This is a genomic window from Thauera sp. ZXT1-4 (genome assembly GCF_052598215.2).
In genome coordinates this window covers 224,936-440,169 of sequence record NZ_JBQWSN020000001.1, presented here as the reverse complement: position 1 = coordinate 440,169, position 215,234 = coordinate 224,936, and the positions used below count along the sequence as shown (strand labels likewise).

Sequence of the window (215,234 nt, the reverse complement as noted above, 5' to 3'; positions counted from 1 at the left end):
ATGAAACCGGACAGATCACGTGCTACAAGTCCGGACAGTTTATGTGCTCCCTACACTACGGCCGAGAAATTATTGCTGCCGCCCGCATCGCCTGCGCAGAAATCAATCAAACCGGTGGCGTCCTTGGCCGGCCGCTGAAGCTGGTCATCGAGGACGATGGCAGCCTGCCGGACACCGCACTGAAAGCGGCCGCGAGGCTCGTCGACGAACATCGTTGCGTCGCATTCATCGGTAACCTGCTGTCAAACTCCCGCATTGCCGTTGCAACCCAGATCGCCGAGCCCAGGCAGATTCCACTGCTGAATTTCTCGTTTTACGAAGGAAGCATCAGTAGCCCGTATTTTTTCAATTTTGCCGCGCTGCCGAATCAGCAGATCGACAAGATGATCCCCTTCATGGCGCGATGCTTCGGTCTGAAGATGTTTTTTGCCGGCAATAACTACGAATGGCCGAGAGGATCTGTCGACGCCGCAAAGCGGTCGCTTCAGGCGCTGGATGGCGACGTTGTCGGGGAGCGCTACCTTCCCCTGGGCGCGAGTATCGAGGAAATCGATCACTTGCTGGCCGAAGTTGCCCGCTCTGGCGCGGATGTGTTTGTGCCCTATTTTGCCGGTCAGGATCAGCTGACCCTGCTCACGCGATTTGCGGCTGCCGGACTGAAACGGCGCATGGCGGTGGTGATGGGCCACTTCGACGAGATGCTCGCAAGCCAGCTTGCACCCGAAGTGCGCGAGGGGCTCTACTCCAGCAATACGTACTTCATGTCACTGGAGACCACATCCAACCGAAACTACCTCCAGCAACTCGCAGCACAGCCGGGCATTACCGGCATCTGGCCGGATGGCAATGGCGTACTGACCAATCTCGGTGAAGGCGCATACCTGTGCGTGCACGCGTTCGCCCGCGCCGCTGTGGCCGCCGGCAGCGTATCAGCCGATGCACTGGTCGGTGCGCTTGAGCACGTCTCTGTCAGCGGCCCGCAAGGCGTTGTGGAAATGGACGCTGCCACGCATCACGCGAAGGTCAACAGTGTTCTGGCCTGCTGCAGTGCCGACGGCAGCTTCAGGATCATCCAGAATTTCGGCCAGATCCCGCCGCAGATACCCGATCGATACCGGACCCCAGCTCAGCCCGTCGTGCTCAGGGAGTCCCCACCATCCCCCACTCTGGCAGGCAACCTCGCCGAGAAGATGGTTCGAGCACGGGGACGCGTCGATGCCGCCCAACATATCCTCTCAATCGCCGACATGGCGATCGTCGCGACCGACAACGACGGCGTCATCAGCGAGTCGAATCGCAGCGCGCAAGCCCTCTTCGGATATCTCGAGGATGAGCTGGTCGGCATGTCGGTCCACCAGTTGCTGCCGCCCCACCTCCGGCAGCGTCATGCGGAGTTCCTGAGGGCCTTTGTAGATAGCGCCGAGAACGAGCGCAGGATGAGCGGACGCAATGAAGTCATTGGCTACCGCAAGGACGGCAGCTTTTTCCCGCTCGAAGCTTCGATTGCAAAGTTTCACGATGGCAACGTCGGGCTACTGGTCGTCACCATGCGCGACATCACCGAGCGCAAGCGGGCGGAGGAGGAACTGACCCGCCGCGCCACCCATGATGTCCTGACCGGACTGCCGAACCGGGCCTTGATCCACGAGCGCCTGTGCAACGCCCTGCAACGCTCACGACACAGCGGTGAGAGCATCGCGCTGTTGTTCCTGGACCTCGACGGATTCAAGTTGATCAACGACGCCCACGGCCATGAAGCGGGCGATGAACTGTTGAAGGCGATCGCCAGCCGGCTGCTTGAGCAGGTGCGCCCCGGCGATACCGTTGCCCGCCTTGCAGGTGACGAGTTCGTCATCCTCTGCGAGAAGGTCGAGCAGCCCATCAACATGTCCGTGCTTGCCGCTCGATTGAACGACATCGTGCGTCAGCCCGTACCTTTTCGGGGCTCGGATCTTTTCGTGTCGGGGAGCATCGGCGTTGCCATCGGCAACGGTATTAACCATTCTGCGGACGACTTGCTGCGTTACGCCGACACCGCGATGTATACGGTCAAGGAGCGCGGCCGCGATGGCTGGCAGTTTTTCAGCGAAACGCTGCAGGAGCAGGCTCGACAGCGCCTCACCATCATCAACGGTCTGCGCACCGCCATCGAAAGACAGGAGCTCTCCGCCCTGTTTCAGCCCATCGTCAACGCCGAGACAGGGCGCATTGCGGGCGCCGAGTTGCTGCTGCGCTGGAACCCGGACAGCGGTGCAATCTCGCCTGCGGCCTTCATCCCCATTGCGGAGATGACTGGCGCCATCGTACCGATCGGCTTGTGGGTCTTCCGGGAAGCGTGTCGCGCCGAAGCAGAATGGCGGCACCGCTGGGGTGAGGCGGCCCCGTACGTCTCCGTCAATATCTCGGCTCGCCAGTTGAACGAGCCCACCTTGGTGGATGAATTTTCTGCGATCTTGCTTGAAACCGGCGCCGACCCGAAACGCCTGCTGCTCGAGATCACCGAAACATCGCTGATGGCCGACGTCGAGGCGAACCTGCGCATCCTCCGTCGTCTTGCGGATATTGGTCTGCGCGTGGCGGTCGATGACTTCGGAACCGGTTACTCGTCGCTTGCACAGCTCACCCGCTTGCCGGTCAATGTCCTGAAGATCGACAGAGCTTTCTTCGACGGCATCGAGAAGAACGAGGAGAGCCGGACCATCATCCGCGCAGTCATCGGAATCGGGCGTTCCCTGGGCCTGAAACTGGTCGCAGAAGGCGTGGAAAACGCCGGCCAGAGGCGGGAGCTATGCACCTACGGCTGCGAAATGATCCAGGGTTACTTCTTCCACCGCCCCCTGGCTGAGAAGACCTTTGTCGAAACGTTCGAACACGAGATCCTCCAGCCTGGCGGCGCTGCCGAAACGGGGCTCTATTTCCTGATCTACGTGAGCCGTAGCACCCAGCCCATGTCCGAGGATGACGTTTCTGCGCTGATGCTCCAGTTCCAGCAGAGGAATCGGCGGGATGGCATCTCCGGCTCCCTCTTATACAAGAATGGGGAGTTCATTCAACTCCTTGAAGGCACAAAGGAAACCGTACTGGCGCTGAGCGAACGCATCCGCAGCGATGTTCGGCATCGTGATTTTCGGATCGTGGCGGAAGGCCCCATGCATCGACGTACCTTCACGGACTGGGGCATGGTGTTGCTAACGCTCGACCATGACCGAATCAACGCTGATCTCACTGCCCGGCAGAAACGCAATTTGAGCTTCTTCGACCTTGCCGACGATCCGCCGTTTTGCTATGCCTTCATCGCTGCACATGCAGCCAAGGATCGATGAAACATGGCTGCGGACCACTTCAGGTGGACGTCAAGTCTGGTTCAGCACTGTTTCCAGCCGCCGAACCAACCCGGCGAGCGTCTCGACGGTGTCGTCGGGCTCCTGAAACAGTCTCAGGATTCCGCGCGTTTGCACGAGCAACATTCTTCAAGCTCCTGGCTCAAACCCAGCGGCGCAAATGACAGGATGACCTACTCGCTGATCGTCCGCTTGACGTGATTGCCCTTGTCCTGCGCATCTGCACACTGCAACTCCGATTGGGACTGACCTCCCCGCTCTGCACCGCCCAGCGCTGCCCCTGGACAGAACCACGTTATTTGAATACCCTACCCCCCTATACTATCTATCGCGTTCTTACATGAGCCACACCATCCGTGACAAGACCAAACTGCTGGCCCGTGTCCGACGGATACGCGGCCAGGTCGAAGCACTCGAGCGCGCGCTCGAGGCCGAGAGGGAGTGCGCCGAGATCCTGCACCAGATCGCCGCCGTGCGCGGCGCCACCAATGGCCTGATGGCGGAGGTACTCGAGGAGCACGTTCGCACCCACATCGCAGACCCGGCAATCACCGACGCCGCCGAGCGCACCAAGGGCGCCGACGAGCTGATCGGCGTCCTGCGCACCTATCTCAAGTGACCCCCCATGCATACCGACAACCTCTCGGCCTGGACGCACGAACACGTCTTCGATACCGGAAACGCGCTTGCCGAACGCAGCACCTGGGTGGTGATGTGGATCACCGCAGCGGCGATGGTCATCGAGATCACCGCCGGCTGGTGGTTCAACTCGATGGCGCTGCTGGCGGACGGCTGGCACATGAGTTCGCACGCCTTCGCAATTGGGTTATCCGCGCTGGCCTATGCGGCTGCGCGACGCTACGCGAAGGATCCCCGCTTCGCATTCGGGACCTGGAAGATCGAGATCCTGGGCGGCTTTGCCAGTGCCATCTTCCTGCTCGGCGTGGCCGCGATGATGGTCATCGGTTCGATCGAACGCATCGTGTCGCCGCAACCCATCCAGTACAAGGAGGCGGTCACGGTCGCCATCCTGGGCCTGGCGGTCAACCTCGTCTGCGCGCTGATCCTGGGCAAGGCGCATCATCACGGGCATGATCACCACCACGGGCACGGCCACCCGCACGGGCACGATCATCCTCATCACGGCAGCGAACGCCACAATCACGACCTCAACCTGAAGTCCGCCTACCTTCACGTCATCGCCGATGCGGCCACCTCCGTGCTGGCTATCGTGGCACTCGTCGGGGGGTGGATCTACGGATGGTCCTGGCTGGATCCGGTGATGGGCATCGTCGGTGCAGTGCTGGTCGCCATCTGGGCCAAGGGCCTGCTCGTGGAGACCGGCAGGGTATTACTCGACCGCGAGATGGATCACCCGGTCGTCGCCGAGATACGCGAAGTGGTCGAATCCGGCCCGGAGGCGAGCGATACGCGAATCACCGACCTTCATGTCTGGCGCGTTGGCAAGGAGGCATACTCATGCGCGATCGCGGTGGTCACAAAGGATGCCGGACTCACCCCCGAGGCGATACGCGAGCGGCTGGCAGTGCATGAGGAGATCGTCCACTCCACGATCGAGATTCATCACCGCGACGGCCTGCAGGGAAACCTTGCCGGAGCGGGTGGATGAGGCGCTCTCCCCTACTCCATCACCACGGTCACAGAAGCGCTCGGCTGCCATCTGATCAGGACGACTGCGCTTCGGCACCACCCTGCGCGCGCCGGCTCGGGGCGGGCCCGCTCATCTCCGCTCTGCTGCTTGCTTTCGGACTGCACGGATGCGCGGTTGTTACCGTTGCCGGGGCCGCCGTTTCGGTAGCTGCGACCGCGGTCAGCGTTACGGCAAGTGCAGTGGAGACCACAGTCGACATCGCAGTTGCGGGCGTCGATGCAGTGGTCGGCGACGATGACGGCCAGGGCGACACCCGCCAAGAGGATTGAATCCTCCCCTCCGTGCTGCCAGGCATACTGCATGAATCGCCGGCAATACGTGTGAAGGACGTCGCTCGGCCTCCGTCGTGGGCGCGTACGATACGACCCAGCGGCGCCCAGGAAGCCGCAGCCAGGAAGCGCTTGCGTCAGGGCGCCATAGCTGGCATAGTGGCGACCGCTGTTGGTTCTGGTGTAACAAGATGGTGATACACGGAATCGATTTATATCAGTAAACGATTGTTTTTTATGCGAAAGTTTATTGACTCATCCATTCCAACCGTCTTCGCCACGAAACACTTGAAGTCGTGGCGTTTGTCGTTATAATGCCGCTCCTTCGCAGTGACGCAGTACAAAGCGCCCGTAGCTCATCTGGATAGAGTACCTGGCTACGAACCAGGGGGTAGGAGGTTCGAATCCTTCCGGGCGCGCCACAACGCACTGTGAAAAAGCCTTTCCGATTTCAGGCTTAAAACGATTTCGGCTACGCGCCCGTAGCTCATCTGGATAGAGTACCTGGCTACGAACCAGGGGGTAGGAGGTTCGAATCCTTCCGGGCGCGCCAGACACCAGAAGGGCCCGGTCCATGGACCGGGCCCTTCGTCCATCTGACGCAAGCCGCGCCCTTTTCTGCCCGCCTTCATCCGCATCGGGCTCTGCACGCCCGACCTGGCCGTGTCCCTGCGCGCTGCGGCAACGGAATCCGCCCCCCTGCGCAATCCCTGCCGCTCAAGAACCGGACCGTTCACGCCGTCGCGCCACCTCGATCCTGCCCCGGAAACGAAGCTGTTCGCGCTGGGCGCATCAAAGGCCTAAAATAAGCGCCCTCTAATAAAAAACGACAGACCCAAGGCCCCCACCATGCGTCGCGCCCTCCCCCTGCTCATCCTCCTCCTGGCGATTGCGGGTTTCGCCTTTCTGCGCGCAACCAAGCCCGCGGCCCCCACGGTCGAGGCACGCGAACGGGTGTGGCGTGTCGAGGCGCACGCGCTCACGCCGACTGACCTTGCGCCGACCTTGGTTCTGTACGGTCGCATCGAAGCACCTGATCGCGTGCGCGCTGCATCGCCGGTCGGCGGGCGGCTGCTGGAGGTGCGGGTGCGCGACGGCGACCGGGTCGAGGCAGGGACGGTGCTCGCCCGCATGGATCCAAGCGACCTCGAACCTCGCGTTGCACAAGCCGCTGCGGAGGTCGAACGCGAGCGCATCCGGCACCAGCACGATCAACGGGCGATCCAGCAGGAGCGAACCCTGCTCAGCCTTTCGCAGGCGAAGGTAGAGCGTTTCGAACGCCTGAAGAATGCCCGCCTGGGGGCGGAGAGCGCGCTTGATCAAGCCTGGGAAGAGCTCGCCCGCGTGCGTCTTTCCCTTACCCAGCGCGAGCAGGCCATTGCTGAACACCCTGCCCGGCTTGCCCAACTGGAGGCGAAGCTGCTGGAGATGCAGCGCGATGCCGCACGCGGGGCGATCACTGCCCCCTTTCCTGCGCGGATCGGGCGGGTGGAGGTGGCGGCCGGTGATCAGGTGCAGACAGGGCAGACCATACTCAGCCTCTATCCATCGGACGCCCTTTACCTGCGCGCCCGGGTGCCAGCAATCTACGCCGAGGAGTTACGTGCGGCATTGGCGGGCGGCAAGGCGCTGCAAGCACACGCGGCGTTCGGTACCACCCCCCTCCTCGCAAGACTGGAGCGCATCAGCGGCGAAGCCGATGCGCGCGGAGTGGAAGTCCTGCTCAGGCTGGAGGACGCCAGCCGCGTCCCGATCGGGGCCTTCGTGAACGCCGTACTCGAGCGCCCCGTCGCCACGCAGGTGCTTGCGGTACCGCCTTCAGCCCTGCACGGAGGCGATCGCCTCTATCTGATCGACGGCGGCAGACTGCGTGCCTTGCCCGTGATCCGCGCCGGTGAGCGACGAGAGGGCGACGTGCTCACCCTGCTCGTTCGCCCGCGCGACGAGGGAGTGCTTCTGGCCAACGGCCAGCGCATTCTCGGCACCCACCTCCCGCATGCGATCGACGGCCTGGCAGTCGAGGTGGTCGGCGACGGGGCGACACAATGAAGCATGTGAGCCTGCTCGAACGCCTGGCGGGACACAAGGTTGCCGCCAACGTGCTGATGCTGCTTGCCTTCGTGCTCGGCGTTCTCGGCGTCACGCGCATGAACGTGCAGTTCTTCCCCACCTTCGAACTGGACGTGATCTCCGTGCGGGTGGTGTGGAGCGGTGCCGCGGCGGAAGACGTGGAGGCCGGGATCACGGCACCGCTCGAAGAGCGGCTCAAGACCGTGGACGGCCTGAAACGCATGAGCTCCACGTCGGCGCAGGGGGTATCGAGCATCACCCTGGAACTGGAGGAGGACACCGAAGCGCTGACCGCGCTCGACCAGGTCCGTCAGCGCGTCGATGAGTTCCGCAACCTCCCTCGCGACGCGGAAACCCCCGAAGTCAGCCGGGTCTCCCGCTATGAGCCGATTGCACGGCTGCTCGTGCGCGGCAGCAGTGTGGAGGAGCTCAGGCCGTGGGTGCGGCGCTTCGAGAGCGAGTTGCTTGCGGCGGGCATCGATCGCGTGACGATCACGGGCCTGCCTGAGGAGCGCATCGCCATCGAGATTCCGTCCGCGGCGCTGGAAACGCTCGGCCTGTCGCTCGTCCAGGTGGGCGACCGGATCAACCAGCTTGCACGCGATGTCCCCGCAGGCATTGCAGGGCAGGCCGACGGCGCGCGCGAAATTCGCGGCCTGGAACAACGGCGCACCGCCGAGGCCTTCGGCTCTCTGCCCGTCACCAGCGATGAGCACGGGCTCGTCCGCCTCGGTGAAATCGCCCGCATCCAGCGCGAGCCGCGCAGCAACGAACTCGCCCTGTTCGAGCGCGGCGACACCGTGGTCGAACTTCAGTTGCAACGCAGCGAGACGGGCCATTCCCTGAAGGCCGCCCGGGTACTCGACACCTGGCTCGAAACGACCCGCCCCGCCCTTCCACCTTCGATCCGGCTGGAGGTATTCGACGCGCAATGGCAGCTGATCCGTGACCGTATCGAACTGCTCGTCGCCAACGGCGTCTCCGGACTGCTGCTGGTGGTCGCCGTACTGTACTTCTTCCTGCCTGCGAGAGTCGCGTTCTGGGTCATGGTTGGGGTGCCCACCGCCTTCCTGGCCACGCTGGCGATGATGTTCATGCTGGGCGGCACGATCAACATGATGAGCCTGTTCGCGCTGATCATGGCGCTGGGCATCATCGTCGACGATGCCATCGTGGTCAGCGAGGATGCGGACACCCACCGCCACATGGGCGAAGGCCCCGCCCAGGCCGCACTCGGAGGAGCCCGTCGCATGCTCTGGCCGGTGGTCGCAGCCTCGCTCACCACAGTCGCGGCCTTCCTGCCGCTGATGATGGTCGGCGGGATCATCGGCAACATCCTTGGCGACATCCCGTTCGTGATGGTCGCAGTGATCACCGCCTCCCTGCTCGAGAGCTTCCTGATCCTGCCCTCGCACCTGCGCGTAGCGCTTGCCGGCGACGCGGCACTCAAGCATTCCGCGCTACGCAATCGGCTCGATGCGGGGTTCGCACATTTTCGCGACGGCCCCTTCAGACGCCTGGTCGAGCGCGCGCTGCATTGGCGGAGTGCGACGGTGGCGATCAGCTTGGCGGCAATGGTGCTCGCGGTGGGGCTCATCGTCGGGGGGCGCATCGGCTTCGTGTTCTTTCCCACGCCAGAGGGTCAGGTCGTCTTCGCCAACGCGACGTTCGTCGCGGGCACGCCGCGCGCGCACACCGAAGCCTTCCTCGCCCAACTTGAGCAGGCTCTGTATGCAGCCGAGGCGGAACTTGGCGGAGGGCTCATCCAAACCGCGGTGGCGCGACTGGGGGGCACCATCAGCAGCGGCTCCGGCAGCAGTGCGCGTGGCGATCAGCTCGCCGGCATCATGGTCGAGCTGACCCCGCCGGACGCGCGCGAGGTGCGCAACGAGCACTTCCTGGCAAAGTGGCGCGAGAAGCTGCCGCCGGTGGCGGGGCTCGAACTGCTGACCTTCACTGCGCGGCAGTCAGGCCCGCCGGGGCGCGACATCAACATCCGGCTCACCGGTGACAATGCCGACGCCCTGAAGGCGGCGGCACTGGAGCTTGCGGAAACCCTGGGCAGCATCCCCGGCGTGAGCGAGACGGAGGACGACATGCCCTATGGCCGCGAACAGCTCATCTACCGGCTGACACCAGCCGGCGAGGCACTCGGCCTGACCACCGAGAGCCTGGGCCAGCAGTTGCGCGCGGCATTCGACGGTGCGCTCGCACAACTGGTGCAGGTCGGGCGCGACGAACTCGAGGTACGCGTGATGCTGCCGCGTTCCGAGCGCTATCGCCTGGACGTCTTCGAGCGCATCACCGTCCGCCTCCCGGATGGGCGATTCGTTCCCTTGGCAACGGTCGCGAGCTGGGAGGCTCGGCGGGGTTTCGAAGCCTTGCGCCATGCAGAAGGGCGGCTCGCGGTGGAAGTTTCAGCTGCCGTCGATCCGAGCGTAAGCAACGCGAACACCGTGCAAGCCGAACTCGAACGCAACACACTGCCTGCGCTTGCCGAACGCTACGATTTCGATTTCAGCTTCGAGGGGCGCTCCGCCGACCAGCGCGAGACCATGGCCGACATGCGCGACGGACTGGTTCTGGGCCTCGGCCTGATCTACCTGGTCCTGGTGTGGTCCTTCTCGTCCTGGACCTGGCCCCTGGTGGTGATGTCGGCGATTCCGCTCGGGCTGGCCGGCGCCATTTTCGGCCATTGGGTGCTGGGCATCGACCTGACGATCCTGTCCATGTTCGGACTGTTCGGCCTCGCCGGCATCGTGGTGAACAACTCGATCATCCTCGTGTCGCTGTTCAAGGAGTTGCAACACAAGGGCGCAAGCCTGCACGATGCGCTCGTGGGTGCATCCTGCGGCCGGCTAAGGGCAGTGCTGCTGACCTCGCTGACCACGATCGGAGGCCTCACGCCGCTGCTGTTCGAACGGTCCCTGCAAGCGCAATTCCTCATCCCGATGGCGACCTCGATCGCATTCGGCCTGGGTTTCTCGGCCCTGCTGGTGCTTTTCTTCGTGCCCGCATTGCTGTCGCTGCTCGAGAGTGCGCGCGCCTGGATGGCGATGCGCAGGTCAGTCGCCACCGCGAGCACCTCCGGCCCTGCATGAGCGCGGGCTCTACAACAAAGGGGGCCTGCGCCCCCTTTGCCAAATGCGCATGAACGCCGCCGAAGGTCAGAGTGGCGCTTCGAGCCGCTCCACTCCACCCATGTACGGCACAAGCGCCTTCGGGATCACGATCGATCCGTCCGCCTGCTGATGGTTCTCCAGCACCGCGACCAGGGTGCGCCCGACAGCAAGGCCGGAACCGTTGAGCGTGTGCACCAGTTCGTTCTTGCCCTGCGCATTCTTGAAGCGGGCCTGCATGCGACGGGCCTGGAAGGATTCGCAGTTCGAGCAACTGGAGATCTCGCGGTAGGTATCCTGCGCCGGTAGCCAGACCTCGAGGTCGTAGGTCCGCGCCGCGCCGAAGCCCATGTCTCCGGTGCACAGGGTGATCACGCGGTACGGCAGCTCGAGCTTCTGCAGGATCGCCTCCGCGTGCCCAACCATCTGCTCGAGCGCCTCATTGCTCTTCGACGGCTCCACGATCTGCACCATCTCGACCTTGTCGAACTGATGCTGGCGGATCATGCCGCGTACATCCCGTCCGCCGCTGCCCGCCTCGGAGCGGAAGCAGGGACTGTGCGCAGTCAGGCGGATCGGCAACTGGTCCAACGCAAGCACGTCGTCGCGTACGCTGTTGGTGAGCGTGATCTCCGCGGTCGGAATCAGGTACTGCTCGAGCCCCTCCTCGTCGCCGCCACGCAGCACCCAGAACAGATCTTCCTTGAACTTGGGCAGTTGTCCGGTACCGAACAGCGCCGAACCATTGACGATGTAGGGCGTGTAGCACTCGGTGTACCCGTGCTCCCGGGTGTGCGTATCGAGCATGAACTGCGCGAGGGCGCGATGCAGACGCGCCACCGGGCCGCGCAGGAAGGCAAAACGCGAGCCCGAAAGCTTGGCGCCGGTTTCGAAATCCAGTCCAAGGGGCGCGCCAAGATCCACGTGATCGCGCACTTCGAAGTCAAAGGTGGGCGGCGTGCCCCAACGGCGCACTTCCACGTTGCCGTGCTCGTCCTCCCCAATCGGGACATCTTCCTGCGGCAGGTTCGGCAGCGTGGCCAGGAAGGCATTGATGCGCTCGAGCAAGGGCGGAAGCGCCTGCTCGCAAGCCTTGAGCTCGTCCCCCAGTTGAGCCACCTCGGTCATCACTGCCGACGCATCCTCACCCTTGCCCTTCAGCATGCCGATCTGCTTGGACAGCGCATTACGGCGAGCCTGGAGTTCCTGCGTGCGGGTCTGTAGCTGCTTGCGCTCATCCTCAAGCGCCTGGAAAGCGGCGGTATCCAGCGTCATGCCACGGGTGGCGAGACGGGCGGCGACGGTGTCGAGCTGGGTACGGAGTAACTGGATGTCTAGCATGAATCGGATCCTGAACGTTGCGAAACGAATACTCTCGATGCTGCAGAAGCGGAGGCGGCGCGTGCTCTGCAAATATCTGTTTTCAAATGACTCTATGCGCCTGAAGGGGTCGTCTGACCCGGGCCTGGATAAAACTGGGCAATCGGAACCGGAGCACTGCAGGGCAAGATGTATCGAACTTGCAGCCGCCGGAACGTCAACTATCCTTGAAGGAGATATGAAGCCGCAACAGACGGCACATCATTGGAGGAGTTCGGCATGCTATCGATTCGCGACTGTCTCGACTACTGCGACCTGACCGAGGAAGAGATCGCTCTCATCGCAGAACATGAGGACATTCCTGATGCAGCCGCCGCGCAGGTGTGCTGCGGCATGGTGCAAACGCCGGAGGGCGTCATGGTGCTGACCAATTTCATGCTCGACCTGATCGAGCGTGCCAACGCGTGCGGCGATAACGGCAAGGCCGAGCGCGCTGCCAAGGTCTGCGCCCGCTTCATGCAGGATCACCCACTCCCCCATTAGGGCTCCTCGTCCGGCTCGTTTCCACGAGGCGGCCCTTTCGGCGAGGCCTGACCGACACCTTGGCCGGGCCTCGTTCCTGTTGCCTTTGCGGATGCGGCCACATCGCGTTCGCGGAGACGGGCGAGCTTTTCGGCGATCTTGAGCTCCATGCCGCGTGGCACGGGCGCGTACCAGCCGGGTGGCGTCATGCCTTCCGGGAGGTAATTCTCGCCCGCGGCGTAGGCGTCGGGTTCGTCGTGCGCGTAGCGATAGGCCTTGCCGTACTCGAGCGCCTTCATCAGCTTGGTGGGAGCGTTGCGAAGATGAAGCGGCACCGGGCGTGAGCCATCACGTGCGACGAAAGCGCGGGCGGCATTGTAGGCCTTGTAGGCCGCGTTCGATTTTGCGGCGCAGGCGAGGAACAGGGTCGCCTCCGCCAGCGCGAGTTCGCCCTCGGGCGACCCCAGCCGTTCGTACGTAGTGCAAGCGTTGAGCGCAATCTCGAGGGCACGAGGATCGGCAAGGCCGATGTCCTCGATTGCCATGCGAACGATGCGCCGCCCCAGATACAGCGGATCTGCCCCACCGTCCAGCATGCGGCAAAGCCAGTACAAGGCCGCATCGGGGCTCGAGCCACGCACCGACTTGTGCAGTGCCGAGATCTGGTCGTAGAAGGCCTCGCCGCCTTTGTCGAAGCGGCGCAAATCTCGCGACAGCGCAGCGTCGACAAAAGCAGCAGTGATCGTATCGGCTCCCGCGGTCTGGGCGGCCACCTGGAGTTGTTCAACAAGGTTCATGAGCCGGCGGGCATCGCCATCGGCAAAGCCGACAATGCGCTCGCGCGCGTCGTCCTCGAACACGAGGTCCGGGCAGGCCATCGCGTGCGCACGTTCAAACAGCAGCCTCATCGCAGCCGCATCGAGCGACTCCAGCACGTACACCGCCGCCCGTGACAGCAGGGCCGAGTTCACCTCGAAGGACGGGTTCTCGGTGGTGGCACCGATGAACGTCACCAGCCCCTGCTCGACATAGGGCAGAAAGGCGTCCTGCTGGGCCTTGTTGAAGCGGTGCACCTCGTCGACGAAAAGGATCGTATGCCGCCCTCTCGATTTCGCCGCCTGAGCCTGCTGGATGGCCTCGCGGATTTCCTTGACGCCGGAAAACACCGCCGAGAGTGCCACGAACTCCGCATCGAAGCCGTCCGCCATCAGCCGCGCGAGCGTGGTCTTGCCCACGCCCGGCGGACCCCACAGGATCATCGAGTGCGGTCTGCGGGCTTCGAAGGCCAGGCGCAGCGGTTTGCCGGGGCCGAGCAGATGCGCCTGCCCCGCGACTTGGTCCAGCGTTTGCGGGCGCATGCGCTCCGCCAGCGGGACGCGCGGCGGCTCGAGCGCGTCGAAAAGGTCGCTCATGCGCGCCGGTTCAGCGCGTGACGCCCGGCGCTTCGCCGATCAGATCGGCGCCGGGCGGCGGCGAGAAACGGAAGCGGTCTTCATCGAACACCGGGTTGGCGCGCAGGCGAAGGAACCGGATCACGGTCGTCTGCCCGAAGTGGTCACGCATCTCCATGCATCGCAATTCGCCATTCGCCATACCGATGCGCAGGGCCTCGAAGCCGCTCTCCTGGTTCTTCGGACGCGCATCGACCCAGGCCAGACCATCGAGCTCTCCGCCCTCCGCGAGCTCGAAGCCATCTTCGAGCGCCGTGCTGCCGAACAGGATTGCGGCCGGTGTCGCGCCCAGTGCGTCGCCGATCTCTCGCACCGTGACCTGGTTGAGGTCCGGGTCCCAGGACCAGAGCGAGCGCCCGTCACCCACGAGCACCTGCCGGTAGGGTGCGGCGTACTCCCAGTGGAAGCGCCCGGGGCGCGAATACGCGAAGCTGCCACTCGCTTCCTGCGGGCGCCGTCCCGACTGGCTGGTCACCACCTGCTCGAACTCGCCCTCGGCACTCTGAACGGCGGAGACGAAGCGTTGCAGTTGTGCGATGCCATCGGCGGCAAACGCCGGAAAGGCAACGCCTGCCATGGAGACAAGCAGCGCAGCACTCGCGAGCGCGCCGGAGAAGCGGTAGCCGGTCTTCATTCACTGTCCTTTGCGGGAACGATCACTTCACGGTTGCCATTGCTGCCCATCGGCGACACCAGCCCGGCCCGCTCCATCTGCTCGATCAGGCGTGCGGCGCGGTTGTAGCCGATGCGCAGGTGTCGCTGCACGAGCGAGATGGACGGGCGCCGCGTCTTCACCACGACTTCGACTGCCTGATCGTAAAGGGGGTCGGCTTCGCCATCGGCATCGCCCTCGCCCCCACCGGCCATGCCGTCGAGCTCGTCCTCGGACGCCGACAGGATGCCTTCGACGTAATCGGGCGGACCGGCCTTCTTCAGGTGATCGACCACCTTGTGCACCTCGTCGTCCGCGACGAATGCACCGTGCACCCGCACAGGCAGCCCCGTCCCGGGCGCAAGGTAAAGCATGTCGCCCATGCCGAGCAGGGTCTCCGCACCCATCTGGTCGAGAATGGTGCGCGAGTCGATCTTGCTCGACACCTGGAAAGCGATTCGCGTTGGCACGTTGGCCTTGATCAGGCCCGTAATCACGTCCACCGAGGGGCGCTGGGTGGCAAGGATGAGGTGGATGCCGGCGGCGCGCGCCTTTTGCGCGAGGCGAGCGATGAGTTCTTCCACCTTCTTGCCGACCACCATCATCATGTCGGCCAACTCGTCGACCACGACCACGATATAGGGCAGTTGCTCGAGCGGCTCAGGGTTCTCCGGGCTGATCGAGAACGGGTTGGTGAGGGGCTTCTCGGCCTTGCGTGCTTCCTGCACCGCCTTGTTGAAACCGGCCAGGTTGCGCACGCCCACCGCAGCCATCAGCTTGTAGCGCTTGTCCATCTCGGCCACGCACCAGTTGAGCGCATTGGCCGCGTGTTTCATGTCGGTGACGACGGGGGCGAGCAGATGCGGGATGCCCTCGTAGATCGAGAGTTCGAGCATCTTCGGGTCGACCATGATCAGCCGCACGCGCTCGGGCTCGCTCTTGTAGATCAGCGACAGGATCATCGCGTTGATGCCCACCGACTTGCCCGAGCCGGTGGTGCCGGCCACAAGCAGGTGCGGCATCTTGGCGAGGTCTGCCACCACCGGCTGACCGCCGATGTCCTTGCCGAGCACTACGGTGAGCGGCGAATGTGCATCCTGATAAACCTTGGAACCGACGATTTCCGACAGGCGAACCATCTGTCGCTTCGGGTTCGGCAACTCCAACGCCATGCACGACTTGCCGGGCACGGTCTCGACCACGCGGATCGACACCAGGGACAGCGCCCGGGCGAGATCCTTGGCGAGGTTCACCACCTGGCTGCCCTTCACTCCGGTGGCTGGCTCGATCTCGTAGCGGGTGATCACCGGGCCGGGATAGGCGGCAAGCACCTTGACCTCCACGCCGAAGTCGGCGAGCTTGGTCTCGATCAGGCGGGAAGTGAACTCGAGCGATTCGGCCGAAGGCGGCTCGACACCGCCGCTTGCCGGGTCAAGCAGCCCCACGGGTGGAATCATGCCCTCCGGGGCGTCCTCGAACAGGGTCTGTTGACGCTCCTTCTCGACGCGATCCGATCGCACCACCGCCACGACCGCAGGCTCGATGCGCAAGGGCGCCGGCGCCTCCTTCTCCACCTTGCGACGACGGGTCTGCACCACGGCTTCGCGCTTCTGCGCAACTTCGCGCCCCATGCGCCGGTCCTGCCAGCTCAGCCATGCCTGCCGGGTACCGACCACCAGTTGTTCGAGCCCGAGCCCCGTGCGCTCCGCCACCGCAATCCAGGAGACTCCGGTGAATACCGAAAGCCCCGTGGCAAGGAGGGTCAGGAGAAGCAGTGTCCCCCCGGTGAAGCCGAAGTAGCGCTGCGTGGCGCGCCCGATCTCCATGCCGAGCAGTCCACCGGGCTCGAGCGGAACGGCCGCTCCGTGGGAATGGAAACGAAGGAACTCCAGCGCGCTGCTTGCAAGCAGCACAACGAGGAACCCGACCATGACGAAGGCGAACGAACGGCGGTCGAGCTCAAGTTGGTTCTTGATGCGGCGAAAGCCCCAAAGCAGGCTGTAGCCAAGGAAGACGACCCACCACCAGGACGAGACCCCGAACAGATACAGCAGCAGGTCGGCGAGCCAGGCTCCGAAGCGCCCGCCGGGGTTGGACACCCCTGCCACATCCGAGGCATGCGACCAACCTGGGTCAGCCTGGTTGTAACCGATCAGGATCAGTCCGACGTAGAGCGACATCACCCCGAGGATGAGCCAGCGTGCCTCCTGTAACAGCAAGGAGATCTTTTCCGGCAACGGCTGCGAACGGGAAGACGAGCGGGACAACATCGAATCGGGGCACCGGGATGGCTTGGAGAGACCCCGGGATTATACGGGATCGACCGTCTCATCCAGGCCCGATGTTGCGGCTGCTCACAAAGGCGTCATAGTGCAGACGAGAACCCCTGCCCCGCCCTGACACGCCCGTCGCAGTTCAGAGATCGTTGATACGGTCGCGCAGCACGATGCCATCGGGCCGTTCCTCGATCAGTCCTTGCTGACCAAGATCCTTCATCACCCGGCTGACCATTTCACGCGAGGCGCCGATCATCTTGGCAATGTCCTGCTTCGAGACCTTGCGCACCACCACCGTCTCGCCGCCGACGATTTCGGCCATCTCGATGAGCAGCCGCGCGACCCGCCCATAGACGTCCATCAGGGCAAGGCTTTCGATCTTGCGGTCGGCGTTGCGCAGCCGCTCGGCCAGGTTGCACATGATTCGCCACGACACATCGAAGCTGTCGTGCAGGATGCGGCGGAAATCCTGCTTCGAGATCAGCACCAGATCCGCAGGAACGACCGCGATCACCGACGCCGAACGCGGGCGCTCGTCGAACATGCCCATTTCGCCGAAGAGCTCACCCTGCCCCAGGATCGAGAGGATGACTTCACGACCATCCTCGTCGCTGACAACGACCTTGAGGCTGCCGGTCAGCACCAGATAAACGTAGTCGGACCGGTCACCAGCACAGACGACCGATTGCCCGCGCGGGAAACGTCGCATCATCGCCACACGGGCGATGGTGCCCAGCGCGTCGTCGGACAGTCCCTGGAACAAGGGGATGGTCTTGAGTGCGACCACGGAAACGGCGGTAGCTTGCGTCATGCGTACTCCGGTTTGCGGTGTATGTCCCGTCCCCGACAACGGGCATCCGATTGTAATCGAATGCAAGCCGTCGCGAGGAGCAGGTGTGATATTCGTCACACGCACGCCTCCGTGCAAGCTTTCATTCTCGGCGACCCAATCCGCCGAACCTTGCGGATCAAGCCCTTCCGCACCTCGGGAGGGTCCCGACGCTCGGCTATAATCACGCACTTCACCCCAACCCGCAGGAAAGCCCCCATGACGAACAAGCACGCCCGCCTGCTCATCCTCGGCTCTGGCCCGGCCGGCTACAGCGCCGCAGTGTATGCAGCGCGCGCAAATCTGAATCCGGTGCTCATTACCGGCCTCGCCCAGGGCGGGCAACTGATGACGACCACCGAGGTCGACAACTGGCCCGCTGACGCCGACGGCGTGATGGGGCCCGACCTGATGGCGCGGTTTCAGAAGCACGCCGAGCGCTTCAACACCGAGATGATCTTCGACCATATTCACACGGTGAAGCTGGGCGAGCGCCCGTTCCGCCTCATCGGTGACAACGGCGAATACACCTGCGATGCCCTGATCATCGCAACCGGGGCGACCGCCAAGTACCTTGGCCTGCCCTCCGAAGAGAAGTTCTCCGGGCGGGGTGTGTCGGCCTGCGCGACATGCGACGGGTTCTTCTACCGCAACCAGGAAGTGGCAGTGATCGGCGGCGGCAATACCGCGGTCGAGGAAGCGCTCTACCTCGCCAACATCGCGAAGAAGGTCACGCTCGTGCATCGACGCGAGAAGTTCCGCGCCGAGAAGATCATGATCGACAAGCTCATGGAGAAGGTCGCGGCCGGCAAGATCGAACTCGCGCTCAACACCACGCTCGACGAGGTGCTGGGCGACAACAGCGGCGTGACCGGCATGCGCATCAAGGAGGTCAACTCCGGCGCCACCCGTGACGTCGCCCTGCAGGGCGTGTTCATCGCGATCGGCCACAAGCCCAACACCGATATCTTCGAGGGGCAGCTGGAGATGGAGGGCGGCTACATCGTCACCCAGGGCGGGCGCAACGGCAATGCCACGCAGACCAGCATTCCCGGTGTCTTTGCCGCCGGTGATGTGCAGGATCACATCTATCGCCAGGCCGTGACTTCGGCCGGGACCGGCTGCATGGCAGCGCTCGACGCCGAGCGTTACCTCGACGCCCTGGGCGGCTGAGGCACCCGGGTGAGCCGCAAGGGCGCAGCAGCATCCGGTAAGTCGCGCAAGGGGCGTGGAGGGGAAGTCCCCGCCGCGAGCACAAAGGCGCTCAATGCGCCCTTTGCCGACCTGCGCAAGCAGTTGCGCGCCCAGCCGCATACTCAGCCGCGTACTCAGCCGTCCTCCGAGGAACGACCCGCGACGGCGCAGACGACGCCGGGCAAGCCCTCCGCACCGGCCGACGCGCCCCCTGACCGCGAGGGCCCGGCTGCGGTATGCGACGCTGCGGAGCTGGAAGCCTTTCGCAAGGCAGTTGGACCGGTCCGTCCAGTACGGACTGGCGGGCGGGTCGAGGTTCAGGGTGCCCGCCCCGCGCCAGTTCCTCGCCCACGCGTCGTCGAAGAGGATGCACCAACGGACCGCCCCGCAGGCGCGCGCAGGCAGGACCCGCTGCAGCTCGCCTATGAAGGCGTGATGCCCCTGCGCGACAGCGGCCGCGTGGTGCTCGACACGCCACGGCGCCACCATGAGCGGGACCGTCCGCACGCGGGCCCGGCCTTGCGACCCGACGCGCTGGTGCTGCCTGCCGATGCCGACCTGCATGACCCGGCTGCGCTCTTTCGCACCGTGATCGGCGAGGCGAAACCTCTGGATCAAGCCAACCGTGTCGAACTGGCCAAACCCGCGCCCTTACCGGCCCCGCTCAAGCGCGAGGAAGACGAGCGTGCCGCACTGAGCGAAACGCTCGCTGCGCCCCTGACCTTCGAAGACCGCCTCGACATGGGCGAAGAGGCCGCTTTCCTGCGCACGGGCCTGCCACGCCGGGTGCTCACAGACCTGCGCCGCGGCCGTTGGGTGCTGCAGGGGCAGATCGACCTGCATGGCCTCACCCGCGATGAGGCTCGGTCGGCGCTCGCACATTTTCTGCACGACATGCTGAGCCAGGGAAAACGCTGCATCCGCGTGATCCACGGAAAAGGACACGGCTCCCCGGGGAAGGTCTCAATCCTGAAGCAACTCTCGCGTGGGTGGCTCGCGCAGCGCGAGGAGATCCTCGCCTTCTGCCAAGCCGGCCCGCACGACGGAGGCGGTGGAGCGCTGTTGGTGCTCCTCAGGGCGCAAAACGCCGCGCCGCGCTGAGCAGGGACCGGCACTCGCCGCTCCACACCTACCCCGCCCGGGCGCCGGCAACACCAGATCAGCGTGCCGGCGGAGCGCTAAGACCCGTAAGACCTAGATGGCCGCCTCGTTGGTTTCACCCGTACGGATGCGGATCACCTGCTCCACGGGCGTGACGAAGATCTTTCCGTCACCAATCTTGCCCGTGTGCGCAGCCTTGACGATCGCCTCCACCGCCTGGTCGACCATGTCATCGGCGAGCACCACCTCGACCTTGATCTTGGGAAGGAAGTCGACCACGTATTCGGCGCCGCGGTACAACTCGGTATGGCCCTTCTGCCGACCAAAACCCTTCACCTCGGTGACAGTGAGGCCGGTGATGCCCACCTCTGAAAGTCCCTCACGCACCTCGTCCAGCTTGAACGGCTTGATGATCGCCTCGATCTTCTTCATCCACTCCTCCTCGTCTCAGTATTCGTCCTGGTAGCGCGATGTTATCGGATAACGCCAATCCCTGCCGAAGCCCCGCTGAGTGACCCGGATCCCCACGGGCGCCTGCCGGCGCTTGTACTCGTTGCGCTTGAGCAGGGTGACGGTGCGCCGCACATCGGCCTCGGGGTAGCCTGCTGCGATGATTTCGCGCGGCGACTGGTCGCGCTCCATGTAGGCCTGGATGATCGCATCCAGGATTTCGTAGGGCGGCAGGCTGTCCTGATCCTTCTGGTCAGGCTTGAGTTCAGCCGACGGCGGACGGTCGATGATGTTCTGCGGAATCACAGGACTCACCGTGTTGCGCCAGTTCGACAGCCTGAACACGAAGGTCTTGTAGAGATCCTTCAGCACCGCGAACCCGCCCGCCATGTCCCCGTAGAGCGTGGCATAGCCGGTCGCCATCTCGCTCTTGTTGCCCGTGGTGAGGACGATCGCGCCCGTCTTGTTCGACAGCGCCATCACGATCATGCCGCGGATGCGCGCCTGGAGGTTCTCTTCAGTGGCATCTGCGGGCAGTCCGGCAAACTGGGATGCGAGCAGTCCGTCGAATGCCTTCATCGCAGGCTCGATCGGAATCTCGTCGTAACGCACGCCCAGCCGCCGAACCATCTCACGCGAATCATCCAAGCTCATCTGCGAGGTGTAAGGAGAGGGCAGCATCACCGCCCGGACCTTGTCCGCACCGAGCGCATCGACCGCGATGGCCAGGGTAAGGGCGGAGTCGATTCCGCCAGAGAGCCCGATGATGGCCCCAGGGAAGCGGTTCTTGCCCAGGTAGTCGCGCACCCCGATCTTGAGCGCCTCGTAGACTTCCTCTTCGCAGCCACATTCGGGGACGCTGCGCCCGCCCTGCCAACCTCCCCCGTCGAAGCGCACTACGTCGACCTGCTCCTCGAACGGCTCCGATTGATGCACCAACTCACCGTCTGCCGCGAGAACGAAGGACGCCCCGTCGAAGACCAGTTCGTCCTGGCCACCCACCATGTTGCAGTACACCACCGGCAATCCCGCCTCGCGCACGCGTTCGCGCAGGATCTGCCTTCTGAGCGCCTGTTTGCCCATGTGATAGGGCGACGCGTTCAGGGCGAGCAATACCTGCGCCCCGGCCGCGCGCGCCGCGGTGGCGGGGCCGCTCTCCCACACGTCGGCGCAGATGTTCAGTCCGAAGCAAATGCCCTGCCACTCGAACACACAGGTCTCGTCACCCGCCTGGAAGTAACGCTCCTCGTCGAACACCTCGTAGTTTGGCAGCAGGCGCTTGTGGTAACGCGCGAGCACCCGCCCCTCGAACAGCACGGATGCAGCATTGAAACGTTGCAGCCCTTCCTCAACCGGGTGGCCTAGCACCACTACGATGCCGACTGCAGCGTCAGCGATGCGCTGCATTTCGCGCGCGCACGCACGGTAGAAATCGGGCCGAAGCAGCAGATCCTCTGGCGGATAACCCGAGAGCGCGAGTTCCGGGGTCAGCAACAGGCTCGCTCCGGCCGCGCGCGCACGCCCGACCGCCGCGATGATCCTGTCCGCGTTGCCGCCGAGATCACCGACGGTCAGGTTGAGCTGCGCGATCGCGATCCCGATGGAAGACTGGATGGATGTATTCATGATTTCGAACGGTGGGACATGCATCGAACGGCTGGCGCCATCCGACCGGGTCGTGTGGAGTGAGCGGAGATGCAGACTGCGCTGGGAAACCGAGGCCGGAGCAGACTATGCGGGAAGATACGCGCGAATCAGCGGCTGGGCACGGAAAAAGGCGGTGATCGTTTTCGCATCCGTGATCTCGCCGGCATCGATCTGGCGCTCGACCTCGTCGATGGACAGTTCGAGCACTTCGAGGAACTCGCCCTCATCGAGCGCGCTTGCGCCGGGTGTCAGGCCATGTGCGAAAAAGATCTCGATGCGCTCGTCGGAATAGCCAATGCAGGGATGCATCACCCCAAGGTGAATCCAGGTCGAGGCTTCGTAGCCGGTTTCCTCCCGCAGTTCACGGCACGCGCACGCGAGCGGCGGCTCCGCCGCATCCAGCTTGCCCGCGGGAAGCTCGACAAAGGCACGTCGCAGCGGGTAACGGAACTGTCTCTCGAAGAGCAGCCGCCCACTGTCAAGCATACCGACAATCACCACAGCACCCGGGTGACGAATGTACTCGCGTATCGCGTCGCTCCCGTCGGGCAGACGCACACGATCGCGTCGTACGTGAAGCAGACGTCCGTCGAACACCGGCTCCGAACCGAGTGTGTGCTCGGCCAGCGGGTCGTCTGCCTGCCTCGCGTTCATTCGGATGCGCGTCCAGCCCGGGGAGGATGCCAGAGGTGGCGATACGTGAAGCCTGGAAAGGCAAAGACGAGGAACATGCAGAAGGTGGTCACGTAGAAGGCCCAACCCTGTTCATACAGGCTTCCGTTCGCACGAATCTCGAGCAGCGCCGCGGTCACCCCGAGGGCGGCATACAGCACGACGAGCTCGAGCAGGCTCCACCCGAGCGCCTTGCGCTTAACCGCAGCGGGCTTGCGTACGAAGAAGATGCGCTCGAAGACAAAAGGCAGATTGGCCATCGTGAACGCGATGGCCAACAGAAGAAAAAGACTCGACCCGGAGTGGCTCACGTCACGTTCAGAGCGATGCGAGCAGCGCGTAGGCGCATACCGACATCAGCATCTGCGGCATCAGGCCAAGCCCTGCGATTGCGAGGCCGTTGGCCGACAGCATGACACGAACTTCGGCCGGCGCACGGATCGGCGACGCGTCGACGGGCTGATCGAAGTACATCAGCTTGACCACGCGCAGGTAATAGAATGCCCCGATCACCGACATCACCACCGCCAGCACCGCCAGCCAGAAGTACCCTGCAGCGACAACGGCCTGCAGCACCGACAGCTTCGCGAAGAACCCGATGAAGAAGGGCACGCCCGCCATCGAGAACATGACGAACAACATCATCAGCGCGTACCACGGGCTGCGCTTGTTCAGGCCCTTGAAGTCTTCGATGTTTTCGGCCTCGAAGCCCGCGCGGGACAGCAGGATGACCATGCCGAAAGAGGCCAGGCTCATGATCACATACGCCACCGCGTAGAACATCGCCGAGCTGTAGGCGTTGAGCGCGAACTGGCGATCGCCTTCCACTACGCCGGCGAGCAGCCCCAGCAGCACGAAGCCCATGTGCGAGATACCCGAATACGCCAGCATGCGCTTGATGTTCTGCTGCGCGATCGCGGCCAGGTTGCCGAGCACGATGGAGGCGCCAGCGACCAGCATGAGCATCATCTGCCATTCCTGGGCGAGGTCGAACAGCGCCCAGATCAGCAGGCGCACCGCCATCGCAAACGCAGCAAGCTTCGGCGCCGTTGCAATGACCAGCGTGACCGCGGTCGGTGCGCCCTGATAGACGTCCGGAACCCACATGTGGAAGGGCACGACACCAAGCTTGAAGCTGATGCCCGCAACCAGGAACACCAGGCCGAACATCAGCACCGTGGTATTGGCGGTCTGGTTGTGCAGGGACTGCGCAATGGCCGAGAACTCGAGCGTACCGGTGGCACCGTACACCATCGACATCCCGTACAGGAGCAGGCCGGAGGCGAGCGCACCGAGCACGAAGTACTTCATCGCCGCTTCAGTCGAGCGCGGGGAATCGCGGTCGAAGGCGACCATCGTGTACAGCGCGAGCGACATCATCTCGAGGCCGATGTACATCGGCAGCATGTGGTTGGCGGTAACCATCACCATCATGCCCAGGGTCATCAGCAGCGCGAGGATGTAGTACTCAGGCTTGTCGAGCTTGCGGTCGGCCATGTAGCCGCGCCCGTACAGCAGCGCCACGGCCGTGGAGCCGTAGATCATCAGCTTCAGGAAGTCGCCCATCAGGTCGCTGATGAAGAGATTGCTGAAGGTGTAGACCACTTCGCCATCCATCGTAAAGATGGTGATGAAGGCCGCCACGATCAGCGTCGCCTGCGTCAACAGGTAGGACAGGTTGCGTGCAATGCTGCGCGCGAAGGTGCTCGCCAGCATGATCACCAGCGTCATCACGGCAACGAAGATCTCGGCCGCTGCGGGGTAGAAGTCGGGAACGACGAAATTCATCTTCTGACCAGTCCGTTAAGTGTCTCTATTGCGCCAGCGCCAAGCAGCGCTCAGAGCTTGCTCACGGCAACATGCCGCAGGAGTTCGTTGACCGAGGCATGCATCACTTCGGTGAACGGGAAGGGGTACAGACCCATCGCCAGCACGCAGAACGCAAGCACTGCAAGGAAGGCGAACTCGCGCCCGTTGATGTCGGTGAGCTCGGCCACATGCTTGTTCGCAACCTTGCCGAAAACGACGCGCTTGTACATCCACAGCGAGTAGGCCGCGCCGAGGATCAGGGTCGTGGCTGCAACGAAGCCGATCCAGAAGTTGTATTGCACCGCGCCGAGCACCACCATGAACTCGCCCACGAAGCCAGAAGTGGCGGGTAGCCCTGAGTTGGCCATCGCAAACAGCATGAAGAAGGCGGCAAACTTCGGCATGGTGTTCACCACCCCGCCGTAGTCGGCGATCTGGCGCGAGTGCATGCGGTCGTACAGGACACCGATGCAGAGGAACATTGCGCCGGACACGAAACCGTGCGAGATCATCTGTACCAGGGCGCCTTCCACGCCGAGCGGGTTGAAGATGAAGAAGCCCAGGGTGACGAAACCCATGTGCGAGATCGACGAATACGCCACCAACTTCTTCATGTCCGCCTGGACGAGGGCGACGAAGCCGATGTACACCACCGCAATCAGCGACAGCGTGATCACCAGCGGCGCCAGTTGCTGCGCGGCGTCGGGCACGATCGGCAGGGAGAAGCGCAGGAAGCCATAGGCGCCAAGCTTCAGTCCGATCGCCGCCAGCACCACCGAACCGCCCGTGGGCGCCTCGACGTGTGCATCGGGCAGCCAGGTGTGCACCGGCCACATCGGGACTTTGACACCGAAAGCCACGAGGAAGGCGAGGAAAATCAGGATCTGCGGCTCGATCGGGAGCGGCAATTGGTGCCAGTCGAGGATGCTGAAGCTGCCACCGGACTGCATGAACAGGTACAGCAGTGCGATCAGCATCAGCAGGGAGCCGAGCAGCGTGTAGAGGAAGAACTTGATTGCGGCGTACACGCGGTTCGCGCCACCCCAGATGCCGATCACGAGGTACAGGGGGATCAGCGAGGCCTCGAAGAACACATAGAACAGCACGCCATCGAGCGCAGAGAAGATGCCGTTCATCAGGCCCGACATGATCAGGAAAGCCGCCATGTACTGCGCTACCTTGTCCTGGATCACCTGCCAGCCTGCGACCACCACGAGGATGGTGATGAAGGCATTGAGGATCACGAACAGGACCGACAGGCCATCAACGCCAAGGTGGTAGTTGATGTTGAAGCGCGGCACCCACGCGGTCAGTTCGACGAACTGCATGGCGCTGGTCGTCACGTCGAAGCCCGTATAGAGCGGAATCGTCACGACGAAGCCAGCCACCGCGACCGCGAGAGCGAGCATGCGCGCCATCGGGGCATTGCGATCCGAGCCGGTCGCGAGCACCAGCAGGCCACCGAGGATCGGTACCCAGATCGCCAGACTGAGGAGAGGAATGTCCGTCATCGTTGCTTTCCGTTCAGTGCGCCGCGCACGGCGCGTTCGATCTTGTTATGTGTTTCGGCATCGGGATGTGCCGCTCAACCCTTGTTGAACCAGTAGGTGAGCAGGATGAACACGCCGATGATCATCATGAAGGCGTATTGGTACAGATGGCCGGTCTGGAACAGGCGCGACATCTGCGCGACCCAGCCAACCAGCTTCGCCGAGCCGTTCACCATGACCCCGTCGATCAGCCCCTGATCGCCGGCCTTCCACAGGCCCTTGCCGAGCGCACGCGCACCACCCGCGAAGAAGATCTCGTTGAAGCGGTCGAAGTAGTACTTGTTCTCCAGCAGGGTGTGGATCGGCTTGAACTTCTGCTGGATCGCCGCCGGGATGTCGGGGCGCTTCATGTAGAAGAACCAGGAAAGCGCAACGCCACCCAGCGCGAGCCAGAACGGTGCCGTCTGCAGGCCGTGGATCGCCATCGCGACCGGCCCGTGGAAGCTGGCCGCAAGTTCCTTCAGGCCGGCGTGGTTGTCACCGACGAAGATCACGTCCTTGAACCACCCGCCGAACAACATCGGATCGATGGTGAAGAACCCGATCAGCACCGAGGGGACGGCGAGCAGGACCAGCGGCACGGTGACCACCCAGGGCGACTCGTGCGGCTTCTGACCCGGCGCGAGACCGTGGTGATGGGCCGCCGACGGCTCCTCATCATCGTGGTCGCCGTGGTGGTCGTGATGGGCGTGGTCATGCGCCTTGCCGAAGCGCTCCTCGCCGTGGAAGACGAGGAAATACATGCGGAAGGAGTAAAACGCGGTCACGAACACGCCGAGCAGCACGCAGAACAGCGCGTAGCCGGAGCCTGCGATCTCGGACGCATGCACCGCTTCGATGATCGAGTCCTTCGAATAGAAACCGGAGAACAACGGAAAGCCGATCAGGGCCAGCGAACCGAGCAGCGAGGTGATCCAGGTGATCGGCATGTACTTGCGCAGGCCGCCCATGTTGCGCATGTCCTGATCGTGGTGCATGCCGATGATCACCGAGCCCGCGCCGAGGAACAGCAGCGCCTTGAAGAAGGCGTGCGTCATCAGGTGGAACACCGCCGCGGAGTAGGCCGACACACCGAGCGCCACGGTCATGTAGCCGAGCTGCGACAGCGTCGAGTATGCGACCACGCGTTTGATGTCGTTCTGCACGATGCCAAGGAAACCCATGAACAGCGCGGTGGTGGCGCCGATGACGAGCACGAAGGACAGCGCGGTATCGGAGAGCTCGAACAGCGGCGACATCCGCGCCACCATGAAGATACCCGCGGTAACCATGGTCGCGGCGTGGATCAGCGCCGAGATCGGGGTCGGGCCTTCCATCGAGTCGGGCAGCCACACGTGCAGCGGGACCTGGGCCGACTTGCCCATCGCACCGATGAACAGGCAGATGCAGATCGCGGTGAGCAGCGGCCAGCCGGTGACAACCATCTCGGTCACGGAAAGCGCCTGCGCCTGGGCGAACACTTCCTGGTAGTTGAGGCTGCCGGTATGGGCAGCGATCAGACCGATGCCGAGCAGGAAGCCGAAGTCGCCCACGCGGTTGACCAGGAAGGCCTTCATGTTGGCGTAGATGGCCGTCGGACGTTCGTACCAGAAGCCGATCAGCAGGTAGGACACGAGGCCCACCGCCTCCCAGCCGAAGAAAAGCTGCAGGAAGTTGTTCGACATCACCAGCATCAGCATGGAGAAGGTGAACAGCGAGATGTAGCTGAAGAAACGCTGGTAGCCGGGGTCCTCGGACATGTAGCCGATCGTGTAGATATGCACCATCAGGGATACGAAGGTGACGACCAGCATCATCATCACGGTCAGCGAATCAATCTGGAAGCCGACCTCGAAGTCGATGCCGCCCGCCTGCATCCAGGTGTAGACCGTGCCGTTGAAGGTATTCCCCGCAGCTACGTCCTGATAGATCACCACCGAGGCGACGAATGCGATCGCCACGCCGAGGATGGTGACGATGTGCGCCCCCGCCCTGCCGATCTGCTTGCCGAACAGGCCCGCAAGGATCGCGCCGGCCAGCGGCGCCAGCGGCACGAGGAGATAAAGTGCTTTCATGTCCGTCATCGTGACGCTTCCTTAACCCTTGAGGCTGTCCAGATCATCCACATGGATCGTGCGCATGCTGCGGAACATCACGATCAGGATCGCAAGGCCAATCGCGGATTCGGCCGCTGCGACGGTGAGGATGAAGAAAACGAAAACCTGGCCTGCGATGTCGCCGAGGTAATGCGAGAAAGCGACGAAGTTCATGTTCACCGACAGCAACATCAGTTCGATGGCCATCAGAAGCACGATCAGGTTCTTCCTGTTGAGGAAGATCCCGACCACGCTGATCGCGAACAGGATCGCGCCCAGGATGAGGAAATGGGAAAGCGAAAGCATCAGTGACCCCCTGATCGCACCTGCCCCCGGCAGGTGCGGTTCTTGTTTTGCGCAGCTACGACGTCAGTCCTGCTTCTCGGCCTGCATCTTCACGAGTTCGACACGACCTTCACGCGTGACCGAAACCTGCTGGGAAGGCTGGATGTACTTCAGCCCCTTGCGCTTGCGAAGCGTCAGCGCAACCGCTGCCACCATCGCCACCAGCAAAACCAGCGAAGCGAGTTCGAAGGGATAGACGTAGTCGGTATAGAGCACACGGCCGAGTTCGCGCGTGTTGCTGTAGGTCTCGGCCGCGGCCGGAGGCGCGGGCATCGCGTCCAGGCCAAAGTACGGCCCACCGAGAATCATCACCATCTCGACGAGCATCAGCACGCCAACCAGTGCCCCCACCGGCAGATAGCTCCAGAACCCCTCACGCAGGCGGTCCAGGTTGATGTCCAGCATCATCACGACGAACAGGAACAGCACCATCACCGCGCCCACGTAGACCATGACGAGCGTGATGGCGAGGAACTCTGCCTGCAACAGCAGCCACAGGCCGCCGGCGTTGAAGAAAGTCAGCACCAGATACAGCGCTGCATGCACCGGATTCCGGGCGGTGATCACCTTCAGTGCCGCGAACACCATGATCGCGGCTAGAAAGTAGAAGACGAAGGTCTTGAATTCCATGTTCTCGGCTGTGGCGCTCGCGCGCCCTCCCCTTAGCGGTACTTGGCGTCCTGTTCGCGGTCGGCGGCGATCTGCGCCTCGTGACGATCCCCCACTGCCAGCAACATCTGCTTGGTGTAGTAGAGATCGCCGCGCTGCTCGCCGTGGTACTCGAGCACGCGCGTCTCCACGATCGCATCAACCGGGCACGCCTCCTCGCAGAAACCGCAGAAAATGCACTTGGTCAGATCGATGTCGTAGCGCGTGGTGCGACGCGATCCGTCGTCCCGCTGCGCGGACTCGATCGTAATCGCCATTGCCGGACAGATGGCCTCGCACAGCTTGCACGCGATGCAGCGCTCTTCACCGTTCGGGTAACGGCGCAGGGCGTGCAAACCGCGGAAACGGTTGCTCTGCGGAGTCTTTTCTTCCGGATACTGGATCGTGATCTTGCGCTGGAAGAAATGCCGTCCGGTCAGGGCCATGCCCTTGACGAGTTCCTTCAGGAACAGACTGCCGATGTAATCCTTGGCACCCATGGTCTTCTCAACTCCAGATCGACAACGGCGACATCATCCAGACCGCCACCACGAACACCCACACCAGGGTGACGGGAATGAACACCTTCCAGCCCAGACGCATGATGTGGTCGTAGCGGAAGCGCGGAAAGGTGGCTCGCGCCCACAGGAACAGCAGCAGGATGAATGCCGTCTTCACCGCCAGCCAGTGGAAACCGTCGGGCAGGAAGCCCACGGGCGAAAGCCATCCGCCAAGGAACAGGACCGCGGTCAGGATGGAGACCAGGATCATGTTGGCGTATTCGGCGAGGAAGAACAGCGCGAACGCCATACCCGAATACTCGACCATGTGTCCGGCAACCACCTCTGCCTCGCCTTCGACCACGTCGAACGGGGCGCGGTTGGTTTCGGCGATGCCGGAGATCACATACACGACGAACATCGGGAACAGCGGCAGCCAGTTCCAGGAGAGGAAGCCCAGGCCCATGTCGGCAAAACGTCCCTGGGACTGCGACATCACGATGTCGGTGAGGTTGAGGCTGGCCGAGATCAGCAGCACGCAGATCAGGGCGAAGCCCATCGAAACCTCGTAAGACACCATCTGTGCCGCCGCACGCATGGCGCCGAGGAAGGGATACTTCGAGTTCGACGCCCAGCCCGCGACGATCACGCCGTACACCTCGAGCGAAGTGATCGCGAGCAGGAAGAGCAGTCCTGCATTGACATTGGCGAGCACGAGCCCGTCATCGAAGGGTATGACCGCCCAGGCGGCCAGCGAAGGCGCGATGGCAAGGATGGGGCCCAGGATGAAGAGCCCCTTGCTTGCGCCGCTCGGGACGATGATCTCCTTGAACAGCAGTTTCATGCCGTCCGCGATCGGCTGCAGCAGACCCATCGGGCCGACCCGGTTGGGGCCGATCCGCACCTGCATGAAACCGATCACCTTGCGCTCGGCCAAGGTCAGATACGCCACGCAGATCATCAACGGGGCGATGATCGCGACGATCTTGATCAGCGTCCAGATCGCCGTCCAGCTCGGGCCGAAGAAATCGGCTACGGGTTGAAGCATCGAATCCATCAGACACGCTCCACGCTGAGGTCACCGCTCAGCGCGCCAAGCGCGGCGGTCGAGGGATGCGCTGCGGCCACGCGCACGCAGCCTTCGGCAAGGCCGGTGTCGGCCGCAAGAACCAGTTCGACGCTGCCACCACCCTGCGTCACCCGCACCCGATCTCCGTCGCTGAGGCCGAGGGCCGCAATGGTCGCCGGTGCGATGCGCGCCACGGGTGCGGCTGCATCACGCGTTTTCTGCAGCGAAGGCGCACGACGCACGATCGGATCGGCGAAGTGGATCGGGACATCGGCCACGCGCTCGAGCCTGGAGGTTTCACCCAGCGCCGCATTGACCACGATGCCACGCAGTTCGTTGTCCAAGCGTGCCGGAATGTCGCCACCCAGCGCTTCGGCGCGCACGGCTTCCGAGTCGCCATACTCGAAGCCTTCGAGGGCGAGCAGGTTGCCCAGGACGCGAAGCACCTTCCAGCCCGGCCGCGCCTCACCCAAGGGACGGGCAACCGCAGTGAAGCTCTGCGCCCTGCCCTCGGTGTTGACGAAGGTTCCGGAGGTTTCGGTAAAGGGCGCGATCGGCAGCAGCACGTCGGCCACCTCACGCAACGCTGGCGAGTCGAAGGCGCTCATCGCGACGACGAGCTGCGCCGCGCGCATCGCTGCGAGCGAGGCGACCGGGTTGGCAAAATCGAGATCGGGTTCGGCGCCGAGCAACACGTAGGCCTTGCGCTGCTGTTCGATCATCGCGGCGGCGTTCAGGCCATCCTCGCCCGGCACGGCGCGGGCAAGATAGCCGCCAACACTGTTGGCCGCTTCTCCGATGACGCCGAAGCTGCCGCCGGAAATGCGCGCGATCTCCTGCGCCAGGGTCTGCAATTCGCTGTAGCGCTCGTGCTGGACGGCCAGGTTGCCGAGCCACACCGCAACCTTGCGGCCGCTGGCCAGGCTCTGGGCGATCGCCCGGGCGTCATCGGAAACGTCCACCGGCAGTTTGCCCTGCAGCGCGGTACTGACCTCGACACCCTTCTCCTGCGACAGCGCGACCACCACTTGGGCCATGACGGCAACCATCGCCGACGGTGCGACAAGCGCTCGGTTGCGCACCGGGATCAACCATTGCTCGGCGTTTGGCCCGATGGCGCTGACGTGCAGTCCCTTCTTTGCCGCCTGCCGCACGCGTTGCGCGAGGAGCGGTGCGTCCTTGCGCAGGAAGCTGCCGACCACGAGCAACCGGTTGAGGTCCTTGACGCCGGTGATCGGCATGCCAAGCCAAGGGGTGCCGAGCCGATGGGCGTCGCAGCGGAAATCCGATTGGCGCAGGCGGAAATCGACGTTTTGCGAGCCGAGGCCGCGAACGAGCTTCTGCAACAGATGGAGCTCTTCGACCGTCGCATGCGGCGAGCCGAGGGCACCAATCGCGGGGGCGCCGTGATCATGTGCGATCCCGCGCAGTCCATTGGCCGCGAACTCGAGCGCCGCCTGCCAGTCGACCTGCTTCCACTGCCCGCCCTGCTTGACCATGGGCGTGGTGAGTCGCTGCTCACCGTTGAGCGCCTCATAGGAGAATCGGTCCTTGTCGGACAGCCAGCACTCGTTGACGTCTTCGTTCTCCAGCGGCAGCACGCGCTTGACGACGTCGTGCTTGGTCTGGACGATCAGGTTCGCGCCCAGCGAATCGTGCGGGCTCACCGACTTGCGGCGCGAGAGCTCCCAGGTGCGGGCAGCGAAGCGGAAGGGTTTGGAGGTGAGCGCACCGACCGGGCAGAGGTCGATGATGTTGCCCGAGAGTTCGGAATCGACCGTCTTCTCGATGAAGGGCATGATCTCCGCGTGCTCGCCACGGAACGCTTGGCCCAGTTCCATCTCGCCGGCGATCTCGGCGGTGAAGCGCACGCAGCGGGTGCAGTTGATGCAGCGCGTCATGTCGGTGGAGACGAGCGCACCGAGGTTCTTGTTGAAGACGACGCGCTTTTCTTCCTGATAGCGCGAAGCGGTGGAACCGTAACCGACCGCGAGATCCTGCAGCTGGCACTCGCCGCCCTGATCGCAGATCGGACAGTCCAGGGGGTGGTTGATGAGCAGGAACTCCATCACCCCCTTCTGCGCCTTCACGGCGAGCTCGGAGTGTGACCACACCTTCATGCCATTGGTGACCGGGGTCGCACAGGCCGGCAGCGGCTTGGGCGCCTTCTCGACCTGAACCAGGCACATGCGGCAGCTCGCCGCGATGGAGAGTTTCTTGTGGTAGCAGAAATGCGGGATATACACCCCGGCGACCGAGGCGGCATCCATCACGGTGCTGCCGTCCTCGACCTGGATCTGCTTGCCGTCGATTTCGATCTCTAGCATGACGGGCTCACGTAGATTTGACTGCCTGCGCGCTGCACTTCGGGCGGCACGAGGCACTTCTTGTTTTCGATGTGGTATTCGAACTCGCTACCGAAGTGCTTGACGAAGCTCTGCACCGGCATGGAAGCCGCATCGCCCAGCGCACAGATGGTGCGCCCCATGATGTTGGTCGTGACCGAGTTCAGCAGGTCGAGGTCGTCCGGACGGCCAAGGCCGTTCTCGATACGGTGCACCACGCGATACAACCAGCCTGTGCCTTCGCGACAAGGCGTGCATTGCCCGCAGGATTCCTCGAAATAGAAATAGGACAGCCGCTCGAGCGCCTTCACCATGCAGGTGGTCTCGTCCATGACGATGACCGCGCCTGAGCCGAGCATCGACCCGGCCTTGGAGATGGAGTCATAGTCCATCGTGCAGTCCATCATCACCGCACCCGGCACCACCGGCGCGGAGGACCCTCCCGGGATCACCGCCTTGAGCTTCCGACCGCCGCGCATCCCGCCTGCCATCTCGAGCAGTTCGGAGAACGGCGTGCCAAGCGGGATCTCGTAGTTGCCCGGGCGATTGACATGCCCCGACACCGAGAACAGCTTCATGCCGCCATTGTTCGGCTTACCGAGGTTGAGGAAGGCCTCGCCGCCCATGTTCATGATGAACGGGACCGACGCGAAGGTCTCGGTATTGTTGATCGTGGTCGGCTTGCCGTAGAGACCGTAGCTCGCCGGGAACGGCGGCTTGAAGCGCGGCTGCCCCTTCTTGCCCTCGATCGACTCGAGCAGGGCGGTTTCCTCGCCACAGATGTAGGCACCGTAGCCGTGATGCGCGAACAGTTCGAAGGAGAAGTCGGAACCCAGGATGTTCTGCCCGAGCAGGCCCGCCTCGCGCGCTTCGGCGAGCGCCTCCTCGAAGCGCTGATACACCTCGAAGATCTCGCCGTGAATGTAGTTGTATCCGCGTGCAGCACCCATCGCATAAGCTGCGATGATCATGCCCTCGATGACCGAGTGCGGGTTGTAGCGCAGGATGTCACGATCCTTGAAGGTTCCCGGTTCGCCCTCGTCCGAGTTGCAGGCGAGGTACTTGTCGCCCGGGAACGAGCGCGGCATGAAGCTCCACTTGAGTCCGGTCGGAAAACCCGCACCACCACGGCCGCGAAGCACCGAGGACTTGAGCTCGGCGATGATGGCGTCCTGCGTGACCTTCTCGCCGATGATCTTCTTCAACGCCGAGTAGCCGCCGCGAGCGACGTAGTCCTGGAGCCGCCAGGTGCGGTCGCCGTCACAGCCGGCGAGAATCATTCCTTGCGTGCTCATTTCTTGTCCAGGTCGGCCAGGATCTGGTCGATCTTCTCGGTGGTCATCCAGCTGCACATGTGATGGTTGTTCACCAGCAGCACCGGGGCATCGCCGCACGCACCCATGCATTCACCTTCCTTCAGCGTGAACTGGCCATCGGGCGTGGTCTCGTTGAAATCGATGCCGAGCTTCTGCTTCAGGTAGTCGGCGGCATGCACGCCGCCGGACAGCGCACAGGGCAGGTTTGTGCACACCGTGATCTTGTGACGCCCCACCGGCTCCAGGTCGTACATGTTGTAGAAGCTCGCGACCTCGTAGGCTGCGATCGCCGGCATGCCGATGTACTGGGCGACGAACTCGATGAGCTCCTTCGGCAACCAGCCCTTTTCGACCTGCGCGATCCGCAGCGCGGCCATGACCGCGGACTGCTTCTGATCTGGCGGATATTTCGCGATCTCTCGATCGATCTGTTGCAGCGATTCCTGGCTCAGCATGTCGTCTTGATCTTCCGGATAGCCTGCCGATTCGTATTCGTGTGGTGCGTTCGCGGGGGGATCAGCGGTCGATCTCGCCGAACACCACGTCCATCGTGCCGATGATCGCCACAACGTCGGCAATCATGTGGCCACGCGCGAGTTCGTCCATCGCGGCGAGGTGCGCAAACCCTGGGGCACGCAGTTTCAGGCGATACGGCTTGTTCGCACCATCCGAAACCGCATACACCCCGAACTCGCCCTTCGGGTGCTCGACTGCAGCATAGACTTCGCCCTTCGGCACATGGATGCCCTCGGAGAAGAGCTTGAAGTGATGAATCAGCTCTTCCATGTTCGACTTCATCGCCTCGCGCGAAGGCGGCGCAATCTTGTGGTTGTCGGTGATGACCGGACCAGGGTTCTTGCGCAACCAGTCGATACACTGGCGAATGATGCGGTTCGACTGGCGCATCTCTTCCATGCGGCACAGGTAACGGTCGTAGCAGTCGCCGTTCTTGCCAACGGGGATGTCGAAATCCAGCCGGTCGTAAACCTCGTAAGGCTGTTTCTTGCGCAGATCCCATGCGACTCCGGAACCACGCAACATCGGACCGGTGAATCCCCATGCCAGCGCCTGCTCGGGCGAAACGACACCAATGCCGACGGTGCGCTGCTTCCAGATCCGGTTTTCGGTGAGAAGCGTCTCGTACTCGTCGCAATAGGTCGGGAAGCGGTTCGTGAAGTCCTCGAGGAAATCCAGCATCGAGCCTTCGCGCGCAGCATTGAGCTCGCGCACCGCCTTCTCGTTCTTGAAACGATTGGCCTCGTACTTCGGCATGCGGTCCGGCAGATCACGATAGACGCCACCGGGCCGGTAGTAGGCCGCGTGCATCCGCGCGCCCGAGACGGCCTCATAGGCGTCCATGAGGTCTTCGCGTTCGCGGAAGGTATACAGCACCATCGTCATGGCGCCGATGTCGAGCGCATGCGTGCCGATGTTGAGCAGGTGGTTCAGGATGCGGGTGATTTCGTCAAACATCACCCGGATGTACTGACCGCGCAACGGAACCTCGATGCCGAGCAGCTTCTCGATCGCCATGCAGTAGGCGTGCTCGTTGCACATCATCGACACGTAGTCGAGACGATCCATGTAGGGCACGGACTGCACCCAGGTACGGGTCTCGGCAAGCTTTTCCGTGCCGCGATGCAGCAGGCCGATATGCGGATCAGCGCGTTCGACCACCTCGCCATCCAGCTCTAGCACGAGACGTAGCACGCCGTGTGCCGAAGGGTGCTGCGGACCGAAGTTGATCGTGTAGTTGCGGATTTCAGCCATGGCCGACGTCCCCGTAATTCTCTTCGCGCACGATGCGCGGTGTGTTCTCGCGCGGCTCGATGGTGACCGGCTGATAGACGACCCTACCCTGCTCCGGGTCGTAGCGCATTTCGACATGACCCGACACCGGGAAGTCCTTGCGGAATGGGTGGCCGACGAAACCGTAGTCGGTCAGGATCCGGCGCAGGTCCGGATGGCCGGAATACAGGATCCCGTACAGATCAAAGGACTCGCGCTCGTACCAGTTGGCGCTTGGCCAGACCTCTGCCACCGAATCCACCACCGGGAAGGCATCTTCTTCCGCGAACACGCGGACGCGCAGGCGCTGGTTGTGCTTCACCGAGGTGAGATGCGCCACCGATGCGAAGCGTTTTCCCGCCCATGGCGCGTTACCATAAGTGGAATAATCGACACCCGAAATGTCGATCAGCTGCTCGAAATGCAACTCGGCATGGTCGCGCAACCGACGGCAGATGCGCAGGTATTCCGAGGCAGGCACCTCGATGGTGAGCTCACCCCGATCGAGCACCAGCGACCGGATGTGGTCGCCGAAGACTTCGCGCAGGGACTGGCTCAGGCGTTCAAGCTTGGCACTCATGTCTGGGACACCCCTCAGCGCGCGATCGTGTTCGTGCGCTTGATCTTGTTCTGGAGCTGGAGAATGCCGTAGATCAGCGCCTCGGCCGTGGGCGGACAGCCCGGCACATAGACGTCAACCGGCACGATCCGGTCGCAACCACGCACGACCGAATAGGAGTAGTGGTAGTAGCCGCCACCGTTGGCACAGGACCCCATGGAGATCACCCAGCGCGGCTCCGACATCTGGTCGTAGACCTTGCGCAGCGCGGGCGCCATCTTGTTGCACAGGGTACCAGCGACGATCATCAGATCGGATTGACGCGGACTCGGGCGGAAAACCACCCCGAAGCGGTCCAGGTCATAGCGGGAACAGCCCGCATGGATCATCTCGACCGCGCAGCAGGCCAGACCGAAAGTCATCGGCCAGAGCGAACCCGTGCGCGTCCAGTTGATGACCGCATCCAGCGAGGTAGTGACAAACCCCTCGCGAAATACGCCCTCAATGCTCATGCATTACTCCCAGTCGAGTGCGCCATTCTTCCACTCGACGATATAGCCAATTACCAGAATCGCCAGAAAGACCATGACCGATCCAAACACGAACCAGGCAATTTCACCGGCGGCAATAAACTCCTGGAAGACCGTCGCCCACGGGAAGAGAAAGGCGATTTCAAGATCGAACAGGATGAAAAGAATTGCGATCAGGTAATAGCGAACGTCGAACTTCATTCGGGCATCTTCAAACGCCTCGAAGCCGCACTCGTAGGGAGAGTTTTTTTCTGAATCGGGACGATAGGGGGCAATCAGTCGCCCAAGAATGACGGGCGCAAGGCCAAAGCCAAGACCGACGAGCATGAACATCAGGACAGGAAAATAGTTTTCCAGCATGTCCAGAAACCCCCGTTTGCGTTGAACGGCATCATTGGCGCGCCGTCATTATTGTTTTTGCTGTTCTGCATGGAAACGCCCGCAGTTGCGGGCGCTTCCGGAATATGGTGCCGACGATGAGACTCGAACTCATACGGCTTTCGCCACTACCCCCTCAAGATAGCGTGTCTACCAATTTCACCACGTCGGCGCTTCACGTTGAAAGCCTGATAATTATACGAGTTTTCCCTGACTGAGCAAAGCCAGGCGAGCAATTATTTCGGGATCGACTGGGCCGGCGAAGTGTCCACCGGGGCCACAGGCTGCGACTCCACGGCCGGCGCGACCTGAGCACCTTCCATCACGCTCGAGGGCGCAGCAGGCTTGTTGCTGGCGAGGAAACTGAGACCCAGACTCGTCAGGAAAAAGACCGTCGCAAGCACGGCGGTCGTCCGGCTGAGGAAGTTCGCCGAACCCGATGCGCCGAAAAGACTACCCGATGCACCGCCGCCGAACGCAGCCCCCATGTCAGCCCCCTTGCCGTGCTGCACGAGCACCAAGCCGATGACACCAATGCCGACGAGCACATGAACCGTCAGCACGAGAGAAAAAAAATAATCACCCATCTCAAACCCTGAATTAAACCCAACGTTGAACAATCAAACCGCATCTGCCGCAGCGCGACAGATGGCCATGAAATCCTCCCCGATCAGCGACGCTCCGCCGATCAACCCGCCATCTACATTTGGCACCGCGAACAGCGCAGCGGCATTCTCGGGCTTGAGGCTACCACCGTAAAGGATGCGGACCTCGTCCCGGGCGATACCGTTCGCCTCGAGCCAGGCGCGGATGTCGCCATGCACCGCGGCGACCTGCTCGACGCTCGCCGAGCGCCCCGCGCCGATCGCCCACACGGGTTCATAGGCCACGACCACCTTTCGCATCGAAGCCCGCCCAAGCACACCGAACACCGCGCCGAGTTGCCGGCCAATGACCGACATCACTTCACCCGCCTCGCGCTCGGCCAGCGTCTCGCCAACGCACACCACGGGAACCATGCCGTGCGCAAGCACTGCAACGGCCTTGCGCCCGACGAGCGCGTCGCCCTCACCGAACAGCGCACGGCGCTCCGAGTGACCTACGATGACGTAGCTGCAGCCGAACTCGGCGAGCATCGCCGCGCTGACCTCGCCGGTATAGGCACCCTCCTCGAACTCGCTCACATCCTGCGCGCCGAGCGCCAGACCCTCGGGGCGCTTCTGCAGTTGCGCCAGATAGGGGAAAGGCGCGCAGATGACCATCTCGACGCCCGATACGGCTGACAGCGAGCCCAGAAGCTCGCGGTTGGCAGCGAGGCTGCCGTTCATTTTCCAGTTGCCGGCGACGAGCCTGGTCATTTGTCGAATCATGCGATCGGGGATAAACCGCAAGATTATAGGGCTGCCGGCGCCGATGCTGCAAATGCAGGCCGCGCGAACAGAGGCCAACCGACCCCGCGAGCCAGCCGCATCGGCGCATCAAAGTGCCTGCCCAGCCACGAAGCACGCGAGGACCAACACCGACCGCCCGGTTTGCCTCGGCGCACGACGCGAACCATACTGGAAAAAGTACGCTCGAGCATCCGTGGAGGACGCAAGCCCCGGCCCGTGACACTCCGCAATCTCTCTTCCGATCTCGCACACCCGAAGGAGCAGCCCATGGAAAAGCCGATTCACGTATTCAGCGACCTGTTCGCACAGCTCGGCCTGCCGAACGATGCGGCCTCAATCGAGGCCTTCATCCGCACGCACTCGCCACTCGCCGAAGCCGTCAAGCTCTGCGATGCACCGTTCTGGACCACGGCCCAAGCTGCCTTCCTGCGCGAACAACTGGCGAATGACGCTGACTGGGCAGAGCTCGTCGATCAACTCAGCGTGGCACTGCGCGGGGGCTGAAACCGCTGCGGGCGCGGATAGGGCTGCCCTCCCATCCACGCCCGCCGGCCGCGTGGCCGGCCCGCGGGGCGTGCGCTCACCCGGTCAGCCGAAGCGCCCGGTGATGTAGTCCTCGGTTTCCTTTTTCTTCGGTTTCACGAACAGCTCGTCGGTCACGCCAAACTCGACCATCTCGCCCAAGTACATGTAGGCGGTGTAATCGGAAATCCGCGCCGCCTGCTGCATGTTGTGGGTCACGATGACAATGGTGAATTCTTCCTTCAGCTCGTCGATCAGCTCCTCGATTCGGGCTGTCGAGATGGGGTCCAGCGCCGAGGTCGGCTCGTCGAGCAGGATCACCTCAGGCTTGACTGCAATGCCGCGCGCAATGCAAAGACGCTGCTGCTGACCGCCGGAGAGACTCATCCCGCTCTGGTTGAGCTTGTCCTTGACCTCATCCCACAGGGCGGCCTTGCGCAGCGCCCATTCAACGCGCTGGTCCATATCCTTGCTCGACAGCTTCTCGTGCAGCTTCACTCCGAACGAGATGTTGTCATAGATGGACATCGGGAATGGCGTCGGTTTCTGGAACACCATGCCGATCTTGGCGCGCAGCACACTCACGTCGATCTCCGAGGCCAGCAGGTTGCGGCCATCGAACAGTAACTGCCCTTCGGCGCGCTGCTCGGGATAGAGGTCGTACATGCGGTTGATCGTGCGCAGCAGCGTCGATTTGCCGCAGCCCGAGGGACCGATGAACGCTGTGCACTTGTGCCGCGCCATCTTGAAATTGATGTTCTTCAGCGCGTGAAACTTGCCGTAGTAGAAGTTGAAGTCCTTGAACTCGATCTGCGCGTCGGTGATTTCCATTCTCTTCTCCAATCCCGGCCCGCCGTCGCGGCGGGCGCGGATTGCATGCGGCCAATGCCTTAGTTGATCTTCTCGGCGCGCAGGAAGACGCGCGCGATGATGTTGAGTACCAGCACGCCCATGGTGATCAGGAACACGCCTGCCCAGGCCAGCTCCTGCCAGTTGGTGAAGGGGCTCATGGCGAACTTGAAGATGGTCACCGGCAGGTTGGCCATCGGTTCGTTCAGGTCGAGCGTCCAGAACTGGTTGGACAGCGCCGTGAAGAGCAAGGGCGCGGTCTCGCCCGCGATACGTGCAACGGCAAGCAGCACTCCCGTCAGCACCCCTGCTCGTGCCGCTCGCAGCGTGACCTTGGAGATCACCACGCTCTTGGGTGCGCCGAGCGCGAAGGCGGCTTCACGCAGCGTGTTGGGGATAAGCTGGAGCATGTTCTCGGTCGTCCGCACGACCACGGGCAGCACGATCAGGGCGAGCGCAATCACGCCTGACCACGCCGAGAACTTGCCCGTCTGCGCCACGACCACGGCATAGACGAAGAGGCCAATCACGATCGAGGGTGCCGACAGCAGCAGGTCGTTGATGAAACGCGTGGTCGCCCCCAGCCAGTGGTAGCGCCCGTACTCGGCGAGATACACCCCGGCCAGGATGCCGATCGGGGTCCCGAGCAGAGTCGCGAGCACGACCAGCACCAGACTACCGACGATCGCATTGAGCAGGCCACCCGTTTCCGCCCCCGGCGGCGGCGTCATCTCGGTGAAGAGGCTCACCGACAGCCCGGAAAGACCCAGTTCGAACACCGTCCACAGGATCCAGGCCAGCCAGAAGAGGCCGAACGCCATCGCCGAAAGGGACAGCGTCAATGCGAGCCGGTTGGTGAATTTGCGTCTTGCAAGCAGGTTCATGTTCGTTCTCGCTCAGGTCTTCGCACCCTCGCCCTTGGCGAGCTTGAGCAGCAGCAGTTTGGACACGACGAGCACTACCAGGGTGATGAAGAACAGGATCAGGCCCAGCTCCATCAGCGCTGCGGTATGCAAGCCCGGGTCGGCCTCGGCGAACTCGTTCGCCAGTGCCGAGGTGATGCTGTTGCCCGGCGCAAACAGCGAGGCCGAGTTGAGGAAGTTCGTGTTACCGATAACGAAGGTCACCGCCATCGTCTCGCCCAACGCACGCCCAAGGCCGAGCATCACGCCACCGATCACGCCGGTCTTGGTGTAAGGAAGCACTACGCCCCACATCACCTCCCAGGTCGTGCAGCCCACGCCGTAGGCCGACTCCTTGAGCATCGGCGGCGTCACTTCGAACACGTCCCGCATCACCGAGGCAATGTACGGAATGATCATGATTGCGAGGATGATGCCGGCAGAGAGCAGACCGATACCCAAAGGCGGTCCGGCGAACAGATCGCCAATCAATGGCAACTGGCCGAGCGAGGACTGCAGCGCGGGCTGAATGTACTTGGCGAAGATGGGGGCGAACACGAGCAGACCCCACATGCCATAGACGATCGATGGGATGGCGGCGAGCAGTTCGATCGCCGTGCCGAGCGGGCGACGCAGCCATACGGGCGCGAGTTCGGTCAGAAAGAGCGCAATGCCGAAGCTGACCGGCACGGCGATCAGCAACGCGATCACCGACGTCACAATGGTGCCGTAGATCGGGATCAGCGCCCCGAACTCTTCCATCGGCGGATTCCACGCGTCGGAGAACAGAAAGCCGATGCCAAAGGCCTGGATGCTCGGCCAGGAGGCAAAGACGAGGGCGATGATGATGCCCGCAAGCAGGATCAGGGTCAGCCAGGCGAAGGACTTCGCCATGCCGCCGAACACCTTGTCGGCGAGCTTGCTCGACGCCGGAGACTTGAACTCGGTCGTTCGCATTTGATTACCAGAGCGGGCGGCATCACCGCCACCCGCGTAAAGATCACCGCCAAAGGCCCCATGGGCCTTTGGCTGAGCACTGGGTTGAGCCACGCGTGCGGACCCGGATTACTTGGCCTGATACACAGCCGCGCCATCCGCGCCCTTCATTCCACCCCACGAGGCACGGATGAGATCTACCGTTGCCTTCGGCATCGGGATGTACTCAAGCTCGAGCGCCATATCACCGCCATTCTCGTACGCCCAGTCGAAGAACTTCAGCACTTCGGCTGCCTGCGCGGGCTTGTCCTGCACCTTATGCATCAGGATGAAGGTGGCACTGGTGATCGGCCACGACTTTGCACCCGGCTGATTGGTCAGGATCTCGTAGAACGCAGACTTGGACCAATCCGCACCCTCGGCGGCCGCAGCGAAGGTTTCGTTGCTCGGCGCGACGAACTGACCGTCCTTGTTCTGCATGTTGGTGTGCGACAGCTTGTTCTGCTTGGCATAAGCGTACTCGACGTAGCCGATCGAGCCAGGCAGACGCTGCACGAAGGCCGAAACCCCCTCGTTACCCTTGCCACCCAGACCCACCGGCCACTGCACTGCGGTGCCTTCACCAATCTTTTCCTTCCACTCGGCCGAGACCTTCGAAAGGTAGTTGGTGAACACGAAGGTGGTGCCAGAACCGTCTGCACGGCGCACGACGCCGATATCCTGGTCGGTGAGGCCTACGTCCGGGTTCAGCGCGACGATGGCCGGATCGTTCCACTTCGTGATCTTGCCCTGGTAGATCTGAGCCAGAACCTCGCCGGTGAGCTTCATCTCACCAGGCTCGACGCCTTCGATATTGACCACGGGCACCACCGCACCGATCACGGTCGGAAACTGCTGCAGACCGCCTTCATCGAGCTTCTCAGGCTTGAGCGGCATGTCCGAGGCACCGAAGTCGACCGTCTTGGCACCGATCTGACGAATGCCGCCGCCGGAGCCGATCGACTGGTAATTCACACGGTTGCCGGTCGCCTTCTGGTATGCATCCGCCCACTTGGCGTAGATCGGCGCCGGGAAGGACGCACCTGCGCCGGTGATGTCCGCAGCGTGGGCGTTGAGGCCGATGAATGCGGTGGAGAACGCGGCGAGTGCAAACTTGGTGGAAAAACGCATGGTCACTACCTCGGGTTGGAAGACTGAGCCCGTAAGGTAGCAATGCATTGTTACAGCGACGTTTCATGTCATCGAAACAGAACGGAGGCCAGGAGCAAATGCCTGCTCGCGATCCGACTGGGCGCAGCGCTGGATACACTGCGCCTCTACTCCGGCCATCAACCGAAGGCCTGCTCCACGGCGTCTGCGATCTCGCGTGCGAGTTGCTCGACTAGCATGCCGTCCTGACCTTCCACCATCACACGCAGCAAGGGCTCGGTGCCCGACGGGCGGAGCAGCACCCGCCCGCGCTCGCCCAGCATTGCCTCTGCGCGGCGCCTCGCGCTCGCGATGCCATCGTCAGCACCCCAGTCAAAACCGCTCGGCATACGCACATTGATCAGCCGCTGCGGATAGAAGACGAGGTCGGCGCAAGCCTCGGCGAGGGACACGCCGCGCTGCTTGAGCGCGGCGAGCACCTGCAGTGCAGATACGATGCCATCACCGGTGGTGTGCTGGTCCAGGCAGATAATGTGACCCGAATTCTCGCCCCCCAGCTTCCAGCCACGCGCCTGAAGCATCTCGAGCACGTAGCGGTCGCCCACCTTCGCGCGAGCGAAGGGTGTACCCAAGCGCTTGATCGCATGCTCGAAACCCAGATTGCTCATCAGGGTGCCGACGACCCCATCGAGCCGCCCCTCGGCGTGCCGCGACCGTGCCACGACATAGAGCAGCTTGTCGCCATCGTAAATCTCGCCAGTCTGATCCACCATGACGATCCGGTCGGCGTCACCATCGAGCGCGATCCCCAGATCGGCACCCTGCGCAAGCACGGCCTTGCGCAGATTTTCGGGACGGGTCGCACCAACGCCGTCATTGATGTTCAAGCCGTTCGGCTCCGCCCCCACGGCGACCACCTCGGCGCCCAGTTCATGGAAGACCTTCGGGGCGATGTGATACGCCGCGCCATGCGCGCAATCGACCACGATGCGCATGCCGCGCAGGTCTAGCTCGTTCGGGAACGTGCTCTTGCAGAACTCGATGTAGCGTCCCGCCGCGTCCGCAATGCGACGCGCCTTGCCCAGCCTGGCCGACTCGGCGCAGCCGATGGGTTCTTCGATCCTCGCCTCGATTTCGGCTTCGATCGCGTCGGGCAGCTTGCTGCCGCTGGCGGAGAAGAACTTGATTCCGTTGTCGTAGAACGGATTGTGCGACGCCGAAATGACCACACCCGCCTGCAGGCGCAGTGCGCGCGTCAGGTACGCCACCGCCGGCGTGGGAATCGGCCCTGCGAGCATGACATCGACCCCGGCTGCCGCAAAACCGGCCTCGAGGGCCGCTTCGAGCATATAGCCCGAGATGCGGGTGTCCTTGCCGATCAGGACTGCAGGGTGCTCTCCCGGGGGCAGTTGCTCCCGCGCCACCAGGGTCACACCCGCAGCATAGCCGAGCTTCATCACGAACTCGGGTGTGATCGGTGCCTCGCCCACCTTGCCACGAACCCCATCGGTACCGAAATACTTGCGTCCCATCCTCGCTCCGAAGACGTCAAAATAGCTGAATTATGACACTCTGGAAGAGCGGCTTCAGCACGGATTCTGCGTCGCTTTCCATACACGCAAAGCGTCGCGGGTCGCCGCAACGTCGTGCACGCGCACGATGCCCGCACCGTTCTGCACCGCGATCAGCGCGCCGGCAACGCTCGCGGCAAAGCGATCCTCCACCGGTCGTCCAGTGACGGCCCCGAGCATTGACTTTCTCGACAACCCCGCAAGCAAGGGAAGGCCACCCACAGCAAGGCGGCCTAGATCGCGGAGCAGGGTGTAGTTGTGCGAGGTGTTCTTGCCGAAACCGAAGCCGGGGTCGAGCACGAGCCGCTCGCGTCCGACACCCGCCGCCACGAGGACGGCCACACGCTCGGCGAAAAACCCCGCGACCTCGCCCACCACGTCCTCGTAGCGCGGGTCCTGCTGCATGGTGCGGGGCTCCCCCTGCATGTGCATCAGGCACAGACCGGCCTCGCCCCCTGCCACAGCCTCCACCGCACCGGGCGCACGGAAACCATTGATGTCGTTGATCATGTCCGCCCCGGCGTCCAGCGCCGCGCACATCACCGCGGGCTTCAGGGTGTCAACCGAGAGCGGAACCCGCCATGCCTGCGCGGCCTGAAGGAAAGCCACGATGCGCTCGCGCTCCTGCGCCTCGGGTACCGGGTCTGAACCCGGGCGCGATGACTCCGCGCCGATGTCGAGCACGTCCGCGCCCTCCTCCAGAGCCTGCTCCGCACGCACGAGCGCGGCGCGGGTGTCCGCACGAAGACCATCCCCGGAGAAGGAATCGTCGGTGAGGTTGATGATCGCCATGATCTTCGGTTCCGCCAGATCGAGGCGGAAACGGCCACAGTGCAGCATGCTCAAGGGGTGAACTCCGGGCGGGCGCAAGCCTGGGGCGGCATGGCCTCGGGGGGCTTGAAAGGGAGAGGGCCGGTAAAACCGGCCCTCGGATCGGGATGTCCCAGTGTGGAACGAAGTTAATCAGGCCGCCGGAGCAGCGGCGTTAGGTGCCGCGCCCGGTGCATCGTCCTTCGGGCGCGCTGGCGGTACCGGCACCGGCTTGGGCGGGCGCGGCGGGCGACCATCCATGATGTCGTTTACCTGATCGGCGTCGATGGTTTCCCACTCGAGCAGCGCCTTGGTCATCGCCTCGACCTTGTCGCTGTTCTCCTCGATGAGCCGTCGGGCCAGACCGTATTGCTGGTCGATGATGCGACGGATTTCCCCGTCCACCTTCTGCATGGTCGCCTCGGACACGTTGCGATGGGTCGTCACCTGACGCCCGAGGAAGATCTCGCCTTCTTCTTCACCGTACACCATGGGGCCGAGGTTGTCCGACATCCCCCACTGCGTGACCATGCGTCGAGCGAGATCGGTGGCGCGCGCGAAGTCGTTGGACGCTCCGGTGGTCATCTGCTTCATGAAGATCTCTTCGGCGATACGGCCGCCGAAGAGCACGGCGATGGTCTGCAGCAGCCGCTCGCGGTCCTGACTGTAGCGATCTTCCGTCGGCAGCTGCATGGTCACCCCCAGCGCGCGACCGCGCGGGATGATCGTGACCTTATGCACCGGATCGGTCTTGTCGAGCAGGCGTGCAACCACCGCATGGCCCGACTCGTGATAGGCAGTATTGCGGCGCTCCTCCTCGGGCATGACCACCGAACGGCGCTCTGCGCCCATCATGATCTTGTCCTTGGCGCGCTCGAAATCGTCCATATCGACCAGGCGCTTGTTGCCCCGCGCTGCGAACAGCGCCGCCTCGTTGACCAGGTTGGCGAGATCCGCGCCGGCAAAGCCCGGCGTACCACGCGCCAGCACCTGCGGGTCGACGTCGGGCGCGATTGGCACCTTGCGCATGTGCACCTTGAGGATCTGTTCGCGACCGCGGATGTCGGGCAGCGACACGACAACCTGACGATCGAAGCGCCCTGGGCGAAGCAGCGCGGGGTCGAGCACGTCAGGGCGGTTGGTCGCTGCGATGACGATAACACCTGTCTGACCCTCGAAGCCGTCCATCTCGACGAGCAACTGGTTCAGGGTCTGCTCACGCTCGTCGTTGCCGCCGCCCAAACCAGCACCGCGCTGGCGGCCGACCGCATCGATCTCGTCAATGAAGATGATGCAGGGCGCGTGCTTCTTGGCCTGCTCGAACATGTCGCGCACGCGCGCAGCACCCACGCCGACGAACATCTCGACGAAATCGGAGCCGGAAATCGAGAAGAACGGCACCTTCGCTTCGCCCGCAATGGCTTTTGCAAGCAGCGTCTTGCCGGTACCGGGCGAACCCACCATGAGCACACCTTTCGGGATGCGTCCGCCGAGCTTCTGGAACTTGGACGGGTCGCGCAGAAACTCGACCAGCTCAAAAACCTCTTCCTTGGCCTCATCGCACCCCGCCACGTCGGCGAAGGTGATCGAATTGGCCGACTCGTCGAGCATGCGTGCCTTGCTCTTGCCGAAGGAGAACGCACCGCCCTTGCCGCCGCCCTGCATCTGCCGCATGAAGAAAATCCACACGCCGATCAGCAGCAGCATCGGGAACCAGGACACGAAGACGCTCGCGAGGAAGGACTGCTCCTCGTCTGGCTTCGAAGCCGTGATCTGGACGCCATAGCGCATCAGATCGGACACCATCCAGATGTCCTGCACCCCAGGCGTGAACACCGTGATCGTGCGACCTTCCTGCGTCGTCGCCTTGACCACGCGCCCGTCGATCGTCGCGCGCGCGATTCGACCCGCCTTGGCTTCCTCCAGGAACTGGGAGTACTCCATGGTGGCGGCAGGCGTCTGACGCGTGTTGAACTGGTTGAATACGGTCATCAGCACCACGCCGATGACCATCCAGATCGCGAGATTTTTGAAGAGATTATTCAAGGTTCTATTCCCCGAGAGCCTTTCTGGCCATGTACGCGACTGACCGATTCTAGTGGTGAATGTTCCCCCGGGCAAACCAATGAGCCGCATTGGCAGGCGCTATTGGGGACACCCGTTGCGATTCAGCTCCGTCTGAGGCCCTTCGCCAGCAGATAGACCTCCGCGCTGCGGTCGCGCGACGCCTTGGGCTTGCGCACCTGCACGCTGGAGAACACCGCCTCCATCTGGCGCCGGAACTCCATGAAACCCTCGCCCTGGAACACCTTCACCACGAACTGGCCGCCAGGCTTGAGGTGTCGCGCTGCGAAATCCAGCGCCAGTTCGCAAAGGTGGATCGAACGGGCCTGATCGACCGTGGCCACCCCGCTCAGGTTGGGGGCCATGTCGGACATCACGAGGTCAACACGGGCGCCTTCCAGTCGCCGCTCGAACTCTTCGAGCACCGCATCCTCGGAAAAATCCCCGAGCAGGAAATCCACGCCGGCAACGGCCTCCATCGGCAACAGGTCGAGAGCAAACACCTTTCCCTTCGGCCCACAGCGCTTGACCGCGACCTGGCACCAGGAGCCCGGCGCCGCCCCCAGGTCGACGACTACCGCGCCGGAGCGCAGCAGGTGATCGCGCTCGTCGATCTCGATCAGCTTGTAGGCCGCGCGGGCGCGGTACCCCTCCGCCTGGGCTCGCTGCACCCACGGATCGTTCAAATGGTCGTGCACCCAGGCGCGACTCGTCTTGTTCTTCTTCATGCCTTCATCCGCTTATCCATATTGGGCCCACTCGTCCATGAAGGACCACCCACCCCCGCGCACAGAGTAGAATCCGCCTCCCAGGCATCCAGTATCCAGAGAATCTCAATGACCGAGCTCACCCCGGCCCAGCGCCGCGACCTGCGCGCCCGCGCCCACCACCTCAACCCCGTGGTCACGATTGCCGGCAACGGCCTCGCACCGAACGTCCTCGCCGAGATCGAGCGCTCGCTGCAAGCGCATGAGCTCATCAAGGTGAAAGTCCAGGGCACCGAGCGCGAGCAGCGTGACGCGCTGATGCAGGAGCTCTGCGCGACCCTGGATGCGGAGCCCGTGCAGCACATCGGCAACATCCTCATCGTTTGGCGTCAGCGCCGTGAGGAAGACAAGCCCGCAGCCGCGCCCGAAAAGAAACCGGCGCGCGCGGCGACGGCCAAGTCCGCCGCTGCGTTCGCGGCCGCAGCGCGCCGCGCCGCACTGGCCAAGGCCAGCGCCGAATCCCGCCGCTCACCGGCCCGCAGCCCGACACCGCGCACGCGGGGCACAAGCAGCGGCTCGCGGGGACGCTGAACCGCCGGGCTTGCGCAGGCAAGCGGCAAAAAGAAGAGGCGGTGCAGCGCACCGCCTTTTTCGTTGCCTGTATCCGCCACGCGGCTGCGGTCAGATATAGCGGACGTCGATCACCTCGTACTCGCGCACACCACCGGGGGCCTGCACCTCCGCGACGTCGCCCGCGTACTTGCCGATCAGTGCGCGCGCGATCGGTGAGCTGATGGAGATCTTGTTCTCCTTGATATCGGCCTCGTCGTCACCCACGATCTGGTAGGTAACGACCTGCCCGGAGTCGAGATCTTCGAGTTCGACCGTCGCGCCGAACACACAGCGTCCATCGGCGTCGAGCAACTGCGGGTCGATGATCTGGGCGGTGGCAAGCTTGGCCTCGACCTCCATGATCCGGCCTTCGATGAATCCCTGACGGTCCTTGGCGGCTTCGTATTCAGCGTTCTCCGACAGGTCGCCGTGAGAGCGCGCCTCCGCGATCGCAGCGATCACGTTGGGGCGCTCCACGGTCTTGAGGCGATGCAGCTCGGCGCGCAATTTCTCGGCGCCAGCAACGGTGAGCGGGGTTTTGTTCATGCTTTCTGCTTCAGTTCTTGGTGCAGTTCCTGCACCGAGTAGACCTCGAGGCCGCTGGCCAGATGGCGCATGCCCATGCATGCGGCGCGCGCACCTTCGATGGTGGTGAAGATGGAAACCTTGGCGGCAAGCGCACTGGTACGAATCGAGCGCGAGTCCGCAATCGCCTGACGCTTCTCCTCCACCGTGTTGATCACCAGCACCACTTCCTGGTTCTTGATGATGTCGACGATGTGCGGCCGCCCTTCATTGACCTTGTTGACCACGCTCACCGGAATTCCGGCACCTTCGATCACCGAGGCCGTACCGCGGGTCGCCACCAGCGAGAACCCAAGTTCGTGGAGTTCGCGCGCGACCTCGATCGCCACAGGGCGGTCACCCGGACGCACACTGATGAACACCGTGCCCGAGGTCGGCAGGCGCACGCCGGCACCCATCTGGCTCTTGACGAAGGCCTCGGCGAAGCTGCGACCTACGCCCATGACTTCGCCGGTGGACTTCATCTCGGGGCCGAGGATGGTATCCACGCCCGGGAACTTCACGAACGGGAACACCGCTTCCTTGACCGAGTAGTACGGCGGCACGACCTCGCCCGTCACGCCCTGCTCGGCCAGCGTCTGGCCGGCCATGCAGCGCGCGGCGATCTTGGCCAGCTGAAGCGAGCAGGCCTTCGACACAAAGGGCACCGTGCGCGAGGCACGCGGGTTCACCTCAAGCACATAGACCACTGCATTGTCGCCCTCGCCCTGGATCGCGAACTGCACGTTCATGAGGCCGACGACGTTGAGCGCCCGCGCCATCGCTTCGGTCTGACGGCGCAGTTCGTCCTGCAGCGCCGGCGTCAGCGTGTAGGGCGGCAGCGAGCAGGCGGAGTCGCCCGAGTGCACGCCGGCCTGCTCGATATGCTCCATGATGCCGCCGATCATCACCTGCTTGCCGTCGGACAGCGCGTCAACGTCCACCTCGGTGGCGTCGTTGAGGAAGCGGTCGAGCAGAACCGGCGACTCGTTGGACACCTTGACCGCCTCACGCATGTAGCGCTCGAGGTCCTTCTGCTCGTGCACGATCTCCATCGCGCGCCCACCGAGCACATAGGATGGACGCACCACCAGCGGGTAGCCGATCTCGGCAGCCAGTCGCACCGCCTCTTCCGGCGTGCGGGCGGTGCGGTTGGGCGGCTGCTTGAGGCCGAGGTCGTTCAGTAGCTTCTGGAAGCGCTCGCGGTCCTCAGCGGCGTCGATCATGTCCGGGCTGGTGCCGATGATCGGCACACCGTTGTCCGCAAGCGCCTGGGCACGCTTGAGCGGCGTCTGGCCGCCGAACTGCACGATCACGCCGACCGGCTTCTCGATGTGCACGATTTCGAGCAGATCCTCGAGCGTGATGGGCTCGAAGTACAGGCGATCCGAAGTGTCGTAGTCGGTGGATACGGTTTCCGGGTTGCAGTTGACCATGATGGTCTCGTACCCGTCCTCGCGCAGCGCGAGTGCCGCGTGCACGCAGCAGTAGTCGAACTCGATGCCCTGGCCGATGCGGTTGGGACCACCGCCGAGCACCATGATCTTCTTGCGCTCGGTCGGCATCGCCTCGCACTCTTCCTCATAGGACGAGTAGAGATAGGCGGTCGAGGTGGCAAACTCGGCTGCGCAGGTGTCAACGCGCTTGAACACCGGGCGCACGCCCAACGCGTGGCGGTGCAGGCGCACGGCGGTCTCGTCGGTATTGAGCAGCTTGGCCAGGCGGCGGTCGGAGAAACCCTTCTTCTTCAGCTCGCGCAGTTCGGGCGCCTGCAGCGCCTTCAGCGAACGACCGGCGAGCGCCTTCTCGGACAGCACGATGTCCTCGATCTGGGCGAGGAACCACGGGTCGATCTTCGAGAGGTTGAAGACCTGTTCGAGGCTCATGCCCTCACGGAAGGCCTGGCCCACGTACCAGATGCGCTGCGCGCCCGGACTGGCGAGCTCGTGCTCGAGGTCCTCGCGGTCGGCTTCCACCTCATCCAGACCATATACGCCAACCTCCAGCCCGCGCAGTGCCTTCTGGAACGACTCCTGGAAGCTGCGACCCATCGCCATGACCTCGCCCACCGACTTCATCTGGGTGGTCAGGCGGTCGTTGGCCTGGGGGAACTTCTCGAACGCGAAGCGCGGGATTTTCGTGACGACATAGTCGATCGAGGGCTCGAACGAGGCCGGGGTGGCTCCGCCGGTGATTTCGTTCTTGAGCTCGTCCAGCGTGTATCCGACCGCGAGCTTGGCCGCGACCTTGGCGATCGGGAAGCCGGTGGCCTTGGAGGCCAGCGCAGAGGAGCGCGACACACGTGGGTTCATCTCGATGACGATCATGCGACCGTCCTTGGGGTTGATCGCGAACTGCACGTTCGACCCCCCCGTATCCACCCCGATCTCGCGCAACACCGCGATCGAGGCGTTCCGCATGATCTGGTATTCCTTGTCGGTCAGCGTCTGCGACGGCGCGACGGTGATCGAGTCTCCGGTGTGCACGCCCATCGGATCGAGGTTCTCGATTGAGCACACGATGATGCAGTTGTCCGCCTTGTCGCGGACGACCTCCATCTCGTACTCCTTCCAGCCGAGCAGCGATTCCTCGATCAGCAGTTCGTTGGTCGGGCTCGCTTCCAGGCCGCGCTTGCAGATCTCCTGGAACTCTTCCATGTTGTAGGCGATGCCACCGCCGGTTCCACCGAGCGTGAAGCTCGGGCGGATGATCACCGGGAAGCCGATGCCGCCCTGCACCTGCAGCGCCTCTTCCATGCTGTGGGCGATGCCCGAGCGCGCGGAACCGAGACCGATCTTGGTCATCGCATCCTTGAACTTGAGGCGATCCTCGGCCTTGTCGATCGCCTCTTCCGAGGCGCCGATGAGTTCCACGCCATACTTGGCAAGCACGCCGTGGCGGGCGAGGTCGAGCGCGCAGTTGAGCGCGGTCTGTCCGCCCATGGTCGGCAGCACCGCGTCGGGGCGCTCCTTCTCGATGATGCGCTCGACGACCTGCCAGGTAATCGGCTCGATGTAGGTGACATCGGCCGTCTCCGGATCGGTCATGATGGTCGCCGGGTTCGAGTTGACCAGGATGACCTTGTAACCTTCCTGCCGCAGGGCCTTGCAGGCCTGGGCACCCGAGTAGTCGAATTCGCAGGCCTGGCCGATGATGATGGGGCCTGCCCCGATGATCAGGATGCTCTTTATGTCTGTACGTTTCGGCATTGTCTTGCCTCGGTGATTCGTCGACGGCGCAAGGCGCGCACGTCCAAAACTGGGGGCGGCGGGCCTGGGCCCGCCGTTTGCCGGATTACTTGGCGGATTCCATCAGACCGATGAAGCGATCGAACAGGTACGCGACATCATGCGGACCGGGGCTCGCCTCGGGATGCCCCTGGAACGAGAAGGCCGGGGCGTCGGTACGGGCGATGCCCTGGTTCGAGCCGTCGAACAGTGACTGGTGGGTCACGCGAAGGTTCGCCGGCATGGAGGTGGGGTCGACCGCGAAGCCGTGGTTCTGGCTGGTGATCAGCACCTGACCGCTGTCGAGATCCTTGACCGGATGGTTCGCACCGTGGTGGCCGAACTTCATCTTCATGGTCTTTGCACCCGAGGCAAGCGCCAGCAACTGGTGGCCGAGGCAGATGCCGAAGGTCGGCACGCGCGCCGCGATCAGTTCGCGGATCGCCTCGATGGCGTAGTCGCAGGGCTCAGGGTCGCCGGGGCCGTTGGACAGGAACACCCCATCGGGCTGCAGCGCCAGCACTTCGGCAGCAGGCGTCTGCGCCGGCACCACCGTCAGGCGGCAACCACGCTCGGCAAGCATGCGCAGGATGTTGTACTTCACACCAAAGTCATAGGCGACGACATGGAAACGGCCATCCTCGCACTTGCCGTAGCCTTCGCCCAGCACCCACTCGGATTCGGCCCATGGATAACGCTCGCTCGCACTCACCACCTTGGCCAGGTCCATGCCGGCCAGCCCCGGGAAACTGCGGGCCTGGGCCACGGCAGCATCAGCGTTGAGGGTTTCGCCCTCGGCGGCGGTGACGATACAGCCCGCCTGCGCACCCTTCTCGCGCAGCACGCGCGTCAGGCGGCGGGTGTCGAGCCCGGCGATCGCGACGACGTTCTGCGCCCTGAGGTAGCTGTCGAGCCGCTCGGACATGCGAAAATTGGAAGCGAGGATGGGCAGGTCGCGGATCACGAGGCCGGCTGCCTGCACCCGGGTCGACTCGACGTCCTCGGTATTGACGCCGGTGTTGCCGATGTGCGGATAGGTCAGCGTGACGATCTGGCGGCAGTAGCTCGGGTCGGTCAGGATTTCCTGATAGCCCGTCATCGAGGTGTTGAACACCACTTCGCCGACCGTGCTGCCAACCGCGCCGATACCCTTGCCGTGGAAAACCGTTCCGTCGGCAAGCGCAAGAAGGGCGGACGGGAATGCACTCACGAAAAGCTCCTGGATTCAGCTGGAAGATTCAGGGGCGCGCAGCCTGCACGCCCGATATGTACAAAAAGCGGGACGGGCCTCCGGGCCGATCCCGCTTAACAAACCCTTGAATTGTATATTTCCGGCCGCCTCAAGGCAAACTGGCAACAACGCCGCACGCTAGGGCGGAGCCTTGCCCAGTTCCCCCTGCAGCGCCTGCGCAAGCAGCCGCAACTCACCGATCAGCACCCTCGCCTGGTTGGCGGGCGCCTGTGCATCACCGGCCCGCGCGAGCGTCTCCAGCTCGAGCGCTGCATCTACCGCACGCCGCGCGGCGAACAGCCCCACCGAGCCCTTGACCGAATGCGCGATCTGCGCGAGCCGCGCATAGTCCATGTCCGCTGCCGCCGCCTGCAGTTCGCCGATGATGTGATTATGATCGTCGAGAAACACAGTCACGAGCTGCTTCACAACGCCCTCGTCGTCACCGAACATCTCGCGCGCCTCGTCCAGACTGGCGATCTGCCGCCGATCATCAGCCCCAAGTTCGAGAAATGTGATGTCACTGGCCACCTCATCCGTCGCGCGCGGGGCCAGGACCCGCTCGATGGCGGCGAAAAGCGCCTTCGGCTGGATCGGCTTGGCAACGTAGTCGTCCATGCCGGCATCCAGGCAGCGCTGACGGTCGCCCTCCATGGCATGGGCCGTCATTGCGACGATCGGGATCGGGCGCCAGTCGTCCTGCACCACCCAGCTGCGTCTCGCTTCGTGCGCACGAATGGCCTGCGTCGCCTCCATTCCCCCCATCACCGGCATCTGGACGTCCATCAGGATCAGGTCGAAGCGGCCCTCCTCGACCGCCTCCAGCGCCTGCTCGCCATTATCAACCACCGTCACCTCATGGCCGGCACGCTCGAGGATACGCTGCGCCACTGTCTGGTTGACCGGATTGTCCTCGGCCACCAGGATCCTCAGGCGCGCTGTCTCGCACCCATCCGGGCTCGGCGGAAGCATGACGGGGTCGAGCATAAACGCAGCGCCATCTCCCCCTCCCGCCTGCGACGGCTCCTCCCCGGAGGCCTTCCCGGAACGCGCGAGTTCAAGCACCGACAGCAGATCCTCGATCGCGAAAGGCTTCGCAAGCCTGTGCTGGATGCCGAGCTCGGCGCAGCGCACTGCCTCGTTGCGCTGTGCATGGCTGGCGAGCATCATGACGATGCGATCCACCCTCCGGTCCAGGTCCGCGAAGCGATGCGCAAGCGCCAAGCCACCCGGATCCGGCATATCCGCATCCAGCAGCAGGAAGTGATAGGGATCACGCCCGTCGCGGGCCGCGACGAGGGCTGCAAGCACGGCCTGCCCGTCCCCTGCATGCTCCGGGCGCAGGCCACAGCGCGCCAGGGTGCGACACAGATACGCGCCGAATGCTGCATTGGTCGCGCCTACCAGCACACGCGTTCCCGCGAGGCCCGGCGGCATGCTCTCTGCCCGTCCGGCAATCGGGCGCAACGCCAGGGTGAAGCTGAAGGTACTCCCCGCGCCGAGCCGGCTCTCGACCTCGACGCGCCCATGCATCAGCTCGACGAGTTGACGCGTGATCGCGAGACCCAGCCCCGTACCGCCATACTTGCGCGTCGTGGAGGTGTCTGCCTGGGAAAATGCAGCAAAAATCGCCTCGAGCTTGTCCGCAGGAATGCCGCATCCCGTGTCGCGCACCGAGAACCTCAGCTGATCGATCTCCTCGCCGCGCTCGGCACGTTCAACGCGCACGCAGATCTCGCCCCGCTCGGTGAATTTCACTGCGTTGCCAATCAGGTTGACCAGTATCTGCCGCAGGCGTGTCGGATCACCCCGCAGCACCCGGGGAACGTCAGGGTCGATGTCATGGAACAGTTCGATGCCCTTCTGTGAAGCACGCAACGCGAGCACCCTGCAGGTTTCCGCCACCACCGACGAGATCGAGAAATCGATCTCCTCCACGCTCAGCTGCCCGGCCTCGATGCGCGAGAAATCCAGGATGTCGTTGATGATGGTGAGCAGTGCATCCGCCGACGATTTGACCGTAAGCAGGTATTCGCGCTGCTCGCCCACCATGCCGGAGTCGAGCAGGAGGTCCGTCATGCCGATGATGCCGTTCATCGGCGTGCGGATCTCGTGGCTCATGTTCGCCAGAAAGTCACCCTTTGCACGGCTGGCGGCTTCCGCCGCCTCCTTGGCCTCAAGCAGTTCAAGCTCGCGCTGCTTGCGCTGCGTGACGTCGCGGTAGGTACCTTCGACGAGTGTCCAGCGCCCCTCGAACGGTGCGCCCGCCGTACGCCCCCGCAGCTCGATCCAGCGCCAGCTGCCGTCACAGGCGCGGAAGCGCAGCTCCACGATCAGCTCGGGCACCTCCTCCTTCAACAGCGCCCGCAGTACCGCTTGGATCCGCTCTACGCCCCCTTCCTCGATCAGGTCGGACCACTCGATCGTTTCGGATGCTTCATAGCCAAGGCGGGCGCGCCAACGCGTGTCGGTCTGCACGACACCGCTCTCGAGATCCAGCTCCCAAACCCCGGCGCCGGTCGTGTCGCAGAGCAGCTCCAACTGCCGCCGCACCCTCGCGCAGGCCTCGGTGAGCACCTCTTCGCCCGCTGCGGAGCTCGCCGACTGGTCAGGCTCACGAGGGGAAGGGGGCGTTTCGCCGGGCACGGCACGGACCTCGTTCAGCGCAGCCCGAGCACGTCCTGCATGTCGAACAAGCCACTGCTGCGACCGGCCAGAAAGCGCGCGGCGCGCATGGAGCCGAGCGCATAGGGCATCCGGCTGCCAGACTTGTGCGTGATCTCGATGCGTTCACCGATCCCCGCGAAGAGGACCGTGTGGTCGCCGACGACGTCGCCGCCACGAATCGTGGAGAAACCAATCGTCTCGGAGCTGCGCTCGCCGGTATGGCCTTCGCGCCCATACACTGCGCAGCGATCGAGATCCCGACCGAGCTCGCGCGCCACCACCTCACCCATGCGCAACGCAGTGCCCGAAGGCGCATCGACCTTGAAGCGATGATGCGCTTCGATCACCTCTACGTCATAACCCTCGGACAGGATGCGGGCCGCCACCTCGAGCAGCCTGAACACGGCATTGACACCAACGGCCATGTTGGGCGCGAACACGACGGGGATCTCCTGACCGGCTGCCGCAATTTCGGCCTTGCCCGCCTGGTCGAATCCAGTCGTACCGATCACCATTGCCTTACCCAGACGGCGAGCCAGCGCGAGATGGGTGAGCGTTCCCTCGGGGCGGGTGAAGTCGATCACACAGTCGGCTGCGCCAATCGCGCGCTCCGCATCGTCACCGATTGCCACACCGGTCATCACACCAGCCATCTCGCCCGCATCGCGGCCGATGAAAGGCGTACCCGGCCGTTCGAAGGCGGCTGCCAGCACCACGCCTTCCTCCGCGAGCGCCGCCTCGATCAGCATGCGCCCCATTCGGCCGGATGCTCCGGCAATCGCGACTCGAATCTCCGACATCTTCATGTATTCCTGAACGACGCGGCGCACCCGGCAGGCGCGCCGACGATGTGAACGGTTGCGAACCCGGGGGTTCCAAGGGACTGTTCCGAGCCGAACACGCCCTCAGCGCGCCGTTGCGGCCGGCAGTTCGACCACACGACTGCGCACCGCGCCGGTTTCGCCGGACGCCTCCGCGCCACTGCCTGCCTCGACGTCACCTTCGATCCGCTCGAGCGCATCGCCTTCAAAGAACAGCGAGATCACACGCTGCTGCGCATCGGCATGCCCCGGGCGGTAGCGATAGACGTAATCCCACCGATCCTTGCGGAACATCCCCACCACCAGGGGTGTCCCGAGCACGTAACGCACTTGGTCGCGCGTCATGCCTCGCTGCAACTGGGATACCATTTCCTGGTCGACGTAATTGCCTTGCCGGACGTCGATGCGATAAGGATTGACGACCCCGACCAGGGAGTCGAAGGAGCAGCCTGCGAGCAGGCTGGTGGCGACGAGCGCGGCAGCGAAGTGGGAACGCATGTGGGTGTTCGGACCTGGTCGCGACGGAGTCGCTGTTCTCAGAAAGGGGTAAAAAATATAACATAGGCGCGTTCATAAGGCGCTGCTGCGCCCTCTCCCGGTCACCGCTTCGCCTCGCTGCCGTGGCCGCCCCCCGGCGAATACGGCCCCTTCAGGCCCTCATCACCTGCCCAGTCCAATGTCAGACAACTCCAAAAACCTGAAAAGCATCGGCCTCAAGGCGACCTATCCGCGCCTGAAGATCCTCGACCTCTTTCAGCATTCGGATCAGCGCCATCTGACCGCGGAGGACGTTTACCGCGCACTGATGAACGAAGGCATGGACATCGGCCTGGCGACGGTCTATCGCGTGCTGACCCAGTTCGAGCAGGCCGGACTGCTCGAGCGGCACTACTTCGAATCGGGCAAGGCCGTGTTCGAACTGAACGAGGGCGGGCATCACGACCACCTCGTGTGCATGCAGTGCGGCAAAGTTGAGGAATTCTTCGACGCGGAGATCGAGCGCCGGCAGAACAAGATCGCCGAAGAGCGCGGATTCAAGATCCGCGATCACGCCCTCTACATTTACGCGGACTGCACGCGCGAGAACTGCCCCAACCTCGAGCGCGAGGACTGAGGCAGCCGCCCGCGCTCAACGCGCACCGAGCAGTTCGGCGGCGTGCTGGCGCGTGGTGGCGGTGATGTGCACGCCGCCGAGCATGCGCGCAATCTCCTCCACGCGCGCCTCGTGCCCAAGCGGGGAGACTTCGCTCAGCGTTTCGCCATCCTGGTCCCGCTTCGCGATTCGCCACTGCCAGTCGGCACAAGCGGCCACCTGCGGCAGATGCGTCACGCACAGGACCTGACGCTCCGTGCCCAGGCGCGCCAGCAGTTTGCCGACGATCTCGGCGACCCTACCGCCGATACCCACATCCACCTCGTCAAAAATCAACGTCGGCACTGCCGCGTCCCGGCTCGTCATCACCTGAATGGCAAGCCCGATGCGCGATAGCTCGCCGCCGGACGCCACCTTCGCCAGGCTGCGCAATGCCTGCCCGGGGTTGGCAGCAACGCGGAACTCGACATCCTCCAGCCCGTTTGCCCCGGGCGCGCAGGTCTCGAGTGCGATCTCGAAGCGCCCGCCCGCCATCGCGAGGTCCTGCATCGCAGCGCTGATCTCTTCAGACAGCCTGCGCGCTGCCGGCGCGCGCTGCAGCGACAGCGCACGTGCTGCTTCCGTGTAGTGCTGCTCGGCCTCACGCGCGGCTGCGGCCAGGCGCTGCGGATCGGCAGTGGCCTCGAGTGTAGCCAGCCGCGTGCGCCACTGATCGGCAAGCTCGGGAAGCGCCTCCGGCGCCACGCGGTACTTGCGCGCCATATCCATGACGGCGGCGATACGGCGCTCCACCTCTGCCAGTCGTGCGGGGTCCAGGTCCAGCCGGTCGTGGTAACGACGCAAGGCGTGCAGGGCTTCGTCCGCCTGGATCGCTGCTGCGCCAAGCAGCTCGCGCACATCGGCCAGCCCGGGATCGAACTCGCACAGCCCGCTGATGCGTGCATCCAGATGCCGGAGCATCGAACAGACCGCCGCGTCGCCTTCCCCAAGCACGGCCAGCGTTTCCTCGGCGCCTTCCAAAATGCTTGCAGCATGAGCAAGACGTCCATGCTCGGCTTCCAGCGCGAGCCATTCCTCGACATCGAAGCCAAGCTCTTCCAACTCGCCAAGTTGCCAGCCAAGCAGTTCGCGCTCCTTGGCCGAGCTAGCCGAATCCACCTCGGCCTCCCGCTGCAGACGCAGCATTCGCTGCCATTCACGATGCCTTTCCGCCACCTCCGCCGCGAGGCCAAGCGCTCCAGCCTGGGCATCCAGCAGCGCGCGTTGCGCATCGCCACGCAACAAGGCGTGGTGCGCATGCTGCCCGTGAATATCGGCCAGCCACTCCCCGGCGCTGCGCAGTTGCGTGAGCGTTACAGCGCTGCCATTGATCCAGGCCCGGCTACGTCCGCTGGCGTCGATGGTCCGGCGCAGGATCGCGCAATCCTCTTCAACACCCAAGCCCTGCTCCACCAGCCAAGCACGAAGCCCGCCCTCGACCGGCAGATCGAACTCGGCGGCCACCTCGGCGCGCTCGCGCCCCTGACGCACTGCGGCGGCATCCCCGCGGCCACCGAGCGCAAGACCAAGGGCATCGAGCAGGATGGATTTGCCTGCCCCGGTTTCGCCGGTCAGGGCGCCAAAGCCCGGCTCGAATTCCAGATCGAGCCGGTCGACGATGACAAAATCACGAATGGTCAGGCTGCGCAGCATCGTAGCGAGGCAAATCAAAGGAAAAGCGGGTTTCGAAACGGAAGAAAAACGAGCAGCGCAAGAGCGCGTTCGTTTGCACCAGCGACCGGATCAGTTCCGCGGCGCGGCGCTCCAGTGAAGCTTCTCGCGCAGCATGTCGAAGTAGCTGTAGCCCTTCGGGTGCAGCAGACGCAGGGTGTGCACAGAACGCTTGAGCCGCACGCAGTCTCCCGCACGCAGGTCGAAGCGTGTCTGGCCGTCGAAATGCACGCGCGCATCCTGCAGGGGCAGCATGGCGATGTCGATGCAGCAACTGTCGGGCAACGTGATCGGACGCGCCGTAAGCGCATGCGGACACAGCGGCACCAGGGCGATCCCGCCCACACTCGGGTGCAGGATCGGGCCATTGGCGGAGAGCGCGTAGGCGGTCGAGCCGGTCGGCGTGGACACAATCATGCCGTCCGAGCGTTGCGTGTAGACGAATTCCCCATCGATGGAGAGGTCGAATTCGATCATGCGCCCCAGATCGCCCTTGTTGACCACCACATCGTTGAGCGCGAGTGTATGGAACACCCGCTCGCCACCCCGCAGCACCTCGGCATCGAGCATGAAACGATGCTCTTCCGTGTAATGGCCGTCCAGCATCTCGCCCAGGCGCTCGCTGGCATGGCTGCGCGAGATGTCGGTCAGAAAACCCAGCCGTCCCAGATTGACCCCGACCAGGGGTACGCCATGATCGACGAGCCGGCGCGCACTATGCAGCATGCTTCCATCTCCGCCGACAACGACGGCGAGGTCGGCGCTCACACCGATGTATTCGTAGCTCGCCACCGGAAAATCGTGCACGCCACCGATCGAACTCGCGGTGCCCTGCTCGATCAATACGGTGAGGCCACGATCACGCAGATAGCGCGCGACCGAGAGCACCGACTCGGCCACGTCGGTACTCTGGTACTTGCCGATGAGGGCAATCGTGCGGAAGTTCGTGCTCATGGACCTGGATTAAACCACAATGCCCAGCCCTCGGGCATGACGCCAAAGAGTTCCGGAGAAGCCGAAGGAGAGAAGCTTTGCGGATCGCGCAACCCGGCCAATGTAACCCGGCCAACTGGCCTGCGAAGGGACGCTTCCGTAGAATCCGGGCTATATTCCCGACTGCCATGAATTCCATCGACACCCGCTCCCAGATCCTGCTCAAGACCCTGATCGAACGCTACATCGCCGATGGGCAGCCGGTTGGTTCGCGCGCACTGTCGCGCTTTTCCGGACTGGAGCTGTCACCCGCCACGGTGCGCAATGTGATGAGCGACCTAGAGGAGATGGGCTTCATTGCAAGCCCGCACACTTCGGCAGGGCGCATTCCGACGGCGCGGGGCTACCGCTTCTTCGTGGATACCCTGCTCACCGTGCAGCCACTCGGCAGCGAGCGTGTACGCGCACTGAAGGGGCAACTGCCGCCAGATCAGCCGCAACGCCTGATCAGTTCCGCCTCACATCTGCTCTCGGATCTCACACGCTTCGCGGGGGTGGTCGTCGCGCCGCGCAAGGAAGCGGTGCGCATCCGCCAGTTCGAGTTCATCAGCCTCGCCGAGAACCGGATCCTGCTCATCATCGTCACCACCGGTGGCGACGTGCAGAACCGTCTGCTCCTCACCCGCCGCGGCTATAGCTCCGCCGAACTTGGGGCCACCACGCAGTACCTGAACGAACACTACGCCGGCTTGTCCTTCGACGAGATCCGCATCCGACTCAAGGATGAACTCCGACAGCTGCGCAGCGACATGACCGAGTTGATGAGCGCAACGGTAGACGCAGGCGCGCAGGCAGCCGAGGACAACGCGTCAAATTACGTGATTTCGGGCGAAACCAACCTGCTCGATATCGACGACCTGTCCTCGAACATGTCGCGCCTGCGCGAGCTGTTCAAGCTTTTCGAACAGCGTACCGGCCTGATGCAACTGCTCGACCTGTCGAACCGGGCCGAAGGCGTTCAGATCTTCATCGGTGGCGAATCCGGCCTGGAGCCCCTGGACGGCTGCAGTGTCATCACTGCCCCGTACGAGGTGGATGGTCAGGTCGTGGGCTCCCTGGGCGTGATCGGCCCGACACGCATGGCCTACGACCGCGTGATCCCGATCGTCGACATCACCGCCCGCCTGCTCTCCAACGCGCTGTCCGCCCGCAACTGAGGGCGGACCCACACCACTGGCCGCGACAACCGAAAGAACGACAAGGAATCCGATGTCCCGTTACTGGAAAGAACCGCCTTTCAAACACGACGATACGCCCCGCACCGGCGTGCTGCTCGTCAACCTGGGCAGCCCCGAGGCACCCACCGCGGCCGCGCTGCGCCCCTACCTCAAGCAGTTTCTGTCCGATCCACGCGTGGTAGAGATTCCACGCCCGATCTGGTGGCTGATCCTCAACGGCATCATCCTCAACACCCGCCCCAAGGCCTCGGCCGCAAAATACGCCACCATCTGGACCGATGAAGGCTCCCCCCTGAAGGTGCACACCGAGCGCCAGACCAAGCTGCTCGCCGGATATCTCGCGAAAGCCGGCCACGGGGAACTCGACGTCGCGTATGCGATGCGATATGGAGCGCCCTCGATCGAGGACACCCTCAATGCAATGCGCGCACGCGGCTGCACCCGCATCCTCGTGCTACCGCTCTACCCGCAGTATTCGGCAAGCACCTCCGCCACCGTCGTGGATGAGGTGGGACGCTGCATGGCACGCTGGCGCAATCAGCCCGAAGTCCGCTTCGTACGCAACTTCCACGACCATCCAGGCTACATCGCGGCGCTGGTGCAGAGCGTGCGCGACCACTGGGCCGCGAACGGTGAACCCGATCGCCTGTTGCTCAGCTTCCATGGCGTGCCGCGGCGCTCGCTCGATCTGGGCGACCCCTATCATTGCGAATGCCACAAGACCGGCCGGCTGGTGGCGGAAGGGCTTGGCCTCGCGCCGGAGAAGGTGCTGGTAACCTTTCAGTCGCGCTTCGGCAAGGCCGAATGGCTCAAACCCTACACGCAGCCCACGCTCGAGGCGCTCGCGGCACAGGGGGTGGGCCGCGTCGACGTGATGTGCCCAGGCTTCGTCTCGGACTGTCTCGAGACCCTGGAGGAAATCGGCATGGAGTGCAGGGAGGCGTTCCTGGAGAAAGGCGGCAAGGCCTTCCACTACATCCCCTGCCTGAATGAGCGCCACGAATGGATGCAGGCACTCACCGAGATCACGTGCGCGCACCTGGGCAACTGGCTCGCGCTGGCGCCTTCGACACCCGAAGCGCGCAAGACCAGCCTCGAACGCGCACGCAAACTAGGCGCAGCTCAATAGGGCATGTGCCGGGGGAGGCGACCATCCCCCGCGGAGGATCCACCGGAGGATGGCGTTCAGGGGTCGAGCAGTTGCAGGTCATGGCTCACAGGCGCAGATCGCTGCGCCCGCACAGCCTCGGGCGCCTCCTCGGCAAGTTGAGCAGAAAGCGACGCGAGCCTGCGCACCACGGCGGTGGCGACTTGGCGCTTGAAGCGCTCCTGCACCTCATCGGTAGCCAGCGCAAGCGCAGCCGGATTGACCTCCAGGTAGCTCAGCGGCTCGAGCGACACGACCGTGAGCATGTGACGATGCTCGAGCTGGTCCAGCCAGGCCTGCACACCGAACACCTCGCCCGGGCCGAGCTCCATGACCCGCTTGCCGTTCCTAGAGAGTTCGACCCGCCCCGCAAGCACGATACCGAACCGCTGGTCGGTATCACCTTCGCGCATCAAGGCCACCTCCTGCTCCACCTTGCGCCACGAGCAGATGCGCAGCACCTCCCACAGGTCCACATCCTCGAACTCTGTAAAGAAGGCCATGCGGCGCAACTGTGTGAAACGCGCCGAATCCGGCGGCACGTAGCTCTCGTCCAGGATGCGGTAGCGAACCGCTGCCAGATCCTTGGCAAACTCCGCGCCATTGCGGTAACGCGAGTACAGGTCCTTTTCCAGCGCCTTGCGGATCACCGCGTCCATCTGCTCGGGCACGTCCGGGTTCAGCTGCGAGACCGAGGGCGGATCGGCGTTAATGATCTTGTAGACGAGCTGCGCCGGATTGCTGGCGCGGAATGGCAGCCGCCCGGTGAGCATGTGGAACAGCACGACACCAAGCGAATAGAGATCGGTCTTCTGGTTGAGCGGGTAGCCCTTGATCTGTTCCGGGCTCATGTAGGCGGGTGAACCGACCCCCATGATGAAGGTGGAGTCGGTATCGAGCTTCTTGTTGATGTTGAGCGCCAGACCGAAGTCGGTAATTTTTACATTATCGCGCTCATCCACCAGGATGTTCGCCGGCTTGATGTCGCGATGAACGACCCCCTGCCGATAGGCGTGATCCAGCGCCATGCAACACTTGAACACGATCGCGATCGTGCGATGGATGGGCAGCAGGTTCTCGAACCCGCAATAACGCTCGAGTGACTCACCCGGGAAATACTCCATTACCACATATGCCTGCTCGGCATCGACCGAAGCATCGAAGATACGGATGATATTCGGGTGATCAAGGCGCCCGGACACCGCCTGCTCCGCCCGAAGCAGCTTGATCAGGCGCCGGCTCCATTTGGCCTCGTCGCGGCCGCGGTCGCCGAAGCGCACATGCTTGAGCGCCACGGGCGTAGGGTAATCGTCGCACTCGGCGAGATAGACCACCGCCGTTGCACCACGGCCGATTTCCCTGATGATCCTGTACTTCCCGATCCGGTCCGGAGTCGCGTTCATCTTCATCCCGTGGAGGCAGGCGCCCCACTACGCAGCGCTGGAAAACAGTGCAATTCTTGCACGAAGCGGCCTGCACGAGGCAATGTAATGCACCCGGCCTGCATTACCCTTGCCCGCCCCCCTTACCCGACGGAGACGAGAACTTGAACGAGCCTGCCGACCTGGTCATCAACACGCGCTGGATCGCCCCGGTCGCACCCGTCGACACCGTCCTCGAGAACCACGCAGTGGCCGTTCGGGATGGACGCATCGTGGGCGTGATGCCTCAGGCCGAAGCGCACCGCCACTATCGAGCCGAACGTGTGGTGAGCCTGCCCACCCATCTGCTCATCCCCGGCATGGTGAATCTTCATGCGCACGCAGCAATGAACCTCATGCGCGGCATCGCCGACGACCTGCCGCTGATGCGCTGGCTGCAGGAAGCCATCTGGCCCACCGAGGCCCGCCACGTAAGCCCGGCATTCGTCCGCGACGGCACGCGTCTTGCGGCCGCCGAGATGCTGCGCGGTGGCGTTACCACCTGCAACGACATGTATTTTCACCCCGAGGCCGCTGCAGAGGCCTTCGCCGAGATGGGCATGCGCGCGGTCGTCGGCATGGTCATGCTCGAGTTCCCCACCCCTTACGCGAGCGACGCCGACGACTACCTGCGCAAAGGTCTTGCTGCGCGCGACCGCTGGTCCGCGCACCCCCTGATTCAGTTCTCGGTCGCGCCCCATGCACCGTACACAGTTTCGGACGCCAGCTTCGCGCGTGCGCTGGCCATTGCCGAGGAGCTCGATCTCGCCATTCATATCCATGTGCACGAAACCAGCCAGGAGATCGCTGACTCGCTCGCCGCCCACGGCTGCCGCCCGCTAGCTCGTCTGGCGCGGCTGGGGGTGCTCGGCCAGAACACGATCGCAGTTCACGTAGTGCATCTCGACGAGACCGATCTGGAGCTTCTCCAACGCCACGCCTGCAGCGTGGCACACTGCCCCACCTCGAACATGAAGCTCGGTAGCGGCATCCCCGATATATCGCGAATGCTCGCTGCAGGCCTGCGCGTGGGATTGGGTACGGACGGCGCCGCAAGCAACAACCGCCTCGACATGTTCCACGAAATGCGTCACGCAGCCTTGCTGGCCAAGGCCGCCTCCCGCGACCCAACAGTCGTCCCTGCTCAGACCGCACTGCGCATGGCGACACTGGACGGCGCAAGCGCACTGGGAATGGCCGACTGGATCGGCTCGATCGAGGTTGGCAAGCTGGCCGACCTGTGCGCAGTCGATCTCGGTGCAGTGGATTGCCAACCGTGTTTCGACCCCGTTTCACACCTTGTCCATGTCGCGGGTCGCGAGCATGTTTCACACGTCTGGGTAAATGGTGAAACCCGCGTGGACAAAGGCGCTGCGCTGTTGCATATTAACGACAGCGAATTGCTCCGCCTTTCGTCAGTGTGGCAAACTAGGTTCAGTAATTGAAGTGGATATACTGAGTCTTTCGTACGCGAAGACGGTAGCCCGGCTGTCTTCATCCCTTTCAATGGCATTACCGGCGACTCGCCCATCAAAGAGGAAACCATGATCAAACAAACCAAGAAGCAGATGCTCATGCTGGCCGCCATCGCCTCGATTGGCCTGTCCGCTCCGAGCGCCTTTGCGCAGGTAAACGACGTCGTCGTGTCGAGCGCCAGCGAAATCCCTTACGTCATCGACGCGCGCAACGTGGTCGCCCGCAGCGGTACCGGCCTGTGCTGGCGCACCGGCTACTGGAGCCCGGCTGCCGCTTCGACCGCCCTGGCCGGTGAGTTCCCGGTCGGCTGCGCGTGCGATGCCGACATCGTCCCGGCCGACAAGTGCACCGCCCCGGTCGCTGCTGCTGCTGCCCCGGCTCCGAAGCCCACCGCCGACAAGGTGAAACTGGCCGCCGACGCCCTGTTCGACTTCGACAAGGCCACCCTGAAGCCGGAAGGCCAGGCCAAGCTCAACGAACTGGCTGCGCAGGCCAAGTCCCTGAAGCTGGAAGTCATCCTCGCCGTCGGCCACACCGACCGTATCGGCTCGGAAGCCTACAACCAGCGACTGTCCGAGCGCCGTGCCGCCGCCGTCAAGACCTACCTGGTCTCGCAGGGTGTCGACGCCAACCGCATCTACACCGAAGGCAAGGGCGAAGCCCAGCCGGTGACCGGCAACCAGTGCGACAAGGTCCGTGGCCGCGCCGCGCTGATCTCCTGCCTGCAGCCGGATCGTCGCGTCGAAGTGGAAGTCATCGGCTCCAAGTAATTCCGGAACCGCATGCGCGAAAGCCCTGCCTCGGCGGGGCTTTTTCATTTCTGCCGGGCGTCCCGCGCTCCCGGCGTCCCGCCATCAAGGACCATCGACCCTCATGAACACCCTGAACGCCGATCCCGCCGAACTGCAGAAATTCAGCGAACTCGCCCACCGATGGTGGGACCCCGCATCCGAGTTCAAGCCCCTGCACGAGATCAACCCGCTCCGCTTGGGGTGGATCGACGGCAAGGCCGGACTGGCGGGCAAGAAGGTGCTCGATGTCGGCTGCGGCGGCGGAATCCTCTCCGAGGGGATGGCTGCGCTCGGCGCTGAGGTGACCGGCATCGACCTGTCGGAAAAGGCACTCAGCGTGGCACGGTTGCACCTGTTCGAAAGCGGCCACAAGGTGGAGTACCGGCTGATCAGCGCAGAGCAGCACGCCGCGGACGACCCGCAGCACTACGATGTGGTGACCTGCATGGAGATGCTGGAGCACGTCCCGAACCCCGCAAGCACCATCGCTGCCTGCGCCGCCCTGGTGAAGCCTGGCGGACACGTCTTTCTGTCCACGCTCAATCGCAACCTCAAGTCCTACGTCTTCGCGATCATCGGCGCAGAGTACGTGCTCAAGCTGCTCCCCGCCGGGACGCACGAGTACGCGAAGTTCCTCAAGCCCTCCGAACTGACACGGCATTGTCGCCAAGCCCGGCTTGAGGTGCGCGACATCATCGGTCTGGCCTACAACCCGCTGAGCCGCGTCTACAGCCTTGGGCCAGACACCGACGTGAACTACATGGTGCACACGCAGAGCCTGAGTTGAGCGCCCGACCGACCGCAGATACAGGATCGTAGATGGCACAACCCCAGGATTCATTCAAAACCATCTTCCTCGCCTTTCTGCGCCTCGGATTCACATCCTTTGGCGGACCGGTGGCCCATCTGGGCTATTTTCACGCCGAGTTCGTAACCCGGCGTGCATGGCTCACCGAGCGAGGCTATGCAGACCTCGTCGCGCTGTGCCAGTTCCTGCCGGGCCCTGCGAGCAGCCAGATCGGCATGGGAGTCGGCTATGCGCGCGCCGGACTCCCGGGCGCCCTGGCGGCGTGGCTCGGTTTCACGCTCCCCTCTGCGGTGGCGATGATCCTGCTTGCACTCGGCATGCAGCACTGGGGATCGATGCCGGACGGCGTGCTGCACGGACTGAAGGTGGTGGCGGTCGCGGTCGTCGCACAAGCGGTGTGGGGCATGATGCAAAAACTCTGCCCCCAAGTGCCGCACAAACTCCTCATGGCTGGCGCCACGCTGTTCCTGCTTGCTTTGCCATCGGCATGGAGTCAGATCGCTGTCATCCTTGCGGGTGCGCTGATCGGTCGCCGCTTGTTCGCCGGACAGGCCAACCCCGCACACTCGCCACCCATCGCGCAGATGAGCCGGAGGGTCGCTCTTGGCCTGCTGCTCGGCTTCGCCGTGCTTCTCGCAGGCCTGCCCGTGTTGGCCGCATCGTTCGAGAATGCCACCTTGGCGATGGTGGATGTGTTCTATCGCAGCGGCGCCCTGGTATTCGGTGGCGGCCACGTCATGCTGCCCTTGCTGCAGGCCGAGGTCGTCCCGCCCGGCTGGGTGGACAACGACACCTTCCTCGCCGGGTATGGCGCTGCACAGGCGGTGCCCGGACCACTCTTCACCTTCGCGGCCTTTCTTGGCGCATCCGCCGGCGGGCCGGTCAACGGCTGGGCGGGCGGCATGCTCGCCCTGGTGGCGATCTTCGTGCCGGCCTTTCTGCTCGTGCTTGGCGCCCTGCCCTTCTGGGACCGGCTACGTTCCAGCACCGCAGCACGCGCCAGCCTCATCGGCGTCAACGCTGCGGTCGTCGGCCTGCTGCTCGCTGCACTCTACGACCCGGTATGGACAAGCGCGATCCACGCACCCGCTGACCTGATGCTCGCCGCACTCGCCCTGCTCGCCTTGATGCGATTCAAGGCACCGCCCTGGGCGGTCGTCGTGCTCACTGCGCTGCTCGGCGGGCTGCTGCAGGCGTGGTCCACCTGAACGCGGGGCGGCCGCGATCACCGATCCCTCTTGCAACCGCATCCCATGGCCCGAACGCTCAGGCGTCCTCAAGGATCAGGACCAGCAACTCCTTTGGCCCATGTGCGCCATATGCAAGCGTTTGCTGAATATCGGCGGTTTTTGAAGGCCCCGACACCAGCAATGCGTTGGTCGGCAGTCCCGCGGCCCAGTTGTGCTCGTGCATGAAGTCGTGGAAGTTGTCCCGCACCTCGCTCGCGTTCAGCAGCGCGATATGAAAGGGCGGCACCAGACTCATCAGTCGCGGCTCCTCAGGCGTCGGCCAGAGCACGAGGCTGCCGGTCGCGGCGATCCCGCCGAGCGTTCCCGTCAAGCTGGCCGGGGTATGGAAGAAGAGTTCGTCTTTCCACTCTTCCACCGGTCGATCGTAGGCCTTCAGACGAATCGCGCACGGACTCGACGCAAGGTGTTCGGCGAGCTGCCGCCCGTGGGCGGTGGCGGGAGAAACGAGCAACTCGGCGATTCCCCGCGCCACGAGCGCCTCGATCACCCTCGCAGGCCATCCGGCGCGGGTGCTCAACTGTGTTTCGCCATGGACCGCCTCGAGCATCTGCCGAAGGCGTGGTATGCGGGCTTCGTCGCTGTACCGCCACGGCTCCGTGAGCAGGTCGATATCGTAATCATCGGCAACCGGCGTCGTACCCTGAAGGCTACCGCGCAGCTTGCCCAGTATCCGTTGCTTTGCATTCATTGCGTCCATGCTCCCCAGATCGCTCATTGGTCGCCAAGATGCTCACGGGCGAGTTCGTGAAGGGTGCGCGGCGCAAGCTTCGGCGCGCTGCGGTGCTCGGTCCATGGGCCGATGCTGGCCGGCATCAGCCCCCTCATCCGCGTTCCGGCGTACATCGCTGCCCGGTACAGCGCAGGCGAAGTGTTGAGCGTACGCCAGGCCTTCCAGATCATCGTCTCCCTCTTCGAGTACTTGGCGCCCTGGCCGCGCATGTGATGCGGCGCCTCCGTCGGCGGGCGCACCGCCTCCTCGCGCAGCCGGCGCAAGAGGGAGGGGATCGGGATCTTGACCGGGCATACCTCTCCGCAGGCGCCGCACATCGACGACGCGGTAGGCAGGTCACGGGTGGTCTCCAAGCCAAGCATGTGCGGCGTGACGATCTTGCCGATCGGCCCCGGATACACGGTTCCGTAGGCGTGGCCTCCGATACGGGTGTAGACCGGGCAGTGGTTCATGCATGCACCACAGCGGATGCAATTGAGCGTCTGACGCAGTTCGCCGTCTGCGAAGGCCTGGGTGCGGCCGTTGTCGAGCAGCACCAGATGCACTTCCTGCGGGCCGTCGAGTTCGTTCGCCTTGCGCGGACCGGAGATCATGTTTACGTAGGTCGTGATCGCCTGTCCGGTTGCCGAGCGTGTCAGCAGCGAAAGCAGCGGGATCACGTCACGCAGGTTCTCGACCACCTTCTCGATGCCCGTCACTGCGATATGGACCGGCGGCACCGTGGTCGACATGCGGCCATTGCCCTCGTTCTCGACCAGCAGCAGGGTTCCGGTCTCCGCAATGGCGAAGTTGACGCCCGAGACGCCGATGTCGGCCTCGAAGAAGTTGCGGCGGAGGGTTTCGCGACCGATCTGGATCAGGCGGTCCACGTCTTCGGTGTAATCGACGTTCAGCCGTTCGTGGAACAGCTTAGCGACCTGCCCCGCATTGAGGTGGATCGCCGGCATGATGATGTGCGCGGGCTTCTCTTCGCGCAGTTGGACGATGAACTCGCCCATGTCGGATTCGAGGCAGTCCACGCCACGCTCGCCAAGGTAATGGTTCATCTCCATTTCCTCGGACACCATCGATTTGCCCTTGATCACCTTCTTCGCCGCATGACGTTCGGCGATACGGTGCACGATCGCGTTCGCCTCCTCGACCGTCTCGGCCCAATGAACCTGCACGCCGTTACGGGTGAGGTTGGCTTCGAGGCGCTCGAGCAGATCCGGAAGCTTCGACAGCGCCCGCGCCCGCACCCGGTTACCGAAAGCCCGCAGGCGCTCCAGTTCGTCGCCATCGGGGAACTGGCTGCGACGCTTGTCCATGAGAAAATCCATCGCGCCCCGGAAGTTGCGCCGCAGTTGCGGATCGGCGAGCGCCTCGCGCGCGTTGCGCTTGAAGGCGATCGGCATCGCGGGGGTATCGGCCAGGCCGTTCATGTTGCACCTCCCTTGCGCGCAGACGCAGTACGGCGCAGCAGGAAGCTCGCCAAATGCTCGCCGCGCAGCGCATCGCCCTGTTTTTCGAAGCAACCGTTGATATTCAGCAGACAGCCGCAATCGGCGCTGACCACCTCGGCCGCGCCCGAGCCTTTCAACGCGGCCGTCTTGTCCTTGACCATCGCGCCGGAGATGTCGGGCATGCGCACGCTGAAGCTTCCACCGAATCCGCAGCATTCGCTTTCGTGGTCATGATCGACCCGCTCGACACCCGGGAGCTGTGCCAGCAGCGCCCGACCATGCACATGCGTATTCATCTCGCGCCGCGCCGAACAGGAGGTGTGCAGCGCCACCTTGACCGGCGCACCTTTGTGTTCGAACTCGACCTTGCACACTTCAAGCAGGAACTCGGCCAGCTCGTAGGTCCGTGCGGCAAGCGACTCGACCTGTCTCAACGTCTGCGGCTCGTCCTTGAACAGCTCGAAGTAGTGGTGACGGAACATGCCGGCACAGGAACCGGACGGGATCACCACCGGCCAGTCACCACCGAACAGTGCGAGCTGCGCCCGCGCGACCTCACGCGCCTCGTCGGTATAGCCCGAGGTGTACGCGGGTTGGCCACAGCAGCTCTGGCCCTGCGGGAAATGCACCTTGATACCCTCGCGCTCAAGCAGGCGGATGGCGTCCATCCCTGCACCGGGAAAGAACACATCGATCACGCAGGTGCCGAACAGATATACATCCGACGGTTTGGCGGGATAGCTGCGCGCTGCTTCGAGCGGAGGCGCCACACGCGTCGCGTTGGCAGGTACGGAGGACGGATGGCTCATGCGCTTCGGCTCCAGAAAACGATGCCCTTGATTGTGAAGCAGTCGCAGCGTCGCCGCGACTGCCGGAAACACTGATGGCGGGAGGCCATTCCGCCTCCCGTCACCTTCACCCCGCAGCGAGCAGCGGGTCGCTGACACCCAGCGCGTAGATCGCGATCATCGCGATCGCGCCGGTCATCAGCACGTAGTACACGGTCGGCCAGAACGTCTTGCGCAGGATCGCCCCCTCCCGACCGAGCAGCCCCACGGTCGCGGAGGCCGCAACCACGTTGTGGATCGCCACCATGTTGCCGGCCGCAGCACCGATCGCCTGTACCGCCACGATCAGCGCCCCCGAAATACCCAGCGTGTTCGCAACCCCGAACTGGAACTGGCTCAGCATCATGTTGCTCACCGTATTCGAGCCGGCGATGAAGGCACCGAGCGCACCGACCGAGGGTGCCAGCAGGGGATAGACGTTGCCGACACTGTCGGCCACCCACTGCGCCATCGCGATCGGCATGCTCGGAAGATCTGCCGCATTGACGCCGGAGTTGATCAGGATGCGCACCATCGGCACGGTGAACAGCAGCACGAATCCGGCGCCAAGCAGCACCCGCGAGGACTCGCCCACCGCCTTCACCAGCGAGCGTGCATGCATGCCGTGCAGGAACACGGTGATCAACACCACTGCCACCAGGATCCCGCCAGGCAGGTAGAGCGGCTGAAAATTCGCACTCACGCCCTTCTCGCCAAGCAGATTGGGGAAATTGAGTACCACCGCCTTGAGCGCACTTCCAACCTCCGGGAACACACGACTCAACACCAGCAGCGCTCCCACCAGCACGTACGGGAGCCAGGCGCGGATTACGCCGATCTCGCGGTGTTTCGGCAGCGCATCGAGCTTCATCTCGACACTGCCCATCCATTCACTCGGCCACTCCTTTGCATCGGCGAAATCCCACGCCTTCTTCGGCACGAGGAAACCCGCACGCGCGGCCGTGGTGACGATCGCCAGACCGACGAGCCCCCCCAGCAAGGACGGGAATTCGGGCCCGAGGAAAACACCGGTGAATGCATACGGCACGGTGAACGCAACACCGGCGAAGAGCGCGAACGGCAGCACCTCCAGGCCAGCCTTCCAGCTCTTCTCACGCCCGAAGAAACGGGTCAGCATCATTGCCATGATCAACGGCATCACCGTGCCGACCAGCGCATGGATGATCGCCACGTTGCTGGTGATGAGTTGCAGGAACACCTCCCAGCTCGAGCCCCTGGCAGAAAGTTCGGCGCCGATGGTCGCCGTATCGAGCCCGCTGTTCACACCGATGATGATTGGCGTACCCACCGCACCGAACGACACCGGCGTGCTCTGCACCAGCATGCCCAGCAGCACTGCCGCCAGCGCCGGAAAGCCGATTGCCACCAACAGCGGTGCGGCGATCGCCGCTGGCGTGCCGAACCCCGACGCCCCCTCGATGAAGCAGCCGAACAGCCAGGCGATGATGATGGCCTGGATGCGGCGATCAGGGCTGATCGTGGCGAAGCCCGACCGGATCGCGGTAATGCCGCCGGAGTACTTGAGCGTATTCAGCAGCAGGATGGCGCCGAAGATGATCCACAGCACGCCCACCGTGATCACGAGCCCCTGGAGGGTCGAAGCCAGCACGCGATTGATGCTCATGTCCCAGACGAAGAGCGCGATCAACGCGGTGACGACATAGACGAAAGGCATCGCCCGCTTTGCGGGCCAGCGCAGCCCGACAAGCAGGATCGCCGCAAGCAGGATGGGCGAGAACGCCAGCAGGGCAAGGGTTCCGGGCTGCATCCCTCACCCCCCCACAACCGTGCGGCAGCCAGCGTCCGCATCGAAGACTATCGTGACAAAAAATCGCATTTACTCTCCCCCTTCCCCTCAGAAGTCCCACTGGAAAATAGATAGTGGTCTTACCACTTAACCACGTTGTGACCTAGACTAGGGGAGCGATCGGAAGCTGTCAATGGAATTCATCAACTTTTCCGATAGCCACATAACTCGTATCCAGCACACCTCGCCCGTGCGCTGGACGACACTTGCCCTCCTCCCCCGGCGCAGCTAGATTCGGCAGCAGTTTTCGTCTCCCCGCACGAACGCAGTCCTCCACGGAAGCCCCTGATGAAAGCCACCCCCTTGCAACAAAGAAGACTCTCTGACGACATCGTGGAGCGTATTGAAACCCTGATCCTCGAAGGCAGCCTGCGTCCGGGCGAGCGCCTGCCCGCCGAGCGTGCGCTGGCCGAGGACTTCGGCGTCTCGCGTCCATCGCTCCGAGAGGCGATCCAGAAGCTCGTCGCACGCGGCCTACTGATCAGCCGTCATGGAGGTGGAACCTTTGTCAGCGACTCCCTGGGTTCGTCCTTCCGCGACCCGATGCTCGAGCTGCTGGAGAACAATCCGGAAGCCCAGCGCGACCTCATCGAGTTCCGCCACATGTTGGAGGGGGCCTGCGCCTACTACGCGGCCCTACGCGCTACGGACCTCGACCGCCAGCGTCTGAAGGCCGCTTTCGAACGCGTGCAGGATTGCTACCTGCAGCAGGGGCGCGTCAGCCGCAGCGAGGAAGGTCGGGCCGACGCCCTGTTCCATCTCGCAATCGCCGAGGCGAGCCACAATGCCGTGCTGTTGCACACCATCCGCAGTCTGTTCGATCTGCTCGAACACAATGTGGTGACGAACATCGGCGGCATGCTGCCGCTCGGCAGCGTGGTCCGCGACAGGCTGCTCGCTCAGCACGAGGCCCTGTACCGCGCGATCGTCGACGGCCGGGCCGATGACGCGCGACGCAAGGCCTCGGAACACCTCGATTACGTGCAGGAAGTCCTCGTCGACACCCTCGACGAGGCGAAGAGGATCGAGCGCGCCAAGCGCCGCCGCGAGCCGGCCTGAGCGCTTCGAACCCATCTCGGTCCCGCCTGCGGACTCGGGCGGCGTTCGGAACCGCGTCGACGCCCCGGTCCAGACACGGGTCGTCCGGACAACGGGGCCGCGCTCAGCGCACGCCCTGGGGGCGCGCCCGCAGCGCCTGTAGTGCACGCTGGCCGGCACGCCCTGAGGGCTCCAGCCCAAGTCGTGTCTGCTCGAGCTTGAGCGCATCGCGCGTGCGCGCGCCGATCATCCCGTCCACTTCGCCAATGTCATGGCCCCGTGAGATCAGCAAGGACTGCAGTTCGCGCCGCTCGGCGCGCGAAAGCCCGGGGTCCTCGGTGGGCCAGGGCGTCACGAAAGGTTGGCCACCGCGCAGGCGGTCGGAGAGATGCGCGATCGCAAGACCGTAGCTTTCGGCAGCGTTGTAGGAATACAGCGCATCGAAATTGCGCGTTATGAGGAAGGCCGGCCCTGCCTCGCCGCCCGGCAGGAGCAAAGCCGCTTGCGTTCCAGCAGCCGGCATGGGGCGACCATCCAGGCGCTTCACTCCGCGCGCAACCCATTCCGAAACCGCACGCTTGTTCTTGCGCCCGGCGTCGGACACCTTCATCCCGGCCGGCAAGCCGACCTCGAATCCCCACGGCAGATCGCTGCGCCAGCCCGCGCGCTTGAGGAAGTTCGCGGTCGACGCCAGCGCATCCGGTACGCTGTCGACCAGGTCGCGGCGCCCGTCGCCATCGAAGTCGACCGCCAGGCGCATGAACGTCGAGGGCATGAACTGCGTATGCCCGAATGCACCCGCCCAGGAGCCGGTCAGACGCTCGGGCGCAACATGGCCTTCCTGGACGATCTTGAGCGTGGTGATGAACTCGCCACGGAAGAAGGCTTGCCGCCGCCCGAAGCAGGACAGTGTGGACAGGGAGCTCAACAGCGGCCGGCTGCCGAAGTTGCGCCCGTAGTTGCTTTCCACCCCCCACACGGCAACCACGGTGGCGCGGTCGACGCCATACTCGGCCTCGACACGCTCCAGCACGGTCTTCCACTCGGAGAGCATCGCGGCGCCGTCGGTGACACGCTCTTCGTCCACCAGCGCGGCGAGGTAATCCCAGATCGGCGTGACAAATTCCGGCTGGGCGTCCAGAAAGCCAAGCACGGCCATATCGGGCGCCAGATCGGCGATCTGCGCATCGAACACCTCTTCGCGCACCCCTTGGCGGATCGCCTCGCCGCGCAGATCCGCGACACAGGACTTGAACGCCACCTCATCTGCGGCGACGGGTGCAGAGACGGCCAGGGTCGAGAAGGCTGCGACAAGCAGGAGCGAACGGGAGAGCATGGTTCTGTCAGCGAAAGGCGACTATCCGGGCGAGCAGTCTACCATCGCGCACCACCGGGATCCGGCGTGCGTATCTGCCGGCCGCGCAACTCAACGCTCCACCTTGACCATCCGTCCAGGCGCCACCCACACGCCACGCTCGAGAAGCTTCGCACCGTCGAACACCAGCCAGCTCTGGCCACCGTAGTGGGGCAACGGGCGCACGAGCGCCTCAAGTGCCGCCGCGTCCTGCCCGGCCACCACCGCCAAGGGCGGCCCTTCCGTGCGCCGGACGGTCCACACGCGTGCGCTTCCTCCAGCCGGCATGCCCTCGACCTGTGTCGGGAGCCCCGCCTGCGCCAACGCGCGCTCCACTGCAGGCACAGTGCCGATCAGCAGCACCGGCCCGCCGTCGACATGTAGGGCCTCGAAGCCCGCGATCACGGCCTCCCGCTCGAACAAGCGCTGCGCCAGCGCACGCGCTGCAGCGGAGATCGCGGCCTCCGGGAGGCGCACCGCTGCGTTCACCCCAAGGCCCCCCGGTAAGGCAAGCGCATCGGCAAGCACGAGGCGCGGCTGGGGGGCGACGATCCATTGCCGCAGGATGGGCGGCAGCTGCTCGGGTTCGGGCACGCGCCAGAGTCGCAGATCGGGATCAAGGCTGAGCGTTTCAGGCACGAAGGGCAGATCGATGACGGCCTCGGCGCGGGTCTCCGAGAGGCCCACCGAACGTGTGCTGGAGAGATCACTGGCACTTGCACGTACCTCCAGACGCAGCGCATACGCCGGCGCAGGTTGCGTAAGCACGAGGCGGACGCGCGCATCGCGCCCGGCCTCAACAGCCCGTTCCAGCCACGCGCGCTCGATGCCGGGTGCAGCCCCCCCTCGGCGCTCCAGCCACTGGCGGAAGAATCCCTCGAGAGAACGTCCCGCGGCCCGCTCGAACGCAGCGCGCAGATCCTCCCAGCCTGCAGTGCGGAAGCGGTGCTGCGTCCAGAAACTACGAATCGCATGCGAAAACGCCTCCGCGCCGATCTCATCCTCCAGCATCACGAACAGCATCGCGGCCTTGCCATAGCCAATCGCAGCGGCAGCCCCATGGGTGCGGGACCGAAACTCCGCAAGCGGCGCGTGCGCGTCTGCCGGTAGCGCAGCAAAATCTCGTATCCACCCCAGGCGCATCTCCCGCGCCTGGGCCGCGGAGTCGTCTACCCGGTACGCGTAGTCGGCCATGAAGGTGGTCAGGCCCTCGGACCAGTTTCCACGTGCGTAATCCACCATGACCCCGTTGCCCCACCAGTTGTGCAGCACCTCATGACCAAGAGAGGTGGCACGGATAAAAGGCAGCCGCAACACCTGTTCCCCGATGTAGGTCAGCGTCGGCATGCCGAATCCGGTGGGAAGCGGGCTCGCGACCACGGAGAACTCGGTGAAGGGATAGGCGCCGATGAGGCCCGAATAGCGCTCGATGTAGCGCTGGCTGTCCGCAAGATAGCCATCGGCGAGCCCGGGCTCGCCGTCCAGCGCAGGCGGGAAGTAGGTGCGCAGTCGCAAGGGGCGCCCGTCGTCCTGCGCGACGGTTCGCTCACGTACCGTCCAGGGGCCGGCCATCAGGTCGATCCCGTCCGTCGGGTGCTCAAAGACAAAGTGGGCACGATAGACGCCATCGGCGGGGGCCGGCAAGCTTTCCTCCACCAGGCGCCCCGGCACCAGCGCTCGCTGCGCGCCACGCACACGGAGGTTCACCGCATACGAGAACAGATCCGCCGGACGGGGATACCACGCGCTCCCCGCCGAGAGGTAACTCCCCTGTGGTGAGGCCATCGGCGGCATCGATTGCAGTACGCCACGATGATCGCGCGCCTGCTCGAGCGCGGGCAGCGTACCCGCATAGTGCAACACCAGCGCCTCGCCCGCGGGGTTGTCCAACGCCCAGGCACGCAGCGCCCCGCGCGCGCCAAGCAGACGGACCTGCAGCGCTCGTGCCCCCGCCTGCGCCGACACCGGACGCAGTGACTCATGCAGGACGAAGCGAAAGTGCGCATCCTCTGCGAGCCACTCAGCCTGCACCGCGATCTGCCGTGTGGCCGGGTCCAGTTCCACGTCCAGCATCAACTGACCGGCGGCAATCGGCCGCGCCACACCGGACGCCGGAATGGACAGGCAAAGCAAAGCCGTGGCGAGCAAGGCAAACCTGCGCCACAGGCCGCTCGCGAAATAGCGATTCATCGTTCTCCCCCGATCACTGACCTCCCGCACGAATCACACATCCCACACTTCCGGCACGGCCGACCCAAACTCCGCGCTCAACCCTCGGGCGGGAAGCGGATCACCACGTCAATACGCCTACCGTCGCGTTGCACGACCAGCGGCAACCACGTGCCGGAAGGCTGCTCGCGCACAGCCGTCACGAGTTGCCGGGAGGTGCGTGCGGGCCGCCCCGCGGCCTCCAGGACGACATCGGCCGCCTTCAGCCCACTGCGCTGCGCGAGACTCCCCGATCTGACCTCACGCAAACGCACCCCGCCCTCCACCTCCTCCAGCCACACGCCCAGACGGGGTGGCGGTGGAGGTGCAGTGCGTTCACTATCCACGGCAAAAACGGCGTCCGCCAGGCCGGATGGCAGGCTGGCACACGGAACGCCTGCAGGTACCGGCAGGAGTTGCCCGATGCTGTACTCCCCCAGGTCGCGCAGTTGATGCGCCACGCCATACCCAAAACGGACGTGTCCGCTACCGAGGATGCCGACGGCAAGCGGCAGGCTGCCATCGGCCGCGGCATGGCGACGGCGCCCCTCCAGCAGCGCCTCGGCCATTGCACGGTCCCAGTTCAACTGGGAGTCCACGAAGTTGCGGAAGGCACGCTCACCCTCCGCCTCCAACTTGTCTTCGTCGCGCGCCACCGCGTGGTGGCCGTGCACTTCACGCAGGAAGGCCATGTAGTCCGGCACCGGCTCGGCCGGGCGCCCCACCCCCTCCAGTTCGGACGCGTCCATCGCCGCCCGACCGCGTTCCGCGATCCCGCGCGTTACCGATGCATCCACATTGAGGGCCAGCATCGGGATGCGGTGCAGGCGAGCGAAATGGAAAAGCGGCAGATACAGTTCTGCCGGCATGCTCCACACTTCGTCCCACTCACTCAGGGAAAGGAACTCAGCCTCGCCGAGTTCTCCAGCCACCCAGCGATCCAGCACCGCCTGCGCCCGGCGAGGAAACATCTCGAAGCCGATGACCATGTGCGGGCGCTGGGCGTGCAAGGCTGCAAGGGTATGCAACTGCCAGCGATGATGATCCATGTCGTCGTGCTGCTCGCCAAGGAGGACGACGTCGCGCTGCCCCATGGCCATCAGCAGACCGGTCGGCGCCACCAGCTGTGGTGTCGCGCCGTCGACACGTGCCCAGTTGCCGGGCGCCAGACAGGCGGTTTGCTCGGACGCCACCGCAGCCTGCGCAGACAGGGAGATCAAAAGGGCCGCCGAGAGCACGACTGCCCCCAGACTTGAACGAGCACGCATGATGAGTATCCGGGAGATGGCAACCACCGGTAGAGCGAGCCGGATCCCCGCGAGTTCCGCACTACCCGGATGCAATGCCCGGCAACAGGCTCAACCCGGGAAGTGATCGACCCTGTCGGTGATCAGGCCTTCGAGGCCGAGTGCCGCCAGGCGGGCCGCCTCGGCATCCGTGTTGACGGTATAGGCCAGCCGGCGGAACCCGGCCTCAGCGACCGCCTTCGCAGTCTCCTCGTTCCACGCCGCCTGCGCGGCGACGATGGCGACGCAGCCCAGACGTGCAGCGCAACTGCGCCAACCCGGCACCAGTCGTTCGCAGAGCAAGGCCCTCGGCACCCCGGGCGCAGCGCTCGCCGCCGCCGCGAGCGCGGGTAGCGAAAAGGAGCTCAGCAAGGGGGGCGGTGCCGATCGCCACTGCGCACGAAGCACCTCACCTACACGCCGGCCTGTGCGCTCTTCGTCACCGGGCGCAGGCTTGATCTCGACATTCAGCATCCAGCCATGCGCCTCGCACTCCTGAATGACCCCGGCGAGCGTCGGGAGCCTCTCGCCCGCGTAACCCGGCCCGTGCCAGCTTCCCGCATCGAGCCTGGACAGGGCCGCCCAATCGAACTCGACCGCAGCACCATGGCCATCGGTCGTGCGTTCCAGCAGATCATCATGAAGCAGGAACACTTCGCCGTCAGCGCTCAGGCGGGCATCACACTCGAACATGCGGAAACCATTCGCCGCACCCGCGCGGAACGCAGCAATGGTGTTCTCAGGCGCCAGCAACCCTGCACCTCGATGCGCGATCCAGCGCGGATAGGGCCATCCGCCCCGCGTTTCGAGCACGCCGGGGCGGGCCTCGCCGCTCGGACTGCGATCGCCGGGGGTCACTCCGCCGACTCGGGCTTGGGCTTGCGCGTGCGCCGGGGCTTCGACGCCCCCTTGCGCCCGCCACCACCACCTGTTTCATCGCTGTCCGCCTTGGTCGCAACGACCGCCAACTGAGACGAGGCGTGCGCCTCCACCTCGGCCCCGTTCCCATGCTTCACCGCGGCGGGCGAGGACGCCGACTCCGCCGGCTGATCAGCAGGGCCAGAGGCCTTGGCCTTCTGCGCCCGCCCGGTCTCCTTCTTTGTCCCTCTCGTCCCCTTTTGCGCCCTTGATCCCTTCTCACCCTTCTCACCCTTCACAGCGGCTGCGCCTGCAGGCGAACTGTCGGCCGCCGGAGGGTTGTCGGCCTTGGCCGGTGCCACGAGGGGCACATCGGTTTCAGCCATGGTGGCACGGGCGCGCCGCCCGCGGGAAGAACGGGCGCTCGACGGGGCAGGCGGCATCGTGCGAGCAGGCTCCTGCCCCTCGCTATCCGCCGGAACGGCTGCACTGGCTTCCGTCGAGGAGGCAGCAGCCTCTTCGACGCGCAGGCCGGTTGGCACCTCCGCTCCCGCTGAATCCTCGACAAGGGCAACTTCCGCCAAAACCTCGGTAGGCGTTTCGGGCCTGGCTGCAGCCCCGCGGCTACGCGAACGACCACGACGCGCCCTGCCCGCTCCCTCTGTCGCCTCGCCGTTATCGCTCGCAGCCTGCGCCTCCGCGGGTACGGACCCCGCCTGCGCGGCCGCCGGCGACTGGCGTTCCGATGTAGCGTATGTTGAATCGGAAACAGCACCTCCAGTGCTGGAAGCACGACTCACATACGTACCCGACTTCTCGTCACGGCCAAGCTCGAGCAAACGGCGCGTCTGCGCTTCTTCGAGCAGGTTGCCGAAGGCACGAAAGCCAAAGTAGCTCTCGTTGAAATCGGGCTTGCGGCGCTTGATTGCCTCCTTGAGCATCGACGCCCAGATCTTGCCGCTTTCGCCGCGCTCGGCCAGCAACGCTTCGAAGGTTTCGACCGCAATATCGATCGCCTTGGCCCGGCGCGCCTCGAGCTCCTCGCGCCCAAGCTTCTCTTCCTCCGCCGAGCGCCGACTCCCCGACACGGCATCCCGCGCCTCGCGCTTCGCGGCATTGCGCTGGCTGTCACGCACGAGGTCATCGTAGAAAATGAACTCGTCACAGTTGGCGATCAGCAGGTCCGAGGTCGACTGCTTGACCCCTACGCCAATGACCTGCTTCGCGTTCTCCCTCAGCTTGGAGACCAGCGGGGAAAAATCGGAATCGCCACTGATGATCACGAAGGTATCTACGTGCGACTTGGTATAGCAGAGGTCCAGAGCATCGACCACGAGCCGGATGTCCGCGGAATTCTTCCCAGACTGCCGCACGTGGGGAATCTCGATGAGTTCGAAGTTCGCCTCATGCATGGCGGCCTTGAAACTCTTGTAGCGATCCCAGTCGCAATACGCCTTCTTGACCACGATGCTGCCCTTCAGCAGCAAGCGTTCGAGCACGCGCTTGATGTCGAACTTCTCGTACTTCGCATCGCGCACACCGAGCGCGACGTTCTCGAAGTCGCAGAATAGCGCCATGCTCACGCTGTCCGAGGAAGAGGCCATGAGAATCTCCGGTTCAAGTCAGCCGTGATGTTAAGCCCTGCCTCCCCGCCACACCAGTCGGGCCCGCACAGTCGGGCCCGCACGGGTCGCCCCCAAAATCACGCTCCCACGGCTGGCCTGCTGCAGATCGTCGGCGGATCTTCGGCTTGCTGCCTCAAGCCGATTCTGCTATTAAGTCCGCTCCCTTCATTGACCATCTACGGAAGCTGATCCATGGCCGACGATACCCTGCACAAGCAATTCCCGCCCTACGTCCCAGCCGCCGGCGAGGAGTACATGAGCGAGAAGCAGCTGGCCCACTTCCGCGAAATCCTGAATTCGCTCAAGGCCGAGCTCGTGGATGACATCGAGCGTACGGTCCATACCATGCAGGACGAAGCCACTGTCTTTGCCGACCCCAACGATCGCGCGAGCCAGGAGTCCGACATCGCTCTCGAGCTGCGCAACCGCGACCGCGAACGCAAGCTCATCAAGAAGATCGACGAGGCGATTGGCCGCATCGACGAGGGCGAATACGGCTATTGCGACAGCTGTGGCGTCGAGATTGGTCTCAAGCGCCTGGAGGCGCGACCGACCGCAACAATGTGTATCGATTGCAAGACGCTCGAGGAAATGCGCGAACGCCAGGTCGCCAAATAAGGCACGACTGGCTTCACCATCGACAAGGGGCGCCGAGGCGCCCCTTTTTTCAGGTCGTCAGACCACGCCGACCGAAGCTAGCTGGGATTCAAAACGAAGAAGGACGCCTAGGCGTCCTTCTTCGTTTCTACAGCGTGCAGCGGATGACCCGCTGCCACCTCATCACGCTGCGCTGTCGTTCAGCAGGGCCTTCATGCTGAGACGGATCTTGCCGCGCTCATCGGTCTCGAGCACCTTGACGCGCACGACCTGGCCTTCCTTGACGTAGTCCGACACGTTGTTCACGCGCTCGTTGGCGATCTGCGAAACGTGCAGCAAGCCGTCGCGGCCCGGCATGATGTTCACGATCGCGCCAAAATCAAGCAGGCGCACCACAGGACCTTCGTAGACCTTGCCCACCTCGACTTCGGCAGTGATCGCCTCGATCTTCGCCTTCGCGGCCTGGGCACCCTCGGCGCTGACCGACGAGATCTTGATCGAACCGTCATCCTCGATCTCGATCACCGTACCCGTCTCTTCCTGCATCGCGCGAATCACCGCACCGCCCTTGCCGATCACGTCGCGGATCTTCTCGGGGTTGATCTTCATGTTGATCATGCGCGGAGCGTACTCGGACACCTCGCCACGGCTGCTGCTCAGGGCCTGCTGCATCAGACCGAGGATGTGCAGGCGGCCTTCCTTGGCCTGCTCCAGCGCGGCGTGCATGATCTCCTTGGTGATGCCCTGGATCTTGATGTCCATCTGCAGGCCGGTGATGCCGTTCTCGGTACCGGCGACCTTGAAGTCCATGTCGCCAAGGTGGTCCTCGTCGCCCAGGATGTCGGTCAGCACCGCGAAGCGGTTACCGTCCTTGATCAGGCCCATGGCAATGCCGGCGACGTGGTTCTTCAGCGGTACGCCGGCGTCCATCATGGCGAGAGAGCCGCCGCACACCGAGGCCATCGACGAGGAACCGTTGGATTCCGTGATCTCGGAAACCACACGCACGGTGTAGGAAAACTCTTCCGCCTTCGGCAGCATGGCGACGAGCGAGCGCTTGGCCAGGCGGCCATGGCCCACTTCACGACGCTTGGTGATGCCGAAGCGGCCGGTTTCGCCGGTGCAGAACGGCGGGAAGTTGTAGTGGAGCAGGAAGCGCTCCTTGTACTCACCAGCGATGGCGTCGATGATCTGCTCGTCGCGGCCCGTGCCCAGCGTGGCCACGACCAGCGCCTGGGTTTCACCACGGGTAAACAGCGCCGAGCCGTGGGTACGCGGCAGCACGCCGGTGCGGATCTCGATCGGACGCACCGTGCGGGTATTGCGCCCGTCGATGCGCGGCTCGCCATTGAGGATGCGGCTGCGGACGATGCCCGACTCGAGGTTGAAGAAGATGTCCTTGATCTCGTTGACCGAGGGTGCGTTCTCCACGCCTTCGGTGAGCTGGCCGATCACGCGCTTGCGGATCTCGGACAGACGGCCCGAGCGCTCCTGCTTGCTGGTGATGCGGAAGGCCTCTTCCATCTCGCCCTTGGCGAGCTCGGTGACCTTGGCGATCAGCGCCTCGTTGGCGGGCGGCGCCTGCCAGTCCCACTCGGGCTTGCCGGCGACTTCGACCAGCTCGTTGATGGCCTGGATCGCGGTCTGCATCTGCTCATGGCCGAACACCACGGCGCCGAGCATCACGTCTTCCGCCAGTTCCTGGGCTTCCGACTCGACCATCAGCACTGCGGTCTGGGTGCCTGCCACAACCAGGTTCATCTGGCTGGACTGCAGTTCAGTGGCAGTCGGATTGAGGACGTACTTGCCATCCAGGTAACCGACGCGCGCGGCCCCGACCGGGCCGTTGAAGGGCAAACCGGAGATCGCCAGCGCGGCCGAGGCACCGATCATCGCCGGGATGTCGGAATCGATCTCGGGGTTTAGCGACAGCACGGTGACAATGACCTGGACTTCGTTCATGAAGCCTTCAGGGAAAAGCGGGCGGATCGGACGGTCGATCAGGCGCGAGGTGAGGATTTCCTTCTCGCTCGGACGACCTTCGCGCTTGAAGAAGCCGCCGGGGATACGACCCGCAGCGTAGAACTTCTCGACGTAGTCGACGGTGAGCGGGAAGAAGTCCTGGCCCGGGCGGGCTTCCTTGGCGCCGACCACGGTGGCCAGCACCACGGTCTCGTCCATGTTCACGATGACGGCGCCGCCGGCCTGGCGGGCGACCTCGCCGGTTTCCAGGGTGACGGTGTGGGCGCCGTAGGCGAAGGTTTTCTTGATTGCGGTAGGCAAGGTTCTTTTCCTTATTCGATGGATGCAGCGAACTACAACTGCTTGCGGCGGGCTTTCCAAGATGGAGGCCAGAGCACCGAGAAAAGACGGGCCCGGACAGGTCGGTCGATGCAGGATCTGCGTGCGGGAAGCCTGTATGGCAAAAAGCCGGTGAGGCCGCAGGGGCACACACCGGCTTTGCTGGCTTACTTCGCCCTGATCGGCGCTGTCTGGCTCGTCATGGACGGCAATTACTTGCGCAGGCCCAGACGCTCGATCAGATTGCGGTAGCTGTCAGCGTTGCGGCCTTTCAGGTAGTCCAGCAGCTTGCGGCGCTGGCTAACCATCTTCAGCAGGCCGCGGCGGGAGTGATGATCCTTGCCGTGAGCCTTGAAGTGGGGGGCAAGCCCGTTGATGCGGGCGGTCAGGAGTGCAACCTGGACTTCCGGCGAGCCGGTGTCGCCCTGGGCGCGCTGGAAGTCGGAGACGATCTGCGACTTGGATGCGGTATCAAGAGCCATGTGTGTCTTTACTCGTGTTTTTCTGCCAATCAGAAGCGCCGGATTATACCCAAAAGCGTTCGACGAATTCAATCGAAATCACGCATTTGCGGCGAGCTTGTCGCCGCAGGTCGCGATCAGCCGCTTCGCGGCAAGCCGTCCGTCGTGCTGCCGCGCGGCCAGGCCGAGGAAACCCTGGGGTCCGAATACCCGCAGCAGCACGCCCTCCACCCCTTCAAGGCTGAGATCGAGCACCCTGCCCTGCAGCAGCGCAATTGCGCCAGCCTGGTCGAGATCGAGTCGCGGGAACTCGGCAACCAGGGCGTCCACCGGTGCCAACAAGGCCTCGCGGACGGCTTCCGCTGTCGCCTCGAGCGCCGCGAGCGAGACCGCCCCCTGCAGCGTGAAGCGGCCGATTCCGGTACGCCGCAGCGCGGTCAGATGCGCACCGCAGCCCAGCGCAGCGCCAATGTCCATGGCGAGGCTGCGGATGTAGGTGCCCTTGCTGCAATGAACGCGAAGGCGGAAGCGGTCGCCCTCGAAGTCGAGCAGATCGAGCGCGTGGATCGTGACCTGGCGCGCTTCGCGCTCGAGCTCGATGCCCTCGCGTGCGTATTCGTACAGCGCCTTGCCGTCGCGCTTGAGCGCCGAAAACATCGGCGGCACCTGCTCGATCGGACCGCGAAAGCGCTCCAGCACACGCTCGAGCCGGGCCCGATCTACAGCGACCGGGTGCGTCGCGAGCACCCTGCCCTCGGCATCGCCGCTGTCCGTTTCCACCCCGAGCAACACGTCGGCCTCGTAGGTCTTGTCGGCATCCAGCAGCATCTGCGAGAACTTGGTGGCCTCACCGAAGGTGAGCGGCAGCAGGCCGCTCGCCATCGGGTCCAAGGTACCGGTGTGGCCAGCCTTGGCGGCATTGAGCAAGCGACGCGCCGTCTGCAAGGCACCGTTCGAGCTCACGCCCTGCGGCTTGTCGAGCAGAAGCACACCGTCGACCTGGCGACGGGGGATCTTGCGCTGTATCTGACGCGGACGTCTCGCCGGCGTGGCTGCCTCCACCACGGAATCAGCGCCCATCCCTGTCGTCGGCGCCATCGCCTTCACCCTCGTGCCGCGCTTCGTCGTCCTTGACCACCGCATCGATCAGCTGGGAGAGACGCGAGCCCTCTTCCACCGAGCGGTCGTAGTGAAAATGCAGTTCCGGAATGGTGTGGATGCGGATGCGACGGCCGAGCTCACGCCGCAGGAAGCCACTGGCGCGGCGCAGACCCTGCAGGATCTCGGGCACGTCGTCCTCGCCAGTCATGTTGGTGAAATACACCTTGGCATGGGCGTAGTCGGGCGTGATCTCGACGTCGGTCAGGGTAATGAAGCCGACACGTGGATCCTTGACTTCGAGCCGGATCAGCTCCGCCAGCTCGCGGCGGATCTGCTCCACCACGCGCTGGCTGCGGGAATACTCCTTGGGCATCGCTTACAGGGTCCTCGCGACTTCCTTGATCTCGAACACCTCAAGCTGGTCGCCTTCATGGATGTCATTGTAGTTCCGGAGCTGCAGACCGCACTCGTAACCGAACTTGACTTCCTTGACATCGTCCTTGAAGCGCTTGAGCGATTCGAGCTCACCGGTCCACACGACGGTGTGGTTACGCAGCAGACGGACATGCGAACCGCGCCGCACCACGCCTTCGAGCACGTAGCAGCCCGCGATCGAGCCGACCTTGGAGATCGTGAACACCTGGCGGATCTCGACCAGGCCAATCACTTCCTCGCGTTTCTCCGGTGCGAGCATGCCGGACAGCGCCGCTCTTACTTCATCCACTGCGTCATAGATGATGTTGTAGTAACGGATATCGACGTCGAACGTCTCTGCCAGCTTGCGCGCACCTGCATCGGCGCGGGTATTGAAGCCGATGATGACTGCACCCGAGGCCTGCGCCAGGTTGACGTCGGATTCGCTGATCGCGCCCACCGCGCCGTGGATGACATTGACGCGGACCTCGTCGGTGGAGAGCTTCTGCAGCGATTGCACCAGCGCTTCCTGCGAACCCTGCACGTCGGCCTTGATGATCAGCGGCAGGGTCTTGACCTCTCCCTCCGTCATCTGGTCCATCAGCGTCTCGAGCTTCGCCGCCTGCTGCTTCGCGAGCTTCACGTCGCGATACTTGCCCTGGCGGAAGAGGGCGATCTCGCGCGCCTTCTTCTCGTCGGTGAGCGCAATCGCCTCGTCTCCTGCGGAAGGCACATCCGACAGACCGAGGATCTCGACCGGAATGGAGGGGCCGGCTTCCTCGATCTGCTTGCCATTCTCGTCCAGCATCGCGCGGATGCGGCCGAAGGTAGCGCCGGCCAGCAGCACGTCGCCTTTGCGCAGCGTGCCGGACTGCACCAGCAGGGAAGCGACCGGGCCACGACCCTTGTCCAGGCGTGCCTCGATGATCAGGCCCTTGGCAGGGGTATCCTTCGGCGCAGTCAACTCCAGCACCTCGGCCTGCAGCAGCACCGCTTCGAGCAGCTCGTCGATGCCGATACCCTTCTTGGCCGAAACCGGCACGAACATGGTCTCGCCGCCGTAGGCCTCGGGGATGACCTCTTCCGCGATCAGTTCCTGCGTCACCCGATCCGGGTTGGCCTCGGGCTTGTCGATCTTGTTGATCGCAACGACCAGCGGCACACCGGCCGCCTTCGCATGGTGGATGGCTTCGCGCGTCTGCGGCATCACGCCGTCGTCGGCGGCAACCACCAGGATGACGATGTCGGTCGCTTTCGCACCGCGGGCACGCATGGCCGTGAACGCCTCGTGACCCGGGGTATCGAGGAAGGTGACCATGCCACGCGCAGTCTCGACGTGGTAGGCACCGATATGCTGCGTGATGCCGCCGAATTCACCCGCCGCCACCTTCGCGGTACGGATGTAGTCCAGCAGCGAGGTCTTGCCGTGGTCGACGTGACCCATGACGGTGACGACCGGTGCGCGCGGCAGAACTTCTGCGTCCTTGTGTGCTTCATGCTCCTCCAGGAAGGCATCCGGGTCGTCGAGTTTGGCGGCGACGGCAACGTGCCCCATTTCCTCGACGATGATCATCGCGGTTTCCTGGTCCAGCACCTGGTTGATCGTGACCATCGAGCCCATCTTCATCAGGGCCTTGATCACTTCGGTCGCCTTGACCGCCATCTTGTGTGCCAGATCGGCCACGGTGATGGTTTCAGGTACGTGCACTTCGCGCACGATCGGCTCGGTAGGCGCCTGGAAGTTGGTGCGATCGTCCTGCCGACGGGCATTTCGTCCACCGCCCTTGCCCGCACCGCGCCAACCGCTGCCTGCTCCGACTTCACCGCGCGTCTTCATGCCGCCACGGCGCTTGCTCGCCGCGTCTGCTTCGCGGGCAGGCGCCGCCGGGCTGCGCTTGCCGTCGCGCGTCGCGGGCGTCTTGTCCTCAGCCTTGGCCGGACGATGCAGGGTCCCGGTGGTCGGCTTGGCCGCCTTGGCGGGCTCGTCCTTCTTCTGCTGTTCCGCACGCAGGCGGGCTTCCTCCTCGGCCTTGCGCGCCTCGGATGCTGCACGCGCCGCGGCTTCCCGCTCCTGTCGGGCGCGCAGGTCGGCTGCCTGGCGCTCCTTCAGCGCGCGCTGACGCTCCTCGTCGCGCTTGCGCGCCGCGATCTCTTCCTCGCTGAGGATCTCCGACAGCGGCAAGGGCTTGCTCAGCACGGTCGTGACGGCAGGCGCTTCGACCGGCGCCTCGCTGCGCGGCTTGCCACGCTTGCGATCGTTTCCTGCAGCCGTAGCCGGAGCAACGACCGGCTCGGCAGCTTCGGCGCTCTCGACCGCTGCAGGCACCTCCTGAGGCGCATCGACCCTGGACTCTGCCTCGACGGGCGACTGCACTGGGACCTCCGGTGCGACAACCTCAGCCACGTTCGCGGGCTCAGACGGTGCAACCTCGGCAACCGCCTCCTCAGGCGCTTGCGGAGCCGGAGCCTGCTCGACAGCAGCGACGGGCGCCAGCTCGACCGGCGCGGAGACCTCACCAGCGACGCTTGCGGCAACGGCGTCTTCCGTCTCTGCGGCGACCGCTGCAGCCTGTTCGGCCAGTTCATCTCGTTTCACGAAAGTGCGTTTCTTGCGCACCTCCACTTGCACCGTGCGCGCACGACCGGTGGAGTCGGTGGCACGAATCTCGGTCGTTTCCTTCCGGGTAAGGGTGATCTTGCCCTTCGGTTGGGTGTCGCCGTGCGAACGCCGGAGAAATTCCAGCAGCTTCGCCTTGTCCTGTTCGGTCAGCAGATCCGCCGCACCGGTCTTCTCGACACCCGCGCGCTTCAACTGCTCGAGCAGCGCCACGGCCGGCATCTTCAGTTCGCCGGCAAACTGGGTCACGCTCATCTGTTCCATTACAGCCCTCCCATCATTCTTCGAACCAATGGGCGCGCGCAACGGAAATCAGCGCCTTGGCTCTTTCTTCGTCGATCCCGGCCATCTCGACCAGCTCGTCGACCGCAAGGTCGGCCAGGTCGTCACGGGTACGAATGCCCTGCTGGGCCAGCGTTGCGGCAAGGGATTTCTCCATGCCGTCGAGGTTGAGCAGATCATCGGAGACCTTCTCGATCTGCTCCTCGGTGACGATCGCTTCGGTCAGCAGCACATTGCGCGCACGGTTGCGCAGCTCGTTGACCGTATCCTCGTCGAAGGCCTCGATCTCCAGCATCTCGGCCAGCGGCACGTACGCCACTTCCTCGAGCGAGGAGAAGCCTTCCTCGATCAGGATGTCGGCGACTTCTTCGTCCACATCCAGCTTTTCCATGAACAACGCACGCAGGCCCTGCTGCTCTTGCGCGGTCTTCTCGGCCGATTCCTGCTCGCTCATCAGATTGATCGTCCAGCCGGTCAGCTCGGAGGCGAGCTTCACGTTCTGGCCGCTGCGTCCGATCGCGATCGCGAGGTTGTTCTCGTCGACCACGACATCCATCGCATGCGAGTCTTCATCCACGACGATGGAAACCACCTCGGCGGGCTGCAGCGCGGCGACCACGAACTGGGCCGGATCGGCCGACCACACGATGATGTCGATCTGCTCGCCGCCGATCTCGTTGCGCACCGCGGTGACGCGGGAGCCCCGGAGTCCGACGCAGGTACCGATCGGATCGATGCGCTGATCGTTCGACTTGACTGCGATTTTGGCACGCAGGCCGGGATCGCGGGCGCAGGCCTTGAGCTCGAGCAGTCCGTCCTCGATCTCGGGGACCTCGAGCTCGAAGAGCTTCATCAGGAACTCGGGCGCGGTACGCGACAGCACCAGCTGCGGGCCGCGGGCGCCGCGGTCGATGCGCAGCAGGAAGGCCTTGACGCGGTCGCCCACACGCAGGTTCTCGCGCGGGATCTGCTGATCGCGCGGCAGCACGGCCTCCATACGGCCGACCTCGATGATCGCGTTGCCGCGTTCCATGCGCTTGATCGAGCCGGAGACGAGAAATTCCTTGCGGTCGAGGAAGTCGTTGAGCACCTGCTCACGCTCGGCGTCGCGGATCTTCTGCAGGATGACCTGCTTTGCGGCCTGGGCACCAATGCGCCCGAAGTCGATGGGCTCGAGCTCTTCCTCGATGTAGTCGCCGAGTTCGATGTCGGCACGCAGATCACGGGCGTCGATGATGCCCATCTCGCCCTCGTCGTTGGTGACCTCCTCGTCGAGCATCACCAGCCAGCGGCGCTTGGAGGTGTAATCACCGGAATCGCGATCGATCGACACCACCACGTCAGCGTCGTCGTGGATGCGCTTCTTGGTCGCGGAGGCCAAGGCGGTTTCGAGCGCGGAAAAAACGATCTCCTTGGCGACGTTCTTCTCGCGCGCCAAGGCATCGACAAGCAGCAGAATCTCGCGGCTCATTTCAGTAAAACCTCCACATCCACAGTCTCAAAATTGGGGTACCAGGCGTGCTTTCTCGATGTCTTCAAAGGGCAGCAGGACTTCGCCCTTCTCGGTGCGCAGCGCCACCGCGCCGTCCTGCACCCGCTCGATCACGCCGACGAAATTGCGTTGGTTGCCGATCGGCAGGGAAAGGCGCACCTGGGCCTGCTCGCCGGCAAAACGTTCGAAGTCGGCCAGTTTCTTCAGGGGGCGATCCAGCCCCGGCGACGACACCTCAAGGCGGTCGTAATCGACGTTCTCGACCTCAAACACGTGCTGCAGCTGATTGCTCACCGTGGCGCAGTCATCCACGGTGATCCCGCGCTCGATGTCGAGGAACACGCGCAGCAACCGGCCTTTGGGCGAGAACTCGACATCCACGAGTTCATACCCCAGCCCCGTCACCACCTGTTCGATCAGCTGCTCGACATCTGCACGCATGTATTCCGTCCGTCCCTCATGCCGCGCCCTGCTGGCGCCACAAATAAAAAATGGGCGAAACGCCCATCAAACCATTGCTCCTGCCGGAAAAAACCGCTGGCACAACCGGATGACAGACAGAAGCTGTCGCGCAGCAAGAGGGCGCAAACAGGAAGCCATCCATCAAAGCCGCGAGAGTATACAGCGAAAGGACGTGCACGAGCAAACACGCAAAGCATGGTGCGCCACCGGCAGCCGAAGCTGCCGTAGCGACCACGCCTCGCGTGGGACGGGCTCTGCGGCCTCGCGCCGCCGCTGCGCGGGTTCAGCGCGGCTTCGAGGGTGCACGCACCTGCGTGCGATGCATCTTGACCGGGCGCTTCGCGCGCTCGTCCTGCTGCCGGCTCTGCTGCGGCGGTGGCAGACCCGCGAGCGCGCAGGCCTCGGCCTCGGGCATCTCCATCCACATGCCACGCTTGAGGCGCGCAGGCAACTCTACGCTTCCGTAGCGCACGCGCATGAGCCGGCTCACGGTGAGGCCCACGGCTTCGAACATGCGCCGCACTTCACGGTTACGCCCTTCCGAAATCGTCACCCTGTACCAGTGGTTCGCGCCCTCTCCGCCCTCGTCACGCAGCACATTGAACTTTGCTGGACCATCCTCGAGCTGAATCCCGTCGATCAGGGACTTCGCCTGCTCCTCGCTCAAGGCACCGAGCACCCGTACGGCGTATTCGCGCTCGAGCGCGTAACGCGGATGCATCAGCTTGTTGGCAAGTTCGCCGTCATTCGTGAACAGCAGCAGCCCGGAAGTATTGAAATCCAGCCGCCCCACCGCCAGCCAGCGCCCCTTGCGCAACAGCGGGAGGCGCTCGAACACGGTCGGGCGCCCTTCGGGGTCCTCGCGCGAGACGATCTCGCCCTCCGGCTTGTGATAGATCAGAACCCGGGGCGAACGCTGGTTGAAGCGCAGCGGCACCAGTCGGCCATTGACCTTCACGCGGTCCCCCGGACCAATCTTCTGGCCAAGCGCAGCCGGCTCGCCATTGACCGTGATCCGACCCGCGACCACCCATTCCTCGATCTCGCGGCGCGAGGCAACGCCCGCCTGAGCCAGAACCTTCTGCAGACGCTCGGGCTCGACCGGCTCGGGCGGCGCACCGCGCCCTCCGGTCCTGCCGCCCTGCCCCCTGGCCTGAGCGGGTCGCGGCGCGCTAGGCGCATCCTGCGACCGTCCGCCCCCACGGGCGTCGCGCCGGCGGGACGGCACGCCGTCCTCGGACCACTCGCCCGTATCGCGGGCAGCATGCCCCTCCTGGCGGTCCGTGCGCTGCGCACGGGGGTCGCGATCGAGAATCTCGATCGCTTCAGACTTCTTCTTCAAGGGCGGGCGCAGTGGCCGGTTCGTTTTGCGAGACATCGATGAGGTCCATGATTTTTTCGATTTCGGTCAGCGCAGGCAGTTCGGTCAGACTGCGCAAGCCCATGTCATCGAGGAAGCGCCGGGTGGTGGCGAAAAGCGCCGGCCGCCCCGGGGTGTCGCGGTGGCCGACAACGTCGATCCACCCCCGCGATTCGAGGGTTTTCAAGATGTTGGGCGACACCGCCACTCCCCGGATATCCTCGATGTCACCGCGGGTGACCGGTTGCCGGTAGGCGATGATCGCCAGTGTTTCCATGACCGCACGCGAGTAACGCGGCGGCCTCTCCTCCTTCAGGCGGTCGAGATAGACCTGAACTTCGGCCCGCGTCTGGAAGCGCCAGCCGCTCGCCAGCTGCACGAGCTCCACCCCGCGCGCAGCATCGAACCACTCGGCGCGCAACTCGTCGAGCAGACGACGCACCAGGTCCGGACCCGGGTCCTCATCGAACAGCCTGCGCAGCTCGGCCACCGTCAGCGGGCCCGTGGCCGCCAGCAGTGCAGCCTCCACAATGCGCAGCCAGGCTTCAGGCGTCGTCGCGGGTTGCATCGGCAAGTTTCACGTAAATCGGCGCGAACGCCTCGTTCTGGGTCACTTCAACCAGCTTTTCCTTCACCAGCTCGAGCACGGCGAGAAAGCTCACCACCAGGCCCGCCGCACCGAGCTCGACCTCGAACAGCGTGTCGAAAACCACGAAGCCGCCTCCGCGCAGCCTGCGCAGGATCACCGTCATGTGCTCGCGCACCGAGAGCTGTTCGCGCTCCACGCGGTGCGTCTGCGTCAGACGGGCCTTCTTCATGATGCGAAGCCAGGCCAGCTGCAAGTCATGCAGACTCACCGCGGGCAAGCGCTCGACCACCTTCTCGGCGGCGAACACGCCGACCCATTCGAAATCCCGCTCGACACGCGGCAGCGCATCGATCCGCGCTGCGGCAAGCTTCATCTGCTCATATTCGAGCAATCGGCGAACCAGCTCCGCGCGCGGATCGACTTCCTCTGCATGCTCGCGTGGCGGCCGCGGCAGCAGCATGCGCGACTTGATTTCAAGCAGCATTGCCGCCATCAACAAGTACTCGGCGGCAAGCTCGAGATTGGAAGTCCGCATGGCTTCGACGTACTCGAGATACTGCGCGGTCAACGGCGCCATCGGGATGTCGAGCACGTCGAGGTTCGCCTTGCGGATCAGATACAGCAACAGATCCAGCGGCCCTTCGAATGCATCGAGGAAGACCTGCAGCGCGTCGGGCGGAATATACAGGTCTTTCGGCAGTTCGAGCAGGGGCTCGCCATGGATGCGCGCCAACACGTCGAGGGTGTCGGCGGTGTCGACCGGCGCCAGATCGAGCGGCAGATTCATCAGCAAGCCATGCCCGGACGGAAAACGACGTCCCGACCTCAGCCGTAGTCGAGGCCCATGGCCTCGCGCACGTCACGCATGGTTTCCTGTGCAAGTTTTCGCGCACGCTCGCAACCATCGGCCATGATGCTGCGTACCAGACTGGGGTCGTCCAGGTAGGGCTGCGCACCCTCGTGAAGCACCTCCTGCTCCTTCAGGATGGCCTCCAGCACCGGCTGCTTGCACTCCAGACAGCCGATACCGGCCTTGCGGCAGCCATCCTGCACCCAGCCCAGCGTGGACTCGTCGGAATAGATTGCGTGCAGTTGCCACACCGGACACCGCTCGGGCTCGCCGGGATCGGTACGGCGCATGCGTGCCGGGTCGGTCTGCATGGTACGTACCTTGCGCGTGACGCTCTCCGCATCCTCGCGCAGATTGATCGTATTGCCGTAGGACTTCGACATCTTCTGGCCGTCAAGGCCGGGCATGCGTCCGGCCGGGGTGAGCAGCGCCTCGGGCTCGACGAAGATCATCTTGCCGCTGCCCTCGAGATAGCCGTACAGGCGCTCACGGTCGCCGAGACTCAGGTTCTGGGTCTCGTCGAGCAGCGCCTTCGCCTGCTCGAGCGCATCCTCATCGCCTTCCTGCTGGAAGCGGGTGCGCAGCTCGTGGTATAGCCGTGCACGCTTGGCGCCGAGCTTGCGCACAGCATCCTTCGCCTTGTCCTCGAAACCGGGCTCGCGGCCGTACAGATGATTGAAGCGACGGGCAATCTCACGGGTGATCTCCACATGCGGCACCTGATCCTCGCCCACCGGCACCTTGTCGGCGCGATAGATCAGGATGTCCGCCGACTGCAGCAGCGGGTAGCCGAGGAAGCCGTAGGTCGACAGGTCGCGCCCCTCGATCTTCTCCTGCTGCTCCTTCCACGTCGGCACCCGCTCGAGCCATCCGAGCGGCGTCATCATCGACAGCAGCAGATGCAGCTCCGCATGCTCCGGAACGCGCGACTGGATGAACAGCGTCGCCTGCGCCGGATCCACGCCGGCTGCGAGCCAATCGATGAGCATGTTCCACACGTTCTGCTCGATCACCTCGGGCGTGTCGTAGTGCGTGGTCAGCGCATGCCAGTCGGCAACGAAGAACATGCAGGGGTATTCCTCCTGCAGCTTCACCCAGTTCTTCAACACGCCATGGTAGTGGCCAAGATGCAGACGCCCGCTGGGGCGCATGCCGGAAAGGACGCGTTCTGCGTACATGAGGGATCAGAAGCCGAAGAAGATCGAAAGCAGGTAACGGAAGCCGGCAATCAGCGGCCACAGGATGTCACCGAGGATCCCGGTGAAGAGGAGCACAAGCAGAATCGGGAAGCCGTAGGGCTCCAGCCGCGCATAGCGCCAGGCGAGCCGGTTGGGCAACAGGCTGACCGCGATGCGCCCGCCGTCGAGCGGGGGGATCGGGAGCAGGTTCAGCGCCATCAGCACCGCATTGATCTGGATGCCGGCATCGGCCATCTTCAGCATCGGAAGCGTGTAGGCGCCCGGCTCGCTCTTGGCCGCGATCGTAAACAGGATCGCCCACCCGATCGCCATGAGCAGATTCACGAAGGGGCCGGCGGCGGCCACCCAGAGCATGTCCGCCTTGGGGTTGCGCAACCGACCGAAATTGACCGGCACCGGCTTTGCCCACCCGAACAGGATGCCGCCCGCGCCAGCGATCGAACTGAGCGCAAGAATGCCTGCCGGCACCAGGATCGTGCCCACCGGGTCGATATGCCGCAACGGGTTCAGCGTGATGCGCCCCGCTAGGTCCGCAGTAGGATCGCCGAAATGCCGCGCCACATAGCCGTGCGCAGCCTCGTGCAGGGTGATGGCCAGCAGCACCGGGAGGGCCCAGATGGCCAGCGTGGAGATCAGCGAATCCATTCGAGTGTCGTTCGCAAACCGAGGATCTTACAGCCCGAGCGGCCCGAGCGGGCCGCGACCCTCGCGCACCAACTCAGGGACGCCCGAGGTCAGATCGACCACTGTCGTCGCCTCCGGGCCGCAGTACCCGGCCTCGATGACGAGATCCACCTGCTTGGCCAGACGGTCGCGAATCTCATCCACGTCGGTCAGGGGCAGTTCCTCGTCGGGCAACAGCAAGGTCGAACTCAGCAACGGCTCGCCGAGCTCGGCCAGCAAGGCCGAGACGACAGGATGGTCGGGGACGCGCAGACCGATGGTCTTGCGCTTGGGGTGCAACACGCGCCGGGGCAGTTCCTTCGTCCCTTCGAGAATGAACGTGTACGGCCCGGGCGTGATCGCCTTGAGCAGTCTGTACTGACTGTTGTCCACCCTGGCATAGGTACCGATCTCGGACAGATCACGGCACACGAGCGTGAAGTGGTGGCGTTCGTCCACGCCGCGGATACGCCGGATGCGCTCGAGCAGCGCGGCGTCTCCGACATGGCAGGCAAGCGCGTAAGCCGAGTCGGTGGGCAGCGCAACCAAGCCTCCGGCACGGATGATGTCCGCCGCCTGGCGGATCAGGCGCGGCTGGGGCTGTTCGGGGTGCAGCGAAAAGAACTGGGCCATGTCTTCTAGTTCGTCAAGGTTTGTGCGGGCGGCCAGAACCGTGACCACACCGGCTCGAGATCGGGCGGCAATGGCCGACAGCAGCCCACATCCACCACGCTCTCGTTCTCGCCGTGGAAGTCCGATGCACGCGACGCCAGCAGGCCACGCTGCCGCGCGAGGTGCGCGAAACGAAGCATCTCTTCCTCGGTATGCGCACCGGAGACGACCTCGACCGCTTCGCCCCCTGCCGCCATGAAGCGATCGAAGAGCAGCGCCAGCTGAGCGGAGGACAGCCGATAGCGCGCCGGATGCGCCACCACCGCCACGCCACCCGCAGCCCGGATCCATCCCACCGCTTCTTCAAGCGTGGCCCATTCATGCTCCACGAAGCCGGGCTTGCCGCGCACGAGGTAATGATCGAACACCGTCTTCACGTCCGGCATCACGCCACTCGCCACGAGGTGGCGGGCGAAATGCGCCCGGCTCACCAGGTCCGGGTTGCGCGCGAAACGCCTGGCGCCGCTGAGCGCATCGTGAATCCCGACGGCCTCGAGCGCCTCGCTCATGCGCTGCGCGCGCGCATCACGCCCGCTCCGCACCTGGGCCAGCCCATCGCGCAAGGCGGGGTGCCGGTGGTCGACATCGAGTCCGACGATATGAATGGTCGCGCCCGCGAACGACACCGAGATCTCCACCCCCGCCACGAAGGCGACGCCTTGCGCACGCGCGACGCGCGCGGCCGCATCGACACCGCCGACCTCGTCGTGATCGGTCAGCGCAAGCAACTCCACACCGTTCGCAACGGCGCGCCGAACCAGTTCCTCGGGCTCCAGCCAGCCGTCGGAGACAGTCGAATGGCAGTGCAGATCAGCGTTGATGGCGCGCAGCCCGGCGGCTGACGGATCGCTCATGCGTATCCTGTATCGAATCAGTAGGCTGGAATGATAGCAAATCCCGCCTTCAAACCCCGTGCAGGCTCCAGGCGAGCCTCGGCACCTGTCGCGTCTCGCGTGCAATTGCCGCAATCTCCCCGGCAGCGTGTGAGCCGGTATCATTTGCAGCCCCGTTCCTCCGAAGCGCACGATGTCCCCGCAAGCCGCAGACCAGCCCCCCGCTACCCCGACGCAAAAAACACCTCCGCCGCATGCGCGCACACCGGTGCCTCAGGCGCAGGCGCACACCGTGTTCGAAGACGTGCAGGGAGTGCTTACAGGCTGCCTGTTCGTGGCACTGGCAGTGCTCATGCTGCGTGAAAGCTCGCTCCTCACCGGAGGAACGACCGGGCTTGCCTTCCTCACGCATTACCTCGGCGGCTGGCCGCTGGGCATCGTGCTGTTCATGATCAACCTGCCGTTTTACGTGTTTGGCCTGCGCACCCTCGGCCGCACCTTCACCATCAAGACCTTCTGTGCCGTCGGCGTGCTCGCGCTGCAGACCGAACTGCTGCCGGCAGTGATCGGCTTCGAGCACCTGAACCCCGTCTTCTCCGCGATCATGGGCGGACTGCTCGCGGGAATCGGGATCCTGATCCTGATCCGCCACGGGGCCAGCCTGGGCGGGGTGACGATCCTCGCACTGTATTTTCAGAAACAACGCGGATGGCGGGCAGGCTGGGTGCAGATGGGCTTCGACTGCCTGATCCTGTCGCTCGGCCTGCTGGCGGTGAGCCCGGACAAGGTCGCACTCTCCGTGCTCGGCGCCGCAGCGCTGAACTTCGTGATCGCGGTCAACCACCGCCCGGGCCGGTACTTCGGCATCTGAGCGGGCACTGAAGCCTGCCCGCTCAATCCTCCCCCAAAGCCCCCGGCGCTTCGTCCTCCTCGCGTCGCAGGGCCTCGGCCGCCTGCGCCGCGGCAACCATCGCCGCACGCGTTTCGGGCGTCTCCAGGCTGATACGTCCCAGGGCGCCATCGCGGTAATCCTGCAGCAGGATCTGTGCAGCCTTCTCCAGGTCCAGCCCGCCCCCCTTCACCAGACAGCCGCGCCTGCGTCCCACGGCCTCGACCAGTGCCGGGCCGTCCATCACCGCCAATGCATCGGCGCCCAGGCGATAGCGTGCGCTCAGCTGCGCCGGATAGCGGGCGATCAGAATGTCGCCGAGAAAGGCCGCCACCTCCTCATCGATCACTGCGTTGCGGCCGATGGCATGGCTCGCAGCAAGCATGTAGCCGTCCGCGTCATATGCGATCTTCGGCCACATCATGCCGGGCGTGTCGGTCAGCGTCATGCCCGGCCCGAGATCCAGGGTCTGCTGGTGCTTGGTCACGGCAGGCTCGTCCCCCACCTTGGCCACCTTGCGTTTGAGCAGCGCATTCATGAGGGTCGATTTGCCCACATTGGGGATCCCCATGATCATCATGCGCAAGGGCTTGACGCCATCGTCGCGGTGCGGCGCGAGCTGAAGGCACAGCCCGGGAACGCGCGCGACCTCTGCCGGGTTTTTCGCCGAGATCGCCACCGCCTTCACGCCGGGCTGCCGGTTGTAGTGCTCCATCCAAGCGCGCGTCACCGCAGGGTCGGCCAGGTCCGACTTGTTGAGCAGCTTCAGGCAGGGGCGGTTACGGAAGCGGCGCAATTCGCTGATCATCGGATTGCTGCTCGCCTCGGGCAGGCGCGCGTCGGTGACCTCGATCACCACGTCGATGGACGCCATCGCCTCCGCTGCTTTCTTGCGTGCGGAGGCCATGTGTCCTGGAAACCACTGGATGGGCATGGGGAATTGCCTTCATGTTCGAAGCGGGGATTATCCCACCCGACGTTTTTTTGCGCGAACACCCAAATAAAATCGCGCACAGCCTGAAAAAGCGTGTATTGTGCCGGTCGCAGTCGATTCAAGCAGTGGTTGTTCTGGTGGTTGCCCAGCGTGTTCCAAGAGAGCGCGTGTCGGTTTGATGCCCCCTGATTACGTTTCTTGATCGTTCCTGCATTTCCGGGGCGCAAGCCCGCAATTTTTCATATGGAACGCAAAATGAGCACTCAAACCGGTACCGTGAAATGGTTCAACGACGCCAAGGGCTTCGGCTTCATCACCCCTGAAGGCGGCGGCGACGACCTGTTCGCCCACTTCTCGGAGATCCAGAGCAAGGGCTTCAAGAGCCTGGCCGAAAACCAGCGCGTCGAATTCGAAGTCAAGACCGGCCCGAAGGGCCTGCAGGCGGCCAACATCCGCCCGCTGTAATCGATCCGACGTCTCCGACGTCCTTCGATTGATCCGAAACGCGGCCTTGCGCCGCGTTTTTGCTTTTCCGGCGCCTGCCGCTGCTGACTCCAGCCTGATTCGCCCCACGGCGGCCACGAGCCGCTTTTTTCGTTTGCCGCGCCGGAATCGCCGATAATCGCGACTTCGCAGCGCTGCTGCACATCGCCGCCACCACAGCCCGACTGCCATGACCGACTCTGCCCGCACCGAACCCGCCAGCCCCGAGGCTACCCTGCGCTTCGCCGACCTCGACCTCCCGGCCCCGCTCCTTTCTGCGCTGGCCGAGGTCGGCTATGAAACGCCGTCGCCCATTCAGGCCGCCTGCATTCCTCAGTTGCTCGCAGGCCGCGACATCCTCGGCGAGGCGCAGACCGGCACCGGCAAGACCGCCGCCTTCGCGCTGCCGATGCTGGCCCGGCTCGACCTCGCCGACACGCGCCCTCAGGTGCTGGTGCTGACGCCAACGCGCGAGCTTGCAATCCAGGTCGCCGAGGCCTTCGCCAAGTACGCCCATCATCTGAAGAACTTCCATGTGCTGCCGATCTACGGCGGCCAGAGCATGGTGGTGCAACTGCGCCAGCTCTCGCGCGGTGCCCAGATCATCGTCGGCACCCCCGGCCGGGTCATGGACCACCTCGAGCGCGAGAGCCTCAAGCTCGACGCGCTCAAGGCCATCGTGCTCGACGAAGCCGACGAAATGCTGCGCATGGGCTTCATCGACGATGTCGAATGGATCCTCGAGCACACGCCGACCGAGCGCCAGACCGCGCTGTTTTCGGCAACGATGCCCAACGTAATCCGCGACGTCGCCCGCCGCCACCTGCGCGAGCCGCAGGAGATCAAGATCCGCGCCGCCACCTCGACCGTAGCCAAGATCAGCCAGCGCTACTGGCTGGTGCGCGGCGTCGACAAGCTCGACGCACTTACCCGCATTCTGGACGCCGAGGAAACCTTCGACGCCGCACTTGTCTTCGTGCGCACCAAGATCGCCACCGAGGAACTCGCCGACAAGCTTGCCGCCCGCGGCTACGCCGCCGCCGCCCTCAACGGCGACATGACACAGGGCCTGCGCGAACGCGTGATCGAGCAGCTCAAGAACGGCGCGCTCGACATCGTCATCGCCACCGACGTCGCTGCGCGCGGCATCGACGTACCGCGTGTGTCGCACGTCATCAACTACGACATCCCCTACGACACCGAAGCCTACGTGCACCGCATTGGCCGCACCGGCCGCGCGGGCCGCGAAGGGGTGGCGATCCTCTTCGTCGCACCGCGCGAGACGCGCATGCTGAAGATGATCGAGCGCGCAACCCGCCAGCCGATCACACCGATCGCCCTGCCAAGCACCGAGGAAGTCACGAATCTGCGGGTCGCCCAGTTCAAGCGCCAGGTCGTCGACGCGATCGCCAGCGAGGATCTGGGCTTCTTCATGGGCATCGTGAATGATCTGGTCGAAGAAAACGAACTCGACATCCACGAAGTTGCCGCCGCGCTCACCCTGCTCGCCCAGCGCGAGCGTCCGCTGCAGATCGAGCAATCCGGCCGCGGCTGGGACATCGCCACCGCACCCACCACCTTCGAGAACCGCCCGCCGCGCGCTGAACACTTCACCACAGGCGCTCCGCGCGAGCATGCGCCCCGCCCGAACCGGGACGAGATCCTGGCGCGTCGCCGCGCCTTCTCCGAAGGATCGCTCGTGCGCTACCGCATCGAGGTCGGTCGCATGCACGGCGCCAGCCCGAAGGAGATCGTCGGCGCAATCGCCAACGAAGGCGGCATCGAAGGCCGCTTCATCGGCCAGATCCACCTCTTCGACGCGTTCTCCACGGTGGAGCTGCCTTCCAGCCTGCCCGAGGACCTGCTCGCCACACTGCGGCGCACGCGCGTCCGCCAGATGCCGCTGAACATCCGGGCCCTGAGCGCCGCCGAGGAAGCCACCACCCCAACCCGACGCACACGGCCGGCGGACGATGCCCCCCGCGAGCGCCACGGCAAGAGTCGCGAAGCCAGCGGCGATCGACCGCGCGCGCCCTATCGCGAGGACAAGCCCTTCTCCGACCGGCCGCGCCCGACGCGCAAGCCCGAACCCGGGGAGAAAGCTCCCTTCGCCCCCCGGGGCGAGCCGCACAAACGCCCCCAGCGCGGCCCGGACCATGGTCGCCCCTCTTCCGGACCCAAGCGGCGGGACAAGTGATTCAATGACAACATCTTTCACCGGACAAGCGTGATTTCCGTCAACTTTTCGCGAGCGTGCTCCACCTAGAATAGGTCGCCTCATCGACGCGCCACACGCATGCCCGAAAACCTGCCCTGCTTTCCTCGATCCACTCGCTCCGTTGCGCCCTGCGCACATTGGAGCGAGCAGTGTCTGGCCGCGCGCCCCTGGCGGGCCGGCTGCGACGATGACTTGACCGAAGGGGCAAAGAACGCAGCATGAGGAAGCACCTCGCCCGAGCCCTGCTGCTTGTCCCGCTGTTGCTCTCCGCACTGGCGAATGCCGCCGAACCGCTCACGCTCGGCGTGTTCGCGCTACGCCCGAAGCCGATCGTGGAAGCCACGTGGCACGCATTTGCCGATTATCTTGGCGAAGGTCTGGGTGACCGCGAGGTACGGCTGCGCGTGCTCGACACGGAAGAGTTGCGCGGCGCCATCGACCGCCGCGAGGTCGACCTGCTGCTGACGAACCCGGCGCATTTCATCGAACTCAGGGCGTCCAGCCCCCTCTCCGGCGCCATCGCCACTCAGGTCAACCTCGACGGCGGCATCGAAGTCCGGACCTTCGGTGGCGTAGTCGTCGTGCGCAGGAAGGACGAACACCTGCGGTCGCTGGCCGACCTTGAGGGACGGCGCGTCGCCACGACCTCATCGAACTTCCTCGGCACCTACCCGGCGCAGGCGCTCGCGCTCAAGAAAGCCGGCGTCGATCTCGAGTCGCTTCGACTCAGGCCCTTTGGCCAGGATCAGGACAGCGTGATCGACGCACTGCTCGCCGGGCAGACCGATGCAGCCTTCGTGCGCACCGGGCTGATCGAGCGCCTGTCCCGCGAAGGCCGGGATATCTCCGGGCTGCGCGTGCTCAACCCGCTTACCTGGCCGGATCACCCCTACATGAGCTCCACCGAGCTCTATCCAGAGTGGCCACTGGTCGCCTTGGACCACGCCGACGAAAAGGTGGTGCGACGGGTAGCCGCGCTCGTCCTTGCGCTGCAGCCAGAGCATCCCGCGGCCGTCGCCGCCGGAATCGCGGGCTTCACCATCCCCTCGGACTACTCGCGCGTAGAAGAAGCGATGCGTGAACTGCGCCTGCCGCCCTTCGACAGCAGTCCCGAGTTCACTTGGTTGGACATCTGGGAGAAGTACCAAGAGTGGCTGTTCGCGTTCGCACTTGCGGCGATCACCATCGTCCTGCTGCTCGTCCGGATGCTGCAGAACAACGGCCGGCTCGAGCGAGCGAACGAAGCCGCACGCATGCTCGCCGTGCAGGTCGATCTCGAACGCCACCATCTGCGCAATGTGGTCGAAGCCAGCCGCGCTGGAAGCTGGGAGTGGAATCTGACGACCGGCGAGTGGGTTGTCGACCGGCGCATGGCCGAAATGCTAGGCATGCCGGAAACGGCGAGCCGCCAGCTCGATCGTTCGCACTGGCGCGTGATCGTCCACCCCGACGACCTTGCAGCCGCCGAATGCGAGCTCAAGCGCCATATCGACGGCGAAACCCCCTGCTACGAGCTGGACCTGCGCCTGCGCCACACCGACGGGCACTGGATCTGGGTGCATGACCGCGCGATCGCCGTGCAGCGTAACGCGCGAGGTACTGCCGAACTGATCACCGGCGCGCAGATCGACATCACCCGCCGCAAGGCCAACGAAGAGAATCTTCAACTCGCGGCCAGCGTCTTCTCCTCCAGCTACGAGGCGATCGTCATCACCGATCCGCGCAACCGGATCGTGGACGTCAATCCTGCCTTCACCCGCATCACCGGTTTCAGTCGCGACGAGACGATCGGCCGCGATCCGAGCATGCTCAGTTCCGGTCGGCAGAGTCCGGAGTTCTACAAGAAGATGTGGGACGAGCTCGAGCGGAACGACCACTGGCGCGGCGAGCTTTGGAACCGGCGCAAGGACGGCGGGGAGTTCGCCGAAGTGCTCTCAATCAGCAGGGTGCGTGACAGCAGCGGACGACTGCTCCATCACCTGGCAATGTTCTCGGATATCAGCCGTCTTAAACGCCACCAGGAAGAGCTGAACCGCATCGCGTACTTCGATCCGCTCACCGGCGCGCCGAACCGGCGCCTGCTAGACGATCGCATGCGACAGGCGATTGCCCACGCGAACCGGAGCGGAGACAAGCTCGCCGTCTGCGTGATCGATCTCGACGGCTTCAAGCCGATCAACGACCTCCACGGACACAAGGCGGGCGACCAGGTTCTGGTGGGTATCGTGGATCGCCTCAACCAGCTCCTGCGCGCCAGTGACACCGTAGCCCGTCTGGGCGGTGATGAGTTCGTGCTGCTGCTGGAGGACGTGCAGGGCAACACCGTGCTCGAACGCATCCTCGAAGCGATCCGCGCGCCGTTCGTGTTAGGCCGCGAGCGGGTCAGCGTATCGGCGAGCATCGGTGTCACGCTCTATCCCGAGGACAAGTCCGACCCCGATACCCTCCTGCGCCATGCTGACCAGGCGATGTACCGCGCCAAGCAGCGCGGACGGAACTGCATTCAATACTTCGACGCCGGCATCGAAGACGCGCAACGTCGCCGCAAGCAGCGCACCGAACGCCTCGCCCTCGCCCTGAAGCAGCGGGAATTCGTGCTGCACTATCAGCCGCAGGTGGACATCAATCGCGGGCGGCTCGTAGGCCTAGAGGCGCTGATCCGCTGGCAACACCCCGAGCGGGGACTGCTGCCGCCGGCCGAGTTTCTGGATGACATCGAAGGTACGGACCTGGAGGTCGATCTGGGGCAGTGGGTCATCGACAGTGCCCTCGCCCAGTTGCGCATCTGCCGCCAGGCGGGCGTGGACATCAGCGTGAGCGTCAACATCGGCACCGGCCTGATGTTGATGCCCGGCTTCGTGGAGGTTGTGCGCGGTGCGCTGGAGCGCCATCCGACCATCCCCCCCTCCAAGCTCGAGCTCGAGATCCTCGAGTCCACCGCCCTCGACGACATGGTGCATGCGATGGAGATCCTGCACGCCTGCCGTCGTCTTGGTGTACGGATCGCACTGGACGACTTCGGCACTGGCTATGCATCACTTCGCCACTTCCGCCAACTCCCGGTCGACCTGCTGAAAATCGACCGCAGCTTCGTCCTCGACATGCTCACGGACGAGGAGGCGCACGCGATCGTCGGGGCCGTGGTGCAACTTGCCGAAACCTTCGGGCGCGACGTCATCGCCGAAGGGGTGGAAACACCGGCGCATGCCGAAGCCCTCTCTGCGCTCGGCTGCCGACTCGGGCAAGGCTTCGGCATCGCACGCCCGATGCCTGCGGAGCACCTGCTCGCCTGGCACGCGTGGTATGAGGACGGCACGGGCACGCCAGCGTCGGCCGCGTGCCGCGACAACACGCCAGCCTCCTGGGACGCGGACGCGTCCTGTACCCTCTGATCGACCCAGTTGCAGCCCCTGGCTGCGATGCGAATCCCCCCAAGCGATGAAACTGCTTTCCTGGACCCACCAGAGCAGCGCCGGCTTCACGCTGCGCGGCCACTACACTGTGCCGAGCGGACGCCCGGTCATCCACTTCCTCCACGGCAACGGCTATTGCGGCCTCGTCTATGCGCCGATGCTAAAGGGTCTGAGCGAGCACTTCGACCTCTTTCTTTCCGATACCCAAGGGCACGGCGAGAGCGAACACGGCGGTCGCTTCACGGGCTGGAACCGCTGCGCCGAACTCGCCCTGGAGGCCTGGCATGCGCATGCCCCCTTGTTCGGTCGTGCGCCTGTCCACGCGGTTGGCCACAGCTTCGGCAGCGTCATCACCTGCCTCATGCTCGCACGCGCACCCGGGCAGTTCTCACGCGCCGTGCTGCTCGACCCTGTGTTGTTCTCTCCGGCGATGATCGGGCTGATGGCGCTCTCGGACGTTGTCGGCCTCTACTCGCGCAACCAACTCGCCACGCGCGCGCGCCGTCGTCGCCACCACTGGCCCGACCGCGCCGCTGCACGTGCCAACCTGCATGGACGCGGCATGTTCCGCGGCTGGCGCGAGGACGCCCTCGACGCATACGTCGAGCACGCCCTGCGGGATGTCCCGGGCGGGGGCGTCGAGCTCAAGTGTCTGCCTTCGCGCGAGGCCGAAATCTTCGGTTCCTACCCACGCCGGCTGTGGTCCTCGCTCGCTCGCATCGAGATCCCGGTACAGGTGCTGCGCGGGCGCGACAGCTACCCCTTCGCCGCACGCGCAATCCAGCGCTGGGCGGAGCGGCGCGCCAACGTGCGCTGGAGCGAGGTGCCCGGTGGGCATTGCTTCATGCAGGAGGACCCGGACGCCGCTGCCGGTGCGGTGCGCGGCGCACTGCTCGGTAGCAACGCCTGAGCGTTGCGCGGCCTCAGCGCCCCGGCTTGCCGAGCAGGAAGCGCGGCTCGACCAGCACCTGCTCCCGCCCGTTCGTAACCCAGGCCTGTCCGTCCTGAATACTCACCTGCAGGCGCATGCTGCGCTCGGCCAGGCGAGCCAGCGCAGCCGTCGCCTCGCGGTCGAGCTCCAGCACGCGCAGCCCGTCGTGACGCGCGAGCTTCGGCGCGACGCCGTTCCACCAGACATCCAGCGCACGGCCGTAGCCGACGACGACCACTTCGCGCGCGCGCCCGCAAGCCTTGCGGATCCACTTCTCATCGGGCTGCCCCACGTCGATCCAGCGCTCGATCACACCCGTGAGATCCTTCTGCCACAGATCCGGCTCGTCCTCCACGCACAAACCCTTGCCGAAGGCGAGCGCCGGGTCGGCGAAGAGCGCGAACGCCAGCAGCCGGACCATCATGCGCTCGTCGGTCTCGGACGGGTGGCGCGCCAGCGTGAGGCTGTAGTCCGCGTAATGGTGTCGGTCCATGTCGGCCACCTGCAGGTCGGCCTTGAAGATCGTAGCCTTGAGTGCCATCAGTGAACCTGCCCGTTGGCCGTTCGCAAGGCTTGCTGCCAGGCAATCACCGCCCGCGCGGAGTGGGCCATGACCAGCTCGCGCTGACTGCCCGGCAGCTCGCGCACCAGGGCCGCGAACAAGGCCTGCGTGGCCTCCTGGCCGATGCCTTCGCTCGCCAGCCCTTCCGACAGGCAGCGGATCTGGATGAAGGCCAGCGCGTCGGCCACCAGGCGCCAGCCCGCGACCGGCATCTCGCGCGTGAGCGCCAGCAGGTGGCTGCCCAGCTGCCCCGCAAGGCGCAGTGCCTCCTCCCGATTCTCGCTGGCGATCGAGGCGTGCCAGAGCGCGAGGTGAACCCCGCGTCGCAGCTCGACCTTGAATTCGATGGCACATTCCTCGACGCTACCGATCTCATCGAAATGGCGCAGGAAACGGGACTCCGCGCGCGCGCCCAGCCCGGTGCGCAGGGCGCCGATGAGCTCGCTCAGTGCGGGGATCGACACCAGGCCAAAGGCCCGGCTCCAGGCCAGCCCCCACTGGTCCAGACCATAGAGCAGCAGGGCGATTCGCGCCGCCTGCGCCTCCCCTGCCTCCCCCGCCTTCCCGCGCAGGCTCCAGTCGGCGAGGTCGCCCTGCAGTTGCTCCACGCCCTTGCGTCGTGCGGCGTCGTCCTCATTGACGCTGAGCCGGAACACGCGTGCAAAGGTCTGCTCTGCCATGCCTGCGGCCTGACGCTGCGCGTCGGGGTCGACCAGCGCGGCCATCGGGTCGGGAGGAAGGATCTTCTCGGACGAATTCATGCTCGCTCCTTCACGCGCTGTCACGCGACCAGAGCGAGGGCGCCACCGTGCCCACCTGGTTGCGCTTCCCATCGCGGAAGCCCTGCAGCACACGCCGCAACGCGCCCTCATCTTCCGCAGTGAAGCCACGTTTGAAATCGGTGAGGATCAGTCGCGGGCGCGAAAGCCAGTTACCGGGCGCATCATCGATCGCACACCAGGCCGCATCGCCAGGACTGGCCTCGTGCTGCGCCAGCCACACCATCGCCTCGCGTTCGCGCAGGCCATGCAGTTCCGCCCCCGTCTTCGGTAGCAGTTGCGGCGTAACCCCTGCGATCTGCGCGCGAACGTCCTCGGCAAAGCGCGTGATCAGTCTGGACAGCGAGAACAGCATGCGCCAGTCCGATGCGATCACGATGCGTGCTTCGGAGAACTCGCGCACGACGGCTTCGATCCTCGGCAGGCAGCGGAAATCCTCCGCCTCCCCCCACGGGTGGGTTACGCCGTCGAAGTCCATGAAGATGTAGGTGGGTCGTGACATATTTGGACGGGGGACAAATTATCCCCGCACGCTCCAGGAGATTGTTGCAATGCGCAATATACTGCATGCACCATAGTGGCGCCGCGTGCCCGATGTCACGATCGACCGGAATCAAGCCCCGGCGGCACCCTCAAGGGCATTTTCGTTGCACTGCAACAACACATCCATCAAGGAACGCTTCAACATGAAACCTATCGTCAGCCTGGAAGGCAAGGTCGGACTGATCACCGGAATCGCCAACGAGAAATCCATCTCCACCGGCGTGGCCGAGGCCTGCATAGAGGCCGGAGCCAAGGTCGTCATCACCTACCAGAACGAGAAGACGCGTGCGTTCATCGAGCCGGTCGTGCATCGACTCGGGGTCGAGGACGTGGTGCTGCTCGACGTCACCCGCCCCGAAACCATGGCGGACGTGTTCACCCAGATCGACGCCCGCCATGGCAAGCTCGACTTCGCCATCCACAGCATGGCCTTCGCCAAGCGCGACGACCTGCATGGACGCGTCGTGGACAGTTCGCCCGACGGCTTCGCGCTCGCAATGGACGTATCCACCCACTCCTTCGTGCGCATGGCGAAAATGGCAGAACCCCTGCTCATGAAGGCTGGCGGCGGCGCGCTGGTGACGATGACCTATCTCGGTTCGGAGAAGGTGATCCCGAACTACGGCGTGATGGGTCTGTGCAAGGCGGCGCTGGAGGCAGCCACCCGCTACATGGCAGCCGAACTGGGCACAAAGGGCATCCGCGTGAATGCGGTTTCTCCCGGCCCGCTCATGACCCGCGCAGCCTCGGGCATTGCCGGGTTCGACGGGCTGATGGCGGCCGCGGTCGAACGTTCGCCAATGCACGCGCTGGTGACCCCCGAGGACATCGGCGCCCTTACCGCCTTCCTCGTGTCGGATGCGGGCCGTCTGGTGACCGGTGGCGTGCATTTCGTGGACGCCGGTTATAACATCATGGCCTGACGTCCTGGAGATGGCACGATGGATTTTTCCGCAGCACGCGAGTTGATCGGACGGCAGACCGTCCTCCTTCCCGACCCGGTTCCGGAACACCCCTTGCTCGACGGGAAAAAGGAAATCGGGCGCGGCGAATACTCCATCGTGCTCGACAAGGGCGACGGCGAGCGGGTGTACAAGATTGTCAGCTCGCCCGCGGATTATTTTCTCTACACGGCCGAGGATCGCCCCCGCGGTGAGCACTTCCCCATCATCCACGCAGACCACGGCATCGTCGGCCGCGCGCAGTCGGGCTACCCTCTGCACCTGCTCGAGATGGAAAAGCTCTACCCGCTGGCCGAGGATGCGCCCGCGGCGGAGCTCGCACGGCGCCTGATCGAGGTGTATTGGTCGGCCTGCCAGCAATGGAGCCGGCTCGGCGCGGACATGGGGCGCATCGCCCTCTACGACATGACCATGAATCCGCTTGCGCTCGGCACCGGCATGCAGAAGGCGGTCAAGGCGCTGTCCGATTTCGTCGAGGACTACCAAGTACTACCCGATATCCTCAACGCCAACAACCTCATGATGCGCAAGGACGGCACCCTGGTGTTCTCCGACCCGGTCTTCATCGCATGAGCCCGCCTTCCCCACCCTGCGCATCGCAGGCGCACCTCTCGCAACCAAGTCCCCGCACATGAGCGCGCAGCGTGCAGATGCCTGCGATCACGAGCACCCGGCGCCAGCCCGGCCCGCCTCGATCGGGATCGCCCGCAGCGGGCACTTCGATGGCCCTGCGTTCGAGCGGGCCGTGACAGAGCTGTTGCGCGCCGCCGGCATTGACCCCGACAACTCCCACACGGGCCGCACCGCGCAGCGCGTGCGCGAACTCTGGCAGCGCCGGTTGCTCGGCGGCTATGAGCTCGATCCCGCCGAGGCGCTTGGCGAAGGCTTCGAGGATGCACGCCGCGACATGGTCGTGATCCGCGGCATCGCGGTGCACGGGGTCTGCCCACACCATCTCGTCCCCTTCCGGGGCGTCGCGCATGTCGCCTACCTGCCGGGCGGTCGTCTGCATGGATTCGGCCGCATCGCCCGCATGGTCGACGCGATCGGGCACCGCTTCACCTATCAGGAATGGATGACGCGCGACATTGCCGATGCGCTCGTGACCCACGGCATGGCCGACGGCGCCGCCTGCGTGATCGAGGCCGAGCAGCTGTGCCTGTTGCTCGGTGAGGACCGGCGCGGAGACGAGCGGGTGGTGACGCAGGCGTTCGCGGGATCGTTCGCACACTCACCGCAGGCGCGCAACGAATTCCTTCACGCCATCGAGGACCGTCGGCGCTGATCAGCGCCAACGGCCAGCAGCTCCGCGGGTCTAGCCTTCCTGCTGGAAATCGATGATCACGGCGCGGCGCGCGAGCCTGTGCGCACTCACATCCACAAGCACCACCTCGCGTCCCTCGATCACGACAGTGCCACGGTAACGATCATCGCCGCTCACCGAGTACTCGAAGTCGAAGCCCCGCCGCAGCACCATGTGCCCACGGTCGTTGCGCGCAAAGCGCAGCCCATGCCCCACCACGGTTTCGTCGAGCAACTGCACGCCCTCGCGCTGGCAGGCACGGCGCGCCGCCGCAATGCCGGCCTCGCGCGCCTTCAGACTGTCAAGCCAGAACCAGACCACACTACCGGTCAGCAACAGCACGAAGAGTTCGGTGAGGGTCATGTCGGAAAGTGGCACACGCTGCATTCGCGCGAACGCAGGCGCGCGGGGAAGGCCTCTCCGCTGGCGCTCACGGCAGCATCATGCCGCGAATCGTGAAGAACAGCATCGCAGCCATCAACGCGGAAGCCGGCACCGTGATCACCCAGGCCGCAGCGATGCGCATCAGCTGTGAGCGCTTCACGAGCTCGCGGCGGTACACCTTCTTCAGATCCTTGCGCTCGCCCTTGGAGAAGTGGGCCGGATCCTCGGCGTTCTTCGAGCGCTGCTTCAGATCCTCGAGCATGGCCCCCTTCTCCTCGAGCGTGGCCTTGTCGAAGCGCTGGATGAACGCCTCGATCGCGACGATGTCGCCCTCAGGGTGGTGCGCCTTGATCTCGGCCAGCATGCGGTCGTAGTTGCTTTTGAGATATTCGCGCAGGAAGCCCACGCCGAACACGCCACCGACCGCGATGTGCGTCGAGCTGACCGGCAGCCCGAACTGGCTCGCAAAGATCACGGTGATGGTCGCGGCCATGGCAATGCAGTAGGCCCGCATCTGATCCAGTTCGGTGATCTCCGAACCCACGGTACGGATCACCTTGGGTCCGAACAGCGCCAGCCCCAGCGCGATGCCGATCGCCCCCACCATCATCACCCAGGTCGGGATCGGCGCCGCCTTGTGGATCTCCCCCCCCGAGCTCACCACATCGACGATCGCAGCCAGCGGACCCACCGCGTTCGCAACGTCATTCGAGCCGTGTGCAAAACTGAGCAGCGCCGCAGCGAAGATCAGCGGCACCGTGAACAGCCGGTTCACGCTTTGCTTGGTGTTGGCCACAACGGACTGGCGCTGGGCGAGCACGCGCCGCAGCACCAGCGTGACCACCAGACCAAGCACGAAGCCATAGGCCAGCGCCTCACCGAAGCTCACCTTCCAAACCTTGCCCAGGCCCTTGAGCATGAGGTAGGTCGAGAAGGTCCACGCCATCAGGCCCACCAGCAGCGGCACCATGCGCCGTGCGGCCTCGGCCATGTCCACCTGATAGGTGATGCTGCGCTTGACCAGATACAGGAAGCCTGCGGCGAACAAGCCGCCAAGCAAGGGAGAGATCACCCAACTCGCGGCGATGCTGCCCATCGTGTTCCAGTCGACGATCGAAGGCCCGGCTGCCGCCATGCCTGCGCCGAGCACCGCGCCGACGATCGAGTGCGTGGTCGACACCGGAGCCCCCACCGCGGTGGCAAGATTGAGCCACAAGGCCCCGGCCAGGAGTGCGGCCAGCATCACCCAGACGAACACATCCGGGTCGGAGATGAGGTCCGGATTGATGATGCCGTTGCGGATCGTGCCTACCACCTCGCCGCCTGCAATCAGCGCCCCCGCGGCCTCGAATACCGCTGCGATCACCAGCGCGCCCGCCAGGGTGAGCGCGCGCGAGCCGACCGCGGGGCCGACGTTGTTGGCGACGTCGTTGGCACCGATATTCATGGCCATATAGCCACCGATCATGGCCGCCATGACCAGCACCAGGCTGCCTTCTCCAGCCCCCCGCATAGCCGAGTAGAACATCACACCGACGATGAAGAGCACACCCATGCCGAGGCGGAATATCTCTCCGCGGCCCTTCTGGGCCGCACGCTCGATGTCGGTGATGTGCTGCAAGTCCACGATGGGAGTCCGTTCAATACGAAAGCGCGTATTGTTTCAGAAAATTTGCAATGGCCCAATCCATTCCTGCTGCAGCACCGCAAATTGCCATCCCCTCCCCTGGGGTCGGCTCCGGGGAGGTCTTACAGGCGGTTGTACTTGTCGGCCCTGCCGCGCGCGAGTTCGACCGGGTAGCGTTCCGCGTTGATGCGGATCTTGCGCTGCGCCGCGTCGGCGAGGTCCACACCCAGCACATCGCTCAGGCGGACCAGGTAAAGCAGCACGTCCGCCATCTCCAGCGCCACCGCTTCGTGGGTGTCCACAGGCAGGCGCGCAGACTGCTCGGGGGTGAGCCACTGGAAGTGCTCGAGCAGTTCCCCCGCTTCGCCAGCCAGCGCCATGGCAAGATTCTTCGGTGTGTGGAACGGCGTCCACTCGCGCTCGGTCGTGAAGCGGCGCATGGCCTCGCGCAACTCGTCCAGCGCGTCTCCCGAAGGTCGCATCTCGCTCATTCGATGTGATGCTCCAGGTCGAAGCCGGCCGATTCATCTACGCCAAGTTGCCGCACCAGCCATGGCAGGGCCGCCTCCAGCCGCTCGGGCAACACCCAGGGCGGGTTGATCACGTACAGCCCGCTGCCAAACATGCCGAACCCGTCGCGCGGCGGAGCAGATACGGCCAGGCGCACGTCCAGCCAGCTCTCGGCGCCGATCTCGGCGAGCTTCTGTGGCAAGGCACGGGCCTCGGGGCGCGCCAGCATCGGATACCACACCGCAAAAGTACCGGTTGGGAAGCGTCGCAACGCCTCACGCACGGTGTCGACCGTGCGGCGGTAGTCTTCCTTGACCTCGTAAGGCGGATCGATGAGCACCACGGCACGCCGGGTGGGCGGTGGCAGCAAGCCCTTGAGCGCACCGAAGCCGTCGCTGCGCTGCACCTGCACGCGCTCGCGTTCGGTAGTGAAGGTGCGCTGCAGCGATTCGTGATCGGCCGGATGGAGCTCGAACAGACGCAGCCTGTCCTGCGCGCGCGCCTTGGTCATGGCCAGTGCGGGCGAGCCTGGGTAGAACAGGAGCCGGCCATGCGGGTTGAACTGGCGCACGGCATCGAGGTACGGCCCGAGCGCCGGAGGGACGTCATCCCTGTCCCACAGTCGCCCGATCCCGGCCGCCGCCTCGGCGGTCTTGCCGGCCTGCTCGCTGTCGAGCGCATAGCAGCCGCCACCGGCATGCGTGTCGATATAAACCCAGGGTTTATCCTTGCGGTTGTAGTAGTCGAGCAATTCGAGCAGCACGAAGTGCTTGAGCACATCCGCGTGATTGCCCGCATGGAAGGCGTGTCGATAGCTGAGCATGGGTGTTGTCCGTTCGCGGCCGGCATCGTAGCACCCCGCAGGGCGCGGCAAAACCCTTGGCAGATCAGCCACATTGACACAATCACCGTGTTTGCACGCCAGAGCGCAGTTGTTATGATGCGCGCCCCGACATGCCGCAGTACGCTGTGGCACGAGACAGACATAGCGAGAACAACACATGAGCATCTATGCCCTGGGCGATCGCCGCCCCAGCTTCGGTCAAGGCAGCTGGATCGCCCACAACGCAACCGTGGTGGGCGCAGTGCACGCCGGGCGCAACGTGAGCATCTGGTACAACGTGGTGATGCGCGGCGACAACGACCCGATCACCATCGGTGACGACACCAACATCCAGGACGGCACGGTGCTGCACAACGACAAGGGCGTTCCGCTTCACATCGGCAGCGGCGTCACCATCGGCCACATGGCCATGCTGCATGGCTGCACGATCGGCGATGGCAGCCTGATCGGCATCAACGCGGTGATCCTGAACCGTGCCGTCATCGGCAGCCAGTGCATCATCGGCGCGAATGCCCTGATCCCCGAGGGCAAGGTCATTCCCGACCGCTCGCTCGTCGTCGGGTCTCCGGGCCGCGTCATCCGCACCCTGACGGAGGATGAGATCGAGCACCTGAAGTGGAACGCGCAACATTACATCGAGAACGCGCGTCTGTACGAGAAGGATCTGTGCGCACTCGAACCCGCCAGCGTCATCGAAGGGGCCGCTTGATGAAACCCGCCCTGCTCGCCCTGGTCGCGGCATTCAACATCGCCGTGGCTGTGCCTGCCGCCGCCGAGGCCGGCGCGCCGCTCACGGTCGAGTTATCCGCGCAGGCCAGCACCGCGGCTGCCAACGACCTCGCCACCGCGGTACTGTATGTCGAGCGCTCCGGTGCCGACGCCGCGGTGCTTGCCGACGAGGTGAACCGCGCCATCGCCGGGGCGCTGGAAACCGTGCGCGCGGAGAAAACGGTCAAGGCGCAGACCGGCAGCATCTCCACCTGGCCGGTCTACGACAAGGACGACCGTGGCCGCATCACGTCGTGGCGCATGCGCTCGGAGATCCGCCTCGAAAGCATGGACCTGGCGGCGATGTCCGCGCTGGTCGGACGACTGCAGGCCGGTCTGGCGCTCGCCCATGTCGGCATGGAGCCTGCCCCCGCCACGCGGCGCAAGGCGCTCGACGCGGCCACCGTCGACGCGCTACAGGCTTTCGAGGCCCGCGCCGGACTGATCGCCGGCACCCTGGGTCGGAAACACCGCATCGTCCACCTCAGCGTCGGTGACAGCGGCTTCTCGCCCCCCCCGATGCCCCGCATGCGCATGGCGACCATGGCCGCCGCCGATGCCGCACCCGCACCGCTTGAAGGCGGCGAGAGCCAGGTATCGGTGCATGTGAGCGGGCGCATCGAGTTGACGGACTGACAGCCTGAAGGACCCGTGGCGTGAAGCCCGCCGCTGGACCGTCTCCAAGGCCTGCTTTATCTTTGCGCACATGAGATCGAAGAACTCCGCGCGCAAGGCAATTCACCCCCGGCAGGCAAGCCTGCGACGGTTCGCCTGCCTCAGCGCAGTCATGCTGCTAGCCGCCTGCAGCACGGTCCCCGAGGCACCCCGCCACAGCACCGCTGCGCCACAGACGCCGGCGCCCGCGCGCAGCAGCTATTTTGCCTTCCCCGACGAGCAGCATGCCCAGGAGATGGTGCTGTTCGCCCTCGGTCTCCTCGACACCGGCTATCGCTTCGGCGGCCGCAACCCCGAGGCCGGGCTCGACTGCAGCGGAATGGTCGCGTACGTCGTGGAGAATATCAGCGGCCAGCGCCTGCCCCACAACGCGGCTCAGATCGCAGAACGGACCCGGCCCATCCCGGTCGAGGCGCTCGCGCCCGGCGATCTCGTGTTCTTCAACACGCTCAAGCGCCGACATTCACACATGGGGATCTACATCGGTGATGGCCGGTTCGTGCATGCGCCGTCGAGCCGTGGAAAGGTTCGCGTCGAGCGCCTGGACAACCGCTACTTCGCACAGCGCATCGACGGCGCCCGCACCCTGCTTGCCAACTGAAGGCTACAAGCCCGGCGCCGCCCAGAGAACACTCAGCGCTGCGGCACCTGCACGTAGATCTCGCCCGGCTTGGTCAGCCCGAGTTCGAAACGGGCGCGCTCCTCGATTGCCTCATTACCCGACTTGAGGTCATTCACCTCGGCCGCGAGGCTTGCGTTGCGCTGCTCGAGGCGCAGATTCTCATCTCGCTGCGCCTGCAACTGGCGATCGACGTCCCACACGCGCAGCCATCCGCCCTTCCCCAGCCAGAGCGGGTACTGCAGCAGCACGACGAGTGCGAGCAGGATCAGGATGGGCCAGCGCATCAAGCAGAAAAACTCGAGATTGGATTGCCGCAGGGCCGGCCACCGCGTTCGCGGACAGGCCCACTCCCCGTGGCGGGGCGGGCCTGCATTCCGGTTATACCGGGCTTGCCCACGAAGGCCCGGTCAGCACCGATTCGGCGAGGTCGGCGACAAGAGCGCCGACCTCGCCGCAGGACGACGGTCAGCGCAGGTTGTAGAACGCGCGCTTGCCCGGGTAGGCCGCGGTATCGCCGAGGTCTTCCTCGATACGCAGCAGCTGGTTGTACTTGGAGATGCGGTCCGAGCGGCTCAGCGAACCGGTCTTGATTTGCATCGCGCGCAAGCCCACGGCGATGTCGGCGATGGTCGAATCGTCGGTCTCGCCCGAGCGGTGCGAGATCACCGCGGTGTAGCCAGCGAGCTTGGCCATCTCGACGGCGGCGAAGGTCTCGGTGAGCGTGCCGATCTGGTTGATCTTGATGAGGATCGAGTTGGCCACGCCCTGCTCGATGCCCTGCGCAAGGATGCGGGTGTTGGTGACGAAGAGGTCGTCACCCACCAGCTGCACACGCTTGCCCAGGCGCTCGGTGAGGATCTTCCAGCCGTCCCAGTCGCCCTCGGCCATGGCGTCCTCGATCGAGACGATCGGGAACTTGTCGCACAGGGTCTCGAGGTAGTCGGTGAAGCCCTCCGCGGTGAGCGACAGGCCCTCGCCCTTGAGCTCGTACTTGCCGTCCTTGTAGAACTCGGATGCAGCGCAGTCGAGCGCCAGCAGCACATCCTGGCCGGGCACGTAGCCGGCGGCGACGATGGCTTCCTGGATCAGGTTGAGCGCTTCCTCGGTGCCCGAGACGTTGGGGGCGAAGCCGCCCTCGTCGCCAACGGTGGTGGGGTAGCCCTTGCCGTCCACGATCTTCTTGAGGTGGTGGAAGATCTCGGCACCGCAGCGCAGCGCCTCGCGGAAGCTGCCCATGCTCACCGGCATGATCATGCATTCCTGGATGTCCAGGCTGTTGTTGGCGTGCTCGCCGCCATTGATGACATTCATCATCGGCACCGGCATCACCATCGGACTGGAGCCGCCGAAGTAGCGGTACAGCGGCAGGCCGGCCTCTTCGGCGGCGGCCTTGGCCACCGCCATCGACACCGCCAGCATGGCGTTGGCGCCCAGGCGCGACTTGTTCTCAGTGCCGTCGAGCTCGATCAGGGTGCGGTCGATGAAGGCCTGCTCCTCGGCGTCGAGGCCGATGATCGCTTCGGCGATCTCGGTGTTCACGTTCTCGACCGCGCGCAGCACGCCCTTGCCGAGGAAGCGCGACTTGTCGCCGTCACGCAGCTCGATCGCCTCGCGCGAACCGGTGGAGGCGCCCGACGGCACCGCGGCGCGGCCCATCACGCCGGATTCCAGCAGCACGTCGGCTTCGACGGTGGGGTTGCCGCGTGAGTCGAGAATCTCGCGGGCGATCACATCAACGATTGCACTCATGTGTAGTCCTGTTGCAGTTACTGGGATTGGGGGAATTCGAAGCTCAGAGCGTGGTCTCGAGGAAGCCCTGGCGCTTTACCAGCGCGTCGATGTCCTTGAGGGTGGTCAGCAGCGCCTTCATCTTCGGCAGCGGCCAGGCGTTGGGACCGTCGGACAGCGCCTTGGCGGGGTCCGGGTGGGTCTCCATGAAGAGACCCGCCACGCCCACCGCGACTGCGGCGCGCGCCAGCACCGGCACGAACTCGCGCTGGCCGCCCGAGGCCGTGCCCTGCCCGCCCGGCAGCTGCACCGAGTGGGTGGCGTCGAACACCACCGGGCAGCCGGTGTCGCGCATGATCGCCAGCGAGCGCATGTCGGAGACGAGGTTGTTGTAGCCGAAGGACGCACCGCGCTCGCACACCATGATGGTGTCGGCGCCGCCGTTCGCTTCCCTGGCCTTGTCGGCGACATTCTTCATGTCGCCCGGCGCAAGGAACTGGCCCTTCTTGATGTTCACCGGTTTGCCACTGGCCGCCACCGCGTGGATGAAATCGGTCTGGCGGCACAGGAAGGCCGGGGTCTGCAGCACGTCGACGACCGACGCCACCGCAGGGATTTCCTCGATCGTGTGCACGTCGGTCAGCACCGGCAGGCCGAGCTGCTTCTTCACCGCCTCGAGCATCTTGAGGCCGGCGTCCATGCCGTGGCCGCGGAAGCTCTTGCCCGAGCTGCGGTTGGCCTTGTCGTAGGACGCCTTGAAGATGTACGGGATGCCCAGCTCGGCGCAGATTTCCTTCATCTGGCCGGCGATGTCCAGGCACATCTGCTCGGATTCGGCCACACAGGGGCCGGAGATCAGGAAAATCGGCTTGTCCAGGCCAACATCGAAACCGCAGAGGTTCATGCTTCGCTCCTTCAGGCCGCGGCCTGCTTGCGCGCAATCGCCGCCTTCACGTAGGCGGTGAACAGCGGATGGCCCTTGCGCGGGTTGGAGGTGAATTCGGGGTGGAACTGGCAGCCGACGAACCACGGATGGACGTCGGCGGGCAGCTCGACCATCTCGCACAGGTCGGTGACGGGCGCGCGCCCCGACACCACCAGTCCCTTCTCTTCCAGCTTGGCGAGCAGGGTGTTGTTCACCTCGTAGCGATGGCGGTGGCGCTCCATGACCTCGGGGGCGCCGTAGATCGCGCGCGCCAGCGTGCCTTCCTTGAGCTGGCAGAGCTGGCCGCCGAGGCGCATGGTGCCGCCGAGGTCGGACTCTTCCGAGCGCTTCTCGATCTTGCCCGTGCGATCCTTCCACTCTGTGATCAGGCCGATCACCGGGTACTTGGTGTCGCGCTCGAACTCTGTAGAGTGGGCGCCTTCCATGCCGGCGACGTCGCGAGCGAACTCCACCACCGCGAGCTGCATGCCGAGGCAGATGCCCAGGTACGGCACCTTGTTCTCGCGCGCGTAGCGGATCGCGGCGATCTTGCCCTCGGTGCCGCGCTTGCCGAAGCCGCCGGGCACCAGGATCGCGTCCATGGCCTGCAGCACGCCGCAGCCGTCGCGCTCGATGTCCTCGGAGTCGATGTAGTGGATCTTCACCTTCGACTCGGTGTGCATGCCGGCGTGGTTGAGCGACTCGATCAGCGACTTGTAGGACTCGGTGAGGTCGACGTACTTGCCGACAAAGCCGATGTCGACCGACTGCTTCGGGTTCTCGAGCGCGTGGATCAGCTTCTCCCACACCGAGAGATCTGCCGCGCGTGCGAGGATGTCGAGCTTGTGGCAGACGATCTGGTCGAGCATCTGGTCGTGCAGCATGCCCGGGATCTTGTAGATGGAGTCGGCGTCGAGCACCTCGATCACCGCCTCGGGCATCACGTTGCAGAACAGCGCGATCTTGCGGCGCTCGTCCACCGGAATCGAGCGATCGGCGCGGCACAGCAGGATGTCGGGCTGGATGCCGATCTCGCGCAGCTCCTTCACCGAGTGCTGGGTCGGCTTGGTCTTGAGCTCGCCGGCGGTCGGGATGTAGGGCAGCAGCGTGAGGTGGATGAAGCAGGTGCCGTTGCGGCCTTCCTCGAAGCCCATCTGGCGGATGGCCTCCAGGAAGGGCAGCGACTCGATGTCGCCCACCGTGCCGCCGACCTCGATGATCGCCACGTCGGCGCCCTCGGCGCCGCGCTTGACGTAGGCCTTGATCTCGTCGGTGATGTGCGGGATGACCTGCACGGTCTTGCCCAGGTACTCGCCACGGCGCTCCTTCTTCAGCACCGACTCATAGATCTGACCGGTGGTGAAGTTGTTGCGCTTGCTCATCTTGGCGCTGGTGAAGCGCTCGTAATGGCCGAGGTCGAGGTCGGTTTCCGCACCGTCTTCGGTGACGAAGACTTCGCCGTGCTGGAACGGGCTCATGGTGCCCGGATCGACGTTGATGTACGGGTCCAGCTTGAGGTGCGTGACCTTGATGCCACGGGACTCGAGAATGGCCCCCAAAGAGGCCGCCGCGATGCCTTTGCCCAGGGAGGACACGACACCGCCGGTAACGAAGACGTATTTGGTCATGGGAGATGTGCTGCGGGAAAGCGCGATGATAACCGAAGCGCCGGACATGCGTCAGCAGTCCGGCGCTCGCTCCGCCCCTGTTCGGCGCCCAGGCCGGACCCCGCGCCGCCCCACGGGAATCGCATGATCCAGCCTCCGGTCGGGGGCCTCGCTGCTCAGGCCATGCCTCTCAGGTCATACCGCGCAGCTCGCGCAGCAGCACCGACAGCATCGCCAGGTCAATGTTCTGCGCACCACGGATCTCTCCGAGCAGGTGCTGGTATCGGTCCAGGGCCGCGGCAGCACGAGCGCGCCATGCCGCGAGCCGGGCCGCCGTGTCGCCGCCCTCCGGCGCCAGGCGGATGGCCTCCGCAGCGAGCGTGCGCGCGAGCATCGACAGGTCGGTACGCAAGGCGCCCCGGGCGAGATTCTGCCAGCGCGTCTCCGCCGGCAGCGCCGAGATCTGCCGCCCCAGCCAGTGCAACTCCAGCTCGCCACCGAGCGCAAAATACACCCGTGCCACCGCCGCCTCATCCTGTCCGGTCTCGGCGGCAATCTCGACCAGGTCGAGCGCCGAGTACAGCTCGTCCAATGCCGCCACGCGCCGCGCCAGCGCCTCGGGCACGCCCTGCTCCACCCAGCGTGCCACTGCAGCATCGAGCTCTTCCCGGTAAGCAGGGCCGACATCGTCGTGCAGCCGACCGGCCAGCGCTGCGACGCCCGGCGAAAAGTGGGCCAGCGTCGCCTGCAGATCGGCCAGCCAGCGCCGGTTGCGCAGGAACCACAAGGTACCGCGCTGCACCAGCCGGCCGGAGGCCAAGATCAGTTCCAGCTGCACCGCATTGTCGATGCGGTTGTCCAGCGCCTCGGTATCCTGCCACACCCCCACCAGCCCGAAGACCTCGCGCGTAGCCATGTAGGCGCGCACGATATCGGCGGCAGGCACACCCATCTCGGTCTTCAACCGATGCACGAAAGTCGGCCCGACACGGTTGATCATGCTATTGATGACGTGCGTGGAGATGATTTCGCGCCGCAGCGGATGCGCCTGGATCTGGACGGCGAAGCGCTCGCGCAGGGGTCCCGGGAAGTAGCGCTCCAGCGCGGTGCGGATGTAGGGATCCTCCGGCACGTCGGACGCCAGCACCTCGTCGTAGAGTTCGATCTTGCTGTAGGCGAGCAGCACGGCCAGCTCAGGATGGGTGAGACCGGCGCGCGCGGCCTTGCGCTGCGCAAGCTCCTCATCCATCGGCAGGAACTCGAGCTTGCGGTTGAGCCGCCCGGCGTGGGCGAGGCGGCGCATGAAGTCCGCCTGCTCGTCGAGCAACGCCACGCCCCGCGCCCATGTCACCGAGAGGATCTGCGTCTGCGCGTAGTTGTCCCGCAGCACCAGCGTCGCGACCTCATCGGTCATGTCTGCGAGCAGCTTGTTGCGCTGCTTCAGGGTGAGCTCGCCCTCGGCCACCACGGCACCGAGCAGGATCTTGATGTTGACCTCGTGATCCGAGCAATCCACGCCACCGGAGTTATCGATCGCGTCGGTGTTGACGCGGCCGCCGCCCAGCGCGAACTCGATCCGGCCGAGCTGGGTGGCCCCCAGGTTGCCGCCCTCGCCCAGCACCTTGCAGCGCAGCTCGCCGCCATTGACGCGCACGGCGTCGTTGGCGCGGTCGCCCACCGCGGCGTCGGCCTCGGCGCTGGCCTTGATGTAGGTGCCGATACCACCGTTGTAGAGAAGTTCCACCGGCGCGGTGAGGATGGCGCGGATGAGCTCGGTGGGTGTGAGCTGCGCGGCCTGGAGATCGAGCGCGGCACGCACCTCGGGCGAGAGCTTGATCGACTTTGCGCTGCGCGGCCACACGCCGCCACCCTGCGAGATCAGCGCCTTGTCGTAGTCATCCCAACTCGAGCGCGGCAGCGCGAACAGGCGCGCGCGCTCTTCCCAAGAGCGCGCGGGGTCGGGATCGGGGTCGATGAAGATGTGGCGATGGTCGAAGGCCGCGATCAGTCTCGTCTGCTTCGACAGCAGCATGCCGTTGCCGAACACGTCGCCCGACATGTCGCCCACGCCGGCCGCGGTGAAGGGCTCTTCCTGGATGTCCTTGCCCATCTCGCGGAAGTGGCGCTTGACCGCCTCCCAGGCGCCGCGCGCGGTGATGCCCATCTTCTTGTGGTCGTAGCCCACCGAGCCGCCGGAGGCAAAGGCGTCGGCCAGCCAGAAGCCGTATTCGGCCGAAACCTCGTTGGCATAGTCCGAGAAGGTCGCCGTGCCCTTGTCGGCCGCCACCACCAGGTAGGGGTCGTCCTCATCGTGGCGCACCACGTCGGCCGGCGGCACCACGGCGCCCTGCACCAGGTTATCGGTGAGATCGAGCAGACCGCGCAGGAAATTGCGGTAGCAGGCCACGCCCTCGGCGACCAGCGCCTCGCGTCCGCCCTCGGCGGGCGGACACTTGACCACGAAGCCGCCCTTCGAGCCTACCGGCACGATCACCGCATTCTTGACGATCTGCGCCTTCACCAGGCCAAGGATCTCGGTGCGGAAATCCTCCATGCGGTCGGACCAGCGCAGGCCGCCACGCGCCACCTTGCCGCCGCGCAGATGCACGCCCTCGAAGCGCGGCGAGTATACGAAGATCTCGAACATCGGCAGGGGCTGCGGCAGGCTGGGAATCTTCGCCGGCGAGAACTTGAACGAGGTGTAGGTCTTGGCTGCGCCGTCCTTGTCGCGCTGGAACCAGTTGGTGCGCAGCGTGGCGAGGATCATGGCGAGGAACTGGCGCAGGATGCGGTCCTCGTCGAGATTGGCGACGGTGTTGAGTTCGGCCTCGATCGCCGCCACCTGCGCCGCGCATTGCGCGTCGCGATCGCCGCCCAGCGCCGGATCGAAGCGGGTGCGGAAGAGCTCGAACAGCGCGCGCGCGAGCTTCGGATACGCCGCGAGCGTCTGCTCCATGTAGGCGAGACTGAAGGTGAAGGCCGCCTGCCGCATGTACTTCGCGTAGGCGCGCAGCACGCTGACCTCGCGCCATGAAAGACCGGCGAGCAGCACGAGGCGGTTGAAGTCGTCGTTTTCCACCTCGCCGCGCCAGGCGCGCAGGAAGGCGTCCTGGAACAGCGGCCGCAGGGCGTGGATGTCCAGGCTCTCGGCGCCCGCGTACTGCAGGCCGAAGTCGTGCAGCCACACCGTGCTGCCATCCAGACGCTCGATCTCGGCAGGGCGCTCGTCGATCACCTTCACACCCATCTTCTCGAGCATGGGCAGGCTGTGCGACAGCGCCACCGGCGCACCGAGGTGATACAGGCGCAGGTTCAGGCGCCCTTGCTGCGCCTCCAGCGGCACATGCAGGTTGAGCGCCAGCGCGTCATCGTCGCGCAACGCCTCCATCTGTTCGATATCGAACACCGCCATGCGCGCCGAATAGTCCTCACGGTAGCCGGCCGGGAACCCGCTGCCGTAGCGACGCAGCAGTTTCATGCCGCGCTCCTCGCCGCACTGCTCGACCAGCGCCTGCTGCAACTCATCCTCCCAGCGCCGCGCGGCGCGGATCAGGCGCTGCTCCAGTTCGCGGGTATCGAAGGGTGGAATGATCGAGTCCCGCGTACGTACCGTGATCAGGATGCGCGCCAGAGCGGAATCCGAGAACTGCACGTCGAACTCGGACGAGGTCCCGTTGAACGCATCCATCAGCACCGCCTGCATGCGCTTGCGCTGGTCGGTGTTGTAGTGTTCGCGCGGCACATAGACGAGGCAGGACACGAAGCGCGCAAACGGGTCGATGCGCACGAAGAGCCGGGTGCGCAGCCGCTCGCCGAGGCGGAGGATACCCATCGCGTGGGCGTGCAGTTCTTCCGGATCGATCTGGAACAGCTCGTCGCGCGGATAGCGCTCGAGCAAGGTCTGCAGCGCCTTGGCGGCATGACCTCCGGGCAGCAGGCCAGCGCGCTCGAACACCGCGTCGACCTTGCGGCGCAGCAGCGGGATCTGGCGCGGGCTGGTGCTGTAGGCGGTAGATGCCAACAGGCCGATGACCCGACGCTCACCGGCCACCCTGCCCTCGCCGTCGAAGGTCTTGATGCCGATGAAGTCCAGATAGCCCGGCCGATGTACCGTCGAGCGGGAATTCGACTTGGTGATCGTGAGCAGTCGCGGCAGATGGGCCTGCGCACGCAACTGCGGCGGCAAGGCCGCGAAGGAGCGTGACTGGCCATCCTCACCCTCGCCGCGCAGCAAACCCAGCCCCGAGTTGGGGACGATGCGCAGTTCGTTCCCCTCCTCCGTACTCGCCAGCGTGTAGTCACGGCAGCCGAGCAGCACGAAATTGTCCTGGGCCAGCCATTGCAGGAAGGCCTTCACCTCCGTGGCATCGGCCGACTCCAGCACAGCCGGCAGCGTATCGAGCCCGGCGGTGATCTCCTGCAGCCGGGTGCGCATCGCGGGCCAGTCGCTCACCGCAACACGCACATCGGCCAGCACGTGCTCGATGCCCGCCTGCAGCGCGGCCAGATCTGCGGGGTCGGTACGACGGTCGACCTCCAGGTGCATGATGGATTCGAAGCCGGCGCCCTTGCCTCCCGCCCCCTTGCCTCCCGCCCCCTTGCCTCCCGCCCCCTCGGCGCCTGCACCCGCAGCGTCTGCGCCGTCGCCGCCGAAGCGGACAAAGCGGCCCTGCGCATCACGCTGCACCTTGATGACCGGATGGATGATCAGATGCAGGGTCAGTCCCTGGCGCGCCACCTCCATGGTGATCGAGTCGACCAGAAAAGGCATGTCCTCGCCGACGATCTCGATGACGGTGTGCGGACACTCCCATCCGCTCTCATCCACGCGTGGGTTGAACACGCGCACGCAGCTTGCTTCCTTGCGGCGAGCGATGAAATGCCACTGGCTCAACACCGCGCCGTAGAGGTCGGTGACGGGCAGAGCTTCGAGTTCGTCCGGATCCATCTGGGCGAAGTAGCGGGCGGCAAAGTCGCTCACCACCGCTGCCTGGTCCGCCGGCAGCCGTGCGGCAATCTGCTCGATCACCGCATCGATCTGTGCCGTAAGCCTGCCTGTCTCCCGCTTTTCCATCTCGACCTCCGCACGTGCGTGTTGGGGCACGGTGCGACGATGCGGGCTCCTGCGGATTGCGTGGCGAGAACCCGGATCGCAGCGCCGTGGAACAGATCGGTCAGGTTAGGTCAAAGGATCTGCCGGTCATAGGCACGTTTTCCCGTACCCGCCGCCACAGGCACGAAAAAAAAGCGCGCCCCCTCCTTCAGGTCGGCGCGCCGTCTTGCGGCCCTTCGGGCCACCGCATTCAGCGGATGAAGTCGCGGTTCACTTCACGGAACAGATCCGTTCCGCCGCGCTGGAGCCACTCGAAAGCGACCATCTCGCGCGACACGATCTCGATGCCGTGCCCACGCATGCGCTCGAAGGCGAGGTCGCGGTTGGCCGGGTCGCGCGAACCCGAGGCTTCGGCGACGATGAAGACATCCTTGCCGGCCTGGCGCAGGTCAAGTGCGGTCTGCTGCACGCACACATGCGCCTCGGTACCACACACGATCACCTGCTTGCGCTGCTCCACCGCCGTGCCCGCAAAGCAGCCATCGGCCTGCGCGGAGAAGAACTGCTTGCCGACGTATTGCGCGTTGGCGGTCACCGCGCGCACCGAATCCACAGTGCCACCGATCTTCTCGGGGAAATGCTCGGTCACCACCACCGGCACACCGATCCGCTCGGCCACCTGGGCGAGCCAGGCGCAGTTCTCCGCCACCTGCTCGCCCTGGTGAATATAGGGTGCGAGCCGCGCCTGCACATCCACGATCAGCAACACGGATCTATCGGGATTCATCAGCATGGTCTTTCCTCCTCAGTCGGCCAGCTCGGCGCGTTCGCGGAAATGCGCCAGCGCCTCGGGGTTGGCCAGGGCCTCCTGATTCTTGACCGGGCGGCCATGCACTACGTTCCGCACCGCCAGTTCGACGATCTTGCCGCTCTTGGTGCGCGGGATGTCTGCCACCTGAAGCACCTTGGCCGGCACGTGGCGCGGCGTGGTGTTGTCGCGAATGGTCTGCTTGATCCGTCTGACCAGATCGTCGTCGAGCGTCAGCCCTTCGCGCAGCTTCACGAACAGCACCACGCGTACATCGTTCGGATTCTGCGGCGGCCAGTCCTGGCCGATCACCAGCGACTCGACAACCTCGTGCAGCTTCTCGACCTGGCGGTAGATCTCGGCGGTGCCGATGCGCACCCCGCCCGGGTTGAGCGTGGCGTCCGACCTTCCGTAGATGATCAGCCCGCCATGCGCGGTGATCTCGCAGAAATCCCCGTGGCACCACACGTTGTCGAAGCGATCGAAGTAGGCAGCGTGGTACTTGGCGCCGTCGGCGTCGTTCCAGAAGCCAATCGGCATCACCGGGAAGGGCTTGCTGCACACCAGCTCCCCCTTCTCGCCGCACACCGGGCGACCCTCGTCGTCCCACACGTCCACCGCCATGCCCAGGCCGCGGCACTGGATCTCGCCGCGCCACACCGGCAGCACCGGGCTGCCGAGCACGAAGCAGGAAATGATGTCGGTACCGCCCGAGATGGACGAGAGCTGCAGGTCGGCCTTGATGTCGCGGTAGACGTAGTCGAAGCCTTCCGGCACGAGCGGACTGCCGGTGCTCATCATGGCGCGCACGCTGTCGAGCTTGTGGGTCTCACGCGGCTTGAGTCCGAACTTCGCGGCCGCATCGAGGTACTTGGCCGAGGTGCCGAAGTGCGTCATCTGCTCGGCGTCGGCATAGTCAAAGAGGATCTGGTTGTCGCCGGCGAAGGGCGAGCCGTCATAGAGCAGCAGCGTAGCCTCTGCGGCGAGCGCGGAGACCAGCCAGTTCCACATCATCCAGCCGCAGGTGGTGAAGTAGAACACGCGGTCGCCCGGCTTCACGTCGCCGTGCAGCGTGTGTTCCTTCAGGTGCTGCAGCAGCGCGCCGCCGGCGCAGTGCACGATGCACTTCGGGACGCCGGTGGTGCCCGAGGAGTACATGATGTACAGCGGGTGGTCGAAGGGCAGCTCGGCGAACTCGATGTCGTCCACGAAGTGGAAGGGGGCGATGAAATCCGCGTACATGCGCGCATGCGGCACATGCGACAGGTCGTGGTCGTGATGAACGTAAGGCACGACCACGACGCGCTGCACGGACGGCAACTGACCGACGATGTCGCCGAGCTTGCCGAGCACGTCGACCGTCTTGCCGCCGTAGTAATAGCCGTCGCAGGCGATCAAAACCTTGGGCTCGGTTTGGCCGAAGCGGTCGAGCACGCCCTGCACACCGAAGTCGGGCGAGGCCGAGGTGAAGATGGCGCCGATACTCGCCGCGGCCAGCATGGCGATGGCGGTCTCGGGCAGGTTGGGCATGTAGGCGGCGACGCGGTCACCGGCGACCACGCCCTGTTCCCTCAGGGCGGCGGCGAAGTGCGCAACGGCGCGATAAAGCTCGCCGTGGCTCATGCGGTTCTTCACCCGGTCCTCGCCCCAGAACACGATGGCATCGTGCGCATCGCGCGAACGCAGCAGGTTGCGGGCAAAGTTGAAGCGTGCATCGGGAAACCACTGCGCGCCGGGCATGCGGTGACCATCGACCAGCACGCGCTGACCGCGCGCGCCGATCACGCCGGCGCCAGTCCCATCCCCTTCCCAGACGCTCACCCAGAACTGCTCGGGCTGCGCCACCGACCAGTCGTAGAGCGCCGCATAGTCGGGCAGCGTGACGCCCCACCGCTTCTCCGCGGCAAGACGGAAGGCGGTGACGTTGGCGTCCGCCACACGCTCGGCCGACGGCGTCCAGAGCGGCTTCTGTTCTGCAAGCTGATTCATCGTGTCTCCTCTCACTGAATGCATGCCACTTCGGTGGCCTCGTCTTTTTCTGTACAGCCAGTCGCTATGTCACGTGCAGGTACGGCCTGCTTCAGGCGGGCGCGTCCTCGAACAGCGCACGGATGAAATCGGGAATCGGCGCCGACTTGCCGGTGCGCATGTCCATCCACACCGTCTTGGCCGCGCCCTCTGCGTACAATCGCTCGTCGCCTTCGACGAAAAGTTCATACCAGGTCATCACGCTCGACCGCCCCGGCTCACCGACGTACATCTTCACAACGACCGTTGAAGGATAATTCACCGGAATCAGGAACGTGCAGCTCGCGTTGATGATCACCGGCCCTACGGCCTCGTCCGGACGCACGCGGACACCGACCTTTTCCAGCCACTCGCAGCGGGCCTGCTCGAGGAAGCGGAAGTACACCGTATTGTTGACGTGCCCGTAGGCGTCCATGTCTCCCCAGCGCACGGGGATGCGCGCAGTGTAGATGAGCTTGCCGTGCTCCTTCATGTTGCATCTCCTCTTGTATGTTGAGCGCGCTAATGTAACATACGGCCCCGTATGTTTGCGCAAGGCGCCTGCGTGCCGGATGATCGTCGGCGCATGCGCGAGCGCGCACGGGTTTAAACTGGCGCCAGCGACAGCTCGCGCACACGCCGAAATGATGGGACAGGAGGACAGGATGGAACGCGAATCGATGGAATTCGATGTACTGATCGTCGGCGGCGGCCCTGCAGGCCTCGCCGCGGCGATCCGTTTGAAGCAACAGGCCGAGGCAAAAGGGCAGGACCTTGCGGTGTGCCTGATCGAGAAAGGCGCGGAAATCGGTGCCCACATCCTCTCCGGCGCGGTGATCGACCCGCGTTCGCTCAACGAGCTGATCCCCGACTGGAAGGAAAAGGGGGCTCCGCTGACGACCGCCGTGACCGAAGATCAGGTCATCTTTCTCACCGAAAAGGGCTCGTTCCGCAACCCGCCTGCGCTCACGCCGGACTGTTTCGACAACCACGGCAACTACATCATCCGCCTGGGCAACCTCGTCAAATGGCTGGGCGAGCAGGCCGAAGCTGCCGGTATCGAGGTCTATCCGGGCTTCGCCGCGGCCGAGATCCTCTACGACGAGCACGGTGCGGTCAAAGGCATCGCCACCGGTGACATGGGTCTGAACCGCGACGGCACACCCGGCCCGCAGCACCAGCCCGGCATGGAACTGCACGCCAAGTACACGCTGTTTGCCGAAGGCTGTCGTGGCCACCTCGGCAAGCAGCTCGAAGCGAAATTCAACCTGCGCGACGGCGTCGATCCGCAGACCTACGGCATCGGCGTCAAGGAGTTGTGGGAAGTCAGCCCGGAGATGCATCGCCCCGGCCTGGTCGTGCACACTGCCGGCTGGCCGATGGACAACCGCACCTACGGTGGCGGCTTCATCTACCACCTCGAGGACAACCTCGTCGCGCTCGGCTTCGTGGTCGGCCTCAACTATGAAAACCCGCACCTGTCCCCCTTCGAAGAGATGCAGCGATGGAAGACCCACGCCGCGGTGCGCAAGCACATCGAGGGCGGCAAGCGCCTGTCCTACGGTGCACGTGCCATCGCCACCGGCAACATCCAGAGCCTGCCGCGCCTGGTGTTCCCGGGCGGTGCGCTGATCGGTGACGACGCGGGTTTCCTGAACGCCGCGCGCATCAAGGGTGTGCATGCAGCGATCAAGTCCGGCATGCTCGCCGCCGAAGCAGCCTTCGAGGCGCTGGCCGCCGAACGCCAGCGCGACGCGCTGACGGGCTACCCGGCCGCCTTCCGCGATTCGTGGCTCTATGCAGAGCTGCACAAATCGCGCAACTTCAAGCCGCTGATGAAGAAGGGCCTGATCATGGGCTCCTTCCTGTTCGGCATGGACCAGATGCTGTTCCGCGGCAAAGCCCCCTGGACCCTGCACAACAGCGCCGATCACGAGAAGCTGAAGCCGGCGTCCGAGTGCCCGAAGATAAACTACCCCAAACCCGACGGGGTACTCACCTTCGACCGGCTCTCGTCCGTGTTCCTGTCGAACACGAACCACGAGGAAGAGCAGCCCTGCCATCTGCAGCTGAAGGACCCCTCGGTAGCCATCTCGATCAACCTCGCCCGGTACGACGCCCCGGAACAGCGCTACTGTCCGGCCGGCGTGTACGAGATCGTCGAGGAAGAAGGCAAGCCCCGTCTGCAGATCAACGCGCAGAACTGCATCCACTGCAAGACCTGCGACATCAAGGACCCGACCCAGAACATCAACTGGGTCGTGCCGCAGGGCGGCGAAGGGCCGATCTACCAGGGCATGTAATCTGTCCACTCGACGCAGCCACCGCGCTGCGTCATCCCCTTCGGGAGGTTCAGAATGGCTGGCGCTGCAGATGCGGAACCCCTCCCCGGCTCGGGCATCACGTCCGGACAGGACGGGGTTCTCCGCTGGGTGCATGAGGTCAATCTGTGGAAGAACCCGACGATCCTCATCACCGTCGCAAAGGTCATGCTGTTTGCGGCCCTGGTGCCGGCGCTGCTCGTTGGCGTCCTCACCCTCTTCGACGGTGACGGTGTGGTCGCGGCGCTGCGCACCTTCGCGGAGGTGGGTGGTCTCTCGATCGGCATCGTGGTCGTCCTGACGCTGATTGCCTACCCGCTGCTCGCATTGCTGATGGGCGGACGCTATTGCGTCGTCTTCGAGATGGACGCGCGCGGCGTCAATCACGTCCAGTTGCGCAAACAGTTCGAGCGCAACCAGGCCCGGATGCTGGTCACCATGCTCGCAGGCATCGCCGGCAGCAGCCCACAGACCACCGGGGCCGGCCTGCTCGCGGCGTCGCGCCAGTCCCTGCACACGACCTTCACCAAGGTCCGGCAGATCCGGATCAACGAGCGCCGCGGGGTCATCTACCTCGCGGAGAAGTTCAGCCGCAACCAGGTCTACGCCGCGCCGGAAGACTTCGCCTTCGTGCGCGACTACATCGTTTCGCGCTGCCCGAAGGCGTTGGTGCGGGGCCACTCCGGAGGCCGCGGAAGGTGAGCCATCTGGCCACCGGGCTGCGTACAGCCGTTCTCGCATGCGCCCTCGCCTCGTCGATGGCGCACACCGCGGGAGCGGTCGATCCCGCACAGCTGGCCGAAGCGCGCGCAGCCTATCAGGCCGCCTTCGAGCATTACACGCGCCTGCTCACCACGCCGGGTGCAGACGGCGATCGCAAGGCTGCGCTCCAGGCCTATCGCGAGGCTTCGACGCGCTACAGAACCCTTCAGTCGAAACTCGAAGCAGCCGGGATTCATCCGGCGCCAACGTCCGCCGCGTCCCCGACGCTCGATACCCAAGGCATACGCGGAATCGTGGACATCGACAACGACGCCAGTACCTCCGACCATCCCAGCGACCCGAGAGTCAGGCTTGAATCGGACGCGCAAGCCGGCACACCCCGCGCACAGATGCTGCTCGGCCTGCTTCTGCTCAAGGGCACAGGCGAGCGCACTGCGCCCGAGGCCGGCATCGAATGGCTCGAGCGGGCCGCGGCTGGCGGTGACCCGGACGCGATGGCGATGCTCGCAGACGAACTCGATTCGGGCCTGTGGGTGGCGGCCGATCCGCAACGCGCACGCACACTGCGCGAGCAGGCTGCACGCCTCGGCTCCGCGCTGGCGGAATGGGGGCGCTGAAAACCATGGCACAGCGCAAACCCGCCGTTCGCCTCACTGCGGCCGCACCCAGGCGGACGGATCCCGTTCGGGCGCCCTTGTGCCAGCCCGCACTGCTCGGCGTGCTGGTCGGCCTGGTGGTCGGCACCAGCAGCACGTCGCTGTTCGCCCAGGGGCCACAGGACGACCCAGACTGGGCCAAACGTGCAACCAAGGTCGAGGCGGGAAAGACCAGCGTCCGTTTCGCGGCCGACACGGTCAACGATCTGCTGCGGCGGTTCAGCAGCGACGAAACGGTTCGTCGACAAGTCGCTGCCGAACTGAATGCGGCTGCCGACGTGCTGGTGAACAACGCCTCGGCCGCTGCGCAGTTCTGGGGGGATCTCCGCAAGGTTCAGAGCCGCGACGCATTGCGTACGCTGGTGGAGCAGAAGCGCCTGCGCGCGTATGCCGCCTCGCTGATCCGCGATCATGCGGACGGACTCGCGGGCAAGGGCGACGACGTGCTGCGGCGGATCGTGGCCCACTCGGATGAGGGCCTCGACGAAGCCGGCCGCGAGGCTCTCACACTCCTCCGCCAGGCCGAAACACAGCTCGCCAGCACCGGCCGCATCACCCGCGAGCTCGACGAGAAGCTGGTCGATGTGCTGGCAAAACTGCCCCCCGAGCGCGCCCTCGCCGGCCAGCGCCTAGTGCGCAACCAATTGGCTGCGCGAGGCGTAAGCGGCTTCGACATGTTCATGCGCACCGGCGTAGACGCATTGTTCGTGGCCGGCGACATCCTGGGTATTGCGGCACTCGACAGCCCTCAGGAGAAGGCCGCACGCAGTAGCGGCACCCTTGTGACCTATGGCCTGGAGACCGGCGCGAACGTCGCGGTTCGGGCGCTGGGAGGCGGGCTGTTCCTGCACGGCCTGGTGGTGAGCCTGTCGGCCGCCGCAGTGGGCGAGCTGACCAGCGAGATCATTCAGCTGCATTACGATCGTCAGAACGCAGCGATCGCCGAGCAGCAAGCAGCACTGGCGATGCGGGCCAGCGTACTGCAGGGCCTGCTGCGAACGGACGAGCTGATCAAGGCTGGAAAGCTTGCCAAGGCGCGCAGCTATCTCGGCAAGCTGCGTGCCTTCTACGCCACGAAAGACGAGCCCGACAGTTGGGTACTGGGCAAACTGCTCGAACTCGACCGCAACATCGAAGACGCTCGCGATCTCCTGCAGGCCAACCGCATCATCGCGGAGGCCCGGGTTCACTACAACGCCGGCTACGGTCTCGCGCGCCAAGGGCGCCAGCTCCGCCAGGCACGCGAGCACATGCTCGATGCGCGCAAGATTCTCGAGGAAGGCCTGGCGGTCTATCCCATGCTGCGGCCGGCGCTGGACCGCACCAACCAGGTGATCGGTCTGATCGAACGCCTGATCGCCGAGGCGCCTACCCTCCAAGGGGTCGACGTCAGCGGCCCGACGTCCGCACCTGCGGGCGAGTGGGTGAGCTTCATTTTGCAGGCCCGCGGCGGCGTTCAGGACTTCAGCGCGGTCGGCATCGAGTCGACGCCTCTCGCAGGTGGCGCCATCGCCAGCCTGCGTGCGCCCTCCAGCCCGGGCATGCACACGCTCGAATTCACCCTGCGCGACCACCTCGGGCGCAGTGTGCGAGCACAGGCCGTGCTGAACGTGCAAGCGGCGGAAAGGCCGGATTGGCCACAGCCCCCGGCAGACACCCCGTGCGAGAGAACCGTTTTCGAAGCCCGCGTCACGCACGCCGACCGCGCACGCACCGAATTCAGCTTCCTGCTGATGCCGCGCGACGAGGTCGTTCGTCTCGCCCAGGAACGCGCAAGCAAGCCGCTCCAGGAACACGAGATCGAACGCTTGCTCACGCAGACCTACCGCAGCTCGATGCCCGACGACGCATCCCAGGCCGCGATCGCTGCGGCCATGCCCAGGCACTGCCATACGTTGCTGACGACACGCCAGCTCTTCATCATGTGGCACGGCACCCGCACCGAGATCAACGCGGCCGGCAGCACACGCTACCAGGCGGAGTTTCGCCAAGGCTATCGGGTACGCACGCTGGTCGAGCACTCGCCCGAACCCACACCTGCAGGGCAGCCAGTGGGCGGCGTGCCGGTCGGCGGCGGGTTCGCGCCGCGCTGAGCCTACTGCACCACAGCACTACGCACGCGGGGCCAGCGTCTGCATCGCCTCATGTGCGGGCAGCGGCGCGCCACAGTGCGGACAGGCGGTCGTGCGCCTCTCACCCTTGATCACCCCGCCACAGGCGATGCACACCCTGCGCCCCGCATCGGGCTCCCATTTTTCCGGCCACTCGAAGCCGTCGAGCTTGAACACCGCATCTCCCGGCGCGAAGTAATCGAACAGGGGTGAGGACACCCGCAGCTTGCGTTGCTTCCCATGTTTCAGCGCCAGCACCAGCGTCCCGCCCGCGCCCTGCTCCGAAGGCTGTTTGTCCACAACCACAGCCCGCCAGGCGGCGCTCGTCTGCCGCCGCGAGCCCAGGGCGAGCGCCAGAAACACAAGGATGAAGAAGGCGAGCGAGCCCAGCAGCTCGTCGTTGAGCTCGCCCACCTCCAGCCAGATCACCAGCAACACCACCGGGATCACCGCGGCGAAGAACAGCCAGGCATACAGCCGGCTCTGGCGACGGTAGCCGAGAAGCCAGCGCAGCGATTGATCGACCGTCATGGCCGTAGCGGCACCGTGCGTGACGCTCGCGCGGCCGAGCCGACTTCCCGCCCCCCGGCTGCTCACGCGCCGCGCAGGCGCACTGCTCGCGCCTTTTCGCGCACGGGTCAGCCACAGGATCAGCAGCGCGGCGCCCAGCGTGGCGACCGTCCCCGCATCGAAGCCGGCCTCCTTGCGCAGCACGTTGAGCCACGGCGCCGAAGCCAGATAGACCACCGGCTCGACCCTCGCGTATCCACGCGGGCCAGTGTCATGCGCCAACACCCGCGTATGTCCCCCATGGACCTTGCCGTCGGCCGCCCTGAACTCATAGGCCACCACCCACCAGTACTGGTTGAACCACTGCGGCTCGGCACCGCCGGTGCGACGCACCTCCGTGATGGTCGCCGTGGAACCGGCACCGATCCTCAGCAGGACGGGGCCGAGCAGCCCGTAGGCGATCAGCATCAGCACGATCAGCCACACCACGAACGGCCGGCCGCTTTCGACGCGCGTATTCATCCCGCGCCGCCGTCAAGATGGGCGCTGCAGCACCTCGCCGGTACGAAGGTGCCGACCCCTCGCCGGGCATCGGCACCCCACTTGTGCAAGTCGTCAGCCCAGGGTAGCTGGAGCACAATATTCAAGGCTGACGGGAACACTCGGGCAAGGTCTCGATAAGCTTCATGCACGCGTTAATGTCGCCGGCCTGCAGCCGCACCTGCTGCGGCGCGCCGCTGCCGTGCTTCATCACGGTGTGCTGCCCGTTGCCACGCGTATCGACGCACACGCACACGCCCGCAGATGTTTCGGGCGCCCTCGGCTCGAACTCACGCAGCTTGAGCGCAAGCAACTGCAAGGTCTCGATGCTGCCCTCCGGCAGCGCCTGCTTGCCGCCCGCATGCGCCACCAACCACGCCTCGATCCCCACTGCATCCGCCGCGTAGAGGTCGAGGCTCTGGGCGCGCAACTGGAGCGCAAGCGCGTCGTGCTTGGGCTCCAGCTGGCCAAAGCCGCGCAGGGCACGCACCGTGAGATTGCCTTGAGCGGCCAGCGCCACCAGTTCGGGCGCGCGCTTGTCCGCTGCAGGCGCTGCGACGGCCGCTGCAGCCGGAACCGGGGCACCGATCGCGGCCGGATTTGCATTCTCCAGCCAGCGCAGAGCCGGCGCATCACCGCTACCCAAACCGGGCTCATCCTGAACGAGCAGGTCACCACGTGCCGAAGCCACCAGTGCGGCGAAACGGTTGTTCACCAGCCCCTGCTCCGGTACCACCTCCTGAAAGACCCCTTCAGCAGAGTAGATCCAGAAGCCGTCTTCTGCATCATCAAACACATACACCCGGCCGATGCCGTCCGTCGCAAGGTGCTCGATGCTGAAGTACTGCCTCGACTCCCCCGGCAGCGGATCGAAGCCGGTTCCCGTATAGGTCCATTCCGCGATCTGCTGGCCCTGCGCGTCTAGACGCACGATCCGGTCTGCCCGATCACCGTCCACGCCGAGCACCACGCCGCCATCCGGCATACGCGCGGCAGCGTGGTGTTGGGGCAAGGCGATCTCGGTGAGAATCTCGCCCGCTGCAGAAAGCGTCATGAGCACGGGGGCATTGTCGCTTGCTCGTTGGCCGGTCAGCCAAAGCTCACCCGCCTCGCCGACCCACAAACTGCGAATCTCCTTCAGTCCGCGCTCAGGCAGGGTCTTCCGATCGAGCGCATGCGCCGCAACCGGCCTGCCATCGCGTTCGAAAATGCGGATGACCGGATCCCCATAGCCACCATCGACCAGGTAGACGCGCCCCTCCGGCCCGAAGGCGAGCCCCTTGCCCTCCTTGAAGGCATCGGGTGGCGACGGCTCATTATAGGCATGCTTGCTTCCCCACTCGTGCATCACGCTGCCATCGGCCGCGAACACCAGCACCCTTGCGTGCTTCCAGTCCCCCAGCGCCACTGCGCCATCGGGCGCGACCGCTGGCCCGAACGTGTACTTGAGCTTGTCGCCATCGACCAGATAGGTGATCTCGCGCAGGGGACGCAGGGGCGGCTGGCGATCTTCGACGGCCTCGGCAAGCATGGCCTTGATTGCAGCGGTGTGCGCGTCGAAAAAAGTGCTCGTACCCGCCAGCATCGCTGCCTGGAACATTCCGTCCGCATCCGGTTCACGCGCGATCATCATGTTCAGATCCAGCCGCACGCTCAGTCCTTCCCGGACCTGCTGATCGCCACCAACACGCAGCAGGACGGCCGGACGACTGCCCAGCATCGCGTCCTCCTGGGTCAGCGAGAAGTTGCTCACCTTTTCGTCCTCACCCATCTTCTTGAACTGCCCGAGGATGTCATCGAGTGTTCCGCCGCGTTTCGGCGGGCGCTCACGACCAACGTGGACCATGCCAAACGGCAGCCTGGAAAAATCCTCCTCGCTCATCCCCTCCGGGATGTCCTCGGTCTTGGCCTCCGGATGGCGGGCGCTGTAGTAGCCGACCCCGCCATCGTCCATTCGCGGCCGCCAGTTCGCCGGTACCTGTACATGGAAGGGCGGCATCCATCGCCACACACGCTCGCCCTCCGCTGCCTGCGCGGCGTCCGCTTGCGATAGTCCGAGCAGGGGCAGCGCAAGCATGGCTGCCATGCATAGATCGGTCGCCCGCACACGCCACCATCGTTGCCTCTTCGTGGTGCGGTGGACAACGGCCCGGCAGCCTTGCATTTCGCTTCGCATCATCATGATCTACTCCGTTGCGGGCAGTTGCCCGTCAGGTCCGAGTGAGTCTTCACTGCTTCGCCGCGGCGGCAGGGTGATCCGCAAGCCGCGACGGGGGGTCCTTCATCAGGCGGGCAAAACCCTGGCGGATTCGCTCCACATCCACCTGTCCACCGTTCATCGCGGCGAACTGCTCGAGCATCGCCAGGCGCTGCGCCTCGCTCACCTTATGGCCGCCGCTGGCAGCGGCCATCGACTGGTACTTCTCGTCCAGCGTCGCACCCGGCGCCGAGGCGAGCACCGAAGTCATCTGGCCCTCGACCATCTTCGCCATATCGGTGACCGCCTTGCGGTTCGCGGCGTTCTCCGGCCCGGTGCCAGCCAGTGTGTGCACCACGACCAGCGTGCCGCCCGCCGCGACCAGCGCGCCGGTATCACCGTCGTACAACAGCGCACGCACCATGCACGAATCCTCGCTGCGGAAGTTGCGGACCAGCCTTCCCTCCGCGCTCTGCCACACCTGTGTGGTATCGCTGAACTCCCACACAAAGACCGGTTTGCGCGGCATCAGACGCGGCGGCAGGCTGGCCGGAATCACCGTGTCCTCGTTCGCAAATGCGAACACCACCGCCGGCAATCTCAGTGCCGCCAGCGGCCCGAGCGCGGGCAGCTCAAGTTGGAGGGTGAAGTCGAGCGGATCGCTTCGGCCCTCTAGGCGCAGTTCGACCCCGAAGCCCAGGCTGCCGCCGGTGACGTCCTTGCCCACCTTGGCCGCGACCCAGTGCATCTCACTGTCGCCGCGGACCAGCGCCCGCCCGGGCTGGGCCTGGGTGTCGAGCACCTCGAGGCGGGGCTCGAGGCTGCGGGCCTGAAGGCGGTAGGCGGGCTGCGGCAACTCGCTCAAGTTGAGCACCCGAAGCGGAATGCGCACGCGCTCGCCCGCCTGCGGCACCCCATCGGCGTTGTTGGGCAGGCCCTCGGCGCGGGCGTCGTCCACCGGCCCGTCGATCACCACGGTCAGCGTCTCGCCCGGAACGACCTTGAGCGGCAGCACCGGCTGCACCACGTCCGCGCGACCACCCACACGCGCCTGCAACTCGACGCGGGCGTCCTCCTCCTTGCCCACGGGACGCGCCTCGACGCGCACCGGCGCAAGCACGAGCGGCTTGCCGCGGGCAAGCCGTGCCACCTCCTGCGGCCGCATGTCGGGGTCCAGTGCGAGCGGCGCGGCAGTCATGGGCGTGATCACCAGCCCCGCGATCGGCGTCGGCTCGAAGGTCTCCAGCGTCATCGTCAGCGCGGCGCGCTCGCCCCCCTCCAGGCTCGCGGTTCGCGGCGCGGCGTCGGGCTCGTCCACCGGGCGCAGTGCGTGCTCGGCGATTACCAGGCTCAGCAGATAGTCGAAATCCACGCTGAACGCACGCTCCCTGCGCTTGCGCTGGTCGGCCACACTCAACTGCACGGTGTGGCGCCCCGCCCCCGGCGTTTGCCGGTCGAAGCGGTGCTCGAGGTGCAGCGTGCGTCCCTGGTCCTCGACCTTGATCACGGGCTCCAGCTTCAGCCCACCGATGGCAGCGCGCACGCTGTTCGCGTCCCAGACCGTCTCCCGTGCCTGCAGCCGGAGGGTCAGTCTGGCGGCTTGTTCACGGGTCGCCGGCTCGAAGCGCGCCTCCAGCTTGACCGGCTCCTGCACCCATAGAGGCACGCGCAGGCTACGCTCCGAGGCCTCCCCGCGCGGCGAGGTCACCGCGAAGTCGAGCACCAGCTCGCCCTCCTCATCCACCGGCGCAGCACCGAGCGCGAACGGCAGCTCGAACTCGGCCGGCGCGCCGGGTGAGAGCCGGGCTTCGTTCAGGCTCGCCGCGCCAGGCCTTGCCCAGGAGGGGCCCTGCACCCGCAGCAGCTTGAGTCCCCAGGTCTGCGCAGCGTCCGCCTCCGCGGCGGTTTCGACCTTCACCGCCAGCAGGTTGTCGCCCGTCTCCGCGCTCACTCCGAACGGCCGCACCGCCCCCGCAACCGATGCCGCCGCGGCGTCGCCCGGCCACTGCACCCGCCCCAGGGCCTGCAGCTTGTCGCCCCCTTCGGCGCGTCCCGCCCACGCCACCGCAAGCCCCTCGTCACGGATCACTTCGACCCGGCCGGCGGTCTTGTACTTGTGCGTGCGCCGGTAATCGGCAGGAATCGGGCAGTGCGGGCAGTAGGGCGAGTACTGCAGCGCCCAGTCGAACTCCACCAGATAGGTCCCCGGCTCGCTCAAGGCAAGCGCCCATTCATGCTCCGCCTGGTCCAGGGTGCAGAAAGCGTCTTCCTGACGCAGCGTCACCAGATCGTCGCCCTCCTCGCGCGACAGCGTCCAGCTGCATTTCACCTGTTCGTAGACGTAGGTGCCCTCGCGTCCGTCGGTGCCGCCGAGAAAGCCCAGTTCCCGGCGGATCGACTCATTCGCCTCCCGCACCACCTTCCACTCGCCCTTGGAGCGCACGCTGGCCTTGACCTCCACCACCGGCGCATCCGCACCGTCGCGCGCAGCCGCCAGGCGCGCGGGATCGGGCGAGAACCCAACCAGGAAGGGCTGGGTCGTCAGGAAAGTGTCGAGGCTGAGCAAGGCCGTCTCCAGGCTATCCTGCATCGCGACCCGCTCGGTCAGCCACAGCTGCAGGATCGGCACCGAGCAGCGGCTCACCAGCGCATCGCGGCGACCTTCGTCGGCCTTGCGCAGGGTCTCGCCACGCTCGGCGCCATAGTCGCGCTGGGTCGCCTGATCAGCGAAATAGAACACCCGGTCGCGTACCGAAGAGACCTTGGCGTAGCGCTCCGCCAGATCCCGCGCGGTGACGTTCGCCTTCAGGAAACCCTCGGAGCCCTTGACCTGGGAGATGCCGGCGAGCAGGTTGTCGCAGTCCTGCGTCATCGACACCATGCCGTAACCGAAGGACTTGGCTTCCTCCAGGATGGCGTCCACCGCGGTAGCCAGCGCCCCCAGCGGCAGGCTGGCGATCATCGCCACCTCGATGCCGGCCTGCTTCGCCGCCGCGAGCATGCCCTCCTCGCCGGCCTTGGCGGCGACACCCGCCACCGCGCGGTAGCTGGCATAGGCCACCACCGCCTTGATCAGGACCGTCCCCGCCCGCGCCATCTGGTCGACCGGGAGCTTGAGCTGCAGCTCGCTCAAGGTCGTGCGCAGCTTGGTCCAGCGCGGGTGCGGGTCGGTCAGCACGTGCTTGAAGAGCTGACGCTCCTTGCCGCCCATGCGCAGGTAGCCCTCGATCAGACGTCCTTCGCTGTAGGCGTTGGCCAGCGCCCGCTGCACCCGCCCGGACTTCAGCAGCGCCTTCGCATCCTCCGGCTTCATGCTCTGCAGGCTGCGCACCAGCATGTCCAGTTCGCCGGTGACGGCGCTGTTGCCCAGCCGAAGCAGGTTGCGCGCCTTCTTGATGTCGCCGAGCGCACGCTGCAGATGTTTGCCCACCTTGCCCGGATCGCCGACATCGAGCGCATCGCGCCCCTTGTCCAGCCACTGGAAGGCGTTGCTGATCGAGCCCTCGGGGGTGAAGTTCATCGCCCCCTGGCCAAAGTGATAGAGCTCGGCGCTGTTGACCCACACCCGTCCGTTGCGACTGTAGATGAGCTTGCCGGTCTGGCGCTCGTAGGACTGCACGTAGGCGGCCTTGCCGCTGCCCCAGATGCCGTCGGCAGCCTTCTTCTCGATGTCCTTGAGCGACATGGTGGTGTCGGGATCGATCGCCAGGTTCGGGAAGCCCTTGAGCTCGTCACGGAAGATGCGCGCGGCCTGGCTCGCATCCTCCGCATGCGCGACAAGCTGTTCGGGCGGATACACGTTGATCGTGCCGAGCACCCGGTGTCCGCGCGTGCCCGGCGCGATCGAGCCGTACTTGCGCTTGACCGCCTCGCGGATGCTGTCCTGGGTCTTGCGCCATTTGGCCAGCGCCGAGGCGTCGTCCATGCCCTCCGACACCAGCAGCTTCATGTCGTGATCGGAAACGCTGTCCAGGCTTTTGGTCGCATGCTCGGCCGCGAGCGGATCCTTGTACTTCTTGTTGCCGCCGGTCCATGAGCCGATGCCCATGAGCGCGACATCCGGGTCGCGCGCCACCACATCCTTGAGGATGACCATCAGCTCTTCGTTGGTGCGCTGCGCCCAGACCGGCAGCGCAATCGCCAGCAGCAGCCCGAAGCAGGCAACCCGGAACAGCGCCGCCCTTGGCGCACGCCGCACGGCTGCCTCTCCAGCCCCGGAGAACCAGGACTGCACCCACAGCAAGGGCTCGTACACGATCATCCTCCTCCCGCTGGCCGAGGCCCTTCCGTCCCCAGCCGCACACGCGCAAGCCGCAGCAGATCCGGCAGACGCACCAGCGTGGTCGCGTCCACCTCGACATCGGGGCTCAAGCCCCGTCCCGAGCAGCTCTGCCCATCGGGCAGCAGCACCTCGAGGTTGGTGAAGCGCAGCACCGAGCCATCCGAGAGCCGGGCATCGGTCTGTGAGCTGCACTTGCCGAAACTGTGTCCCCCGATCAGGACGGCGCGCCCATGGGCCTGGAGCGTACCGGCGAACACCTCTGCCGCGCTCGCGGTATCGGGGCCGATCAGCAACGCGAGCGGCATGTCGAGCTTGGGCCCGCCCGGCGCCCGGACCTCGCGCGGCGGCGCCGAGCGTGAACGCAAGGTGCCGAGCAGCGCCCCCTGCGGCAGAAAAGCGGCGGCCAGATCGAACGCCTCGTAGAGATCGCCCCCCGGCGCCGCACGCAGGTCGATCACCAGCGCGGGCGGCGCGCCCTCGGAGTGCCCCCGGCCAAGATGGGCCACCGTCGCCAGCGCCGCCGTGCGCGTGATGCTGCCGACGAAGTCGCGTATGCGCAGCACCGGCAGCGCCCCCGCCTCCACCAGTTCCACCTCGAGCGGGGTGAAGCGCGCACGCTCGAGCGTCACCGTCCGGCGACGTCCATCGCCATCGGCAAACGCAATGCGCACCCGGCTGTCCACCTCTCCGCGCAACAGCACGGCCACCTCCTGCACTGCACGGCCACCCAGCGCGCGGCCATCCACCTCGAGCAGCCGCGCGCCATCCGGAATGCCGGCACGATCGGCCGGCCCCCCCTGGTAGACGTCGAGCAACACCGCATCGCCCTGCGCCAGCAGCCGCGCGCCGATGCCGCTCGATTCCGCCGCGCCCAGCAGCGGCGAACGATAGGCATCGGCCGCGAAATAGCGCGCGTGGCGATCGATCGCCCGCAGGGCAGCGTCGAATGCGTCGGGCGCCCCCGCCTGCACCGCGGGCGCGCGCCCGGTGGCATCGAGCCCCGCCAGCCGGGCGAGCGCCTGCTCGTCCGGCGGATCGACGAGCGCGCTCGCCAGCAGGGCACGAATCTCATCCACCGGCGCAGCCCGCACCGTCGTCACGCCGCCCGCCCAAACCAGAAGCGCGGACAACAGGAGCGGACGGAGCGTGGCCAAAGGCATCAGCGTGCGAGCTCCAGCTGCATCTTCATGAGCAGGTCGTACTCGCGCTGCAGCGCACGGCGCTGCTCCTCGAGCTGGCTGCGGCGCAGATCGGTTTCGGCGTCGCCCAAGCCGCTGCCCTCGAGCGCGTCGAGCGCACTCGTCTGCTGCGCGCTCTTGCGCTTGAGCTCCGCGAGCCGCGACTGCAGCTCGCCAACGCGCTGCGCATCCGCACCCTGCTGGGTCGTCATCGTGCCGACCTTCTTCTCCAGGCCTGCGATGTCGGCGTCGAGCTTCTTCACCCGCGCACGCTCGGCGGCAAGCTGGCGTCCGGCGTCGGATTTGCGCGACTCGAGCTGGGTCCGCTCCATCTCGAGCCCGCGCTGCGTCTCGCGCAACTGCGCCAGGCGGTCCTCACGCTCGACCACGCGGGCCTCATAGGCGCCCGAACTCAAGCCCGAAACGCCCCCCAGAAACCCGCCCTCGCGCGGATCGGTGGACAGGTTCGCGCACCCGGTCAGCGCCACGGCCGCTGCAACGGCCGCTGCAACGGCGGCCAGCCGAATCGTCGCACTCATACCGAGAGCCTCTGGTCGATGCGCGCGAGCTGGCTGCTGCCCTCACGCAGCTTGTCGAGGTTCTTCTGCAGCTCCGCAACCTCCTTCTCCAGACGTGCGATGTGGGCATCGCCGGCCGGACGGCTCCCGCGCTCCTCGGCGAGGATCGCGTTCTGCACCTCCAACTCCTTGGCCAGCGTCTGCTCGAGCTTGTTGCTGTCGTCGATGCGCTTCTGCAGATCGGTGCGCTTGGCGACCAGGACCTCCTTCTTCACCTTGCCGCTGTCGTAGCGCGCGCGCAGGGTCTTGGTCTCCTTCTCCAGCGCGGCGACCTCCGTATTCAGCTTCTTGTTGTAGGCGACTGCGGTGGCGTTGAACTCATCGGTGCGGGCGATCTCGGCATCGAGAAACTCTTCGGTGCTCGCGTAGGCCTGCTTGCGCTTGGCAACCTCGTTGCCCACCAGCAAGCCGAGCCCGCCACCGACCGCGGCACCGATTGCCGCACCCTTGCCGTCACCACTGACGGCATAGCCGACCACGGCGCCGAGCAGCGCACCGATCCCGGCGCCCTCGGCCTGGGTGCGCGAAGGGTCGTCCATGTTTGCACAGCCGAACGAGAGGCTTGCCACCAGGGCGGCGATGAGGCTGAGTCTTGCGGTTTTCATGATCTGGATTCTCCTTGTCGAAAGCGTCTGCAACGTTCCTGCTCACGAAGACAACGGCCAGGCGGCCTGCCGTCCTCAACTGTCGGTAAAACCCTTGAAGCGGGCGCGGAAATCCTCCATCCAGCGCTCGGGATCCGCGCGGCGCGTCTCCTCGAACACCTTCGCGTGCTGCTTGAGCACCTCGAGCACCGTCCGCTCGCGCCGCGTGGGCTCACGCCCCTCCAGGGTCTGAAAAGCCAGCGCAACGTGCGCCTTGTCGTATTCGCCAAGCTTGGCCAGCTTGTCGCGGTAGCCGTCGAGCTGTTCGCGCGCAGCGGTTTCCAGCTCAGCCATCGAGGTCTCGACCGCCTTGACCTGCTCGTCGTAGCGGGTGGACATGGCGGCGAGCTCCTTCGCGGTGGTCAGCGTCACCGCGAGGCGCTCCAGCCTGGACAGGTACACCGACAGGTTCACGCCGTTGCGCGCAGCATCCTGCGCGAGGCCACGCGCGTTCTCGCGCTGCGCGAGTTCGAGCTGCTCGCGCGCCTTGCCCATGGTGGCCTGCACCGCGGCGAGCGGCTCGCGCAGCGCCGCGTTCTCCTTCATCAAACGGTCGAGAATCGGGTCGACCGAATCGATCTGCACCGAGGCCTGCGCGACCAGGTTGTCGAGCGTGCGCCCGACCGGGGTGCTGCGCCGCAGATCGGCGCGGTAGGCTTCGTATTCCTTCTCGATCTGCGCGAACTGGGCGGTGCTCACCACCACGTTGGCACCGATCGCCATGCGCGCACCCGAGTTGAAGGAGCGCCGCTCCTCCATCTTCTTCTGGTCGGCGTTCCATGCGTACACGTCGAGCTCGGCCCGCTGTGCGCTGCGCAACTCGGCCGCGGGCGTGGAAACCGAACCGCCCCGCACCGCGACCCCGCCCGGCTTGCCCTGCCAGATCTCGGGGCGGAACACGCCAGCGCTCATCTCCTGCACGTTGCCGAACAGGTCATGCAGGCCGAAGGCCCCCGCCTTGCGCAGACCGACCGGCCGCAGTTGGTGACGTGCATTGCCCAGATGCCAGGCGTATTCGTTGATCTCACCAGCCGGCATCGGCAGGCGATCGTCGAAGCGTCCCGCTTCGATCGCCTGCAGCCCGCCGCGAGCGGCGTACTCCCACTCTTCCTCCGTCGGCAGCCGAATGAAGCCGGGAACACCCTCAAGGCGTGGCAACCCCTGGACGCGTTCAGGATGCGCAGGATCGAACAACCACTGGTTGTAGCGTCGCATGAAGGCGAGCACGTCCTGATAGCTGACGAAGGCCAGCGGTTTCATCAGCGCGTCCCGCAGCGCCCGCCCCTGCAGCGTCGGGAGCTTCTGGTCCTCGGGGTCGCCGCTGGCGGTCAGCAGCGCCTCCATGCCCATCACGGCCACGAACTGGCCGCGTGTGAGCTCGTACTTGCCGAGCACGATCTCCCATCGCTTGCCATCGGCCGCGGGGAAGGAGCCGCTCACCTGCGTGCGCTGAAGCCCCTCGAAGATGCCGCCACTGGCGTCACCGAGCTGGATGATGCGCGCCCGGTCGCCCCAGAAACCCTCGCCGGGCACGGGAATGCGACGGAAGACCATTTCTGCGCCATCGGGCATCGGCAGCACCAGGTCGCCCTCGGCCGGCTTGGGGTTCCACGCGCTCGGCGCAGCGTCCTGGGCCGCAGCCACAGGCGCACCCAAGGCGAGCGTCAGCAGCACCGCCAGCCAGGCAGCACGGCGCTGCAGCGGCTGCCTGGCTCGGGAAGAGTATTGAAGGGCGTTCATGTACGGGCCTCTCGTGAATCGATGCTATTGCTCTCGGATCGCTTCGGCGGGGTCGACCCGCGTCGTCCGCCAGGCGGCCGCCAGCGAGGCGAACGCCGCCAGCGCAAGCGTCACGCCGCCCGCCAGCGGCAGATAGGCTGCCGGCAGGGAGCAGAAGGCTTCACCCGGTGCCAGCTCACTGGCAAAGCTGCGGTCGATCACCTCGGCGAGCAGGCCGTAGCCGGCAAAGGAGGCCCCCAGCCCGAGCGTGGCGATCATCAGCCCCTGTGCAACCGGGAAGAAAAACACATGCGCGCGTGACAAACCCAGCAGGCGCAGCACGCCAAGGTCGCGCCGGCGACGCTCCACGGCGGCATACAGGCTCGCGACCAGCACGGCCGTGCCGCCGCTGATGCTGAGCACGGCGATCAGCCAGAACAGGCGCGTCAGACCGGTGTCGAGCACCTGGATACGCTCGATCGCCTCCACTTCCGCAATCGTTTCAATGCCTTCAGCCGCGAGCGCGTGATACAGGCCCGGCACGTCGTCGATGCTGCGCGCGTAGAGGCGAAAGCCGCGGTAGCCGCCGCGCGCCATCTCGAACCGGCCGCTGCTTGCGTCGAACAGCACCGCACGTTGACGCGCGGTGCGCAGGATGCCCAGCAGTTCCACCGGCACCACCGCATGATCGAAGCCGCTGTCGCCGACAGGGAGCAGGCTGAAGTCCATGCCGACCACACCCTCCGCCGACAAGCGCACTGCCCCCGCCTGCGCACCCGGGCCCGATTGCGCAGGCCACAGCACGCTGCGCTGGCGCTCCGGCGTGGCCGCCGCTGGGGCGAATCCGCCCCAGGGCGGCGCCGCGACACCGAGGCGGGCCGCCTGCTCCGCGTCCACGGACAAACCGACGAGCTGCAAAGGCTCGCCGCCGGCATCCCGTACCTTGAGGTCGCTCACGTAGGGCAGCAGGATGCGCTGCTCACCACGCAGCTTCTGCTCGATCGCACGCAGGCTGGACACGGTGATGGCCGCCCCGGGCGTATGCAGGTCGTACGCGGCGAAGCCGCCGGAGGGGGTGAAACCGAGGCGTTCGGCCACCTGCTCCGGTGCAAGTTCGGTGATACGACCGAAGCCGGTATTGATGATGAGCCCGCTGCGACGGATCGGTGACAGCGGAGCATCGAGCAACAGCACCGCGCCATCGAAGCTCAGGTATGGCTCCGGGGTATCTCCGGCCCAACCACGGGCGGGGGCGCCATAGCCCTCCTTGTAGGCTTCGACATCGAGCACGAAGGCGAGCGGCGCATACACCCGCGCCAGGCTGCCGGCGCGCGCGTCGAGCACCGCCGCGACCCGCAGCGCCGCCTGCGCAAGCTCGTTGTGCCCCGCCCGGCTGCGGCTCACCCTGGCCTGCACCACATCACCCGCCTTCACGCCCACGCGCCGCGCCGCCTCCGCGCTGAGAACGAGCTCGTCAGCGCCCGGAATCACCCCGCCATTCTCGAGCAGCAGCGGGTCGCCAGGTGCCGTAGGCACGAGGTCGAGCAGCTCCGGGCGGCCGCCCGTGGCAGGCTCCACACCGAGCACGGAAGACAGGGGCAGGACGGTCGGGGTGAGGAAGGCAATCTCCCCACGTGTCCGCCAGGCCTCGAACCATTCGGGCGGGTATTCGCGTGTCTGCGCAGGGCGGATCTCGCGGAACACGGGGTCTTCAACGAGCCGGTCGCGCAAGGTCTCGATGGTGCCGTGCTTGAGCCCGAGCAGGACCAGCAGCGGCGCAATCACGGCGGCGAGCGCGATCACCAGGCACAGGGTGAGGATCCACTCGTGCCACAGGCTGTGTGCAGCCAGCGACGACACCAGGCGCGCGGGACGGCGCGGACGGGCAGCGGGCGCGGGAGTGGGCGCGGGAGTGGGCATGTGCATCATCGCAGCCGCTCCATGCGCCGGCATAGCGAGCGCGTCACCTGGGCCGAAACCTGCTCCACTTCGAAGCCGTAGATCCGGTCGGCACGTCCGGCGAGCAGCTCGACATCATGCGTGACCACCACCACGGCGACGGTTTCGTCGCGTGCGAGCGCCTCCATGTCGTCGATGATGGCGCGGGCACGCGCCTTGTCGACCGCGGCCGTAGGCTCGTCGGCGAGCACCAGGCGCGGGCCATGCGCCAGTGCGCGCAGGATCGCAGCGCGCTGGCGCTGCCCGATCGACAGCGCCGAGGGCATGCGATCGAGGCATTCCTGCACGCCGAGCCGGCTCGCCAGGCGTTCGAGCCGCTCACCCCGCTCGTCCAGGCCCTTGATCCGTCCGGGCAGCGCGATGTTGTCGCGCACCGACAGGAAGGGCAGCAAGCCCCCCGTCTGCAGCACGTAGCCCAGGTAATCGCGGCGCAGGCCTGCGAGGGCAGCTTCGTCCGCACGCGCCCACAAGGCCTGCACGTCGAAGTCGCCTGGTCCGTCGCCAGGGTGCAGCTCGAAGCGGCCGACCTCGGTCGGCTCCATCACCAGCGCCAGCATGTCAAGCAGCGTGCTCTTGCCACAACCGCTCTGGCCGACGACGGCGACCAACTCGCCCGCCTCCACGTCGAAGGCGGGCACCGCGAGCTCGAACACGCTCTCGCCCTGGGTGCGCAGCTTTCGCAGTCCATCCATGCGAACCCTGAATCCACCGCTCTTGCGCACAGACATCGCCGCTTGCTCCGCTTCGCCCTTCACGCAACCCCGGTGTCCCGTCACGCTCAGGGCAGATAGTCCAGATGCAGGGGATACACCAGCTCCTTGTCCGGGTCGGCGTCGTTGAGCCGGAACCAGGCATCGACCTGTTCGTTGATGGCGCGGTACTGCTCGAGCTTGGCGAGGATGCTCCACTCCAGCTTCGAGCGTTGCTCGGCGGTCATGCTGGCGAACATGTCGTCGGTCAGCGAAAGGATGTCGCTGCGGTACGGCAGACTCTGGATGAACGCCGGCAACAGCCCGCTGTCGGCCAGACGCGCACCGGCCCCGATGTCCTCGGGACGTTTCATCGTCTGCCCCGCCACGCCCTGCAGTGCCTCGAAGAACTGCACCTGGGTGACTTCGGCGCGCATCAGCGCCTGCACTACCTGGTCGAGCGCCTGTGCCAGCGAGGAGAGCTGATCGCGCGTCACCAGCACGCGCACGTCCAGCGCCCGGTCGGCCGGATTCACCAGGTCGCGGTCCAGCGCCCAGGCGACGATGTCCTTGGGCGGCGAGGCCTCCTTGCCGATGTACTCGATGAGCGCCGCATCCCACACCTTGCTGAGCGACTCGGGCACCTCGATCGCATCGGCGCCACTGGCCACGCCCATGGCCTCGTCCAGCTTCTGCCCGATGCCCCGGGTGACACGATCGACCAACGCACGGTATTCCGCTTCCTCGAAGGCATTGACCGTTTCCAGCGCCGACTGGTCCTGCGAGCCGCGCACGCGCGCGAGGTGGCCGAACTGCGCCACCGCCGTCGGGTGGTCTTCCTTCGCACGCGGGTCCTGCAGATGAATGGCGAGCAGGTGCACCTGCTGGTCGTCATACTCGCGGCGCAGGTCGGTCTCGTCCTTGCTGGTCTTGTTTTGCGCGTGGCCCTTGGGGTGGGCGCTGGCGTCACCGACCAGGATCACGAAGCGCAACGCGCCCTCACGCCATTTCGACGAGAGCGCGGTTTCGACGCCGGCGAAGGCCTCTTCGGCGTAATCGAGGCTGCCGACCGCCGTCGCGCGCGCGTCGTTTTCTAGCAGACCGGCGAGCGTGCCGGCATCGACCAGTTCGGGGGTCAGGTTGCGGGTGAGGTATTCGAGCTGCGGCACGGCCTCGAGCGAATCCCGATACACCACCAGGCCGAAGCGCACGCGGTCGGCCTTGTCGCCGGTGAAGCGGCGCGCCATCTCGGCCACCGCCTCGCGGGTCATGTCGATGAAGGGCTGCATGCTGCGCGTGGTGTCGACCACGAACACGATGTCGGCCTTTACGTCTCGCAAGGCCGCACCCGCTGCATCACGCCCCACTTCGGCCTGGCTGCGGTACTCGGGGTTCTCGAGGCTGTCCGCACCCCGGCTGCGTGGCACCGCCGCCGCGAGCTGCACCAGGCGCGCGTCGTCGCCGTTGATCTGGGTCTGCGACCACTGCAGGATCGGCAGCATGTAGAAATTCTGCGTGATGTCGACGAAGCGCTTGGGCTCCATGCTCACCACCGCATCGGGCGTGTTTCCGGCGTCGATCTCCTTGTACAGGGCCTCTGCGCGCCCCGCCATGTCCATGTCGTCGACAATGCCCTGCAGTCCGGTCTGGTCGCGGAACATCAGCACCGGACGGCGCCCCTCGAGCGGGTTGCCGGGGTGGGTGTAGGACAGCAGCAGCGCCTGGCGCCATTCCAGCACGTCACGGGCCTGCATCCAGCCTTCTGCCGCATCACGCGCCGTGCCGACGCGGTACCAGCCCTGCGGTTCGGTGGGGTTGCTCAGATCCAGCCCCTTGCGCTCGAACACGTACAGCGGCTTGAAGGCCGGCAGGTTTGCCCGGGCAACGCCGTCTGCGCTGGCTTGCGCCTCGCGGTACAGGCTGGAAAACGGGCGCGGCAGCACCCTCAGCGGCAGTTGGGTGACCGTCTCGATACAGGGTCCGGTCCCCTCGCACTGAACCCCGTCAGCCACGGCGGGCACCGCTGCCCCGGGCTGAACTGCGGACACGCCTTCGAGCGCATCCGCGCCCGCGGCGGGCGCATGGCCCTCCTTGCCCTCCAGCGCAGACAGCTGCGCAGCAGCCAGACCACTCGCGCACAGGGAAACGACGGCAACGCCCCAACGCAAGCGGTGGGCCACACGACGAACGGTTTGTCGGCTCATGACGGCATTCACTCTCATGACATGAGGCATCGATGACGCCTCGATCAAAACAAGCCACCCAATTCGGGCACAACCCGCGCAGAACAACGGAAAACGGGCTCACCGCCATTCTTTCACGTACGGACGATGCGATTCGTGATTCAAGCCACAGTGCCGCTAAAGAATAATGGGGCCGTTGCAAGGCCAAACACCGAAAATGGGGCAAACCGAACGACGGCACTCGATCAAGAGGTCAAGACCATGCCCGACCGCCTCATCGTCCCCTGCTCCAGCTCCTTTCCCACCCCCCGCCCCACCCGAGCGCAAAGCGGTCTGCTGCCACGCCCGCACCGCACGCTCCTGAGTCTGGCGACCAGCGCCTGCCTGGCCACCGCTCTGATGAACAGCCCCGCCGCGCTGGGCCAACCCGCTGCACAGGGCGCCGGCGCGGGCGAGCGCGCCATGCAGGGTCAGCAGGACACCGCCGGTGCACTGCGCGATCTCGTTGGCCGCGACGCCCTCACGGTTCGCGCGCTGGTCGCCTTCAACCGCATCCCCGCCAGCGTCCTTGCACCACTGGCCGGACTACGTGCGCGCGGCATCGATGTGCTCGGCGCATCCCCCGAAGCCCTCGCCCGCATGCTCGACGATCCCGCGCTCGATGCCCATCAGCGCACGGCGCTCGGCAAGGCGCTGGAGGTGATCCGCGAGGTCGAAACCGAGGTGGCAGGCGGCAGCGCCAGCACAGCCTCGGCCCCTGACTCCCTGGCCGTGACCCGCCCGCTGCCCCCACCCCTGCCCCCCTTCGCCATGCCAACGGCCCTGCCCATGGTCGAACTCGGCAGCGCGCAGTACGCAGGCATGATCACCACCGCCAAGGAAGCCACCCTGGCCCTGATGGGCCCACTCTCACAAGCGGACGCGGCACGCGTCGAGCAGCGCTGGGCGGGGTACTACGCCTTTCCCGCAGACGACATCCTGCAGTATTTCCGTCGCGCCACACCCATTCTGTCCGAGCTGCTGAACATCCGTGAAGCGATCGCACTCACTGCAGCCGCCTTCGACGACGCCTGGGCCGAAGCGAACATAGCGGCCCAGTACGAGAACGAAGCCTACGCCGGAGCCGCATTGACGCAGGCCGCGCTGCTGAAGGACTACCTCGTCGCCCTCGAGGCGCGCGCGCAGAAGCTCGCCGAGGCCATGCAGGCCCTCGGCGAAGCGCCGGACCCGATCGCCGCACAGGACGCCGCCGCAACCGGTCACCGCAAGGCCACCGACACCCTGCTCGGCCTGCTCACCCCGGCAACAGGCCCCGAGGGCATCTGGTTCGGCGTGTACCAGAACGAGGAGGACCTGTGGATCGACGATCTCGTCGAGCAACCCCTGCTGTTCGTCGTCTACGCCGTTGGCCCGGCCTCCGCGCCGCGTTACCGGGCACTGTCCCTGGACGCCGAGGAGTACGACGAGAAAACCGACCCGTACATCGACGTCCTCGAGATGCACGAGGACGATGGGCAGCCCATGCCCTCGCTGCTGCCCTACCTCAAGGGTGGCGAGATCCGGCAAACCTTCGAGTTGTCCGACACGGACGAGGACGGCGAAACCAGCACCTGGACCACGACCGTCAAGGCCCGCGCCCTGCCCGAAGGGCAGGCAGTGCAGTATCCCGAATCGCTCGAACTCTCCCGTGTGGCGGCGGCGAGGGACGCCACGATCGCACGGTCTGCAAAGGAGCGCGCGCAGGAAGCCGCCGCCGCGCAGCAGGGCGGCTCAGGCGGTGATGACCCGGTCGCTGCTGCCGGGCAGGCCATCGAGCAGAATGTCCTGGCGCTTGGGGCAGCGGTCGGGGACGCCATCATCAAGGGTTTGACGAAGTCACAGTACGAAGACATCGCACGCCACCATGCGCTCACGCCCGCCTTCGTGGCTGCAGCGCGCCAATGGCTGCAAGAGCGACCCTTCTCGGAAGACACGACCCTGGCAGAGGACAGGGCACGCCTTTCCGCCCTGGTCGCAGCGCGCGACGGTGGCGGGGTCGCCGCCCAGCGCGCGCCCGCAGTCGCCCCCGCCGCAGAGGAGCAGTCCCCCGCAGCGAAGGACGCCGCCGCCAAGGCGAGCGCGAAATCCGAAGCCGAAGCGAAGGCCTCGGCCGAAGCCCAGCGCGAGCGCATCGACTTCCACCGTCACAACATCCGCTTCGTCGAAGCCAACCTCGCACGCGATCGCACCGAGCTGGCCGCCGAAACCGACCCCGAGCGCCGCGCCGCGCTCGAGTTCCGCATCGTCGGTGCGCTGTCCGACATCCAGAGCGAGAAGGACCTCATCGCCTCGATCGAGACCGGCGAGCTCGTCCGCACCCGCTCGCCCTTCGACGACTATGCCCATGCCGGCTTCATCGCCAGCATCCGCGACAACCAGCAGCGCATGGAGCGCTTCCAGCGCGGCACAGCCTCGCTGTTGAAGCTCGCCTCCATGCTGCCCGGCGAGGAAGGCGAGAACGCGCGCGCCTTCGTCGAGCGCCAGCTCACCCCCGAGGTGCGCACCACGATGGACCAGGCGGCGATCCAGCAGATCGCCGATGCGCTCGGCAAGAAGGTGCAGGGCCACTACCTCGGCCAGCAGGCGCAGGACGAGGAAGCGGCCGCGCTGGCGAACTTCGGGCTGGAGGCCTCGGAGAACATCAAGACCGCCGCCGACACCGGCATGATGGTCGCCTCGCTCTTCGGCGGGCAGGCGGTGGACACCGCCTACCAGGCCGTCACCGGCTACATCGAGGGCGGCCCCACCGAGGCCGTGCTGCGCACCGTCAGCAGCATCGGACCGCGCACGGGCGCGGCGGTCGAGGCCCTGCGCGGCTACCGCGAGGGCGGGCTCACCGAGGCCGCAAAACGCGGCAGCATCTCCTTCATCACTTCGAAGGGCATTGAATATGGCATGGGCAAGGTCGTGGCTCGCGCCGGGCGCGGCGGAATCGATGCCGACGGCCCCGCCCCCACCGCCAAGGCCAAGGCCGCAGACGCCGCACCGCCTTCGAAAACAGGGACGAGCGATGCTGCGCCCGCCCCGATCGGCCCCACCGCCTTCGAGCGCGAGGCGCAAGCGCAATTCAACCGCGCGCGCAAGGAAGGCGAGGCCCTGGTGCAGGACCTGCGTACCGCCCAGCAACGCTTGGCCGACGCCGGCAGCGCCGGCCGCCCAGCCGCTGAACTGGCGCAGATCCAGAAGGAGATCCGCGACAAGGTCACGGCCATCAACGGCAACCCGAACGCAAAGAACTACCTCAAGTACAAGGGCGACCCCACCACCCAGCGCATGTACGTGCTGCAGCTCGAATCGGTACACGGCGACGTCGAACGACAGTTCCACCAGAACATGCGCGACCGCGGCTGGAACCAGCAGGCGCTGAAGGAGATGCGCAACGCTGCCAGCGCCGGCTCGGTGGGCATGGACTTCGACATCGGCCTCGACGAGGCGGCGATGAAGTCGCTCACCCGCAACGGTGAGCCCGCCAAGCTGCACACCTGGCAGAGCGAGGCACAAGAGGCCTGGGAAGCGGCCTACGCCAAGGTCACCGGCCGCAACGCCGAGCTCGCCTGGGAGAACGTCACCACCAGCAAGCACCTGGAGAGCTACCGCGACACCGCCTGGCTGGCCGCGGACAAGTCCAGGGTCAGCAAGGCCTGGGGACAGCAGGCCGCCGACGTCACCCGCTACAAGAGCTGGCACATGCTCAAGGACCAACCCGGGCTCAGCCACTTCGAGCGCCTGCAGGAAGTCAGCCGCGGCGCTGCGAAGGACTTCGACACCAAGGTCGCCCCCATGCTCGACCGCATCAAGCCGACTGCGGGCAGCGCCGACCACTTCAAGACCTCACGCCAGCACTGGCAGGAGGTGCGCCAGGTGCTGGCCGACTTCGGCAACAACACCATCGACCCCATCACCGCCAACCGCCGCATCCGCATGCTCACCGGCGGCAAGGACATCCCGCAGGTGGTCGACGAGATGGCGATGCTGATGGAGGCGGCGATCAAGTTCGGTCCGGGCGGCTGAGCTCCCTGCGCGCGGCCTCCATCACCGTGCGCACGAAGCGCGTCTTCGCCTTCGCGTAGGCGACGCGGTCGTCGGGGTGCTCGGCCGCGATGCGCTGCTTCAGCGCACCGTATTCACACGCCGCCTCCGGGTGGGCGCGCAGGTAATCACGGAACAGCAAGCGCGCCCACTCCGAGGAGCCCGGCTCCAGGCAGTGAATGTGATGCGTGCGCCGCCCCGCCGCATCACGACGGATGAACCACGCGTACGCGATCCCCGGCAGCCCACGCTCGCGGTCGCGCCAGAAGAACTCATAGCCCTGTCGCTTCAGCTCGGGCGCGATACGCTGCACCACATCGGCCATCGAGCGCACCTCGACCAGCATGTCGATGATCGGCTTTGCCGCCAGCCCCGGCACGGCGGTACTGCCGAAGTGCTCGATGCGCCCGATCAGCTCCGCCGGCAACTGCGCCCGCAGCCGCGCCGCCTCTTCCTCGAAACGCGCTGGCCAGGCGGGATCGTAAGGCACGATTTCCACCCGCTCCTGCAGCGCGCGTTGGACATGGCGGGGTTTTGCGCTCATGTAGCAATACCTAGGGCTTGGCTGCCCGAGCCGCTGCATCCTTGGCTGCTCGGGCCGCGTTGGCCTTGGCCGCCCGAGCCGCGACCGCCTCTTCGATGGCGGTCGTCACCTTCCTTTCGCCCGCAGCGACAACCTCCGCAGCGCAGCCCGTCCAGATGGCGGGATCAGAAGGCAGCGGGAACCGCAGGCAACCATAACCCTCCACGATGCAAGGCTCCCCCGGACGCTGACAAACATAGCGTTTGTCATAGCTCCCCCAGGTATCGGGATGATAGAAACGGGACGTCTGGGGGCTGCCCCACCCCGCCTTCGCGCACAGACAGTTCAGGAAGGCTTTCGGAGGCTGCACCCCCAGCACCTCCAGGACCTGTTTGAGCCGATCATGATCAAGGCCGAGAATCGGATTCAGCGGGGATGCCTTTCCTGCCATAGCGGGCAGCAAGGGTTTGCCCGTCTGCTCGCATTCGCCGCGAACGACATGAGTGACATATTTCTTCAATGTCGCCTGCTCAACCTGCAGCCTCGCAATGTCCTTCAGCGCGCGTGCCACCTTCCCGGTGTGATCGGCGATCACCTTGTTCTGCGCATCCTGGTAGCGTTGCAGTTCCTCGCCCCACGCACGGACGAACACGTTCTTTGCATTCGCCAGCTTGGCAACGAAGGCGGGCTCTTCGAGTCGGAATCTGTTTCCACCCGCCTCTCGCCGGATCGCATCGACGGCATCCGCGTGGCGTTTCTCGATGTCAAGACGGGCCTGACCATGGCTCAGATCAACCCGCATCATCTGATCGTCGAGCCCCTCCTTCGCAGCCTCGATCTCGGCCAACAAGCTGGCGCTCAAGTCCACGCGCGCCTTGTGCTGCGCCTGGAGATCGGTATCGGTCCATTTCTTGTCGCTTGCCTCGCGCCAGGCCTTGTAGGCCCAAACGCCGCTCTCGCTTTCGACCGTGCCTACGAAGTGGCGCTTCATGATGTGCCAGCTGTCCACGGCGTCGGTCAGGGTTCCAATCGGGCCGAAGTGATCATCCACCTTGAACAGGTAATCCAGCAGCGATGTCGACACCCCTACGCCGTCGGGCAGTATCCATTCGGCGGCAATCTTGAGCGCCATGACGCCCGGGTTTTCAATCTTCTCGAGGGCCGCCTCGACGCTCGTCTCCGCGCGACGCGAGTCAAGATAAAGAGCGGTCTCCAAGGCAGAAAGACAGGGATCCTTGACGGTCTTCAGCCGAGTCGCCACCTCCTGGAGCGTCTCTGCACTATAGGCCCACGGGTCGGCGACCTTCGGCATGGCATAGCCCTTCTCGCGCGCCTCCCGCAGTTGGGCGGCGACCGTATCACGCAGCGCATGCAGATCCTGCGCCCAGCCCTGCCCCACCACCAGCACCAGGCCGAACGCCACCAGGGTGCTTGCCACGACACCGCGAAACTTCTGCATGCTCACTTCTCCTGCGCGTCGATGAGGACGTCGAGGTACGCCTCTGGATCGAAGTCCTGCAGATCCACCAGTTCCATCCTTTCAAGGGCCGTCATCCCGTCAGGTGTCACCCACTGCGCATCCACCTGCCGCAACGCCATCCGTACCGGCCCGTTGCCGGCATCCGAGCGCGACTGGATGGCCATGGAGAGCTCGGCCCCTTTGGCGATGCCGATGAATCCCGTGCCGCGCATCGTGGTCACGCCCGGCAGATCGGCCACCACCGAGCCGGGCGACAGGTCGATGGTCAGCATGCCGTCCCATCGCGCCATCACCTCGGCCGGAATCCGGCGGCTCCAGTAGGCGTAGTAGTCACGGGTCAGCGTCAGCACATAGCTGCCCGCCTCGCGCCCCTCGGCGGTGCGGACCAGGGAGAGGGCGAGCAGGCTTCCCTTCTGCATGTCCGCCACCCGGTGGGGGGACAGCATCACCTGCGCGCCATCGGTCGCTGCAGGATCGAAGCGAAGGACCAGGCGGTAGGGTGTGCGCAGAATTCGCTGGTCCAGACGGGCGACCGGCGCGGGCGACAGGATGCCTGCCCGCCCGCCAGAGAAGCCACGCTCGACCGCCACCGTCAGCCCTTTGTCCGGATCCAGATGTCCGAATTTGGCGAAATCGACGCCCGCAAGGCCGAACGGCTCCCAGGGTGCGCCCGCATCGGGGAACAGACGGGTGACCGGCAGCGGCTCGACACCGGGCGCAGGCAGTGGCTGCGCAGGCTTCTGACCCGGCGTCCGGGTCATCGAGATGCGTTTCAGCACCATCGACACGGGATGCGCCCGGTCATCGGCGAGCGCGAGGATGAAGAGCCGCAGCCCCTGCCCGGTCCGGACATCGCCCCACGGTGCAAGATCGGTCGGAAATCCCTCGGCGATCACGCGAACGCCCTGCGGCGTGAGCTCCAGTTCGACGACCGCGGGCATCGCCGCCGGCGTCGCGTCGAGGCGCGCCTCCTCGCGGTCGAGCCAGCGCGAGGCACGAGTCGTGCCATCCGGCGCACGCACCCAGTCCAGTACGAAACGCGGCGGGTTCGGACCACCGTCCGAGAGGCTGTGCGGCGTCGCCAGCCCCAAGCGGAAGCCACGGGTTTCGGCGGCGTCGAACTCGAATCGCAGGCGCACGCTGGCCCCCGGACCAAAGCGGTCGAGCCAAACCACGGGTTCCGGGGCATAGATCCCGAGCAGGTTCTTGCCGTCGCCTTTCTCCGACACAACGCGCAGCCCTTCCCGGAGGCTTAGCTTCTCCGGCGCAATCCCGCCTCGCGGCAGCCCGTGACGCTGAAAATGCGGCGCCATCGTGCGTCCGTCGAACAGCGTGAGCGTCAGCGGCACATCCTCCAGCAGCACGCCCGGATCGTTGGGCACAAAACGCACCGTGTCCAGCCTCACCGTCCGCAGATCGAGGCGTGCAGGCGCACGTGCGTCGGGCGAACTGGCCGAGACCTGCAAGTGAAGATCCGTCGCGACCGGCGCATTCGCCATCCGGCCTTCGATGAGGATGCGCCCCTCCCCGTTGCCGACCAGGATCAGTCCGTCCGGCCGAAGCTCCAGCGCCAGCCCGGCGAGAACACCCGGATCGTCCAGCTTCAGCCGGGCCTGCACCTGTCGCTGCACCGCGAGCACCAGATGCGGCGCGCCATCGGCCGTCTGCTCCACCGCAAGCCAGATCTCGTGCACGGACCAATCCCACTTGCCCAACTGATCGCCAGGCACCAGCGCGAACACCGCGTTGCGCACGGTCTCCACGTCGAAGTCGAAGCCGAGCCGCACGACCTGATCGCCACCCGCTGGCGGCAGCTTCACCACCGGCGCCACCGTCTTCAGCCCGGTCGTCATCGCCCCCGAAGGCGACGCCACAGCCACGCGCAAGGCCCCGCCCTCCACGCGCGCGAAGGCATCGAAGTCTCCACCGCGGACGGCATGGGGCTGCCAGGCCTCGGTCATCTCGCCCTTGAAGAGCGGCTCGGCCTGCACGCTGGCAGGCGCGAGCGCGACAGCGGCCGGGCTGGCTCCTGCCCCTGCCCCTGCCGCCTCCTGCACCCGATGCAGAATCGCGAGCGCCTCTTCGAGTGCCGCGCGCTGCCGCGCATCGAGCGCGAGGGCGGGGTCTTCGAGCATGCGGGCGAGAGCTTCCGGCGTGGCCCCGAGCACATCGACACCGCCCGCCCCCAGGCCGGACAACGAGGCCAGCATACGGGTGGGGATGCGTCCGAAGGCCGCCACCGCGCGCACCGTGAGCTTGCCGCTGCGCACCAGTGCCTCCAGCGAAGCGTCGCCGGCCTGCGTGCCGGGTGGATTCGCGCCCACGCCGCGCACCCCGAGCGCCTCCTCAGCGAAGGCTGCAGGCCCCGCCATCAAGACAGCCAGCAAGCAGGCAGGGAGCAAGCGCGCAAGCGGGCGCAGATCGATCTTTCTGGGTACTTCGGGTGTGTCGGACAAGACTCTCACCTCGCTGTCCGCAGTGGCGGCGTACGGATGTCGGGCAGGAACACTGCGCTTTCGCCGTAAGCATGGATCGGAACTGCGTTTCGCGCCGTGGCCTGCTTCACGGATGGCGCCCCAGATGACCCCGGATGGCCCGAGCGTTCGGCCGCACGGGCGGGACTATAATCCCTGCAGGACTTCACCGCCCGGACGAGGACACCATGGCCCTGCCCCACCCCGTACCCCGCTTCACTGCCGACGACTACCTGCGCTGGGAAGCCGAGCAGCCCGAGAAGCATGAATACGTGCGCGGCGAGGCCTTCGCGATGGGTGGCGCCAGCCGCCGGCACGTGACGATCTCGCTCAACGTCGCCTCTGCCCTCGACGACGCCCTCGACGGCACACCCTGCCGTGCCTACATGGCCGACATGAAGGTCCAGGCGGCCGAAGACGAGGCCTACTTCTACCCCGACGTCCTCGTCACCTGCGACCCCGCCGACCACCGCGCCGACCAGTTCATGCGCGCACCCAAGCTCATCGTCGAGGTGCTCTCCCCGGCAACCGCCGCCTACGACCGCGGCGACAAATTCGCCGCCTACCGCCGCATCGCCTCGCTGCAGGATTTCATCCTCATCGACCCCGACACGCGCCGCATCGAGCACTACCGGCGCACGCAAGCCAACCGCTGGGAGCTGCAGGAAATCGAACCCGAGCAGCCGCTGCAGTTGCAGAGCCTGGACGTGGAGATTGCATGGCAGAAGGTGTTCCGTAACGTCGATTGAGCGCGAGCGGTCCCGCGTATAGCGATAGATTTCGTCAAGGCGATAGGACGCCGCTTCCTGGACGCGGACTTGCGCCATCGCAATCAAGCCTTGTTACGCGCGATCACGTCGCCCGCAGTCAGGCGCGTATAGGCCGACTCCTGCGCCGCGAAGGCATGGGCAAGTTCGATCCTGAGCCGCTCTTCCATCGCCTGCTCCAGACGCGTCTTGTCGCGGCGGATCAGGTCGCGGACGTACTCGCTGATGTTCTCGTAATCCCCCTGCTCGCCCACCTTCGCTGCCACGAACTCGCTGAGCGTCTCGTTCAGGCGAACCGTCATCGTCATTCCTCTGGACTGAGCCATGACCTACGACCGGTTGAGCACGGTCAGCAGTTGCTCCACACAGTCCTGCGGGCTGTGCTTGGCAGTCAACAACCGCACTTCAGGCGTCTCGGGGGGCTCATAAGGACTGTCGACGCCAGTGAAGTTCTTCAACTCTCCCTTGCGCGCCTTGGCGTACAGACCCTTCACGTCACGCTCCTCGCACTCGGCAATCGGCGTATCGACAAACACTTCGATGAACTCCCCTTCCTCAAACAGCTCACGCGCCATGCGCCGCTCGCTGCGAAAGGGGGAGATGAACGCCGCCAGCACGATGATGCCCGCATCCACCATCAGTTTCGCCACCTCAGCTACCCGACGGATGTTCTCCACCCGGTCGGCTTCGGTAAAGCCCAGATCGCGATTCAAACCGTGGCGCACGTTGTCGCCATCGAGCAGATAGGTGTGTTTACCCTCCGCGTGCAGGCGCTTTTCCAGCAGGTTGGCAATCGTCGTCTTTCCAGACCCCGACAGACCGGTGAACCAGATGCACCTTGGCGTTTGATTCTTCTGCGCAGACCGGGAGGCCTTGTTCAGTTCCAGCGCCTGCCAGTGGATATTGCTGGCGCGGCGCAGCGCAAAGTCGATCATGCCAGCACCCACAGTCTCGAAGGTCCGCTTGTCGATCAGGATGAAGCTACCCAACACCCGGTTCACGCCGTACGGCTCAAACACCAGCGGCACACTGGTCGACAGATTCACCGTCGCGATCTCGTTCAGCCCCAGCGTCTTGGCGGCAAGGTGCGCACCCGTATTCACATCCTCGCGGTACTTGATCTCGGTTACGGTGGCCGTCACCTCCTTCGTCGCAAGCTTCATCAGGTAGGGCCGCCCCGGTGTCATCGCGTGCTCGTGCATCCACAGCAAACGCGCCTCGAACTGGTCGGCCACCTCGGGTGGCTTCTCAGCCGCGACCAGCACGTCACCCCGGCTGGCGTCCACCTCTTCGGTCAGGGTCAGGGTAATGGCGTCGCCACTATGACCGACTTCAACTTCGTCGAAGCCGACAATGACGGCCTTGACCCGGGTCTGGACACCCGAAGGCAGCACGCGCACCACGTCACCCGGGCGCACCTGGCCCTCAGCGACTCGACCGCAGAAACCGCGGAAGTCCAGATTCGGGCGATTGACCCACTGCACCGGCATCCGGAAGGCATGGCGGTCACGGGTGTCACGCACGTCCACTGTGTCCAGGTAAGTCATCAGGCTCGGACCGTCGTACCAGGGGGTGCGCAAACTCACTTGCAGCACGTTGTCACCGTCCAGGCCCGAAAGCGGAATCGGTTGCACGCTGGCAAAGCCCAAACCGGCGGCAAACGCCCGGTAGTCGGCAACGATGGCATCAAACGTGGCTTGGCTGAAATCCACCAAGTCCATCTTATTCACTGCGAGCACTACGTGGCGTATGCCCATCATCGCCGCAATACGGCTATGGCGCCGGGTCTGCGTCAACACCCCCTTGCGCGCATCGATCAGGATCACAGCGAGGTCGGCGGTGGAGGCGCCAGTGGCCATGTTGCGGGTGTACTGCTCATGGCCCGGGGTGTCAGCCACAATGAAACGGCGTCGGTCGGTGGCGAAGAAGCGGTAGGCCACGTCGATGGTGATACCTTGCTCACGCTCGGCCTGCAGGCCATCCACCAGCAGCGCCAGGTCCATCCTTTCGGCTTGGGTGCCATACTTTTTCGAATCACTCTCCAAGCTGGCGAGTTGGTCGTCGAAGATCGCCTTGCTCTCGAACAGCAGGCGGCCGATCAGCGTGCTCTTGCCGTCGTCCACACTGCCGCAGGTGATGAAGCGCAGTGTTTCCTTGTTACGCTGGCTATCCAGAAACACGGCGATGTCTTGTGCTTTGAGGGTACTCATCAGAAGTAGCCCTCCTGCTTCTTCTTTTCCATGGAACCTGGCACATCCGAATCAATCAGCCGGCCTTGTCGCTCTGAACTGCGGGCGTTGAAGGTTTCGGCAATCACCGCTTCAAGCGTGTCTGCACCGCTCTCGATCGCAGCAGTCAGCGGCCAGCAGCCCAGGGTACGGAAACGCACCTTACGCATCTCGGCCTGCTCGCCCGGCGCAAAAGGAAAGCGCTCGTCGTCCACCATGATCCACTGCCCCCCGCGTTGAACCACCGGGCGCTCAGCAGCCAGGTACAAGGGCACGATGGGGATGCTTTCCTCGTGGATGTACTGCCAGATATCCAACTCCGTCCAGTTGCTGATCGGAAACACACGGATGGTCTCATCCGGTTGGATGCGGGTGTTGTAAAGGCTCCACAGCTCTGGGCGCTGCGCCTTCGGGTCCCAGCGGTGGCCTGGTGCGCGAAAGCTGAACACGCGCTCCTTGGCGCGGGACTTTTCCTCGTCGCGGCGCGCCCCCCCGAATACCACGTCAAAGCCGTGGGCATCCAAGGCCTGTTTGAGAGCCTGGGTTTTCATCACATCGGTATGGTAGTTGCTGCCGTGCGAGAACGGCCCTACGCCCTCGGCCAACCCTTGCGGGTTGGTGTGGGTGATCAGTTCCATACCCGACTCCTTCACCATGCGATCGCGGTGCGCGTACATGGCGGCAAACTTCCAGCCGGTGTCCACATGCAGCAGCGGAAACGGCGGCGGACCAGGGTAGAAGGCCTTGCGGGCCAAGTGCAGCATGACCGAGCTGTCCTTGCCGACGGAGTACATCATCACCGGGTTGCGCGCAGTCGCCACTGCCTCGCGGATGATTTCTATGGATTCGGATTCGATATTCTTCATGTGCAAGTACCCGTTCATGATGGACTTTGCTGCGGACTTGCGAGCGTCGCACCCCGTAGCCTACCTCTTACATCCAAAGCTGCGTACGCAGGACATCCACGGCCACACCCCACACCTCATCGCTTACCCCCCGCACCACTTTGCCCTGCGGTACAAGCGTTCAGCCACCGGCAATATCCCACGCTCAACGCGGCAAGACCGGCAAGGTTTGCCGAATTGGCACCAATAAACCGGCATTTTCCGGCCTTTGCGCGCCTCGCCGCCCCACTAGAATCGGTCTCGTCTGCTTGGCACGATATTCGCTAAGAGACTGCCAAGCACGACCACGTTCTGCCCCGGATCTGGCATTCCGACAACGCTGGCCGTACTGCAAAACGCAACGGACACCCTCGGAGATCAATCATGGCTCAAGTCATCAACACCAACGTTCAGTCGCTCAATGCGCAGCGCAACCTGAATACCTCAGCCGGCTCGCTCGCGACCTCGCTGCAGCGCCTGTCCTCGGGTCTGCGCATCAACAGCGCAAAGGACGACGCGGCGGGTCTGGCGATTTCGGAGCGCATGACTTCGCAAATTCGCGGTCAGGATCAGGCGCGGCGCAACGCCAACGACGGGATCTCGCTGGCGCAGACGGCTGAAGGCGCGCTCGAATCCGCGAGCACGACGCTTCAGCGCATTAGGGAACTTGCGGTCCAATCGGCCAACGCGTCAAACTCGGCTTCCGATCGTCAGGCCATTCAGGCTGAAGTCTCGCAACTCACCGCCGAACTCGACCGAATCGCACATACGACCGAGTTCAACGGGCTCAAACTGCTCGACGGCACGTTCGGCACTGCGAACTTCCAGGTTGGCGCAAACGCGAACCAGACCATCACCGCCTCCACCGGCAACTTCCGCACCTCCAACTACGGTAACAACAACGTCACCAGCGTGACCACCGCAGCAAACGTCACAGGCACCAGATCCGATGCCGAAGTGACGGCCAAGACCGGTATTCGTGCCGCAGACGCTTCCCTGCAGATCTTCGGCAACCTCGGCGCCAGCGGCACGATCAACGTTGCTGCCGGCTCCAGCGCCAAAACCGTCGCCGATCAGATCAATGCCGTTAGCAACAAGACCGGCGTGACAGCAACGGCGCGCACCGAAGGCACCACCACGTTCAGTGCCGCCGGCGCCTATTCCTTCGACATCGTATCGGACAACGCCGCTTCCGAGACCGTTCGGGTCTCCTTCACGATCGGCGGTGCCACCGGTGCCGACAATCTGGCCAACGCCGTCTCCGCGATCAATGACGTCTCGGGCAAGACCGGCGTCACCGCTTCGATCAACTCGAGCGGGCAACTCGTGATGACCAACGACAGTGGCAACGACATCTTCCTGCGCAACACGGTAACTGGAAATGCCAACGCGGGCACCGTCAGCTTTGGTGCAGGCACACTGGCCGCAGCCGGCGGGGCTGACAACAACATCGGCCTAACCGGGACGGTCTCGCTCAACTCCGAGAAGTCCTTCACGGCCACCGGCACCTTGAACTCGGTCCTGACTGCAGCGTCGGTCGGCTCCAGTCTTCAGTCCGTCGCCTCGCTGGACGTCACCACCTTCGACAACGCGACCAAGGCACTCAAGATCGTCGACTCCGCCCTCGCTGCGGTCAATGGTCAGCGCGCCAAGTTCGGCGCCCTGCAGTCGCGCTTCGAAACCACCATCGCGAACCTGCAGACCAGTGCCGAGAACATGTCGGCTTCGCGCAGCCGCATCCGCGACACTGACTTCGCCTCGGAAACTGCCAACCTGACCCGCGCCCAGATTCTGCAACAGGCCGGCACCGCAATGCTTTCGCAGGCCAACGCCCTCCCGCAGAACGTGCTTTCGCTCCTGCAAAGCTAAGTTGTAACGACTCACTAAGCAAAATCAGACAGCCCTCTCCAGCCACGACGCTGGAGAGGGCTGTCGCCATTTGGGAGGAGCAGAGCAAGTCGATCGTGCACTCCAAAATCCAACCCGAGAAAATGCCCTAAAGATTTCCCACGTTCGACCGTTACAGCAAGCAACGGCACGGAGATCACGCAGCAGTCGCTGACTCAAGGCGCGAATCGGCCGGGTTCATCGAAATTCGAAACCTAAAGGAGTCGATCATGGCACAAGTAATCAACACCAACGTCGCATCCCTGAACGCTCAGCGTCAACTCAGCACCAGCGGCAACTCACTCGCCACTTCCCTGCAACGCCTGTCTTCGGGCCTGCGCATCAACAGCGCGAAAGACGATGCCGCCGGCCTCGCGATTGCGGAGCGCTTTACCTCGCAGATTCGCGGCCTCGATCAGGCTCGCCGCAACGCCAACGACGGAATCTCGCTGGCGCAGACTGCTGAAGGCGCACTCCAGTCGTCTGGCGATGTCCTGCAGCGGATCCGCGAACTTGCCGTCCAATCGGCCAACGCATCGAACTCTTCCTCTGATCGTCAGGCGATTCAGGCTGAAGTCTCGCAACTCACATCCGAACTCGACCGCATTTCACGCACCACGGAATTCAACGGCCTGAAAATTCTAGACGGCACGTTCGGCACTGCGAACTTCCAGGTTGGCGCAAACGCGAACCAGACCATCACCGCCTCCACCGGCAACTTCCGCACCTCCAACTACGGTAACAACAACGTCACCAGCGTGACCACCGCAGCAAACGTCACAGGCACCAGAACCGATGCACAAGTAGGAGCGAAGGAAGGTGTCCGCATAGCCGACGCTACTCTGCAGATCTTCGGTAACCTCGGCGCCAGCGGCACGATCAACGTCGCTGCCAACTCCAGCGCAAAGACTGTCGCCGATCAGATCAATGCCGTCAGCAACAAGACCGGTGTGACCGCAACTGCACGCACCGAAGGCACAGTCACCTTCGGTGCCGGCGGCGCCTATTCGTTCGACATCGTCGCTGACAATGCTGCCAGTGATACCGTTCGGGTCTCCTTCACGATCGGCGGCGCCACCGGAGCCGACAACCTCGCCAACGCCGTCTCCGCAATCAATGACGTCTCGGGCAAGACCGGTGTCACCGCTTCGATCAACTCGAGCGGGCAACTCGTGATGACCAACGACAGCGGCAACGACATCTTCCTGCGCAACACGGTAACTGGAAATACCAATGCGGGCACCGTCAGTTTCGGGAACGGCGATCTTGCAGTAACCGGCGGGTCTGGCAACAACATCGGCCTGACCGGAACGGTTTCGCTCAATTCCGAGAAGTCTTTCACGGCCACCGGCACCGCGAACTCGGTCCTGACTGCAGCCTCGGTCGGCTCCAGTCTCCAGTCTGTCGCCTCGCTGGACGTCACCACCTTCGACAACGCGACCAAGGCACTCAAGATCGTCGACTCCGCCCTCGCTGCGGTCAATGGTCAGCGCGCCAAGTTCGGCGCCCTGCAGTCGCGCTTCGAAACCACCATCGCGAACCTGCAGACCAGTGCCGAGAACATGTCGGCTTCGCGCAGCCGCATCCGCGACACTGACTTCGCCTCGGAAACTGCCAACCTGACCCGCGCCCAGATTCTGCAACAGGCCGGCACCGCAATGCTTTCGCAGGCCAACGCCCTCCCGCAGAACGTGCTTTCGCTGCTCGGTTAAGCGGAGTAGGCTAACTCGTCAGGCACGGCGCGGGGTTCGCAAGGGCCCCGCGCCGTTACACCATCAGGGTGACCATCATGAACATCCCCTCGATCAACGCCTCGTCCCAGGCAGACAGCCTGATGGCGAGCACCGCTGGAACCACTCGATCACGGTTGGCAGAAGATGCGACGGCGGACAACACCCAGGCCTCTGGTATCAGCGGCGCACCGACGTCGATGAGCGCGGACTTGGTGACTGGCGGTACCGCGGCGAGTTCAGATGCCCTCGCGGCAAAGAAGCCGACGCCGCTCGAGCAGGTCCAGCAGGCCATGGAAGACGTCCGCAACGCGATTGCGCCAGTGGCACAGGACTTGCTTTTTTCCATCGACGAAGACACCGGCAAGACGATCGTGAAGGTCGTTGATGCCAGCACAGACGAGGTGATCCGCCAGATCCCCTCGGAAGAGATCATTTCCATCGCGAAGGCGCTGGACAAGTTGCAGGGCCTGCTGGTCGAACAGAAGGCCTGACCCGATTAGCAGAAAGGAGGACCCGACATGGCAACCATCACGAGCGGCGGTTCGATCATCGATGTAAACGCGATCGTCAGCGGACTGATGTCGGTCGAAAGTAGGCCATTGACGTTGCTGGCGCAGAAGGAGGCAAGCTACCAGGCGAAGCTTTCGGCATTCGGCCAGATCAAGAGCGCACTGTCCTCCCTGCAGACCGCGACGGACGGGCTGAAGACAGCGACCAGGTTTTCTGCGACGAAGGCGAGCGTCACGGGCGACGCTGGCTTCACAGCCAGTTCCAGCCCGGGTGCATCAAGCGGCAGCTATGCGGTTGACGTGCTGCAGATGGCCAAGATCCAGCGTGTCTCCACGCCGACAACCAGCAGCTTCACGCCTGCAGCTGGCAAGCTGACCATCGAGTTCGGCGCGGTCAAGGATGACGGTTCCGGGAAGACCTTCGAGAGCGACAGCCCGCCCCGAACGGCCAGCCTCGACTTCGAAGGCAGCACACTCGAAGAACTGCGTGATGCGATCAACGGCGACGCCACGCTCGGCATCAAGGCCAACATCATCAACAATGGCACGGCGAAGCAACTCGTACTGAGCGGAACCGCAACGGGTGCCGACATGGCATTCAAGCTGACTGGCGAGGGCGGACTCACGGATCTGAGCTTCGACCCCGCAGCGACGCCTGCGCCGACGGATCCGATGTACTCGGTACAGGCAGCGCAGGATGCCCGCATCCGCGTGGACGGCATCGAGGTCACGCGCGGCAAGAACACCATCACCGACGTCATCGACAACGTGACGCTCACGCTGAACAAGGAGCCCGTCTCCCCGGCGACCAGCCTGACCGGCACGCTGTCGGTCAGCGATGACCAGAGCGCGGCAAAAACTGCCGTCGAGGCATTCGTGAAGGCGTACAACGAAGTCGCCAGCACCTTGTCCAGCCTGACCTCCTACAATGCCGAGAACAAGACCGGAGCCGCACTGACCGGCGACTCGACCGCACGCAACATCCAGAATCAGCTGCGCAACGTGTTGGGCACGTCCATAGCGGGTCTTACGGGCGCCAGTTCTCTATCACAGGTTGGTGTCAGCTTCGGCAAGGATGGGAAACTTTCGCTCGACGACACGAAGTTCACGGCAGCCTTGGGCGATCCGGAAAAGGACGTCGCGGCTTTCTTCACGGGCAAGGATGGCGTCAAGGGCTTTGCCGAGACCCTCAGTACCCGACTCGACGCTTTCATCGACACCGATGGCCTGCTGAATAGTCGTACTGAAGGCATCAACTCGACCATCAAGTCCCTGACCAAGCAGTACGACACCATGGAAGCGCGGCTGAATCGAATGGAGGAGCGTTACCGACTGCAGTACTCCAACCTCGACACCCTGCTCAACGGCCTGACGCAGACCAGCACCTACCTGACCCAGCAACTGGCCAGCCTGCCTTCCGCCAGCAAGCCTCAGTAACCCGGAGCCAGATCTCCATGTTCGGAACCTCCTACGCCAATCGTGCCGCGGCCTACGCCCGCGTCGGCAATCAGACGAGCGTCGAATCGGCCTCGCCGCACAAGCTCATCCTGATGCTGTACGACGGCGCCCTCGTCGCCCTGCGCACTGCCACCGTGGCAATGCAGAACAAGGACATCCCGACCAAGGGCAAGTCGATCTCCAAGGCGATCGACATCATCATGAACGGGCTCAAGGTGAGTCTGGACATCAAGGCCGGTGGCGAACTCGCGGAGCGCCTCGACGCGCTGTACGAATACATGGCCGATCGCCTGCTGCACGCAAACCTGCACAACAATCAGGCAGCGATCGACGAAGTGATCGGTCTGCTCGACAGCCTGCGAGAAGCCTGGGCGGCAATCGAAGCTCAGGTACAAGGCTAGGAAACCCGTACGGCCATGCTGACCTTGGACACCGCTCGGACCCTGCTTTCCCTGTACCGGCAGATGCACGACGCTGCCGAGGCGGGCGATTGGGAGGCGCTGGCCGACATGGAACGGCAGGCGAGCACATTGCGCGCTTTGGCCGAATCGCCGGTTGAGGCGGCCGCGCCTTCCGAAGAGGACACAGCCGAGCTTCAGAGGCTCATTGCCGACATCCTGGAACTGGACCACCAGATCCGCCTCCACGCGGAACCTGCGCTGGAGAGCACTCGAAAGCTGATCTCCAGTTCGGTAAAGGGTCGCGCCCTACGTGACGCCTACGGTGGCTGACGGGCGCTGACCGCCCGAGCGCCAGGACCGTCTCGCCATGATCCCCGCCGACCTCGCCTCCCGCCTGCGTCTGCTCAACGAAGCGAGCTTCTTCAACACCGAGCCGCCCGTTCCGGGCCTGCAGCGGGCACGGGAGATCCAGTCCCAGCTGCCGGATCTGGTTCCGGGACAGCGCTTTTTCGCAACGCTGCAGCGCACCCTGCCCGACGGCACCTTCCGCGCCGTGGTCGCCGGGCAGCAGATGACGCTGGCGCTGAACACCGCAGCCCAGTCGGGCGACACGCTGGAGCTCGAAGTCTCGCAGGTCACACCGCGCGCGGTGTTTGCGCGCATCGTGGGCCAGGAGGCGACCGCGGCCAGCACCGCCTCGGCACAGCCGGCGCTGAGCCAGACGGGCCGGCTGATCAGCTTTCTGCTCACCGGGCAGCCGGCGCCGCAGCCGGCAAGCCTTGCCGCCAATCAGCCCCTGCTCACCGCACCACCGGCCAACGGGTCACAACTGGCGCCCTTGCTGCGCCAGGCGCTCGGTCAGAGCGGGCTGTTCTACGAATCGCATCAGGCGGACTGGGTGCTGGGCCGCCGCGACACCGCCAGCCTGACGAGCGAGCCGCAGGGCCAACCGCGCCCTGTGGCGCAGGCTTCGCCCCAGGCCTCATCGGGCCAGGCCGCTGCACAGGGCGGCACACCTACTGCGCAGGGTGCGCAAGCCGGGCAGCAGGCCGCGGCATCCGAGGGCAACGAGCGTACGAGCCAGGCGCGCAGCGCCGCAATGTCGGCCGAAGAGACCGCGCCGGTACGCACCGCACCGATACCGGAGCGCCTGATCCCCATCGTCCACCAGCAGCTGGACGCGCTCGCCACACAGCAGTATGTCTGGCATGGGCAGGCCTGGCCGGGCCAGGCGGTGGAGTGGCGGATCGAGGATCCTGAACGCGACGACGGCACCGCCGAGGAGGAAACCGCACGCGGCTGGGACAGCACCCTGCGCCTGACCCTGCCGCGCCTCGGCGGCGTGGAAGCCGTGCTGCACCTCTCCGGCAATCAGGTGGCGCTGCGTCTGCGTGCAGACGAGGCAGACACCCTGGCAGCGCTGGATTCGGGTGCCGCTGCCCTGGCCTCTGCCCTCGAGGCCGTCGACCTGAAGCTCTCCGGTCTGATCGTGGAGCCGCGCAATGAGTGACGCACGCCCCGGCACCCGCAACGAGGCCGTCGCCCTCGCCTACACGGCCGGCGAGACCGCGCCGCGGGTGGTGGCCAAGGGCAAGGGCGCGCTGGCGCAGGAGATCATCGACCGCGCACGAGAGGCGGGCGTCTTCGTGCATGAATCGCCCGAACTGGTGAGCCTGCTGATGCAGGTCGATCTGGACGCCCGCATCCCGCCTCAGCTCTATGTCGCAGTGGCCGAATTGCTGGCCTGGCTGTACCGGATCGAACAGGGCGCCGAGGCCGGTGCACCGCCGGTGGCACAGGATCTGCCCGAGACCCTGCGCCCGCGCAGCGCCGAGGCCGCGCCCGGAGGCTGAGACCCTGCGCCCGATGGCGCAGCGACCGGCCGCAGGCGGGTTTATCGTGATATAACGAAGCCGGAACCGTAACGCGCCGGAACACGCGGGAACGAGCGTTTGGAAAGAAAGCGGGTACGCCCTACAACACTCTGCACAAGATGCACATCGAACAGGAAGATACCCGCGTCGAGTTGGTCTACGGTGAAGACGAAGCAAAATACCTGCTGCGCGACCCCGTCGAAATCAAGGCACTTTTTCGAGCGCTGCTCGCCAGCCGAGGGCTGGTCAGCGCACGCATGGTCCCCGGCGGGCAGAGTTTCATCACCGCCCTGATCGAGGCCGACGAGCAGCACGGCATCCTGCTCGATGCCAGCGCAGATCCTCTGCAGAACGACCGCATTGCCCAATCCGAGGCACTCGACTGCGTCACGCAGCTTGACCGCGTGCGGATCCAATTCCTCGTCCGCCGCCCAGTACGGGTAGTCGAGGAAGGCAAACCCGGCTTTCGCGCGCCCTTCCCCAACACCGTGCTGCGCCTGCAGCGCCGCGAGTTCTACCGTCTGCAGACCCCTTCATCCTCGTCCCCGCGCCGCGTGGTGTGCAGGCTGCCCCTGCCGCTGGGCGACGGAACGATACGCGAGGTGGAACTGAACATCCTCGACATCAGCCGCGGTGGTCTCGCGATCGCCGTGCCGCCCGGTGGCGTCACGCTGGAACAGGGGGCCGCGTTCGAGGACTGCACGCTCCTGTTGCCCGACAACCCACCGATCAGCGCGCGACTGATCGTGCGCAACCTCTTCCGCATCACCCGCATGAACGGCGTCGAATTGCTGCGGATCGGCTGCGCCTTCGCCAACCTCTCGCGCGGCGCAGGCGACGCAATCCAGCGCTACGTCCTGCGCATGGAACGAGAGCGCAACGCGCGCGAGCGGGGGCTGACTTGACATCCGAGACCATGGAAGAAGAGAAAAAGACCTTCACCCCCGTTCCACCCATGCAGGACGCGGGATTCGAGCGCTACATCCTGCGCGGTCGGGGACAGATCCTTCAGGTGATGAAGGAACTGATCGACAACCGCTGCCTGATGTCGGCCTACATTCGCGGCGGGGTCTCCTACGTCAGCGCGGTGCTCAAGGTCATGCCCGATGACGAGGCGATCCTGATCGACGTAAGCCCGGACGCAGAAATTCACGCCAAGGCCCTCGAAGCCGAGCAGATCCTGTGCACCACGCAGATCAACCGCATCCGCATCCAGTTCACCGCGACGGGCATCCGCAAAGTGGTCGACGAAGGCCGCCCAGCTCTGCGTGCGAGGCTCCCGACCGAGGTGCTGCGCCTGCAACGCCGCGACTTCTTCCGCCTGCAGGTGCCCATTGCGCACAACGTCACGCTGACGATTCCGCCAGCGGAAGGGTCCGAGCAGGCCCCCAGCGAGACGCGCGTCGTCGACATCAGCGGCACCGGGATCGCGGTGCAGGTTCCGGCCGACCTGCGCGAGCTCACCATCGGGGAGTTCCTGCACGGCTGTACGCTGCGCCTGACGGACCGCGAGCCGTTGCCGGTCGATCTGGAGGTGCGCAACATCAACCGTCAGCTTCGGCCCAACGGTACCGAGCAGCTGCGTATCGGCCTGCGGTTCGAATCCCTGCCGCGCAGCGCGGACACACGCATCCAGCGCTACATCTTCAACGTCGAGCGCGAGATCAACGCGCGCACGCGCGGCGGTTTCTGAAGAGCGGCGCAGCGATCGCTGCGCCGGCGCCCGTTACACCGGCATGTTCATGATGTCCTGGTAAGCCGTGACCAGCCGGTTGCGAACCTGCACCATCTGCTGGAAGGACAGGCTGGCTTTCTGCAGATTGACCATCACGTCCTGCAGGTTCACGTTGGGGTCGCCTGCGGAGAAGTTCTCGGCCATCGCCCGTGCCTCGCCCTGCGCGGCGCTGACATCCTTGAGTGCGTTGCCAAGCACGTCGGCAAAGTTAACGCCCCCGGCGGGCGCGTCGGCGGGCGATGCGGCCTTGCCTTGTGCAGCCTGCGATACCGAGCGCAGGTCGCTCAGCATCTGGTCGATTCCACGGGTATCCATGTGCGTTCCCCAGCCTCAGGGTGTTTGGTGACGTCAGTGTAGCAGAGCAAGCGGCATGCCAAGCATTGGCGTGGTCGCAGTGCGACCTACCCGCGACCGCCGCGCCTTTGGGTGCCGCACTCGCGGGCAAGCCCGTTTCCACAGGGAAGCTCTGGAGGGCCCGGGTCAGCAGTCATGGCCCTCCTCACGGTACTGCTGCAGCTTGTAGCGCAGCGTACGCTCTGAAATCCCAAGCTTTTCAACGGTTTTCTTGCGCGAGCCGCCCAGCGCGCGCAACGTCGAGAGGATGTGTTCGCGCTCCAAGTCCTTCATGTTCGCCGGGCGCTGGGCCACTGCCTCGTGGGGGCTGGAAGCAGGAAGCGGACCCGCCGCTGGCGGTAGCGGGGCGGCGTGCACGGGCGCGGCAGCCGGCGGCGGCGTGAGTGGGGGAGTGAGTGGGGGCGTGACTGGAGACGTGAATGCAGACAGGTAAGCGGCAGAACTTGCCGGTGCAGCGGCAGGTGTTGCCGCCTCCGGATTCCAGTGCGGCAGGCACAGCCGCACAGTCTCTGCGTTCACCTCGTCACCCGCCGTGAGGATGAGCACGCGGTGCATGGTGTTCTCGAGCTCCCGCACGTTGCCTGGCCAGCCGTAGCGCGCAAGCAGCACCTCGGCTTCGGGCGAGAAGCGCACCTGGCGCTTGAGCCGGGCGGCATGGCGCGCAAGGAAATGCCGCGCGAGCGGGACGATGTCGCCGGGGCGCTCGCGCAGCGCGGGAATCGCGATCGGAAACACATTGAGCCGGTAGTAGAGGTCTTCGCGGAAGCGTCCGGCGGCGAGCTCGGCCGGCATGTCCCGGTTGCTGGTGGCGAGCACACGGATGTCCAGCGCCACCGGCTTCTTGCCGCCCACGCGCTCGACCTCGCGCTCCTGCAGCACGCGCAGCAGCTTGGCCTGCAGGCCGAGCGGCATCTCGGAGATCTCGTCGAGCAGGATGGTGCCGCCCTGCGCCTGTTCGAACTTGCCCGGCTGCGCCGCCTGCGCGCCAGTGAAGGCGCCCTTCTCATAGCCGAACAGCGTGGCTTCGAGCAGGTTCTCGGGGATGGCCGCGCAGTTGATGGCGACGAAGGCCTTGCCGGCGCGCGGCGAATGTTCGTGGATGTAGCGCGCGAACACTTCCTTGCCGGTGCCCGACTCGCCCGAAAGCATCACCGTGGCGTCGGTCTCGGCCACACGCGCAGCAAGCGCCAGCAGGTTGCGCGTAAGCGGATCCTCGGCCACGGTGTCTTCCGCATCGGGCTGCACGGCGGCGTAGCGGCGCACGTTCTCGAGCAGCACATCGGGCTCGAAGGGCTTCATCAGGAAGTCGCAGGCGCCCCCGCGCATGGCCGCCACGGCCTTGTCCACGTCGCCATAGGCGGTCATCAGCAGCACCGGCAGCTGCGGCCAGCGCGCACGGATCTCATGCAGCAGCTGCAGGCCATCCATGGGCTGCATGCGCAGGTCGGTGACGACGAGGTTGAAGTGGTCCTGCTCCAGCGCCGCCAGCGCCGCCGGCCCGCCATCGACGCCGACGACGCCGTGATGCGCCATCTCCAGCGTGAAGCAGACCGCATCGCGCAGCGCGGCGTCGTCCTCGACCACTAGGATGTTCAATGTCTCGATCATGTGGGTTCGTCCCCGTTCGAAGCGGCTGCCGATGCGAGCGGCACGGTCAGCGCGAATTCCGCCCCCTGCCCCGGTGCGGAGCGCAGCGTGATGTCGCCGCCGTGCGCACGGGCGACGCCGCGCGCGATCGCGAGCCCCAGACCGGTGCCCTCCGCGCGAGTGGTAAAGAAAGGCTCGAAAAGGCGCTCCTGCAACTCGGGCGGCACGCCGCCGCCGCTGTCACGCACCGTGAAGCGCACCGCCGCGCAGCCGATACCGGACTCGGCCGCGTCGATCTCGACCGCGGCGAAGGCAAGCTGCCCGCCCTGCGGGCAAGCCTGGATGCCGTTCTCGAGCAGGTTGGTGAGCGCCCCGCCGAGCGCCTTGCGGTCGCCCAGTACGCTTGCCTGCGGGCACGCGCAGCCGCTCTCGAAGCTCACCTGGCGGGCACGTGCGAGCGGCTCCAGCGTATGCGTGAGCTCCGTGACCAGTTCGCACACTTCGAAGCGGTGGCGCCCGGTGCTGTCGCCGCGGGCAAACAGCAGCATGTCGCGGATCAGGCGCTCAAGATACCGCAGGCGCTCGAGCGCGCGGTCGGCCACCTGGATGCGCTGCAGCGGGTCGAGTTCGGACTGGCGCAGGTTGCCGGTGTAGAGCAAGGCAGCCGCCAGCGGCGTGCGCAACTGGTGCGCGAGGCCGGCGACCATCTCGCCCATCGCGGCCAGGCGCTCGTTGCGCTCGGCGGTGAGGCGCATGCGGAAGGTGTCGGTGATGTCGTGCAGCAGCACGATGCGCTCGTCGCCGGACTCGAGCTCCGATTCGGTCCGGGCCACGCGGCGCGGTTCGGCGCCCGCCTCCGCCTGCGGCAGGCGCAGCAGGTATTCTCCGGGGGTCTCAGTCTCTTCCAGACAGCGCAGGGCTTCGCCCTCACCCAGGCCGGAAAGGTCGCGACCGAAGAGCTCGCCGGCGGCACGATTGGCCTGCACGATGCGGCCTGCGCGGTCGAGCACGAGCACCCCCGCGGGCAGCGCGCCCATCAACACCGCGAGGCGCTCGGTGAGTTGCCCCACCTGCTCCTGCAGCGCGTTGTAGGCCGAAGAGAGCTCTTCCGACGCACGGCTGAAGAGCGCAAAGGCTTCGGCGAGCTGGGCGGCATCCAGCGCGGGCGCAGCAGCGCCCGGCGCAGTCCTTGCATCGGCGCTGGCGGGGTCGGTCACGGCAGGAGTCAACGCGGGTTCCGTTTTCACGGCATGCACTCTATCGGCGAACACCGTCATCTTAGCCGGCAAACAAGCGGCAAAAAATGCCGCTTTTCACGACATGAACCTTGCGCTCGCGGACGGACAATGCCGCCATCGGAAAAAGCGTACGCGACAGGACAGCCACCATGGCCGCAGCAGAAAACACCGCAGACCTTGCCCCCGGCGCCGCAGCGCCGGCGGACACCCGGCTGCAGCAGGCACTGCAGAACATCAACGCGCTCTCGCAGCGGCAGAAGATTGCCGCCGCGGCCGCCATCGCGCTCGCGATCGCACTGGTCGCAGGCGCACTGCTGTGGAACCGGGCGCCCGATTACGCGGTGCTGTTCTCCAACCTCGACGAGCGCGATGGCGGGCAGATCATCACCGCGCTGCAACAGCAGAACGTGCCCTATCGCATGTCGGCCAACGGCAACGCCATCCTGGTGCCGCAGGCGCAGGTGCACGAGACGCGCTTACGCCTGGCCGCAGAAGGTCTGCCCAAGGGCGGGCTCGCAGGTTTCGAGCTGATGGACGGGCAGAAGCTGGGCATCTCGCAGTTCAACGAACAGGTGAACTACCAGCGCGCACTCGAGGGCGAGCTGTCCCGCACCGTGCAGGCCATCGACGCGGTGGCCGGCGCACGCGTGCATCTCGCCATGCCCAAGCAGACCGCCTTCCTGCGCGACGAGCAGCGCCCGACCGCCTCGGTGATGGTGAACATGCGTCCGGGCCGGGTGCTGAACCAAAGCCAGGTGGCGGGCATCGTGCACCTGGTGTCGTCGAGCGTGCCGCGCATGACCGCCGACGGCGTGAAGATCGTCGACCAGAACGGCAGCCTGCTCACCGAGCAGGCCGACCCCCTGATGCATGCGGGGCTCAACGCACGCCAGCTGGAGTACGTGCGTGCGATGGAGAAGGCCTTCATCGAGCGCATCGAGAACATCCTGATCCCGATGGTCGGCAAGGACAACTTCCGCGCCCAGGTCGCAGCCGATGTCGATTTCGACCAGGTGGAGCAGACCGCCGAAAGCTACAAGCCCAATCCGTCTCCCGACCAGGCGATCCGCAGTCAGCAGACCACCGAGCAGATCAATCCGCTGCAGGGACCGCAGGGCGTGCCGGGCGCGCTCACCAACCAGCCGCCGGTGCCGGCGACCGCCCCCCTCACCGCACCGCCGGTGGCCGGCGGCCCGGGTGCAGCGGGCGCCGCCGCGGTGAGCAGCAACCGCAGCGCCGTGCTCAACTACGAACTCGACCGCAGTATCCAGCACATCAAGCAGGCCGTGGGCCAGGTCAAGCGCCTGTCGGTGGCCGTTGTGGTGAATAATCGCACCATCCCCGGCACCGACGGCACGCCCACCAGCGTACCCCTGACGGACGACGAGATCTCGCGCATCACCAATCTGGTACGCGAAGCGGTCGGCTACAACGCCGACCGCGGCGACAGCATCAACGTGGCCAACAGCGCCTTTGCCCAGGATGGCGTCGAGCCGGCCCTGCCCCTGTGGAAGGACCCGGAGATGGTCGAGCTGGGCAAGGAAGGGCTGAACTGGCTGCTGGTGCTGGTGGCGCTGCTGCTGGCCTACTTCGGCGTGATCCGCCCGCTGCTGCGCACGGTGCTGCCGCCGCCGGTAAAGACCGAAACGGGTGCCGGTGCGGCGGGAGAGGAGGCGTTGGAGGAAGGCGAGGAAGGCGTGCGCGTCACCCTGTCGGGCGAAGCCGAGGAGAGCTTCGAGCAGCGCCTCGAGCGCATTCGCCAGCTCGCCCGCGACGATCCCAAGACCATGGCGAATTTGATGAAGAACTGGATGGGCCTGAATGAGGAGGGGCGCAAGTGACGACGCCTGAGGAAGGCCTGGAGAAGGCCGCCCTGCTGCTGCTGACCCTGGGCCCGGATGCGGCCGCAGAAGTCCTGCGCCAGCTCGGCCCGCGCGAGGTGCAGAAGCTGAGCCTGAAGATGTCGGAGATGCCCGCCCAGACCCGCGATCGCGTGATGCCACTGCTGATGGAAGTGGACGCGCACTTCGGCAAGGGCGCGATGATCCAGCCCGACGAGGCGCAGCTGCGCGAGATGCTGACCAAGGCGCTCGGCGACGAGCGCGCCGGCCACCTGCTCGCGCGCATGATGAGCGGCTCGGACACGGCAGGCATCGAAAGCCTGAAGTGGATGGACGCCGCCACCGCCGCCGACCTGATCAAGAACGAACACCCGCAGATCATCGCCACCATCCTCGTGCACCTGGAGTTCGACCAGGCGGGCGAGATCCTCAAGCACTTCACCGACCGCCTGCGCAACGATGTGGTGCTGCGCATCGCCACGCTGGACGGCGTCCAGCCCGCGGCGCTGAAGGAACTCAACGACGCGCTGACACGGATGCTCTCGGGCGCATCGAACGTGAAGAAGGCGGCAATGGGCGGCATTCGCCATGCGGCCGAGATCCTCAACTTCGTCGGTTCCACGCATGAAACGGCGGTCATCGACAACGTGCGCGAATACGATCCGGAACTGGCGCAGAAGATCCTCGACGAGATGTTCGTGTTCGAGAACCTGCTCGACATCGACGATCGCGGCATTCAGACCCTGTTGCGCGAGATCCAGTCCGACTCGCTCATCATCGCGCTCAAGGGCGCACCGCCCGAACTGCGCGAGAAGGTGTTCAAGAACATGTCCAGCCGTGCTGCAGAGATGCTGCGCGAGGATCTCGAGGCACGCGGGCCGGTTCGCCTGTCCGAGGTCGAGGCCGAGCAGAAGGAGATCCTCAAGATCGTGCGTCGCCTGGCCGAAGAGGGCCAGCTCATGCTCGGCGGCAAGGGCGGCGACGATGGTTTCGTCTGATCTGCGCCCCGGCACTGAACACGTGAGCCGCCCATGAGCATTTCCCGCCATCAGGCCGTAGGGGCCTACAGGCGCTGGACGCCGGCCGACTTCGATGCCGAAGGCGAGGACGGCGCTGCAGACGACGCGGATACCGGCGAGGCATCATCGGCTGAGGCCGAACCGACCGCAGTCGCTGCACCCGCTGCGGCGGAGGAGGCGCCCGCCCCAGCCGGGCCGCCCGAGTTGCCCGAGTTGCCCGCCGATTTCCGCCTGCCCACAGCGGAGGAGATCGAGCGCATGCACGAGGAGGTGCGCCAGGCCGGCTTCGACGAAGGCCGGCGCGAAGGCGTGGCCGAAGGGCTGGAGGCCGGACGCAAGCAGGGGTACGAGGAAGGTCAGCGCCAGGCCGCGCAGGAAGCCGGACGGATCGCCAGGCTGGTGGACACGCTCGAGGACGCGATGCAGACGCTGGACGCGGAGATCGCAGAAGAGCTCATGGCGCTCGCGATCGAGATGGCGCGGCGCATGGTGCGGCTCACGCTCGAGCACCACCCTGAAACCATCCTCGACACCGTACGCGAAGCCCTGCTCCAGCTTCCCCAGGGGCACGCGCAGATCCATCTTCACCCCGAGGACCTGGACCTCGTGCGCAGGCACGCAGGCGATCAGTTCGCACACGGCGGACATCGGCTGCACGAGGATCTGCACCTTCAGCGCGGCGAGTGCCGCATCGAGGGCCAGGGCACCGTTGTAGACGCGACCCTGCAGACGCGCTGGCGCCGGGTGCTGGAATCGATCGGGCACGAGAAGGCCGCCTGGTCGCCTGCGGGAGGGGCCGCGGAAGGGGCCGCGGAGGACGTTGCGGAGAGCGTTGCGGAACAGGCGGGCGAAGAGACGGAGGAGCCAGTCTGGGGCGCAACCGAAGACGGAAGCGGGGAAGGAGGCAGGCAACCGCTCAAGGACGCGAACAGCCCAGACGACAGCCAGCCCGGCGGCCCCGGAGCGGCGCAGGCACCCGGCCCATGAATCCACACACCGCCCTGTGGCGCAGTTTCCTCACCGACGGACGCCATCTGGTCGAGGGCTGCAACCCGCTCGAAACCTCGGGCCGGCTCACGCGCATCAACGGGCTGGTGATGGAGGCCGCCGGCATCAAGCTGCCGCTGGGCGCGGGCTGCCGCATCCTGGTGCCCGGAGGCGGCTCGGTGGATGCCGAGGTGGTGGGCTTCAACGGCGACAAGCTGTACATGATGCCCACCGACGACGTTTTCGGCCTCGCCCCCGGGGCGCGCGTGCTGCCGATCGAAGTGGGCGTGCCGCGCCTGGTGCCGGGCAAGCGCATCGGCCCGCGCCGGCGCGCCGCCGACCGCGCCAAGCATCTCCCGGTGGGCGATGAGCTGCTGGGCCGCGTCGTGGATGGCGCCGGCCGTCCGCTAGACGGACATGGTCCGCTCGGGACCCAGGAAACGCGCTCGCTGCAGGGCCGTGCAATCAACCCGCTCTCGCGCGCACCGATCAGCCAGCCGCTCGATGTGGGCATTCGCGCCATCAACGCGCTGCTGACGGTCGGGCGCGGGCAGCGCCTGGGGCTCTTCGCCGGCTCCGGCGTGGGCAAGTCGGTGCTGATCGGGATGATGGCCCGCTACACCGAAGCCGACGTGATCGTGGTCGGCCTGATCGGCGAGCGGGGCCGGGAAGTGAAGGAGTTCATCGACCAGAGCCTGGGCCCGGAAGGTCTCGCGCGCTCGGTGGTGGTCGCGGCGCCAGCCGATACCAGCCCGCTGATGCGCATGCAGGGCGCAGCCTATGCGACCACGGTGGCGGAACACTTCCGCGACCGCGGCAAGCAGGTGCTGCTGATCATGGATTCGCTGACGCGCTACGCGATGGCCCAGCGCGAGATCGCGCTGGCGATCGGCGAGCCGCCGGTCACCCGCGGCTACCCGCCAAGCGTGTTCGCGCGCTTGCCTGCACTGGTCGAGCGCGCCGGCAACGGCCCGGAGGGCGGCGGCTCGATCACTGCCTTCTATACCGTGCTCGCCGAAGGCGACGACCAGCAGGACCCGATCGCGGATTCTGCGCGAGCGATCCTCGACGGCCACTTCGTGCTGTCCCGCACGCTCGCGGATCAGGGCCACTACCCCGCGATCGACATCGAGCAATCCATCTCGCGCGCAATGCACAACCTGGTGGGCGACGACCACTTCGCCGTCGTGCGTCAGTTCAAGCAGTTCTTCTCGCGCTACCAGCGCTCGCGCGACCTGATCGCGGTGGGCGCCTACCAGGCCGGCGGAGACCCGGTGCTGGACACCGCGGTGCGGCTGTACCCCAGGCTGGAGGCCTTCCTCCAGCAGGGCATCCACGAACGCGAATCGCACGAGGGCGCGCTGCGCAAGCTCGCCGAAGTGTTCGGCTGACAAGGCGCGCGGCCCCCCGTTCGCGCCTGCCGGCGCAAAGGACAGGGGTCTGGATCGGGCAAGACTGTTGGGCAAGACGAGCCAGCGGCCCTCCGGCACGCTAGAATCCGGCTTCCAGACTGCACGCCAACCGGCAGCCGATGACTGCGCAATTCCACCTCCAGCCCCTGCTCGACCTCGCCAACACCCGCACCGACGAAGCCGCCCGCAGGCTTGGCGAGCTCGTCGCCGCCGAGCGCGATCAGGCGCAGAAGCTCGAGATGCTCGAAACCTACCGCAAGGAATACAACGAGCGCTTCGTGCAGGCTGCGCGCGATGGCATGAGCCCGGACGCCTGGCGCAATTTCAGCGCCTTCATGGGCAGGCTCGATGAAGCCATCGCCGCACAGCGCAAGCTCGTGGAGCAGTCCCAGGCGCGCACGGTGGAAGGTCAGCAGACCTGGATCGCCCAGCACACCCGCCTGAAGGCCTTCGACACGCTCTCGCAGCGCCACCGGTCTGCCCTGGACCAAGCCGAATCACGGCGCGAGCAGAAACAGGCGGACGAGCACGCGGCGCGCCGGCGATTCGATTCCGGCAGCGATGACGAAGGCGAGGGCGAATCTTGACCCCGCTGAGCACGCGCCCGAAGCCCGTCGCAGGGCCCTGTCCGTTGGTGGCATGAGCCTTGCTTGAGGTTGCGCACCGGATCCTTTGATCCCCGCCAGCCTCACAGGGACCCAGACATGTCTGCACTGCCTTCCGCATACGCCTCCGCACGCAACCCGGTCTCCGCCGTGAACCTGCTCTCGGCGCAGCCAGAGCCCGCAAACCCGGCGGCCCGCAACGCGCGCACCGAAGCCCAGGCCAGTTTCCGCACCGACACCCGCGCCAACTCCTTCTCGCAAACCCTGCAGAGCCGGATGCCGGAGCCCCCACGCAATGAAGCTCCGCGCCCGCAGGACAGGCAGGGTGCGGAACGCAGCACCGCTGCCGAAGGCCGCAACAGCCCCTCGCCCGAGCGCGCGTCCTCCCCCGACGGCGCACGCGCGGCCGAGGCGGACCAACCCGCGGACGCCCCGCCCTCCACCCAAGCGCAGGAGGGCAACTCGGGCAGCGGCCAGAACCCTTCCGACGCGCAAGGACAGGCGCAGACCGCAGCACAGCCGCAGCAGCCTGCCACAGCCGGCAGCCCGGAGGCTTCGGCGGCGGCTTCCGTTGCCGGCTTGCCGGCAGCCATTGCCGCCCTGCTCTCCGGGCAGCAGGACAGTGCCGCCGTGGAGGATGGCACGGAGAGCCTGCTGACGAACCCCAACGGCGGGAAGAAATCAATTCATAATTCGGCGCTGCTGACGAGCCTGGGCCAGGAGATCGCGGACGGCAATGCCAACCCCGGGCTGCAGGCCAAGGCCATCGCAGTGGCGGCAAACGCAGTTTCTGCCGGCATCGCCGCCGGACGCGGTGCCGAGGCTGCGACGGGACTGGTCAAGGAAGGCGCAGAGGGCGGCGCCAGCCTGCAGGGCACCGGACTGCACCTGCATGGTTCGCCGCAGTTGCTGCGCCAGGCGCAGGGTGCGCAACCCACGCCGCAGTTGCCCGTCCAGACGCCAGCCGGCCAGCAGGCGTGGGCGGAGGACGTCAGCAACCAGGTGCGCTGGATGCTCGGCCGCGCCGAAAGCAAGGCAGAACTGGTGCTGACACCGCCGAGCCTCGGCAAGCTCGAAGTCTCGATCAGCCTCAACGGCGACCATACGACGGCGCAGTTCATCGCGTCCAGCCAGGCCGCCCGCGATGCGCTCGAGCGCGCCATGCCGCATCTGCGCGAGATCCTTCAGCAGGCGGGCATCATGCTGGGCGATGCAAACGTGAGCACTTCGGGTCAGCAGGGCCGCGATGGCGGCACCTCCCGCCAGGACGGGGGAAATGGCCAGGGCGATGAAGCCCTCAACGGGGCGGGGACCCAGTCCGGCAGCGGTGGCGGCTGGGTGAAACAACAGCAGGGGATGGTCGACACCTTCGCCTGAAGTGCGCGAATTGGGGCTGCTCTGCCCCACTTTTCGGCGCTTTGGCTTGCGTGACCCTCCCGGATAATGCAATTCGTACAACAGGAGAAACGCATGGCCAAGGCACCGGCAAAGACGGAAGAAGGCGAAGACGTCCCCAAGAAGAAAGGCAAGCTCGGCCTGATCATCGTCATCGTGCTGCTCGTGGTGCTCATCCTGATCGCCGCGGGCGTCGGTGCGCTGCTGCTGCTCAAGGGTGGCAAGGACAAGGACGGTGAGGAAGCCGCTGCCAGCGAGGCTGCAGCGCAAGCGCAGCTCCAGACCCAGGGCACCGTCGACCTCACCAAGCCACCGATCTTCATTCCGCTCGACGCCTTCACGGTCAATCTGCGTCGCGACGAGGGCGACCACTACCTCCAGGTGGTGGCGGTCATGCGCATCGCCGACCCGAAGATGGAGCCGACTCTGAAGGCCTTCATGCCGGAGATCCGCCACCGCATCAACCTGCTGCTGTCGGCCAAACTCCCCTCGGAGCTTGCCACCATCGAAGGGCGCGAGGCGCTCTCGCTCGAGATCACCCAGCAGGTCAATGAGGCGCTCGGTTTCCAGGCGGTGCGCGATGCGAGCGGCCGCCCCATCCCGAACGGCCCCGTGCAGTCGGTGCTGTTCACCTCCTTCATCATCCAGTAAGGAGCGGCACCATGTCCGCGGACTTTCTCTCCCAGGAAGAGGTTGACGCCCTGCTACGGGGCGTGACCGGGGAGACGGACGAACAGGCTGCGGACGACGCGGGGACGGAAGGCATTCGCCCCTACAATCTGGCGACGCAGGAGCGCATCGTGCGGGGGCGCATGCCTACGCTCGAGCTCATCAACGAGCGCTTCGCACGCTATCTGCGCATCGGCCTGTTCAACTACATGCACCGCAACGTCGAGGTCTCGGTGGGACCGATCAAGGTGCAAAAGTACGCAGAGTTCATCCGCAACCTCGTCGTGCCCACCAACCTCAACCTGGTGACCGCCAAGCCGCTGCGCGGCACCGGGCTGGTCGTCTTCGACCCGAACCTCGTGTTCCTGGTCGTGGACAACATGTTCGGCGGCGATGGGCGCTTCCACACCCGGGTCGAGGGGCGTGACTTCACACCCACCGAGCAGCGCATCATCCAGGGCATGCTCAACGTGGTCTTCACCGAGTACGCCCGCGCCTGGGCACCGGTGTTCGCACTGCATCTGGAGTACGTTCGGTCGGAGATGAACTCGCAGTTCGCCAACATCGCGACCCCCTCCGAAGTCGTGGTCGCGACCAGCTTCTCGCTCGAACTCGGCGGCGCGCAGGCGGAGATGCACATCTGCTTCCCGTACTCCATGCTCGAACCCATTCGCGATCTGCTGTATTCCACCATGCAGAGCGACCATCTGACCTCGGATCGCCGCTGGATCAAGCTGCTGACGCGACAGTTGCAGACCGTCGAGGTGGAGCTGGGCTGCAATTTCGGCAGCGCCCGCCTCACCCTGCGCGACATCGTCGACATGCGCGTGGGGGACGTGATTCCGCTGAACGTGCCCGCCGCACTGGTTGCCGAGGTGGATGGGGTACCGGTCTTCAAGTGCAACCACGGCACCAAGGGCGGACACTACGCCATCAAGCTCGAGCAATTCATCCGCGCCGACGACACCGACACATCGAGCCATCCGGGAGAAAACAATGGCTGACGACAATCTGGAACCCCAGATCACCGAAGACGACTGGGCCGCTGCGATGATGGAGCAGGCCGCGGTCGAAGCCGGAGGCGACGGCGAGGCCGACCGCGTGGCGGCCGAACTCGCCGCGGCGGCCATGGACGGCTCGCCTTACCAGGCCAAGCCGGCCAGCCAGTTGTTCGAAGACTTCGGCGGCAGCAGCGACAAGCAGGGGTCGCTGAATGATTTCGACATGATCCTCGACATCCCGGTGCAGATCACTGTGGAGTTGGGGCGCACGAAGCTGTCGATCCGCAACCTGTTGCAGCTTGCACACGGCTCGGTGGTCGAACTGGACGGTCTTGCGGGCGAGCCGATGGACGTGCTGGTCAACGGCACCCTGATCGCCCAGGGCGAGGTGGTCGTGGTCAACGACAAGTTCGGCATCCGTCTGACCGACATCATCACCCCCGCCGAGCGAATGCGTAAGATCCGCAGCTGATCGACCCATGCCCCTGCAACGACTGACCGTTCCTGTCCTGGCGGGCACCACGACACTGGCCCCGCTCTGGCCAGGCGCTGCCCTGGCACAGACTGCCCCCACCCCCGTCTCCACCCCTACCTCTTCCCCCCTCCCCGAGCTCGGTGCCAGCCTGCTGCAGATGGCGTTCGGGCTCGCCATCGTCATCGCGCTGCTGCTCGCCAGCCTGTGGCTGATCCGCCGGCTGGGCGCACCGCGCGGGGGTGGCGCCGCCATCAAGGTGCTGGGCGCCGCGGCCGTGGGTCCGCGCGAGCGCGTGGTGCTGGTCGAACTCGGTGACGAGGTCCTGGTGCTCGGTGTGGCGCCAGGCTCGGTGAGCAAACTGCACGACATGAAGCGCAGCGCGCTTCCGCTCGCCGCCGATGCGCCCGGGGTGGCAACACCGGCCGGACGCAGCTTCGCAAGCTGGCTCAAGCAGGCAACGGAGCACCGCAATGCGCGCTGAAACCGGCCGTCGATTGTCTCCCGCCTTGCTGCGCCAGCTTGCCCTGGGCGTACTGCTCGCCGGTCTGCCGCTGCTGGCCGCCGCACAGGCCCTGCCCGCGCTGACCACGACCGATGCACCCGGAGGCGGCACGACCTACAGCCTGACCATCCAGACGCTGTTGCTGATGACGCTGCTGAGCTTCATCCCGGCAATGGTGCTGATGATGACGAGCTTCACCCGCATCATCATCGTGTTTTCACTGCTGCGCCAGGCCATGGGCACGCAGACCGCGCCGCCGAACCAGGTGCTGCTCGGGCTGGCACTTTTCCTGACCTTCTTCATCATGGCGCCGGTCGCCGAGCGCGTGTATACCGACGCCTACCTGCCAATGTCCGAGGGAGCGATCCAGTTCGACGAGGCACTCGAGCGCGCGTCGGTGCCGGTAAAGGCCTTCATGCTCAAGCAGGTGCGCGAGCCCGATCTCGATCTTTTCGCCGGACTTGCCAAGGTGCCTCCGGTGGAGAAGGCCGAGGATCTGCCGATGCGCGTGGTGATCCCCGCTTTCGTTACGTCGGAGCTCAAGACCGCCTTCCAGATCGGCTTCATCATCTTCATCCCCTTCATCATCATCGACATGGTGGTCGCCTCTGTGCTGATGTCGATGGGCATGATGATGATGTCGCCCGTGATCGTGTCATTGCCCTTCAAGATCATGCTGTTCGTGCTGGTCGACGGCTGGACGCTACTGATCGGCTCGCTGGTACAGAGCTTCGCCCTCTGAAGGGCGCGTTCCGAGGAGAAACGCCATGACCCCTACCGCAGTCATCGAGATCGGGCGTCAAGCCGTCGAAGTCACGCTGCTGGTTTCCGCACCCCTGTTCGTCGCCGCACTGGCGACCGGCCTGATCATCAGCATCTTTCAGGCCGCGACCCAGATCAACGAGATGACACTCTCCTTCGTGCCCAAGCTGGTCGCGATCTTCGTCACCCTCGTGCTTGCCGGGCCGTGGATGATCACCCTGCTGACGGACTTCATGCGCAGGCTGATCCAGTCCATCCCGACGATGATCGGTTAGCGCCGCCGCGCCGCCGCACTCACCACCGCTCCGCCGCCCGATGCTCAGCGTAACCGCCGCCCAGCTCGATGCATGGCTCGCCGCGCTGATGTTTCCGCTCGCGCGGCTGCTCGGGTTGTTCTCTTCAGCGCCCGTATTCGCCAACCGAGGGGTGTCGGTGCGCGCTCGGCTCGCAATCGGCATCGCGGTGACCGTGGCCGTGCTGCCGATCATGCCGCCGATGCCGGACGTGCCGCCGAACTCCGGCCTGGGGCTGGTGATCTTCGGCCAGCAGATCTTCATCGGCATCGCGATCGGCTTCATGATGCGCATCGTGTTCGCGGCCGTGGACATGGCCGGCGCCCTGATCGGCATGCAGATGGGTCTGTCCTTCGCGATCTTCTTCGACCCCGACGCGGGCGGGCAGACCGCGGTGCTGTCGGACTTCCTGAACCTGCTCGCCACGCTGCTCTTTCTGGCGGCCAACGGTCACCTGGTGCTGATCGAGATCGTGGTCAGGAGCTTCGAGTGGCTTCCGGTCAGCACAGAGCTGCTCAGCTCCAGCGGCTGGATCTTCATCGCGCGCACCGGCCTGACCGTATTCGCGGCCGGGCTCCTGCTGTCCATGCCGATCATCGCCATGCTGCTGGTGGCGAACATCGCACTCGGTGTGCTGACGCGTGCAGCGCCGCAGCTGAACCTGTTCGCAGTGGGTTTCCCCATTACGCTCACCGCCGGTTTCATCGGTCTGCTGCTGATCATGACCAACTTCGGCCCCGTGCTGCAGAGCCTGTTCGAACGCGGCTTCGACACCATCTCGCTGCTGCTCGACGCCCTCGCCCCGCTTCCAACACCGGCCCCCTGAGGGCGGGCAATTCTCCGCCCTCCCGTCCTTTCGCCCTTTCGCCCTCTCACCCTTTCCCCTTCTTCCCCCGCTTACATCGTGGGGAAGATCTGCGAGCGCACCAGCCGGATCTCCGCGTTCGCGTAGCGGCGGGCGAAAGGCCGGGTCGACTCCACGCCTTCCTCGTAGTGCACGACCTCATAGCCGGCGAAGCCCCCGGCCTCGACGATCTGACGCGCATTGCGCAGGAACACCTGCCGCGCTTCGCCCTCACCGCCAGTGAAGAGCGATTTCATCTTCAGCGCCATGCGTACCCGGTCGCGTCCAGCCTCGCGCACGTCGATGCGCCAGGTGGGGGCGAAGGGGTCATAGATCGCGAATGCGACCAGCGCACCGGCGATGTATTGCGGCTCGAGCATGTCCAGGTCGCTGAGCATCGACAGGCCACCGGCGAGCGCAGCAACCGGCGCGAGCAACTCGACGGCCTCCTCCGGCGACACCGTCCCCGGTTCGCGGACCGAGGCCTCGTGGGTGGTGGTACAGGCCGCGAGCAAGACGGCAGCCCCAACGACAAGTGCGGTGCGCATGGAGGAACTCAATTCAGGTAGTTGAACAGCGACAGGCCGGAAACGCGCATGAAAGACTGCTGCGCCGCCTGCAGGTAGGTCTGTTGCTGCGTCAGGCGCGAGATCGCCTCGGCGTAATCGACATCCTGCAAGCCGGACAGCGTAGTGGCGTATTGCAGGTCGAGGTCGCTGCCGAGACTCGCGAGCGCTTCGGTCTCGGTGAGCTGGGAGCCGATCTGGGCGCGAGTCTTGAGGATGTTCTCCTGGCCGGCATCGAAGGTTTCGAGCGCAAAGGCAACGGCGCCGGTCATGCCCGAGGCACCCGGGCTCTCGAGCGCAGAGGCGAACATCGCCATGTTGTTGAGCAGGTTGGTGGAAGGGACGAAGACCTCGAACTTGTCTTCACTCCCGACCGGCACAGCGGTGAGGTCAAAATCGATACCATCGATTGTCGGCGTGCTGCCGACGGCATAGGTTGCCGGTGCCAGCGGCACTTCCTGCCCATCCTGCCCGATGCGGGTTACGGTATAGCTCGCGGCGAGCGCGTCGTACTCGAACTGATACCGCGTTGCCTGCCGTACGTTCGACGCATCGATCGACGCGATGGTCGGGCCAGCCTGCCCCTCGTTCGCTGCGTTCGCATAGACCTTGATCGACCCGGTGCCGAGCGTGAGCGTGCGATCGAACACGTCCGAGCCCGGCAAGCTGACGGGCATGTAGCGCGAGGCCGAGACCTGGATCGTCCGCTCGCCCTGATCACCTTCGTATCCGACGCCGGAAAGTCCGCCTGAATAGGGCTGCTGCTGCGATCGGTAGCCTCCGAAGATGTAGTCGCCCGTACCGTCCTGGCTGTTGGCAAGCGCCAGCATGGCTTCGAACTGGGCCTTCATGTCCGTTGCCATGTAGCCCAGATCCTTGGCATCCAGGGCACCATTGCCCGCCTGCACCGCGCGCTCGCGGACGTAGTGCAGAACGTCGCCCGCGCTCTGCAGGCGGGACTCGAGCAGCTTCATGGCGTCGTCGGCGTAGCCGATGTTCACCGAAAACTGGGTGTTGACCGCCTTGGTCTGGCCGACCTCCAGCGCACGCGCGGAGGCGATGGGGTCGTCCGCGGGGGTCAGCACACGCCGGCCGGTGGACACCTGCTGCTGCGTCTGCAGGATGTTCTTCCACTGCTGCTGGATCGAGCCTACGCCCTTGTCGTAGATCATGCTGGTCGATACGCGCATGATGTTCTCCCGGTGTTGCCGGCTCAGCGGCCGATGCTGATGAGTTCGTCGAACAGCCGCTGCGCCACGGTCATGACGCGCGCCGAAGCCTGGTAAGCCAGCTGGTAGCGGACGAGATTGGCGGCCTCTTCATCGAGGTTGACGCCGGACATGCTGTCGCGCGCCGTGGTGGCCTGCGTCAGCAGGGCTTCCTGCGCAGACTCGTTAACCTGAACCTCGCGCGTCTTGTTGCCAACGGTGCTCACGGTCTGTGCGTAGCTGGTCTGGAAGGTCGCTGTGGGACGCCCATTGGCATCCGCGAGCAGAACCTTCTTCGTTTGCAGGGCACCGAGCGCGACCGCATTGCGGTTGTCGGAAGCGCCGGCCACAGTGGGCGCGAAATCGAATCGGTCGCCCACCTGCGGCGCGCCGCTGATGCGTACATCGAATTCGTAACCGCCCGGCTCGACAACCCTGAACCGGACCCCGGCGGCATCACCGGACGGATCGAAGGCCGTGCTCGAGGTCGCGGGGCCGCCAACCGGCAGCCACTCGCCGCTGCTGGCCTGGTACTGGAGTCGCTGGATGGTGTAACCGCCCGTGGTCGGCAGGGCGAGATTCGCGCCGTCGAAGCTCAGCGCAAACGGGGCAAACGACGGCTGCGCTCCGGGCACATTGCCCACGCTGCGCACATCGATCTCGGACGCCTTCGCCGTCCCCTGGTTCGTCAGCGGCAGGTTGACCGAAACCGGGCCTCCGGCAGCGACCTTGCGCGGGTCCGTGATGGCCACCGAAATGTCCCGCGCCGCATTGCGGGTGGGTTGCACCAGAACGGACTGGCCCGCAGCCAAGGAACTCCCGTCGATCGTCATCCCATCAATGCTGAGGGCGCCACTTGCGGCGGACGCGGTGAGGGGAGGCTGGACGTCCCCATCGGAGAGCCGTTTCACCCTGAAGCCGCCGCTCTCGCCAATGACCTCGTAGTCGCTGGCACGCAATTGCGACACGTCATCCAGACCGACGGTTACACCCGTGCCAAGCGGCTGAACACCGATCGAAGGCGGGTTGAAGAATAGATTCCCGAGCTTGCCCTCGAGATCGACACCAAGCTGGTGCTGCGCGTTGAAGGTTTCCACGATCCCCAGTGCAATCAACCCGAGCTCGTTCTGCGCACGGTCCAGCGAATCCCTGCGGAACTCCAGCAGCCCCCCGAGCTCTCCGCCGGTCAGCAACGACTCGGCGATCTCGATCGTGTTGCCGCCGGGCGCCTTCATGGAGATGGCACCACGTTGCGGGTCGGTGGCGCTCGGGATGACCTCGAATTCGGACACCGTGCCGCGCAGCACCAGCGGCTGGCCCGAGCCGATGAAGACCGACACGCCGCCGTTGGCCTTGCCGCCGTCGGTCTCGGGCACCACGCTGATCTGCACCAGTTTGTTCAGCTCCGCCAGCAGCTGGTCGCGCTGGTCGAGCAGGTCGTTGGCCGGCGTTCCCGCCCCGCCGGCCTGCGCCACGACGATGCGCTGGTTCATCTCGGCGATGGCATTGGCGTAAGTGTTGATCGACTCGACGGTCTGGACGAGGTTGCCTTCCACCCCCTGACGGATCTCCTGCAGCCGGGTGTCGAGCGACTGGAAGCGTGATGCGAGTGCCTGGCCATTGGAGATCAGGGACTGGCGTGCCGCCACGCTGGTGGGGTTCGACGCCACCTCTTGCACGCCGGCAAAGAACTCTGCGAGCGAGGGGGACAGGCCGGTCGTGCTGTCGGCAAGCAAGTTGTTGATCTGGCCGATCTGGCTGCTGTAGGCCGAATACTGCGAGCGGCGGTTGTCCGCCTGCATCACCTGCGCCTCAAGGAACTGATCGTACGAGCGAGTGACGGAAGTGACGTTGGTGCCCTGGCCGAAGAAACCGGCCCCCGTGAACAAAGGCTCACGGGCAGCTTGGCCGACCGTCTGGCGGTGATAGCCGGTGGTGCCGGCATTGGTGATGTTGTGACTGGTCGTGTTCAGCTGGGCCTGTGCCGCATTGAGGCCCGAAACACCGATATTGAGCATGCCAGCCATGATGAATGTCCTGTTCCAATGATCCTTGACAGGAACCTAGCAATTACCTTGCCAGCGCAAAGCGGCAAGATCAGCCGAGGGTCGCGAGCGCGTTGCGCAAGGTCGCGCCGCCGATGATGCGGGTCAGCTTGTCGGCGTACTGCGGATCGGTGGCATAGCCTGCGTCCTGCAGCGCGCGCGCAAACCCGGCGGCGCTGGTGGTGCCGAGCACCGCCTCGTAGCGCGGGCTGCGCGTCATGAGGTTGGCGTAGTCCTGAAAGGATTCGGCGTAGGACGCATAGGCACGGAAGCGCGAGGGTTCCGCATAAGCCTGCCCGCCCGCATATTCGGTGACGGTCCGATCGACCGTCTCGCCCTGCCAGGCGGAGCCCGCCTTGATGTTGAACAGGTTGTGGCTGGGCCGGCCGTCGGCGTGGCGAAGTTGCTTCTCGCCCCAGCCGGTCTCGAGCGCGGCCTGTGCAACCATGAATGCAGCGGGAATGCCGGTGCGTTTGCTGGCATCGACCGCATGCGGCCAAACCTCGGTGACGAAGTCGCGCACCTTGGCCGAGACCTCGCCGCTGGCATCGCGCGCCTGCTGGATCGCTTCGACGAAGCGAGCCTGTTCGAGCGCGGTTTCCGCCATCGCCGCCGGGTCTTCCGCACCCGCGCGTGCAGAATCGGCAAGCCCGGCCTTCTGCATCACGGCAGAAATTGCCGGCCGGCGCGCCACACCGGCAAGGTCGAAGCCGCCCACGCCCGCAGCCGATGGAACAAGGGCATCGATGTCGCCTGCACCCTCGCTCTTGCCGCCGAGCTGGCGGAAGATGACCTCGGACAGGCCGGTGCCACGGGCTTGCGAAGCGTTGAGCGCAAGCTGCTGATCGAGCAGGCTCTGATACATGCGCGTCTGCTCGCTGTCGAGCATGCTGTTGGACGGTGACGCCTCACGCATCGACTTGAGGGCCATCTGCAGGAACAGCGCCTCGAACTGGCGCGCAGCCGCGCGCAGCGTTTCGTTGGACTGGCCGTCCGTGCGCGCCAGGCGCTGCAGGTCGCGCAGCGAGTTCGGGTCGAAAGCGTTGAGCTGGACGCCGGCGTTCATGACCGCAGCCTCAGATGATCTCGAGTTCGGCGCGCAGCGCACCCGCGGCCTTCATCGCCTGCAGGATGCTGACCAGGTCCATGGGATTGGCGCCGAGCGAATTGAGCGCCTTGACCACGTCGGCCAGATTGCCGCCGGCACGCACGTTATGGATGCTGCCACCGTCCTGACGGATGTCGACCTGCCCCTGGTTCTCCGCCACGACGGTCACGCCCTGCGACAAGGGATTGGGCTGGCTGACCTGTGTCTCGGCGTTGACGGTGACGGTGAGATTGCCGTGCGAGACCGCAACATTCTGCAGCGTGACGCGCTGGTTCATCACCACCGAACCGGTACGCGAATTGACGATCACCTTCGCCACCTGCTGCTCCGGCGTCACGCGCAGGCTCTCCAGTTGCCCGAGAAACGCGACGCGATGCGACACGTCCGCCGGCGCCAGCACCTGGATGCTGCGGCCATCCAGCGCGCGCGCGGCACCCGGGGAGACGGCATTGATCGCGTCCACCACGCGGCGGGCGGTGCCGAAATCGGTTTCGTTGAGCTCCAGCATGACGTAGTCGCCCTGCCCCACCGACGAGGCGACCCCGCGCTCCACCGTAGCGCCCGCGGGAATCCGTCCCGCTGCAAGGTGGTTGATGGTCTGCGCCGCGCCGCCGGCCTGAGCGCCCGCGCCGCCGACGACGAGGTTGCCCTGCGCCACCGCATAGACCTGCCCGTCGGCCCCCTTGAGCGGCGTCATGACCAGGGTTCCGCCGCGCAGGCTCTTGGCGTTGCCGATCGAGGACACGGTGACGTCGATCGCCTGGCCGGGCCGCGCGAAGGCCGGCAGGCTCGCAGTGACCATGACCGCCGCCACGTTCTTGAGCTGCATGTTGGTGCCCTGCGGCACGGTCACACCCATGTTGCCGAGCATGTTGACGATGCTCTGCTTGGTGAAGGGCGTCTGCGTGGTCTGGTCGCCACTGCCATCGAGACCGACGACGAGGCCATAGCCGACGAGCTGGTTCTCGCGCACGCCGGCGATCGAGGCAAGGTCCTTGATGCGCTCGGGTGCAGCCTCGGCTGCGGAGCTGAGGAAAATGCCGGCGGCCACGGCGGCAACCGCAGCGCGCAGCAGGAAGGGCTGGATCCGGAACATGGCGAACCTCGATCAGAATGGCAGGACGGCAAGGAAGAAGCGCTGCAGCCAGCCCATCGTGTTGGACTGGTCGATGAAGCCGCTGCCGCGGTACTCGATGCGCGCGTCGGCCACCTGGGTGGACTGGACGGTATTGGTGGACGTGACGGTGTTGGGGTCGATCACGCCGGAGAAGCGGATGAACTCGCTGCCCTGGTTGATCGCGAGCATCTTCTCGCCCGACACCAGCAAGTTGCCGTTGGGATAAACGTCGATGACGGAAACGGTGATCGTTCCATTGAAGGCATTATTCGCGCTCGCCGCCCCCGTTCCGTTGAACTCGGACTCGACCCCGGCCTCGATGTTCAGCCCATTGAGGCCGCCCAGGGGCAGACGCGACGATGCGGTAATCCCCCCCGTCATTCCGGACCCGCGCGAGGCATTGGTGTTGGCGTTCTTGGTCGCGGTGTTGCGCTCGACCAGGTTGATCGTGATGATGTCGCCGACATGACGGGCGCGCCGATCCTCGAACAGCGGCCTTGCGAGCGCGGCCTGGTAGATCGCGCCATTGGCGGGCGGCATTGCCGCGCGTTCGTTCGGGCGCACGCTCATCGGCTGATGCACCGCCGTGGGCGGAACGGTGTCGATGGACGCACAACCCGACAGCAGGGCCACGATCAGGAGCGCAAAGGCGCGGATGCTGCGCATGACCGTTTCCTCAGAGCTGGGTGAGCCGACCGAGCATCTGATCGGACGTCGAGATCGCACGCGAGTTGAGCTCGTAGGCGCGCTGGGTGACGATCATGCTGACGAGTTCCTCGGCCACGTTGACGTTCGAGGTCTCGACATAGCCCTGGTTGATCACCCCTGCGCCATTGGTGCCCGCCTCGGTCGGCGTGGCTTCGCCGCTCGACGCGGTCTCGTAGAAGAGGTTCTCGCCCGCGCTCTGCAGACCGCCCGGGTTGATGAAGGTGGCGATCTGAATCTGCCCCACGGGCTGCGGCTCGACCTGATTGGGCAAGGTCACGGTGACGGTGCCGTCCTTGCCGATGGTGATCGATTTGGCGTCGGCGGGGATCTGGATGCCGTCGAGCAGCGGATAGCCGCTGGGGGTGACGACGTTGCCCTGGTTGTCGAGTTGCAGGGCGCCGTCCCGAGTGTAGGCGGTCGTGCCGTCGGGCATCTCGATCTGCAGAAAGCCATTGCCCTGGATCGCGACATCGAGCGCGCCGCCGGTCTGTTGCAGGCTGCCCTGCGTGAAGATGCGCTCGGTCGCGACCGGTCGCACGCCAGTACCGATCTGCAGGCCGCTGGACACCTGCGTCTGCTGCGTGGTCTGTGCGCCCGGCTGGCGCATGGTCTGGTAGAGCAGATCCTCGAACACGGCGCGTTGCCGCTTGTAGCCGTTGGTCGATACGTTCGCCAGGTTGTTGGAGATCACGTCCAGCGAGGTTTGCTGGGCATCCAGCCCGGTCCGGGCGGTCCACAGTGAGCGGATCATGATGAAGTCCTCTGTTCTGCCTTGCCGCTGCGGCAGGTTTTGCCGCAGCGTGGCGGCGATTGCCGCTTTTTCACGGGATCAGTCTAGCCTTCGGTCAGGCCAGGCCATTGCAGGATAAGCAACGCAAAAACCGTGCTAATCGGCAGGCCAAGCGCGGAAGGGCTCAGCGCCAGGCGAGCACCTGGCTGGCTGCGCGGTCGTTGGCCTCGGCGGTCTGCAGCATGCGGACCTGCATCTCGAACTGGCGGGCGAGCGAGATCATCTGCACCATCTGGTCGGCCACGTTGACGTTGCTGCCCTCGACGTAGCCGCCCGCGACCTGGACGTTGGGGTCGACCGGCGCTGGCGCTCCGTTGGCAAGGCGGAACAGGCCGTCGTCGCCACGCACGAGTTCCGCCTCGGGCGGGTTGACCAGCTTGAGTTGGCCGACGAGGTTGACGACGCCATCGTCCGGATTGATCGAGGAGATCGAGCCGTCCCGGCCGATGACGATCTCGGTGTCGGGAGGCAGCGTCACCGGCCCGCCATCCCCGATCACGGGTAGCCCCTCACGCGTCTGCAGCACCCCCGCGGGGCTGAGCGTGAGGCTGCCGTTGCGGGTGTAGGCCTCGCTGCCGTCGGGCTGCTGCACCGTCAGCCAGCCCTTGCCTTCCAAAGCCACGTCGTAGGGACGCCCGGTGTACTGGATCGTGCCGGGCGTGAAGTCGTTGGCGACGCTGGCATCGACCGCGAACGAGCGCGTGCGGAAAGCTTCGGCCTGGACCTCCACCGCACGCAGTTTGTGCAATTGCGAGCGGAAACCGGTGGATGCGGCATTGGCGATGTTGTTCGACACCGCGGCCTGCTGGTCCATCGTGCCCTTGGCACCGGTCATCGCGGTGTAGATCAGGCGGTCCATGTTCGACTCCCTTGCTTGTGTCGGCCGACGGCCGGCTCAGGCATCAGCGCAGGTTGACCAGCGTCTGCAGGATCTGGTCCTGCGTGCGGATCGATTGCGCGTTGGCCTGGTAGTTACGTTGCTGAATGATCATCTGCACCAGCTCCTGGGTCAGATCGACGTTGGACTCCTCGACCTGGCCGGCGGAGATGACGCCGTTGAGCCCGTTGCCCGGCTCGCCGCGGGCGAAGCCGCCCGACTCCGGCGTCTCGACCCAGTAGTTGTTGCCGATGGGCGACAAGCCGTTGTTGTTGCGCACGGTCGTCAGGTTGACGATCGCGATGTCCTTGGTGATGCCGTTGGTGTAGCGCGCCTGGATGACACCGTTGCGGCTGATCGCCAGGCCGGCGATCTCGCCGGGGGAAGAGCCGTTCTGGGTCAGTTCGCGCGGCGTGGACTTGCCGCCGAACTGGGTGATCAGCGACATATCCACGTCGATCACGCTCGGGTCAGCGTCCGGACCAAGGTTGGAATTCAGGACGAAATTGCTGGGCGGAACGAGCTTGCCGAGCCCATCGAAGCTCAGCGTCGCATTTGCTGTGATCGGCGGCGGCGGCACCGTGTTATCGACAACGGTGTAGACATCCCACGTGCTGTTTACGACATCCGTACGCCGGGCGAAGTAAAGGGACAGCGAGTGCTCCTTCCCGAGGGAGTCGAAGATCTTCAGCGCGGTCGAGTACGTGTAGGTGGCGGGAACATCCGGATCGAAAGGCGTCGTTGTGGCGTCAATGGTCGCTGCGTCCGCGCTGAGGTTGAGGCTGAGGCCAACATCGGTGGTCGCCGTGGCACCCACCCCGGTCGAAGGAATCATCATCGTACGGAACGAATCGGCTGTGACCGTGGCCGGCGCCTGAACGTCGCCCGACACGGCATCAACCAACTGGTACCCCATCAACCGGTCGCCCAATGCGGTAACGATGTAGCCATTCTTGTCGATGTTGAACTGGCCGTTACGGGTCAGCGCGTAGCCACCGTTCTGCAGCTCCACCTCGAAGAAACCATTGCCATTGGCCGCCATGTCGAGCGGGTTGTTGGTGGTGGTGATGTTGCCCTGGTTGAAGGTCTGGCGCACGGCCTGCACCCCGCTGCCGATACCGATCTGGACCTTGGAGACTGCACCGGTGAGCGAGGATGCGTAGGCGTCGGCGAACACCGTGCCGGAGTTCTTGAAGCCCACGGTGCTGGCGTTGGCGACGTTGTTGGAGATGACGTCGAGCGCCTTCGAGGAAGAATTCAGGCCGCTGAGGCCCTGCTGAAATGCCATGATCGCTGCTCCGGATCAGAGAATCTGCTTGACGTCTGCAACCTTGAACACGCCAAGGTCGCCAACCTGAAGGTCGGTGCCGTTGGCACCACGCACGATGCTGGTCACGGGGCCGAACTGCAGCGTACGCCCGGCTACAGCCTCGTCGCCCAGCGTGGCGGACAGCGAAAGCGTGTAGATGCCGTCCGCAGCGCGCGAACCATCGTCCGCGCTACCGTCCCAGACGAAGTTGTGGCTGCCCGCATCGACCGCGTCGAAATCCATCTGCTTCACCGCCAGTCCGGCGCTGTCGCGTACCGTCAGCGTGACGCGGTCGGCCGGGCCGTCGACCTCGAAACCGCCGACTGCACCCGATTCGGTCAGCGCCAGGCTGCGCCCTTCCACCAGCACCCCACGCCCGAGCAGCGCGGCTGCATTGAGCCCTTCGGCGGAAGCCTGCGAGTCGAAGAAAGACTGCACCATCTTGTTGAGTCGCTCGATGCCATCCACCGTGCTCATCTGCGCAAGTTGCGAAGTCATCTCCGCGTTTTCCATTGGATTCATCGGGTCCTGATTCCGAAGCTGCGTCGTCAGCAGCTTGAGGAAGCGGCCCTGCTGGTCCTCTTCGGGCTTCTGGACAGGTTCGCTGCGGGCCAGGCTGGCCAGCACGCTGTTCGCGGTCTGATTGTTCGAGACGGTGGTCATGAAGATCTCCTGCTAGGGGCATCGTTTGCCGGACGGGCTTATTGTCCGATCTGCAATGTCCTCTGAAGCAAGGTCCGTGCCGTGCTCATGATCTCGGCGTTGTTCTGGTACGAACGCGACGCGGAGATCATGTTCACCATTTCCTCGGCAACGTTGACGTTGGGCATCTCGACGTAGCCGTCGGCATTGGCCGCCGGGTTGTTCGGCTCATACACGAGCCGCATCGGCGCCGCGCTCTCGACGACCTGCGTGACCTGCACGCCCACCGCTGCAGGCCCGGCCACCTGGCGGGCGGCAAACACGACCTGCTTGGCGCGGTAGGGCTCGCCGGTTTCGGTCGTCACGCTGTCGGCGTTGGCGAGGTTGGAGGCCGTGGTGTTGAGTCGCAGCGACTGCGCATTGAGCGCAGAACCCGCAATCTGAAAGACGTTGAGCATGCTCATGACAGAACTCCTTACTGGCCGGTGAGCGCGGTGTTCATCGAGCGCAGCATGCCGCTGATGAAGGTCACGCTGGCTTCGTAGCGCAGCGCGTTCTCGGCGAAGGCCGCGCGCTCGACATCCATGTTCACTGTGTTGCCGTCGACCGAGGATTGCAGCTCGGCACGGTACTTGACCGAACCCTCGACGGCGGAAAAGGCGCCGCCGGAAATGTGCCCAGCGTGTGTGGTCTCGAGCCCCACACCGCTGCGGCTGCCGGCAAGCGCCCCCTGCAGCGCGCTCTTGAAGTCGACATCGCGCGCCTTGAAGTGCGGCGTATCCGCGTTGGCGATGTTCGAGGCGAGCAACTCCTGCCGGTACGCCTGCAGGTTCAGCGCGGTCTGGTGAAAGCGGAAACTGTTGTCGACAAGGGTTTTCATCGCAGGGCCTCGGGAATGAGCAGCGCCGTCACGTTGGGCGCGGCGGGCTGGATGACGGGAGAACGTGCAGCTTTCATGCCAGCGATGGTACGCGGCCGCCGCCACCCGCACTCGCCCGATAAGACGGCAGAAAACCGCCCTTCTTTGCCGCTTGCCCGCCGGCCGCGGCAAAAGCTGCCGCCTTGCCTGCGCTGGCGGACCGTGCTGCAATCACCCCATGAGCGACCCAAAGCAACCGTCCTTCCGCATACCGATCCTCGCCCACGCCAGCCTCACCGTGCTAGCCGCGGTGTTCCTTCCGGGGGTAGCGGGCGCACACCAGCCCCCGGAACCCGTAGAGCACGCAGTGCGGACATTCCTGCAGCGCGAGGTTCAGGGCATGCCCGGCGAGGTCCGTATCGCGGTGCGCGGCTTCGACCCGGCGAACCGGCTCCCGGCCTGCGCGGCGATCGCGCCCTTCCTGCCGTCGGGGGTTCGCCCCTGGGGCACGATCAACGTGGGCGTACGCTGCGACGCCCCCATGGCATGGACCGCGTATGTTCAGGCGCAGGTGCAGGTCTTCGGTGCCTACCTCGTGGCGGCCCGGTCACTGCGTTCGGCCGAGATGCTGGGCACACAGGATATCGAACTCCGCAGCGGCGAGCTCACCGCCCTCCCCGACAATGTGCTTACTTCCCCGGACCAGGCAGTGGGCCACTTGACCCGCTTCGCAGTCGCAGAAGGCATGCCGCTGCGGGCCAGCTCGCTCCGACCGCCCAACGCGGTGAGCCGCGGCCGGCCCGTGCAGGTGTTCACGCAGGGCGAGGGGTTCACCGTTTCCGGCGAGGGCCAGGCCCTCAACGACGCGGCGCCGGGCGAGCGGGTACGCGTGCGACTGGCGAACGGACAGATCGTCCAGGGCATCGCCCGCGAGGACGGCACCGTCACCCTGCGCTTTTGAAGCCGGGCAAGCCGGCAGCCTCCGCTGCGTGAAATAAATCACTCAAGTTTTATGAAAGGGGGCCGTATACCCTTTCGAGTCATAGCGTTCGCGGAGACAGACATGAAAATCGAAAGCTCGGGCAAGGCCTACGTCCCAACGCCTGCCCAGGACACACGCAGCCAGGCTGCGCGCGGCAAGGCCGAAACACAGGGCGGTTCCGAAAGCGTGCAGATCTCGCCGATGGCCTCGCTGATGCGCAAGGCAGAGACCGCGATCTCGAGCACCCCCGAGGTCAACCGCCAGCGGGTCGACGAGATCCGCCAGGCGATCTCCGAGGGGCGCTTCAAGGTCGACGCCAGCCGCATCGCCGACGGCCTCATCGACAGCGTCAGGGAAATGCTCGGTTCGCGCGGATAAGTCCGGGGCGCTAAGATTCGCGCACGCGAACCGCTCCCTGGCCACACTGCCGGCACGACTCCATGCAGACCTCCGCTCCGACCCCCGCCGACATCCAGCGCATCGCGCTGCTGATCGAAGCCGAATCGCTCCAGCTTGGCGAATTCCTCGCCCTGCTCGATCGCGAGGAGGCTGTGTTGATCAAGGGCGACACCGACGCCCTTGTCGCCATCGCCAACGAAAAGAACGAACGCTACCGGCAGCTGCAAAGGCTATCCGACGAACGCGGCCGGTTGCTGGGTCGTTCCGCCCACCCGACTGCCGACGCGGCGGTGCGTGCAATCTTTTCGGGACTGCCGCGCGTACTCGCCCGCTGGGACGAAGTCATCGCGCGGGCCCGCGACGCGCGCGATCGCAACGCACTCAACGGCAAGCTGATCCTCGAGCGCATGGCCGGGAACCAGGCCGCACTGTCGATCCTGCTGTCGGCCGCCAATCACCCGCAACTGTATGACGCCGACGGTCTTTCGAAGCCGACCGGCGGCGGCCGCATACTGGGCAGCGCCTGAACGTTTGTTCAGTATCGCCAACTCAACTTCGCCCGGCTCTCTGCTATCCTTGCGCCCTTCGTGACACCGAACGGGCGCGCAGCATGGCTGGCAAGCAAGACACCCCAAAGCAGTACGACGAATCCTCTTTTCGCGTCCTGAAAGGACTCGAGCCGGTGCGCGAGCGCCCCGGCATGTACACCCGCACCGACAGCCCGGCGCACATCATCCAGGAAGTGATCGACAACGCGGCCGACGAGGCGCTCGGTGGCTTTGCAAGGAAGATCCACGTCACCCTGCACCTCGACGGCTCGGTCACCGTCGCCGACGACGGTCGTGGCATTCCGGTCGGCCTGCATCCAGAGGAAGGCGTGCCGGTGGTAGTGCTGGCATACACCCGCCTGCACGCCGGCGGCAAGTTCGACAAGCGCGAGGGCAACTCCGCCTACGCCTTCTCGGGCGGTCTGCACGGGGTCGGTGTGTCGGTGACCAATGCGCTGTCGACCCGCATCGAAGTCGAGGTGAGGCGCGAGGGCAAGGTCCACCGCATCGACTTCGCCGATGGCGGCGAGACGATCAGCCCGGTGCGCATCGAGGGCGACTGCGGCCGCCAGACCGGCACCCGGGTGCGCGTGTGGCCTGACGGCAAATACTTCGAGTCGCCGCGCGTGCCGATGAACGAGCTCGAGCGCCTGCTGCGCTCGAAGGCCGTACTGCTGTCGGGCGTGGCGGTGCGGCTCGACATCGAGCAGGCCAGTGGCCCGGCGCTGACCAAGACCTGGTCCTACCCCGAGGGCCTGGCCGGCTACCTCAAGGAGTTGGCCGGCGACGTCGAGCCTGTGGCGCCGATCTTCACCGCCGAAAAGTACGCCGGCAAGGACGACCCGACGTTCGCCCCCGGCGAAGGCGCAGCCTGGGCGCTGGCCTGGTTCGAGTCCGCGGTGCCGAGCGAGTCCTACGTCAACCTGATCCCGACGGTGAACGGCGGCACGCACGAGTCCGGCCTGCGCGCCGGCGTGTTCGACGCGATGAAGTCCTTCATCGACCACCACACCCTGCTGCCGCGCGGCGTGAAGCTGCAGCAGGAGGACGTGTGCGGGCGCATGAGCTTCGTGCTGTCGGCGCGCCTGCTCGACCCCCAGTTCCAGGGTCAGGTGAAGGAAAAGCTCAACTCACGCGAGGCGGTCAAGCTCGTCTCCAGCCAGTTGCGCGACCCCTTCGAGATCTGGCTCAACAACCACGTCGAGGCCGGCAAGGCGATCGCCGAACTGTCCATCAAGCAGGCCTTGGCACGCCAGAAGAGCGCGCAGAAGGTCGAGAAGAAGAAGACCTCGGGCGTCGCCGTGCTGCCCGGCAAGCTGTCCGACTGCGAGTCCGAGGACCTCGCCGACAACGAGCTCTTCCTGGTGGAGGGCGACTCCGCCGGCGGCTCGGCCAAGATGGCGCGCAACAAGGAGACCCAGGCCATCCTGCCGCTGCGCGGCAAGGTGCAGAACGCCTGGGAGATCGACCCCGACCGCCTGTTCGCCAACGCCGAGATCCATGACATCGCGGTAGCGCTCGGCGTCGATGCGCACAAGGCCGACAGCGACGTAGACCTCTCCGGCCTGCGCTACGGCAAGGTCGTCATCATGTCTGACGCCGACGTGGACGGCGCCCACATCCAGACCCTGCTGCTCACGCTGTTCTTCCGCCACTTCCCCAAGCTGATCGAGCGCGGCCATGTTTACGTGGCGCAGCCGCCGCTCTACCGCGTGGACGTACCCGCCCAGGGCAAGAAGCGCCCGCCGCGCCGCCTGTATGCGCTCGACGAGGGAGAGCTCACCGCGATCCGCGACCGCCTGGAGAAGGAAGGCTTCAGGCCCGACGCGATCGAGATCGGCCGCTTCAAGGGCCTGGGCGAGATGAACCCCGACCAGCTGCGCGAGACCACCATGGACCCCGCCACCCGCCGCGTGCTGCCGGTGAAGGTACGCAGCGGCGCGCTGCAGGACACGCTGAAGATGTTCACACTGCTGATGGGCAAGGGCGAAGCCTCGGGCCGAAGGGCTTGGATGGAAGAAAAGGGCGACAGCGTGGAGGCGGATATTTAAGCGCTAGGGGGTCATCGACATTGCCCGATCAGACCACTGGAACTAAAGTAGTGACATTCACTACTTTAGTTCCTAGCCAAGGACCCGATATGCATACCGTCTCCGCTGCCGAAGCAAACAGACAGTTCTCCAGCCTGCTGCGCCAAGTGAGCCAGGGTGAAACCGTTACGGTCCTGTCCCACGGTCGCCCTGTTGCAACCATCAGCCCCGCTGTCGTCGGGACGGAACCCGACCACGATCGAACCAAGGCACGCGCTCGCCTACTTGCCCGGCTAGATGGGGAGCCCGTTGCGGACAGCCGCAACTGGACCCGCACCGAGTTGTACGATCGCGGCCAATGAAGATCGCCCTCGACACCAACATGCTCGCCTATGCAGAAGGCGCCGGCGACAATGCACGTTGCGCTGCGGCCCGGGTGCTGCTCGGAACGCTCTCGGCGAGCGAGGTGATGATTCCCGCCCAGACGCTGGGTGAGTTGTACCGGGTCCTGACCGGAAAGCTCAAGCGCGACGCCGAAGCGGTTCGCACAGCCCTGCTCGACTGGTCCGATGCCTACGAGGTGGCCGATTCGACCTGGCCGAGCTTTCAGGCGGCCATCGACCTGGCCTGCGATCACCGCATGCAGGTTTGGGATGGCCTGATCCTCTCGGTCGCTGCAGAAAACCGTTGCCGCCTGCTGCTAAGCGAGGACCTGCAGCACGGCTTCACCTGGCGCGGCGTCACCGTCATCAATCCTTTCGAGCATGTCGCACACCCGCTACTGCTCGCAGCCTGCAGTTCAAGTACATGAGTACAGACACTCCCGATCTCTTCGATGCGCCTGACGCATCCGAATCCGTAACACTTGCGACCTCAACGCCCACTGCAGTGAAGAGCACCTCAGGTACAGCGCAGGATACGGGCGCCGACGAGTCATCGACGGCCACCGGCGCGAACCTGCCCCCGCCCCCCGAACCGCCCGCCGACCCCGAGCCGGAGCCCGAGGACGACGGCACGCTGGCGCTCGACCGCTACGCAGAGCGCGCCTACCTCGCCTACGCGATGAGCGTGGTGAAGTCGCGCGCGCTGCCGCAGGTCGAGGACGGCCTCAAGCCCGTGCAGCGCCGCATCCTGTACGCGATGAACGAGATGCGGCTGTCGTCCACGTCCAAGCACGTGAAGTCGGCGCGCGTGGTCGGCGACGTGATCGGCAAGTACCACCCGCACGGCGACTCCAGCGTCTATGACGCCATGGTGCGGGTGGCGCAGGATTTCTCGCTGCGCTATCCGCTGGTCGACGGCCAGGGCAACTTCGGCTCGCGCGACGGCGACTCGGCGGCGGCGATGCGCTACACCGAGTGCCGGCTGACTCCGATCGCCGAGCTGCTGCTGTCCGAGATCGACCGCGGCACGGTGGACTTCATCCCCAACTACGACGGCGCCTTCGAAGAGCCGCAGCTGCTGCCGGCGCGCCTGCCCTTCGTGCTGCTCAACGGCGCCTCGGGCATCGCCGTGGGCATGGCGACCGAAATCCCGCCGCACAACCTGCGCGAGGTGGCCGAGGCCACCTGCCACCTCATCCGCCACCCCGAGGCGACGCTCGAGGACGTGCTCGGCATCATCCCCGGCCCCGACTTCCCCGGCGGCGGCCAGCTCATCTCCACGCCCGAGACCATCCGCGACGCCTACGCGGCGGGCCGCGGCAGCCTGCGCCTGCGCGCACGCTGGAAGATCGAGGAGCTCGCCCGCGGCCAGTGGCGCGCGATCGTCGAGGAGCTGCCCCACGGTGTGTCGGCGGCGCAGGTGCTGTCCGAGATCGAGACCCTGACCAACCCGCAACCACGCGCCGGCAAGAAGGAGGTCTCGCAGGAGCAGAAGAACCTCAAGCAGCTCGTGCTCGGCGTGCTCGACACCGTGCGCGACGAATCCAGCGACAAGGCCCCGGTGCGTATCGTGCTGGAGCCCAAGTCCAGCCGCCAGAACCGGGACGAGTTCATGGCGGTACTGCTCGCCCACACCAGCCTGGAGACCTCGGCCTCGGTCAACATGACCATGATCGGGCGCGACGGTCGACCGCAGCAGAAGAACCTGGTGCAGGTCCTGCGCGAATGGATCGACTTCCGCTATGTCACCGTCGAGCGCCGCACCCGCCACCGCCTGGACGAGGTCGACCGCCGCATCCACATCCTCGAAGGCCGCATGATCGCCTTCCTGCATATCGAGGAAGTGATCCGCGTGATCCGCGAGTCCGACGAACCCAAGCCCGCGCTGATCGCGGCCTTCGGCCTGTCCGAGGCCCAGGCCGAGGACATCCTCGAGATCCGCCTGCGTCAGTTGGCCCGCCTCGAAGGCTTCAAGATCGAGAAGGAACTCGCCGAGCTCAAGGACGAGCGCGCCGGCCTTCAGCACATCCTGGATAGCCGCGCGGCGATGACCAAGCTGATCCTCAAGGAGATCCAGGACGACGCGAAGAAGTATGGCGACGACCGCCGCACCCTGGTCGAAGCGGTGGCCGCGGTGGCTCCTGCCGAGATCAGCGTGCCGGACGAGCCGGTCACCGTGATCGTGTCGAAGAACGGCTGGGTGCGTTCGCGCCAGGGTCACGGCATCGACCCCGCAGGCATCGCCTACAAGGCCGGCGACTTCGGCTTAGCAGTGATCGAGACGCGCACCACCTGGCCGCTGATCGTCATCGACAGCAATGGCCGCGCGTACACGGTAAAGGTGTCCGACCTCCCCGGCGGGCGTGGCGACGGTGCGCCGATCACCACCCTGGTCGAGTTCCAGGACGGCGGCAAGCTGGCGCAGGTCGTGACCGACACGCCGGAGTCGGTGTACTTCTTCGCCAACAGCGGCGGCTACGGCTTCCTGTGCAGCGTCGCGGATGCCACCAGCCGCCAGCGCGCAGGCAAGGCCTTCATGAGCCTCGAGAAGGGCGAGAAGGTGTTGCCGCCGGCCAAGGTCCTTGGCGACTGGATTGCGGCAGCGTCCGAGAACGGCCGACTGCTGGTCTTCCCCCGCCCGGAGATGAAGACGCAGAGCGGTGGTCGCGGTGTGATCGTGATGGCACTCGACGAAGGCGAGGCGCTGGCCGCCGTGGCGGTGCCGGCAGACGATGCCGTGCTGACGATCGAGGGCGTGGGACGCGGTGGCAAGACGGTGCGCATCGAACTCAAGCCCTCGCAGCGCGAACCGCTACGCCACCGTCGCGCGCGCAAGGGTGCGCCGCTAGCGCCGAAGGTGAAGCCCGAGCACATGCGCTGAGGACGTCCCATCACCCAGCTCAGGGATGTGGACGTCGGGAGAGGAGGCGTACAGTGGGATGGGCGACCGCCTTGGGCAGAGTCAGCCCTCCGGATTGCCTGGCAGGATCGACCGGATCGGGTCGTCCGGAGGGATCGTGGTCGGGCCCGGCTCTGGCAGAAGATCTGCGGTGCGCGACTCGATCAGCACGGTGACGCGCCGGTTGCGGCTACGCCCTTCGTCGCTGGCATTGTCCGCAACCGGGCGCTGGTCGGCATAGCCGGCTGCGGTGAGGCGGTCGGGCGCCACGCCGTTGTCGATGAAGAGCCTCGCCACGGTGGAGGCGCGCACCGCCGAGAGTTCCCAGTTCGAGGGGAAGCGGAAAGTATTGATGGGCACGTTGTCGGTATGCCCTTCGACCGTGATCGGAAATCCAGCAGGCGCCAGGACCTGCGCCACGGCCTGCAGCGCCGAGGCCGCCTGCGCGCCAAGCACGGCTTCGCCCGCGCCAAAGAGCAGGCTGGCGTTGATCTCGACGCTCACGCCGAAGGCACCCTCGGTGACATTCACCTGCCCCGACTGGGTCAGGGGCGACAGCACGCGACGGATCTCTTCCGCCATGTCGCGCATCTGCCGGGCAACCTCGCGACGACGCTGCTCGACCACCTCCTCGGTCGCGGGCGGACCTGCCTGAGTGATCGGCCTTGTCGGCATCAGGCTGGTGGTGGGCAGAATCACCTGCTCGCCGCTTTCATTGACGGTGACATTGCGGAAAGCCTGCACCATGGAATCGGAGAGCACCCGGTACTTGCCTTCATTCACCGAGGACAGCGAGTACATCACGACGAAGAACGCGAACAGCAGGGTGATGAAGTCGGCATAGGAGACGAGCCAGCGCTCGTGATTCTCATGCTCTTCTTCGTGTCTGCGCCTGCGCCTCATGTCCGTTGTGTCCGCGTCAGACCACGTAGCCCTGCATGCGGCTGGCGACGATGCGCGGGTTGTCGCCATTGGCGATCCCGATCAGCCCGTCGACGAACATCTCGCGCTGCGTGGTGAGCATCGCGATGTGGGCGGTCAGCTTCTTGGCGATGGGCAGGAACACCAGGTTCGCGAAACCGACGCCGTAGATCGTGGCGACGAAAGCCACCGCGATGCCTGCACCGAGGCGTGAGGGATCGGAGAGGTTCTCCATCACATGGATCAGACCCATCACGGCGCCCAGGATGCCGATGGTGGGCGCGTAGCCGCCGGCCGCCTCCCAGATGCGGGCGCACTGCCGCATCTGCGCCTCGCGCACGCCGATCTCCACCTCCAGCAACTCACGCAGGCGCTGCGGGTCGATGCCATCGACGAGTAGTTGCAGACCCTTGCGCATGAAGGGATCGCTCAGTCCATCGACCTGGCGCTCCAGATTCAGCAAGCCCTCCTTGCGTGCGGCGTGACTCCAGCCCGACACCTGTTCGATCACGGCCTGCTGATCGACCGCGGGCGGAACGAACACCCAGCGCACCATGCGCATGCCATCGACGAAGGTACGCAGGGGACTCTGCAGCATCACTGCGCCAAGGGTGCCGCCGACCACGATCAGGAAGGCCGTGGGCTGGAACAGCGACGACAGATGCCCGCCTTCGAGCATCTGCCCGAGCACGATCGCGGCGAGACCGAGGGCGAGGCCGAAAAGGCTGGTCTTATCCATGATCGGGTCTGGCCGTCAGCACAGCATGCATGATCAGTTCGCCGCTTTCTGCTTCGGGGGACGCCCCCGTCGGCGTGCCGCTGGCCGCCCTGCCCCGCCTTCGAAGATGGATGCGCGCAGGCGTGCGACGGCCTGGCTGTGCAACTGACAGACGCGGGATTCGGTCACCCCGAGCACTTCGCCGATCTCGCGCAGGTTGAGTTCTTCGTCGTAATACAGGGCCATCACCATCTGCTCGCGCTCGGGCAGATGCTCGATCGCGCCGACCAGTCGCCGGCGCATGTCCGCGTCCTCGAGCAAACTGAGCGGGTTGGCGTCGTCCTGGGCCAGATGGCGATCGAGGTAGTCATCGCTCTCCTCCCGGTTGAAATCCTCGAAGTAGACGAGCTGGTGCCCACGCGCGTCCTGCAGCATGCGCTGGTAGTCGTCCAGCGACATTTCAAGCGCTTCGGCGAGTTCGGACTCGGTGGGCGAGCGGCCGCACTGCTGCTCCAGTTCATGGATCGCTGCCTCGATCCGGCGCATGTCTCGACGCAGGCTGCGCGGCAGCCAGTCATTGTCGCGCAGGCCGTCCAGCATTGCGCCACGGATGCGCTGCACCGCGTACGTCTCGAACTGGGCGCCCAGTCCGTGCTCGTAACGGCCCAGGGCATCGAGCAGCCCCATCATCCCGTTCTGGATCAGGTCATCCACGTCCACGCTCGCAGGCAGCTTCGCCATGAGCTGGAAGGCAATGCGCTTCACGAGGGGGGCATAGGCCTCGACCAGGCTCGCCTTGTCGAGATTACCGTTTGCGTCGTACATCCACTGGGCCTGTATGGTCTTGCGGCGCGGGCTCCGGAGCCCACCGCTTCCGGTCATTGGAGGCCCCAATTGTCCGGCAGCGCCGACGGCATTACCAGCGGGATATTTCACACTCATGGACCGACCCGCCTGGCAATCCGTGTTCCGGACACGCTGCGAGCTGCGGCAAGGCCGGCCACACGACGCAGGAAGGCAGCCCCGGCTTCGGGCTGCGACAATTCCAGCGGCTGGCGCAGCCCGGCGGCGATGTCATCGCGCTCGAGCTCACCCAGCCAGGCAAGGGGAACGCCTACATGGCGAACCACCAGCGCCTCGAGACTGCGGAAGAACGCCGCCGCATCAGCGCGCCCGCGTGCGCCGCACACGGCGACATGCACGGAACCGGCGCCCGCCGCGGCGAGGCCCTTGATGCTCCGATAGGCGTCGGTCGCGCCGCTCGCGCTCGCCTCGGCCACCACCAGCCGGCGCGGTGCAGCCTGCACGAAGGGGGACGGCTCGGCCACCGACTCCGCCGCTGCATGCACGAGCACAAAGCTCGCATGGCGGTGCAGGATACGCAGCGCCTCGACCAGGCAAGCCCTGCGCGCCTCATCGAGCAAGGGCAGCGCCAGCGCGGCCGCGGCCACAGGCACGCGCCCGACCAGCCCGGGGACCGTCTGGACGATGCCCGAGAGCCGGGTGCGGCCATCGAGCAATTGCAGTAAGTCGGTACCCTCGCTCACGCCGAGCGCGTCGGCCAGGGTGTCGCTGCCTTCGGCTTCGTCAAGGATGACCACGCGCTCCGCACGTCCGGCGATGCGGTGCGCAGCCAGCACAGCATTCTGGGTCCGCGTCCTGCCGCCCACGTACAGCGCCACCACCTGCGGCGGCGCGCGGCGGAAGAGGCGGCGCAGTCCTGCGGCCTGATCTTCGCGTCCATCCAGCATGATCACGCCCCCCCGGCGGCCGCCAGCATGAATCCGGCCTCGTCGCCGTTCAGATGCCAGGGCGACTCACCCGCATGCTCGCGCAGGGCGCGGTGGAGGAGATAGGCCCGATTCGGAAGATGCAGATCTTCAGGCACCCGCTGGCCATTGGTCAGGTAGCGGATGTCGAGTTGATGGCGCACGGTCACATCGAGTGCCGGCGCCAGGGATGCCGCCTCGTCAACCTTGGTGAAGATGCAGCCCGCGAGATCATCGCCGGCATAGGCGCGCACCACGTCGTCCAGGGTGTCGCCACGCACGGTGGCGTTGAGCAACAACAGGCGGCGCACATCACCCGCACCGGACAGCATCGCAGCCTGCTCGGCCACCATGCGATCGCGCTGGCTCATCCCCATGGTATCGATGAGCACCATGTGCTTGTTGCGCAAACCTGCCAGTGTCTGTCGAAGATCAGCCGCGTCGCGCACCGAGAACACCGGCACACCAAGGATGCGGCCGTAGATGCGCAACTGCTCCTGCGCACCAATGCGGTAGCCGTCGGTGGTGATCAGGGCGAGCTTGCCGGCACCGTGACGCACAACGCAGCGGGCGGCCAGCTTGGCCGTGGTGGTGGTCTTGCCCACGCCGGTCGGGCCCACGAGGGCAAACACCCCGCCCTGATCGAGCAGATCCTCGTCGGAGGCGCAGGCGTGCATCATACGGTCCAGCGCCGCGCCCGCGGCCTCGCGCGCCTCGGTGCGCCCGGCATCCTCCGCAACGGCCTCGACGAGCTTGCGCGCAGTCGCGGCCGAGAATCCTGCCTCGAGCAGTTCGCCCAGCATCGCGGCGCGCGCTGGAGCATGGCGCCGGGTTTCACCCCAGGCGAAACCCGCAAGCTGGCGCTCGATCATGCTGCGGATACCGGTCAGTTCGGACATCAGGCGGGCATTGGTTTCCTGCAGCTCGCGCACCCGCGTGCTGCCGAACTCGTCGGCCGACTGAGCCGCCATTGCACGGCCCGCCGCACGCCCCGACGCGACCGCTGGCGCCGGGCTCGCCCCCTGCGCCGGGCGAGCCGTTTCTGCGGCGCTGCGCAGAATGGCCTCGCGGGCACGCACGGTATAGTCGGCGGTTTCAATCCGCGGGGGGTTGAACGGACGCAGCACTGGCTCGGACGCCTCCGGCGCGGGGCGCAGCGGCGGACGCTCGACGTTGCGCGCGGCCTTTGACGCCAGCGCCGACAGGCTCACCTCGAAGTCGCCATCGTCTGCATCGGGCTGCATCCGCGCACGCGTCGCGGCAGGCGCGGCGGGGGCGGCAGGCGCTGCGGCAGCGCTGCGCGCGGTCACGGCCGCACGGTTCGCGGCCTGCAAGGCCCCCACGGCCTCACCCGGCAAGGCGAGGATCTCCACGCCGCCTTCGACGGCGCGATTGGACAGGACGATCGCATCCGGACCAAGGGCTTCCTTGAGCGCGCGGAGCGCCTCGCGGGCGGTGGGGGCAAAGTAGCGTTTGACGTTCATGGCGATTCTCCCGGTGGCCACGGTCGACCACTGTTTGATGAGGATTATCGCCACACCCGGTCAAGGCCCTTGGGTCGAATAAAGCGGCTTTCCCCCGTCAATTCGAGTGCTCGGAAGCGTGGCCTGCACGGGGAAGAAAGGACTGGACGCAGGGACTCGACGCCCGTGCGCAGGCCGGACACCGAGCCGGCGCAGGGTCAGCTCACGATCATCGCAGGGACAGCGCTCAACCCTGCGCGCCGACCATTGCGGTGACGCGAATCGTGCGGCTCTCGGGCACCTCGCTGTTGGAGATGACCTTGAGCGAGGGCACCGCGCGGCGCAGGAAGCGCGACAGCAGCATGCGCAGCTGCGCGGGCACGAGCAGCACCGGCGGCAGACCGATGTCCTCCTGGCGCTGGGCGATCTGCGCCGTCTGGCGCAGCAGGGTATCGGCCAGGCCCGGCTCGATCGCACCGCCCTCGCCGCCCGAGGCCATGGCCTGCATGAGAATGCGCTCCAGCCCCGGCTCCAGCGCCATGACCTGCACCTCGGTGTTGCCCGGAAACAGGCTCTGCATGATCGCGCGTCCCAGAGCCTCGCGCACCTTGGTGGTGAGCTGCATCGGGTCCTGCGTGCGCGGCGCATGCTCGGCGAGCACCTCGATGATGCTGCGCATGTCGCGGATGTTGACGCCTTCCTCGAGCAGGTTCTGCAGCACGCGCTGAACCGTACCGATGGCCAGCGCCTTCGGCACCAGATCCTCGACCAGCTTGGGCGAATCCTTGCCCACGTGGTCGAGCAGCGCCTGGGTTTCCTGGCGGCCGAGCAGTTCCGCGGCGTGATTGAGGATGACGTGGTTCAGATGGGTGGCCACCACGGTGCTCGCATCAACCACGGTGTAGCCGAGCGCATGGGCCTGCTCGCGCATGCCGCTGTCGATCCACACCGCGGGCAGACCGAACGCCGGATCGGTGGTTTCACGCCCGGCAAGGGGGCCGGACACGCGGCCCGGGTTGATCGCAAGGAGCTGACCCGGATAGGCCTCCCCGCTGCCAACCTCGACCCCCTTGAGGGCGATGCGATAGGCGTTGGGCTTGAGCTCGAGGTTGTCGCGGATATGCACCGGGGACGACAGGAAACCTACCTCCTGGGCGAATTTCTTGCGCAGCCCGCGGATGCGCTTGAGCAGTTCGCCATCCTGCCCTTTATCCACCATCGGGATCAGGCGGTAGCCGACCTCAAGCCCCAGCACGTCGACCTGGGAGACGTCGTTCCAGCTCGCCTCCTGGGCCTCCGCGGCGGGCGCGGCGGCTGCGGCCACCTGCTCGGACGGCGCCTGGGCAGCCGTCGACGCCTCGGCGATCCGCTTGTGTCGCATCCAGGCCATCGCCCCAAGCGTCAGCGCGATGAGCAGGAAGACGAGGTTCGGCATCCCGGGAATGAGCCCGAGCACCCCGATGATGACGGCGGTCAGCGTCATCACCATTGGATTGGAGAACACCTGGGCGATGATGACACCGCCGATGTCGCCCTCGTCACCCACGCGCGAAACGACCAAGCCGGCCGCCACCGAGATGATCAGCGCCGGGATCTGAGCCACCAGGCCGTCACCGATCGTGAGCAGCGCATACGTGCGTCCCGCCTCACCCACCGCCATATCATGCTGCATGATGCCGACGAAGAGGCCGCCGAGGATGTTGATGACGAGGATGATGATGCCGGCCACCGCGTCGCCGCGCACGAACTTGGAAGCACCGTCCATGGCGCCATAGAAGTCGGACTCCTGCGCGATCTCCTTGCGCCGCTGCTTGGCTTCCTTCTCATCGATGAGCCCCGCGTTGAGGTCGGCATCGATCGCCATCTGCTTGCCAGGCATGGCGTCCAGCGTGAAGCGGGCGGACACCTCGGCGATTCGCCCTGCGCCCTTGGTGATCACGACGAAGTTGATGACAGTGAGGATGACGAACACCACCAGACCCACCGCGGTGTTGCCACCGACGAGGAAGCTGCCGAAGGCCTCGATCACCTTGCCCGCCGCGTCGCCGCCACCGTGGCCTTCGAGCAGCACGATCCGCGTCGACGCCACGTTGAGCGACAGGCGCAGCAACGTCGTCACCAGCAGCACGGTGGGGAACACCGAGAAATCGAGCGGCCGCTTCGAATACATCGCCACCAGCATCACCATCACCGAGATCGCGATGTTGAAGGTGAAGAACACGTCGAGCAGGAACACCGGCAGCGGCAACACCATCATCGACAGGATCATGATGATGAGCAAGGGCGCCGCCAGTTGGCGGAGGTTTGCCGGCGAGAGCAGCTGGCGCAGATTCAGGGCGTCGTTCATGGCCATGGGTCAGGCAATCATTCCTCAGGGGCACCCGGGTCCATACCCGCCGGTACAGGCAGGGCAGTCGGTGCGGCGGGCGGCAGGCCACCCGATTTCATCCAGGCATCGAGCTGGTAGACATAGGCCATGACCTCGGCGACTGCGGTGTACAGCGCGGCGGGAATGGACTGCTCCAGTTCGCAGTGTTTGTAGAGCGCACGCGCCAGCGGCGGCGCCTCGAGCATGGGTACGCCATGTTCCTTGGCAAGCTCCCGGATCTTCAGCGCGAGTTCTCCCCGCCCCTTGGCCACTACCACGGGCGCGCCCATCTTCTCAGCGTCGTACTTCAGCGCCACCGAGAAGTGGGTCGGGTTGGTCACCACGACATCCGCCTTCGGCACCTCGGACATCATGCGGCGACGGGCCATCTCACGCTGCATCGCGCGAATGCGCCCTTTCACCATCGGGTCGCCTTCCTGCTCCTTGCCCTCGCGCTTGACCTCTTCCTTGGTCATGCGCAGCTTCTTGTGGTACTGCCAGAGCTGGAACGGCACGTCCATCAGCGCCAGCAGGCCGAGGCTGAGCACGATGAGCAGCGCGGCGAAGGCGACGGTATCGGAGAAGTCGGCCATGCCAATCTCGAGGGGCTCGACCATCAGGTCGAAGAGGTGATCCATGTTCAGCCACAGCACCAGGGAGCCCACTCCCCCCACCAGCAGTGATTTCAGGATCGCCTTCACCATTTCGGCGAGGCCATGTACGGAGAACATGCGCGCGATACCCTGCACGGGATTCAGCCGTCCGAAGTTGGGGCCGAGCGCCTTCGGTGCGAACACCAACCCGCCCAGGAGCAAGGGCGCGGCGACCGCCGCAATCAGCAGGGCAAAGAACAGCGGCATCAGGGTCAGCAGTGCGCCGCTGAGCATGCGCTCGAGCATGTCGAGCATGACGTTATCATCAAAGGCGGCGCGCCGGTCGAAGGCAAAGCCGTCGCGCAGCAGGCCCGAGACGCGGATCGCCATCCAGTTGCCAAGCAGCAGCAGGGTCGCTGCCCCGGTCACCGTGACGAGAAAGGTCGACAGTTCCCGCGACTGCGGAACCTGTCCTTCCTCGCGAGCCTGTTCCAGCCTTCGCGGTGATGGGGCTTCTGTCTTCTCGAGGTCGCTTTCTTCGGCCACTGCCGGCTCCGTCTGCCGCCCCGCCGGCCCGAGTGGGCGC

General features: G+C 65.4%; 184 protein-coding genes, 3 tRNA genes and 1 pseudogene. 68 read left to right on the top strand and 120 right to left on the bottom strand.

The features are described from left to right. Positions 1-41: 41 nt before the first annotated feature. The 7 genes from ACUH78_RS02070 to ACUH78_RS02040 all read left to right on the top strand — a co-directional run bounded on the left by ACUH78_RS02070 (position 42) and on the right by ACUH78_RS02040 (position 10,453). Positions 42-3,323, top strand: a complete 3,282-nt coding sequence (locus ACUH78_RS02070) for an EAL domain-containing protein (protein ID WP_445332410.1) — start codon at positions 42-44, stop codon at positions 3,321-3,323. 358 nt (positions 3,324-3,681) lie between these two features. Beyond that, a complete protein-coding gene (locus tag ACUH78_RS02065) occupies positions 3,682-3,960 on the top strand; it encodes a metal/formaldehyde-sensitive transcriptional repressor (protein ID WP_418362798.1) in 279 nt (92 codons plus the stop codon). A 6-nt stretch (positions 3,961-3,966) separates the two neighbouring features. Further along, on the top strand, positions 3,967-4,971 hold the full coding sequence (gene dmeF / locus ACUH78_RS02060; RefSeq protein ID WP_435750625.1) for a CDF family Co(II)/Ni(II) efflux transporter DmeF: 1,005 nt from the start codon (positions 3,967-3,969) through the stop codon (positions 4,969-4,971). A 656-nt stretch (positions 4,972-5,627) separates the two neighbouring features. Then, positions 5,628-5,704 (top strand) — tRNA-Arg (locus ACUH78_RS02055). A 54-nt stretch (positions 5,705-5,758) separates the two neighbouring features. Further along, a tRNA-Arg gene (locus ACUH78_RS02050) sits at positions 5,759-5,835 on the top strand. A gap of 296 nt (positions 5,836-6,131) precedes the next feature. After that, positions 6,132-7,331, top strand: coding sequence for an efflux RND transporter periplasmic adaptor subunit (locus tag ACUH78_RS02045; RefSeq protein ID WP_435750623.1), 1,200 nt, complete (start codon positions 6,132-6,134; stop codon positions 7,329-7,331). Further along, a complete protein-coding gene (locus tag ACUH78_RS02040; RefSeq protein WP_445332411.1) occupies positions 7,328-10,453 on the top strand; it encodes an efflux RND transporter permease subunit in 3,126 nt (1,041 codons plus the stop codon). The genes ACUH78_RS02045 and ACUH78_RS02040 overlap by 4 nt, the downstream gene beginning before the upstream one ends. 66 nt (positions 10,454-10,519) lie before the next feature. On the opposite strand, the gene serS is transcribed toward ACUH78_RS02040, so the two are convergent. Beyond that, positions 10,520-11,812 carry a serine--tRNA ligase gene (serS, locus tag ACUH78_RS02035; protein ID WP_418362802.1) on the bottom strand — a complete coding sequence of 431 codons (1,293 nt, stop codon included), beginning with the start codon at positions 11,810-11,812 and terminating at the stop codon, positions 10,520-10,522. 258 nt (positions 11,813-12,070) lie between these two features. Here serS and ACUH78_RS02030 point away from each other — a divergent pair, with 258 nt between their 5' ends. Continuing rightward, positions 12,071-12,334: a hypothetical protein gene (locus ACUH78_RS02030; RefSeq protein ID WP_418362803.1), complete on the top strand. Its 264-nt coding sequence runs from the start codon at positions 12,071-12,073 to the stop codon at positions 12,332-12,334. On the opposite strand, the gene ACUH78_RS02025 is transcribed toward ACUH78_RS02030, so the two are convergent. The 4 genes from ACUH78_RS02025 to ACUH78_RS02010 form a co-directional block, all read right to left on the bottom strand. After that, a complete protein-coding gene (locus ACUH78_RS02025) occupies positions 12,331-13,725 on the bottom strand; it encodes a replication-associated recombination protein A (protein WP_418362804.1) in 1,395 nt (464 codons plus the stop codon). The genes ACUH78_RS02030 and ACUH78_RS02025 overlap by 4 nt on opposite strands. Before the next feature lie 10 nt (positions 13,726-13,735). Then, positions 13,736-14,398: an outer membrane lipoprotein periplasmic chaperone LolA gene (gene lolA, locus ACUH78_RS02020; protein WP_445332412.1), complete on the bottom strand. Its 663-nt coding sequence runs from the start codon at positions 14,396-14,398 to the stop codon at positions 13,736-13,738. Beyond that, complete coding sequence (locus ACUH78_RS02015; RefSeq protein WP_418362806.1) at positions 14,395-16,686, bottom strand: DNA translocase FtsK; 2,292 nt, start codon at positions 16,684-16,686, stop codon at positions 14,395-14,397. Before ACUH78_RS02015 ends, lolA begins: the two co-directional genes overlap by 4 nt. 145 nt (positions 16,687-16,831) lie before the next feature. Continuing rightward, positions 16,832-17,503: a Crp/Fnr family transcriptional regulator gene (locus ACUH78_RS02010; protein ID WP_445332413.1), complete on the bottom strand. Its 672-nt coding sequence runs from the start codon at positions 17,501-17,503 to the stop codon at positions 16,832-16,834. A gap of 237 nt (positions 17,504-17,740) precedes the next feature. On the opposite strand from ACUH78_RS02010, the gene trxB reads away from it, so the two are divergent. Both trxB and ACUH78_RS02000 read left to right on the top strand, forming a co-directional pair. Then, positions 17,741-18,694 (top strand): thioredoxin-disulfide reductase, encoded by a 954-nt coding sequence (gene trxB / locus ACUH78_RS02005; protein ID WP_418362808.1) that lies wholly within the window; start codon positions 17,741-17,743, stop codon positions 18,692-18,694. Positions 18,695-18,703: 9 nt separating this feature from the next. Beyond that, positions 18,704-19,816 (top strand): Smr/MutS family protein, encoded by a 1,113-nt coding sequence (locus ACUH78_RS02000; protein ID WP_418362809.1) that lies wholly within the window; start codon positions 18,704-18,706, stop codon positions 19,814-19,816. A 93-nt stretch (positions 19,817-19,909) separates the two neighbouring features. On the opposite strand, the gene ACUH78_RS01995 is transcribed toward ACUH78_RS02000, so the two are convergent. From ACUH78_RS01995 to tpiA, 21 genes are all read right to left on the bottom strand, one after another. Then, positions 19,910-20,248, bottom strand: a complete 339-nt coding sequence (locus tag ACUH78_RS01995) for a P-II family nitrogen regulator (RefSeq protein ID WP_418362810.1) — start codon at positions 20,246-20,248, stop codon at positions 19,910-19,912. 15 nt (positions 20,249-20,263) lie between these two features. After that, entirely contained in the window at positions 20,264-21,892 is a 1,629-nt protein-coding gene (locus tag ACUH78_RS01990; RefSeq protein ID WP_445332414.1) for an NAD+ synthase, read from the bottom strand. 105 nt (positions 21,893-21,997) lie between these two features. After that, positions 21,998-22,567, bottom strand: coding sequence for an NUDIX domain-containing protein (locus ACUH78_RS01985; protein WP_418362812.1), 570 nt, complete (start codon positions 22,565-22,567; stop codon positions 21,998-22,000). Next, the gene (locus ACUH78_RS01980) at positions 22,564-22,896 is read right to left on the bottom strand and encodes a DUF2818 family protein (protein ID WP_445332415.1); all 333 of its coding nucleotides are present in this window, start codon (positions 22,894-22,896) and stop codon (positions 22,564-22,566) included. The genes ACUH78_RS01985 and ACUH78_RS01980 overlap by 4 nt, the downstream gene beginning before the upstream one ends. Positions 22,897-22,903: 7 nt before the next feature. Beyond that, positions 22,904-24,373 (bottom strand): NADH-quinone oxidoreductase subunit NuoN, encoded by a 1,470-nt coding sequence (gene nuoN / locus ACUH78_RS01975; protein ID WP_418362814.1) that lies wholly within the window; start codon positions 24,371-24,373, stop codon positions 22,904-22,906. A 50-nt stretch (positions 24,374-24,423) separates the two neighbouring features. Beyond that, on the bottom strand, positions 24,424-25,905 hold the full coding sequence (locus ACUH78_RS01970) for an NADH-quinone oxidoreductase subunit M (RefSeq protein ID WP_418362815.1): 1,482 nt from the start codon (positions 25,903-25,905) through the stop codon (positions 24,424-24,426). A 74-nt stretch (positions 25,906-25,979) separates the two neighbouring features. Next, positions 25,980-28,007 (bottom strand): NADH-quinone oxidoreductase subunit L, encoded by a 2,028-nt coding sequence (gene nuoL / locus ACUH78_RS01965; protein WP_445332416.1) that lies wholly within the window; start codon positions 28,005-28,007, stop codon positions 25,980-25,982. A 12-nt stretch (positions 28,008-28,019) separates the two neighbouring features. Further along, positions 28,020-28,325, bottom strand: a complete 306-nt coding sequence (gene nuoK, locus ACUH78_RS01960; protein WP_002926502.1) for an NADH-quinone oxidoreductase subunit NuoK — start codon at positions 28,323-28,325, stop codon at positions 28,020-28,022. A gap of 63 nt (positions 28,326-28,388) precedes the next feature. Beyond that, a complete protein-coding gene (locus tag ACUH78_RS01955) occupies positions 28,389-28,994 on the bottom strand; it encodes an NADH-quinone oxidoreductase subunit J (RefSeq protein WP_445332417.1) in 606 nt (201 codons plus the stop codon). Between the two features lie 32 nt (positions 28,995-29,026). Continuing rightward, complete coding sequence (nuoI, locus tag ACUH78_RS01950) at positions 29,027-29,512, bottom strand: NADH-quinone oxidoreductase subunit NuoI (RefSeq protein WP_418362818.1); 486 nt, start codon at positions 29,510-29,512, stop codon at positions 29,027-29,029. Between the two features lie 7 nt (positions 29,513-29,519). Continuing rightward, complete coding sequence (nuoH, locus tag ACUH78_RS01945) at positions 29,520-30,569, bottom strand: NADH-quinone oxidoreductase subunit NuoH (protein ID WP_418362819.1); 1,050 nt, start codon at positions 30,567-30,569, stop codon at positions 29,520-29,522. Next, positions 30,569-32,908 (bottom strand): NADH-quinone oxidoreductase subunit NuoG, encoded by a 2,340-nt coding sequence (nuoG, locus tag ACUH78_RS01940; RefSeq protein WP_445332418.1) that lies wholly within the window; start codon positions 32,906-32,908, stop codon positions 30,569-30,571. Before nuoG ends, nuoH begins: the two co-directional genes overlap by 1 nt. Continuing rightward, positions 32,902-34,206: an NADH-quinone oxidoreductase subunit NuoF gene (gene nuoF, locus ACUH78_RS01935; protein WP_418363345.1), complete on the bottom strand. Its 1,305-nt coding sequence runs from the start codon at positions 34,204-34,206 to the stop codon at positions 32,902-32,904. The genes nuoG and nuoF overlap by 7 nt, the downstream gene beginning before the upstream one ends. 11 nt (positions 34,207-34,217) lie before the next feature. Further along, positions 34,218-34,697 (bottom strand): NADH-quinone oxidoreductase subunit NuoE, encoded by a 480-nt coding sequence (gene nuoE / locus ACUH78_RS01930; protein ID WP_418362821.1) that lies wholly within the window; start codon positions 34,695-34,697, stop codon positions 34,218-34,220. 61 nt (positions 34,698-34,758) lie between these two features. After that, positions 34,759-36,012, bottom strand: coding sequence for an NADH-quinone oxidoreductase subunit D (locus ACUH78_RS01925; protein WP_418362822.1), 1,254 nt, complete (start codon positions 36,010-36,012; stop codon positions 34,759-34,761). After that, positions 36,005-36,610, bottom strand: coding sequence for an NADH-quinone oxidoreductase subunit C (locus tag ACUH78_RS01920; protein WP_445332419.1), 606 nt, complete (start codon positions 36,608-36,610; stop codon positions 36,005-36,007). The genes ACUH78_RS01925 and ACUH78_RS01920 overlap by 8 nt, the downstream gene beginning before the upstream one ends. Before the next feature lie 14 nt (positions 36,611-36,624). Beyond that, positions 36,625-37,101 carry a NuoB/complex I 20 kDa subunit family protein gene (locus tag ACUH78_RS01915; RefSeq protein WP_002926530.1) on the bottom strand — a complete coding sequence of 159 codons (477 nt, stop codon included), beginning with the start codon at positions 37,099-37,101 and terminating at the stop codon, positions 36,625-36,627. Positions 37,102-37,104: 3 nt separating this feature from the next. Continuing rightward, positions 37,105-37,479, bottom strand: a complete 375-nt coding sequence (gene ndhC / locus ACUH78_RS01910) for an NADH-quinone oxidoreductase subunit A (RefSeq protein WP_138861751.1) — start codon at positions 37,477-37,479, stop codon at positions 37,105-37,107. Positions 37,480-37,584: 105 nt separating this feature from the next. Beyond that, positions 37,585-37,669, bottom strand: a tRNA-Leu gene (locus ACUH78_RS01905). A 64-nt stretch (positions 37,670-37,733) separates the two neighbouring features. Then, on the bottom strand, positions 37,734-38,084 hold the full coding sequence (secG, locus tag ACUH78_RS01900) for a preprotein translocase subunit SecG (protein WP_445332586.1): 351 nt from the start codon (positions 38,082-38,084) through the stop codon (positions 37,734-37,736). A 33-nt stretch (positions 38,085-38,117) separates the two neighbouring features. Then, positions 38,118-38,855, bottom strand: a complete 738-nt coding sequence (gene tpiA / locus ACUH78_RS01895; RefSeq protein WP_418362824.1) for a triose-phosphate isomerase — start codon at positions 38,853-38,855, stop codon at positions 38,118-38,120. 300 nt (positions 38,856-39,155) lie between these two features. Here tpiA and ACUH78_RS01890 point away from each other — a divergent pair, with 300 nt between their 5' ends. Next, a complete protein-coding gene (locus ACUH78_RS01890; RefSeq protein ID WP_418362825.1) occupies positions 39,156-39,392 on the top strand; it encodes a DUF2789 domain-containing protein in 237 nt (78 codons plus the stop codon). 84 nt (positions 39,393-39,476) lie between these two features. Here the strand turns inward: ACUH78_RS01890 and pstB are convergent, their stop codons facing one another. The 8 genes from pstB to ACUH78_RS01850 form a co-directional block, all read right to left on the bottom strand. Beyond that, positions 39,477-40,241: a phosphate ABC transporter ATP-binding protein PstB gene (pstB, locus tag ACUH78_RS01885; protein WP_418362826.1), complete on the bottom strand. Its 765-nt coding sequence runs from the start codon at positions 40,239-40,241 to the stop codon at positions 39,477-39,479. A 59-nt stretch (positions 40,242-40,300) separates the two neighbouring features. Further along, entirely contained in the window at positions 40,301-41,143 is an 843-nt protein-coding gene (gene pstA / locus ACUH78_RS01880; protein ID WP_418362827.1) for a phosphate ABC transporter permease PstA, read from the bottom strand. A gap of 12 nt (positions 41,144-41,155) precedes the next feature. Beyond that, a complete protein-coding gene (gene pstC, locus ACUH78_RS01875) occupies positions 41,156-42,118 on the bottom strand; it encodes a phosphate ABC transporter permease PstC (protein ID WP_418362828.1) in 963 nt (320 codons plus the stop codon). A gap of 108 nt (positions 42,119-42,226) precedes the next feature. Continuing rightward, positions 42,227-43,267, bottom strand: coding sequence for a phosphate ABC transporter substrate-binding protein PstS (gene pstS / locus ACUH78_RS01870; RefSeq protein ID WP_418362829.1), 1,041 nt, complete (start codon positions 43,265-43,267; stop codon positions 42,227-42,229). 158 nt (positions 43,268-43,425) lie between these two features. Further along, positions 43,426-44,778 carry a phosphoglucosamine mutase gene (gene glmM, locus ACUH78_RS01865; RefSeq protein WP_418362830.1) on the bottom strand — a complete coding sequence of 451 codons (1,353 nt, stop codon included), beginning with the start codon at positions 44,776-44,778 and terminating at the stop codon, positions 43,426-43,428. 54 nt (positions 44,779-44,832) lie between these two features. Further along, entirely contained in the window at positions 44,833-45,663 is an 831-nt protein-coding gene (gene folP, locus ACUH78_RS01860; protein ID WP_445332420.1) for a dihydropteroate synthase, read from the bottom strand. 117 nt (positions 45,664-45,780) lie between these two features. Continuing rightward, the gene (gene ftsH, locus ACUH78_RS01855) at positions 45,781-47,673 is read right to left on the bottom strand and encodes an ATP-dependent zinc metalloprotease FtsH (RefSeq protein ID WP_418362832.1); all 1,893 of its coding nucleotides are present in this window, start codon (positions 47,671-47,673) and stop codon (positions 45,781-45,783) included. Between the two features lie 122 nt (positions 47,674-47,795). Further along, positions 47,796-48,419 carry an RlmE family RNA methyltransferase gene (locus ACUH78_RS01850; protein ID WP_418362833.1) on the bottom strand — a complete coding sequence of 208 codons (624 nt, stop codon included), beginning with the start codon at positions 48,417-48,419 and terminating at the stop codon, positions 47,796-47,798. A 108-nt stretch (positions 48,420-48,527) separates the two neighbouring features. On the opposite strand from ACUH78_RS01850, the gene yhbY reads away from it, so the two are divergent. Further along, a complete protein-coding gene (gene yhbY, locus ACUH78_RS01845) occupies positions 48,528-48,989 on the top strand; it encodes a ribosome assembly RNA-binding protein YhbY (protein ID WP_418362834.1) in 462 nt (153 codons plus the stop codon). A gap of 90 nt (positions 48,990-49,079) precedes the next feature. Here yhbY and greA read toward each other — a convergent pair whose 3' ends face one another. From greA to ACUH78_RS01815, 6 genes are all read right to left on the bottom strand, one after another. Next, on the bottom strand, positions 49,080-49,556 hold the full coding sequence (greA, locus tag ACUH78_RS01840) for a transcription elongation factor GreA (RefSeq protein WP_418362835.1): 477 nt from the start codon (positions 49,554-49,556) through the stop codon (positions 49,080-49,082). Continuing rightward, positions 49,553-52,783, bottom strand: a complete 3,231-nt coding sequence (gene carB, locus ACUH78_RS01835; protein ID WP_445332421.1) for a carbamoyl-phosphate synthase large subunit — start codon at positions 52,781-52,783, stop codon at positions 49,553-49,555. Before carB ends, greA begins: the two co-directional genes overlap by 4 nt. 85 nt (positions 52,784-52,868) lie before the next feature. Then, the gene (carA, locus tag ACUH78_RS01830; protein ID WP_418362837.1) at positions 52,869-54,011 is read right to left on the bottom strand and encodes a glutamine-hydrolyzing carbamoyl-phosphate synthase small subunit; all 1,143 of its coding nucleotides are present in this window, start codon (positions 54,009-54,011) and stop codon (positions 52,869-52,871) included. 159 nt (positions 54,012-54,170) lie between these two features. Next, the gene (locus ACUH78_RS01825; protein WP_445332422.1) at positions 54,171-56,678 is read right to left on the bottom strand and encodes a response regulator; all 2,508 of its coding nucleotides are present in this window, start codon (positions 56,676-56,678) and stop codon (positions 54,171-54,173) included. A gap of 14 nt (positions 56,679-56,692) precedes the next feature. Further along, on the bottom strand, positions 56,693-57,499 hold the full coding sequence (dapB, locus tag ACUH78_RS01820; protein WP_445332423.1) for a 4-hydroxy-tetrahydrodipicolinate reductase: 807 nt from the start codon (positions 57,497-57,499) through the stop codon (positions 56,693-56,695). Between the two features lie 105 nt (positions 57,500-57,604). Beyond that, positions 57,605-58,018, bottom strand: coding sequence for an outer membrane protein assembly factor BamE (locus ACUH78_RS01815; protein WP_435750595.1), 414 nt, complete (start codon positions 58,016-58,018; stop codon positions 57,605-57,607). A gap of 178 nt (positions 58,019-58,196) precedes the next feature. On the opposite strand from ACUH78_RS01815, the gene fur reads away from it, so the two are divergent. Then, positions 58,197-58,634 carry a ferric iron uptake transcriptional regulator gene (fur, locus tag ACUH78_RS01810; RefSeq protein WP_418362841.1) on the top strand — a complete coding sequence of 146 codons (438 nt, stop codon included), beginning with the start codon at positions 58,197-58,199 and terminating at the stop codon, positions 58,632-58,634. A 15-nt stretch (positions 58,635-58,649) separates the two neighbouring features. Here fur and recN read toward each other — a convergent pair whose 3' ends face one another. Both recN and ACUH78_RS01800 read right to left on the bottom strand, forming a co-directional pair. Continuing rightward, entirely contained in the window at positions 58,650-60,305 is a 1,656-nt protein-coding gene (gene recN, locus ACUH78_RS01805; protein WP_445332424.1) for a DNA repair protein RecN, read from the bottom strand. A 90-nt stretch (positions 60,306-60,395) separates the two neighbouring features. Continuing rightward, entirely contained in the window at positions 60,396-61,277 is an 882-nt protein-coding gene (locus ACUH78_RS01800; protein WP_418362843.1) for an NAD kinase, read from the bottom strand. Positions 61,278-61,444: 167 nt separating this feature from the next. Between ACUH78_RS01800 and hrcA the strand changes: the two genes are divergently transcribed. Both hrcA and hemH read left to right on the top strand, forming a co-directional pair. Next, positions 61,445-62,473, top strand: a complete 1,029-nt coding sequence (gene hrcA, locus ACUH78_RS01795) for a heat-inducible transcriptional repressor HrcA (RefSeq protein WP_418362844.1) — start codon at positions 61,445-61,447, stop codon at positions 62,471-62,473. A 52-nt stretch (positions 62,474-62,525) separates the two neighbouring features. Beyond that, the gene (gene hemH, locus ACUH78_RS01790; protein WP_445332425.1) at positions 62,526-63,623 is read left to right on the top strand and encodes a ferrochelatase; all 1,098 of its coding nucleotides are present in this window, start codon (positions 62,526-62,528) and stop codon (positions 63,621-63,623) included. A 56-nt stretch (positions 63,624-63,679) separates the two neighbouring features. Here the strand turns inward: hemH and ACUH78_RS01785 are convergent, their stop codons facing one another. Next, a complete protein-coding gene (locus ACUH78_RS01785; protein ID WP_418362846.1) occupies positions 63,680-65,044 on the bottom strand; it encodes a protein kinase domain-containing protein in 1,365 nt (454 codons plus the stop codon). Positions 65,045-65,187: 143 nt separating this feature from the next. Between ACUH78_RS01785 and ACUH78_RS01780 the strand changes: the two genes are divergently transcribed. From ACUH78_RS01780 to chrA, 4 genes are all read left to right on the top strand, one after another. Continuing rightward, positions 65,188-66,507, top strand: a complete 1,320-nt coding sequence (locus ACUH78_RS01780) for a TRZ/ATZ family hydrolase (RefSeq protein WP_445332426.1) — start codon at positions 65,188-65,190, stop codon at positions 66,505-66,507. Positions 66,508-66,606: 99 nt separating this feature from the next. Beyond that, entirely contained in the window at positions 66,607-67,308 is a 702-nt protein-coding gene (locus ACUH78_RS01775; protein ID WP_445332427.1) for an OmpA family protein, read from the top strand. Positions 67,309-67,411: 103 nt separating this feature from the next. After that, positions 67,412-68,116, top strand: a complete 705-nt coding sequence (gene ubiG, locus ACUH78_RS01770) for a bifunctional 2-polyprenyl-6-hydroxyphenol methylase/3-demethylubiquinol 3-O-methyltransferase UbiG (protein WP_435750589.1) — start codon at positions 67,412-67,414, stop codon at positions 68,114-68,116. Between the two features lie 32 nt (positions 68,117-68,148). Further along, positions 68,149-69,345 carry a chromate efflux transporter gene (chrA, locus tag ACUH78_RS01765; protein WP_445332428.1) on the top strand — a complete coding sequence of 399 codons (1,197 nt, stop codon included), beginning with the start codon at positions 68,149-68,151 and terminating at the stop codon, positions 69,343-69,345. A gap of 58 nt (positions 69,346-69,403) precedes the next feature. Here the strand turns inward: chrA and ACUH78_RS01760 are convergent, their stop codons facing one another. The 4 genes from ACUH78_RS01760 to ACUH78_RS01745 all read right to left on the bottom strand — a co-directional run bounded on the left by ACUH78_RS01760 (position 69,404) and on the right by ACUH78_RS01745 (position 74,175). After that, positions 69,404-70,102 (bottom strand): LutC/YkgG family protein, encoded by a 699-nt coding sequence (locus tag ACUH78_RS01760; protein WP_445332429.1) that lies wholly within the window; start codon positions 70,100-70,102, stop codon positions 69,404-69,406. Next, positions 70,099-71,538, bottom strand: coding sequence for a LutB/LldF family L-lactate oxidation iron-sulfur protein (locus ACUH78_RS01755; protein WP_445332430.1), 1,440 nt, complete (start codon positions 71,536-71,538; stop codon positions 70,099-70,101). Before ACUH78_RS01755 ends, ACUH78_RS01760 begins: the two co-directional genes overlap by 4 nt. Then, positions 71,535-72,368, bottom strand: a complete 834-nt coding sequence (locus tag ACUH78_RS01750) for a (Fe-S)-binding protein (protein WP_445332431.1) — start codon at positions 72,366-72,368, stop codon at positions 71,535-71,537. The genes ACUH78_RS01755 and ACUH78_RS01750 overlap by 4 nt, the downstream gene beginning before the upstream one ends. 106 nt (positions 72,369-72,474) lie before the next feature. Beyond that, positions 72,475-74,175, bottom strand: coding sequence for an L-lactate permease (locus ACUH78_RS01745; RefSeq protein ID WP_445332432.1), 1,701 nt, complete (start codon positions 74,173-74,175; stop codon positions 72,475-72,477). 327 nt (positions 74,176-74,502) lie between these two features. Between ACUH78_RS01745 and ACUH78_RS01740 the strand changes: the two genes are divergently transcribed. After that, the gene (locus tag ACUH78_RS01740; protein WP_445332433.1) at positions 74,503-75,273 is read left to right on the top strand and encodes a GntR family transcriptional regulator; all 771 of its coding nucleotides are present in this window, start codon (positions 74,503-74,505) and stop codon (positions 75,271-75,273) included. Between the two features lie 103 nt (positions 75,274-75,376). Here ACUH78_RS01740 and ACUH78_RS01735 read toward each other — a convergent pair whose 3' ends face one another. From ACUH78_RS01735 to ACUH78_RS01715, 5 genes are all read right to left on the bottom strand, one after another. Continuing rightward, positions 75,377-76,588, bottom strand: a complete 1,212-nt coding sequence (locus tag ACUH78_RS01735) for a lytic murein transglycosylase (RefSeq protein ID WP_445332434.1) — start codon at positions 76,586-76,588, stop codon at positions 75,377-75,379. A gap of 90 nt (positions 76,589-76,678) precedes the next feature. Continuing rightward, positions 76,679-78,679, bottom strand: coding sequence for a M1 family metallopeptidase (locus tag ACUH78_RS01730; RefSeq protein WP_435750627.1), 2,001 nt, complete (start codon positions 78,677-78,679; stop codon positions 76,679-76,681). A 194-nt stretch (positions 78,680-78,873) separates the two neighbouring features. Further along, a complete protein-coding gene (locus tag ACUH78_RS01725; protein WP_435750584.1) occupies positions 78,874-80,082 on the bottom strand; it encodes a ChaN family lipoprotein in 1,209 nt (402 codons plus the stop codon). Between the two features lie 90 nt (positions 80,083-80,172). Next, positions 80,173-80,958, bottom strand: a complete 786-nt coding sequence (gene ugpQ / locus ACUH78_RS01720; RefSeq protein ID WP_445332435.1) for a glycerophosphodiester phosphodiesterase — start codon at positions 80,956-80,958, stop codon at positions 80,173-80,175. Next, on the bottom strand, positions 80,955-82,562 hold the full coding sequence (locus ACUH78_RS01715) for an NYN domain-containing protein (protein ID WP_445332436.1): 1,608 nt from the start codon (positions 82,560-82,562) through the stop codon (positions 80,955-80,957). The genes ugpQ and ACUH78_RS01715 overlap by 4 nt, the downstream gene beginning before the upstream one ends. Positions 82,563-82,775: 213 nt before the next feature. Between ACUH78_RS01715 and dksA the strand changes: the two genes are divergently transcribed. Continuing rightward, the gene (dksA, locus tag ACUH78_RS01710) at positions 82,776-83,201 is read left to right on the top strand and encodes an RNA polymerase-binding protein DksA (RefSeq protein WP_418362861.1); all 426 of its coding nucleotides are present in this window, start codon (positions 82,776-82,778) and stop codon (positions 83,199-83,201) included. A gap of 162 nt (positions 83,202-83,363) precedes the next feature. Here dksA and pnp read toward each other — a convergent pair whose 3' ends face one another. The 14 genes from pnp to ACUH78_RS01640 form a co-directional block, all read right to left on the bottom strand. Then, positions 83,364-85,463: a polyribonucleotide nucleotidyltransferase gene (pnp, locus tag ACUH78_RS01705; protein ID WP_418362862.1), complete on the bottom strand. Its 2,100-nt coding sequence runs from the start codon at positions 85,461-85,463 to the stop codon at positions 83,364-83,366. Between the two features lie 230 nt (positions 85,464-85,693). Then, a complete protein-coding gene (rpsO, locus tag ACUH78_RS01700; protein ID WP_002926549.1) occupies positions 85,694-85,963 on the bottom strand; it encodes a 30S ribosomal protein S15 in 270 nt (89 codons plus the stop codon). A gap of 78 nt (positions 85,964-86,041) precedes the next feature. Then, positions 86,042-87,022: a tRNA pseudouridine(55) synthase TruB gene (truB, locus tag ACUH78_RS01695; RefSeq protein ID WP_418362863.1), complete on the bottom strand. Its 981-nt coding sequence runs from the start codon at positions 87,020-87,022 to the stop codon at positions 86,042-86,044. Then, complete coding sequence (gene rbfA / locus ACUH78_RS01690; RefSeq protein WP_418362864.1) at positions 87,012-87,416, bottom strand: 30S ribosome-binding factor RbfA; 405 nt, start codon at positions 87,414-87,416, stop codon at positions 87,012-87,014. Before rbfA ends, truB begins: the two co-directional genes overlap by 11 nt. Positions 87,417-87,419: 3 nt before the next feature. Next, a complete protein-coding gene (gene infB, locus ACUH78_RS01685; RefSeq protein ID WP_418362865.1) occupies positions 87,420-90,338 on the bottom strand; it encodes a translation initiation factor IF-2 in 2,919 nt (972 codons plus the stop codon). 13 nt (positions 90,339-90,351) lie between these two features. Continuing rightward, on the bottom strand, positions 90,352-91,827 hold the full coding sequence (gene nusA / locus ACUH78_RS01680) for a transcription termination factor NusA (protein ID WP_418362866.1): 1,476 nt from the start codon (positions 91,825-91,827) through the stop codon (positions 90,352-90,354). A 27-nt stretch (positions 91,828-91,854) separates the two neighbouring features. Then, the gene (rimP, locus tag ACUH78_RS01675; protein ID WP_418362867.1) at positions 91,855-92,289 is read right to left on the bottom strand and encodes a ribosome maturation factor RimP; all 435 of its coding nucleotides are present in this window, start codon (positions 92,287-92,289) and stop codon (positions 91,855-91,857) included. A gap of 304 nt (positions 92,290-92,593) precedes the next feature. After that, a complete protein-coding gene (gene rluB / locus ACUH78_RS01670; protein WP_418362868.1) occupies positions 92,594-93,688 on the bottom strand; it encodes a 23S rRNA pseudouridine(2605) synthase RluB in 1,095 nt (364 codons plus the stop codon). Then, positions 93,636-94,238, bottom strand: a complete 603-nt coding sequence (scpB, locus tag ACUH78_RS01665; protein ID WP_418362869.1) for an SMC-Scp complex subunit ScpB — start codon at positions 94,236-94,238, stop codon at positions 93,636-93,638. Before scpB ends, rluB begins: the two co-directional genes overlap by 53 nt. Continuing rightward, entirely contained in the window at positions 94,216-95,046 is an 831-nt protein-coding gene (locus ACUH78_RS01660) for a segregation and condensation protein A (RefSeq protein WP_418362870.1), read from the bottom strand. Before ACUH78_RS01660 ends, scpB begins: the two co-directional genes overlap by 23 nt. Before the next feature lie 38 nt (positions 95,047-95,084). Next, positions 95,085-96,287 (bottom strand): tryptophan--tRNA ligase, encoded by a 1,203-nt coding sequence (locus ACUH78_RS01655; RefSeq protein ID WP_418362871.1) that lies wholly within the window; start codon positions 96,285-96,287, stop codon positions 95,085-95,087. A gap of 6 nt (positions 96,288-96,293) precedes the next feature. Next, the gene (locus ACUH78_RS01650) at positions 96,294-96,953 is read right to left on the bottom strand and encodes a site-2 protease family protein (protein WP_418362872.1); all 660 of its coding nucleotides are present in this window, start codon (positions 96,951-96,953) and stop codon (positions 96,294-96,296) included. Positions 96,954-96,980: 27 nt separating this feature from the next. Next, the gene (locus tag ACUH78_RS01645) at positions 96,981-97,604 is read right to left on the bottom strand and encodes an L-threonylcarbamoyladenylate synthase (protein WP_418362873.1); all 624 of its coding nucleotides are present in this window, start codon (positions 97,602-97,604) and stop codon (positions 96,981-96,983) included. Positions 97,605-97,609: 5 nt separating this feature from the next. Then, positions 97,610-98,497, bottom strand: a complete 888-nt coding sequence (locus ACUH78_RS01640; RefSeq protein ID WP_418362874.1) for a 3',5'-nucleoside bisphosphate phosphatase — start codon at positions 98,495-98,497, stop codon at positions 97,610-97,612. A gap of 172 nt (positions 98,498-98,669) precedes the next feature. On the opposite strand from ACUH78_RS01640, the gene ACUH78_RS01635 reads away from it, so the two are divergent. Beyond that, entirely contained in the window at positions 98,670-99,347 is a 678-nt protein-coding gene (locus ACUH78_RS01635; RefSeq protein WP_418362875.1) for a YitT family protein, read from the top strand. Positions 99,348-99,369: 22 nt separating this feature from the next. Here the strand turns inward: ACUH78_RS01635 and ylqF are convergent, their stop codons facing one another. Continuing rightward, a complete protein-coding gene (gene ylqF / locus ACUH78_RS01630; protein ID WP_418362876.1) occupies positions 99,370-100,299 on the bottom strand; it encodes a ribosome biogenesis GTPase YlqF in 930 nt (309 codons plus the stop codon). A gap of 255 nt (positions 100,300-100,554) precedes the next feature. Between ylqF and cspE the strand changes: the two genes are divergently transcribed. The 4 genes from cspE (at position 100,555) to ACUH78_RS01610 (ending at position 107,323) form a co-directional block, all read left to right on the top strand. Next, positions 100,555-100,764 (top strand): transcription antiterminator/RNA stability regulator CspE, encoded by a 210-nt coding sequence (gene cspE / locus ACUH78_RS01625; protein WP_002926583.1) that lies wholly within the window; start codon positions 100,555-100,557, stop codon positions 100,762-100,764. Positions 100,765-100,972: 208 nt separating this feature from the next. Next, on the top strand, positions 100,973-102,979 hold the full coding sequence (locus ACUH78_RS01620; RefSeq protein ID WP_445332437.1) for a DEAD/DEAH box helicase: 2,007 nt from the start codon (positions 100,973-100,975) through the stop codon (positions 102,977-102,979). 239 nt (positions 102,980-103,218) lie between these two features. Then, positions 103,219-106,392, top strand: coding sequence for an EAL domain-containing protein (locus ACUH78_RS01615; RefSeq protein ID WP_445332438.1), 3,174 nt, complete (start codon positions 103,219-103,221; stop codon positions 106,390-106,392). 46 nt (positions 106,393-106,438) lie between these two features. Then, complete coding sequence (locus ACUH78_RS01610; protein WP_445332439.1) at positions 106,439-107,323, top strand: alpha/beta fold hydrolase; 885 nt, start codon at positions 106,439-106,441, stop codon at positions 107,321-107,323. Positions 107,324-107,336: 13 nt separating this feature from the next. On the opposite strand, the gene ACUH78_RS01605 is transcribed toward ACUH78_RS01610, so the two are convergent. The 3 genes from ACUH78_RS01605 to ACUH78_RS01595 are packed head-to-tail and all read right to left on the bottom strand — an operon-like array spanning position 107,337 to position 109,187. Continuing rightward, positions 107,337-107,885, bottom strand: coding sequence for a YaeQ family protein (locus ACUH78_RS01605; RefSeq protein ID WP_445332440.1), 549 nt, complete (start codon positions 107,883-107,885; stop codon positions 107,337-107,339). Further along, positions 107,885-108,667, bottom strand: a complete 783-nt coding sequence (locus tag ACUH78_RS01600; protein ID WP_445332441.1) for a hypothetical protein — start codon at positions 108,665-108,667, stop codon at positions 107,885-107,887. Before ACUH78_RS01600 ends, ACUH78_RS01605 begins: the two co-directional genes overlap by 1 nt. A 10-nt stretch (positions 108,668-108,677) precedes the next feature. Next, complete coding sequence (locus ACUH78_RS01595; RefSeq protein WP_435750756.1) at positions 108,678-109,187, bottom strand: HAD domain-containing protein; 510 nt, start codon at positions 109,185-109,187, stop codon at positions 108,678-108,680. A gap of 184 nt (positions 109,188-109,371) precedes the next feature. On the opposite strand from ACUH78_RS01595, the gene fabI reads away from it, so the two are divergent. Genes fabI through folE form a run of 3 tightly spaced genes read left to right on the top strand, consistent with a single transcriptional unit; the run spans position 109,372 to position 111,475 of the window. Then, positions 109,372-110,151, top strand: a complete 780-nt coding sequence (gene fabI, locus ACUH78_RS01590) for an enoyl-ACP reductase FabI (protein ID WP_418362883.1) — start codon at positions 109,372-109,374, stop codon at positions 110,149-110,151. Between the two features lie 18 nt (positions 110,152-110,169). Next, the gene (locus ACUH78_RS01585; RefSeq protein ID WP_445332442.1) at positions 110,170-110,763 is read left to right on the top strand and encodes a hypothetical protein; all 594 of its coding nucleotides are present in this window, start codon (positions 110,170-110,172) and stop codon (positions 110,761-110,763) included. Positions 110,764-110,821: 58 nt separating this feature from the next. Next, positions 110,822-111,475 (top strand): GTP cyclohydrolase I FolE, encoded by a 654-nt coding sequence (gene folE / locus ACUH78_RS01580; protein WP_418362885.1) that lies wholly within the window; start codon positions 110,822-110,824, stop codon positions 111,473-111,475. A gap of 30 nt (positions 111,476-111,505) precedes the next feature. On the opposite strand, the gene ACUH78_RS01575 is transcribed toward folE, so the two are convergent. From ACUH78_RS01575 to ACUH78_RS01560, 4 genes are all read right to left on the bottom strand, one after another. Then, positions 111,506-111,856 (bottom strand): DUF3301 domain-containing protein, encoded by a 351-nt coding sequence (locus ACUH78_RS01575; RefSeq protein ID WP_435750758.1) that lies wholly within the window; start codon positions 111,854-111,856, stop codon positions 111,506-111,508. Positions 111,857-111,923: 67 nt separating this feature from the next. Further along, positions 111,924-113,504, bottom strand: coding sequence for an inorganic phosphate transporter (locus ACUH78_RS01570; protein WP_445332443.1), 1,581 nt, complete (start codon positions 113,502-113,504; stop codon positions 111,924-111,926). Positions 113,505-113,626: 122 nt separating this feature from the next. Continuing rightward, positions 113,627-113,986, bottom strand: coding sequence for a nucleotide pyrophosphohydrolase (locus tag ACUH78_RS01565; RefSeq protein WP_445332587.1), 360 nt, complete (start codon positions 113,984-113,986; stop codon positions 113,627-113,629). A gap of 5 nt (positions 113,987-113,991) precedes the next feature. Continuing rightward, on the bottom strand, positions 113,992-114,837 hold the full coding sequence (locus tag ACUH78_RS01560) for a 23S rRNA (adenine(2030)-N(6))-methyltransferase RlmJ (protein ID WP_418362888.1): 846 nt from the start codon (positions 114,835-114,837) through the stop codon (positions 113,992-113,994). Positions 114,838-115,015: 178 nt separating this feature from the next. Between ACUH78_RS01560 and ACUH78_RS01555 the strand changes: the two genes are divergently transcribed. The 3 genes from ACUH78_RS01555 to ACUH78_RS01545 all read left to right on the top strand — a co-directional run bounded on the left by ACUH78_RS01555 (position 115,016) and on the right by ACUH78_RS01545 (position 116,902). Continuing rightward, positions 115,016-115,567: a gamma carbonic anhydrase family protein gene (locus ACUH78_RS01555; RefSeq protein WP_435750760.1), complete on the top strand. Its 552-nt coding sequence runs from the start codon at positions 115,016-115,018 to the stop codon at positions 115,565-115,567. Continuing rightward, entirely contained in the window at positions 115,567-116,262 is a 696-nt protein-coding gene (locus tag ACUH78_RS01550; protein WP_445332444.1) for an SIMPL domain-containing protein, read from the top strand. Before ACUH78_RS01555 ends, ACUH78_RS01550 begins: the two co-directional genes overlap by 1 nt. Positions 116,263-116,413: 151 nt before the next feature. Beyond that, positions 116,414-116,902: a C40 family peptidase gene (locus ACUH78_RS01545; RefSeq protein WP_418362891.1), complete on the top strand. Its 489-nt coding sequence runs from the start codon at positions 116,414-116,416 to the stop codon at positions 116,900-116,902. Positions 116,903-116,934: 32 nt separating this feature from the next. Here ACUH78_RS01545 and ftsB read toward each other — a convergent pair whose 3' ends face one another. From ftsB to ACUH78_RS01505, 8 genes are all read right to left on the bottom strand, one after another. Then, positions 116,935-117,207: a cell division protein FtsB gene (ftsB, locus tag ACUH78_RS01540; protein ID WP_418362892.1), complete on the bottom strand. Its 273-nt coding sequence runs from the start codon at positions 117,205-117,207 to the stop codon at positions 116,935-116,937. 181 nt (positions 117,208-117,388) lie between these two features. Beyond that, a complete protein-coding gene (gene eno, locus ACUH78_RS01535) occupies positions 117,389-118,672 on the bottom strand; it encodes a phosphopyruvate hydratase (RefSeq protein ID WP_435750762.1) in 1,284 nt (427 codons plus the stop codon). A gap of 43 nt (positions 118,673-118,715) precedes the next feature. Then, positions 118,716-119,555, bottom strand: coding sequence for a 3-deoxy-8-phosphooctulonate synthase (kdsA, locus tag ACUH78_RS01530; protein ID WP_418362894.1), 840 nt, complete (start codon positions 119,553-119,555; stop codon positions 118,716-118,718). An 11-nt stretch (positions 119,556-119,566) separates the two neighbouring features. Beyond that, complete coding sequence (gene pyrG / locus ACUH78_RS01525; protein ID WP_445332445.1) at positions 119,567-121,204, bottom strand: CTP synthase; 1,638 nt, start codon at positions 121,202-121,204, stop codon at positions 119,567-119,569. Between the two features lie 169 nt (positions 121,205-121,373). After that, positions 121,374-126,257 carry an NAD-glutamate dehydrogenase gene (locus ACUH78_RS01520; protein WP_445332446.1) on the bottom strand — a complete coding sequence of 1,628 codons (4,884 nt, stop codon included), beginning with the start codon at positions 126,255-126,257 and terminating at the stop codon, positions 121,374-121,376. A gap of 229 nt (positions 126,258-126,486) precedes the next feature. Continuing rightward, positions 126,487-127,029 (bottom strand): hydrolase, encoded by a 543-nt coding sequence (locus tag ACUH78_RS01515; protein ID WP_418362896.1) that lies wholly within the window; start codon positions 127,027-127,029, stop codon positions 126,487-126,489. 12 nt (positions 127,030-127,041) lie between these two features. Further along, complete coding sequence (locus tag ACUH78_RS01510) at positions 127,042-129,033, bottom strand: acetoacetate--CoA ligase (RefSeq protein WP_445332447.1); 1,992 nt, start codon at positions 129,031-129,033, stop codon at positions 127,042-127,044. A 91-nt stretch (positions 129,034-129,124) separates the two neighbouring features. Then, positions 129,125-129,544, bottom strand: coding sequence for an acyl-CoA thioesterase (locus tag ACUH78_RS01505; protein WP_418362898.1), 420 nt, complete (start codon positions 129,542-129,544; stop codon positions 129,125-129,127). A 172-nt stretch (positions 129,545-129,716) separates the two neighbouring features. On the opposite strand from ACUH78_RS01505, the gene ACUH78_RS01500 reads away from it, so the two are divergent. From ACUH78_RS01500 to ACUH78_RS01485, 4 genes are read left to right on the top strand one after another with little or no spacing between them, the layout of a single operon-like run. Further along, on the top strand, positions 129,717-131,354 hold the full coding sequence (locus tag ACUH78_RS01500; protein ID WP_418362899.1) for an electron transfer flavoprotein-ubiquinone oxidoreductase: 1,638 nt from the start codon (positions 129,717-129,719) through the stop codon (positions 131,352-131,354). Positions 131,355-131,408: 54 nt separating this feature from the next. Then, positions 131,409-132,074 carry a hypothetical protein gene (locus ACUH78_RS01495; protein WP_445332448.1) on the top strand — a complete coding sequence of 222 codons (666 nt, stop codon included), beginning with the start codon at positions 131,409-131,411 and terminating at the stop codon, positions 132,072-132,074. Then, positions 132,071-132,712, top strand: a complete 642-nt coding sequence (locus ACUH78_RS01490; RefSeq protein WP_418362901.1) for a tetratricopeptide repeat protein — start codon at positions 132,071-132,073, stop codon at positions 132,710-132,712. The genes ACUH78_RS01495 and ACUH78_RS01490 overlap by 4 nt, the downstream gene beginning before the upstream one ends. A 5-nt stretch (positions 132,713-132,717) precedes the next feature. After that, a complete protein-coding gene (locus ACUH78_RS01485) occupies positions 132,718-134,844 on the top strand; it encodes a hypothetical protein (protein ID WP_445332449.1) in 2,127 nt (708 codons plus the stop codon). Between the two features lie 18 nt (positions 134,845-134,862). Here ACUH78_RS01485 and ACUH78_RS01480 read toward each other — a convergent pair whose 3' ends face one another. The 10 genes from ACUH78_RS01480 to ACUH78_RS01435 all read right to left on the bottom strand — a co-directional run bounded on the left by ACUH78_RS01480 (position 134,863) and on the right by ACUH78_RS01435 (position 151,362). Then, on the bottom strand, positions 134,863-135,894 hold the full coding sequence (locus ACUH78_RS01480) for a hypothetical protein (protein ID WP_445332450.1): 1,032 nt from the start codon (positions 135,892-135,894) through the stop codon (positions 134,863-134,865). Positions 135,895-136,015: 121 nt separating this feature from the next. Beyond that, a complete protein-coding gene (locus tag ACUH78_RS01475; RefSeq protein WP_445332451.1) occupies positions 136,016-137,998 on the bottom strand; it encodes an NHL repeat-containing protein in 1,983 nt (660 codons plus the stop codon). Positions 137,999-138,140: 142 nt separating this feature from the next. Beyond that, positions 138,141-142,364 (bottom strand): hypothetical protein, encoded by a 4,224-nt coding sequence (locus ACUH78_RS01470; protein WP_445332452.1) that lies wholly within the window; start codon positions 142,362-142,364, stop codon positions 138,141-138,143. 2 nt (positions 142,365-142,366) lie between these two features. Next, the gene (locus tag ACUH78_RS01465) at positions 142,367-143,551 is read right to left on the bottom strand and encodes a S41 family peptidase (RefSeq protein WP_445332453.1); all 1,185 of its coding nucleotides are present in this window, start codon (positions 143,549-143,551) and stop codon (positions 142,367-142,369) included. Then, a complete protein-coding gene (locus tag ACUH78_RS01460) occupies positions 143,551-144,108 on the bottom strand; it encodes a hypothetical protein (protein WP_445332454.1) in 558 nt (185 codons plus the stop codon). Before ACUH78_RS01460 ends, ACUH78_RS01465 begins: the two co-directional genes overlap by 1 nt. Further along, entirely contained in the window at positions 144,105-144,752 is a 648-nt protein-coding gene (locus tag ACUH78_RS01455; RefSeq protein WP_418362908.1) for a YMGG-like glycine zipper-containing protein, read from the bottom strand. Before ACUH78_RS01455 ends, ACUH78_RS01460 begins: the two co-directional genes overlap by 4 nt. A 75-nt stretch (positions 144,753-144,827) precedes the next feature. Further along, entirely contained in the window at positions 144,828-146,531 is a 1,704-nt protein-coding gene (locus tag ACUH78_RS01450; protein WP_445332455.1) for a formylglycine-generating enzyme family protein, read from the bottom strand. A gap of 24 nt (positions 146,532-146,555) precedes the next feature. Continuing rightward, positions 146,556-148,439, bottom strand: coding sequence for an ABC transporter permease (locus ACUH78_RS01445; protein ID WP_445332456.1), 1,884 nt, complete (start codon positions 148,437-148,439; stop codon positions 146,556-146,558). Then, a complete protein-coding gene (locus ACUH78_RS01440; protein WP_445332457.1) occupies positions 148,436-149,161 on the bottom strand; it encodes an ABC transporter ATP-binding protein in 726 nt (241 codons plus the stop codon). The genes ACUH78_RS01445 and ACUH78_RS01440 overlap by 4 nt, the downstream gene beginning before the upstream one ends. 86 nt (positions 149,162-149,247) lie before the next feature. Next, complete coding sequence (locus tag ACUH78_RS01435) at positions 149,248-151,362, bottom strand: VWA domain-containing protein (protein ID WP_445332458.1); 2,115 nt, start codon at positions 151,360-151,362, stop codon at positions 149,248-149,250. A 240-nt stretch (positions 151,363-151,602) separates the two neighbouring features. Here ACUH78_RS01435 and ACUH78_RS01430 point away from each other — a divergent pair, with 240 nt between their 5' ends. Beyond that, the gene (locus tag ACUH78_RS01430) at positions 151,603-155,391 is read left to right on the top strand and encodes a hypothetical protein (protein ID WP_445332459.1); all 3,789 of its coding nucleotides are present in this window, start codon (positions 151,603-151,605) and stop codon (positions 155,389-155,391) included. On the opposite strand, the gene ACUH78_RS01425 is transcribed toward ACUH78_RS01430, so the two are convergent. The 3 genes from ACUH78_RS01425 to ACUH78_RS01415 are packed head-to-tail and all read right to left on the bottom strand — an operon-like array spanning position 155,369 to position 159,868. After that, on the bottom strand, positions 155,369-155,953 hold the full coding sequence (locus ACUH78_RS01425) for a GrpB family protein (protein ID WP_445332460.1): 585 nt from the start codon (positions 155,951-155,953) through the stop codon (positions 155,369-155,371). The two genes, ACUH78_RS01430 and ACUH78_RS01425, sit on opposite strands and share 23 nt — an antisense overlap. A gap of 10 nt (positions 155,954-155,963) precedes the next feature. Then, positions 155,964-157,391, bottom strand: coding sequence for a hypothetical protein (locus ACUH78_RS01420; RefSeq protein ID WP_445332461.1), 1,428 nt, complete (start codon positions 157,389-157,391; stop codon positions 155,964-155,966). Positions 157,392-157,393: 2 nt separating this feature from the next. Then, the gene (locus ACUH78_RS01415; RefSeq protein WP_445332462.1) at positions 157,394-159,868 is read right to left on the bottom strand and encodes a hypothetical protein; all 2,475 of its coding nucleotides are present in this window, start codon (positions 159,866-159,868) and stop codon (positions 157,394-157,396) included. Positions 159,869-160,074: 206 nt separating this feature from the next. On the opposite strand from ACUH78_RS01415, the gene ACUH78_RS01410 reads away from it, so the two are divergent. Beyond that, positions 160,075-160,635, top strand: coding sequence for a Uma2 family endonuclease (locus ACUH78_RS01410; RefSeq protein WP_445332463.1), 561 nt, complete (start codon positions 160,075-160,077; stop codon positions 160,633-160,635). Positions 160,636-160,718: 83 nt separating this feature from the next. Here ACUH78_RS01410 and ACUH78_RS01405 read toward each other — a convergent pair whose 3' ends face one another. From ACUH78_RS01405 to cysD, 3 genes and pseudogenes are all read right to left on the bottom strand, one after another. Continuing rightward, positions 160,719-160,955 (bottom strand): ribbon-helix-helix domain-containing protein, encoded by a 237-nt coding sequence (locus ACUH78_RS01405; protein WP_445332464.1) that lies wholly within the window; start codon positions 160,953-160,955, stop codon positions 160,719-160,721. Positions 160,956-160,982: 27 nt separating this feature from the next. Beyond that, complete coding sequence (gene cysN, locus ACUH78_RS01400) at positions 160,983-162,863, bottom strand: sulfate adenylyltransferase subunit CysN (protein WP_445332465.1); 1,881 nt, start codon at positions 162,861-162,863, stop codon at positions 160,983-160,985. Further along, a pseudogene (gene cysD / locus ACUH78_RS01395) lies at positions 162,863-163,774 on the bottom strand (sulfate adenylyltransferase subunit CysD); the annotation flags it as partial. The gene cysN and the pseudogene cysD, both read right to left, overlap by 1 nt. A 375-nt stretch (positions 163,775-164,149) precedes the next feature. On the opposite strand from cysD, the gene ACUH78_RS01390 reads away from it, so the two are divergent. The 10 genes from ACUH78_RS01390 to ACUH78_RS01345 all read left to right on the top strand — a co-directional run bounded on the left by ACUH78_RS01390 (position 164,150) and on the right by ACUH78_RS01345 (position 173,320). Further along, the gene (locus ACUH78_RS01390) at positions 164,150-165,634 is read left to right on the top strand and encodes a flagellin N-terminal helical domain-containing protein (protein WP_445332466.1); all 1,485 of its coding nucleotides are present in this window, start codon (positions 164,150-164,152) and stop codon (positions 165,632-165,634) included. A 248-nt stretch (positions 165,635-165,882) separates the two neighbouring features. Next, on the top strand, positions 165,883-167,364 hold the full coding sequence (locus ACUH78_RS01385) for a flagellin N-terminal helical domain-containing protein (protein ID WP_445332467.1): 1,482 nt from the start codon (positions 165,883-165,885) through the stop codon (positions 167,362-167,364). A 77-nt stretch (positions 167,365-167,441) separates the two neighbouring features. Continuing rightward, complete coding sequence (locus tag ACUH78_RS01380; protein ID WP_445332468.1) at positions 167,442-167,876, top strand: flagellar protein FlaG; 435 nt, start codon at positions 167,442-167,444, stop codon at positions 167,874-167,876. A 27-nt stretch (positions 167,877-167,903) separates the two neighbouring features. After that, entirely contained in the window at positions 167,904-169,331 is a 1,428-nt protein-coding gene (fliD, locus tag ACUH78_RS01375; RefSeq protein ID WP_445332469.1) for a flagellar filament capping protein FliD, read from the top strand. A 17-nt stretch (positions 169,332-169,348) separates the two neighbouring features. Then, the gene (fliS, locus tag ACUH78_RS01370) at positions 169,349-169,753 is read left to right on the top strand and encodes a flagellar export chaperone FliS (RefSeq protein ID WP_418362932.1); all 405 of its coding nucleotides are present in this window, start codon (positions 169,349-169,351) and stop codon (positions 169,751-169,753) included. A 15-nt stretch (positions 169,754-169,768) separates the two neighbouring features. After that, positions 169,769-170,083, top strand: a complete 315-nt coding sequence (locus ACUH78_RS01365) for a flagellar protein FliT (RefSeq protein ID WP_445332470.1) — start codon at positions 169,769-169,771, stop codon at positions 170,081-170,083. A gap of 37 nt (positions 170,084-170,120) precedes the next feature. Beyond that, the gene (gene fliK, locus ACUH78_RS01360; RefSeq protein WP_445332471.1) at positions 170,121-171,263 is read left to right on the top strand and encodes a flagellar hook-length control protein FliK; all 1,143 of its coding nucleotides are present in this window, start codon (positions 170,121-170,123) and stop codon (positions 171,261-171,263) included. Beyond that, the gene (locus ACUH78_RS01355; protein WP_445332472.1) at positions 171,256-171,606 is read left to right on the top strand and encodes an EscU/YscU/HrcU family type III secretion system export apparatus switch protein; all 351 of its coding nucleotides are present in this window, start codon (positions 171,256-171,258) and stop codon (positions 171,604-171,606) included. The genes fliK and ACUH78_RS01355 overlap by 8 nt, the downstream gene beginning before the upstream one ends. Before the next feature lie 140 nt (positions 171,607-171,746). Further along, complete coding sequence (locus ACUH78_RS01350; protein ID WP_418362936.1) at positions 171,747-172,532, top strand: flagellar brake protein; 786 nt, start codon at positions 171,747-171,749, stop codon at positions 172,530-172,532. An 11-nt stretch (positions 172,533-172,543) separates the two neighbouring features. After that, positions 172,544-173,320: a flagellar brake protein gene (locus tag ACUH78_RS01345; RefSeq protein WP_418362937.1), complete on the top strand. Its 777-nt coding sequence runs from the start codon at positions 172,544-172,546 to the stop codon at positions 173,318-173,320. A gap of 33 nt (positions 173,321-173,353) precedes the next feature. On the opposite strand, the gene fliE is transcribed toward ACUH78_RS01345, so the two are convergent. The 3 genes from fliE to ACUH78_RS01330 all read right to left on the bottom strand — a co-directional run bounded on the left by fliE (position 173,354) and on the right by ACUH78_RS01330 (position 176,559). Continuing rightward, positions 173,354-173,677, bottom strand: coding sequence for a flagellar hook-basal body complex protein FliE (fliE, locus tag ACUH78_RS01340; protein WP_418362938.1), 324 nt, complete (start codon positions 173,675-173,677; stop codon positions 173,354-173,356). 165 nt (positions 173,678-173,842) lie between these two features. After that, the gene (locus tag ACUH78_RS01335) at positions 173,843-175,324 is read right to left on the bottom strand and encodes a sigma-54-dependent transcriptional regulator (RefSeq protein ID WP_445332473.1); all 1,482 of its coding nucleotides are present in this window, start codon (positions 175,322-175,324) and stop codon (positions 173,843-173,845) included. Then, complete coding sequence (locus tag ACUH78_RS01330) at positions 175,321-176,559, bottom strand: sensor histidine kinase (protein WP_418363349.1); 1,239 nt, start codon at positions 176,557-176,559, stop codon at positions 175,321-175,323. The genes ACUH78_RS01335 and ACUH78_RS01330 overlap by 4 nt, the downstream gene beginning before the upstream one ends. Before the next feature lie 131 nt (positions 176,560-176,690). Between ACUH78_RS01330 and fliF the strand changes: the two genes are divergently transcribed. The 13 genes from fliF (at position 176,691) to fliR (ending at position 188,328) form a co-directional block, all read left to right on the top strand. Further along, complete coding sequence (gene fliF, locus ACUH78_RS01325; protein WP_445332474.1) at positions 176,691-178,382, top strand: flagellar basal-body MS-ring/collar protein FliF; 1,692 nt, start codon at positions 176,691-176,693, stop codon at positions 178,380-178,382. Then, entirely contained in the window at positions 178,379-179,380 is a 1,002-nt protein-coding gene (fliG, locus tag ACUH78_RS01320; protein WP_418362941.1) for a flagellar motor switch protein FliG, read from the top strand. Before fliF ends, fliG begins: the two co-directional genes overlap by 4 nt. A 33-nt stretch (positions 179,381-179,413) precedes the next feature. Further along, positions 179,414-180,388, top strand: a complete 975-nt coding sequence (locus ACUH78_RS01315; protein WP_445332475.1) for a flagellar assembly protein FliH — start codon at positions 179,414-179,416, stop codon at positions 180,386-180,388. Next, positions 180,385-181,779 (top strand): flagellar protein export ATPase FliI, encoded by a 1,395-nt coding sequence (fliI, locus tag ACUH78_RS01310; protein WP_418362943.1) that lies wholly within the window; start codon positions 180,385-180,387, stop codon positions 181,777-181,779. The genes ACUH78_RS01315 and fliI overlap by 4 nt, the downstream gene beginning before the upstream one ends. A 140-nt stretch (positions 181,780-181,919) precedes the next feature. After that, on the top strand, positions 181,920-182,387 hold the full coding sequence (fliJ, locus tag ACUH78_RS01305; protein ID WP_445332476.1) for a flagellar export protein FliJ: 468 nt from the start codon (positions 181,920-181,922) through the stop codon (positions 182,385-182,387). 117 nt (positions 182,388-182,504) lie between these two features. Continuing rightward, entirely contained in the window at positions 182,505-183,782 is a 1,278-nt protein-coding gene (locus tag ACUH78_RS01300) for a flagellar hook-length control protein FliK (protein ID WP_445332477.1), read from the top strand. 93 nt (positions 183,783-183,875) lie between these two features. Continuing rightward, positions 183,876-184,451, top strand: a complete 576-nt coding sequence (locus tag ACUH78_RS01295; RefSeq protein ID WP_418362946.1) for a flagellar basal body-associated FliL family protein — start codon at positions 183,876-183,878, stop codon at positions 184,449-184,451. Between the two features lie 11 nt (positions 184,452-184,462). Further along, positions 184,463-185,473 carry a flagellar motor switch protein FliM gene (gene fliM, locus ACUH78_RS01290; RefSeq protein ID WP_418362947.1) on the top strand — a complete coding sequence of 337 codons (1,011 nt, stop codon included), beginning with the start codon at positions 184,463-184,465 and terminating at the stop codon, positions 185,471-185,473. Then, the gene (gene fliN / locus ACUH78_RS01285) at positions 185,466-185,942 is read left to right on the top strand and encodes a flagellar motor switch protein FliN (RefSeq protein WP_418362948.1); all 477 of its coding nucleotides are present in this window, start codon (positions 185,466-185,468) and stop codon (positions 185,940-185,942) included. The genes fliM and fliN overlap by 8 nt, the downstream gene beginning before the upstream one ends. Positions 185,943-185,949: 7 nt before the next feature. After that, a complete protein-coding gene (fliO, locus tag ACUH78_RS01280; protein WP_418362949.1) occupies positions 185,950-186,426 on the top strand; it encodes a flagellar biosynthetic protein FliO in 477 nt (158 codons plus the stop codon). Continuing rightward, the gene (fliP, locus tag ACUH78_RS01275; RefSeq protein ID WP_418362950.1) at positions 186,416-187,189 is read left to right on the top strand and encodes a flagellar type III secretion system pore protein FliP; all 774 of its coding nucleotides are present in this window, start codon (positions 186,416-186,418) and stop codon (positions 187,187-187,189) included. The genes fliO and fliP overlap by 11 nt, the downstream gene beginning before the upstream one ends. A 25-nt stretch (positions 187,190-187,214) precedes the next feature. Then, complete coding sequence (gene fliQ, locus ACUH78_RS01270; protein WP_418362951.1) at positions 187,215-187,484, top strand: flagellar biosynthesis protein FliQ; 270 nt, start codon at positions 187,215-187,217, stop codon at positions 187,482-187,484. Positions 187,485-187,524: 40 nt separating this feature from the next. Beyond that, complete coding sequence (fliR, locus tag ACUH78_RS01265) at positions 187,525-188,328, top strand: flagellar biosynthetic protein FliR (RefSeq protein ID WP_435750315.1); 804 nt, start codon at positions 187,525-187,527, stop codon at positions 188,326-188,328. Positions 188,329-188,399: 71 nt separating this feature from the next. Here fliR and ACUH78_RS01260 read toward each other — a convergent pair whose 3' ends face one another. The 12 genes from ACUH78_RS01260 to flgB all read right to left on the bottom strand — a co-directional run bounded on the left by ACUH78_RS01260 (position 188,400) and on the right by flgB (position 199,596). Beyond that, on the bottom strand, positions 188,400-188,894 hold the full coding sequence (locus ACUH78_RS01260) for a hypothetical protein (protein WP_418362953.1): 495 nt from the start codon (positions 188,892-188,894) through the stop codon (positions 188,400-188,402). Positions 188,895-188,902: 8 nt separating this feature from the next. Further along, positions 188,903-190,102: a flagellar hook-associated protein FlgL gene (flgL, locus tag ACUH78_RS01255; RefSeq protein ID WP_418362954.1), complete on the bottom strand. Its 1,200-nt coding sequence runs from the start codon at positions 190,100-190,102 to the stop codon at positions 188,903-188,905. 23 nt (positions 190,103-190,125) lie between these two features. After that, complete coding sequence (flgK, locus tag ACUH78_RS01250) at positions 190,126-192,147, bottom strand: flagellar hook-associated protein FlgK (RefSeq protein WP_445332478.1); 2,022 nt, start codon at positions 192,145-192,147, stop codon at positions 190,126-190,128. A 70-nt stretch (positions 192,148-192,217) separates the two neighbouring features. Then, positions 192,218-193,231 (bottom strand): flagellar assembly peptidoglycan hydrolase FlgJ, encoded by a 1,014-nt coding sequence (flgJ, locus tag ACUH78_RS01245; RefSeq protein WP_445332479.1) that lies wholly within the window; start codon positions 193,229-193,231, stop codon positions 192,218-192,220. A 10-nt stretch (positions 193,232-193,241) separates the two neighbouring features. Next, positions 193,242-194,369 carry a flagellar basal body P-ring protein FlgI gene (locus tag ACUH78_RS01240; RefSeq protein ID WP_418362957.1) on the bottom strand — a complete coding sequence of 376 codons (1,128 nt, stop codon included), beginning with the start codon at positions 194,367-194,369 and terminating at the stop codon, positions 193,242-193,244. 12 nt (positions 194,370-194,381) lie between these two features. Further along, positions 194,382-195,056 (bottom strand): flagellar basal body L-ring protein FlgH, encoded by a 675-nt coding sequence (locus ACUH78_RS01235; protein ID WP_418362958.1) that lies wholly within the window; start codon positions 195,054-195,056, stop codon positions 194,382-194,384. Positions 195,057-195,066: 10 nt separating this feature from the next. Next, positions 195,067-195,849, bottom strand: coding sequence for a flagellar basal-body rod protein FlgG (gene flgG, locus ACUH78_RS01230; RefSeq protein ID WP_418362959.1), 783 nt, complete (start codon positions 195,847-195,849; stop codon positions 195,067-195,069). Between the two features lie 163 nt (positions 195,850-196,012). Further along, complete coding sequence (gene flgF / locus ACUH78_RS01225) at positions 196,013-196,747, bottom strand: flagellar basal-body rod protein FlgF (RefSeq protein WP_445332480.1); 735 nt, start codon at positions 196,745-196,747, stop codon at positions 196,013-196,015. 43 nt (positions 196,748-196,790) lie between these two features. Then, positions 196,791-198,053, bottom strand: a complete 1,263-nt coding sequence (flgE, locus tag ACUH78_RS01220; RefSeq protein ID WP_445332481.1) for a flagellar hook protein FlgE — start codon at positions 198,051-198,053, stop codon at positions 196,791-196,793. A gap of 15 nt (positions 198,054-198,068) precedes the next feature. After that, the gene (locus ACUH78_RS01215; RefSeq protein WP_418362962.1) at positions 198,069-198,737 is read right to left on the bottom strand and encodes a flagellar hook assembly protein FlgD; all 669 of its coding nucleotides are present in this window, start codon (positions 198,735-198,737) and stop codon (positions 198,069-198,071) included. A gap of 38 nt (positions 198,738-198,775) precedes the next feature. Further along, on the bottom strand, positions 198,776-199,180 hold the full coding sequence (gene flgC / locus ACUH78_RS01210) for a flagellar basal body rod protein FlgC (protein WP_445332482.1): 405 nt from the start codon (positions 199,178-199,180) through the stop codon (positions 198,776-198,778). A gap of 11 nt (positions 199,181-199,191) precedes the next feature. After that, complete coding sequence (flgB, locus tag ACUH78_RS01205; RefSeq protein WP_445332483.1) at positions 199,192-199,596, bottom strand: flagellar basal body rod protein FlgB; 405 nt, start codon at positions 199,594-199,596, stop codon at positions 199,192-199,194. 217 nt (positions 199,597-199,813) lie between these two features. Here flgB and flgA point away from each other — a divergent pair, with 217 nt between their 5' ends. The 7 genes from flgA to parC all read left to right on the top strand — a co-directional run bounded on the left by flgA (position 199,814) and on the right by parC (position 206,798). Next, the gene (gene flgA, locus ACUH78_RS01200; protein WP_418362965.1) at positions 199,814-200,536 is read left to right on the top strand and encodes a flagellar basal body P-ring formation chaperone FlgA; all 723 of its coding nucleotides are present in this window, start codon (positions 199,814-199,816) and stop codon (positions 200,534-200,536) included. Between the two features lie 102 nt (positions 200,537-200,638). Beyond that, positions 200,639-200,935, top strand: coding sequence for a flagellar biosynthesis anti-sigma factor FlgM (gene flgM, locus ACUH78_RS01195; protein ID WP_445332484.1), 297 nt, complete (start codon positions 200,639-200,641; stop codon positions 200,933-200,935). A 62-nt stretch (positions 200,936-200,997) separates the two neighbouring features. Beyond that, positions 200,998-201,483: a flagellar protein FlgN gene (locus ACUH78_RS01190; protein WP_445332485.1), complete on the top strand. Its 486-nt coding sequence runs from the start codon at positions 200,998-201,000 to the stop codon at positions 201,481-201,483. Positions 201,484-201,566: 83 nt separating this feature from the next. Further along, on the top strand, positions 201,567-203,555 hold the full coding sequence (locus ACUH78_RS01185; protein WP_445332486.1) for a DNA topoisomerase IV subunit B: 1,989 nt from the start codon (positions 201,567-201,569) through the stop codon (positions 203,553-203,555). Between the two features lie 89 nt (positions 203,556-203,644). Next, positions 203,645-203,896 carry a type II toxin-antitoxin system Phd/YefM family antitoxin gene (locus ACUH78_RS01180; protein ID WP_445332487.1) on the top strand — a complete coding sequence of 84 codons (252 nt, stop codon included), beginning with the start codon at positions 203,645-203,647 and terminating at the stop codon, positions 203,894-203,896. Beyond that, a complete protein-coding gene (locus ACUH78_RS01175) occupies positions 203,893-204,345 on the top strand; it encodes a PIN domain-containing protein (RefSeq protein ID WP_445332488.1) in 453 nt (150 codons plus the stop codon). The genes ACUH78_RS01180 and ACUH78_RS01175 overlap by 4 nt, the downstream gene beginning before the upstream one ends. Next, positions 204,342-206,798, top strand: coding sequence for a DNA topoisomerase IV subunit A (parC, locus tag ACUH78_RS01170; protein ID WP_445332489.1), 2,457 nt, complete (start codon positions 204,342-204,344; stop codon positions 206,796-206,798). Before ACUH78_RS01175 ends, parC begins: the two co-directional genes overlap by 4 nt. Before the next feature lie 81 nt (positions 206,799-206,879). Here parC and motD read toward each other — a convergent pair whose 3' ends face one another. The 7 genes from motD to flhB form a co-directional block, all read right to left on the bottom strand. Next, positions 206,880-207,719: a flagellar motor protein MotD gene (gene motD, locus ACUH78_RS01165; RefSeq protein ID WP_435750323.1), complete on the bottom strand. Its 840-nt coding sequence runs from the start codon at positions 207,717-207,719 to the stop codon at positions 206,880-206,882. A gap of 16 nt (positions 207,720-207,735) precedes the next feature. Further along, positions 207,736-208,476 carry a flagellar motor protein gene (locus ACUH78_RS01160; RefSeq protein ID WP_435750324.1) on the bottom strand — a complete coding sequence of 247 codons (741 nt, stop codon included), beginning with the start codon at positions 208,474-208,476 and terminating at the stop codon, positions 207,736-207,738. A gap of 33 nt (positions 208,477-208,509) precedes the next feature. Then, positions 208,510-209,280: an RNA polymerase sigma factor FliA gene (locus ACUH78_RS01155; protein ID WP_418362974.1), complete on the bottom strand. Its 771-nt coding sequence runs from the start codon at positions 209,278-209,280 to the stop codon at positions 208,510-208,512. A 113-nt stretch (positions 209,281-209,393) separates the two neighbouring features. Beyond that, a complete protein-coding gene (locus ACUH78_RS01150; protein WP_445332490.1) occupies positions 209,394-210,206 on the bottom strand; it encodes a MinD/ParA family ATP-binding protein in 813 nt (270 codons plus the stop codon). A 2-nt stretch (positions 210,207-210,208) separates the two neighbouring features. Further along, entirely contained in the window at positions 210,209-211,708 is a 1,500-nt protein-coding gene (flhF, locus tag ACUH78_RS01145; RefSeq protein WP_418362976.1) for a flagellar biosynthesis GTPase FlhF, read from the bottom strand. Between the two features lie 226 nt (positions 211,709-211,934). After that, entirely contained in the window at positions 211,935-214,040 is a 2,106-nt protein-coding gene (gene flhA, locus ACUH78_RS01140) for a flagellar biosynthesis protein FlhA (RefSeq protein ID WP_418362977.1), read from the bottom strand. Positions 214,041-214,051: 11 nt separating this feature from the next. Further along, a complete protein-coding gene (flhB, locus tag ACUH78_RS01135; RefSeq protein WP_445332491.1) occupies positions 214,052-215,194 on the bottom strand; it encodes a flagellar biosynthesis protein FlhB in 1,143 nt (380 codons plus the stop codon). Positions 215,195-215,234 lie beyond the last annotated feature (40 nt).

Excerpts from the sequence above, each read along its gene's own strand:
- ACUH78_RS02070 (WP_445332410.1), top strand. The coding sequence starts at position 42 with ATGTGCTCCCTACACTACGGCCGAGAAATTATTGCTGCCGCCCGCATC.
- ACUH78_RS02065 (WP_418362798.1), top strand. The coding sequence starts at position 3,682 with ATGAGCCACACCATCCGTGACAAGACCAAACTGCTGGCCCGTGTCCGA.
- dmeF (WP_435750625.1), top strand. The coding sequence starts at position 3,967 with ATGCATACCGACAACCTCTCGGCCTGGACGCACGAACACGTCTTCGAT.
- ACUH78_RS02045 (WP_435750623.1), top strand. The coding sequence starts at position 6,132 with ATGCGTCGCGCCCTCCCCCTGCTCATCCTCCTCCTGGCGATTGCGGGT.
- ACUH78_RS02040 (WP_445332411.1), top strand. The coding sequence starts at position 7,328 with ATGAAGCATGTGAGCCTGCTCGAACGCCTGGCGGGACACAAGGTTGCC.
- serS (WP_418362802.1), bottom strand. The coding sequence starts at position 11,812 with ATGCTAGACATCCAGTTACTCCGTACCCAGCTCGACACCGTCGCCGCC.
- ACUH78_RS02030 (WP_418362803.1), top strand. The coding sequence starts at position 12,071 with ATGCTATCGATTCGCGACTGTCTCGACTACTGCGACCTGACCGAGGAA.
- ACUH78_RS02025 (WP_418362804.1), bottom strand. The coding sequence starts at position 13,725 with ATGAGCGACCTTTTCGACGCGCTCGAGCCGCCGCGCGTCCCGCTGGCG.
- lolA (WP_445332412.1), bottom strand. The coding sequence starts at position 14,398 with ATGAAGACCGGCTACCGCTTCTCCGGCGCGCTCGCGAGTGCTGCGCTG.
- ACUH78_RS02015 (WP_418362806.1), bottom strand. The coding sequence starts at position 16,686 with ATGTTGTCCCGCTCGTCTTCCCGTTCGCAGCCGTTGCCGGAAAAGATC.
- ACUH78_RS02010 (WP_445332413.1), bottom strand. The coding sequence starts at position 17,503 with ATGACGCAAGCTACCGCCGTTTCCGTGGTCGCACTCAAGACCATCCCC.
- trxB (WP_418362808.1), top strand. The coding sequence starts at position 17,741 with ATGACGAACAAGCACGCCCGCCTGCTCATCCTCGGCTCTGGCCCGGCC.
- ACUH78_RS01995 (WP_418362810.1), bottom strand. The coding sequence starts at position 20,248 with ATGAAGAAGATCGAGGCGATCATCAAGCCGTTCAAGCTGGACGAGGTG.
- ACUH78_RS01990 (WP_445332414.1), bottom strand. The coding sequence starts at position 21,892 with ATGAATACATCCATCCAGTCTTCCATCGGGATCGCGATCGCGCAGCTC.
- ACUH78_RS01985 (WP_418362812.1), bottom strand. The coding sequence starts at position 22,567 with ATGAACGCGAGGCAGGCAGACGACCCGCTGGCCGAGCACACACTCGGT.
- nuoN (WP_418362814.1), bottom strand. The coding sequence starts at position 24,373 with ATGAATTTCGTCGTTCCCGACTTCTACCCCGCAGCGGCCGAGATCTTC.
- ACUH78_RS01970 (WP_418362815.1), bottom strand. The coding sequence starts at position 25,905 with ATGACGGACATTCCTCTCCTCAGTCTGGCGATCTGGGTACCGATCCTC.
- nuoL (WP_445332416.1), bottom strand. The coding sequence starts at position 28,007 with ATGACGGACATGAAAGCACTTTATCTCCTCGTGCCGCTGGCGCCGCTG.
- nuoK (WP_002926502.1), bottom strand. The coding sequence starts at position 28,325 with ATGCTTTCGCTTTCCCATTTCCTCATCCTGGGCGCGATCCTGTTCGCG.
- ACUH78_RS01955 (WP_445332417.1), bottom strand. The coding sequence starts at position 28,994 with ATGGAATTCAAGACCTTCGTCTTCTACTTTCTAGCCGCGATCATGGTG.
- nuoI (WP_418362818.1), bottom strand. The coding sequence starts at position 29,512 with ATGGGTGCCAAGGATTACATCGGCAGTCTGTTCCTGAAGGAACTCGTC.
- nuoH (WP_418362819.1), bottom strand. The coding sequence starts at position 30,569 with ATGGATTCGATGCTTCAACCCGTAGCCGATTTCTTCGGCCCGAGCTGG.
- nuoG (WP_445332418.1), bottom strand. The coding sequence starts at position 32,908 with ATGCTAGAGATCGAAATCGACGGCAAGCAGATCCAGGTCGAGGACGGC.
- nuoF (WP_418363345.1), bottom strand. The coding sequence starts at position 34,206 with ATGATTCTCGCCGGCTGTGACGGCGACCGCACCTGGCGGCTCCAGGAC.
- nuoE (WP_418362821.1), bottom strand. The coding sequence starts at position 34,697 with ATGCTGAGCCAGGAATCGCTGCAACAGATCGATCGAGAGATCGCGAAA.
- ACUH78_RS01925 (WP_418362822.1), bottom strand. The coding sequence starts at position 36,012 with ATGGCTGAAATCCGCAACTACACGATCAACTTCGGTCCGCAGCACCCT.
- ACUH78_RS01920 (WP_445332419.1), bottom strand. The coding sequence starts at position 36,610 with ATGAGTGCCAAGCTTGAACGCCTGAGCCAGTCCCTGCGCGAAGTCTTC.
- ACUH78_RS01915 (WP_002926530.1), bottom strand. The coding sequence starts at position 37,101 with ATGAGCATTGAGGGCGTATTTCGCGAGGGGTTTGTCACTACCTCGCTG.
- ndhC (WP_138861751.1), bottom strand. The coding sequence starts at position 37,479 with ATGCTGGAAAACTATTTTCCTGTCCTGATGTTCATGCTCGTCGGTCTT.
- secG (WP_445332586.1), bottom strand. The coding sequence starts at position 38,084 with ATGGGTGATTATTTTTTTTCTCTCGTGCTGACGGTTCATGTGCTCGTC.
- tpiA (WP_418362824.1), bottom strand. The coding sequence starts at position 38,855 with ATGACCAGGCTCGTCGCCGGCAACTGGAAAATGAACGGCAGCCTCGCT.
- ACUH78_RS01890 (WP_418362825.1), top strand. The coding sequence starts at position 39,156 with ATGGAAAAGCCGATTCACGTATTCAGCGACCTGTTCGCACAGCTCGGC.
- pstB (WP_418362826.1), bottom strand. The coding sequence starts at position 40,241 with ATGGAAATCACCGACGCGCAGATCGAGTTCAAGGACTTCAACTTCTAC.
- pstA (WP_418362827.1), bottom strand. The coding sequence starts at position 41,143 with ATGAACCTGCTTGCAAGACGCAAATTCACCAACCGGCTCGCATTGACG.
- pstC (WP_418362828.1), bottom strand. The coding sequence starts at position 42,118 with ATGCGAACGACCGAGTTCAAGTCTCCGGCGTCGAGCAAGCTCGCCGAC.
- pstS (WP_418362829.1), bottom strand. The coding sequence starts at position 43,267 with ATGCGTTTTTCCACCAAGTTTGCACTCGCCGCGTTCTCCACCGCATTC.
- glmM (WP_418362830.1), bottom strand. The coding sequence starts at position 44,778 with ATGGGACGCAAGTATTTCGGTACCGATGGGGTTCGTGGCAAGGTGGGC.
- ACUH78_RS01850 (WP_418362833.1), bottom strand. The coding sequence starts at position 48,419 with ATGAAGAAGAACAAGACGAGTCGCGCCTGGGTGCACGACCATTTGAAC.
- yhbY (WP_418362834.1), top strand. The coding sequence starts at position 48,528 with ATGACCGAGCTCACCCCGGCCCAGCGCCGCGACCTGCGCGCCCGCGCC.
- greA (WP_418362835.1), bottom strand. The coding sequence starts at position 49,556 with ATGAACAAAACCCCGCTCACCGTTGCTGGCGCCGAGAAATTGCGCGCC.
- carB (WP_445332421.1), bottom strand. The coding sequence starts at position 52,783 with ATGCCGAAACGTACAGACATAAAGAGCATCCTGATCATCGGGGCAGGC.
- dapB (WP_445332423.1), bottom strand. The coding sequence starts at position 57,499 with ATGTCGGAGATTCGAGTCGCGATTGCCGGAGCATCCGGCCGAATGGGG.
- ACUH78_RS01815 (WP_435750595.1), bottom strand. The coding sequence starts at position 58,018 with ATGCGTTCCCACTTCGCTGCCGCGCTCGTCGCCACCAGCCTGCTCGCA.
- fur (WP_418362841.1), top strand. The coding sequence starts at position 58,197 with ATGTCAGACAACTCCAAAAACCTGAAAAGCATCGGCCTCAAGGCGACC.
- recN (WP_445332424.1), bottom strand. The coding sequence starts at position 60,305 with ATGCTGCGCAGCCTGACCATTCGTGATTTTGTCATCGTCGACCGGCTC.
- ACUH78_RS01800 (WP_418362843.1), bottom strand. The coding sequence starts at position 61,277 with ATGAGCACGAACTTCCGCACGATTGCCCTCATCGGCAAGTACCAGAGT.
- hrcA (WP_418362844.1), top strand. The coding sequence starts at position 61,445 with ATGAATTCCATCGACACCCGCTCCCAGATCCTGCTCAAGACCCTGATC.
- hemH (WP_445332425.1), top strand. The coding sequence starts at position 62,526 with ATGTCCCGTTACTGGAAAGAACCGCCTTTCAAACACGACGATACGCCC.
- ACUH78_RS01785 (WP_418362846.1), bottom strand. The coding sequence starts at position 65,044 with ATGAACGCGACTCCGGACCGGATCGGGAAGTACAGGATCATCAGGGAA.
- ACUH78_RS01775 (WP_445332427.1), top strand. The coding sequence starts at position 66,607 with ATGATCAAACAAACCAAGAAGCAGATGCTCATGCTGGCCGCCATCGCC.
- ubiG (WP_435750589.1), top strand. The coding sequence starts at position 67,412 with ATGAACACCCTGAACGCCGATCCCGCCGAACTGCAGAAATTCAGCGAA.
- chrA (WP_445332428.1), top strand. The coding sequence starts at position 68,149 with ATGGCACAACCCCAGGATTCATTCAAAACCATCTTCCTCGCCTTTCTG.
- ACUH78_RS01760 (WP_445332429.1), bottom strand. The coding sequence starts at position 70,102 with ATGAGCGATCTGGGGAGCATGGACGCAATGAATGCAAAGCAACGGATA.
- ACUH78_RS01755 (WP_445332430.1), bottom strand. The coding sequence starts at position 71,538 with ATGAACGGCCTGGCCGATACCCCCGCGATGCCGATCGCCTTCAAGCGC.
- ACUH78_RS01750 (WP_445332431.1), bottom strand. The coding sequence starts at position 72,368 with ATGAGCCATCCGTCCTCCGTACCTGCCAACGCGACGCGTGTGGCGCCT.
- ACUH78_RS01745 (WP_445332432.1), bottom strand. The coding sequence starts at position 74,175 with ATGCAGCCCGGAACCCTTGCCCTGCTGGCGTTCTCGCCCATCCTGCTT.
- ACUH78_RS01740 (WP_445332433.1), top strand. The coding sequence starts at position 74,503 with ATGAAAGCCACCCCCTTGCAACAAAGAAGACTCTCTGACGACATCGTG.
- ACUH78_RS01735 (WP_445332434.1), bottom strand. The coding sequence starts at position 76,588 with ATGCTCTCCCGTTCGCTCCTGCTTGTCGCAGCCTTCTCGACCCTGGCC.
- ACUH78_RS01730 (WP_435750627.1), bottom strand. The coding sequence starts at position 78,679 with ATGCTGGACGTGGAACTGGACCCGGCCACACGGCAGATCGCGGTGCAG.
- ACUH78_RS01725 (WP_435750584.1), bottom strand. The coding sequence starts at position 80,082 with ATGCGTGCTCGTTCAAGTCTGGGGGCAGTCGTGCTCTCGGCGGCCCTT.
- ACUH78_RS01715 (WP_445332436.1), bottom strand. The coding sequence starts at position 82,562 with ATGGCCTCTTCCTCGGACAGCGTGAGCATGGCGCTATTCTGCGACTTC.
- dksA (WP_418362861.1), top strand. The coding sequence starts at position 82,776 with ATGGCCGACGATACCCTGCACAAGCAATTCCCGCCCTACGTCCCAGCC.
- rpsO (WP_002926549.1), bottom strand. The coding sequence starts at position 85,963 with ATGGCTCTTGATACCGCATCCAAGTCGCAGATCGTCTCCGACTTCCAG.
- truB (WP_418362863.1), bottom strand. The coding sequence starts at position 87,022 with ATGGGCGCTGATTCCGTGGTGGAGGCAGCCACGCCGGCGAGACGTCCG.
- rbfA (WP_418362864.1), bottom strand. The coding sequence starts at position 87,416 with ATGCCCAAGGAGTATTCCCGCAGCCAGCGCGTGGTGGAGCAGATCCGC.
- infB (WP_418362865.1), bottom strand. The coding sequence starts at position 90,338 with ATGGAACAGATGAGCGTGACCCAGTTTGCCGGCGAACTGAAGATGCCG.
- nusA (WP_418362866.1), bottom strand. The coding sequence starts at position 91,827 with ATGAGCCGCGAGATTCTGCTGCTTGTCGATGCCTTGGCGCGCGAGAAG.
- rimP (WP_418362867.1), bottom strand. The coding sequence starts at position 92,289 with ATGCGTGCAGATGTCGAGCAGCTGATCGAACAGGTGGTGACGGGGCTG.
- rluB (WP_418362868.1), bottom strand. The coding sequence starts at position 93,688 with ATGTCTCGCAAAACGAACCGGCCACTGCGCCCGCCCTTGAAGAAGAAG.
- scpB (WP_418362869.1), bottom strand. The coding sequence starts at position 94,238 with ATGCAACCCGCGACGACGCCTGAAGCCTGGCTGCGCATTGTGGAGGCT.
- ACUH78_RS01660 (WP_418362870.1), bottom strand. The coding sequence starts at position 95,046 with ATGAATCTGCCGCTCGATCTGGCGCCGGTCGACACCGCCGACACCCTC.
- ACUH78_RS01655 (WP_418362871.1), bottom strand. The coding sequence starts at position 96,287 with ATGTACGCAGAACGCGTCCTTTCCGGCATGCGCCCCAGCGGGCGTCTG.
- ACUH78_RS01650 (WP_418362872.1), bottom strand. The coding sequence starts at position 96,953 with ATGGATTCGCTGATCTCCACGCTGGCCATCTGGGCCCTCCCGGTGCTG.
- ACUH78_RS01645 (WP_418362873.1), bottom strand. The coding sequence starts at position 97,604 with ATGGCCCAGTTCTTTTCGCTGCACCCCGAACAGCCCCAGCCGCGCCTG.
- ACUH78_RS01640 (WP_418362874.1), bottom strand. The coding sequence starts at position 98,497 with ATGAGCGATCCGTCAGCCGCCGGGCTGCGCGCCATCAACGCTGATCTG.
- ACUH78_RS01635 (WP_418362875.1), top strand. The coding sequence starts at position 98,670 with ATGTCCCCGCAAGCCGCAGACCAGCCCCCCGCTACCCCGACGCAAAAA.
- ylqF (WP_418362876.1), bottom strand. The coding sequence starts at position 100,299 with ATGCCCATCCAGTGGTTTCCAGGACACATGGCCTCCGCACGCAAGAAA.
- cspE (WP_002926583.1), top strand. The coding sequence starts at position 100,555 with ATGAGCACTCAAACCGGTACCGTGAAATGGTTCAACGACGCCAAGGGC.
- ACUH78_RS01620 (WP_445332437.1), top strand. The coding sequence starts at position 100,973 with ATGACCGACTCTGCCCGCACCGAACCCGCCAGCCCCGAGGCTACCCTG.
- ACUH78_RS01615 (WP_445332438.1), top strand. The coding sequence starts at position 103,219 with ATGAGGAAGCACCTCGCCCGAGCCCTGCTGCTTGTCCCGCTGTTGCTC.
- ACUH78_RS01610 (WP_445332439.1), top strand. The coding sequence starts at position 106,439 with ATGAAACTGCTTTCCTGGACCCACCAGAGCAGCGCCGGCTTCACGCTG.
- ACUH78_RS01605 (WP_445332440.1), bottom strand. The coding sequence starts at position 107,885 with ATGGCACTCAAGGCTACGATCTTCAAGGCCGACCTGCAGGTGGCCGAC.
- ACUH78_RS01600 (WP_445332441.1), bottom strand. The coding sequence starts at position 108,667 with ATGAATTCGTCCGAGAAGATCCTTCCTCCCGACCCGATGGCCGCGCTG.
- ACUH78_RS01595 (WP_435750756.1), bottom strand. The coding sequence starts at position 109,187 with ATGTCACGACCCACCTACATCTTCATGGACTTCGACGGCGTAACCCAC.
- fabI (WP_418362883.1), top strand. The coding sequence starts at position 109,372 with ATGAAACCTATCGTCAGCCTGGAAGGCAAGGTCGGACTGATCACCGGA.
- ACUH78_RS01585 (WP_445332442.1), top strand. The coding sequence starts at position 110,170 with ATGGATTTTTCCGCAGCACGCGAGTTGATCGGACGGCAGACCGTCCTC.
- folE (WP_418362885.1), top strand. The coding sequence starts at position 110,822 with ATGAGCGCGCAGCGTGCAGATGCCTGCGATCACGAGCACCCGGCGCCA.
- ACUH78_RS01575 (WP_435750758.1), bottom strand. The coding sequence starts at position 111,856 with ATGACCCTCACCGAACTCTTCGTGCTGTTGCTGACCGGTAGTGTGGTC.
- ACUH78_RS01565 (WP_445332587.1), bottom strand. The coding sequence starts at position 113,986 with ATGCGACCTTCGGGAGACGCGCTGGACGAGTTGCGCGAGGCCATGCGC.
- ACUH78_RS01560 (WP_418362888.1), bottom strand. The coding sequence starts at position 114,837 with ATGCTCAGCTATCGACACGCCTTCCATGCGGGCAATCACGCGGATGTG.
- ACUH78_RS01555 (WP_435750760.1), top strand. The coding sequence starts at position 115,016 with ATGAGCATCTATGCCCTGGGCGATCGCCGCCCCAGCTTCGGTCAAGGC.
- ACUH78_RS01550 (WP_445332444.1), top strand. The coding sequence starts at position 115,567 with ATGAAACCCGCCCTGCTCGCCCTGGTCGCGGCATTCAACATCGCCGTG.
- ACUH78_RS01545 (WP_418362891.1), top strand. The coding sequence starts at position 116,414 with ATGCTGCTAGCCGCCTGCAGCACGGTCCCCGAGGCACCCCGCCACAGC.
- ftsB (WP_418362892.1), bottom strand. The coding sequence starts at position 117,207 with ATGCGCTGGCCCATCCTGATCCTGCTCGCACTCGTCGTGCTGCTGCAG.
- eno (WP_435750762.1), bottom strand. The coding sequence starts at position 118,672 with ATGAGTGCAATCGTTGATGTGATCGCCCGCGAGATTCTCGACTCACGC.
- kdsA (WP_418362894.1), bottom strand. The coding sequence starts at position 119,555 with ATGAACCTCTGCGGTTTCGATGTTGGCCTGGACAAGCCGATTTTCCTG.
- pyrG (WP_445332445.1), bottom strand. The coding sequence starts at position 121,204 with ATGACCAAATACGTCTTCGTTACCGGCGGTGTCGTGTCCTCCCTGGGC.
- ACUH78_RS01520 (WP_445332446.1), bottom strand. The coding sequence starts at position 126,257 with ATGGAAAAGCGGGAGACAGGCAGGCTTACGGCACAGATCGATGCGGTG.
- ACUH78_RS01515 (WP_418362896.1), bottom strand. The coding sequence starts at position 127,029 with ATGCTGATGAATCCCGATAGATCCGTGTTGCTGATCGTGGATGTGCAG.
- ACUH78_RS01510 (WP_445332447.1), bottom strand. The coding sequence starts at position 129,033 with ATGAATCAGCTTGCAGAACAGAAGCCGCTCTGGACGCCGTCGGCCGAG.
- ACUH78_RS01505 (WP_418362898.1), bottom strand. The coding sequence starts at position 129,544 with ATGAAGGAGCACGGCAAGCTCATCTACACTGCGCGCATCCCCGTGCGC.
- ACUH78_RS01500 (WP_418362899.1), top strand. The coding sequence starts at position 129,717 with ATGGAACGCGAATCGATGGAATTCGATGTACTGATCGTCGGCGGCGGC.
- ACUH78_RS01495 (WP_445332448.1), top strand. The coding sequence starts at position 131,409 with ATGGCTGGCGCTGCAGATGCGGAACCCCTCCCCGGCTCGGGCATCACG.
- ACUH78_RS01485 (WP_445332449.1), top strand. The coding sequence starts at position 132,718 with ATGGCACAGCGCAAACCCGCCGTTCGCCTCACTGCGGCCGCACCCAGG.
- ACUH78_RS01480 (WP_445332450.1), bottom strand. The coding sequence starts at position 135,894 with ATGAATACGCGCGTCGAAAGCGGCCGGCCGTTCGTGGTGTGGCTGATC.
- ACUH78_RS01475 (WP_445332451.1), bottom strand. The coding sequence starts at position 137,998 with ATGGCAGCCATGCTTGCGCTGCCCCTGCTCGGACTATCGCAAGCGGAC.
- ACUH78_RS01465 (WP_445332453.1), bottom strand. The coding sequence starts at position 143,551 with ATGCCTTTGGCCACGCTCCGTCCGCTCCTGTTGTCCGCGCTTCTGGTT.
- ACUH78_RS01460 (WP_445332454.1), bottom strand. The coding sequence starts at position 144,108 with ATGAGTGCGACGATTCGGCTGGCCGCCGTTGCAGCGGCCGTTGCAGCG.
- ACUH78_RS01455 (WP_418362908.1), bottom strand. The coding sequence starts at position 144,752 with ATGAAAACCGCAAGACTCAGCCTCATCGCCGCCCTGGTGGCAAGCCTC.
- ACUH78_RS01450 (WP_445332455.1), bottom strand. The coding sequence starts at position 146,531 with ATGAACGCCCTTCAATACTCTTCCCGAGCCAGGCAGCCGCTGCAGCGC.
- ACUH78_RS01445 (WP_445332456.1), bottom strand. The coding sequence starts at position 148,439 with ATGATGCACATGCCCACTCCCGCGCCCACTCCCGCGCCCGCTGCCCGT.
- ACUH78_RS01440 (WP_445332457.1), bottom strand. The coding sequence starts at position 149,161 with ATGGATGGACTGCGAAAGCTGCGCACCCAGGGCGAGAGCGTGTTCGAG.
- ACUH78_RS01435 (WP_445332458.1), bottom strand. The coding sequence starts at position 151,362 with ATGAGCCGACAAACCGTTCGTCGTGTGGCCCACCGCTTGCGTTGGGGC.
- ACUH78_RS01430 (WP_445332459.1), top strand. The coding sequence starts at position 151,603 with ATGCCCGACCGCCTCATCGTCCCCTGCTCCAGCTCCTTTCCCACCCCC.
- ACUH78_RS01425 (WP_445332460.1), bottom strand. The coding sequence starts at position 155,953 with ATGAGCGCAAAACCCCGCCATGTCCAACGCGCGCTGCAGGAGCGGGTG.
- ACUH78_RS01420 (WP_445332461.1), bottom strand. The coding sequence starts at position 157,391 with ATGCAGAAGTTTCGCGGTGTCGTGGCAAGCACCCTGGTGGCGTTCGGC.
- ACUH78_RS01410 (WP_445332463.1), top strand. The coding sequence starts at position 160,075 with ATGGCCCTGCCCCACCCCGTACCCCGCTTCACTGCCGACGACTACCTG.
- ACUH78_RS01405 (WP_445332464.1), bottom strand. The coding sequence starts at position 160,955 with ATGACGGTTCGCCTGAACGAGACGCTCAGCGAGTTCGTGGCAGCGAAG.
- cysN (WP_445332465.1), bottom strand. The coding sequence starts at position 162,863 with ATGAGTACCCTCAAAGCACAAGACATCGCCGTGTTTCTGGATAGCCAG.
- ACUH78_RS01390 (WP_445332466.1), top strand. The coding sequence starts at position 164,150 with ATGGCTCAAGTCATCAACACCAACGTTCAGTCGCTCAATGCGCAGCGC.
- ACUH78_RS01385 (WP_445332467.1), top strand. The coding sequence starts at position 165,883 with ATGGCACAAGTAATCAACACCAACGTCGCATCCCTGAACGCTCAGCGT.
- ACUH78_RS01380 (WP_445332468.1), top strand. The coding sequence starts at position 167,442 with ATGAACATCCCCTCGATCAACGCCTCGTCCCAGGCAGACAGCCTGATG.
- fliD (WP_445332469.1), top strand. The coding sequence starts at position 167,904 with ATGGCAACCATCACGAGCGGCGGTTCGATCATCGATGTAAACGCGATC.
- fliS (WP_418362932.1), top strand. The coding sequence starts at position 169,349 with ATGTTCGGAACCTCCTACGCCAATCGTGCCGCGGCCTACGCCCGCGTC.
- ACUH78_RS01365 (WP_445332470.1), top strand. The coding sequence starts at position 169,769 with ATGCTGACCTTGGACACCGCTCGGACCCTGCTTTCCCTGTACCGGCAG.
- fliK (WP_445332471.1), top strand. The coding sequence starts at position 170,121 with ATGATCCCCGCCGACCTCGCCTCCCGCCTGCGTCTGCTCAACGAAGCG.
- ACUH78_RS01355 (WP_445332472.1), top strand. The coding sequence starts at position 171,256 with ATGAGTGACGCACGCCCCGGCACCCGCAACGAGGCCGTCGCCCTCGCC.
- ACUH78_RS01350 (WP_418362936.1), top strand. The coding sequence starts at position 171,747 with ATGCACATCGAACAGGAAGATACCCGCGTCGAGTTGGTCTACGGTGAA.
- ACUH78_RS01345 (WP_418362937.1), top strand. The coding sequence starts at position 172,544 with ATGGAAGAAGAGAAAAAGACCTTCACCCCCGTTCCACCCATGCAGGAC.
- fliE (WP_418362938.1), bottom strand. The coding sequence starts at position 173,677 with ATGGATACCCGTGGAATCGACCAGATGCTGAGCGACCTGCGCTCGGTA.
- ACUH78_RS01335 (WP_445332473.1), bottom strand. The coding sequence starts at position 175,324 with ATGATCGAGACATTGAACATCCTAGTGGTCGAGGACGACGCCGCGCTG.
- fliF (WP_445332474.1), top strand. The coding sequence starts at position 176,691 with ATGGCCGCAGCAGAAAACACCGCAGACCTTGCCCCCGGCGCCGCAGCG.
- ACUH78_RS01315 (WP_445332475.1), top strand. The coding sequence starts at position 179,414 with ATGAGCATTTCCCGCCATCAGGCCGTAGGGGCCTACAGGCGCTGGACG.
- fliI (WP_418362943.1), top strand. The coding sequence starts at position 180,385 with ATGAATCCACACACCGCCCTGTGGCGCAGTTTCCTCACCGACGGACGC.
- fliJ (WP_445332476.1), top strand. The coding sequence starts at position 181,920 with ATGACTGCGCAATTCCACCTCCAGCCCCTGCTCGACCTCGCCAACACC.
- ACUH78_RS01300 (WP_445332477.1), top strand. The coding sequence starts at position 182,505 with ATGTCTGCACTGCCTTCCGCATACGCCTCCGCACGCAACCCGGTCTCC.
- ACUH78_RS01295 (WP_418362946.1), top strand. The coding sequence starts at position 183,876 with ATGGCCAAGGCACCGGCAAAGACGGAAGAAGGCGAAGACGTCCCCAAG.
- fliM (WP_418362947.1), top strand. The coding sequence starts at position 184,463 with ATGTCCGCGGACTTTCTCTCCCAGGAAGAGGTTGACGCCCTGCTACGG.
- fliN (WP_418362948.1), top strand. The coding sequence starts at position 185,466 with ATGGCTGACGACAATCTGGAACCCCAGATCACCGAAGACGACTGGGCC.
- fliO (WP_418362949.1), top strand. The coding sequence starts at position 185,950 with ATGCCCCTGCAACGACTGACCGTTCCTGTCCTGGCGGGCACCACGACA.
- fliP (WP_418362950.1), top strand. The coding sequence starts at position 186,416 with ATGCGCGCTGAAACCGGCCGTCGATTGTCTCCCGCCTTGCTGCGCCAG.
- fliQ (WP_418362951.1), top strand. The coding sequence starts at position 187,215 with ATGACCCCTACCGCAGTCATCGAGATCGGGCGTCAAGCCGTCGAAGTC.
- fliR (WP_435750315.1), top strand. The coding sequence starts at position 187,525 with ATGCTCAGCGTAACCGCCGCCCAGCTCGATGCATGGCTCGCCGCGCTG.
- ACUH78_RS01260 (WP_418362953.1), bottom strand. The coding sequence starts at position 188,894 with ATGCGCACCGCACTTGTCGTTGGGGCTGCCGTCTTGCTCGCGGCCTGT.
- flgL (WP_418362954.1), bottom strand. The coding sequence starts at position 190,102 with ATGCGCGTATCGACCAGCATGATCTACGACAAGGGCGTAGGCTCGATC.
- flgK (WP_445332478.1), bottom strand. The coding sequence starts at position 192,147 with ATGGCTGGCATGCTCAATATCGGTGTTTCGGGCCTCAATGCGGCACAG.
- flgJ (WP_445332479.1), bottom strand. The coding sequence starts at position 193,231 with ATGAACGCCGGCGTCCAGCTCAACGCTTTCGACCCGAACTCGCTGCGC.
- ACUH78_RS01240 (WP_418362957.1), bottom strand. The coding sequence starts at position 194,369 with ATGTTCCGGATCCAGCCCTTCCTGCTGCGCGCTGCGGTTGCCGCCGTG.
- ACUH78_RS01235 (WP_418362958.1), bottom strand. The coding sequence starts at position 195,056 with ATGCGCAGCATCCGCGCCTTTGCGCTCCTGATCGTGGCCCTGCTGTCG.
- flgG (WP_418362959.1), bottom strand. The coding sequence starts at position 195,849 with ATGATCCGCTCACTGTGGACCGCCCGGACCGGGCTGGATGCCCAGCAA.
- flgF (WP_445332480.1), bottom strand. The coding sequence starts at position 196,747 with ATGGACCGCCTGATCTACACCGCGATGACCGGTGCCAAGGGCACGATG.
- flgE (WP_445332481.1), bottom strand. The coding sequence starts at position 198,053 with ATGGCATTTCAGCAGGGCCTCAGCGGCCTGAATTCTTCCTCGAAGGCG.
- ACUH78_RS01215 (WP_418362962.1), bottom strand. The coding sequence starts at position 198,737 with ATGACCACCGTCTCGAACAATCAGACCGCGAACAGCGTGCTGGCCAGC.
- flgC (WP_445332482.1), bottom strand. The coding sequence starts at position 199,180 with ATGAGCATGCTCAACGTCTTTCAGATTGCGGGTTCTGCGCTCAATGCG.
- flgB (WP_445332483.1), bottom strand. The coding sequence starts at position 199,596 with ATGAAAACCCTTGTCGACAACAGTTTCCGCTTTCACCAGACCGCGCTG.
- flgA (WP_418362965.1), top strand. The coding sequence starts at position 199,814 with ATGAGCGACCCAAAGCAACCGTCCTTCCGCATACCGATCCTCGCCCAC.
- flgM (WP_445332484.1), top strand. The coding sequence starts at position 200,639 with ATGAAAATCGAAAGCTCGGGCAAGGCCTACGTCCCAACGCCTGCCCAG.
- ACUH78_RS01190 (WP_445332485.1), top strand. The coding sequence starts at position 200,998 with ATGCAGACCTCCGCTCCGACCCCCGCCGACATCCAGCGCATCGCGCTG.
- ACUH78_RS01185 (WP_445332486.1), top strand. The coding sequence starts at position 201,567 with ATGGCTGGCAAGCAAGACACCCCAAAGCAGTACGACGAATCCTCTTTT.
- ACUH78_RS01180 (WP_445332487.1), top strand. The coding sequence starts at position 203,645 with ATGCATACCGTCTCCGCTGCCGAAGCAAACAGACAGTTCTCCAGCCTG.
- ACUH78_RS01175 (WP_445332488.1), top strand. The coding sequence starts at position 203,893 with ATGAAGATCGCCCTCGACACCAACATGCTCGCCTATGCAGAAGGCGCC.
- parC (WP_445332489.1), top strand. The coding sequence starts at position 204,342 with ATGAGTACAGACACTCCCGATCTCTTCGATGCGCCTGACGCATCCGAA.
- motD (WP_435750323.1), bottom strand. The coding sequence starts at position 207,719 with ATGAGGCGCAGGCGCAGACACGAAGAAGAGCATGAGAATCACGAGCGC.
- ACUH78_RS01160 (WP_435750324.1), bottom strand. The coding sequence starts at position 208,476 with ATGGATAAGACCAGCCTTTTCGGCCTCGCCCTCGGTCTCGCCGCGATC.
- ACUH78_RS01155 (WP_418362974.1), bottom strand. The coding sequence starts at position 209,280 with ATGTACGACGCAAACGGTAATCTCGACAAGGCGAGCCTGGTCGAGGCC.
- ACUH78_RS01150 (WP_445332490.1), bottom strand. The coding sequence starts at position 210,206 with ATGCTGGATGGACGCGAAGATCAGGCCGCAGGACTGCGCCGCCTCTTC.
- flhF (WP_418362976.1), bottom strand. The coding sequence starts at position 211,708 with ATGAACGTCAAACGCTACTTTGCCCCCACCGCCCGCGAGGCGCTCCGC.
- flhA (WP_418362977.1), bottom strand. The coding sequence starts at position 214,040 with ATGGCCATGAACGACGCCCTGAATCTGCGCCAGCTGCTCTCGCCGGCA.